219 protein-coding genes, 3 tRNA genes, 1 other RNA gene, 1 pseudogene and 1 other annotated feature (2 of these 225 cut by a window edge) are annotated in these 225,851 nt (G+C 60.3%); of the genes and pseudogenes, 105 read left to right on the top strand and 119 right to left on the bottom strand.

What is annotated here, in order from left to right; all coding sequences use genetic code 11:
• On the top strand, nt 1–954 hold the 3' portion of the coding sequence (locus EDY99_RS08900) for an aldehyde dehydrogenase family protein (RefSeq protein ID WP_033643043.1). It extends 567 nt beyond the left edge of the window; only the last 954 of its 1,521 coding nucleotides appear in the window; its start codon lies off the left edge, out of view; it ends in the stop codon at nt 952–954.
• A 60-nt stretch (nt 955–1,014) separates the two neighbouring features.
• Here the strand turns inward: EDY99_RS08900 and adhP are convergent, their stop codons facing one another.
• From adhP to EDY99_RS08885, 3 genes are all read right to left on the bottom strand, one after another.
• Nucleotides 1,015–2,031, bottom strand: a complete 1,017-nt coding sequence (gene adhP, locus EDY99_RS08895) for an alcohol dehydrogenase AdhP (protein ID WP_033643042.1) — start codon at nt 2,029–2,031, stop codon at nt 1,015–1,017.
• 197 nt (nt 2,032–2,228) lie between these two features.
• On the bottom strand, nt 2,229–3,518 hold the full coding sequence (blh, locus tag EDY99_RS08890) for a bifunctional sulfur transferase/dioxygenase Blh (RefSeq protein WP_033643041.1): 1,290 nt from the start codon (nt 3,516–3,518) through the stop codon (nt 2,229–2,231).
• A gap of 16 nt (nt 3,519–3,534) precedes the next feature.
• Complete coding sequence (locus EDY99_RS08885) at nt 3,535–4,320, bottom strand: sulfite exporter TauE/SafE family protein (protein ID WP_089194733.1); 786 nt, start codon at nt 4,318–4,320, stop codon at nt 3,535–3,537.
• A 191-nt stretch (nt 4,321–4,511) separates the two neighbouring features.
• Between EDY99_RS08885 and EDY99_RS08880 the strand changes: the two genes are divergently transcribed.
• Entirely contained in the window at nt 4,512–5,747 is a 1,236-nt protein-coding gene (locus tag EDY99_RS08880; RefSeq protein WP_046687024.1) for an FAD/NAD(P)-binding oxidoreductase, read from the top strand.
• A gap of 127 nt (nt 5,748–5,874) precedes the next feature.
• Nucleotides 5,875–6,168, top strand: a complete 294-nt coding sequence (locus EDY99_RS08875; protein ID WP_033643038.1) for a SelT/SelW/SelH family protein — start codon at nt 5,875–5,877, stop codon at nt 6,166–6,168.
• A gap of 6 nt (nt 6,169–6,174) precedes the next feature.
• Here EDY99_RS08875 and EDY99_RS08870 read toward each other — a convergent pair whose 3' ends face one another.
• Complete coding sequence (locus EDY99_RS08870; protein WP_033643037.1) at nt 6,175–7,116, bottom strand: LysR family transcriptional regulator; 942 nt, start codon at nt 7,114–7,116, stop codon at nt 6,175–6,177.
• A 97-nt stretch (nt 7,117–7,213) separates the two neighbouring features.
• Between EDY99_RS08870 and EDY99_RS08865 the strand changes: the two genes are divergently transcribed.
• The 7 genes from EDY99_RS08865 to EDY99_RS08835 all read left to right on the top strand — a co-directional run bounded on the left by EDY99_RS08865 (nt 7,214) and on the right by EDY99_RS08835 (nt 11,829).
• Nucleotides 7,214–8,413 carry an MFS transporter gene (locus EDY99_RS08865; RefSeq protein WP_108680707.1) on the top strand — a complete coding sequence of 400 codons (1,200 nt, stop codon included), beginning with the start codon at nt 7,214–7,216 and terminating at the stop codon, nt 8,411–8,413.
• A 94-nt stretch (nt 8,414–8,507) separates the two neighbouring features.
• Entirely contained in the window at nt 8,508–9,002 is a 495-nt protein-coding gene (locus EDY99_RS08860) for a TIGR00645 family protein (protein ID WP_025302805.1), read from the top strand.
• A 188-nt stretch (nt 9,003–9,190) separates the two neighbouring features.
• Nucleotides 9,191–9,646 carry a 3-hydroxyacyl-ACP dehydratase FabZ gene (gene fabZ, locus EDY99_RS08855; protein WP_033643035.1) on the top strand — a complete coding sequence of 152 codons (456 nt, stop codon included), beginning with the start codon at nt 9,191–9,193 and terminating at the stop codon, nt 9,644–9,646.
• Between the two features lie 34 nt (nt 9,647–9,680).
• Nucleotides 9,681–10,469: a spermidine synthase gene (locus EDY99_RS08850; protein WP_033643034.1), complete on the top strand. Its 789-nt coding sequence runs from the start codon at nt 9,681–9,683 to the stop codon at nt 10,467–10,469.
• 80 nt (nt 10,470–10,549) lie between these two features.
• Nucleotides 10,550–10,744 carry a ribbon-helix-helix protein, CopG family gene (locus EDY99_RS08845; protein WP_004928567.1) on the top strand — a complete coding sequence of 65 codons (195 nt, stop codon included), beginning with the start codon at nt 10,550–10,552 and terminating at the stop codon, nt 10,742–10,744.
• A gap of 147 nt (nt 10,745–10,891) precedes the next feature.
• On the top strand, nt 10,892–11,293 hold the full coding sequence (locus tag EDY99_RS08840; RefSeq protein WP_015377846.1) for a VOC family protein: 402 nt from the start codon (nt 10,892–10,894) through the stop codon (nt 11,291–11,293).
• Nucleotides 11,293–11,829 (top strand): dihydrofolate reductase family protein, encoded by a 537-nt coding sequence (locus EDY99_RS08835; protein ID WP_169539571.1) that lies wholly within the window; start codon nt 11,293–11,295, stop codon nt 11,827–11,829. The genes EDY99_RS08840 and EDY99_RS08835 overlap by 1 nt, the downstream gene beginning before the upstream one ends.
• Here EDY99_RS08835 and EDY99_RS08830 read toward each other — a convergent pair.
• From EDY99_RS08830 to EDY99_RS08820, 3 genes are all read right to left on the bottom strand, one after another.
• Complete coding sequence (locus EDY99_RS08830; RefSeq protein ID WP_089194731.1) at nt 11,814–13,208, bottom strand: MFS transporter; 1,395 nt, start codon at nt 13,206–13,208, stop codon at nt 11,814–11,816. The genes EDY99_RS08835 and EDY99_RS08830 overlap by 16 nt on opposite strands.
• 113 nt (nt 13,209–13,321) lie before the next feature.
• Entirely contained in the window at nt 13,322–14,389 is a 1,068-nt protein-coding gene (locus EDY99_RS08825; protein WP_033643030.1) for an oxidoreductase, read from the bottom strand.
• 12 nt (nt 14,390–14,401) lie between these two features.
• The gene (locus EDY99_RS08820) at nt 14,402–15,151 is read right to left on the bottom strand and encodes a DeoR/GlpR family DNA-binding transcription regulator (protein ID WP_033643029.1); all 750 of its coding nucleotides are present in this window, start codon (nt 15,149–15,151) and stop codon (nt 14,402–14,404) included.
• A 150-nt stretch (nt 15,152–15,301) separates the two neighbouring features.
• Here EDY99_RS08820 and EDY99_RS08815 point away from each other — a divergent pair, with 150 nt between their 5' ends.
• The gene (locus EDY99_RS08815) at nt 15,302–16,180 is read left to right on the top strand and encodes an alpha/beta hydrolase (protein WP_046687020.1); all 879 of its coding nucleotides are present in this window, start codon (nt 15,302–15,304) and stop codon (nt 16,178–16,180) included.
• 60 nt (nt 16,181–16,240) lie between these two features.
• On the opposite strand, the gene EDY99_RS08810 is transcribed toward EDY99_RS08815, so the two are convergent.
• The 3 genes from EDY99_RS08810 to EDY99_RS08800 form a co-directional block, all read right to left on the bottom strand.
• Nucleotides 16,241–16,375 (bottom strand): AcrZ family multidrug efflux pump-associated protein, encoded by a 135-nt coding sequence (locus EDY99_RS08810; protein WP_033643027.1) that lies wholly within the window; start codon nt 16,373–16,375, stop codon nt 16,241–16,243.
• A gap of 193 nt (nt 16,376–16,568) precedes the next feature.
• The gene (locus EDY99_RS08805; RefSeq protein WP_033650438.1) at nt 16,569–17,039 is read right to left on the bottom strand and encodes an Rrf2 family transcriptional regulator; all 471 of its coding nucleotides are present in this window, start codon (nt 17,037–17,039) and stop codon (nt 16,569–16,571) included.
• Between the two features lie 131 nt (nt 17,040–17,170).
• On the bottom strand, nt 17,171–17,566 hold the full coding sequence (locus EDY99_RS08800) for a DUF427 domain-containing protein (protein WP_042784460.1): 396 nt from the start codon (nt 17,564–17,566) through the stop codon (nt 17,171–17,173).
• 231 nt (nt 17,567–17,797) lie between these two features.
• Between EDY99_RS08800 and osmB the strand changes: the two genes are divergently transcribed.
• Nucleotides 17,798–18,010, top strand: a complete 213-nt coding sequence (gene osmB, locus EDY99_RS08795; protein ID WP_004940700.1) for an osmotically-inducible lipoprotein OsmB — start codon at nt 17,798–17,800, stop codon at nt 18,008–18,010.
• A gap of 154 nt (nt 18,011–18,164) precedes the next feature.
• Here osmB and EDY99_RS08790 read toward each other — a convergent pair whose 3' ends face one another.
• From EDY99_RS08790 to mrdA, 3 genes are all read right to left on the bottom strand, one after another.
• Entirely contained in the window at nt 18,165–19,790 is a 1,626-nt protein-coding gene (locus EDY99_RS08790) for a methyl-accepting chemotaxis protein (protein ID WP_123061679.1), read from the bottom strand.
• Nucleotides 19,791–20,122: 332 nt separating this feature from the next.
• The gene (locus tag EDY99_RS08785; protein ID WP_033643023.1) at nt 20,123–21,841 is read right to left on the bottom strand and encodes a penicillin-binding transpeptidase domain-containing protein; all 1,719 of its coding nucleotides are present in this window, start codon (nt 21,839–21,841) and stop codon (nt 20,123–20,125) included.
• Between the two features lie 107 nt (nt 21,842–21,948).
• The gene (gene mrdA / locus EDY99_RS08780; protein WP_033643022.1) at nt 21,949–23,874 is read right to left on the bottom strand and encodes a penicillin-binding protein 2; all 1,926 of its coding nucleotides are present in this window, start codon (nt 23,872–23,874) and stop codon (nt 21,949–21,951) included.
• 296 nt (nt 23,875–24,170) lie between these two features.
• Here mrdA and EDY99_RS08775 point away from each other — a divergent pair, with 296 nt between their 5' ends.
• Nucleotides 24,171–24,452 carry a YjcB family protein gene (locus EDY99_RS08775; protein ID WP_033650442.1) on the top strand — a complete coding sequence of 94 codons (282 nt, stop codon included), beginning with the start codon at nt 24,171–24,173 and terminating at the stop codon, nt 24,450–24,452.
• 37 nt (nt 24,453–24,489) lie between these two features.
• On the opposite strand, the gene EDY99_RS08770 is transcribed toward EDY99_RS08775, so the two are convergent.
• The 3 genes from EDY99_RS08770 to EDY99_RS08760 all read right to left on the bottom strand — a co-directional run bounded on the left by EDY99_RS08770 (nt 24,490) and on the right by EDY99_RS08760 (nt 26,617).
• Nucleotides 24,490–24,939, bottom strand: coding sequence for a MarR family winged helix-turn-helix transcriptional regulator (locus EDY99_RS08770; protein ID WP_046687018.1), 450 nt, complete (start codon nt 24,937–24,939; stop codon nt 24,490–24,492).
• A gap of 92 nt (nt 24,940–25,031) precedes the next feature.
• Nucleotides 25,032–25,994, bottom strand: coding sequence for an FUSC family protein (locus EDY99_RS08765; RefSeq protein ID WP_046687017.1), 963 nt, complete (start codon nt 25,992–25,994; stop codon nt 25,032–25,034).
• A 50-nt stretch (nt 25,995–26,044) separates the two neighbouring features.
• On the bottom strand, nt 26,045–26,617 hold the full coding sequence (locus EDY99_RS08760) for a cysteine hydrolase family protein (RefSeq protein WP_123061678.1): 573 nt from the start codon (nt 26,615–26,617) through the stop codon (nt 26,045–26,047).
• 238 nt (nt 26,618–26,855) lie between these two features.
• On the opposite strand from EDY99_RS08760, the gene EDY99_RS08755 reads away from it, so the two are divergent.
• On the top strand, nt 26,856–28,055 hold the full coding sequence (locus EDY99_RS08755) for a multidrug efflux MFS transporter (RefSeq protein WP_046687015.1): 1,200 nt from the start codon (nt 26,856–26,858) through the stop codon (nt 28,053–28,055).
• Between the two features lie 172 nt (nt 28,056–28,227).
• Here the strand turns inward: EDY99_RS08755 and EDY99_RS08750 are convergent, their stop codons facing one another.
• From EDY99_RS08750 to EDY99_RS08735, 4 genes are all read right to left on the bottom strand, one after another.
• Entirely contained in the window at nt 28,228–28,719 is a 492-nt protein-coding gene (locus EDY99_RS08750; RefSeq protein ID WP_033643018.1) for a nuclear transport factor 2 family protein, read from the bottom strand.
• A 9-nt stretch (nt 28,720–28,728) separates the two neighbouring features.
• Complete coding sequence (locus EDY99_RS08745; RefSeq protein WP_099783007.1) at nt 28,729–29,181, bottom strand: MoaF N-terminal domain-containing protein; 453 nt, start codon at nt 29,179–29,181, stop codon at nt 28,729–28,731.
• 310 nt (nt 29,182–29,491) lie between these two features.
• On the bottom strand, nt 29,492–29,926 hold the full coding sequence (locus EDY99_RS08740; RefSeq protein ID WP_123061677.1) for a glyoxalase: 435 nt from the start codon (nt 29,924–29,926) through the stop codon (nt 29,492–29,494).
• An 18-nt stretch (nt 29,927–29,944) separates the two neighbouring features.
• Nucleotides 29,945–30,814: a helix-turn-helix domain-containing protein gene (locus EDY99_RS08735; RefSeq protein ID WP_033643016.1), complete on the bottom strand. Its 870-nt coding sequence runs from the start codon at nt 30,812–30,814 to the stop codon at nt 29,945–29,947.
• 178 nt (nt 30,815–30,992) lie between these two features.
• Between EDY99_RS08735 and EDY99_RS08730 the strand changes: the two genes are divergently transcribed.
• Both EDY99_RS08730 and EDY99_RS08725 read left to right on the top strand, forming a co-directional pair.
• Nucleotides 30,993–31,910 (top strand): DMT family transporter, encoded by a 918-nt coding sequence (locus EDY99_RS08730; RefSeq protein WP_108680696.1) that lies wholly within the window; start codon nt 30,993–30,995, stop codon nt 31,908–31,910.
• A 54-nt stretch (nt 31,911–31,964) separates the two neighbouring features.
• Nucleotides 31,965–32,861, top strand: coding sequence for a PhzF family phenazine biosynthesis protein (locus tag EDY99_RS08725; RefSeq protein WP_123061676.1), 897 nt, complete (start codon nt 31,965–31,967; stop codon nt 32,859–32,861).
• A gap of 47 nt (nt 32,862–32,908) precedes the next feature.
• Here the strand turns inward: EDY99_RS08725 and EDY99_RS08720 are convergent, their stop codons facing one another.
• The 4 genes from EDY99_RS08720 to EDY99_RS08705 all read right to left on the bottom strand — a co-directional run bounded on the left by EDY99_RS08720 (nt 32,909) and on the right by EDY99_RS08705 (nt 38,726).
• Nucleotides 32,909–33,568, bottom strand: coding sequence for a hypothetical protein (locus tag EDY99_RS08720; RefSeq protein WP_241157694.1), 660 nt, complete (start codon nt 33,566–33,568; stop codon nt 32,909–32,911).
• 87 nt (nt 33,569–33,655) lie between these two features.
• The gene (locus EDY99_RS08715) at nt 33,656–34,057 is read right to left on the bottom strand and encodes a hypothetical protein (protein ID WP_123061674.1); all 402 of its coding nucleotides are present in this window, start codon (nt 34,055–34,057) and stop codon (nt 33,656–33,658) included.
• A 9-nt stretch (nt 34,058–34,066) separates the two neighbouring features.
• The gene (locus tag EDY99_RS08710) at nt 34,067–38,263 is read right to left on the bottom strand and encodes an RHS repeat-associated core domain-containing protein (RefSeq protein WP_241157693.1); all 4,197 of its coding nucleotides are present in this window, start codon (nt 38,261–38,263) and stop codon (nt 34,067–34,069) included.
• Between the two features lie 31 nt (nt 38,264–38,294).
• Nucleotides 38,295–38,726 carry a DcrB-related protein gene (locus EDY99_RS08705; protein ID WP_033643010.1) on the bottom strand — a complete coding sequence of 144 codons (432 nt, stop codon included), beginning with the start codon at nt 38,724–38,726 and terminating at the stop codon, nt 38,295–38,297.
• Between the two features lie 232 nt (nt 38,727–38,958).
• Between EDY99_RS08705 and EDY99_RS08700 the strand changes: the two genes are divergently transcribed.
• Nucleotides 38,959–39,963: an alpha/beta fold hydrolase gene (locus EDY99_RS08700; protein WP_089197020.1), complete on the top strand. Its 1,005-nt coding sequence runs from the start codon at nt 38,959–38,961 to the stop codon at nt 39,961–39,963.
• 69 nt (nt 39,964–40,032) lie between these two features.
• On the top strand, nt 40,033–40,683 hold the full coding sequence (locus EDY99_RS08695; RefSeq protein WP_047026155.1) for a dihydrofolate reductase family protein: 651 nt from the start codon (nt 40,033–40,035) through the stop codon (nt 40,681–40,683).
• 41 nt (nt 40,684–40,724) lie between these two features.
• On the opposite strand, the gene EDY99_RS08690 is transcribed toward EDY99_RS08695, so the two are convergent.
• Entirely contained in the window at nt 40,725–42,341 is a 1,617-nt protein-coding gene (locus EDY99_RS08690) for a serralysin family metalloprotease (RefSeq protein WP_096242223.1), read from the bottom strand.
• 411 nt (nt 42,342–42,752) lie between these two features.
• On the opposite strand from EDY99_RS08690, the gene EDY99_RS08685 reads away from it, so the two are divergent.
• Nucleotides 42,753–43,106, top strand: coding sequence for an AprI/Inh family metalloprotease inhibitor (locus tag EDY99_RS08685; protein WP_123061673.1), 354 nt, complete (start codon nt 42,753–42,755; stop codon nt 43,104–43,106).
• A gap of 4 nt (nt 43,107–43,110) precedes the next feature.
• Here EDY99_RS08685 and EDY99_RS08680 read toward each other — a convergent pair whose 3' ends face one another.
• Together EDY99_RS08680 and EDY99_RS08675 are read right to left on the bottom strand one after the other, a co-directional pair.
• Complete coding sequence (locus EDY99_RS08680) at nt 43,111–43,632, bottom strand: chromate transporter (protein WP_046688471.1); 522 nt, start codon at nt 43,630–43,632, stop codon at nt 43,111–43,113.
• A complete protein-coding gene (locus EDY99_RS08675) occupies nt 43,629–44,195 on the bottom strand; it encodes a chromate transporter (RefSeq protein WP_042785697.1) in 567 nt (188 codons plus the stop codon). The genes EDY99_RS08680 and EDY99_RS08675 overlap by 4 nt, the downstream gene beginning before the upstream one ends.
• 103 nt (nt 44,196–44,298) lie before the next feature.
• Here EDY99_RS08675 and EDY99_RS08670 point away from each other — a divergent pair, with 103 nt between their 5' ends.
• Nucleotides 44,299–45,210 (top strand): LysR family transcriptional regulator, encoded by a 912-nt coding sequence (locus EDY99_RS08670; RefSeq protein WP_123061672.1) that lies wholly within the window; start codon nt 44,299–44,301, stop codon nt 45,208–45,210.
• A 290-nt stretch (nt 45,211–45,500) separates the two neighbouring features.
• Nucleotides 45,501–46,670 carry a cupin domain-containing protein gene (locus tag EDY99_RS08665; RefSeq protein ID WP_042784444.1) on the top strand — a complete coding sequence of 390 codons (1,170 nt, stop codon included), beginning with the start codon at nt 45,501–45,503 and terminating at the stop codon, nt 46,668–46,670.
• A 36-nt stretch (nt 46,671–46,706) separates the two neighbouring features.
• Here EDY99_RS08665 and EDY99_RS08660 read toward each other — a convergent pair whose 3' ends face one another.
• From EDY99_RS08660 to EDY99_RS08650, 3 genes are read right to left on the bottom strand one after another with little or no spacing between them, the layout of a single operon-like run.
• Nucleotides 46,707–48,011 (bottom strand): c-type cytochrome, encoded by a 1,305-nt coding sequence (locus EDY99_RS08660; RefSeq protein WP_047026158.1) that lies wholly within the window; start codon nt 48,009–48,011, stop codon nt 46,707–46,709.
• Nucleotides 48,012–48,022: 11 nt separating this feature from the next.
• Nucleotides 48,023–48,481: a (2Fe-2S)-binding protein gene (locus tag EDY99_RS08655; protein ID WP_033650458.1), complete on the bottom strand. Its 459-nt coding sequence runs from the start codon at nt 48,479–48,481 to the stop codon at nt 48,023–48,025.
• On the bottom strand, nt 48,481–50,703 hold the full coding sequence (locus tag EDY99_RS08650) for a molybdopterin cofactor-binding domain-containing protein (protein WP_123061671.1): 2,223 nt from the start codon (nt 50,701–50,703) through the stop codon (nt 48,481–48,483). The genes EDY99_RS08655 and EDY99_RS08650 overlap by 1 nt, the downstream gene beginning before the upstream one ends.
• Before the next feature lie 361 nt (nt 50,704–51,064).
• Between EDY99_RS08650 and EDY99_RS08645 the strand changes: the two genes are divergently transcribed.
• Nucleotides 51,065–52,204 (top strand): acyltransferase, encoded by a 1,140-nt coding sequence (locus EDY99_RS08645; protein WP_047026160.1) that lies wholly within the window; start codon nt 51,065–51,067, stop codon nt 52,202–52,204.
• Between the two features lie 25 nt (nt 52,205–52,229).
• On the opposite strand, the gene EDY99_RS08640 is transcribed toward EDY99_RS08645, so the two are convergent.
• From EDY99_RS08640 to EDY99_RS08610, 7 genes are all read right to left on the bottom strand, one after another.
• On the bottom strand, nt 52,230–53,294 hold the full coding sequence (locus EDY99_RS08640; RefSeq protein ID WP_089197017.1) for a P1 family peptidase: 1,065 nt from the start codon (nt 53,292–53,294) through the stop codon (nt 52,230–52,232).
• A 172-nt stretch (nt 53,295–53,466) separates the two neighbouring features.
• Nucleotides 53,467–55,566, bottom strand: a complete 2,100-nt coding sequence (locus EDY99_RS08635; RefSeq protein ID WP_123061670.1) for a peptidase domain-containing ABC transporter — start codon at nt 55,564–55,566, stop codon at nt 53,467–53,469.
• Nucleotides 55,559–56,833 (bottom strand): HlyD family secretion protein, encoded by a 1,275-nt coding sequence (locus tag EDY99_RS08630; RefSeq protein ID WP_123061669.1) that lies wholly within the window; start codon nt 56,831–56,833, stop codon nt 55,559–55,561. Before EDY99_RS08630 ends, EDY99_RS08635 begins: the two co-directional genes overlap by 8 nt.
• A gap of 100 nt (nt 56,834–56,933) precedes the next feature.
• Nucleotides 56,934–58,205: a TcdA/TcdB catalytic glycosyltransferase domain-containing protein gene (locus EDY99_RS08625; protein ID WP_123061668.1), complete on the bottom strand. Its 1,272-nt coding sequence runs from the start codon at nt 58,203–58,205 to the stop codon at nt 56,934–56,936.
• 60 nt (nt 58,206–58,265) lie between these two features.
• The gene (locus tag EDY99_RS24790) at nt 58,266–58,532 is read right to left on the bottom strand and encodes a hypothetical protein (protein WP_047026332.1); all 267 of its coding nucleotides are present in this window, start codon (nt 58,530–58,532) and stop codon (nt 58,266–58,268) included.
• 56 nt (nt 58,533–58,588) lie between these two features.
• Entirely contained in the window at nt 58,589–58,873 is a 285-nt protein-coding gene (locus tag EDY99_RS08615) for a hypothetical protein (protein ID WP_161796309.1), read from the bottom strand.
• 212 nt (nt 58,874–59,085) lie between these two features.
• Nucleotides 59,086–59,829 carry a sulfite exporter TauE/SafE family protein gene (locus EDY99_RS08610; RefSeq protein ID WP_033642997.1) on the bottom strand — a complete coding sequence of 248 codons (744 nt, stop codon included), beginning with the start codon at nt 59,827–59,829 and terminating at the stop codon, nt 59,086–59,088.
• Between the two features lie 107 nt (nt 59,830–59,936).
• On the opposite strand from EDY99_RS08610, the gene EDY99_RS08605 reads away from it, so the two are divergent.
• A complete protein-coding gene (locus EDY99_RS08605; RefSeq protein WP_033642996.1) occupies nt 59,937–60,818 on the top strand; it encodes a LysR family transcriptional regulator in 882 nt (293 codons plus the stop codon).
• A gap of 6 nt (nt 60,819–60,824) precedes the next feature.
• On the opposite strand, the gene EDY99_RS08600 is transcribed toward EDY99_RS08605, so the two are convergent.
• The 4 genes from EDY99_RS08600 to EDY99_RS08585 form a co-directional block, all read right to left on the bottom strand.
• Nucleotides 60,825–64,394, bottom strand: coding sequence for a molybdopterin cofactor-binding domain-containing protein (locus EDY99_RS08600; protein WP_123061667.1), 3,570 nt, complete (start codon nt 64,392–64,394; stop codon nt 60,825–60,827).
• Nucleotides 64,387–64,929 carry a (2Fe-2S)-binding protein gene (locus EDY99_RS08595; RefSeq protein WP_089194715.1) on the bottom strand — a complete coding sequence of 181 codons (543 nt, stop codon included), beginning with the start codon at nt 64,927–64,929 and terminating at the stop codon, nt 64,387–64,389. The genes EDY99_RS08600 and EDY99_RS08595 overlap by 8 nt, the downstream gene beginning before the upstream one ends.
• Nucleotides 64,930–65,014: 85 nt before the next feature.
• Nucleotides 65,015–65,488: a MarR family winged helix-turn-helix transcriptional regulator gene (locus EDY99_RS08590; RefSeq protein ID WP_028128198.1), complete on the bottom strand. Its 474-nt coding sequence runs from the start codon at nt 65,486–65,488 to the stop codon at nt 65,015–65,017.
• Between the two features lie 66 nt (nt 65,489–65,554).
• Nucleotides 65,555–66,613: a 2,5-dihydroxypyridine 5,6-dioxygenase gene (locus tag EDY99_RS08585; RefSeq protein ID WP_046686996.1), complete on the bottom strand. Its 1,059-nt coding sequence runs from the start codon at nt 66,611–66,613 to the stop codon at nt 65,555–65,557.
• 326 nt (nt 66,614–66,939) lie between these two features.
• On the opposite strand from EDY99_RS08585, the gene EDY99_RS08580 reads away from it, so the two are divergent.
• From EDY99_RS08580 to EDY99_RS08560, 5 genes are all read left to right on the top strand, one after another.
• Complete coding sequence (locus tag EDY99_RS08580; protein WP_033645813.1) at nt 66,940–68,091, top strand: FAD-dependent monooxygenase; 1,152 nt, start codon at nt 66,940–66,942, stop codon at nt 68,089–68,091.
• Nucleotides 68,088–68,882: an alpha/beta fold hydrolase gene (locus EDY99_RS08575; protein ID WP_046686995.1), complete on the top strand. Its 795-nt coding sequence runs from the start codon at nt 68,088–68,090 to the stop codon at nt 68,880–68,882. The genes EDY99_RS08580 and EDY99_RS08575 overlap by 4 nt, the downstream gene beginning before the upstream one ends.
• A 66-nt stretch (nt 68,883–68,948) precedes the next feature.
• Entirely contained in the window at nt 68,949–69,650 is a 702-nt protein-coding gene (locus tag EDY99_RS08570; RefSeq protein WP_170310522.1) for an Asp/Glu racemase, read from the top strand.
• A gap of 9 nt (nt 69,651–69,659) precedes the next feature.
• Entirely contained in the window at nt 69,660–70,289 is a 630-nt protein-coding gene (locus tag EDY99_RS08565; protein ID WP_033634448.1) for an N-carbamoylsarcosine amidohydrolase, read from the top strand.
• A gap of 142 nt (nt 70,290–70,431) precedes the next feature.
• Entirely contained in the window at nt 70,432–71,742 is a 1,311-nt protein-coding gene (locus EDY99_RS08560; RefSeq protein WP_016927840.1) for an MFS transporter, read from the top strand.
• A gap of 71 nt (nt 71,743–71,813) precedes the next feature.
• Here EDY99_RS08560 and dcp read toward each other — a convergent pair whose 3' ends face one another.
• The gene (dcp, locus tag EDY99_RS08555) at nt 71,814–74,015 is read right to left on the bottom strand and encodes a peptidyl-dipeptidase Dcp (protein ID WP_047575911.1); all 2,202 of its coding nucleotides are present in this window, start codon (nt 74,013–74,015) and stop codon (nt 71,814–71,816) included.
• A gap of 106 nt (nt 74,016–74,121) precedes the next feature.
• Nucleotides 74,122–74,951 (bottom strand): annotated as a pseudogene (locus EDY99_RS08550) (LysR family transcriptional regulator).
• Between the two features lie 103 nt (nt 74,952–75,054).
• Here EDY99_RS08550 and EDY99_RS08545 point away from each other — a divergent pair.
• A complete protein-coding gene (locus tag EDY99_RS08545) occupies nt 75,055–76,218 on the top strand; it encodes an MFS transporter (RefSeq protein WP_123061666.1) in 1,164 nt (387 codons plus the stop codon).
• Here the strand turns inward: EDY99_RS08545 and guaD are convergent.
• Nucleotides 76,203–77,519, bottom strand: a complete 1,317-nt coding sequence (gene guaD, locus EDY99_RS08540) for a guanine deaminase (RefSeq protein WP_108680664.1) — start codon at nt 77,517–77,519, stop codon at nt 76,203–76,205. The genes EDY99_RS08545 and guaD overlap by 16 nt on opposite strands.
• Entirely contained in the window at nt 77,476–77,805 is a 330-nt protein-coding gene (locus tag EDY99_RS24570; protein WP_164489273.1) for a hypothetical protein, read from the bottom strand. The genes guaD and EDY99_RS24570 overlap by 44 nt, the downstream gene beginning before the upstream one ends.
• 142 nt (nt 77,806–77,947) lie before the next feature.
• Here EDY99_RS24570 and fecI point away from each other — a divergent pair, with 142 nt between their 5' ends.
• From fecI to ydfG, 5 genes are all read left to right on the top strand, one after another.
• The gene (fecI, locus tag EDY99_RS08535; RefSeq protein WP_033650469.1) at nt 77,948–78,472 is read left to right on the top strand and encodes a ferric citrate uptake sigma factor FecI; all 525 of its coding nucleotides are present in this window, start codon (nt 77,948–77,950) and stop codon (nt 78,470–78,472) included.
• Nucleotides 78,469–79,425 (top strand): ferric citrate uptake sigma factor regulator FecR, encoded by a 957-nt coding sequence (fecR, locus tag EDY99_RS08530; RefSeq protein WP_123061665.1) that lies wholly within the window; start codon nt 78,469–78,471, stop codon nt 79,423–79,425. Before fecI ends, fecR begins: the two co-directional genes overlap by 4 nt.
• Before the next feature lie 114 nt (nt 79,426–79,539).
• Entirely contained in the window at nt 79,540–81,891 is a 2,352-nt protein-coding gene (gene fecA / locus EDY99_RS08525) for a TonB-dependent Fe(3+) dicitrate receptor FecA (RefSeq protein ID WP_123061664.1), read from the top strand.
• Between the two features lie 199 nt (nt 81,892–82,090).
• Nucleotides 82,091–82,624, top strand: coding sequence for a GNAT family N-acetyltransferase (locus EDY99_RS08520; protein ID WP_123061663.1), 534 nt, complete (start codon nt 82,091–82,093; stop codon nt 82,622–82,624).
• Nucleotides 82,625–82,749: 125 nt separating this feature from the next.
• Nucleotides 82,750–83,499, top strand: coding sequence for a bifunctional NADP-dependent 3-hydroxy acid dehydrogenase/3-hydroxypropionate dehydrogenase YdfG (gene ydfG / locus EDY99_RS08515; protein ID WP_089197011.1), 750 nt, complete (start codon nt 82,750–82,752; stop codon nt 83,497–83,499).
• 36 nt (nt 83,500–83,535) lie between these two features.
• On the opposite strand, the gene EDY99_RS08510 is transcribed toward ydfG, so the two are convergent.
• On the bottom strand, nt 83,536–83,862 hold the full coding sequence (locus EDY99_RS08510; protein WP_033650474.1) for a YnfA family protein: 327 nt from the start codon (nt 83,860–83,862) through the stop codon (nt 83,536–83,538).
• A gap of 148 nt (nt 83,863–84,010) precedes the next feature.
• Here EDY99_RS08510 and EDY99_RS08505 point away from each other — a divergent pair, with 148 nt between their 5' ends.
• Entirely contained in the window at nt 84,011–84,379 is a 369-nt protein-coding gene (locus tag EDY99_RS08505) for a DUF1283 family protein (protein WP_033633135.1), read from the top strand.
• A gap of 89 nt (nt 84,380–84,468) precedes the next feature.
• Nucleotides 84,469–84,768: a DUF1161 domain-containing protein gene (locus EDY99_RS08500; protein ID WP_033642988.1), complete on the top strand. Its 300-nt coding sequence runs from the start codon at nt 84,469–84,471 to the stop codon at nt 84,766–84,768.
• A 50-nt stretch (nt 84,769–84,818) separates the two neighbouring features.
• Here the strand turns inward: EDY99_RS08500 and EDY99_RS08495 are convergent, their stop codons facing one another.
• Nucleotides 84,819–86,306 (bottom strand): MDR family MFS transporter, encoded by a 1,488-nt coding sequence (locus EDY99_RS08495; protein WP_033642987.1) that lies wholly within the window; start codon nt 86,304–86,306, stop codon nt 84,819–84,821.
• Nucleotides 86,307–86,815: 509 nt separating this feature from the next.
• Between EDY99_RS08495 and EDY99_RS08490 the strand changes: the two genes are divergently transcribed.
• The 5 genes from EDY99_RS08490 to clcB all read left to right on the top strand — a co-directional run bounded on the left by EDY99_RS08490 (nt 86,816) and on the right by clcB (nt 91,677).
• Nucleotides 86,816–87,532, top strand: coding sequence for an ABC transporter permease (locus EDY99_RS08490; RefSeq protein ID WP_123061662.1), 717 nt, complete (start codon nt 86,816–86,818; stop codon nt 87,530–87,532).
• Between the two features lie 64 nt (nt 87,533–87,596).
• Entirely contained in the window at nt 87,597–88,454 is an 858-nt protein-coding gene (locus EDY99_RS08485) for a glycine betaine ABC transporter substrate-binding protein (protein WP_223524993.1), read from the top strand.
• 9 nt (nt 88,455–88,463) lie between these two features.
• Nucleotides 88,464–89,114 carry an osmoprotectant ABC transporter permease OsmW gene (gene osmW / locus EDY99_RS08480; RefSeq protein ID WP_015377782.1) on the top strand — a complete coding sequence of 217 codons (651 nt, stop codon included), beginning with the start codon at nt 88,464–88,466 and terminating at the stop codon, nt 89,112–89,114.
• The gene (gene osmV, locus EDY99_RS08475) at nt 89,111–90,250 is read left to right on the top strand and encodes an osmoprotectant ABC transporter ATP-binding protein OsmV (RefSeq protein ID WP_033642984.1); all 1,140 of its coding nucleotides are present in this window, start codon (nt 89,111–89,113) and stop codon (nt 90,248–90,250) included. The genes osmW and osmV overlap by 4 nt, the downstream gene beginning before the upstream one ends.
• Nucleotides 90,251–90,375: 125 nt before the next feature.
• Entirely contained in the window at nt 90,376–91,677 is a 1,302-nt protein-coding gene (clcB, locus tag EDY99_RS08470; RefSeq protein WP_123061661.1) for a voltage-gated ClC-type chloride channel ClcB, read from the top strand.
• Here clcB and EDY99_RS08465 read toward each other — a convergent pair.
• A complete protein-coding gene (locus EDY99_RS08465; protein ID WP_033642982.1) occupies nt 91,674–92,066 on the bottom strand; it encodes a helix-turn-helix domain-containing protein in 393 nt (130 codons plus the stop codon). The genes clcB and EDY99_RS08465 overlap by 4 nt on opposite strands.
• 69 nt (nt 92,067–92,135) lie before the next feature.
• On the opposite strand from EDY99_RS08465, the gene EDY99_RS08460 reads away from it, so the two are divergent.
• Nucleotides 92,136–92,630: a DUF2938 family protein gene (locus EDY99_RS08460; RefSeq protein ID WP_033642981.1), complete on the top strand. Its 495-nt coding sequence runs from the start codon at nt 92,136–92,138 to the stop codon at nt 92,628–92,630.
• 5 nt (nt 92,631–92,635) lie between these two features.
• Here the strand turns inward: EDY99_RS08460 and bioD are convergent, their stop codons facing one another.
• The 3 genes from bioD to EDY99_RS08445 form a co-directional block, all read right to left on the bottom strand.
• Entirely contained in the window at nt 92,636–93,301 is a 666-nt protein-coding gene (gene bioD, locus EDY99_RS08455) for a dethiobiotin synthase (protein ID WP_033642979.1), read from the bottom strand.
• 144 nt (nt 93,302–93,445) lie between these two features.
• Complete coding sequence (locus EDY99_RS08450) at nt 93,446–94,663, bottom strand: ROK family transcriptional regulator (RefSeq protein ID WP_033642978.1); 1,218 nt, start codon at nt 94,661–94,663, stop codon at nt 93,446–93,448.
• A 159-nt stretch (nt 94,664–94,822) separates the two neighbouring features.
• On the bottom strand, nt 94,823–95,713 hold the full coding sequence (locus EDY99_RS08445; RefSeq protein ID WP_033650481.1) for a LysR substrate-binding domain-containing protein: 891 nt from the start codon (nt 95,711–95,713) through the stop codon (nt 94,823–94,825).
• A gap of 147 nt (nt 95,714–95,860) precedes the next feature.
• Here EDY99_RS08445 and EDY99_RS08440 point away from each other — a divergent pair, with 147 nt between their 5' ends.
• Nucleotides 95,861–97,129, top strand: coding sequence for an MFS transporter (locus EDY99_RS08440; RefSeq protein ID WP_169539675.1), 1,269 nt, complete (start codon nt 95,861–95,863; stop codon nt 97,127–97,129).
• A 50-nt stretch (nt 97,130–97,179) separates the two neighbouring features.
• Here the strand turns inward: EDY99_RS08440 and EDY99_RS08435 are convergent, their stop codons facing one another.
• Complete coding sequence (locus EDY99_RS08435; RefSeq protein WP_096242211.1) at nt 97,180–98,466, bottom strand: glycoside hydrolase family 10 protein; 1,287 nt, start codon at nt 98,464–98,466, stop codon at nt 97,180–97,182.
• A 126-nt stretch (nt 98,467–98,592) separates the two neighbouring features.
• The gene (locus EDY99_RS08430; protein WP_096242210.1) at nt 98,593–100,389 is read right to left on the bottom strand and encodes a glycoside hydrolase family 3 protein; all 1,797 of its coding nucleotides are present in this window, start codon (nt 100,387–100,389) and stop codon (nt 98,593–98,595) included.
• Between the two features lie 366 nt (nt 100,390–100,755).
• Between EDY99_RS08430 and tus the strand changes: the two genes are divergently transcribed.
• On the top strand, nt 100,756–101,694 hold the full coding sequence (tus, locus tag EDY99_RS08425) for a DNA replication terminus site-binding protein (protein WP_033642973.1): 939 nt from the start codon (nt 100,756–100,758) through the stop codon (nt 101,692–101,694).
• Here tus and EDY99_RS08420 read toward each other — a convergent pair.
• From EDY99_RS08420 to EDY99_RS24565, 5 genes are all read right to left on the bottom strand, one after another.
• Entirely contained in the window at nt 101,684–102,052 is a 369-nt protein-coding gene (locus tag EDY99_RS08420) for a VOC family protein (RefSeq protein ID WP_028128189.1), read from the bottom strand. The two genes, tus and EDY99_RS08420, sit on opposite strands and share 11 nt — an antisense overlap.
• Nucleotides 102,053–102,142: 90 nt before the next feature.
• Nucleotides 102,143–102,832 carry a YafY family protein gene (locus EDY99_RS08415; protein WP_123061660.1) on the bottom strand — a complete coding sequence of 230 codons (690 nt, stop codon included), beginning with the start codon at nt 102,830–102,832 and terminating at the stop codon, nt 102,143–102,145.
• Between the two features lie 61 nt (nt 102,833–102,893).
• Nucleotides 102,894–104,291 (bottom strand): class II fumarate hydratase, encoded by a 1,398-nt coding sequence (fumC, locus tag EDY99_RS08410; RefSeq protein WP_033650487.1) that lies wholly within the window; start codon nt 104,289–104,291, stop codon nt 102,894–102,896.
• 228 nt (nt 104,292–104,519) lie between these two features.
• On the bottom strand, nt 104,520–104,852 hold the full coding sequence (locus EDY99_RS08405) for a hypothetical protein (protein WP_123061659.1): 333 nt from the start codon (nt 104,850–104,852) through the stop codon (nt 104,520–104,522).
• A gap of 33 nt (nt 104,853–104,885) precedes the next feature.
• Nucleotides 104,886–105,152: a hypothetical protein gene (locus EDY99_RS24565; protein ID WP_154231695.1), complete on the bottom strand. Its 267-nt coding sequence runs from the start codon at nt 105,150–105,152 to the stop codon at nt 104,886–104,888.
• A 176-nt stretch (nt 105,153–105,328) separates the two neighbouring features.
• Between EDY99_RS24565 and manA the strand changes: the two genes are divergently transcribed.
• Entirely contained in the window at nt 105,329–106,507 is a 1,179-nt protein-coding gene (gene manA, locus EDY99_RS08400) for a mannose-6-phosphate isomerase (RefSeq protein ID WP_033642968.1), read from the top strand.
• A gap of 141 nt (nt 106,508–106,648) precedes the next feature.
• On the top strand, nt 106,649–108,181 hold the full coding sequence (locus EDY99_RS08395) for a YdgA family protein (protein WP_123061658.1): 1,533 nt from the start codon (nt 106,649–106,651) through the stop codon (nt 108,179–108,181).
• Nucleotides 108,182–108,226: 45 nt separating this feature from the next.
• On the opposite strand, the gene EDY99_RS08390 is transcribed toward EDY99_RS08395, so the two are convergent.
• Nucleotides 108,227–109,381: a serine hydrolase gene (locus EDY99_RS08390; RefSeq protein WP_033642966.1), complete on the bottom strand. Its 1,155-nt coding sequence runs from the start codon at nt 109,379–109,381 to the stop codon at nt 108,227–108,229.
• A 103-nt stretch (nt 109,382–109,484) separates the two neighbouring features.
• Here EDY99_RS08390 and EDY99_RS08385 point away from each other — a divergent pair, with 103 nt between their 5' ends.
• Nucleotides 109,485–110,390 (top strand): LysR family transcriptional regulator, encoded by a 906-nt coding sequence (locus tag EDY99_RS08385; protein ID WP_033650491.1) that lies wholly within the window; start codon nt 109,485–109,487, stop codon nt 110,388–110,390.
• Between the two features lie 29 nt (nt 110,391–110,419).
• On the opposite strand, the gene blaSRT is transcribed toward EDY99_RS08385, so the two are convergent.
• Nucleotides 110,420–111,556, bottom strand: coding sequence for an SRT/SST family class C beta-lactamase (gene blaSRT / locus EDY99_RS08380; RefSeq protein ID WP_069100787.1), 1,137 nt, complete (start codon nt 111,554–111,556; stop codon nt 110,420–110,422).
• Nucleotides 111,557–111,762: 206 nt separating this feature from the next.
• On the opposite strand from blaSRT, the gene EDY99_RS08375 reads away from it, so the two are divergent.
• Nucleotides 111,763–112,644 carry a LysR family transcriptional regulator gene (locus EDY99_RS08375; protein ID WP_033650493.1) on the top strand — a complete coding sequence of 294 codons (882 nt, stop codon included), beginning with the start codon at nt 111,763–111,765 and terminating at the stop codon, nt 112,642–112,644.
• Here EDY99_RS08375 and EDY99_RS08370 read toward each other — a convergent pair.
• Complete coding sequence (locus EDY99_RS08370; RefSeq protein ID WP_033650494.1) at nt 112,641–113,672, bottom strand: Mal regulon transcriptional regulator MalI; 1,032 nt, start codon at nt 113,670–113,672, stop codon at nt 112,641–112,643. The two genes, EDY99_RS08375 and EDY99_RS08370, sit on opposite strands and share 4 nt — an antisense overlap.
• A gap of 223 nt (nt 113,673–113,895) precedes the next feature.
• Here EDY99_RS08370 and malX point away from each other — a divergent pair, with 223 nt between their 5' ends.
• Together malX and EDY99_RS08360 are read left to right on the top strand one after the other, a co-directional pair.
• Nucleotides 113,896–115,515: a maltose/glucose-specific PTS transporter subunit IIBC gene (gene malX / locus EDY99_RS08365; protein ID WP_046686982.1), complete on the top strand. Its 1,620-nt coding sequence runs from the start codon at nt 113,896–113,898 to the stop codon at nt 115,513–115,515.
• Nucleotides 115,508–116,689, top strand: coding sequence for a MalY/PatB family protein (locus EDY99_RS08360; RefSeq protein WP_103101423.1), 1,182 nt, complete (start codon nt 115,508–115,510; stop codon nt 116,687–116,689). Before malX ends, EDY99_RS08360 begins: the two co-directional genes overlap by 8 nt.
• A gap of 32 nt (nt 116,690–116,721) precedes the next feature.
• On the opposite strand, the gene EDY99_RS08355 is transcribed toward EDY99_RS08360, so the two are convergent.
• Nucleotides 116,722–117,090, bottom strand: a complete 369-nt coding sequence (locus tag EDY99_RS08355) for a hypothetical protein (RefSeq protein WP_033640470.1) — start codon at nt 117,088–117,090, stop codon at nt 116,722–116,724.
• Nucleotides 117,087–117,683 carry an NUDIX domain-containing protein gene (locus EDY99_RS08350; protein WP_033642958.1) on the bottom strand — a complete coding sequence of 199 codons (597 nt, stop codon included), beginning with the start codon at nt 117,681–117,683 and terminating at the stop codon, nt 117,087–117,089. Before EDY99_RS08350 ends, EDY99_RS08355 begins: the two co-directional genes overlap by 4 nt.
• A gap of 96 nt (nt 117,684–117,779) precedes the next feature.
• Between EDY99_RS08350 and EDY99_RS08345 the strand changes: the two genes are divergently transcribed.
• From EDY99_RS08345 to EDY99_RS08335, 3 genes are all read left to right on the top strand, one after another.
• The gene (locus EDY99_RS08345) at nt 117,780–118,535 is read left to right on the top strand and encodes a DeoR/GlpR family DNA-binding transcription regulator (protein ID WP_060660765.1); all 756 of its coding nucleotides are present in this window, start codon (nt 117,780–117,782) and stop codon (nt 118,533–118,535) included.
• A 135-nt stretch (nt 118,536–118,670) separates the two neighbouring features.
• The gene (gene add, locus EDY99_RS08340; RefSeq protein ID WP_016927887.1) at nt 118,671–119,669 is read left to right on the top strand and encodes an adenosine deaminase; all 999 of its coding nucleotides are present in this window, start codon (nt 118,671–118,673) and stop codon (nt 119,667–119,669) included.
• Nucleotides 119,670–119,786: 117 nt separating this feature from the next.
• The gene (locus EDY99_RS08335; RefSeq protein WP_123061657.1) at nt 119,787–120,332 is read left to right on the top strand and encodes an AAA family ATPase; all 546 of its coding nucleotides are present in this window, start codon (nt 119,787–119,789) and stop codon (nt 120,330–120,332) included.
• 11 nt (nt 120,333–120,343) lie between these two features.
• Here the strand turns inward: EDY99_RS08335 and EDY99_RS08330 are convergent, their stop codons facing one another.
• Nucleotides 120,344–121,348 carry a bile acid:sodium symporter family protein gene (locus EDY99_RS08330; RefSeq protein WP_033640474.1) on the bottom strand — a complete coding sequence of 335 codons (1,005 nt, stop codon included), beginning with the start codon at nt 121,346–121,348 and terminating at the stop codon, nt 120,344–120,346.
• Nucleotides 121,349–121,421: 73 nt separating this feature from the next.
• Complete coding sequence (locus EDY99_RS08325; RefSeq protein WP_069100784.1) at nt 121,422–122,462, bottom strand: oxidoreductase; 1,041 nt, start codon at nt 122,460–122,462, stop codon at nt 121,422–121,424.
• A gap of 235 nt (nt 122,463–122,697) precedes the next feature.
• Between EDY99_RS08325 and EDY99_RS08320 the strand changes: the two genes are divergently transcribed.
• From EDY99_RS08320 to rsxC, 4 genes are all read left to right on the top strand, one after another.
• Complete coding sequence (locus EDY99_RS08320) at nt 122,698–123,138, top strand: DUF2569 domain-containing protein (RefSeq protein ID WP_004938446.1); 441 nt, start codon at nt 122,698–122,700, stop codon at nt 123,136–123,138.
• 135 nt (nt 123,139–123,273) lie between these two features.
• Entirely contained in the window at nt 123,274–123,855 is a 582-nt protein-coding gene (gene rsxA, locus EDY99_RS08315) for an electron transport complex subunit RsxA (RefSeq protein ID WP_004938443.1), read from the top strand.
• On the top strand, nt 123,855–124,427 hold the full coding sequence (gene rsxB, locus EDY99_RS08310; RefSeq protein WP_004938428.1) for an electron transport complex subunit RsxB: 573 nt from the start codon (nt 123,855–123,857) through the stop codon (nt 124,425–124,427). Before rsxA ends, rsxB begins: the two co-directional genes overlap by 1 nt.
• Nucleotides 124,420–126,732, top strand: coding sequence for an electron transport complex subunit RsxC (gene rsxC, locus EDY99_RS08305; RefSeq protein WP_123061656.1), 2,313 nt, complete (start codon nt 124,420–124,422; stop codon nt 126,730–126,732). The genes rsxB and rsxC overlap by 8 nt, the downstream gene beginning before the upstream one ends.
• A 33-nt stretch (nt 126,733–126,765) precedes the next feature.
• Here rsxC and EDY99_RS08300 read toward each other — a convergent pair whose 3' ends face one another.
• A complete protein-coding gene (locus EDY99_RS08300) occupies nt 126,766–127,659 on the bottom strand; it encodes a helix-turn-helix domain-containing protein (protein ID WP_046686976.1) in 894 nt (297 codons plus the stop codon).
• Between the two features lie 365 nt (nt 127,660–128,024).
• Here EDY99_RS08300 and rsxD point away from each other — a divergent pair, with 365 nt between their 5' ends.
• The 5 genes from rsxD (at nt 128,025) to dtpA (ending at nt 133,204) form a co-directional block, all read left to right on the top strand.
• The gene (rsxD, locus tag EDY99_RS08295; RefSeq protein ID WP_047575957.1) at nt 128,025–129,110 is read left to right on the top strand and encodes an electron transport complex subunit RsxD; all 1,086 of its coding nucleotides are present in this window, start codon (nt 128,025–128,027) and stop codon (nt 129,108–129,110) included.
• 9 nt (nt 129,111–129,119) lie between these two features.
• Entirely contained in the window at nt 129,120–129,749 is a 630-nt protein-coding gene (gene rsxG / locus EDY99_RS08290) for an electron transport complex subunit RsxG (RefSeq protein ID WP_033652583.1), read from the top strand.
• The gene (locus tag EDY99_RS08285; RefSeq protein ID WP_033642947.1) at nt 129,746–130,444 is read left to right on the top strand and encodes an electron transport complex subunit E; all 699 of its coding nucleotides are present in this window, start codon (nt 129,746–129,748) and stop codon (nt 130,442–130,444) included. Before rsxG ends, EDY99_RS08285 begins: the two co-directional genes overlap by 4 nt.
• On the top strand, nt 130,444–131,085 hold the full coding sequence (gene nth, locus EDY99_RS08280) for an endonuclease III (RefSeq protein WP_019455952.1): 642 nt from the start codon (nt 130,444–130,446) through the stop codon (nt 131,083–131,085). Before EDY99_RS08285 ends, nth begins: the two co-directional genes overlap by 1 nt.
• A 604-nt stretch (nt 131,086–131,689) precedes the next feature.
• A complete protein-coding gene (gene dtpA / locus EDY99_RS08275; RefSeq protein ID WP_033642946.1) occupies nt 131,690–133,204 on the top strand; it encodes a dipeptide/tripeptide permease DtpA in 1,515 nt (504 codons plus the stop codon).
• Between the two features lie 75 nt (nt 133,205–133,279).
• On the opposite strand, the gene EDY99_RS08270 is transcribed toward dtpA, so the two are convergent.
• Nucleotides 133,280–135,373: a prolyl oligopeptidase family protein gene (locus EDY99_RS08270; RefSeq protein WP_123061655.1), complete on the bottom strand. Its 2,094-nt coding sequence runs from the start codon at nt 135,371–135,373 to the stop codon at nt 133,280–133,282.
• A gap of 194 nt (nt 135,374–135,567) precedes the next feature.
• On the bottom strand, nt 135,568–136,131 hold the full coding sequence (locus EDY99_RS08265) for a helix-turn-helix domain-containing protein (RefSeq protein WP_123061654.1): 564 nt from the start codon (nt 136,129–136,131) through the stop codon (nt 135,568–135,570).
• A gap of 115 nt (nt 136,132–136,246) precedes the next feature.
• On the opposite strand from EDY99_RS08265, the gene EDY99_RS08260 reads away from it, so the two are divergent.
• Both EDY99_RS08260 and EDY99_RS08255 read left to right on the top strand, forming a co-directional pair.
• Nucleotides 136,247–137,434 carry a benzoate/H(+) symporter BenE family transporter gene (locus tag EDY99_RS08260; protein WP_123061653.1) on the top strand — a complete coding sequence of 396 codons (1,188 nt, stop codon included), beginning with the start codon at nt 136,247–136,249 and terminating at the stop codon, nt 137,432–137,434.
• A gap of 100 nt (nt 137,435–137,534) precedes the next feature.
• Entirely contained in the window at nt 137,535–138,038 is a 504-nt protein-coding gene (locus tag EDY99_RS08255) for a cupin domain-containing protein (protein ID WP_033652588.1), read from the top strand.
• Here the strand turns inward: EDY99_RS08255 and EDY99_RS08250 are convergent.
• Complete coding sequence (locus tag EDY99_RS08250; RefSeq protein ID WP_033642940.1) at nt 138,003–138,857, bottom strand: aminoglycoside phosphotransferase family protein; 855 nt, start codon at nt 138,855–138,857, stop codon at nt 138,003–138,005. The two genes, EDY99_RS08255 and EDY99_RS08250, sit on opposite strands and share 36 nt — an antisense overlap.
• 181 nt (nt 138,858–139,038) lie before the next feature.
• Between EDY99_RS08250 and EDY99_RS08245 the strand changes: the two genes are divergently transcribed.
• Complete coding sequence (locus tag EDY99_RS08245) at nt 139,039–139,419, top strand: RidA family protein (protein ID WP_123062164.1); 381 nt, start codon at nt 139,039–139,041, stop codon at nt 139,417–139,419.
• 7 nt (nt 139,420–139,426) lie between these two features.
• Here EDY99_RS08245 and EDY99_RS08240 read toward each other — a convergent pair whose 3' ends face one another.
• Nucleotides 139,427–139,807, bottom strand: coding sequence for a nuclear transport factor 2 family protein (locus tag EDY99_RS08240; protein ID WP_033642939.1), 381 nt, complete (start codon nt 139,805–139,807; stop codon nt 139,427–139,429).
• A gap of 276 nt (nt 139,808–140,083) precedes the next feature.
• On the opposite strand from EDY99_RS08240, the gene EDY99_RS08235 reads away from it, so the two are divergent.
• On the top strand, nt 140,084–140,353 hold the full coding sequence (locus tag EDY99_RS08235; protein ID WP_033642938.1) for a hypothetical protein: 270 nt from the start codon (nt 140,084–140,086) through the stop codon (nt 140,351–140,353).
• On the opposite strand, the gene EDY99_RS08230 is transcribed toward EDY99_RS08235, so the two are convergent.
• Complete coding sequence (locus EDY99_RS08230) at nt 140,350–140,742, bottom strand: nuclear transport factor 2 family protein (RefSeq protein WP_033642937.1); 393 nt, start codon at nt 140,740–140,742, stop codon at nt 140,350–140,352. The two genes, EDY99_RS08235 and EDY99_RS08230, sit on opposite strands and share 4 nt — an antisense overlap.
• A gap of 200 nt (nt 140,743–140,942) precedes the next feature.
• On the opposite strand from EDY99_RS08230, the gene EDY99_RS08225 reads away from it, so the two are divergent.
• The 4 genes from EDY99_RS08225 to gstA all read left to right on the top strand — a co-directional run bounded on the left by EDY99_RS08225 (nt 140,943) and on the right by gstA (nt 143,942).
• A complete protein-coding gene (locus EDY99_RS08225) occupies nt 140,943–141,638 on the top strand; it encodes an HD domain-containing protein (RefSeq protein ID WP_080301939.1) in 696 nt (231 codons plus the stop codon).
• 95 nt (nt 141,639–141,733) lie between these two features.
• Nucleotides 141,734–141,997 carry a DUF3811 domain-containing protein gene (locus tag EDY99_RS08220; RefSeq protein ID WP_033642935.1) on the top strand — a complete coding sequence of 88 codons (264 nt, stop codon included), beginning with the start codon at nt 141,734–141,736 and terminating at the stop codon, nt 141,995–141,997.
• 362 nt (nt 141,998–142,359) lie between these two features.
• Nucleotides 142,360–143,244 carry a 4-hydroxy-tetrahydrodipicolinate synthase gene (gene dapA, locus EDY99_RS08215; RefSeq protein ID WP_042784387.1) on the top strand — a complete coding sequence of 295 codons (885 nt, stop codon included), beginning with the start codon at nt 142,360–142,362 and terminating at the stop codon, nt 143,242–143,244.
• A gap of 92 nt (nt 143,245–143,336) precedes the next feature.
• On the top strand, nt 143,337–143,942 hold the full coding sequence (gstA, locus tag EDY99_RS08210; RefSeq protein ID WP_025302671.1) for a glutathione transferase GstA: 606 nt from the start codon (nt 143,337–143,339) through the stop codon (nt 143,940–143,942).
• A gap of 39 nt (nt 143,943–143,981) precedes the next feature.
• Here the strand turns inward: gstA and pdxY are convergent, their stop codons facing one another.
• The 5 genes from pdxY to anmK all read right to left on the bottom strand — a co-directional run bounded on the left by pdxY (nt 143,982) and on the right by anmK (nt 148,556).
• On the bottom strand, nt 143,982–144,842 hold the full coding sequence (gene pdxY / locus EDY99_RS08205; protein ID WP_047575974.1) for a pyridoxal kinase PdxY: 861 nt from the start codon (nt 144,840–144,842) through the stop codon (nt 143,982–143,984).
• A gap of 88 nt (nt 144,843–144,930) precedes the next feature.
• On the bottom strand, nt 144,931–146,205 hold the full coding sequence (gene tyrS / locus EDY99_RS08200) for a tyrosine--tRNA ligase (RefSeq protein ID WP_033642931.1): 1,275 nt from the start codon (nt 146,203–146,205) through the stop codon (nt 144,931–144,933).
• Nucleotides 146,206–146,344: 139 nt separating this feature from the next.
• Entirely contained in the window at nt 146,345–146,998 is a 654-nt protein-coding gene (gene pdxH, locus EDY99_RS08195; RefSeq protein WP_033642930.1) for a pyridoxamine 5'-phosphate oxidase, read from the bottom strand.
• Between the two features lie 88 nt (nt 146,999–147,086).
• Entirely contained in the window at nt 147,087–147,389 is a 303-nt protein-coding gene (locus tag EDY99_RS08190) for an MliC family protein (RefSeq protein WP_004931294.1), read from the bottom strand.
• 45 nt (nt 147,390–147,434) lie between these two features.
• On the bottom strand, nt 147,435–148,556 hold the full coding sequence (gene anmK / locus EDY99_RS08185; protein ID WP_123061652.1) for an anhydro-N-acetylmuramic acid kinase: 1,122 nt from the start codon (nt 148,554–148,556) through the stop codon (nt 147,435–147,437).
• Between the two features lie 351 nt (nt 148,557–148,907).
• Here anmK and EDY99_RS08180 point away from each other — a divergent pair, with 351 nt between their 5' ends.
• On the top strand, nt 148,908–149,372 hold the full coding sequence (locus EDY99_RS08180) for a glycine zipper 2TM domain-containing protein (protein WP_025159710.1): 465 nt from the start codon (nt 148,908–148,910) through the stop codon (nt 149,370–149,372).
• A gap of 93 nt (nt 149,373–149,465) precedes the next feature.
• Here the strand turns inward: EDY99_RS08180 and slyA are convergent, their stop codons facing one another.
• Nucleotides 149,466–149,897 carry a transcriptional regulator SlyA gene (gene slyA / locus EDY99_RS08175; RefSeq protein ID WP_004931301.1) on the bottom strand — a complete coding sequence of 144 codons (432 nt, stop codon included), beginning with the start codon at nt 149,895–149,897 and terminating at the stop codon, nt 149,466–149,468.
• A 180-nt stretch (nt 149,898–150,077) separates the two neighbouring features.
• On the opposite strand from slyA, the gene EDY99_RS08170 reads away from it, so the two are divergent.
• Genes EDY99_RS08170 through EDY99_RS08160 form a run of 3 tightly spaced genes read left to right on the top strand, consistent with a single transcriptional unit; the run spans nt 150,078 to nt 153,215 of the window.
• On the top strand, nt 150,078–150,314 hold the full coding sequence (locus EDY99_RS08170; protein ID WP_025159708.1) for a DUF1656 domain-containing protein: 237 nt from the start codon (nt 150,078–150,080) through the stop codon (nt 150,312–150,314).
• Between the two features lie 3 nt (nt 150,315–150,317).
• Nucleotides 150,318–151,181, top strand: a complete 864-nt coding sequence (locus EDY99_RS08165) for an HlyD family secretion protein (protein ID WP_015377735.1) — start codon at nt 150,318–150,320, stop codon at nt 151,179–151,181.
• A gap of 3 nt (nt 151,182–151,184) precedes the next feature.
• A complete protein-coding gene (locus tag EDY99_RS08160) occupies nt 151,185–153,215 on the top strand; it encodes an FUSC family protein (protein ID WP_033642928.1) in 2,031 nt (676 codons plus the stop codon).
• Here the strand turns inward: EDY99_RS08160 and sodC are convergent, their stop codons facing one another.
• Nucleotides 153,216–153,737, bottom strand: coding sequence for a superoxide dismutase family protein (sodC, locus tag EDY99_RS08155; protein ID WP_033642927.1), 522 nt, complete (start codon nt 153,735–153,737; stop codon nt 153,216–153,218). It abuts the gene before it with no gap.
• A 241-nt stretch (nt 153,738–153,978) separates the two neighbouring features.
• Between sodC and EDY99_RS08150 the strand changes: the two genes are divergently transcribed.
• A complete protein-coding gene (locus EDY99_RS08150) occupies nt 153,979–155,823 on the top strand; it encodes a polyurethanase (protein ID WP_033652595.1) in 1,845 nt (614 codons plus the stop codon).
• A 60-nt stretch (nt 155,824–155,883) separates the two neighbouring features.
• On the opposite strand, the gene EDY99_RS08145 is transcribed toward EDY99_RS08150, so the two are convergent.
• From EDY99_RS08145 to EDY99_RS08135, 3 genes are all read right to left on the bottom strand, one after another.
• Entirely contained in the window at nt 155,884–156,780 is an 897-nt protein-coding gene (locus EDY99_RS08145) for an aldo/keto reductase family oxidoreductase (protein WP_069100775.1), read from the bottom strand.
• Nucleotides 156,781–156,880: 100 nt separating this feature from the next.
• Nucleotides 156,881–157,120, bottom strand: coding sequence for a DUF1289 domain-containing protein (locus EDY99_RS08140; protein WP_019455980.1), 240 nt, complete (start codon nt 157,118–157,120; stop codon nt 156,881–156,883).
• A 21-nt stretch (nt 157,121–157,141) separates the two neighbouring features.
• On the bottom strand, nt 157,142–158,071 hold the full coding sequence (locus tag EDY99_RS08135; protein ID WP_187174031.1) for a LysR substrate-binding domain-containing protein: 930 nt from the start codon (nt 158,069–158,071) through the stop codon (nt 157,142–157,144).
• Nucleotides 158,072–158,209: 138 nt separating this feature from the next.
• Between EDY99_RS08135 and EDY99_RS08130 the strand changes: the two genes are divergently transcribed.
• From EDY99_RS08130 to rnt, 6 genes are all read left to right on the top strand, one after another.
• On the top strand, nt 158,210–158,851 hold the full coding sequence (locus EDY99_RS08130; RefSeq protein ID WP_046686966.1) for an NAD(P)-dependent oxidoreductase: 642 nt from the start codon (nt 158,210–158,212) through the stop codon (nt 158,849–158,851).
• A gap of 136 nt (nt 158,852–158,987) precedes the next feature.
• Complete coding sequence (gene eptA, locus EDY99_RS08125) at nt 158,988–160,625, top strand: phosphoethanolamine transferase EptA (protein ID WP_046898485.1); 1,638 nt, start codon at nt 158,988–158,990, stop codon at nt 160,623–160,625.
• A gap of 102 nt (nt 160,626–160,727) precedes the next feature.
• On the top strand, nt 160,728–161,348 hold the full coding sequence (locus EDY99_RS08120) for a TetR/AcrR family transcriptional regulator (protein WP_033642921.1): 621 nt from the start codon (nt 160,728–160,730) through the stop codon (nt 161,346–161,348).
• An 86-nt stretch (nt 161,349–161,434) separates the two neighbouring features.
• Complete coding sequence (locus EDY99_RS08115; RefSeq protein WP_033642920.1) at nt 161,435–162,538, top strand: alkene reductase; 1,104 nt, start codon at nt 161,435–161,437, stop codon at nt 162,536–162,538.
• A gap of 333 nt (nt 162,539–162,871) precedes the next feature.
• Nucleotides 162,872–163,279, top strand: a complete 408-nt coding sequence (gene gloA / locus EDY99_RS08110) for a lactoylglutathione lyase (protein WP_033652600.1) — start codon at nt 162,872–162,874, stop codon at nt 163,277–163,279.
• Nucleotides 163,280–163,356: 77 nt separating this feature from the next.
• Nucleotides 163,357–164,040: a ribonuclease T gene (gene rnt, locus EDY99_RS08105; RefSeq protein WP_016927925.1), complete on the top strand. Its 684-nt coding sequence runs from the start codon at nt 163,357–163,359 to the stop codon at nt 164,038–164,040.
• 68 nt (nt 164,041–164,108) lie between these two features.
• Here the strand turns inward: rnt and EDY99_RS08100 are convergent, their stop codons facing one another.
• Complete coding sequence (locus EDY99_RS08100) at nt 164,109–164,456, bottom strand: Grx4 family monothiol glutaredoxin (protein WP_004931329.1); 348 nt, start codon at nt 164,454–164,456, stop codon at nt 164,109–164,111.
• A gap of 416 nt (nt 164,457–164,872) precedes the next feature.
• On the opposite strand from EDY99_RS08100, the gene EDY99_RS08095 reads away from it, so the two are divergent.
• Together EDY99_RS08095 and sodB are read left to right on the top strand one after the other, a co-directional pair.
• Nucleotides 164,873–165,691, top strand: coding sequence for a C40 family peptidase (locus EDY99_RS08095; protein ID WP_042784370.1), 819 nt, complete (start codon nt 164,873–164,875; stop codon nt 165,689–165,691).
• Between the two features lie 200 nt (nt 165,692–165,891).
• Nucleotides 165,892–166,470 carry a superoxide dismutase [Fe] gene (gene sodB / locus EDY99_RS08090; RefSeq protein ID WP_004931333.1) on the top strand — a complete coding sequence of 193 codons (579 nt, stop codon included), beginning with the start codon at nt 165,892–165,894 and terminating at the stop codon, nt 166,468–166,470.
• Between the two features lie 64 nt (nt 166,471–166,534).
• Here the strand turns inward: sodB and EDY99_RS08085 are convergent, their stop codons facing one another.
• Nucleotides 166,535–166,624, bottom strand: a complete 90-nt coding sequence (locus EDY99_RS08085; protein WP_094143265.1) for a YnhF family membrane protein — start codon at nt 166,622–166,624, stop codon at nt 166,535–166,537.
• Nucleotides 166,625–166,946: 322 nt separating this feature from the next.
• Between EDY99_RS08085 and purR the strand changes: the two genes are divergently transcribed.
• Nucleotides 166,947–167,972: an HTH-type transcriptional repressor PurR gene (gene purR / locus EDY99_RS08080; protein ID WP_004931336.1), complete on the top strand. Its 1,026-nt coding sequence runs from the start codon at nt 166,947–166,949 to the stop codon at nt 167,970–167,972.
• On the opposite strand, the gene punR is transcribed toward purR, so the two are convergent.
• Nucleotides 167,960–168,916 carry a DNA-binding transcriptional activator PunR gene (gene punR, locus EDY99_RS08075; protein ID WP_033642916.1) on the bottom strand — a complete coding sequence of 319 codons (957 nt, stop codon included), beginning with the start codon at nt 168,914–168,916 and terminating at the stop codon, nt 167,960–167,962. The genes purR and punR overlap by 13 nt on opposite strands.
• A gap of 123 nt (nt 168,917–169,039) precedes the next feature.
• Between punR and punC the strand changes: the two genes are divergently transcribed.
• Both punC and cfa read left to right on the top strand, forming a co-directional pair.
• Nucleotides 169,040–170,251: a purine nucleoside transporter PunC gene (gene punC, locus EDY99_RS08070; RefSeq protein ID WP_042784368.1), complete on the top strand. Its 1,212-nt coding sequence runs from the start codon at nt 169,040–169,042 to the stop codon at nt 170,249–170,251.
• Nucleotides 170,252–170,595: 344 nt separating this feature from the next.
• Nucleotides 170,596–171,747 carry a cyclopropane fatty acyl phospholipid synthase gene (cfa, locus tag EDY99_RS08065; RefSeq protein ID WP_033642914.1) on the top strand — a complete coding sequence of 384 codons (1,152 nt, stop codon included), beginning with the start codon at nt 170,596–170,598 and terminating at the stop codon, nt 171,745–171,747.
• Between the two features lie 72 nt (nt 171,748–171,819).
• Here cfa and EDY99_RS08060 read toward each other — a convergent pair whose 3' ends face one another.
• Both EDY99_RS08060 and EDY99_RS08055 read right to left on the bottom strand, forming a co-directional pair.
• Nucleotides 171,820–172,113, bottom strand: coding sequence for an I78 family peptidase inhibitor (locus EDY99_RS08060; protein WP_033642913.1), 294 nt, complete (start codon nt 172,111–172,113; stop codon nt 171,820–171,822).
• A gap of 54 nt (nt 172,114–172,167) precedes the next feature.
• Entirely contained in the window at nt 172,168–172,818 is a 651-nt protein-coding gene (locus tag EDY99_RS08055) for a riboflavin synthase (RefSeq protein WP_033642912.1), read from the bottom strand.
• A gap of 239 nt (nt 172,819–173,057) precedes the next feature.
• On the opposite strand from EDY99_RS08055, the gene EDY99_RS08050 reads away from it, so the two are divergent.
• The 7 genes from EDY99_RS08050 to EDY99_RS08020 all read left to right on the top strand — a co-directional run bounded on the left by EDY99_RS08050 (nt 173,058) and on the right by EDY99_RS08020 (nt 177,664).
• A complete protein-coding gene (locus tag EDY99_RS08050; RefSeq protein WP_033642911.1) occupies nt 173,058–174,434 on the top strand; it encodes an MATE family efflux transporter in 1,377 nt (458 codons plus the stop codon).
• Between the two features lie 181 nt (nt 174,435–174,615).
• A tRNA-Val gene (locus EDY99_RS08045) sits at nt 174,616–174,692 on the top strand.
• A gap of 20 nt (nt 174,693–174,712) precedes the next feature.
• A tRNA-Val gene (locus tag EDY99_RS08040) sits at nt 174,713–174,789 on the top strand.
• A gap of 20 nt (nt 174,790–174,809) precedes the next feature.
• Nucleotides 174,810–174,886: transfer RNA gene (locus EDY99_RS08035), tRNA-Val, on the top strand.
• Nucleotides 174,887–175,007: 121 nt separating this feature from the next.
• Nucleotides 175,008–175,313 carry a cupin gene (locus tag EDY99_RS08030; RefSeq protein WP_046686960.1) on the top strand — a complete coding sequence of 102 codons (306 nt, stop codon included), beginning with the start codon at nt 175,008–175,010 and terminating at the stop codon, nt 175,311–175,313.
• Nucleotides 175,314–175,706: 393 nt separating this feature from the next.
• Entirely contained in the window at nt 175,707–177,119 is a 1,413-nt protein-coding gene (gene pykF, locus EDY99_RS08025) for a pyruvate kinase PykF (protein WP_033642909.1), read from the top strand.
• A gap of 308 nt (nt 177,120–177,427) precedes the next feature.
• Nucleotides 177,428–177,664 (top strand): major outer membrane lipoprotein, encoded by a 237-nt coding sequence (locus tag EDY99_RS08020; protein WP_004931354.1) that lies wholly within the window; start codon nt 177,428–177,430, stop codon nt 177,662–177,664.
• 139 nt (nt 177,665–177,803) lie between these two features.
• Here the strand turns inward: EDY99_RS08020 and EDY99_RS08010 are convergent, their stop codons facing one another.
• The 7 genes from EDY99_RS08010 to sufA all read right to left on the bottom strand — a co-directional run bounded on the left by EDY99_RS08010 (nt 177,804) and on the right by sufA (nt 184,724).
• Nucleotides 177,804–178,817 carry a L,D-transpeptidase family protein gene (locus EDY99_RS08010; protein WP_033652724.1) on the bottom strand — a complete coding sequence of 338 codons (1,014 nt, stop codon included), beginning with the start codon at nt 178,815–178,817 and terminating at the stop codon, nt 177,804–177,806.
• Nucleotides 178,818–179,115: 298 nt separating this feature from the next.
• The gene (gene sufE, locus EDY99_RS08005) at nt 179,116–179,532 is read right to left on the bottom strand and encodes a cysteine desulfuration protein SufE (protein WP_122004178.1); all 417 of its coding nucleotides are present in this window, start codon (nt 179,530–179,532) and stop codon (nt 179,116–179,118) included.
• Nucleotides 179,533–179,567: 35 nt separating this feature from the next.
• Nucleotides 179,568–180,794 (bottom strand): cysteine desulfurase SufS, encoded by a 1,227-nt coding sequence (sufS, locus tag EDY99_RS08000; protein WP_123061651.1) that lies wholly within the window; start codon nt 180,792–180,794, stop codon nt 179,568–179,570.
• A complete protein-coding gene (gene sufD / locus EDY99_RS07995) occupies nt 180,791–182,077 on the bottom strand; it encodes a Fe-S cluster assembly protein SufD (RefSeq protein WP_123061650.1) in 1,287 nt (428 codons plus the stop codon). The genes sufS and sufD overlap by 4 nt, the downstream gene beginning before the upstream one ends.
• A complete protein-coding gene (gene sufC, locus EDY99_RS07990) occupies nt 182,052–182,798 on the bottom strand; it encodes a Fe-S cluster assembly ATPase SufC (RefSeq protein ID WP_016927936.1) in 747 nt (248 codons plus the stop codon). The genes sufD and sufC overlap by 26 nt, the downstream gene beginning before the upstream one ends.
• Before the next feature lie 43 nt (nt 182,799–182,841).
• Nucleotides 182,842–184,338: a Fe-S cluster assembly protein SufB gene (sufB, locus tag EDY99_RS07985; RefSeq protein ID WP_033642904.1), complete on the bottom strand. Its 1,497-nt coding sequence runs from the start codon at nt 184,336–184,338 to the stop codon at nt 182,842–182,844.
• A gap of 14 nt (nt 184,339–184,352) precedes the next feature.
• Nucleotides 184,353–184,724 (bottom strand): Fe-S cluster assembly scaffold SufA, encoded by a 372-nt coding sequence (gene sufA, locus EDY99_RS07980; protein ID WP_004931368.1) that lies wholly within the window; start codon nt 184,722–184,724, stop codon nt 184,353–184,355.
• Between the two features lie 525 nt (nt 184,725–185,249).
• Between sufA and EDY99_RS07975 the strand changes: the two genes are divergently transcribed.
• Nucleotides 185,250–185,654: a hypothetical protein gene (locus EDY99_RS07975; RefSeq protein ID WP_004931369.1), complete on the top strand. Its 405-nt coding sequence runs from the start codon at nt 185,250–185,252 to the stop codon at nt 185,652–185,654.
• Nucleotides 185,655–185,699: 45 nt separating this feature from the next.
• Here EDY99_RS07975 and menI read toward each other — a convergent pair whose 3' ends face one another.
• Both menI and EDY99_RS07965 read right to left on the bottom strand, forming a co-directional pair.
• Nucleotides 185,700–186,116 (bottom strand): 1,4-dihydroxy-2-naphthoyl-CoA hydrolase, encoded by a 417-nt coding sequence (gene menI, locus EDY99_RS07970; protein ID WP_016927938.1) that lies wholly within the window; start codon nt 186,114–186,116, stop codon nt 185,700–185,702.
• Nucleotides 186,113–189,169 carry an FAD-binding and (Fe-S)-binding domain-containing protein gene (locus EDY99_RS07965; protein WP_116286372.1) on the bottom strand — a complete coding sequence of 1,019 codons (3,057 nt, stop codon included), beginning with the start codon at nt 189,167–189,169 and terminating at the stop codon, nt 186,113–186,115. The genes menI and EDY99_RS07965 overlap by 4 nt, the downstream gene beginning before the upstream one ends.
• Before the next feature lie 245 nt (nt 189,170–189,414).
• Between EDY99_RS07965 and ydiK the strand changes: the two genes are divergently transcribed.
• Nucleotides 189,415–190,515, top strand: coding sequence for an AI-2E family transporter YdiK (gene ydiK, locus EDY99_RS07960; protein ID WP_042784360.1), 1,101 nt, complete (start codon nt 189,415–189,417; stop codon nt 190,513–190,515).
• Nucleotides 190,516–190,773: 258 nt separating this feature from the next.
• Nucleotides 190,774–190,885: antisense sRNA RprA (gene rprA / locus EDY99_RS07955), an RNA gene on the top strand.
• 109 nt (nt 190,886–190,994) lie between these two features.
• Here rprA and ppsA read toward each other — a convergent pair.
• Nucleotides 190,995–193,373 (bottom strand): phosphoenolpyruvate synthase, encoded by a 2,379-nt coding sequence (ppsA, locus tag EDY99_RS07950; RefSeq protein WP_033642901.1) that lies wholly within the window; start codon nt 193,371–193,373, stop codon nt 190,995–190,997.
• Between the two features lie 458 nt (nt 193,374–193,831).
• Here ppsA and EDY99_RS07940 point away from each other — a divergent pair, with 458 nt between their 5' ends.
• From EDY99_RS07940 to EDY99_RS07900, 9 genes are all read left to right on the top strand, one after another.
• The gene (locus EDY99_RS07940; protein WP_160880175.1) at nt 193,832–194,692 is read left to right on the top strand and encodes a pyruvate, water dikinase regulatory protein; all 861 of its coding nucleotides are present in this window, start codon (nt 193,832–193,834) and stop codon (nt 194,690–194,692) included.
• A 196-nt stretch (nt 194,693–194,888) separates the two neighbouring features.
• Nucleotides 194,889–195,935 carry a 3-deoxy-7-phosphoheptulonate synthase gene (locus EDY99_RS07935; RefSeq protein ID WP_033642899.1) on the top strand — a complete coding sequence of 349 codons (1,047 nt, stop codon included), beginning with the start codon at nt 194,889–194,891 and terminating at the stop codon, nt 195,933–195,935.
• A gap of 105 nt (nt 195,936–196,040) precedes the next feature.
• A complete protein-coding gene (locus tag EDY99_RS07930) occupies nt 196,041–196,526 on the top strand; it encodes a glutathione peroxidase (RefSeq protein ID WP_033642898.1) in 486 nt (161 codons plus the stop codon).
• 172 nt (nt 196,527–196,698) lie between these two features.
• Nucleotides 196,699–196,881, top strand: a complete 183-nt coding sequence (gene hemP / locus EDY99_RS07925) for a hemin uptake protein HemP (RefSeq protein WP_016927944.1) — start codon at nt 196,699–196,701, stop codon at nt 196,879–196,881.
• A 94-nt stretch (nt 196,882–196,975) separates the two neighbouring features.
• Nucleotides 196,976–199,060: a TonB-dependent hemoglobin/transferrin/lactoferrin family receptor gene (locus tag EDY99_RS07920; RefSeq protein ID WP_033642897.1), complete on the top strand. Its 2,085-nt coding sequence runs from the start codon at nt 196,976–196,978 to the stop codon at nt 199,058–199,060.
• Between the two features lie 66 nt (nt 199,061–199,126).
• Nucleotides 199,127–200,164: a hemin-degrading factor gene (locus EDY99_RS07915; RefSeq protein WP_033642896.1), complete on the top strand. Its 1,038-nt coding sequence runs from the start codon at nt 199,127–199,129 to the stop codon at nt 200,162–200,164.
• Nucleotides 200,161–200,991 carry a hemin ABC transporter substrate-binding protein gene (locus tag EDY99_RS07910; RefSeq protein ID WP_033642895.1) on the top strand — a complete coding sequence of 277 codons (831 nt, stop codon included), beginning with the start codon at nt 200,161–200,163 and terminating at the stop codon, nt 200,989–200,991. The genes EDY99_RS07915 and EDY99_RS07910 overlap by 4 nt, the downstream gene beginning before the upstream one ends.
• Nucleotides 200,991–201,995 (top strand): iron ABC transporter permease, encoded by a 1,005-nt coding sequence (locus tag EDY99_RS07905; RefSeq protein WP_033642894.1) that lies wholly within the window; start codon nt 200,991–200,993, stop codon nt 201,993–201,995. The genes EDY99_RS07910 and EDY99_RS07905 overlap by 1 nt, the downstream gene beginning before the upstream one ends.
• Nucleotides 201,988–202,773 carry a heme ABC transporter ATP-binding protein gene (locus EDY99_RS07900; RefSeq protein ID WP_033642893.1) on the top strand — a complete coding sequence of 262 codons (786 nt, stop codon included), beginning with the start codon at nt 201,988–201,990 and terminating at the stop codon, nt 202,771–202,773. Before EDY99_RS07905 ends, EDY99_RS07900 begins: the two co-directional genes overlap by 8 nt.
• Nucleotides 202,774–202,810: 37 nt before the next feature.
• On the opposite strand, the gene EDY99_RS07895 is transcribed toward EDY99_RS07900, so the two are convergent.
• From EDY99_RS07895 to thrS, 23 genes are all read right to left on the bottom strand, one after another.
• The gene (locus tag EDY99_RS07895; RefSeq protein WP_033642892.1) at nt 202,811–204,253 is read right to left on the bottom strand and encodes a protein adenylyltransferase SelO; all 1,443 of its coding nucleotides are present in this window, start codon (nt 204,251–204,253) and stop codon (nt 202,811–202,813) included.
• Nucleotides 204,254–204,497: 244 nt separating this feature from the next.
• Nucleotides 204,498–205,229 (bottom strand): EAL domain-containing protein, encoded by a 732-nt coding sequence (locus EDY99_RS07890; protein ID WP_033642891.1) that lies wholly within the window; start codon nt 205,227–205,229, stop codon nt 204,498–204,500.
• 511 nt (nt 205,230–205,740) lie between these two features.
• Complete coding sequence (locus tag EDY99_RS07885; protein WP_046898508.1) at nt 205,741–206,754, bottom strand: lipoate--protein ligase A; 1,014 nt, start codon at nt 206,752–206,754, stop codon at nt 205,741–205,743.
• Between the two features lie 59 nt (nt 206,755–206,813).
• The gene (locus tag EDY99_RS07880) at nt 206,814–207,278 is read right to left on the bottom strand and encodes an NlpC/P60 family protein (RefSeq protein WP_016927954.1); all 465 of its coding nucleotides are present in this window, start codon (nt 207,276–207,278) and stop codon (nt 206,814–206,816) included.
• A 176-nt stretch (nt 207,279–207,454) separates the two neighbouring features.
• Nucleotides 207,455–207,847 (bottom strand): 4-amino-4-deoxy-L-arabinose-phosphoundecaprenol flippase subunit ArnF, encoded by a 393-nt coding sequence (gene arnF / locus EDY99_RS07875; protein ID WP_033642888.1) that lies wholly within the window; start codon nt 207,845–207,847, stop codon nt 207,455–207,457.
• Nucleotides 207,844–208,188, bottom strand: coding sequence for a 4-amino-4-deoxy-L-arabinose-phosphoundecaprenol flippase subunit ArnE (gene arnE / locus EDY99_RS07870; protein WP_033642887.1), 345 nt, complete (start codon nt 208,186–208,188; stop codon nt 207,844–207,846). The genes arnF and arnE overlap by 4 nt, the downstream gene beginning before the upstream one ends.
• Complete coding sequence (gene arnT / locus EDY99_RS07865) at nt 208,185–209,849, bottom strand: lipid IV(A) 4-amino-4-deoxy-L-arabinosyltransferase (RefSeq protein ID WP_103101256.1); 1,665 nt, start codon at nt 209,847–209,849, stop codon at nt 208,185–208,187. The genes arnE and arnT overlap by 4 nt, the downstream gene beginning before the upstream one ends.
• The gene (gene arnD, locus EDY99_RS07860) at nt 209,846–210,751 is read right to left on the bottom strand and encodes a 4-deoxy-4-formamido-L-arabinose-phosphoundecaprenol deformylase (protein ID WP_033652453.1); all 906 of its coding nucleotides are present in this window, start codon (nt 210,749–210,751) and stop codon (nt 209,846–209,848) included. Before arnD ends, arnT begins: the two co-directional genes overlap by 4 nt.
• The gene (arnA, locus tag EDY99_RS07855; protein ID WP_123062163.1) at nt 210,748–212,730 is read right to left on the bottom strand and encodes a bifunctional UDP-4-amino-4-deoxy-L-arabinose formyltransferase/UDP-glucuronic acid oxidase ArnA; all 1,983 of its coding nucleotides are present in this window, start codon (nt 212,728–212,730) and stop codon (nt 210,748–210,750) included. Before arnA ends, arnD begins: the two co-directional genes overlap by 4 nt.
• The gene (gene arnC, locus EDY99_RS07850; protein ID WP_033642884.1) at nt 212,730–213,710 is read right to left on the bottom strand and encodes an undecaprenyl-phosphate 4-deoxy-4-formamido-L-arabinose transferase; all 981 of its coding nucleotides are present in this window, start codon (nt 213,708–213,710) and stop codon (nt 212,730–212,732) included. The genes arnA and arnC overlap by 1 nt, the downstream gene beginning before the upstream one ends.
• Nucleotides 213,697–214,851: a UDP-4-amino-4-deoxy-L-arabinose aminotransferase gene (gene arnB / locus EDY99_RS07845; RefSeq protein WP_123061649.1), complete on the bottom strand. Its 1,155-nt coding sequence runs from the start codon at nt 214,849–214,851 to the stop codon at nt 213,697–213,699. The genes arnC and arnB overlap by 14 nt, the downstream gene beginning before the upstream one ends.
• 401 nt (nt 214,852–215,252) lie before the next feature.
• Nucleotides 215,253–216,008 carry a vitamin B12 ABC transporter ATP-binding protein BtuD gene (btuD, locus tag EDY99_RS07840; RefSeq protein WP_033642882.1) on the bottom strand — a complete coding sequence of 252 codons (756 nt, stop codon included), beginning with the start codon at nt 216,006–216,008 and terminating at the stop codon, nt 215,253–215,255.
• A 5-nt stretch (nt 216,009–216,013) separates the two neighbouring features.
• Nucleotides 216,014–216,565, bottom strand: coding sequence for a glutathione peroxidase (locus tag EDY99_RS07835; RefSeq protein ID WP_123061648.1), 552 nt, complete (start codon nt 216,563–216,565; stop codon nt 216,014–216,016).
• A gap of 45 nt (nt 216,566–216,610) precedes the next feature.
• Nucleotides 216,611–217,618: a vitamin B12 ABC transporter permease BtuC gene (gene btuC, locus EDY99_RS07830; RefSeq protein ID WP_033652456.1), complete on the bottom strand. Its 1,008-nt coding sequence runs from the start codon at nt 217,616–217,618 to the stop codon at nt 216,611–216,613.
• A 179-nt stretch (nt 217,619–217,797) separates the two neighbouring features.
• Nucleotides 217,798–218,202: a DUF2502 domain-containing protein gene (locus EDY99_RS07825; RefSeq protein WP_123061647.1), complete on the bottom strand. Its 405-nt coding sequence runs from the start codon at nt 218,200–218,202 to the stop codon at nt 217,798–217,800.
• A gap of 551 nt (nt 218,203–218,753) precedes the next feature.
• Nucleotides 218,754–219,050 carry an integration host factor subunit alpha gene (gene ihfA, locus EDY99_RS07820; protein WP_004931414.1) on the bottom strand — a complete coding sequence of 99 codons (297 nt, stop codon included), beginning with the start codon at nt 219,048–219,050 and terminating at the stop codon, nt 218,754–218,756.
• A gap of 4 nt (nt 219,051–219,054) precedes the next feature.
• Nucleotides 219,055–221,442, bottom strand: coding sequence for a phenylalanine--tRNA ligase subunit beta (gene pheT / locus EDY99_RS07815; protein ID WP_033642878.1), 2,388 nt, complete (start codon nt 221,440–221,442; stop codon nt 219,055–219,057).
• Between the two features lie 14 nt (nt 221,443–221,456).
• Complete coding sequence (pheS, locus tag EDY99_RS07810; RefSeq protein WP_123061646.1) at nt 221,457–222,440, bottom strand: phenylalanine--tRNA ligase subunit alpha; 984 nt, start codon at nt 222,438–222,440, stop codon at nt 221,457–221,459.
• A 187-nt stretch (nt 222,441–222,627) separates the two neighbouring features.
• Nucleotides 222,628–222,750, bottom strand: a sequence feature (Phe leader region).
• Entirely contained in the window at nt 222,702–222,746 is a 45-nt protein-coding gene (gene pheM, locus EDY99_RS24730) for a pheST operon leader peptide PheM (protein ID WP_121626058.1), read from the bottom strand. It overlaps the preceding feature by 45 nt.
• 113 nt (nt 222,751–222,863) lie before the next feature.
• The gene (rplT, locus tag EDY99_RS07800) at nt 222,864–223,220 is read right to left on the bottom strand and encodes a 50S ribosomal protein L20 (protein ID WP_004931417.1); all 357 of its coding nucleotides are present in this window, start codon (nt 223,218–223,220) and stop codon (nt 222,864–222,866) included.
• Between the two features lie 43 nt (nt 223,221–223,263).
• Complete coding sequence (gene rpmI, locus EDY99_RS07795; protein WP_004931418.1) at nt 223,264–223,461, bottom strand: 50S ribosomal protein L35; 198 nt, start codon at nt 223,459–223,461, stop codon at nt 223,264–223,266.
• A gap of 98 nt (nt 223,462–223,559) precedes the next feature.
• Nucleotides 223,560–224,111 (bottom strand): translation initiation factor IF-3, encoded by a 552-nt coding sequence (infC, locus tag EDY99_RS07790; protein WP_048233542.1) that lies wholly within the window; start codon nt 224,109–224,111, stop codon nt 223,560–223,562.
• A gap of 3 nt (nt 224,112–224,114) precedes the next feature.
• Nucleotides 224,115–225,851, bottom strand: the 3' portion of a protein-coding gene (thrS, locus tag EDY99_RS07785) for a threonine--tRNA ligase (RefSeq protein WP_025159696.1). Its footprint extends 192 nt past the window's final position; only the last 1,737 of its 1,929 coding nucleotides appear in the window; its start codon lies off the right edge, out of view; the stop codon is at nt 224,115–224,117.

Here is a 225,851-nt window from a genome sequence, read left to right as displayed (position 1 = left end):
GCGGAACAGACGCCGCTCGGCATCAGCGTGCTGATGGAAGAGATCGGCGATCTGCTGCCGCCGGGGGTGCTCAACGTGGTGCAAGGTTTCGGCGCCGAGGCCGGCGAAGCGCTGGCGCGCAGCAAACGCATCGAAAAAATCGCCTTCACCGGCTCCACGCCGGTCGGCCGCCACATTCTCGCCTGTGCGGCGGAGAACATCATCCCCAGCACCGTCGAGCTGGGCGGCAAATCGCCGAACATTTATTTTGAAGACATCATGCAGGCGGAGCCGGCGTTTATCGACAAGGCGGTTGAGGGGCTGGTGCTGGGCTTTTTCAACCAGGGAGAGGTTTGCACCTGCCCTTCACGCGCGCTGATCCAGGAGTCCATCTACCCGCAGTTCATGGAGAAAGTGCTGGCGCGTATCGCCACCATCCGCCAGGGCGATCCCTTCGACACCGAGACCATGATCGGCGCCCAGGCGTCAAAACAGCAGTACGACAAGATCCTGTCCTACATCGACATCGCTAAAAACGAGGGCGGCAAAATCGTTGCGGGCGGCGAGCCCGCTCAGCGCGGCGACGAAGTGCAAAACGGTTTCTACCTGCAGCCGACGCTGATCACCGGCGACAACAGCATGCGTTTCTTCCGCGAGGAGATCTTCGGGCCGGTGATTGGCGTCACCACCTTCAAGGATGAGGCCGAAGCCCTGGCGCTGGCCAACGACACCGAGTTCGGGCTGGGCGCCGGGCTGTGGACCCGCGACATCAACCGCGCCTACCGCATGGGACGTGCGATCAAGGCCGGCCGCGTATGGACCAACTGCTACCACCTGTACCCGGCGCACGCCGCGTTCGGCGGCTACAAAAACTCCGGCATCGGGCGCGAGACCCACAAGGCGGCGCTGTCGCACTATCAGCAGGTGAAAAACCTGCTGGTCAGCTACGACGCCAAACCGCTGGGCCTGTTCTGAAGCCGGCGTAATGAGATAACAAGAAGGCCACCCGCAGGTGGCCTTCTTTTTTCGCGTGGCCTACTTCGCCATGCCGAGATCGATCACCATGCGACCGCGAATGGTGCCCGCCTTCATCTCCTCGAAGATGGCGTTGATATCGCCCAATGGCCGTTTGGTCACTTTCGGCGTCACTTTGCCTTCGGCGGCGAACTGGAACGCCTCTTTCAGATCTTCGCGCGTGCCCACCAGCGAACCCACCACCTGAATGCCGTCCAGCACCAGGCGCGGAATGCTCAGATCCATACTCTCCGGCGGCAGCCCCACGGCCACCACTTTACCGCCGGCGCGCACCGCATTGACCGCCGAGTTGAAGGCGGCTTTCGCCACCGCCGTCACCACCGCCGCGTGAGCGCCGCCGGTTTGCTGCTGAATGATCTCCTCCGCGTTTTGCGTTTTGGAGTTGATAGTCAGATCGGCGCCGATCTGTTTGGCGAACTCCAGCTGGCCATCATTGACGTCGATGGCGATCACTTTGGCGTTAAACACGTTCTTGGCGTACTGCAACGCCAGGTTGCCCAGCCCGCCCAGGCCATAGATGGCGATCCACTGCCCCGGCTTGATATCGGAAATCTTCACCGCCTTGTAGGTGGTGACGCCGGCGCAGGTGATGCTGCTGGCGGCGAAAGAATCGAGCCCGTCCGGCACTTTCACCGCGTAGTCCGCCACCACGATGCACTCTTCCGCCATGCCGCCGTCAACGCTGTAGCCGGCGTTTTTCACCGAGCGGCACAGGGTCTCGTTGCCGCTGACGCAGTATTCGCAGTGGCCGCAACCCTGGTAAAACCAGGCGACGCTGGCGCGGTCACCCACTTTTAACGAGGTGACGCCCTCACCGACGGCGGAGACCACGCCGATGCCCTCATGCCCCAACGTAATGCCCGGCACCTCGCCGAAATCGCCGTTTTTCACGTGCAAATCGGTGTGGCACACCCCGCAACACTCCATTTTCAACGCCGCTTCGCCGTGCTTCAGCGGGCGCAGCACTTTATCCTGAATGTCTACGGTATGGTTTTTCGTCACTACGGCAGCTTTCATGGTGTTTTCCTTAGCAGTGTGGGAAGTACAGTTGTTAATGTAGTGACTGTATTCGGCGAGGGCAAGCGCCGCGTGTTTTGTGTAAAAACAAATAATTAAATATGAATCAGTCTGATTATTTCATAAAAAACCATTAACAGACGGCGCGATCGCCTTGAGATTGGCAGCCGTGAACAATCGCGCCTCTCTGGCTTGATTTACCCCTTGAAGCGATTAACAGGGATTTTGAGGTAGTGCCGCCCATCATCTTCGCAATCAGGCAGAACGCCGCCGCGAATGTTGACCTGCAGCGCCATCAGCATCAATTCCGGATGCGGCAACGTGGCGTCTCGCTGCTTTCTTTGCGCGATAAATTGGGCTTTATCCATGTTGGCCACCCAGGGGTTGTTCTCGCGCTGCTCTCGCACGGTGCTTTCCCAGCGGGCCTCACGCCCCGCCGGGCGATAATCGTGGCCGGTAAACAGGCGGGTATCCGCTGGCAGGCTCAAGATCCGCTGCAACGAATCCCACAGGGCTTCCGCATTTCCGCCGGGGAAATCGGCCCTTGCGGTGCCGCTGTCAGGCATGAAAAACGTATCGTGAATAAACGCCGCATCGGCAATGTGATACGTGACGGAAGCCAGGGTGTGGCCAGGAGACAGCAAGACTTCAGCGCGCAGGTTGCCGATAAAAAAGACGTCCCCATCCGCAAACAGCGCATCCCACACGGTCTCGGCGGGAGGCAGTTCCTTCAAATTATAGATGTCTTGCCACAGCCCCTGCACGGCGGTGATTTTTTCGCCTATGCCGCTGAGGGCGCCGGTTTTCTGCGCCAGCCAGGTTGCGGCAGAAAAATGGTCGGCATGCGGGTGCGTATCCAGCACCCAGGCCACGCCCCATCCTTGCTGCCGGATAAAGCTCAAAATGGTGTGCGCCTGCTGATGCGATACCGTGCCCGATCGGCGGTCAAAATCCAGTACCGGGTCGATGATGGCGCAGCGACGCGCCTCGGGATCGGCGACGACATACTGCAGGCTGCCGCTTTCCGGCTCATAAAATGCGTGCACTTGCGCATGAGACTGAACGGACTGATGCCGGCGATACCAGCTGAGCGCCTTATCGGCATCCGCGCCATATTCTTCGCATTGGCTGCGGAATCGCGCTTCATCGATCCGCCCTTCGCGCAGCGCATGCAGCAGAGCAAGGCAGGCTGAGCGCGCCCCGCTCCGGCAGTGCGCCAGGGTCTTCTTGCCTCGCCGCAACAGGTAATGGAAGGTATAAACGGTCTCCCAGGTCAGCGTGTCGAACGTGTAAGGAAGATAGACGTAGTCTATGCCCATGCCTTCAGCCAGCGTTTTCTCTTGCTGATGGGATAGATGCTCCCCCGGTTCTTCATCTGGCCGGTTGTTGACGATAAGCCGGTAGCCTTGTTGATGCAGGGTAGCGAAATCACTCGCTGCGGGCGCCCCCGAAAAGGAGAGCTGATGATGGTATGTACGGATGCGCATATTTTTTCCTTCTGTCTTATAAGCTTTTAAAAAGCATATAAAGGGCCAGCACCAAGAGCATGGCGGCGTAGAGCACACGGATAATGTCCTCGCGTTTCTTCAGGCGTTCGGTGAGCGCAACCCCCACGACGCCCCCCAGAACACCGCCGACGATCAGCCAGCACGTGATGACGAGCGACACCTTGCCGGACAAGGCATAGCTTGCGCTCGTCGATAAACCCATGGCAGAAACCACCACCAGCGAGGTGGCCACCGCTTCAAGCAGCGAAAAGCGGAAAAACCAGAGCAGCGCCGGCACCACTAAAAATCCGCCGCCGATACCCAGAAAGCCGGCCACCGCGCCGAGCGCCAACACGCTGAGCCACACGATGGCGGGATGAAAGGTTGCATCCGGGGAAGCCAACCCGTTGCCGGCCCGGTGATTTTTTTTCAGCGTTAATCCGGCGACAATCAGCATCAGCAAAGCGAAAGGCAGGGTTAGATAGCGCCCGTCCGTGATTTTTCCCATCTGTGAACCTGCCAGCGTTCCTGCCACCGCGACCAGCGACACGACAATGCCGGTTCGCCACCGGACGTTTCCTTTGGCGGCGTGCGCAAAAAGGTTGAGCAGCGCACTGACGGCGACGGACATGGCGCTGGTGCCTATCACCAAATGCGTATCCGGGATTTGCACCATATACAGCAGCAGCGGCACACAAACGATGGAGCCGCCTCCGCCTGTCAGGGCCAAGAGAAATCCGACTATTCCTCCGGTTATCACCAATAACATCAGGGTATAAAAAGTAAAATGGAAAAAATCCAATGCGTTAATTCCTGAACGGTGTTTGTGGCATTTATTAACGATCAGTTCGCATTGATTGTCAAATAACTTATTACATTTAGCTATTACATATAGCTAAATCGAATATGTGATTTTCAATATAACCATAAGTTCTATGAATTCCCTTTTAATCTGGGCATTAACCCCCTACTTTCTTATGAAAGGAGGCCTGCATGAAACCGGAAAAAATAAACACCCAGAAAAAAGTTGTTGTTATTGGCGGTGGTTCATCTGGAATAAGCGTCGTGGCAAGCATAAGGAAGCGAGTTAAAGGCATTGATATAACGGTAATTGAACCTGGCGACTGTCATTATTATCAACCGGCATGGACCCTGGTGGGCGGCGGGCTTTTTGATATCAATGAAACGCGGCGTTCCATGCGCGCCGTCATCCCCCCAGGAACCGCATGGATTCAGGATAGCGTGGTCAGAGTGGAGCCCGGCCCAAAATATGTCGAGACCCGCCAAGGGCAGAAAATAAACTACGACTTCCTTATTGTTGCCTGCGGCCTCGTTTTACGTTGGGATAAAATAGAGGGTCTTGAAGAAACGTTGGGAATGAATGGCGTCACCTCTAATTATCGTTTTGATCTTGCGGAATACACCTGGAAACTGGTTCGTGAAATGCAAGGCGGCGAGGCGATATTTTCTCAACCACCAATTCCGATAAAATGCGCCGGCGCGCCGCAAAAAGCCTTATACCTTTCATGCGATCACTGGCGGCGACAAGGTGTCCTTAATAATATTAACGTCAATTTTTGCCTGGCGGGCGCGGCGGTATTCGGCGTGCCGCAATTTGTTCCTCCGCTGACCCATTACTTGAAAAAATACCGCGCACAGGTCAACTTCCGGCATAATTTAGTTCGCGTTGATGGGCAGCGTCGGCAAGCGACCTTTTCTCTGGACGGTGATGAAGAAGGCAAACGCGAAGTGACACTGCCCTTCGATATGCTGCACGTAGTGCCGCCGCAATCTGCGCCGGCGTTCATTTCGCAAAGTGGGTTGTCTGACGAGTCAGGTTGGTGCGACGTGGATAAATTCACCCTACGGCATAAGCAGTGGCAGACGATTTTTGCGGTTGGCGACTGTTGCGCCACGCCAAATGCCAAAACCCTGGCGGCGGCTCGCAAACAGGTGGTGGTGGTGGCAGAGAACATCGCGGCGCAGCTTAACGGCGCTCCTGATGCGGCACGGTATGATGGTTATGGCTCCTGCCCATTGACGGTAGAGAAAGGCAAGGTTGTTCTGGCGGAGTTTGGTTACGACAGTAAATTGCTCCCCACCTTTCCTCTGTTCGACAACACGCATCCCAGCCGTATGGCATGGTGGCTGAAGGCCTGGTTTTTACCCAAATTTTACTGGGCGGGCATGTTGCGCGGGGTCGAATGGTTTGCCAAAAGCAAGCCATAGCGACCGTCATCGTTATCCGCGCCTCGCGGCTTCCGCAGGCGCTTGACTATTTGGCGATACACAGCCACCATCGCTTGCGAGCCATCAGGCTGATTGCAAGCCGTCACCACTAACCGGTCGATCAACGATGAAAAATGCCCCCGCCGTTACGATTCACTACTGTTCACAATGCAATTGGTTGCTGCGCGCCGGCTGGATGGCGCAAGAGCTGCTCAATACCTTCGGCGACGATCTCGCCTCCGTCACCCTGATGCCGGGCACCGGCGGGGTGTATCAAATCAGCGTCGATGGCGTGATGATTTGGGATCGCAAAATTGACGGCGGCTTCCCCGATGCGGCGCAGTTAAAGCAGCGGCTGCGCGATCACAGCTTTCCCGAGCGTTCCCTCGGCCACAACGACGGCAAAAAAGCCCGGCACTGAACGGCGTCAGCCCGCCGCCGGCGGCCGCGCGCCGAGAATGCGCGGCATCACTTCTTTCATCATTTCCATGAACTTGCGCAGGCGAGCCGGGTAATAGCTGGCGTAGGGATATAGCAGGTAGATAGGCAGCGGCGCGGCGCGCCAGGCCGGCAACACGGTTTGCAGCGCCCCGTCGGCCACATCGTCCCGCACCAGCCAGGAGGAGACAATCGCGACGCCCAGCCCCTCCAGCGCCGCCTTGCGTACCGCGTACAGGCTGTCGGTGCTCAACCTCGGCGTGATATCGAACCGCCCCTGCTCGCCGCGCTCAGCATGGGTCAGCACCACTTCATTGCGATAAAAACTGTTCAACGCCAGCCACGGCAACCGCGCCAAATCGTCAAGACAGCGAACCGGTTCTCGGCTCGTCAGCAGCGCCGGCGACGCTACCGTGCTGCGCGGCACCTCCGCCAGCAACACCGCCACGACCGACGGATCGGTCACCGCACCGACGTGAATGGCGCAATCCACGCCTTCGGGAATAAAGTCCGGAGAATGATCGTTCAGCGTCCACTCAACGTAAGTTTGCGGGTAGCGCCGCAGGTACTCGCCCAACGGACCGATCAGCTGATCCTGGCCGAAAGCGTGCGGCGCCCGCACGCGCAACACCCCGACCGGTTCGTCGCGCGCGCCGCCCAGCCCTTCTTCCAGGCTTTGCCATTGCTCGATCAGCCCCCGCGCCTGGCGGTAACAGCGCTCGCCGTCGTCGGTCAGTTTGAGGGCGTGAGTCGTCCGCTGGATCAGTTTGGCGCCCAGCAGCTGCTCCAACGCCTGCAGACGCCGACTGATCGTCGGTTGTGAGGTGCCCAGCTGCTGCGCCGCCGCCGACAGGCTGCCGCTTTCGACGATGCGCACCAGCGTATGCAGCAAAGTTATGCGGTCGCCGTTGGGTAAATTAATTTTATTCATACGTTAAGTGTATAACAGTTTTACCTGCGAGGGGGCTACAGCGGAATGAAGCAAGCGGTAAAAATGGCCGCACATTCACTTTGCAGGGATCTTTGCCATGAGCACCACCGCCACTAACGGCGCCCCGTCCGCCAACGTCGTGTTTCTGCTGGCCGCCGGCGCCGGTCTCAGCGTCGCTTCAATCTATTACAGCCAGCCCATGCTCGGCATGATGGGCGCCGATTTCCACGCCGGCGTCGCCGATGCCGGCATGGTGCCGACGCTGACCCAGTTGGGTTATGCGCTGGGCATTTTACTGTTGGCGCCGCTGGGCGACCGGTACGATCGCCGGCGGATCATTCTGATCAAAGGCGCGCTGCTGACGCTGACGCTGCTGCTTTGCGCGTTTGCCGCCTCATTCCCGCTGTTGTTGCTCAGCAGCCTGGCGATAGGCCTGACCGCCACCGTCGCCCAGGACATTATCCCCGCCGCCGCCACGCTGGCGCCGGAGGCCAGCCGCGGCAAAACCGTCGGCGCGGTGATGACCGGGCTATTGGCCGGTATTCTGCTGTCGCGCGTGTTCAGCGGCGCGCTCGCCGAGTTCGCCGGCTGGCGCAGCGTTTACGCGCTGGCGGCGCTGGGCGTTTTGCCGATCACGCTGGCTATCTGGCGCATGTTGCCGCGTCTTCGCCCCCATAACGCGCTGAGTTACCCCGCGCTACTGCGCTCGCTGGGGCATCTGTGGGCCGCGTATCCCGAGCTGCGGCGTGCAACGCTGGCGCAAGGCTTTCTGTCATTGGGCTTCAGCGCTTTCTGGTCAACGCTGGCGTTGATGCTGGCGGAGCGCTACCAGATCGGCAGCGCGGCGGCCGGCGCGTTTGGTCTGGCGGGGGCGGCGGGTGCGCTGGCGGCGCCGTTGGCGGGAAGCCTGGCCGATCGGCACGGCCCTGACGCCGTGACCCGCATCGGCGCGGCACTGGTCCTGGCCGCCTTCGCCCTGATGTTTCTGCTTCCGCTGTTGCCGCTCCCGGCGCAGCTGGCGCTCATTGCGCTGAGCACCGTCGGATTTGATCTGGGCATCCAGGCGACGCTGATCGCACACCAGACCATCGTCTACGGTCTTGATCCGGCGGCCCGCAGCCGCTTGAACGCCCTCTTGTTCACCGGCGTATTCATCGGCATGGCGACCGGCGCCGCCCTCGGCAGCCGCATTCTGGCAAGCGCGGGCTGGCCGGGCGTCGTGGCGCTGGCGACGGCGGCGGGGGCCGTGGCGCTGTGGATCCGCTGCGGGCGCAAAACGGCACGCGTAGCGGCCTGATATCGCCCTCTACTGGCGCAAGCGGTTGATTTCACCCAGGCCTCTTGCGCTATACTGAGCGCCCTTTTTGCTACGCATTCAAAACAATTTTATGATGGAACGCTTGCTAGAAAACGCGATGTACGCCTCCCGCTGGCTGCTCGCGCCGGTTTATTTCGGCCTTTCACTGGCCCTGGTCGCCCTGTCTATCAAATTTTTTCAGGAGATCCTGCACGTCCTGCCCAACATTTTCTCCGTCGCTGAAGCCGATCTGATCCTGACCCTGCTGTCGTTGGTCGACATGGCGCTGGTCGGCGGGCTGCTGGTGATGGTGATGTTCTCCGGGTACGAAAATTTCGTCTCGCAGTTGGATATCACCGAAGGAAAAGAAAAGCTGAGCTGGCTGGGCAAAATGGACGCCACCTCGCTGAAAAACAAAGTCGCCGCGTCTATCGTCGCCATCTCGTCCATCCATCTGCTGCGGGTGTTTATGGACGCCAAGAACGTGCCAGACAACAAGCTGATGTGGTATGTGATCATTCACCTCACCTTCGTGCTCTCCGCCTTCGTGATGGGTTATTTGGACAAGGTGACCCGCTCCAAGCACTAAACGCGCCGCCACGCCCGATCGTCAGGATCGGGTGTCTTCCCCTCCTTCGCTGTTTCCCAACCGTCGCCGCCATCATGTCTTTCATCTGGCACATCTGATGATAATTTTATTATAATGTCATTACACTCATTATGGACCGAACGCCGGCCATCGCGCCGGATTCGCCGCAGACAGGATCACGCTCCCCCATGCCATTACATGGTCACCCCCTGCAATTCCACGATATTCAGGCGATTCTGCCTCATCGCTATCCCTGTCTGTTGGTCGATCGCGTGCTGCCCGCCGGCACCTGCATCGCCGAAGGGCGGCTGAGCGCCATCAAGAACATCACCGCCAATGAGCCGACGTTCTGGAGCGGCCATGCGCGCTTCGCCGGTTTTCCTGGCGTGCTGTTGGTGGAAGCGCTGGCGCAAAGCACCGGTCTGCTGGCGCATTACTATCTCGGGGCGCTTAACGAAGGGGAACATTACTACTTCGCTTCCATTCAGCGGGCGCGGTTTTATCGCGCCGCCCGTCCCGGCGACCAGGTGTTGATGGAGGTCGCCTTTGTACGCCGGCGCGGCGCGATCGCCCGCTTCACCGGCCGTGCCAGCATCGATGGCCGGCGCATTTGCACCGCCGATTTCATGTGCGCCCGTAAGTAAACAGGCCGCTTGCCAAAGGAGCCCTGCGAATACCATGTCTCTGGTTGACAGCTTACTCAGAACCCTCGATTTCTCCCCGCGTGGCCAGGTGATCGCTCGCGAAGCCGACGCCTGGGGCGAAATCATCGTTTCCGATCACAAGGACTACCGCACGCTGCGGTTTGACGGCATCTGCGAGCAAAGCAAGATGAGCCTCAGCAACCCCGCGCAGCCGATCCACAACTACATCAAAGCGATGCTGATGGCGGTGGCCTGGCAGCCGCCGACATCGGCGTTGATCCTGGGGTTAGGCGGCGGCAGCCTGCTGCGTGCGCTGCACGCGCTCGATCCGGCTATGCGCCTGGAGGTCGTCGAGCTGCGCGCCGCGGTGATCGCGGTCGCGCGCCGCTATTTTACGCTGCCGGCCACCGACACCATCAGCCTGCGCACCGCCGACGCCATGGACTTCGTGCGCCCGCCCGCCGAAACGCGTTACGATCTGATTTTCTCCGATCTTTATTCGGCGTTCGCCATGGATCCGCAGCAAGGCACCCAGACATTCCTGGAGAACTGCGCCGCGCGGCTGAATGACGGGGGCTGGCTGGTGCTGAATTACCACGATCTGCCCGACGAAAACAGCCTGCTGTACCACAGCCTGCACCGGATATTCGCCACCGTGCTGTTTTGCATCGCCCCCAGCGGCAACGTGATCATTTATGCTACGCCGGCCCAGGTGTCGCTGCCGCTCAGCACGCTGCGCACGCTGGCCGCCGGCAGCGGCGAGCTGTTCAACTGCGAACTCGGCTACCTGTCACGCAAGATAGAGCGGCTGCATTTCCGCTAAAGACGAGCGGCGGCGCGGTCTGGCTGGCCGCTTCGCTCACATGGTATTATCATTCAGTCATCATTCTCTGGAGGATCCTGATGGAAAAGAAAACGGCGCGGCTAACGGTGCTGATTGACCCGGACAAAAAGAAAGCCCTGGAAGAGCTGTGCCTGCAGCAGGACGTCACCCCTTCCCAGGTGGTGCGCCAGCTGATACGCGATTATCTGCACAAGCATCAGGTGGATTATCCCAGCCAGCCGACCCACGCCAATCCTCGCGTCGAGAGCAATTGAGGCGGCCCGCCCCACAAACCGTGAAGCGCGCTTTGCCCCCCTGCGCGCGTCCCTAATCCGAATCCTCCACCGCGGTCTGTCCATCCTGCGCTATCGCTGCTACTGTTTTATCCGTTCATTATTCTCTCTTGGGAAAGGAAACGCGCCATGTTCAGCCATATTACCGTCGGCGTCAGCGATCTGGACGCCGCCGCCGCGTTCTACGACGCCATTTTGTTGCCATTGGGTTTACAACGGCGGGAAGTGACGCCGGACGGCGGCCCCGCCGCCCGCTGCTGGGTGATGCCGGGCCAAACGCTGCCGCGGTTTTATGCCTACCAACCCTTCGACAGACAGCCCGCCAGCGCCGGCAACGGCAGCATGTTGGCCTTTCTCGCCGCCGACGAGCTGGCGGTTAAACGCGCCTACGCCGCCGGCCTGCTGGCGGGTGGCAGCAGTGAAGGCGAACCCGGCGAGCGCGCGCACTACGGCAAAGGCTATTTCGGCGCTTACCTGCGCGATCCCGACGGCAACAAGGTTCATGTGGTTTACCGCGGAGATCTCGCCTGATGAAATGCTCGGTTTACATCGCCACCAGCGTAGACGGATTCATTGCCGGCCCCGACGGCGACATCGATTGGCTGCTGCGGCCCGAGTACGCGGTGTCGTTGCTCAATGGCCTGAGTTTTGAAGCGTTTATCGCCGACATCGACGCGCTGGTGATGGGCCGCCATACCTATGAAAAAGTCCGCGCCTTTCCCGAATGGCCCTATGGAGAACTGCCGGTGGTGGTACTGTCGACGCAATCCGCACCGCACGGCGCAGAGCCTGTCCGCTGGATGAGCGGCGAACCGGCCAGCGTCGTGGCGCGGTTGGCCGAGGCCGGCTGCCGTCACCTGTATATCGACGGCGGCCAGACCGTGCAGCGTTTCCTGCAGGCCGGGTTGATCGACGAATTGACGATTACGCGCGTGCCGCTGCTGCTGGGCGGCGGCATTCCCTTGTTCGGCGCCGATGCCCCTGAGCAGCGCCTGCGTCTGCTCGCCGTCACCCAGTCGGACAACGGTTTCGTGCAAGAACGCTACGCCGTTCAGCGCGCGTCATAACGCAGCGCCAGTCGGCGGCCGCCGAAGGCGATAAGCAATGCCGCCAACGCCAGCAACGCCGCCGCGCCGTAGGTGACGCGCATGCCGTAAGCCGCGGCCGCCGCGGCGCCCGCCACCCGCTGCGAGGCCAGATAAAACAGCGCCCCCATCGCCGACGCGCCGGTGATCGCCCCCAGATTGCGCGCCAGATTGACCATGCCGGCGATCAACCCGCGTCGTTCGGGAAACAGATCCTTCATCAGCACCGTATTGTTGGCCACCTGAAACAGCGCATAACCGGCGGTCAACAGCGCGATCGGCGCGACATAGCCGAGTACGCCCCAGCGGCCCAGCAGCGACAGCAATCCCGCCCCGGCGGCCACTGCCGCCAGCCCAAGCTGGGCGATGCGTTGCGATCCAAAGCGATCCACCAGATAACCCGCCGGAATACCGGTCAGGATCGCCACCGCCGGCCCCGCCGACATCACCAGCCCCACCTGCGCGGCGCTTAACCCCAGCGCGCGCGACAGATAAAACGGCCCGACCACCAGCGTGGCGGTCATCACCGTCATGACCAACGCGCTGGCCGCCAGCCCCGCCGTCAGGGCCGGATGGCGAAACATCGTCGGCGCCAACAGCGGCGACACGGCGCGGCGTTCCACGCGGATAAACAACCCTGCCGCCAACAGAGCGCCCAACATCAACGCCAGGTTAAGCGCGCCGAAATCACCGCGTCCCAGAGTCATCGCCAGCGAGTAGCAAAGCAATGCGCCGCCCAGCAGCAGCGTGCCAGCGCGGTCGAACGGTTCAGGGCGCGTCGCCGCCCGCGCCCCATCCGGCAAGTATCGCCAGGCGAGCCACAGCGCCAGCAGCCCCAGCGGCAGGTTGATCAGGAATATCGTTCGCCAGCCGAAGCCGGCGATCAGCGCGCCGCCCAACGACGGCCCCAGCGCGGTGCCCACGGCCGACATAGTGCCGAGCAGCCCCATCGCGCGGCCGATCTTTTCCGTGCCCAGCGCCTCGCCCGCCAGCGCCATGGTGATTGACATCATGACTGCGCCCCCCAGCCCCTGCGCCAGGCGCGCCGCCAGCAGCAGCCACAGCTGCGGAGCCAACGCACAAGCCAGCGAAGCGGCGGTAAACAGCGCGATGCCCGCCAGCAGCAGGCGGCGGCGATTGAGGCTGTCACCCAAGCGGCCGATGCCGATGATGCAGGTGGTGACGGCCAGCAAATAGCAGAGCAGCACCCACTGCACTGCCTGGAACGAGGCATGGAATGCGGTGGCGAGCGCCGGCAGCCCGACGTTGGCGATGCTGATGCCGAGCGATGACAGCAGCATACACAGAGAAAGTGCGGCCAGTATGCCGCGGACGCCCTGCGGCGAGGGATGGGATAACATGATAAGCACTCCTGACATAGACTGAGGCTTAGCCTATGTCAGGGGCTGGGATGGCGGAAGACGCATGCGATGCACTGTATCAATGCATCTGACGCCTTATCTGGCGCGATGCGTTACCAGGCGGCGATCTCCGCCTCGGTGAGCGGCAGCGTTTGGGTTACGCCGGTTTCCGCCGCCAGCGTGGCCGCTTCCAGCACCGCCATCACCGCCAGCGCCTGCGAAGCGGTGACCGGATTGGCGCCGGCGCCGCGCAGCGCGTCACGCACCTGGACGTAATATTGGCGCTGATCGCCATCCGGCGTCGGCAGCGTGCGCACCGGTTCCGTGCCGATAAACAAGCTCATCGCGTCGTCGTCTTTACCCCACTCAGCCGAACCCGGCGTTACGCCGGTCAGCAGTTGGCTCTCCTGCCCGTCGGCGCGCGCTTTGACCACGCTGCCTTTATCGCCGTGCACGGTAAAGCGCGCGACGCCGCCCGCCACCAGCATGCTGCCATGCAAAATCACGCGGTGCGTCGGGTAGTTCAGCACCACATGCGCCCAGTCATTGATCTGCGCATTGGCGCGCAGCGTGGCGATGTTGGCCTGCACGCTGTGCGGCAAACCGAACAGCTGCAGCGCCTGATCGACCATGTGCGGCCCCAGATCGAACCACAGCCCGCTGCCCGGCAGATTCTGCTCGCGCCAGCGCACCCGCACTTCGGGGCGGTAACGATCGATGTGCGACTCAAAGTGCGTTACCTTGCCGATCAGTCCCTGCTCGATCACCTGCTTCACGCCCAGGAAATCGCTGTCCCAGCGGCGATTCTGGAATACCGACAGCAGACGGCCGTGTTTCTCCGCCGCGGCAATCAGCGTGCGCGCCTGCGCCAAATCCAGCGTAAACGGCTTATCCACCACCACGTGCTTGCCCGCTTCCAGCGCAGCCAGCGCCAGCGGCGCATGGGTGGCGTTCGGCGAAGCAATCACCACCAGGTCCACTTCCGGCAAGCGGATCGCCTCCAGCGGATCGGCGATCACGCGCACGTGCGGCAGATCGGCATGGACTTTGGCGGCATCGCGCGAAGCCACCACGCTCAGCACCAGACCCGGCACCGCGTTAATCAGCGGCGCATGAAACGCCTTGCCGACAAAGCCGTAACCAATCAGCGCCACCTGCAACGGTTGAGCGTTATCGTTCATCAGGGTTCTCCTCTAGCGGTCGTCGGCGACGACACAAAGTTCAATCATTGATTGCTCGTCCAGGTTATCCCACGGGCGATCGGTAAACAGGCGTTGGATCTGCGCCAGATCCGCCACGTGATGCGGCTCGCAGCGATCCAGCTTCATATGGTCGGCCACCAGCCAGCGCTCGCCGCTGTTGGCCAGCATGGCGCGTTTAACCTCTGCATCAGCCTCTTCGCCGGCGCTCAGCCCCAGCTGAGAATGCACCGCGCAGGCGCCCAGCAAAGCGATGTCCGCGCGGTAGCGTTCCAGCAACGCCAGCGTCGCGCTGCCGGCGAACAGCCGTTGGCGCGCGTCCCACTGGCCGCCGAGCAGGATCAGTTGGATCTCCGGCTTATCGCTCAGGCACTGCGCGATATCCAGCGAGGCGGTGATCACCGTCGCCGGGCCGCGCAACGCTTGCGCCACCGCCAACAGCGTACTGCCCGCATCCAGCATCAGGGTACTGCCGGGCGGGATCTGCGCGGCCACCGCGCGGCCGAGCCGCTGCTTGACCAGCGGCAACAGCGCCGCGCGCGCCTGGCGCGGCATGCCGGACGGTTCGAGCGCTATCGCGCCGCCGTGATGTTTCTGCGCCAACCCCTGCCGCTCAAGATCGGCCAAGTCGCGGCGCACGGTATCGACCGAAACACCGATGGCGCTGGCCAATTCCGCCACCGCCGCCTGACCGCGTTCGCTGAGCAAATCCAGTAAATGGCGCTGTCGTGCCGCTTTGTGCATGGGATTATTCCGCATTAAAAAAGCATAAAACGGCAATATACAGCAGATAACAGCATTGGAGAAGCCGCAATTGTGCGCACCGGAGATCAAACATCTTTTCCCCTGCGGGACGATGATGAAGACATAACGCATAACAATCCGGAGAAACGCATGAACATCGATCTGACGTTTGAAGACCTGAGCGCCCGCGCCGCGCAATACAACGCCCGCGCTTCGGTGGAGGATTTTGACGCCTGCATGGCGGACTATGCCGCGCTGGCTCAGCGCGCCAAAGCGCAGACGCCGGGCATTTACGATCTGCGCTACGGCATGAGCGCCGCCGAGCGTCTCGATCTGTTCCCGGCCAGCGCACAGCCCGCCCCGCTGCTGATCTTTATCCATGGCGGCTACTGGCATTCGCAGCGCAAAGAGGAAGCCTGCTCGATGGCCGCCGCGTTCGCCCGCCGCGGTGTGGCGGTCGCCACGCTGGAATATACGCTGGCGCCGGAAGCGACGCTGGCGGAGATCGTGCATGAGGTGCGCAGCGCCATCGCCTGGCTTTATCATCACGGGGCACCGTTCGGCATCGATCCGGCGCGCATTTTCGTCAGCGGCAGTTCGGCCGGCGGCCACCTGTGCGGCATGCTGATCGCCGACGGCTGGCAGCAACGCTATCGCCTGCCGCCCGATGCAATCAAAGGCGCGCTGGCGCTGAGCGGCCTCTACGATCTGCGCCCGCTGTGCGATATCTACATCAACGACTGGCTGCACCTGACGCCCGAACAGGCGCAAACTCTCAGCCCGCTGTTTTTGCTGCCGGCGAAAGCGCATGCGCCGCAGATCCTGCTCGACGTCGGCCACCGCGAAACCCAAGGCTTCAAAAACCAGACGCAGGCCTATTATGACGCCTGCCTGGCGCGCGGCCTCGACGTCCACCTGCTGGCCGACCGCCACTGCAATCACTTTACGCTGGTCAACGAGCTGGCGGATGCGGAAAGCGCGATGTTTCGGCAGGTGATGGCGATGATCGACGCAACGGCGCGTTCATAGAGAGAAAGGGGGAAATAAGGGAGTTATAGCCGGGGGCCGATAGCCCCCAAGCATACAGATTCAGCCGTTTTTGCGGCCGATAGCGGAAAAGACGTTGAACACTTCACCCAGGCCGTAAATCGCGCCGAGCAAGACGGCCACCATTACCGGCACCAGGACCACCACGGTGGCCAAGCTTTCAATCATTTCTAACATCGTTCTCTCCTGGTTTATAAGCACAGCGAATCTGCGCCGGAAGAAAAGGTTTCCGGCCAAACGGTCGATTATCGTGGGGAGGCAGTCTAAAACGTGAGCTACATCACACTTGATGCGAGCTAATGTAACTTACACAATTACATTAACGCAATGCAAAAAATGCTCTGCGCGGAACGGGGTTTGGCGTGATTTTTTATTGCGTATCTGCTTGATATTGCGGTGAACAAGGGACGAAGGGATAGCCGGCGCGCAGCTCAACCTGCCCGGCCATTTCGGCGATGCTGGTCTGTGCCAGGCTGGCTTCCAGCGCGTGGCCGACGCGCGCAAACTCTTGCTCCAGCACCGGGGTAATGGCGTGGCCGATATAGCACGCCTCGTTAGGCCGGGTGCGATGCAGCGTGAAATAAGGTTGATCCTCCACCGCGCGATACACGTCCAGCAAAGAAATCGCTTCCGCCGGCCGCGCCAACAGCGCCCCGCCGCCTTGCCCCATCTGCGAATAGGTCAGCCCCGCCTCCGCCAACGCCCCGAGAATGCGCCGCACCACCGTCGGATTGGTGTTGACGCTGCGGGCGATATCTTCGGAACGCACCGTCTGGCCGCGACACAGCGTGATGTTGGTCAGAATATGGATGGCAACGGCAAATCGCGTAGAGGTAGACACCTTGGCACCTGCTCAGAGTTTCGCTTATGTCGGATTGAAACATAAGGAAAGCGTATCAATTTCCGGTAATACACATAATGAGTAGGGATAAGTGGAATGTCAACCTGCCCCCGCCCGAAGGCGGCGGCGGCTCAGGCTTCGGTACGGATCGCCGTGACTTTGTCGGGATAAAATGCCAGATGATCCTTGATCGCCACCACGGCGTTGTAAGGCATTTCATAGCTCCAGGCCGCATTGTCCCCCTGCGGGCCGTTCAGCGTGAGGGAGAAATAACTGCAGTCGCCCTTATAAGGGCAGTAGCTCACGTGCGTGCTTTTATGCAACAGCGCCATATTCACATCCTCACGCGGAAAGTAAAACACCGGCGGATAGTTGGCTTCCTGCAAGATGAGCACATGACGGCTGTCGGCCAGGATTTGGCCGGCGCCGCGCACCACGACCCGCGTCGGATGGCGGGTCAGCGTAATCGGATGGTCCGGGCCGGGAATTTTCACCGGTTTGCCGGATGCGGAAACGAGCTCGGACATGGCGGCCTCCAGCGTGTGCGCCCCGCCCCTCGTGAGGCGTCTTCCCAGTATAGCCGAACGGTTTTGCCGACGGCCGCACATTCGGCGAGCGATCGCTTTTCACCGCGCCAAAATTAAGAATTTTTACCTGTTCGATTTTCTTTCGGAGGAATACATTCATCCCAACTTCTACCGGCGAGTTAATCGGATTATTTTTAATCCATTAATTAGCCAATTTACCAGGAACTCATTATGAATATTAAACGTGCCGCGGGTGTGTTGGTGGTGGTAATGGCGACGCTTTCCGTTACCGCATGTGGGCATATGTCCAATCGCGATCGCAACACGGCGATCGGTGCGGGCGTCGGCGCCGTGGGCGGCGCGGTATTGACCGACGGCAGCACGCTGGGCACCCTCGGCGGCGCAGCGCTGGGCGGCATCATCGGCCACCAGACCAGCCGTTAATTCTCCCGCCAAAAATAACCTCCGCAGGCCGACGCTTTTTTAATCCACACGCGCCGGCCTGCTTTATTTACTCCGCTGAAATTCCTCAGGGAGCGAACCTAAATAAATAACGTTAAGCGCGGCTTTATTATTCATTAACCTGCGCCAGGGTTATTTATTGCGCCGGCAGCCTGAAACGCGCCATCGCTTTTTCCAATCGTTCCGATTCGCCCTGCAGCAACTGCGAAGCCTCGGTCACCGCGTTCACCACGGCGCCGGTTTGCCGCGCCACCTGATTCAGCCCGGCGATGCGCGCCGTCACGTCCTGAATGCTCTCCCCCTGATTGAGCGACGCCAGCGAGATCTCCCCCATCAGTGCGCTAAACGTGTTCACCAGATCGATAATTTGACGCAAATTGCCCGCCAGCAGATCCACCGCTTGCGACCCCTGATCGATTTGCTGCAACGAGCGGTTGATCAGCTGCTGAATATCGCGCGTAGAATGGCTGCTCTTCTGCGCCAGCAGGCCCACTTCTTTAGCGACAATGGCGAAACCGCGGCCGTGAACGCCGGCGTGCGCGGCCTCGATCGCCGCATTCAGCGCCAGAATATTGGTCTGAAACGCCACGCTGTCGATCAGCGCCACAATGCCGCGCATCTCGGCCGATTGGTTGACGATCCCTTGCATCGAGACGTTGACGGTTTGCATCATCTTTTCACCGGCGCCGGCGCACTGCCTGGCCTGTTCGGTGCGTTGATTGGCCAGCTGCGCGTATTGGCCGTTTTCTTCCACCCGCGCCGCCAACTGCTGCACGTGCTCGGTCGCCAACTGCAATTCGCCGTCCTGCTTCGCCGACTGCGCCGTCAACTGTCGATTGCCGTCCGCCAGCCGCCCGACGCCGTTCAGGATCCCGCTCGCCGCATCGCGCACCTCACTCACCAGCCGCTGCAGGCCGTTTTGCATGTGGCCAATGCTGGTTTGCAACTGACGCATTTCGCGGTTAACCGCCCGTTCAGGCGGCAACGGCCGCGAAAGATCGCCGGCGGCCAGCACGTTGAGATGGGCGATCGCCCTTTGCAACGGTGCGATCACCCAACGAGCAACGCCGAACCACACGCCCAAGGCGATCAGCGCCAACGCCGCGAGCGCGCCAAGCGCATAGGTTTTGGCCTGCTCCAGCGCCGCCAATTGCCGCACGTTGACGTCATCGCCGCGTCGTTCGTTCAGCGCCTGATAAGCGAGATACTTCTCGTTTAAATCTGCCTGAAAAGCCTGGATCGGCACGGCGAAAAACGCATCGATGCTGTCGCTGCGTTGCAGCCCTTGCGCCTGCTCCTTCAGACCGTCATAGAACAGGCGATAACTGCCTTTCAGGGCGTCAGCGGCCTCGGGCGCCGTCGCGCTCAGGCGCTCAAACCGGGCGAAGGCCTGCTCTGAAGCCTGCAACGCCGCCAGCGATTCATCCAGCAGGCTATGCCAGCTGCCGTCGGAGCCGGTGGCTTTATCCTGCAGATAGTAAATGCCCGCACGGTTCAGGGTATCGCTGGCCGTCAGCAGCGACAGCCTGGCGCGATCCATCGCCGCCTGCTGGCGATGCAAGGCGTCGCCCGTCACCAGGTTAATCTTGGCGTCGCGCAGAATATTGGAAATAAATACGGTGGAAAACAATTGCAGCAGAGAAAATAGCGCGATAACGCAAATTACGCCGCTTAATAACCCCATGCTTTTGCCGAAGCCAAACGCGCGCGGCAGCGCGGGCGCAGGTTTTGCCCCGCGGCCAAGTGTCAGTTTTATGTTCATGATTTTTAGTCGGTAATACCAGGATGCCGCGAGTCTAACGAGCATTGATGACACGACGATTACAGCCCCCATAGACGGGTGTTGCCGGGTTCGGAATGCGTTGAAATCATGTTAAGGCGTGAACGAAAGAGGGAATTGTCTTGGTGAGAAAATAAGCTTCTCTGCGAATCGCCAAATAAGAAATATTATTTTAGAAACAGAGAAATTCATTCAAGTCGAATATCAATCAATATTTCAAGGCATATCCATAATAAATACTGCCGTAGGTTAAACTCGTTGTATTGAAGCGTGGGTCAGACATTTTCTGACCCACTCACTTCCCGCTTAAATCCTCACCCTTTAACCGACGACACCACATTGAGCGGCTGGGCATCCGGCAGGATATTCATGTGCTCCAGCACCTGGGCCATGATCTTGCCGAACACCGGCCCGGCTACCGAGCCGCCGAAGTGCTTGCCGGCTTTCGGGTTGTTGACCATCACCACCAGCGCTACCTGCGGATCGCTGGCCGGCGCCACGCCGGCGGTATAGTTGATATAGCCGCCGTCGTATTTGCCGCTGGGGCCCATTTTCTCGGCGGTACCGGTTTTGATCGCCAAACGGTAGCCGGGCACCGCAGCGCTCACCCCACTGCCGCCCGGCAAGGCGTCGCTTTCCATCATATGCACCACGGACCTGACCGTATCGGCCGGCAAAATGCGTTGCCCCATCACCGGCGGCGTCACCTTAGTGATCGACAGCGGCCGATAAATGCCGAAGGAACCGATCGCGGCATACTCGCGCGCCATTTGCAGCGGCGTCACGCGCAGCCCATAGCCGAAGGAGAACGTAGCGCGTTCGATATCGGCCCAGCGCTCGCGATGCTGCGGCAGGTAGCCGCTGCTCTCGTTGCCGATGCCAAGCTCGGTCGGCCGCCCCAGGCCAAAGCTGCGGTAGACCGCCGGCAGCACCGTGGCCGGCAGCGCCAGCGCAATGTGCGATACCGCGATGTCGCTCGATTTTTGCAGCACGCCGGTGATGGTCAGCTTCGACCAGTGGCCGACGTCCTTAATCAGGTGACCGTTCACCCGATACGGCGTGGTGTCCAACACGGTATCCGGCCGAATCAGCTTATGTTCCAGCCCCACCATCACCACGACCGGTTTCACCGTCGAACCCGGTTCGAAGCTGTCGCTGCTGCACACGTTGCGGATATCTTTCGCCGGCGTGCTGCCATAGTTGTTCGGGTTGAACGACGGGTAGCTGGCCATGCCGAGGATTTCGCCGGTGTCGATTTTCACCAGCACCGCGCAGCCGGAGTCGGCCTGGTTAGCCACCACGCCGTCGCGGATCTGCGCATAGAGCACGTACTGGATAAATTTGTCGATGCTGAGCGTCACATTCGGCGGTGGAACCGGATCCACGCTTTTAATCACGCCGATCACCGCACCGCTGCCGTCCTTCTGGTAGACCCGCAGGCCGTTTTTACCCTGCAGCAACGGGTTGAAGCCCAGCTCGATGCCCTCCAGCCCCTGATTGTCCTGGCCGACGATGCCGATCAGGCCGGCCGCATCCTGGCCCATCGGATAGAAGCGGCTGAAATCCTGCTCGGTGCTGACGCCGGTCAGGTGCAGTTTGCTGATATAAGCGGCGTTGTCGTCCTCCACCTTGCGCGCCAGGTAGACAAAGCGTTTGTGCGCGTTGCTCTGGATCAGATGCTGCACGTCCGCCAGCGGGATCTTCAGCACGTTGGCCATGCTCTGCCAGCGTTCGTTGCCGGTATCAGTCTGGGTATCGAGAATATGCTTCGGATCCAGCACGATGTCTTTCGACGACACGCTGACCGCCAGCGCCTCATTGTTGCGATCGGTGATCATGGCGCGGTTGGTCGGCACTACCTGGGTGCGAATCGAGCGCTGATCTGCCTGGTTCGCCAACTGCTGGTGTTCCAGCAGTTGCAGGTAACCGACCCTGAACGCCAACAGAAAAAAACAGACCAGCATGCCGGCGCAAATCCAGCCGAAACGAACTGTGGAATAGGTTTTACCGCTCTTTTTGGTCGATGGCGCCACTGTTGTGTTAACCCTGCGTTTTTATTCGGTTTATCGTGTTATTTCAGTCTACCTTGCCGGAAATGGTCAGGAGATTGCAGTTTGTAAGAAAGTAAAAACAAACCGCATCACCGTTGCACATCCGCACTGTCGTTTAACTGCGGTTTAGTTTGCGCCGCGTCGCCGGGCTGGGGCGCGTTGGCCGGATCGAAAATGTGGTCGAGGATCGCGCGCGCGGTCGGCCCCGCCACCACGCCGTCGCCGCCGCCGTTTTCCAGGATCAGCGCCATCGCCACCCGGGGGTTTTTGTAGGGGGCGAACAGCGTATAAAAGATGTGATCGCGCAGCCGCACCGGAATCATTTTGGCGTTGTAAGTCTGGTTTTGCTTCAGGCTGAACACCTGCGAGGTGCCGGATTTAGCGGCAATCTGGTACGGCGCGGTATGGAACAGCTTGTATCCGGTGCCGTTCGGCAGGTTGGCCATGCCATACATGCCGTTGCGCACAATGCCCCAGTAAGGCGAACGGGGATCGCCAATCTGCAGCGCCTGCGTCGGCGGCTGATAACGCGTGACCCGGTTGCCCTGCTGCAGCGAATACAGCAGGTGCGGCGTTTTCACCTTACCGTTGTTGATCAGCGTAGTCAGCGCTTTCACCATCTGAATAGGCGTCGCCACCCAATATCCCTGGCCGATGCCGACCGATACCGTATCCCCCTGATACCAGACTTTTTTGTGCACCTTCAGCTTCCAGTCGCGGCTTGGCAGCACGCCGCGGTACTCTTCGTTCAGATCGATGCCGGTCGACTGGCCGTAACCAAACTGGCTCAGCCAATGGTGAATGCGATCGATGCCCATCTCATACGCCACCTGATAAAAGAAGGTATCGGCGGACTCTTCTATCGCTTTGGTGACGTTGAGCATGCCGTGACCGGTCTTCAGCCAGTCGCGATAGCGCCGCTCGGTGCCGGGCAGCGTCCAGGTCGGCGCGCCGAAAAAGGTGGTGGTGGGCGTGATCACCCCGGCAAACAGCGCCGAAACCGCCATGTAGGGCTTCACCGTCGACGCCGGCGGGTACAGCCCCTGGGTGACGCGGTTGATGAGTGGCAAATCCGGGTTGCGGAGCAGCGCCTTATAGGCCTGATAGCCGATGCCTTTGACGAAGGGATTGGGATCGTAACTGGGGCTGGAGACCATCGCCAGAATGCCGCCGTCGCGCGGATCTTCCACCACCACCGCGGCGCGTTGCCCCTTCAGCACCGATTCGATGTACTGCTGCAGCGGCAGATCCAGCGTCAGGTAGATGTTTTTGCCGGCCTGCGGCGGCTGCTCCTTCAGCAAGCGGATCACCCGCCCGTGGTTATCCACCTCCACCTCCTGATAGCCGGTGGTGCCGTGCAGCTCGGACTCGTAATAGGCCTCGATGCCCTGTTTGCCGATGTTGCGATCGGCGGCATAGTTCTCGCTCAACCCGGCCTTGTCCAGGCGCTTGAGATCGCTGTCGTTGATCTTCGACACGTAGCCCAGCACGTGCGCCAGCTGCGCGCCGTAAGGATATTCGCGCTGCTGATAGGTATCGATAGTCACCCCGTCGAAACGGTATTGATTGACGGCGAAACGCGCCACCTCGGTGTCGTTCAGCCCCGCTTTTAGCGTTATCGGCTTGTAGCGGCTGTTGTGGTGCATGTCGTCGCGAAACGCGCTGATATCTTCCGGCGTCAGATCGACGATCGGCGTCAACGCCTGCAGCAGCGCCGATATATCGGTGATTTTGCTGGGCGTGATCTCGATGCGATACAGTGTCACGTTTCGTACCAGCGGAATGCCGTTGCGATCGAAGATCAGCCCGCGGCTTGGGGCGATCGGCAACATCTTGATGTCATTCTGGTTGGAGCGCGTCTGGTAAAAGCCGTGCTGGCGAATTTGCAGCCGGTAGAGGTTGACGACCAGCGCGCCGAAACAGACCACCACCAGCGCCAGCGCCACGGCCGCCCGGCGGATAAACAGCATCTCTTCCGCGGAGTGGTCGCGAATTTTTTCTTTTAACAGGGCCATGCGGAGCCGATACCTTTTGCGTCACATTTCCCCGCAAAATCAGGGAACTGAAAAGCCGGCAAGCATAGCGTTATCGGGCGCGACGCCCCATGAAAAGGTTGCTAATGAAATGGCATAACTGTTTCAGCATATTGGAATGTTACCGGCGGCGATTTTTTCACCGCGCGCCCCATTGAGCCGCCGTTCCTCTCAATGCTACAATGTGATCCTTATCACACTATTACCGTTATTCTCCTCCGCATTTTCCTGTCGGCGCCCTGCCGGATGCGGCTTTTTGTTACATAGGATCGAGTTCGATGAGTACCATTGCCACCGGTTTAATCATGATGCGCTGGGAGTTGCTGAGCGCCGTGATGATGTTCTTCGCCAGCCAGTTAAACGTCGTTTGCCGTAAAACCAGCCGCAATGGCATGGCGTTCATGTTCAGCAGCCTGGGCCTGTTTACCGCCTGCTGGTTCGTGATGGGCCTGATGGGCATTCACTTCACCCTCGAAGCCTTCACCCAATTCTGGTCATCGGCCTGGGATCGCTACGTGGACGTGGTCAGCACCATGCCGGTCGATTGGCCGATGCCGTAATCTCGCCGCTGGGGGGCAACTCAGGCCGCCCCTGCAATCAGTTCGCTTCCGCAGACGGCGCCGCCGCCAGCCGCGCCATCAGCGCCCCCGCTTCGAGCAACAGCGCCTGCTCCCGCTCGGACAGACAGCTTTCCATCGCCGCCAACAACCACGCCTCGCGTCGGGCGCGGCTTTGCTGCAGCAAACCCAGCCCGGCGGACGTCAGCCGCACCCGCACCCGGCGTTTGTCTTCGGCATCCGGCGTGCGCACCAGCAGCCCATCGGCTTCCAGCTCGCGCAACGCGGCCGCCAGGTTTGAGGAGCGCATACGCTCCGACTCCGCCAGCAACGACGGCGTCGCCTCGCCGCCATGGCGATCGATAGCCCCCAACAGCATCAACTGGGCCCAGGATTTTTCGTCGCTGCGCGACTCGCGCCGCATGCGGCGCACCAGCGACATTAACTGCGTGCGCAGCAGCGTCACGTCTTCAGGATGATCTTTTTTCATTGGCATCAATAGATAACGATAGATTCAATCGTACTTTCACACCGGGGGCAGGAACGGTCAACCGAAATTGGCGCGAGAGAAACCCCAGGCCGCTATTTGCGCGCGCCGGGACTGGCCAGCAACGCGCCATCCATCAGGAAAGCGAACAGCAAACCGATACCGCCGCCGAGCAGCACATTAAACGCCCTTTCCGCCGCGATTTCCGGCGCTTTTCCGGCGATAATCAATGCACAGGCGATGCAGGCGCAACGCACGCCAAAGCCTAAGGCATAACGATGAAAAGAGACCAATGTCAGCATCGTGGCCACGGTAAGCAGTTCGTAGCCCATATCGCTATGCGGTATGAGATACCCCAGCAAAATGCCGGCGGGAACCCCCATCAACGCACCTGACGCCCGCTGACGAAGCTTATTGCGCGTGGTCGCCATATCGCCGGTGATCACGCTGACGGCCGACCAGATCACCCATTGACCATAATCGAGCTGCCGCCATTCGACGAGCGCGGCAGACAGCCCGACGGCAAAAATCACGGCCAACAGCGCTTCACCGCAGGCGACCCGGGCGCCAAATCCTTCGCTGCGGTGCAGTTTAAGGTAATGACGCCATGCATTTTCAAACGGCAGATAAGCCCGTTGCCGGTGCTCTATCAGCGCGAGCGCCAACACCGGCAAAGCGGCCACCCAGAGATAGGGAAACAGTGCCCAGGCGCGTTGGATCATTGGCGCGTGCGTGCCGCCTTCTGCAATCTCGCACGCCAGATAAAGGGCCGGGATAAAGATAAAATTACCCAAGGATCGCAATTTGCCGCCGCAGGCGGATATCCCCACCGCCGCCGCCGCCGCAAAAACGCATGCCAAAATGAAGGTCGCCGGCGCCCGCATGGCGTACAGCAACGTCATGAAAACCGACAGCAGCGCAGCCGCATGCAGCATGACGCCGAGCGGCGCCAACTCAACCCTTTCGAACACGATAAACAGCGATATGGTAACCACCGAAGCCTTCAGCCAGTCGACGTTTCCGGTCGCCAGAGTCAGCGCCAGCAGCGGCGCCAACATCCACGCGCCCCGCAGCAGCAGCCGCAGGTTGATTTCGGCACGCAGCTGCATCAACGTTCGCCCAGCTGTTCCAGCGTGACGATATCGGCGATCGTCGCGAGCGTTTCCATGGAGATCCGGTGTTCTTGCGCGGTGGCTGCGGCGCAGGCCTCTTCCAGCACCCACACCTGATAATCACGATCGTGCGCGTCACGCGCCGTCGCCTGTACCGCCCAGGTGCTGCTGACCCCGCAAATTACCAGCCGCTCGATGCGGCGGGCGCGCAGTATCGCGTCCAGATTGGTGCCATAAAAAGCGCTGACGCGCGGTTTTACGATCGTTAATTCGCCCAGCTCTGACGCCAAATCGGGATGAAAAGCCGTCCCGGGTTGATCCAATGCGATAGCGCCAAATTGATGTGCCTGGCCGAACATCCGGGATTGTTTGGGCTGATCGATATAACCGGCGGCGAACCCGACTTTGACCAAAATACGCAGCCAATCCTTGCGCCGCGCGAGCGCTAATGCGCTGTTTGCCCACACGATGACGTCGCGCTCAATGACCTGCTGCGCAGAACGCGCGATTTTTCCCTCAGGATGGGTGATATCAACGATGTAATCCAAAGCGATCAATGCGGTATTCATAGAGAGCTTCTCCTTGCCGCCGACACGACGATATGGGTAGAAGATGGGGCCGCCGAGCGGCCAGGAGGAGTAGCTTAAAATAAATACCTATGATAATATAGCTATTAATTTATAGCAAAATGTAACGACACGGCTGGCTTTACGTCTGCTCACGCAATTCTTCCGCGCCAGCCCATTCGCAGTGTTATTATTAACGTGCTTAATATCCCCTCCAAATTCAACGTGGTACGACAAATCAATGGAAGCGTGGAAAATCAATCTAATCTCGGTCTGGCTCGGGTGTTTCTTCACCGGGCTGGCGATGAGCCAAATCCTCCCTTTTCTGCCGCTGTACGTCGAACAACTCGGCGTCAGCGATCATCAATCCCTCAGCCTGTGGTCCGGGCTGGTATTCAGCGGCACCTTTTTGGTCTCTGCGGTGGTGTCGCCGCTGTGGGGCAGCCTGGCCGACCGTAAAGGCCGTAAGCTGATGCTGCTGCGCGCTTCGCTGGGCATGGCGATCGTCATCGCGCTGCAGGGGCTGGCCACTAACGTGTGGCAGCTGTTCGCGCTGCGCGCCCTGATGGGGCTGACGTCCGGCTATATTCCCAACGCCATGGCGCTGGTCGCCTCGCAGGCGCCGCGCGATAAAAGCGGCTGGGCGCTGGGCACGCTCTCGACCGGGCAGATCTCCGGCGTGATCGCCGGGCCGCTGCTGGGCGGGCTGATGGCCGACCATCTGGGGCTGCGGGTGGTGTTTTTCGTCACCTCCGGGCTGATGTTCGTCAGTTTCCTGGTGACGCTGTTCCTGATTAAAGAGCGGCGCATCACGGTGAAAAAAGCGGATCAGCTGAGCGGCAAGGCGGTATTCCGGTCGCTGCCCTATCCGGCGCTGATCGTCACCCTGTTCGTTTGCACCCTGATGATCCAGCTGGCCAACTCCTCCATCAGCCCGATCCTGACGCTGTTCATTCGCGAACTGTCGGGCAACGTCAGCAATATCGCCTTCGTCAGCGGCATGATCGCCGCCGTGCCCGGCATCGCGGCGCTGATCTCCGCGCCGCGCCTCGGGCGGCTCGGCGATCGCATCGGCACCGCGCGCATTCTGATCGCCGCGCTGCTGTTCACCACCGGCCTGTTCGCCGTGATGGCCTGGGTGAATACGCCGCTGCAGCTGGGCATTCTGCGCTTTCTGCTGGGCTTCGCCGATGGCGCGCTGATGCCGGCGGTGCAGGCGCTGCTGCTGAAGTATTCCTCCGATCAGGTGACCGGGCGCATCTTCGGCTATAACCAGTCATTTATGTATCTGGGCAACGTGGTCGGCCCGCTGCTGGGTTCGGGCATTTCGGCGATGATGGGGTTCCGTTGGGTGTTCGCCGTGACGGCGGTATTGGTGCTGTTCAATGCGCTGCAGCTGCGCCATCAGTTCAAAAAAGTGCAGCCTAAACGCGCGGGATAGCGGGGAATGCGAGGGAAGCGCCTCAAGCAGTGGCGGGACAATGACGCCCATCAACCGTGCCGCCACTGCCAAAGGCGGCCGTAGCCTACTCGACGCGATGAACGTTTGGTATTTATGTAAGTAAATAAAGTGTTGCAGGCGCGTAGAGGGCCGCCGCAGCGGCCCTTTTGCATCAGAACATGGTGTTGTCGTTGGCCGATTTTTCCGGCACATCCTGATTGACGTCCCAATGCTCGGTGATTTTCCCCTGATCGTTCACCCGATAAATATCCACGCTGGCAGTGCCGCGATCCTGCGGGTTATTTTGATATTTGACGTGAACGTAGACCAGATCGCCGTTGACCGCGCTGCGGTATATTTTAGCGCTGTACTGCGGGTTGTCTTTGAAGGTCTGGCTGAAGAAATCGAGGAACGGCTTGATGCCGTCGCCGACGAACGGGTTATGCTGCTTGTAGTTTTCCACAATCAGCTTCCGCGCCACGCCGATGTCATGGCGGTTGAAGAAGCCCGCGTACAGATCTTCCACCACCTTCAGCTTTTGCTGAGCATGATGATAACCGCCCTTGCCGGCCGATTTGTAAGACGCCGCCTGATCCGTTGACAGCGCCGGGTAACTCGCCAGCAGGCCGCCGACGATCGCACAGGTGATCAATGCCTTTTTCATAACTGCTCCTTAGTTTCCTGAGTGACCTACAATTTTCAGCTGCCCTTTCAGATGGGTGAAGCTGCCGTCCTTGGCGGCGATGTTGGTGTACACCTCGCCGCGCTCGAAGTCCTCGATATGCGTCACGTTGTCACCGGACTGCGGCTCATGCCAGTAGACCATGTAGACCTTCGGCCGAATTTCCACCGCGGTGTACTGCACGGTATCGGTGATGCCCTGCGACGCCTCGCCGATGCCGGTGAAGGTCATGGTCTTGTCATCGGTAAAATCCAGCTTGAAGGCGAAATCGCCAAAGGTCACCTGCACCACTTTACCAACCGCAATAAACTGCCCGTGTTTTTCCGTCATCGTCGCCGCCTTACTGTTTGTCAGGGAGGTTTGCGCCGCCGTAGCGGCAGGCAATGCCAGGGGGAAAGTCAGGGCTATCGCCAGCGCGATACCCGTTCGCTTCACTGTTTTCATCGTTCCTTCTCCTTTCCGTGGTTGAAAACGAGAATCATTATTATTTCTTAACGGTTAGCGGAAATATAAGAATAATCTCTATTCCCATCAGGCACCTGACGACGCCAAAAGAGGGTGAAAAATCGCCGTGAAATGGCGTGGCAATAGCGCGTTCTGACCCTTGGTTTTTACGCAATGAACGGGATTACTGTTTTCAGGATGAGGAATAGCTCGGGGATTCGGTAGGTCTATAGCGCAGATAGCTTTAAGCTAATGCGAATTTGTTCTTAATCCGCCCGCCGCAGGGAAACGGCGGCGAACGGCGCGGCGTTTAACGCAGCCAGGGCGTATAGGTGACGCCAACCAGCAATCCTTCCGGGCTGAGCAACCGGGTAACGCTTTGCCCCCACGGCTCTTCACGGTTGGCGGCCAGCAGCCGATAACCGCGATCGATTAGCCCTTGGGTGGCTATCGCCATGTCGGCCACGTCAAATTCGATCCACGCCTGCGGCGCCGCGAGATCCGCCGGCCAGCGATCGTCGCCAAAACAGGACTGCGCCGCCTGCGCCAGCGGCCACAGGGCGAAGTGTTTCACCCCGTCCAGCGCGCCCTGCTCGGCCAGCAGATAGCTCTCATTGCCCGGCATCGGCTTAAGCGGCAACCCCAGCGCCTCGACATAAAACGCCTTGCTCGCGTCGCTCTCACGCGTGATGGGCCCGAATCCGGCGACGAACAACACGCCCAGGCCCGCAAATTGTTGATCCATGCTTGCACTCCCATCCGGTTAGCGCCCCTGCCGCACCTGCAGCGGAGCAAATCCATAGGCCGCCTTGAAGCGGTTGCTGAAATGGCTGGCGGAGCTGAAGCCGCACGCCAGCGCGATCTCGGTGATCGGCTGTTGGCTATGCCGCAACAGCTGTTCCGCCCGTTGCAGCCGCGCGCGCATCACGAACTGATGCGGCGCCAGGCCGGTGGCGTGCTTGAACATGCGGGCGAAGTGGTACTCGCTCAATCCGGCCTGCGCCGCCAGATCGGCCAGCAGCAGCGGCCGATCGAGATGGCTTGCGATATATTCCCGCACCCGCCTGGCTACCGCGGGGGCCAGGCCGCCGCGCGCCTGCGGCAGCGTCCACTGCAGCTGGCTGTAGCGTTGGATCAGGTGCGACATCAGCAGGTTCGACGCGCTGCTGAGCGCCAGCAGATTGGCGCTGTCCCGCCAGTCGCAGTTAAGCAAAAACTGGCGATACAGCAGCGTAATTTGCGGATCTTCGCCAAAGCTGCGCGGCTCTACGTTGATCGCCGCCGGGCTGCGATCCCAGGTTTGCTCCGCCAGCCGGCGCAAATGCCCGTCGGTGCAATACAGATGCACGAACGACAGATCGCTGCGCACATCCCAGGTAGATGCATACTGGCGCGGCATGATGCAGAACCGATCCGGCCCGCCGCCGTTGCGCCAGCCGCCCGGCACCTGCTGGTAGCACTCATAGCCGTCGGCGACGTACAGGCTCAGGGTATGGTGGTCGGCGCTCTCCTGCGTGACGCGATCGTTACAGTTGGACCAGGCCGCCAGCTCCACGCCGGTGCCCAGCAGCACGCGGCCGTGCAACCGCGCTTTATGCTCACGCAGTGTTTCAAACGCCTGATAGTTGGACATCGCCGGCCCCGTTGTTCGACATGCCGACAGTGTAAAGAGTGGCGCCTCGGCATGCCAGCGGCCGCCCCGCGCTTTTGGCAAAAAAAGCGCAAGAATATGCAACTGGGCGCAAGGCGCTGCAAGCGCGGCCGCACGCCAAAGCGGATACTGCGCCATCGGTTTTTTCGGAGTGAATAGAATGAATGCGCTGTTGTACCTCGCCGTGGTGCTGATTTGGGGCACCACCTGGATTGCGATCACCCTGCAACAAGAAGGCCCGGTGGCTATTCCCGTCTCGATCGCTTACCGCTTCGCCATTTCCGCCGCGGTGATGTTCGCCGTGCTGTTGCTAACGCGCCGCCTGCGCCGCATCGCCCCGCGCGATCATTTGTTCTGCGTGTTGCAGGGCTGCTGCGTGTTCGGTTTCAACTTCTTCTGCTTTTACCACGCGGCGGCTTATATCAGCAGCGGGCTGGAATCGGTGATCTTCTCGATGGCGGTGCTGTTCAATGCCCTCAACAGCCTGCTGTTTTTCCGCCAGCGCCCCAGCCCCAACCTGCTGCCGGCGGCGCTGCTGGGGTTGACCGGCATCGTGGCGCTGTTCTGGCAAGATCTGGCCGCCACCCGCATGGCGCCGGAGCTGCTCAAAGGCATCGGTCTGAGCGCGCTCGGCACCTACGGCTTCTCGCTGGGCAATATGATCAGCACGCGTCATCAGCGCCGCGGGCTGGATATCTTTTCCACCAACACCTACGCCATGACCTACGGCGCGATGCTGATGGCGCTGATCGCCCTGGCGCAGGGCGCATCGTTCCAGATCGAATTCAGCAGCCGCTATATCGGCTCCCTGCTGTACCTGGCTGTCTTCGGATCGGTGATCGCCTTCGCCGCCTACTTCAGCCTGCTCGGCCGCATCGGCGCCGGCGCGGCGGCTTACAGCACCCTGCTGTTCCCGCTGGTGGCGCTGACCATCTCGACGATCTACGAAGGCTACCAGTGGCACTTCAACGCCGTGCTGGGGCTGTGCCTGATTCTGCTGGGCAACCTGGTGATGTTCGCCAAGCCGGGGCTGAGGTGGCGACGGGCAGGTATGCCAAAACAAAATTCAACCCTTTGAAGCCATTGGCGAATATCGTTATCATCAGGTTTTGTTGATAACGGATGATGGCCAATGCTCAGAAGCGATGATGTGACACCCCGCGCCTACAAACAGGTGGACGTTTTCACCGCCACGCCGCTGCTCGGCAATCCTGTGGCGGTGGTGCTGGAAGCCGAAGGGCTGAACGACGCGCAGATGCTGGCATTGGCCCGTTGGACCAACCTTTCGGAAACCACCTTTGTGCTTAAACCGACGCACCCGGCGGCGGATTATAAGGTGCGCATCTTCACTACCGAAAAGGAGCTGCCCTTCGCCGGCCACCCGACGCTGGGCACCGCACACGCCCTGCTGGAAGCCGGATTGGCGCCTAAACGCCCCGGAACGGTGATGCAGGAATGCGGCGTCGGCCTGGTGGCAATCAATATCCTGCCGGAAGGCGCATTGGCGTTCGCCGCGCCCGAAGTCAGTTTTCGCGCGATGGCGGTTGAGGAAACAGAACGGCTGATGGCCGCTTTACAGCCGGCGGTGATTGAAGCCGATACCCTGCCGGTTATTGTCGACATGGGCATCCGCTGGCTGATGATACGCCTGCCGGATGCGCAATCTTGCCTGGCGGTGATGCCGGATCAGGCCATGATCGAACGGTTGCAAACCGCCTGTGATGTGGATGGCGTAGTGATTTATGGCGCCTGTTCTGCGGCCGAACCGGCCGATTACGAAATGCGCGCATTTATGGTGGAATGTGGCGCCTTGATCGAAGATCCGGTAACGGGCAGCGCCAACGCCTGCCTGGCGCGCTTGCTGAAAGCCAACCGCTTCCCCGACGGCGACCGAACCGCGCAGGGCTACCTGGTGCGCCAGGGCACCCAACTGAAGCGAGATGGCCGCGTGAGCGTGCGCTTTATTGACGGCGAGCCCTGGATCGGCGGGCAGTGCTGCACCCTGATTAACGGCACACTGGGTATTTAGTTTTGGGGAGGAATAAGAGGATGGTGAGCATCTTTTGGGAACGTCAATTAGCAACTCTCAAAGCCTATGTTTAGCTGTTCTTCATTACATAGGTCAACAAACTGCTGAGAGACAATTATCTTTTCACAATAGATGCTATCCCTAGCAATAAAGAACTCCCTGTCACACTTGTAAGCAGGCACATCAATGAGCTTGCTTCCATCTCCAAGCTCTCTGAACGTCGAGGCTTCCTCATCAATAATTGAAAAATAATTATTCACTTTACAAAGAAACATCGTCTCAGTTACGTTTTCTACCGCACATTCATAGAATAACATTTCAGACGAAACCTTGCGTTCAAATACAGCCTTAGCTCTTTTTGAAAAAATTTGAATTCCAAGACTGGCAGGGAAATAGTCATGCAAATTAAAAATGTCGCTACTCAAAGCACTTGACATTTCCCCTTTTGGCAGTGAGTAGGATAGGAACTTACCATCACCTTCATTCCAAATAAAAAAGCTGGACAATCTTGATTTCGGATCGGGAAAACAAATCAAGTTATCGCCAAATGTAAAGCTACTGAGAGTATAGAAGTTCATGTCACCCTCATTCAACCTAATTGTAGCTATTAGTCTTGTTGCAACATCGCCATTAAACTCAGTATAGATCTTCCCTTCGCCAGAGATGAGTTTACATGTGCCTTTATAATAATTATTATTGGATTCCACAGTTCTTTCCTCCTCCCACAGCAAATAGAATAAGTTATTTAAAACAATTAATTACCATTTTATTTAACAATCTCGAAATCCTTTGAGCTATGAAATAAGAAAGCCGAAAAAATTATTTGGTTCTAAAGTCAATAACCGCTCATCGTCACCCTCCTTATATTCTAAGAAAACCCCTGAGAACGGTACGTCACTATGATTTACTCCAACTATCCTAACCTCTTGCTCAGTTTTAAATGATTGCGAATAAATTGACATCATGGAAAATTTATCATCCTCATCCACCTCAAACCACGGAGCGATGTTTTCAACTAGATGTGAGTTAACAACCCCATCATCATTGATGTAAAGTTCAAATATAGCCTCATCTGATATAAAGTAAACTCTGTCATACATAGGATGAAACACTGGTGGTGTTTCTCCATCTATATAACCTGTGACAATTATATCACTGACACTACTCCTAATTACATGCTCAATAAATTCTTTCATATACGCTCACTATGGTGAAAAAATAATCCCAAGATCCATGCCTTTGCCAGACTCAATAAGAGTTACAAACTCCTCCCTACCATCAGACAGTTTTTTAGAAATATAGGTCATCCCTTCCCCTCTATATATCTCCATCACAGGTTGACCTTTTTTAATTGTCCCTTGTCCTACATGGACCAATTTCCCGCTATCTCGTAACTTTTCAACATCTCTCAAGAACTCAGCACCTTCATCCACTTTCCATTTTGGATATTTTTTCCCTAAATAGCCTTCTAGTATACCTTTATGCCGAATAAAGTGATCTTTAAAGTTTTTGCCAGGTTGAATGCTACAACCAGTAAGGCCTAACGGGTCAACCCAAATGAGCGGATTTTTCGCGTATGCATATAAATTCAACCCGCCTTCCAACCCTATCGGATCCTGCGTGGTGAAACGCCCCACCTCGGGTTCGTAGTAGCGGAACAGGTTGTAGTGCAGGCCACTTTCGTCGTCCTGATATTGCCCGGCGTAACGCAACGGCTGCTGATATTGCGCGCCCTGCCGCTTCGCCGCGCCGGCCACCGTCTGGCCCTGCAGCTTGCCGAAGGTGTCGTATTGCCCGGACCAGCACAGGTTGCCCGCCGCGTCGGTCACCTCCAGCGGCGCGCTGTTCAGATCGGTGTGATACCAGTAAATATCCGCCGAGCGGCTGTCGCCCGCCTGCTCCAGCGCCGCCAGCGGGCTCCACGGGCTGGCCGGATCGTAGCTCCAGCTGCGGCGGCTGCCGTCGTCGCGCTGCTCCTGCAGCAATCGATAACCCTGCCACAGGAAATGGGTCGTCTGTTCGGTTTTGCCCTTGTAGTGCACCGCTTTGCGGCTGCGGCGGCCCAGCGCGTCGTAATGATACTGTGCCTCGAATTCGCCCTGCGGGCCGCGGCCGTGCGCCTGCACCAGCCGGTTGTCGGCGTCGTAGCAGTAGTGCTGTTCGTACAGACCGTTGCGCCGGCTGATCAGGTTGCCCCAGGCGTCGTAACGGTAAAACAGTTTTTGCCAGTGCGTCAGCCGGTTGTCGGCGATCGGCGCCAGCGGCAGGTGCGCGTCGATGTCGCTCTGCGGGCTGCGCTCGCCCAGCAGGTTATCCGCCAGATCGTACACCAGCCGCGCGCCCGGTTTGCCCTGATTGGGTTCGCGGTGTTGCAGCAGGCGGCCTTCGGCGTCGTAACCGTAGTGCACTTCGCCGCGCAGCGCGTCGCTCACCCCGGCCAGCTCGCCGCGGCCGGTGTAGCGATAAGCGCGCCACAGCACGCCGTCTTCCGGCCGGGTCAGTTTGTCGTGGCCGAAGGCGCTGCTCTGCCAGCTGCGGCGGCCCATGGCGTCGTAACGCCGCTGCTGCTGCAGCGCGCCCTGGCTGCGGCCGGTTTCCCGGTGCAGGCGATCGCGGGTGAACTCGCTCACCACCTGCTGGTTGAATTTGATGGCGCTGGCGTGGCCGGAACCGTAATACAGCCACTGCAGGCGATCGCCCTGGGGCAGCGTCAGCGCCTGCAGGTTGGCCAGCGCATCCCATTGGTATTGCAGTTCGCCATTCACGCCCTGCTCGCCGAGCAGCCGCCCGGCGGCGTCATAGCGCATCTGCACGCTGTCCGGCTCGATGCCCAGCGCCGCGCCGCTCGCCGTCGGCAGGCGGTTCAGCTCGCGCAGCCGCCCCATGGCGTCGAAACGGTAATGCCATTCCGCGCTGGCGTTGCCGCGCCAGACCAGTTGCCCGGCCTCGTCGAAGCGGAAGCGCTGTTCGCGCTGCGTCAGCTCGCCCGCGCCGCCCGGCAGGCCGACCTCACGGTGCTCTTCCAGCAGCCCGGCCGCGCCGTAGCGATAATAGTGGCGGGTGTCGTCCGGGCGCTCTTCGGCCAGCACTCGGCCCACCGCATCGTAGCTGAAGCGGTAGTCGCCGCCGTTGCCGTTCTCCAGCCGCGTCAGCCAGCCCTGCGGGCTGTAGTGATAGCGCCGGGTGCGGTTGATGCGATCGGTGATGCTGACCGGCAGCCCCAGGGCGTTGTACTGCCAGCGGGTCAGGCTGCCCAGCGCGTCCTGATGTTCGGCCAGTTGGCCGTGCGCGTTCCAGTTAAAGCGCTCTTCGCCGCCGTCCGGGTGGATCAGGGTATGCAGGCGGCCGCCGTTATCCCACAGGTAGCGCGTCTGGTGGCCTTCGGCATCGGTCTGCGCCGTCAGTTGCCCCAGCGCATCGTAGGTATAAGCCGTGACGCTGCCGGAACAGTCGGTGTAGCGCGTCAGCTGGCCGCGGGCGTCCCACTCCAGCTTCACTTCCCCGCCCAGCGCGTCGATCACGCTGGCCGGCAGGCTCTCTTCGTCATCCGGATAGCGGTACAGCGTGGCATTGCCCAGCGCATCGACATAACGCGTCGGGCGCCCCAGCGTGTCCCAGTGCTGCGCCTCGCTGCTGCCGTCCGGGTACGCGACGGCGAACAGCCGGCCGCTGTTGCGCGAATATTGATAGCGCGTCACGCGGCCGAGCGGGTCGGTCTCCGACAGCAGGCGGCCGTAAGGGTCCCATTCGCTCTGGCGCTGCGCGCCGCCGGGCAGCAGCACGCTGCACAGCTCGCCGCGTTGGTAGATAAAACCGTAGCGGCGCTGGTCGAAATCGGTGTACTGCGCCACGTTGTCGTCGTCATCCAGCCGCCACTCCGCGCGCTTGCCGTCGCCGCGCACCGCGCTGCGGCGCCCGCCGGCGAAGTCATAGCCGAACTCAAGGGATTCTCCGGCGCTGTTGCGATAGGCCGTCACGCGCGGCACGCCGTCGATCTCTTGCCATTGGTATTCGTTCAGCAGCCCGGCGGCGTCCTGGTGGCTGATCATCAGGCCGTCGCGCCAGCCAAAGCGGCGCGTTACCTCACCGGCGCGGTTGCTCACCGTCGTCAGTTGGCCCTGCTCATCGTAACCGTAGCGCGCCAGCGTCCGTTCGCCTTCGGCGGTTTGCAACGCCACTTCGCGCAGGCGGCCCTGCGCATAGCGGCACATCAGGCGCTGCCCGGCGCTGTCCACCAGTTCGCTCAGCAGCCCCTCGTCGTCGTAAAACAGCGAGGTGGCGTTGCCGATGGCGTCGGTGATCATGCTGAGCCGGCTCGGCTGCTCGCCCGCCAGCGGCGGGTAGTGGAAAATCTGTTCGCCGACGTCAAACAGCTGCCAGCTGCCGTCGTCGTTGTGCATCAGCCAGCATTTTTCGGCTTCGCAATAGGTTTTGTGGCCGCGCGGCACCCTAGGGAAAGCGACGAAGTCGCCGGAAGGCGCGCGCCACACCAGGCCGTCCTGATACGGCTGCAGGCTGCTCTCCCAGAACAGGTTCCAGCCGCGGCCCAGCACGCCGTCGCCGGGGTTACCGCTGCGCCAATAGCGCTGCCAGGCGACCGGCAGGCGCGATGGCAGCACGAAATCGAGATCGTCTTCGCCGTCGAGGAATTTCTGGCCGCTGACGATATCCACCGGCCGGGCGATAATGCCGACCGCGGCGGTCGCGGTCATCAGGGTGCCGGCGCGGCAGGCGATGCGCGCCAGTTTGTTGATGCCGGGCAGTTTGCCCAGCAGTTTGCCGAGCGCCCCCAGCTTGCCGGCGGCGCCGCCCACGCCGCCCACCAGGCCGGCGAACAGCAGCGTCAGATCGGAGACCTTATACAGCCAATCCGGCACTTCGGGCTTGATCGGCAAGGTGGTGACGGTGCCGCCGCCGATAAACACGTTGGGCGAACCTTCCATCACCTGCGCGTCGCAGTTGGTTTTGTCACCCACGCGCGAGGCGGGCTGGCCGTTGATACTGACCTTGTCGGAGCCCTGCGCCATCTGCATGCTCGGGCCGTCGTCACTGCAGGCCACCTGGCTGTTGGTGGCGAGCGCGGCGGGTTTGCCGTTGATGAAGACGTTGGGGGAGCCGGTGACGATAGTGCCTTTGGGGGTCAGGCTACCGGCACCGGCGTCGGCAATGCCGTCGCGCGCCGCGGTGGCCGCCTCCCCGGTGAGATACCCCACCGCCAGGCTGGCGCCAATGAGCAGCACGCCGACGCCGATACAGGAAGCCGCCAGGCCGGCGACGAACAGCGCACCCGCCGCCAATGCGCCTGCGGCGGCGATCAGGCCGCCGACAAGGGTGCCGGCAATCATGCCGGCCAGGGCATGGGAGTGCCCGATGGTATCGCCGACGCGGGCCGCTTCGGTCATCGTAAGTTCCTTTTACGCAAAGAGTTCATCGTTAGGCCGCCCGGTAGCTGTTCAGCACCTGCTGCAGCAGCGCGTCATCTTGCGGCGTCAGCTTGCGCGCCATCGCCAGGGTGAACACCAGCACCCGGCCTTCCGCCAGCGCAAACACCGCCTGGTTCTGCCAGATGCGTTTGCCGTCGCGCAGGTAGCTGGCGCGTACCCACTCACCGGCGGCCAGCCCATCGCCCAGCGACGCCGGCTCGCGGCTTTTGAACGCCCAACCTTTCAGCCCTTGCGCCAGCGCATCAAGCTGGCGAGTGACGTAGCTTTCCAGATTCTCCGCCGGCTGCAGCGCATCGCGGGAAATATTGACTGAGGGGGAAACATCATCGCCGGCCAACAGCACGTTGACGGTGCGATCGGCATAGCCTTCCGGCAAAGCGACGCTGCCTTCGCTGAAAGCGCAGCGGGATAAAGCGGACATGCGAGGATCCTTTTGCATAAATAATGCTTAAGCATCGCATAACTTAGCCTTGAAATAAAACCATCAGATACTGCGAATGTTGCACGGCGTGACCCCGTTCACTGTGAAAAAGACCGTTGTCGGAATCTTGCCGGGAATCAAACCGTAATATTACAGAATTATCTGAAACCACTGGCGCGCCAGCGCGCCGATTGTGGCTATACTCGGCTATCGCCCTTTTCAGGAGATCAGGATGCTGAGATTAACCCGCCGCGCGCTGTTGTGCGCCACGTTGGCCGCGTTCACCGCCGGCGCTACCGAAACGCCGAAATTCGGCCCGGAGCTGCAGGGCTTTCACTACCCCTACCCGTTGCAACAATTCAGCTTCACCTCGCAGGGGCAGCCGTTAAAAATGGGCTATATGGACGTGCCGCCGGAAGGCGCCGCCAACGGCCGCACCGCGCTGCTGCTGCACGGTAAAAACTTCTGCGCCGCCACCTGGCAGGACACCATCAAGGCGCTGAGCAAGGCCGGTTACCGCGTCATCGCGCCCGATCAAATCGGCTTTTGCTCCTCCACCAAGCCGGCGCATTACCAGTACAGCTTCCAACAGCTGGCGCAAAATACCCACGGCCTGCTGCAGAATCTGAACATCAGCAAGGCCATCGTCATCGGCCACTCCACCGGCGGCATGCTGGCCACGCGCTATAGCCTGATGTATCCGCAGGCGGTGGAACGGCTGGTGATGGTCAACCCGATCGGCCTTGAGGACTGGAAGGCGAAAGGCGTACCGTGGCGCAACGTCGATCGGTGGTTCGAGCGCGAGCTGAACACCACCGCCGAGGGCATCCGCAACTATGAGCAGCGCACCTACTACGGCGGCCGCTGGAAGCCGGAGTACGATCGCTGGGTGGATATGCTGGCCGGGCTGAACAACGGGCCGGGCCACCGCCTGGTGGCGTGGAACTCGGCGCTGATCTACGACATGATCTTCACCCAGCCGGTGTATTACGAGTTCAAGGATCTGCAAACGCCCACCACGCTGATGATCGGCACCGCCGACACCACCGCCATCGGCAGCGATATCGCCCCGCCGGCAGTCAAGGCCAAGATCGGGCACTACGCGGTGCTGGGCAAGCAGGCGGCGAAACTGATCCCGCACGCCACGCTGATCGAATTCGCCGGGCTGGGCCATGCGCCGCAAATGGAGGAGCCGGCGCGCTTCCATCAGGCGTTGCTCAAGGCGCTGCAACCCTGAGCGGCCGGTTGGCGCAGCCGGCGCGCGGCGGCTAAACTTTCAGCTGGCACTCAATTGCAGGAGACAGCCATGCGACAGATTATTGCCAGCGCGTTCGTCAGCCTCGACGGCGTGATGCAGGCGCCCGGCGGGCAGGACGAAGACCGCAGCGGCGGCTTTCGCTTCGGCGGTTGGACCGCCCCCTACTGGGATGACGCCGTCGCGGAAACGATGGGCGAACTTTTCTCTGCGCCTTTCGATCTGCTGCTCGGGCGGCGCACCTACGATATCTTCGCCGGCTACTGGCCGCATATCACCGACGAGGCCGACCCGTTTTCCGCCGACATCGCCCGCGTGTTCAATCAGGCCACCAAGTACGTCGCCACCCACCACGGCGAGACGCTGACGTGGGAGAACAGCCAGTGGCTGGGGCAAGACATCCTCGCCCGGCTGCGTGAGCTGAAGCGCACCCAGGGGCCGGTGCTGCTGGTGCAGGGCAGCAGCACGCTGATGCAACAGCTGCTGGCCAACGATCTGGTGGATGAACTGCGCTTGCTCACCTACCCGGTGCTGCTCGGCGGCGGCAAGCGGCTGTTCGATGACAACGCGGCGCCGGCGGCCTTCACGCTGACCCACTCGGTGGTCTCGCCCGGCGGCGTCATTGTGGCTCACTACCGCCGCGCCGGCGCGGTGAAAACCGGCTCTTTCGTGGCGGAAAGCGCCGCGGCGGCCCAGTCGTAAAAAAAGGGCCGGTCGGCCCTTTTCTCTTCCCCTTCCTCACCTCAGGCAAACAAAATATCGCTCTGCTCCACCTGCCCGACCACGTGGATCTTGAAGTCGGCGGCATAGCTGTTGCTCTGGGTGTTCATCAACAGATCGGTGGTGCCGTTGAAGGCGTCGAAGTTGAGCTGGATCTCGCCTTTCTGGCCGCTGAAGGCGCTGCCGCTGTCGATAAAGCGCAGCTCGCTCAGGCTATTGTTGAAGCGCAGGCCGGAGAGATCGATCTTGTCGATGCCGTGCTCGAAGTCTTCAATCACGTCGAACGCCGCCACCGTCGACTCTTTGGCGTTGAGATAGACGAAATAGTCGGTGAAGTTGTTGGCGTCTTTGCCGCCCCACAGATGGTCCGCCCCCCGCCCGCCGTACAGAATGTCTGAACCGGCGTTGCCCGCCAGCAGGTTGTCCTGATCGTTGCCGATGATCAGATCGCGCCCGCTGCCGCCGATGGCATTCTCGATGATCGCCCCGCGCGCGATGGCGACGTTCTGCGTGCCGCCGCCGACGCTGGAGAACGCGCCGTCGTTCAGGTTGATCATCTGCTGCTGGCTGTAGCCGGAGAAGTCCAGCGTGTCGTTGCCGCCGGCGTCCCACACCGCGAAGTTGACCGGTTTGCCGTTGTCCGCCGTGGCGGTCAGGAAATCACGGCCGGTGTTGGAGTTGAAGCCGTACACCGTGTCGCCGGTGCGGGTGTTCATGTTGGCGCCGTACAGCTTCTGGATCGCGGCGATGTCATCCACCATCGGCCCATAGCCATACACCCCTTTGGTGTCGGCGCCGGTGTAACCGGCGTTGAAATAGCTCATGATCGAGTATTGCAGCGAATCCTGATAATAAGCCGCGTCGTTCTGGTAACTCGGGTTGCCTAACGATGCGTCATAAGATCCCGGATGCGCCAGCCCCAGGGCATGCCCCAGTTCGTGGGTGAAGGTCTGGCTGCTGAAGTCGCCGCTAACCGGCGCCTTATGGGTGGCGAAATTTTTGTTGAACCACACCGTGCCCGCAAAGGCGTTATCGCTGCCCGATTTGGAACTCGGCGGGTAATAGGCGTAAGCGTTGATGGCATTCGGGCCGCTGCCGGCGGCGGTGCTGCCGTCGGCGCGCTGCGTGAAGTAGGCGAAGGTGATATCCGCGCGGTGGTTGATATCGGTGGACGCCGCCTCGGTGAAAGTTACGTTCGCCACGTCGGCCCACGCCTGCATCGATTTCAGCGCCTGAGCCTGCGCCGCCTGGGTCAACGGCTGCAGCCCCTTGTCGCCGTCACCGGTCTGGCCGATGCGGTTCAGCGCGCTTTGCGTCAGGAAGGAATAGGTCAGCGCGACCGGCTGGTGATACACCTGGTCGCCGTTGTGCGTCAGGCCCGGCCGCGTCAACTGATCGGCGGCGCGATCGAAGCTGAAGTTATCGCGGATTTTACCCAAATTATTAATCGCCGCCCCGCCGCGCTGGTTACTGTACAGGTTAGCGTTGTCCAGCGTGAACAGCGCGCCGTAGCCCAATCCGTCATAGGGGCTGCCGGGCTGGTGATAGTAAAACTGATAGTTATGATCGTTGGGGGATGTGGCGGCCAGGCTGGTGAACTCATCGTCATCTTGCAAAATGTCGTTGTGGCGACTGCTCATTGCATTCTCCTTTTACACACTAGGAATCCACTCGATTTGTAAGACTATTCATCAGTCGTTCTTATCTAAGCCGAGGCTTAGGATTGACCAGTATAGTGACTCACTCCGGCGACGCGAGCCCGCCCAGCCTGGCTTCACCGCGCCGGGCGTTAAGAAGGAGATAACCATAACAATTTGTATTCTCACTATATTAATGAGAAAAATAAGCGCAATAACAGGTTAATCACTCGTCTTTTTGCGCGTTTTAGCGACGGTTAGATCAGAATAATCGAGGATTAAAAAACCTAATCCTTGCCTCATCATCCCACCGGGAACGTGCTAAGGTGTGAACGGACAGCCGAAAGGAGTGACCCGATGCCAACCCATTTCCTTATGCGCGCCTTGCGCCGCGCCAGCCTGACAGGAGTCGTTATGAGCGTATTGTGCAGCAGTGCCCTGGGCAGTTCACTGCCGTTGCTGGAACCCGCCGCGCTGAAGGGCGACTGGCAGCTCGCCGCCATCGGCGACGGTAAAGCCGTCTGCGAGGTGCAGCTGAGCGATGAAGCGGTAGCCAACACCAACGCTTTCCGCTTCAGCGCCTCCGCCGAGTGCCTGCAGCCGCTGGCGCTGCAAACGTTGCCGGTCGCCTGGCGGCCGACGCCGGACGGCATGACGCTGACCGACGCCGAAGGGAGCATGGTGGCGTTTCTGGCCCTGACCGCGCCGAAGCGCTATGAACTGATCGACCGCAACGGCCCTTCACGCTTTGTGCTGATCCCGCGCTAATCCTTCAGGCAAACAGCAGGCCGAGCAACGCGCCGCCCGCCAGCACCCACAGCGGATGGAGGCGCTTGCTCATGCTCAATCCCGTCGCCAGCGCCACGATCGCCGCCAGCCGCCAATTGGGCGCGGAAGCCTCGGCGATCAAAAGGCCGCTGGCCACCACCAGCCCCACGGTCAGCGGCACCAGCCCGGCCTGCACGATGCGGCGCCACGGACGATCCTTAAAGCGCCGCCAGGCGCCCATCACCAATAGCGTAACGATGGAAGACGGCCCGAACTTGGCGATCGAAGACACCAGCAGCCCCGCCCAGCCGGCCACGTGCCAACCGACCAGCGGCACGATCATCATGTTCGGCCCCGGCGCGGCCTGCGCCATGGCGAACAGCGCGCTGAACTCCTGGGCGCTCATCCACTGATGCACCTCTACCACCTGCCGCTGCATCTCCGGCAGAATGGTCATGCCGCCGCCGAACGCCAATAAAGAGAGCTCGGTGAAGATCAGCGCCAACGCCATCAACACCCCGCTCATGACGGCCACCGCCACATCAGCAGAATGCTCAGCGGCGCCAGCACCAGCATGGTCGGCAACAGCGGCAGGCGCAGCCAGGCAATGGCGATCAGCGCCAGCGCGACGATCGCCAGCGCCGGCCATTTGCCGCGCAGCGGCAGCAGCATCTTGATCCCGGTCGAGAGCAGCAGCCCGGCGGCGGCGGCGGCCAGCCCGGCGAACACATGCTGCACATGGGGATCGTTTTGGAAGCGGGCGTACACCACGCCCAGCCCCACCACGATCGCCGTCGGCGCGCTGATGAGGCCCAGCAAGGCGCACAGCGCGCCGCGCAGCCCGCGAAATTCCATCCCCACCGCCACCGACAGGTTGATCACATTGCCGCCGGGCAAAAACTGGCACAGGCCGAGCAGCTCGGTGAACTGTTCCGCGTTCAGCCAGCGCCGGCGTTCCACCAACATGCTGCGCGCCATCGGCAGTACGCCGCCGAAGCCGATCAGCCCCAGCCACAGAAAGCCCAAAAACAGCGCCGCGTTGCCCGGCGCTGCCGCCGGGTGCGGTTTTAACGTATTGATATCTGACATGACATTGCCGTTCCACATCGCTTGTTTTGATGTCTGGTATCATGCGCGCCGCCGTGCCATGATGTCTAATGCATTCCGGAACAACGAAAGATACCTTTGAGGTATGGCTATGATTGAACTGCGTCGCCTGCGGGCGTTCGTCACCGTGGTGGAAGAAGGCAACATCACCCGCGCCGCCGAGCGGCTGTTTATCCAGCAGCCGCCGCTGACCCGCCTGTTGCAGGGGTTGGAAGACGAATTGGGCGTGAAGTTGTTACAGCGATTGCCGCGCGGCGTGCGCGTCACCGAAGCGGGCGGCGTGCTGTTCGAAGAAGCCCGCGCCCTGCTGGCGCGCGCCGAACGCCTGCGCGAAGCGGTGCAGCGCGCCGCCCGCGGCGAGCAGGGCCACATCGCCATCGGTTTCACCAGTTCCGCCGCGCTGCACCCGTTCGTGCCCAACCTGCTGCGCCGCTACCGCGACATCCTGCCGGGCATCACCACTCAACTGGAAGAAGCCGGCAGCGGCGAACTGATGGATGCGTTGCTGGAACAGCGCCTCGACGCCGCCTTCGTGCGCTCGCCGGCCAGCGGCATTCCCGGCCTGAGCGTGGAGCCGGTGCTCAGCGAACCGATGATCGTCGCCCTGCCGCTGGGCCACCGGCTGGCGCAACAAACGCAGCAGCCGCTGCCGCTGGCTGAACTGGCGCACGAGGCGTTTATTCTCTATCGCCGCCCGGCCGGCCAGGGGCTGTACGACGCCATCCTGGCCGCCTGCCACCGCGCCGGCTTCAGCCCGCGCATCGTACAGGAAGCGCCGCGCCTGCCGGCCACCCTCAGCCTGGTCGGCGCCGGGCTGGGGCTGTCAGTGGTGCCCGGCTCAATGCGGCGGCTGGGCGGCGACGGCATCGTCTACCGCACCCTCGCCGAAGAGGCACAGCTCAGCGCCCCGCTTTACCTGGCGCTGCGCCGCAGCCCGGCTTCGCCGATCGTCGAGCGCTTTCGTCAGTTGGTGCTGGAGACCGTGGGGCAGTCATAAAAAGCCCGAACGGCCAATAAAAAATGACGTTCGTTTATTATTTATTTAAGCCTGTGAGCGGTGAAAATTAATTCCAATCCATGACTATTCAACTTCCGGTTAATTAATTAAACCCGCTCTCACTTAGTAACAAACGCAAACAAATAAGCGCCTATGCAATACATTCCAGCCGCTAGGATTTAAGGGTCACAGCCTATTCCCGCCGATGACAAAAAATCATTTCAATGGCGATCGCGCCTTCCCTGTCGCCTGCTGCTGCAGGCGCACGGTTTTATATTGGAGAACACGCTATGCTATCACGTCGTGATATATTGAAAGTCTCCGCCGTCAGCGCGGCCGCCGCCGGCATGATCGGCGGCATCGCCAAAAATGCCGCTGCCGACGACCATCGCAATATCGTGCCCCCCAGCAGCTATCAGCCGCCTGCCGATGCGCAGCATCTCTATAAATACAAATTCACCGACAGCAAAAAGCGCAGCCTGCCCAACGGCTGGGCGCGCGAAGCCACCGTCGAGCAATTCCCGATCTCCGAAGGCGTGGCGGGCGTCGACATGACGCTGGAGCCGGGCGGCGTGCGCGAACTGCACTGGCACGCCATCGCCGCCGAATGGGCGTTTATGCTGGAAGGCCATGCGCGCATCACCATCCTCGATCCCGAGGGAAAATGTGAGGTGGCGGACTTCGGCCCCGGCGACGTCTGGTATTTCCCGAAAGGCTATGGCCATTCCATTCAGGCGCTGGCGGACGGCGCGCATTTTATTCTGGCGTTTGATAACGGCCACTTCTCCGAATTCGGCACCTTCAGCATTACCGATTGGGTGGCGCATATGCCGAAAGAAGTATTGGAAAAAAGCGTCGACATGCCGGCGGCGGTATTTTCCAAGGCCAAACAGGGCGAGGCTTATATTGTCGGCGGCGCCGTTCCGCCCACATTGCCATTGCCGAAAAGCGACGGCGGATTAAATAACGCCCCGCTGACCCACCGCTATGAATTAATGAAGCAAAAGCCGTTCTTTGAAAATGACGCCGGCAGCGTCCATTTGGTGTCGTCGAAAGAATTTCCCATTTCCACCACCATGACCGGCATCATCGAGATCGTGAAACCCGGCGCAATCCGGGAATTGCACTGGCACCCCAATGCCAACGAATGGCAATACTATATTGCCGGCAAAGGCCGCATGACGGTGTTCAGTTCGCACGGCCACGCGCAGACGGAAGAGTACGCCCCTTCGGACGTCGGTTACGTGCCGCAGGGCTTCGGCCATTACATCGAGAACATCGGCGATGAGGATTTGAAGGTACTGATCGTGATGGACAACGGCATTTATCAGGATATTTCGTTGTCCGACTGGCTGGCGAAAACCCCGGCCTACCTGCTGGCGGACAACTTCAATAATCAGGTTGAGGACTGGCAGGATAGACCGAAAGACAAACGGGTGATGTCGCGCCGCAGCCGCTGACGCCGCGGCGAGGGAGAATCTCCCTCGCCGCTTTCTTTACTGCTTGCGCTGCTCCGCCACCTGTTTGGCGGTGACCTTGCCCTGCTTGTCGCCGAAATGGCCAACCACAAAGTTGGCGACCGCCGCCACTTCCTCGTCGGAATACGCGTTGCCGAACGCCGGCATCATCTCATGCCGCTCGCCGACGCTGATGCTCGTCCCCTTCAGGATGGCCTGCACCACGCTGCGCCCCTGCGGATCGTTCACCGCCGTGCTGCCGACCAGCGACGCATACTCGCTCTGGCGGCCCGGCCCGTTCCACTGGTGGCAGCCGCTGCAGTCGTTGGCGAACACCCGGCGCCCGAGCGAGCTGTCTTGCCCGCCCGGCAGGATCGGCGTGGAAGCCCCCGCGCCCTTCGGCTGCAAGTTCACCGCTGCGGCGCCGTCGCCGGCGATCGGCTCGATATCGCGCAGGTATTTCACCAGCGCCAGATTATCTTCCGGCGTCAGGAACTGCAGGCTGTTCTCCACCGCTTCCGCCATCGGGCCGCCGGCGCTGCTGCGCCCCGGCGCATGACCGGTGGCCAGATATTGCGACAGCTGCTGGTCGCTCCAGCCGCCGATGCCGGTCTGTTTGTCCGGCGTGATGTTGGCGGCGAACCAGCCCTGCACCACTTCACCGCTCAGGTGCTTGCTCTGGTTAAGACCGAACCCCAGATTGCGCGGCGTATGGCACTCGCCGCAGTGGCCGAGCGCCGTCGCCAGATAGGCGCCGCGATTCCACTGTTCATCCTTGTTGAGATCCGGCGCGAAGCGCTGCTCCTGGAAGAACGCCAGGTTCCAGAATTTCATGCCCCAACGCTGGTTGAACGGGAACGACAGATCGTTTTGCGGGTTGGCCTGTTTCACCGGCGGCAGGCTGAACAGATAATCCTTGATCGCCAGCACGTCGTCGCGGCTCAGCCCGGTGTACGAGGTGTACGGCATCGCCGGGTACAGGTTGCCCTGCGGGCCGATGCCCTCACGCACCGCGCGCACGAACTGATCGTCGCTCCAGTTGCCGATGCCGGTTTCCTTGTCGGCGGTGATGTTGGTGCCGTAAATGGTGCCGAACGGCAGTTTAAAGGCGAAGCCGCCCGCATAAGGCGCGCCGCCCGGCGCGGTATGGCACGCCACGCAGTCGGCGGCGCGCGCCAGGTACTCGCCGCGCGCCAGTTTATCGGTCATGCCGGCCGGCGCCCCGGCGATCGGCGCCGCAGGCTCCGCGCCGGCAGGCCGCAGCAGGGTATACAGCGCGTATCCTCCCGCCAACACCACCACGGCGATAATCAGCCATAACAGCCCTTTCAAGGCGTTGCTCATCACGTCTCTCCCTAACCCAACGCCTTGGCGGCCTGGTGGATGGCGGCGCGAATGCGCACATAGGTGGCGCAGCGGCAGACGTTGCCGCCCATCGCCGCGTCAATGTCCGCATCGCTCGGGTTTTTGCTCTGGGCCAGCAGCGCGCTGGCGCTCATGATCTGGCCGGACTGGCAGTAACCGCACTGCACCACGTCCAGGTTGAGCCAGGCTTCCTGCACCGCCTTGCCTTCCGGCGTGGCGCCGACGGCTTCGATGGTGGTGATTTTCTTGCCGGCGGCGGCGGAGACCGGCGTCATGCACGAACGCACCGGCACGCCGTCCAGATGCACGGTACAGGCGCCGCACATGGCGATGCCGCAGCCGAACTTGGTGCCGGTCAGGCCGGCTTCGTCACGCAAAAACCACAGCAGCGGCATGTGCGGATCGCCCTCGAAGGTCAGCGGCTGCTCGTTTACGGTTAAATGAATCATCAGGTTCTCTCCTTGTCAGACGCCGGATTCGCAGTGGGATTATGCAGCGGCAGGCTCAGCGAGGCGCGCGGCCGCCCGAGCAGCGCCAGCGCGTTGCCGACCGCCGGAGCGATGGTCGGCACCCCCAGTTCGCCCACGCCGGTCGGTTTCTCGGTCGAGGGCACAATGATCACCTCAACCTCCGGCATCTCATTGATGCGCAGCGGGCGGAAATTATTGAAGTTGGACTGTTCAACCACGCCGTCTTTCAGCGTGATATTGCCATACAGCGCCAGGTTCAGGCCGTAGCCGATGCCGCCTTCGATCTGCGCGCGGATCACGTCGGGGTTCACCGCCACGCCGCAGTCCACCGCGCACCACACCTTGTGCACTTTCGGGATGCCGCCTTCGCCGATCGATACCTCGGCCACCTGCGCCACATAGGTATCGAACGCCTTGGCGACGCCCACGCCGCGCGCGCGTCCGTCCACCACCTTGGCGCCCTGCCAATCAGCGGCTTTGGCCACCGCCCGCAACACGCCCGCCGCGCGCGGCGCGTCGCCCATCAGCGCCAGCCGCCCTTCCACCGGATCCTGCCCGGTTTCCTGCAGCAGTTGATCGATAAAGCTCTCCACCGCGTGGCCGGTGTGGGTGCTGGCGACCGACCGCAGCGAGGTGGTCGGCACCTTGCCGGGCACGATATGCGCATCGCAGCGGAAGGCTTCGAAGGTATAAGGCACCTCGCTGGCGCCCTCGACCATCATCTGATCGAGGCCGTTGACCACCAGCGCATCCATCGCGCTGTGGCGCGTCCAGGAGTGGCCGACTACGGTATCGGTCCAGCCCACCACCTTGCCGCCGCGAATGGCGCCGCGCAGGCGATGCAGGATCATCGGGCGATACCAGCCGTTGCGGATGTCGTCCTCGCGCGTCCATACCACCTTCACGCCGTGGCCGGGGCCGATGCCCTTGGCGGCCGCCGCCATGTCGGCCGCCAGATCCGGCCCCAGCGTCGGGTTGCCCAGATCGATACGCCGGCCGAAGCTGCCGCCTGCCAGAATGGTTTCAATCTGCACCTTCTCCGGCGGCAGCTCGAACAGATCGCACAGCTGCTTGTGGTCGAGCGTCTGGATTTGGCAGCCGTAGCGCGCCTTGACGCTTTCGCCGTCCCAGAACAGATAGCCGTCCAGCGGCTCCATCGGCGCGTGAGCGACGTAGGGGAAGGTGTATTCGGCCTCGATCACCTTATCGGCCTTGTCGAACACCTCGTCCGGCTTACCGAGACTCTTCGCCACTACGCCGGTTTTCTGCGCCACCTGGCGGAATTCGGCGTAGATTTCCTCGGTGTTGCGTCGCTCCGCCTGCGCATCGTCCCAGGTGACCCTAAGCCGATCCCGTCCCTGGATCGCCGCCCAGGTATTTTTGGCGTAAACCGCCACGCCGGTGGCAACCTGTTTCACCGCCACCACGCCCGGCACCGCCAACGCACGGTCGGCGTCAAACGTCGCCACCTTGCCGCCGAAGCGCGGCGGTTTCTTGATGGTGACGGTCAGCATGTCCGGCTCGTGGATATCCTGCGAGAACTGCGCGCTGCCGTTGGTTTTCGCCAGTGAATCGACGCGGTGTAGACCGCGCGTTTTGCCGATCAGGGTGAAATTGGCCGGATCCTTCAGCGCCAGGCTGGCGGGATCGGGCGGCGGCAGCGTGGCGGCCAACTCGGCGAACTCGCCGAAACCCGCTTCGCGCCCGCTGGCAGCATGGCGGATCTTGCCCGCCTGCACGGTGATTTCCTGCGCGGAGGTTTTCCAACTCTGCGCGGCGGCCTGCACCAGCAGCGCGCGCGCCATGGCGCCCATGCGCCGCATCTGTTCATAGGCGTTGGCCACCGAACTGGATCCGCCGGTACCCTGGAAGCCGAACGCCAGGTTCTTGTAGACGGCGGTATCCACCGGCGCGGCCACGACCCGCACCTGCGCCCAGTCGGCGTCGAGCTCTTCGGCGACCAACGTCGCCATGCCGGTATAGACCCCCTGGCCCACTTCGGTGTGTTTACTGATGACGGTGACGATGCCGTCGGCGCCGATCTGGACGAAGGCGTTGGCGTCAAACGCCGTCGCGCCGGCGGCGGCCGGGGCGTTCGAGCGCGCCAGCGCGCCGGTGGACGGCAGATAGGCGCCGATCACCAACGCCCCGGCGCCGACGATAAACCGCCGCCGCGAAAGCGGAACTTGGGATATGCTCATTGCTCATGACTCCAAAAAAACCGAAGGCGTCACTGCCTTCGGCGAAACAGCGCTAATTATGGGAATGGCTTGCCGCGCCGGTCAGGTGACATAGCACAACAGAGCAATAATTAGCGTAGCCTATTATCCAGTAGGCTTAATGTTGAAGAGGGATTTTCTATTGGAGAATCGTGCGGTTCAACGGTGTGCTGTTATCGGATCGCCGTCTGGCCAAAAATCTGAGCGACGCCGTGCATGGCTTCTGTGCTCGTCGAACAACAATTCGTTGCATTGCCTTCAGGTTTACGCTCCCGGCATTGGAATAGGATATACTCCCGACCAAAATACATCGTCACCATTTGGTTCATTTTGGATGTTTTTCATGCAGCAATCCGCCATATCAAAAAAAAATCATGATATCGAAGTATTAAGAACCGTCGCGATCGTTTTCGTCATTCTGGCGCATGTCGCGGGGATACTCAGCCCGGATTCGCTCTACTGGCGAATTTTGGACTATGCACGCTTCGGCAGCGGCGTCGATCTCTTCTTCTGCGTATCGGGCTTTATTATCACCTCGTCAATTTTGTCAACGGTGCCAAAAGACAAAAGCCTCAGTGCTTTTGCCAACTTTACCGTGCCATTCTGGAAAAAACGGTTTTGGCGACTCATGCCTTCGGCTATTTTTTGGATCTTTATCGTTCTGTTGCTGGCTTTTATTTGGGGCGGGAAAGGCCAGATTATTCCCTTTGAGAACATGTTCACTTCGGCGTTGCATGCCCTTACTCAAACGCAGAACTTTTACTTTATCGAGTGTCGGCCCGCAGGCACCTGCGGCGAACTAGGCATTTACTGGAGCCTGTCTTTAGAAAATCAGTTTTATCTGCTCTTACCCCTTCTCGCCTTCTTCTTGACTGACAGGAAGCTTGCGCTCTTTTTCTTCGTCGTTTTTATCATCCAAGTTTTCTTGCCGAGAACATTGAACGCGGCAACGCCAGTCATGTGGCCGTTAAGAACGGATGCGGTCGCACTGGGGGTCATTATTGCAATCTTTGCACATAACGCCCCCTCGTCACGTCCCTATCCCAGACTGCTTGAGAGCAAAGCCTTCTGCGCCGGGGCTTTCATGATCGCGTTGCTCTTGCTGGCTTTGCTTTCCAGCCCTCAACCGTTCCTCAGTTTTTCGGTCGGTATCACCGCCGTGGTTTCCGGCTTTTTAGTGTTACTCGCCAGCTATAACCGCGGTTGCTTTTCAAGTCATCCCACCGTGCGCGTGTTTTGCGATTACATCGGTTCCCGCTCGTACTCTATCTACTTAACTCATGTGGTCGCACTGTCCCTCACCAAAATCCTCTTCTTTTCCGCCGCTACCCGCTACGACGGCCTGCACACCGCCCTGTACCTGGCGTTTTTCTTGGTCGCAACGCTGCTGATGTCGGAATTCAATTACAGAATCATTGAAATGCCGTTAAGAGCGCTTGGCAGGAAGAATAAGCTGAAAAAACCGGTGGCGCCCTTCATTTAGCGCACACCAAGCGTCAGCCCTGCCGTCAGGTTATGCCGCCCGCTGCCAGCCGATCGAGCAGCGGGCCCAGCGCCACGCGCGCATGCTGCTCGAAGCCGCTAACGCCTTCGGCGCTGAGCAACGCATCCAGCACCGCGTATTCGGTGGCGTCCGCCGCCGCGGCGAACAGCGGCTCCAGCCGTTCGTCCGGCAGCGTCGCCCCCAGCAACCGAGTGGAAAACGCCAGCGCGATGTCGCCGGAGCCGTGCCCCCAATGGCTGCCCACCCGCCCCAGGCCCGCGCCCGCGCGGCGGGCGATGCGGTTCAGCTGGCGGCTGTCCAGCGCCCGATCGCAGGCGATGATGATGATGACCGAACCGGCGTCCACCTGCGGCGGCGGATCCGCCAACAGCTTACCCAGCGCCTGGCCGACGCGCACGCCGCTCAGCGTCAGCGAGTCTAGAGTGCCGAAGTTGGCCAACACCAGCACGCCGAGCGTGGTGCCGAGCCCCGGGCAATAGCGCGAGGCGGTGCCGATGCCCCCTTTCAAGCCGAAACTGCTCATGCCGCGCCCGGCGCCGACGCTGCCGCGCGCAAAACGGGTGGAATGGTTATCCAGCGCGCTGAAGACGTGTTCCTCACGCACCGCCATCGCCTGAATATCGTTGAGGTAGCCGTCGTTGCACTCCAGCACCAGCGGGTTGATGGTGGCGCTGCCGCGGCCGATCTGCGGGTAGCGCCGGCAGCTGCGCCGCACCATGGCGTTGAACAGCGTGCCGACCGCGAAGGTGTTGCTCAGCAGGATCGGCGTTTGCAGCACCCCCAGTTCGTTCAGCTGCACCAGCCCCAGCGGCTTGGCGAAGCCGTTGAGCACCGCGCTGCCGCACGGCAGCGGCTGGTTGAACAGATCGCCCGGCGGCACGATGGCGGTGACGCCGGTCTGACATTCGCCGTCGGCCAGCGTGTGATGCCCGACGCTGACGCCCGGCACGTCGCACAGGGTGTCGGTCGGGCCGGCCGGATAACGCGCGCCCGGCAGGCGGCGGTGGCGCCGCCAATAGCTCAGCAGATTATCGAGGCTTTGTTGTTCAAATGCCTGGCTGTCTGTCATGGTTCCCTCATCCGCCGTTAGCCCATCAGAAAACCAGAATATCGCGCAATGCGCCGCGCCGTAAATTGAAAGCGGAAGCGAGCAGCAAAAATAGCCTTGCCCCATCGCCACTTATTGGGTTTTTAGGGAGAAAAGCAATGTAAATGGCTTGTGGCGCGGGTGATATCCCCCCTTATCCAAGATGGATAACCCGATCTGCCGACGCAATGGTCGTTTCACGGTGGGCAATGATCAGCTTAGTGATATTGAGTCTCTTAATTGCCTGATTCACGGCAGCTTCGCTCTCCTTATCCAGTGCACTGGTGGCCTCATCCAGGAACAAAATAGCCGGTTTCTTGTAGATTGCCCGGGCTATGAATAGCCGTTGTTTTTGCCCGCCGGACAATCCTTCCCCCAACTCGCCGATCGGGGTTTCATACCCCATCGGCATGCGCATGATCACCTCATGCAGATAGCTGGCACGGGCACAGGCTTCCATCCAGGCATCATCCATCTTGTCCGCGAACCCACAGATATTTTCCCGGATCGAGCCGGAGAACAGTTTGTCGTCCTGCATCACGCAGGCAATCATTTTGTGGTAGTTGTTGATGCCGAGCTGCCGGATATCAACGCCGTTCACCTCAACCCGCCCTGAAGCCGGGGTAAACAGTCCGCACAACACCTTCATCAGCGTGGTTTTGCCGGCGCCGGACGGGCCCACGATGGCCACGCTTTCGCCTGGCGCAACATTGATGTTCAGGGCATCGAAGACCGCCGGTGACTGACTGTCGTAACGATAGCTCAGGGCATGGGTCGTCAATCCCAAAGGTTGCATTCCCCCCGCGTAGGGAAGGTCGGGTTTACGATTCTCACGTGGGTGCAGGGCGATATCGGCAATGCGCTCGTTGTGCAGGCTCATCATGCGCAGTTGCAGCAAAAACTCCGTCAGCGACCCGATACGGTCAGAAAACTGCCCCCGAAAGGCCCCGAAGGCGACGAACATGCCGATGGTCATCTGGTTGTCGATCACCAGACTGGTCCCCAGCCACAGTATGACGACCTGGTCACAGGCGGCAATCAAGGTGTTGATCCCGCCAAACAGCATGTCCATTTTGGTGATCCGGATACCGGTATTGATGGTGTCGATTTCCAGGTTGAGCCAGTGGGCGATGCGGCGTTCCGCCATGCCCTGCATCTTGACCGTGGCAATACCGTACAGCGTTTCCATAAAATACGAGCCGGCCCGAGCCTCTCTCACCAGCGCCTCCTCGGACAGCTGACGGTAATAGCCGTAGGTCAGCAATCGCATCAACACATAAAGCGCGGTGAAAGTGAGCACAACCCAGGTCAGCCAGCCGCCATACAGCGCCATCATCACCAGCACACCGATCACCATGATGCCGTCCATGATGGCGCCGACGATGCTGGTGGTGAAAGTGCTGCGCAGCGTATCCAGTGAACCGAAGCGTGACTGAATGTCCCCCAGCTTGCGCCGTTCAAAGTAACCGAGCGGCAGGCGCAGCAGATGGGTAAACAATCCTGATTGCCATTGCACGTTGATGAGCGTCGACATAACCAGTCCGGACCAGGCGCGCACCATGCCAATGGCGGCCCGCAACAGGATGAACAACATCAGCCCAACGCAGATGAGCGTCAGTAGCCCGCGATCCCCGGCAGGAATGGCGTGATCCATCACCAGCTGCGTGCCGATGGGCATCACCAGGTTGATGGTTTCGAACACCAGAGACAGGCAAAAGATTTTACCGAGCGCCCCTTTAAGGCCATGTACGCTGCCAATCAGCGTGCGCAGGTGAATGCGGTGTCGGATGTTGTCAGCGGTGAAGGCGCTGCCGGGCCAGGCCTCAAGGGCCACGCCGGTGAAACTGCGCGACAGCTCTGTCAGGCTGACGGTCCGGCGCCCGCGCGCCGGATCATGCAGCACTGCGCGGTGGCCTTTGACGCTGACCAGCACCACAAAATGGTTGAATTCCCAGTGCAGAATGCAGGGCAGTTTTAGCGCGCCGAGTTCGTCCAGATCCAGAGACAGGGGGCGGGAGCTCAACCCCAACTGTTCGGCGATCGCGGTCACCCCGGCCAACGTTGTCCCACGAGCCGACAGATTGAATTGCCGACGCAGCGCAATCAGGTCGATGTTTTTGCCGTAGTAGCCGCATATCATCGCCAGACAGGCCAGCCCGCATTCCGACGACTCGGTCTGGTGCACCATCGGAACCCGGTGACGCAGCCGCAGATCCAGCTGGCTGACCAGTTGTTTGAATGCAGGCTTACTCATTGACCGGCCCCGTTGCGCTGTGTTTCATGTCGTAGAACGGCGACAGCATCCATTGATAAATCTTCCTTTTTTCCAGAAACAGGGTGCTTTGCGCTTTCATGCCGTTTTCCAGGCTCAGACGTTTACCGTCATAGGCAATGGTCTGTTTCTCCGGCATGACGATCACTTTGTAGTACGGCACGGCGGCGGTCAGCGCCGCTTTGGGCGCTCCCTGATAGGTCAGCATTTCCTGCGGCGAGGCCGGGGCTTTGGAGATGACGGCCACCGTACCGGCAAACTGGCCAAATTTCTCCGCCGGAAAAGCGTCATAGCGCACATTGACCTTATCGCCGGCGACGATGTAGGGGATAGCGTCGTTGGGCACCCACAGTACCAGGGCATAGCGATCGATGTTTTGCGGGATAATCTGCAGCAGACTGTCGCCGACGTTGACCATTTGGCCAACCGTGACGCTCAGCGAATCGATACGGCCGCCGGCCAGCGCGCGAACGATAATATCGCCAGTGGCATCTATGTTTTGCCGCTCCTTTTGCAGCTCGTAGCGCTGCAGCTCCATCTGGTAAATCTGGTTGTCGAATTCGGCAGCCTGGATATGGATCTGGCTTTCCAGCGCGGTGATCTGCAGCGCATTCTGTTCGTTCTGGCCGGACAGGCCCAGCAGGTTGTTCTGCTGCTGGTAATACAGCGCCACCTGGTTGGTGAGCTGATCCTTATTGATCAGCCCTTTGGTCTGATAGTGCCGGTAGTTCTCCATGTTTTCCTTCATGATGCGAATCCCTTCCTGGGCGCGTTTGAGGATATCGGTGGAACGGGTGAATGCGGCGGTGTATTGCGCCTTCTGTTGTTCCAGCATGATAAGCGTGGCCTGCTTGCTGCTTTCCAGTCGGTTGATGATTTGCGCAATGCGTGCCAGCTGGCCATCGATATCCCGGCGCTGGTTGTCGCTGATCACACCGCTACGGGTACTCTTGCTGACGTCGATCTGGTAAATGGGGGCACCAGCGGCAATCACCTGCCCTTCGGTGACGAATTGCTTGACCACTATCCCCTGGACGGCGGAATAAACGTTGGCGGCGCGCGGATAAGTGCTGATCTCGCCGGTCACATTGACCCGCCGGGTATAGGTACCGGCGATCGCGAAGGTGAGAAAGGCGATGAAGAAAAACAGGCAGAGCCCTGTCGTGCCCCAAACGGGAATACCGGGTAGCAGGAGCGCCCTGCCACGCCATTTCATTTTCTGATTCTCGATCGCTTCCTGGCGAAACATGAGCAGCGTCCCTTAGTGAAATATAATGACAAAACTCACACGCTATTAGATTGGCAATAATCCATCGAAACTTAAACCACCTTGCGTCCAAAGCTATTTTTTATTTTCTCCATGTGGAATAGACGCCATCAGGTGTATCTATGTTGTGTTGAAATAATGCAATTCCAAAATCAGCATTTTGCATGTACTCGGCTATAACATGTGGCTCAACTGAATATTCAATATTGAATACTTTATAAGCCAACCCCAATAAAACCTCGACAATCAATCCCGGACCAGTTAAGACCTGAGTCACACAATAGTCCCTTGTTGTTAACTCGGTTCTCCATGTTAAAAGTCTGGTCAGATAACACTTGGGCTTGTCATCAACGTAGCAATCAAATATGCAATTGCTTTTTTCCAAAAAGCGATACCTTTTCTTCATGGTTCTAAGGATGATCCTTATCGCTTTTGATTTTTGATGAGAAGACATGAAATTATTAAAATAAACACCTTTAAATCTTCTGAGTGATCCTAACGCCAATAAATTTTTATGAACGTATGTTTCACCCAATGGCAGTATCATCTCCAAAGAAAAACCAGAGAGGTCCTGTTCGACAAGCTGTTTTATTTTTTCAAATCCAACAGCATCTACTCCTAACTCATTTTCATCGCAGCCGATCACTGCTGCAGGCCATAGCTCTTCTGAATTTGTCTTTTTTAAAAAACACACGGTCTTAAATAATAGAAACGAGTTACTCTCGATAATGCCCTCATCTTCTATATGTTTATTTAATCCATGATATATGCTGTCAGTATATGGGAGTGTATCAACATCTACATAAGTCCCGCCATATTGGTAGATAATTAAAAGCCGGACTATGTCGCTTGCACTGGCAAGATTACACCTTAATATAATCTCATAATAATAATATCTCATGAAATCATCGAAACCATTGCAAAAAAGCTCCGTTATACATTTTTTTGTAAAACCTCTACTTTCAAACCATGCGTCTTCAATCGCTTTTGGCGGTTTCTGATAAGGAATTTCATTTTTAATTAAGAATTCAACAACCAGTTCATCAAAAGAAAAGCCCTCCATTATCTTTGGGTATATATAATTAAAGGCGTGATTTTTTATTTTCAATTCAACCTTAAATTTATTTTTTTCGGCGTTGACTAAATCGCGTATGGCATTGTTTAGCAAATGACACAGTGAAGCGTCTTTGTCATACCAAAAGAATATCTGCTTATCTTTATTCGTCTTTTTCCATATATCGACATAATGAGTATTTACTTCATTTAAGTCACCAATCCATATAAAGTGCAAGATATTTGGAACGGATGGCTTTTCTGTCTTTGATAAATCCACACCCAATATCTGATGGCTCATTTAAATCACCACGCAAAATATAGTATAAAAAATCCGAATGATTCAACTCTGGATTATGGGTCAGTTAAACAAATAAACCATGACCATAACAATGACACAAATAGAACAAAACAATAAATCACCAGAAAAATTTCTCAATGAGTCTAGGTAGTCATTGCTGTTCTTATTTAATTTGTTAATAGCATCGTTTTCGTTCTCAGCTTCTACTTCAACATGATGCTTTCTGAACCCCTTCCGCTTCATGTCTTTAATTATTTCTCGTGTAACCACTTCCTTTCTCAGTACCCTTGACTCATCGCTCTTTATAAAAACAACATATTTATTCATCATATACCCCATAAAAGCACAGAATGTTACTTCTGTGCTGGGATTGCAGCTGTTAATTAGCGTTTGGTTCCGGATTCTCTGGTTTCTCTCGGCCCAGTGCCATTGCCGCCATAACCATTTCCTGTAGAGCTGCCATTCCCCCAGAAACCACTGGCGCCGGAACCACTGCCATAAGGGCTGTTTTTTGACAAGAATGACTGAGGCCCGCGGTCACCGCCGTTATTTCCACCACGATCTGAAGCACCAGAGCCTCCGTTATCAGACGATCTTTTGCCGCTCCCATCTCGATCCTGCCATCCACCTGACACCGCATCGAATTGGCTACTTAAAATTTCCTTCATAAATACTCTCCTATGGGTTTACTGGTTTTACAGTCATTAAAAACAGCTGTAGTGGCAAATGTAAAACACACTAATAACAATCCATAACCACCCTGTATTCCATGAAAAAAACCAATAAGAAAAGTGTGTTCTAAACATTGCAACTCATCATATTAAAATAAACCCCAGAATAATATATCGAACCTAATTACACGCGCATGCTATCGATTCAATTAATTGAATCGCCAAATAATCTCAACGCCCAAGATTAATAACCCAATAAAGAAGAGGCGGCGGAACAGCTGCGGGCGACAATGACGACGCACCCTCTCCCCCAGCCACATGCCGCCCAACGCCGGCAACAGCGCCAACAGCGAACCGCCGAGCAGCGTGGCGGGCAGCGCCTGATGCCAGGCTAAACCGGCGGCCAGCGCCAGCGTCGAGACGGTGAACGACAGCCCCAGCGCCTGCACCAGATCGTCGCGCGCCAGGCCCAACGCATTCAGGTAAGGCACCGCCGGAATGACGAACACTCCGGTGGCGCCGGTCAGCGCACCGGTCACCAGGCCGCACAGCGGCCCCAACCAGGGTTCCGCCGCAGCGGAAACGCGCCAGTCGAAACGGGTAAAACCCAGCAGCGCATAACCGATCAGACACACGCCCAGCGCCAGCGGCGCCAGGCGGCCGTCGCCGGCAGTGAGCGCCCCCGCGCTCAACACCGTGCCAAGCGTGACGCACAGCATCATCGGCCAGAGCCGGCGGCACAGCGCCCCCAGCCGCGCCCCGCGCAGCAACTGCCACAGGTTGGTGATCAGCGAAGGCAGCAACAGCAACGCGGCGGCCTGACCCGGCGGCATCATCAGGCTGAGCAGCCCCATCGACACGGTCGGCAGCCCCAGACCGATCGCTCCTTTGACCGTGCCGGCCAGTGTAAAAATGCCCGTCAGGGCGATAATCTCGAGTAGCGTCAGCGACATGCGTCTATCCTTATGGCGAATCAACGGCTCGATTGTGGCCGGCGGTATGGCGCGGCACAATGCGGCAATGGCAGAGCCTGCCTGCGGCAAAGACAGAGGGAAAACGCATGCATTTTGACTTTATCGATCTGCGGCTGTTGGCGGCGGTGCTCGAGACCGGCAGCATCACCGCCGGCGCCGAGCGCGTTGGGCTGTCGCTGGCCGCCGCCAGCGCCCGCATGCGTGGGCTAGAGCAACAGGCCGGCGTAGCGCTGCTGACGCGCAATCCGCGCGGCGTCCAGGCGACGCCCGCCGGTGAGCGCCTGTTGCATCACGCGCGAGTGCTCTTACAGCAGCGTGAGCGGTTGCGCGGCGACCTGGCCGAGTTCGCGCCGGGCCAGCGCAGCCGACTGCGCATCGTCGCCAATACCGTCGCCGCCGACGCTTTTCTGCCGGAGCTGTTGGCGGATTTTCTGGTGCTGCACCCGCATACCGATATTGTACTGGAGGAGCTGCCCAGCCCGGCCATCGCGCAGGCGATCGCTGAACAGGCGGCGGATATCGGCATCGCGGCGGATCACGCCGATCTGCGTGGGCTGGCAAGCTACCCTTTTCGCCAGGATCGTCTGGTGCTGGCGTTGCCGCCGGGGCATGCGCTCAGCGGCCGCCGCACGCTCAGCTTTGCGGACGCCCTGCCTTTTGATTTCATCGGCCTGCCGGAAGAGAGTGCGCTGCAACAGCATCTGGAACAGCTGGCGATACGCAGCGGCGGCCCGATGCGGCTGCGGGCGCGCGCGGCTCATTTCGACGCCATCTGCCGCATGGTGCTGCGCGGTGCCGGGCTGGCGGTGGTGCCGGAAGAGAGCGCCCAACGCCATCCGCAAATTCGGCACAGCGCACTGACGTTGACAGACGAGTGGGCGACCCGGCGCCTGTCGATCGCGGTGCGTGACCTGGCGCAGCTGCCGCTGCCGGCGCAGCGGCTGGTGGCATTCCTGCGCCAAGCCTGAGGCGGCTCAGTGCGTGCCCGGCTCTGCGCGCAGCCGCGCCACCTGAGCCTCCACGTCGCGCCAGGCCGGTTTGTCGCCGGCATAGCGATGGCGCAGATAATTCACCAGCGCCGTCACCTGCCGATCGGAAAAGCTGTCCTTAAAGCCCGGCATAAAGCCCAATTCGGCGGTGGCCGGTTTGGAGATCCCTTGCAGGATCACCTTGATCAGGTTATCGGGACGATCGCTGAAGATATTGGTGTTATTGGCCAGGTCCGGGCTGACGCCGAACAGCTGCGGCCCGCCGGCGGCGGCGCTGTGACAGGCCTGGCAAGCGCCCTGAAACAACCGCTCGCCCGCCAGTTGACCCGCAGGCAACGCGCGGGCCGCCAACTGCGCCTGCGGTTCCACATTCAGCGTCGCCTTGGCGCTCAGCGACATCACATAGTTGGCCATCGCCCGCAGATCGCTCTGCGGCAACGTCGCCAGTTCGCTGACCACCGGCCCCATCGGCCCGGCCGCCACGCCGTGCTCGGCGGAATGCCCGCTGCGGAAGTACTGAAACAGCTGTTCCTCGGTCCAGGGTTTGTCCGCGTTGGCCAATTGATTCAGCGCCGGCGCTTCCCACCCGTCCACCATCCCCCCCGCCAGGAAAGCCGCGCCGCCCTTTTCCGCCCCCAGCAGATTGCGCGGCGAATGGCAGGCGGCGCAGTGGCCGAGCCCGTTGACCAGATAGGCGCCGCGATTCCACTGCGCGCTTTGTTGCGGATCGGGTTGAAATTCCCCCTGGCGCAGGAACAGCGCGTTCCAGCCCGCCATCAGCGGCCGCAGGTTAAACGGGAAGCGCATCTGATTGGCCGGGTTGCTCTGGCGCACCGCCGGTTGCGACATCAGATAAGCGTACAGCGCCTGCATGTCGCCGTCGGTCATTTTGCTGAAGGCGGTGTAAGGAAATGCCGGATACAGATGGCGACCGTCGCGGGCGATGCCTTGGCGCATCGCCCGATCGAATGCGGTAAATGACCAGTTGCCGATGCCGGTTGCCACGTCCGGGGTAATGTTGGTGCTGTAGAGCGTGCCGAACGGCGTCGCCATCGCCAGCCCGCCGGCGTTGGTCGCCCCTTCCGACGCGGTATGGCAAACCGCGCAGTCTCCGGCGGCGGCCAATTGACGGCCGCGCTCCAGCGTGGCGGCCGACCAGGTGCCGGCGCCGGGCGTCGCCACCGGCGCGATCTCCGCCCGCCACGGCAAGGCGCTGCCGGCGATGCCCAGCACGGCGCCGAACAGCCCCGCCGCGCCGCCGAACCACCATTTGCCGCGCTTCTTTTTCTTGGGCGGCGCGGCCTGCCGCTCGGCGTCCGGCCCGTTCAGCGCCTCTCGCAGCTTGTCCGAGGTGATCGGCAGCTCGCGAAAACGAATGCCGGTGGCGTCGAACACCGCGTTGGCGATGGCCGCCGCGCTGGGCACCGACGCCGACTCCCCGGCGCCCAGCGGCGGATCGTAAGGGCGCGGCATCATCACCACGTCCACCTCCGGCACCTCCGGGAAGGTCAGGATCGGGTAAGCCCCCCACTCTTTGGCGGAGACCGTCGATTCCTCAAAGGTCACGCGCTCTTTCAACACCCGACTGGTCGATTGCAATACGTTGCCGTGAATTTGGTGGCGCACGCCGTCCGGGTTAACCATCATGCCCGCGTCGTGGCCGACCACGATGCGCGTCACCGCCACTTCGCCGCTGGCTTTGTCGATCGCCACGTCGGCCACCCAGGCGGCCCAGGCCGCGCCAAAGCCGGGAAACTTGCTGTGGATGTAACGGGCATAAGCAAAGCCGCGCCCGCGCAGCACGCCGTCTTCCGCCGGGGTCTGCATCGGTTCGGTGTGCGGCGTCCAGTCGGCGCGTTCTGCGGTGCTGCGCATCAGTTCACTGGCGCGTTCGTCATGGATATAGCGCAGCCGATATTCCAGCGGATCGACGCCGGCGGCGTGGGCCAGCTCATCGATATAAGATTCGTGGGCGAAGGTGTTCGGCAAGGCGGAAACGCCGCGCATCCAGGAGGCGCGCACGATCGGCGCCATGTCCTCGATGCTGACGCGCAGCGCCGGATACTCATAAGGTGGCACCGAGGTGCGGTCGCCCATTTCATAGGCCACCGGCAGCGGTTCGACCCGGCCGGTCAGCAGCAGCGCCAGCGTCGGCGCGCCGTTGGAAGGATAATAGGTGCGAAAATCGTAGGCGACCGGGTGCCCGGCGGCGTCCAGCCCGCCGTCCACCTCCATCAGCTGCGCCGTGCCCTTCGGTTCCCACACATGTTCTTGTTCGCGGGTCAGCTGCACCCGCACCGGCCGGCCCACCGCCCGCGACAGCAACGCCGCGTCGGCGCAGACGTCATCGGCGCAATTGCGGCCATAGCAACCGGCCGCCTCCATGCGAACGATCTCGATCTGCGCTTCCGGGTACTCCAGCAGCCAGGCCAGATCGGCGCGCAGCAGGTGCGGGTTCTGGCTGCCTGACCAGACCTGCAGGCGCTCCGGCCGGTAGTCCGCCAGCGCGCAGGAAGGGCCGATCGAGGCATGCAGCTGATACGGCCACAGGTAGCTGCGGGTGAAACGCCTGTCGGCCGCCGCCAGCGCCGCGTCCACATCGCCGGTATCGTGCACCACCCGGGTCGAGTGCGGATTGTCGCGCAGCGCCTGCGCCACGTCGGTCATCTGCGGCAAATTGCGGCGCCAGTCTTTCCAACTGACCTGCAGCGCCTGCGCCGCCTTGATCGCCTGCTCTTCGCGCTCGGCGACAATGCCGATGAAATCGCCGATCACCACCAGTTTGACGATGCCGGGAATATGCGCGATCGAGGTTTCGTCCACCGCCAGCAGGCTGGTGCCGACAAATTCGCCGCTGTCGTACCCGGCATAGGGCGGCCGCACCACCCGGCCATGCAGCATGTTCGGCAGGCGCATATCGTGTACGTAGGTGGTTTCGCCGGTCGCCTTGGCCGGAATATCGACGCGCGCGGCGCTGGTGCCCACCAGGCGATATTCCGCCTGCGGTTTCAGCGGCGCGTCGCCGGAAATCGACAGCTCGACATGACCGCCGGCCACCAGCTCGGCGTAGCTGAGCGCCTGCCCCTGCGGGCTGCGGATCACGCCCTCCTCCAGCGTCAGCTGTTCCACCGGCGCATCGAAGCGCTGCGCCGCCTGGCGCAACAGCCAACGGCGCGCTTCGGCGGCGGCGTTGCGCAGCGGCACGGCGGAGATCTGCAGCGTGGCGCTGGCGATGGTGGCGCCCTGATTCGGCGCGCGTTCGGTATCGCCCAACACCATTTGCACCTGATCCATGCGCAGGTACAGCTCTTCGGCGACGATCTGCCCGAGCGCGGTGCGCACGCCGGTGCCAAGATCGACATGGCCGTTAAAGGCATAGATTTCGCCGCTGCCGCACAGGGCGATAAACAGCCCCTGCTCTTTGGGCTTCAGTACCGGCGTTTGCCCTTTGGGCACCGGCCCCGAAGGCGGTTGCACGCTGTCGACGATCAGCAGCACGCCGTCGCGCTGCAGCAAGTCGGCCTGGCTCGGCGATGGGACACGGGAATCAGTCATGGGCGTGGGCGTCCTCATCGCGGCAGAGAATGATGGCGCGCTGAACCGCACGCAGGATTTCGAGATGGGTGCCGCAGCGGCACAGGTTGCCGGACAGCGCCTGACGGATCTCCGCCTCGCTCGGGGCGGGATTGCGATCCAACAGGGCTTTGGTGGTCATGATCATGCCATTGAGGCAGTAGCCGCATTGCGCCGCCTGCTCTTCGATAAAGGCACGCTGCACTGGGTGCAGGCGCTGGCGATCGCCAAGGCCTTCCAGGGTCACAATCGCCCGTCCGGACACGCCGAGCGCCGGGATCACGCAGGAGCGCGCCGCCACGCCGTCGATCAACACGGTACACGCGCCGCATTCGCCCAGGCCGCAGCCGTATTTCGGGCCGTTGAGCGCCAGATCGTTGCGCAGTACCAGCAAGAGCGGCGTATCCGCCATCACCTGCGCATGAAGCTGTTCGCCGTTCACCGACAGCATCAGCGGATGCTCCGTCAGCGTGGTTTTCGCGCCGTCCCTGGGCGATTGCACTTCAGATATCGCCATTGTTCGCGTCTCCGCCTGCACGTGATGATCTTATGGGCTGGCCTCTCGCCGCCGACCACCAGGCAACCGACGTTGCGCGGGCGAATCAGCCGGTGGCAGGTTCTTCCAGCATTTTATTCAGCAGGAATATCAGCGCTATCCGTTCGGCCGGGTTCAGCGTACCGAACGTCAGTTCTGTGATTTTCGCCGCCTGCGGCACCGTTTCCGCCAGCAGCGCGCCGCCGGCGTCGGTGAGGCCGACCACCACCTTGCGCCGATCGATCGGATCCGGCGTTACCGTGATCAGATCGCGCGCCTTCAGCCGTTCGACGATGCCGCGGATGGTGGCCTGATCCACCGCCGTCACCTGCACCAGCTCGGTCAGCGAGCTCGGCCCCATATCGCGCACCGCGCACAGGGTGATGAACTGCACCGCCGTCAGCTGCGAATCGCCGACGTTTTGCTGGAAAATCGCCACGTGGCGCTGATAAACCTTGCGCAGCAGGTGCCCGACTTGCTCGGTAAAATGATAATTTTCGGGTTGGCCGCTCACGGCTGACGGGTATTCGGGGGGCGTCATTGCGTTACTCTCACCATCTATGGAATCCACGAGAATAGTACAAACCCCCGCCGTTGGCAGCAACGATTACGCCCGGCGCACGCGCGACGCCTCCGGCGCCACCACTTCACCGTCCGCCACCACCGTTTGCCCGTCGAGGCGAATGTCGCAGCGGCGCAGCGCGATATCCATATGGCAAGGCGTTTTGCGCGTGCCGCCCACTTCGGTGTTCGGCCCGGTGGAGAACAGGAAGTTGCCGTAGAACGCGCGCGCGTCCATGCACATACCGTCGTTCTTGTCGTGCAGGCCCATCGCCGTCCACTGGGCGCGCGGCTGCAGGCCCCAGCCGATGTGCGAGATGCCGTACACCTCCGGATCGTCGAAGTATTTCATATATTCGCGCAGGTATTCCGCCTCGAAGCCGCCGTGAATGCGGGTGACGAACCCTTTTTCGATCTCCAGCGTGATGCGTTCGCGCGCATAGCTTTTGAACGGCAGCAAAATATCGCCGACCTCCAGCACCAGCACCCCTTCCGCCTGCTCCTCATTTGGCCAGGTGAACAGGAAACCGCTCGGCCAGTGATCCCAGCGCCCCGGTTCATCGGCATAGCCGTACTCGGTCACCGTCGGGTATTGCCCCAGCGGCGCGCGGAAATCGCTGCCGGCGGCGGAGGTTACCTGCATCAGCTTCGCCTGCTCCAGCACGGCGGCGGCGGCCAGCACCCGCGCCTTGTCCTCCGCGTTGGGCAACATGCGCGCCAGCACCTCCGGCGGCTCCACCGCCAGCAGGATGCGGGTGCCGGTTTTCAGGATCTGTTCCTGCTCCGGCGAATGCAGCAGCATCATGGTATCGACGATCAGGTCGGCGGCCTCCAGCGCACGCTGCGCCGCCAGATTGCCGGTCAGCGCGGTATCGCCGCAATAGGCGGTCATGTCGTTGCCCATCGCTCGCGGATGGTTGAACGCCGGCAGTTCGACGGCATACACCTTGGCGCCCAGCCGCAGCGCCGCGTCGGTCGCGGCGCGCACCGTGCGCGCATCGGAATAATGGCTTTTCAAAATCGCCACGCTCTGCGAAGCATCGACCTTCGACAGCGTAAGCACCTGCTCGAACAGCTGTACCAACTGGGTTTCATTGACCGCCATGGCCTGTCTCCTGTCTCGTCAAGGGTGACCGACGCCCGCAAGGCGGCGGTTATTTTTCAAACAATTTAAAGTGAGCACACTCGTTTTATCTAAGTCAAAAAAGCAAAGGAAAGCAAGCTGCGAATATCCACCATAAGAAAGTCCTATTTCATCCCGCGTCAATCCTGTGATTAACATGAGTTTAACAGTAATACGCCGTCAATTAGCGTGAGCAAGATCTGATTTAACACTTTTGCAACTTTGCGTTATCTAGCGTGTGCACTATAAATCGATCGTCCAGCCATGCGTTGGACCTACGCTGAAAAAAGCCAACAGACAGGGGAAACATGATGAGCAAACAACCACGCATCGCCGTCGTCGGCGCCGGGCTGGGGGGCGCCGCTGCCGCCGGGCTGCTGCAAAAAGCCGGCTTTACCGTCGATCTGTATGAACAGAGCCCGGCGTTCTCACGCCTCGGCGCGGGCATTCACATGGGGCCGAACGTACTGAAGATTTTCCGCCGCCTCGGTATTGAGCAGCGGTTGGAGCAGATGGCGTCTCATCCCGATTTCTGGTTCAGCCGCGACGCCGAAAGCGGCGACTACCTGTCGCGCATCGAACTGGGCGCCTTCGCCCGCCGGGAGTACGGCGCCGCCTATGTGACGGTACACCGCGGCGATTTGCAGGCGTTGCAGCTCTCCGCGCTGCAGCCCGGCACCCTGCACTTCGGCAAATGCCTGAGCAAAATTGAAGATCGCGGTGACGAGGTGGTGCTGAACTTCGTCGACGGCACCTCGGCCCACGCCGACATCGTGATCGGCGCCGACGGCATCAATTCGCGCATTCGTGAGCACCTGCTGGGCGCTGAAGCGCCGACCTACAGCGGCTGGGTGGCCCACCGCGCGCTGATCCGCGGCGAGAAGCTGGCGAAATACAATCTGACGTTCGAAGACTGCGTAAAGTGGTGGTCGGCGGATCGCCATCTGATGGTCTACTACACCACCCAACGGCGCGACGAGTATTACTACGTCAGCGGCGTCCCGCACCCGGCCTGGGATTTCCAGGGCAGCTTCATCGACAGCAGCCGCGAAGAGATGTTCGAGACCTTCGCCGGCTACCACCCGATCGTGCAGGCGCTGATCGAATCCAGCGAGCAGGTCACCAAATGGCCATTGCTGAACCGCAAACCGCTGCCGCTGTGGAGCGAAGGCCGCCTGGTGCTGCTCGGCGATGCCTGCCATCCGATGAAACCGCACATGGCGCAGGGCGCGGCGATGGCGATCGAAGACGCCGCCATGCTGACCCGCTGTCTGCAGGAAACCGGCCTCGGCGACTACCGCACCGCCTTCCAGCTGTATGAAGCCAACCGCAAGGAGCGCGCATCAAGGGTGCAGGCGGTGTCCAACGCCAACACCTTCCTGCGCACCCAGGAAGATCCGGCCTGGGTCTACGGCTATGACCTGTACGCGCAAGCGCTGAAATCGGAGAACGCCGCATGAGCACCTTCCTCTACGGCGCCCACGTTCACGCCAACGACATTCGCCAACATTACCTGCGCTACGGCGGCCACGGCCCGGCGCTGATCCTGGTCCCCGGCATCACCAGCCCAGCGATCACCTGGGGCTTCGTCGCCGAGCGACTGGGGGAAAAATACGACGTCTACGTGCTCGACGTGCGCGGCCGCGGTTTGTCGTCCAGCGGCCCGGAGTTGGCTTATGACGCAGAGACCTGCGCACAGGACGTCAACGCCTTCGCCGCCGCGCTGAACCTGGGCAGTTACGCCCTGCTCGGCCATTCGATGGGCGCCCGCTTCGCCCTGCGCGCCGCCGCTTTGCAGCCCGACGGCGTGCGACGGCTGGTGCTGGTCGATCCGCCGGTTTCCGGCCCCGGCCGCCGCGCCTATCCCGGCCAATGGCCGTGGTACGCCGACTCCATCCGGCAGTCGCTGCCGGGCATGAGCGCCGAGCAGATGCGCGCCTTTTGCCCAACCTGGAGCGAAGAACAGCGCCAGCTGCGCGCCGAGTGGCTGCACACCTGCTACGAGCCGGCGATCCAACGCGCCTACGACGATTTTCATCAGGTGGACAGCCACCGCGACTACCCGCAGCTGACCATGCCGACGCTGCTGATGGCCGCGGGCAAAGGCGGCGTCATTCAGCCCGAAGACCGGGCGGAGATCCGCGCGCTGCAGCCGGAGATCGCCATCGTCGAGGTCGAGAACGCCGGACACATGATCCCGTGGGACGATTTCGACGGCTTCTTCCGCGCCCTGGGCGATTTTCTGGATTAACTGAGGAACACCGACATGAGCAACCACTACCGCATCGGCCAGATCGTGCCCAGCTCCAACACCACGATGGAAACCGAGATCCCGGCAATGCTGGGCGCGCGCCAACTGATACGCCCGGAGCGTTTCACCTTTCACTCCAGCCGCATGCGCATGAAACACGTCAATAAAGAAGAATTGGCGGCGATGGACGCCGAGTCCGATCGCTGCGCGCTGGAGCTGTCCGACGCGCGGGTCGACGTGCTCGGCTACGCCTGCCTGGTGGCCATCATGGCGATGGGGCTGGGTTACCACCGCGAATCGCAGGCCCGGCTGGCGCAGGTGACGAAAGACAATCAGGCCGCCGCGCCGGTCATCAGCAGCGCCGGCGCGCTGGTCAACGGCCTGAAGGTGATCGGCGCCAAACGCATCGCGCTGGTGGCGCCCTACATGAAACCGCTGACCCAGCTGGTGGTGGACTACATCCAGCACGAAGGCATCGAGGTCAAAGTATGGCGCGCGCTGGAGATCCCGGACAACCTCGACGTCGGCCGGCACGATCCGGCCAGGCTGCCGGGGATCGTCGCCGAGATGGACTTACGCGAGGTCGATGCTATCGTGCTGTCCGCCTGCGTGCAGATGCCTTCGCTGCCGGCCGTCCCGACGGTGGAGGCCCAAACCGGCAAACCGGTGATCACCGCCGCCATCGCCACCACTTACGCGATGCTGACCGCGCTGGAGCTGGAACCGATCGTTCCCGGCGCCGGCGCCCTGCTGTCCGGCGCTTATTGAGGAGGCAGAATGAACGACACCCTCAGCGACAACTATCGCGGCGTCTGGGGCCAGCGCATCGGCTTCGGCCGGCGCCCGGCGCTGCTGGCGATCGACTTTATGCAGGCCTACACCACCGAAGGCGCGCCGCTGTTCGCGCCGGGCGTGGTGAGCGCGGTCGAGGAAAGCCGCGAGCTGCTGGCCTGCGCGCGCCGAACGGGAATTCCGGTGATCCACACCCATATCCGCTATCATGCAGGCCATTTTGCCGATGGCGGCTTGTGGGTGAAGAAAGCGCCGGTGATGAAAGACATGGTGGCGGGCAACCCGCTGGCGGCGTTCTGCCCGCCGGTGGCGCCGCTGGCCGATGAGGTGGTGCTGAGCAAGCAATACGCCAGCGCCTTCTTCGGCACCGCGCTGGCGCCGCTGCTGGTGGCGCAAGGGATCGACACGCTGCTGATGATCGGCTGCTCCACCAGCGGCTGCATCCGCGCCAGCGCGGTGGATGCGGTGCAGCACGGCTTTCGCGCCATGGTGGTGCGCGAGTGCGTCGGCGATCGTCACCCCGGCCCGCACGAAGCCAACCTGTTCGACATCGACAGCAAATACGGCGATGTGGTGCACAAACGGGAGGCGCTCGACTACCTGAACCGGTTATGAGTCAACGATTCACCTGCAACGACAATAACGAAGGCGCAAACAGCGCCTCACGCGACCGCCCGAAACAGGGCGGCGCCCATGCAACGCAAACACAACAGGCGCCTCCTGCGGAGGCCAACACGCACCACCTGGAGACAACATCATGGCCATTGTCGACACCCCGCTGGCGGGGAAAGCGGACGCAGAATCGCTGCTGCTGTACCGCAAAATCACCTGGAAACTGATCCCGTTTCTTTGCCTGTGCTACCTGGCGGCCTACCTCGATCGCATCAACGTCGGGCTGGCCAAGCTGCAGATGGCCGACGCGCTGCAGCTGAGCGAAGCGGCCTTTGGTCTGGGCGCCGGGCTGTTCTTCGTCGGCTATATTCTGTTCGAGGTGCCGAGCAACCTGATCCTGCAGCGCGTCGGCGCCAAGATGTGGATCGCCCGCATCATGATCACCTGGGGGCTGCTGTCCACCGCCACCATGTTCGTCACCACGCCGACCCAGTTCTACGTCATTCGCTTTTTGCTCGGCGTGGCGGAGGCCGGTTTCCTGCCCGGCGTGCTCTTTTACCTGACGCTGTGGTTCCCGACCTATCGCCGCGGCCGCATCATCGCGCTGTTCATGATCGGCCTGCCGCTCTCCAGCGTGATCGGCGGGCCGCTCTCCGGCTGGATCATGGGCCATTTCGACATGCGCCACGGGCTGCACGGCTGGCAGTGGTTGTTTTTGCTGGAGGGCATTCCCAGCGTGCTGTTGGGCGTGCTGACCTTCTGGCTGTTGCCTAACACTTATCAGCAGGCCAAGTGGCTGACGCCCGAGGAAAAACAGCGCATCGCCGACGATTTGGCGCGTGACGACGCCGAGGCCGATCACGGCAAGCACAGCTTCCGCGACGGCTTCTTCAACCTGAAAGTGTGGATGCTCGGCGGCATCGACTTCGCTATTCTGCTCAGCGCCTACGCCATGGGCTTTTGGATGCCGACCTTCATCAAAACCGCCGGCGTCACCGACATCACCACCATCGGCTACCTGACGGCGATCCCCAGCGTCGCCGCCCTGCTCGGCATGCTGCTGATCGGCAGCAGTTCGGACCGGCTGCGCGAACGGCGCTGGCATATCATCGTGCCGTTTATCATCGGCGCGCTGGCGATGGCCGGCAGCACCTTCTTCACCCACAATGCGTTGGCCACGGTGCTGCTGTTTTCCATCGCCCAAGCGGCGATCATCGGCGCGGTGCCGGTGTTCTTCAGCCTGCCGGCCACCTTCCTGCGCGGCACGGCGGCGGCGACCGGCTTCGCGCTGGCCTGTTCGCTGGCCAACATCGCCGGGCTGGTTAGCAATTCGCTGATGGGGTTGGCGCTGGATCTGACCGGCAAGAGCGGCGGCGCGCTCTGGGCCTTCGCCGGCTGCCTGCTGCTAAGCTCGCTGCTGGTGGTGGCCCTGCCGGCCAAGGTGGTGAACCGCTGAGCGTCGGCCACGCCAAAAAGACGAAGGGCGCATAATGCGCCCTTCTGTTTGCTTACCGGGAATGGACGAACTTACTCGTCCTTCAGCCCGCGGTTGATCAGCATCGGCTCGATGCTCGGCTCTTTGCCGCGCCAGTCGATGTACAGCTTCTCCAGATCCTGACTGTTGCCGCGCGACAGGATCATGTCGCGGAAGCGCTGGCCGTTCTCGGCGGTCAGGCCACCGTGTTCGGTGAACCACTGGAAGGCGTCGTCCGCCAGCATTTCCGTCCACAGATAGGCGTAATAGCCCGCGGCGTAGCCGTTACCCCAGATGTGCTGGAAGTAGCTGGAACGGTAACGCGGCGGCACGTAGCTGAGATCCACCTTGTCTTTTTGCAGCGACTCGGCCTCGAACTTGTCCACATCCTGCTGCGGCTGATCGGCGGTCAGCATGTGCCAGTGCATATCCAGCAGCGCGGCGGACAGCAGCTCGGTCATGCTGTAGCCCTTGTTGAACTTGTCGGCCTTCTTGATCTTGTCGACCAGTTCCTGCGGCATCGCCTCGCCGGTCTGGTAGTGCTTGGCGAAGTGGCTGAACACTTTCGGATCGCTGACCCAGTGCTCGTTGAACTGCGACGGGAACTCGACGAAGTCGCGCGCGGTGTTGGTGCCCGACAGGCTCGGGTATTCCTGATCGGCGAACATGCCGTGCAGCGCATGGCCGAACTCGTGGAACATGGTGATCACGTCGTCATACGACAGCAGCGCCGGCTGCCCCGGCGCCGGTTTGGTGAAGTTGGCGACGTTGTAGATCACCGGCTTGGTGCCATTGAGCTTCGACTGATCGACGAAGTTGCTCATCCAGGCGCCGCCGCCCTTGTTGTCGCGCTTGAAGTAGTCGGTATAGAACAGCGCCAGCGATTTGCCGTCCTTGTCGAACACTTCATACACCTTGACGTCCGGCTGGTAGACCGGAATGTCCTTGCGCTCTTTGAAGCTGATGCCGTACAGCAGGTTGGCGGCGTAGAACACGCCGTTGTTCAGCACGTTGTTCAGCTCGAAGTAAGGTTTGATCTGCGACTCGTCCAGATCGTACTTGGCCTTGCGCACCTGTTCGGCGTAGAACTGCCAGTCCCAGGCCTGCACCTTGAAATCGCCTTTCTGCTGGTCGATCACCGCCTGAATATCTTTGGCTTCACGTTCGGCGCGCGCGGTGGCCGCTGGCACGATGTTGCGCATAAAGCTCAGCGCGGCATCCGGCGTCTTGGCCATCTGGTTTTGCAGTTTCCAGGCGGCGTAGTTCGGGTAACCCAACAGCCTGGCCTGCTCGGCGCGCACCTTGGCCAGTCGGGAAATGGTCTGGCGGGTATCGTTGCCGTCGCCCTTCTCCGCCCGCGTCCAGGAGGCGTCGAACAGCGCTTTGCGGGTATCGCGATCTTTCAGGCTCTGCAGCAGCGGCTGCTGGGTGGTGTTCTGCAGCACCAACAGCCACTGTTTCTCCAGCTTGCGCTCGGCGGCCGCCTGCGCTGCCGCGGCCAGCTCACCTTCGGACAGACCGTCCAGCTTCGCCTGGTCGGTTATCGCCAGCGCGCCGTTTTTGCTCGCCGCCAGCAGTTTGTTGGTGAACTGGGTGCTCAGCGTCGCCGCTTCCTGGTTCAGCGCCTTCAGCTTGGCCTTGTCGGCGTCCGACAGGTTGGCGCCCGCCAGCTCGAAGTTCTTATAGGTGACTTCCACCAGCCGACGTGACTCCGGATCCAGCTTTAGCGCATCGCGATCTTGATAGATGGCCTTGATGCGCGCGAACAGCTTGCCGTTGAGCATGATGTCGTCGTTCAGCGCCGCCAGCTTCGGCGAGGTTTCTTCATCCAGCTTCTGCAGCGCATCGCTGGTATTGGCCGAGGTCATGGCGCCGAACACGTTCATCACCCGCGTCAGCAGCGAACCGGCCTGCTCCAGCGCCACGAAGGTATTCTTGAAGTTGGGCTTGGCCGGGTTGTTGGCAATCTTCTCCACCTCTTCCCGCTTTTGCTTGATGCCCGCGTCGATCGCCGGCGCGTAGTCGCTTTCCTTGATCAGGTTGAACGGCGGCGCCTGGAACGGCAGACGGCTTTGATAGAAGAACGGATTTTGGGTCTTTTGCTTGTCGTGCTGATTGGCTTCACCGGTCACGGTAGCCTCCTTCGCCTGGCCGCTGGGCAGCGCGCTATGGTCGGCGTGAGGTTGGGTTTCTGCTGCCTGTGCCTGCGAGCCCAGCGCCATGCCGATCGCCAGCACCAATGTGGATAAACGCATCAAATCGAAACTCCTCCATGTTCACGGAATAAGGTCTCGGGGAATGGCTCCCTCTGAGTCACCTCCTAGCTTAGGCGCAGTTGGCAGTTTGAGCAAAAACAAGTGATTAGAAGTGAGCCGCCTCGCCGATCTGCTGTATCAGAAAGGTCAGCAGCGCGCGCGTTTTGGCCGGAAGATAGCGGCGGCCGGGATAAACGGCATACAGCTGCAGCGGCGCCGGCGGCAAGGCCAGCGGTATCTCAACCAAACGTCCGTCGGCCAGAAACGGCCGGCAGCCGAGCTCGGAGAGTATGGCGAACCCCACGCCGGCCAAGGCCGCCTTCAGCGCCATCTCCCCGCTATTGACGCGATAGCGCGCATTGACCGGGACGGTAACGAACTTGCCGTCCGGACGGACGAATTGCCACGGCATGCCCTTCAGCGCATCCACCGTACTGATACAGGGCAATTGCGTGAATTGCTCAATCTCCGACGTCGGCGGCCACTGCGCCACCAGCGCCGGCGCAGCCACCACAATGCAGGGAAAGGTCGCCAGCGGCTGCGCGACATAGTCGCTGTCGTCCAACAGGCCCCGGCTGACCATGACCGCCAGATCGACATCGTCAAGCAGCGACGCCATGCCCGCCAGATTGGTGACGCAGCTGATTTCGATCTGCGGATGCTGCAGGGCGAAGGCCGCCAACGGATCGCCCAACAGATATGGCCCCACTTCATTCGGCACGCACAGGCGCAGCGGCCCGCGCAGCTGTTGCTGCCGTTCGCTGAGCGGGTGCTGCGCTCGATTAAGCGCTGGTCGAGCTGGCGCTCCAGCTGCGAGATAGCACGGCTGACGTTGGAGGTCGGCATCGCCAGCGCCCGAGCGGCCCCGACGAAGCTGCCTTGCTCCACCACCGCCACGAAAATGCGTAACAGGTTTAAATCCAATTTGGCGCGCATGATTATCCCATATTTGATAACAAACCATGCCATTTCTACCACCTAATCCCGCGCAACGCCACGCGCTACACTGCCGGCCTGACTCTGCAACCGATGGATGCTTATGACACCCACGAGAAAGCTGACGGCGATAGCGCTGCTCATCGCCTTTATTCAATTCACCAATGCCCTGGAATACATGGTGTTCAACCCGATATTTCTCTATATGGCCGCCGACTTTTCCGTGCCCGTCAGCTACGCCGGTTATGTCAGCGCGGCCTATACGCTGGCGGCGGTGATTTCCGGCATCGGCGCGTTCTATTGGATCGGCGGCGTTGAAAAACGGCGTTTTCTGCTGCTCAACGTCGCGCTGCTGGGGGTGACGACCTTACTGATCGCCGCAACCCAGCAGTTTTATTGGCTGTTGGCGCTGCGGCTGCTGGCCGGTCTGCTGGGCGGCACCACGATGGGCGTGGGGATCGGCTTGCTGCTCAACGCCGCGCCGGCCGCGCTGCACGGCCGAATGTTGGCGACGGTGATCGCGTCTTTTTCGCTGGTGAGCATCGTCGGCATGCCGGGCATGCTGTACCTGTGCGAGGTGGCGAACTGGCGCGTTGCGCTGGCGGCTATCGGCGGGCTGTGTCTGCTGGCGGCGGTGTTGGTGGCGCGGTTTATTCCCAGAGATGCGCCGCAGCCACAGGCTGCCGCGCCCGCCGCGCTCGATCGCCGGCTGTTGCTGTTCGCCTCCGCCGCCGGTCTGACGCAGTTCAGCCCGATGCTGCTGATCCCGGTGCTGGCGCCGCTGCTCACCCAGCGGCTACAGGCAGCCAATGCGCATTTGCCCTGGCTGTTTCTCATTGGCGGCGTGGCCGGCTATCTGGCGACCGTGCTGGCGGGCCGCTGGCTGCAACGCTTTGGCGCCGTGACGCTGACGGTGAGCGCCACGCTGTTGCTGCTGGGCAGCCTGTGGCTGGCGGCGCGCGGTGGCGATCGCGCTGAACTGTTTATGGTGACGTTTCTCGCGGCGGCCTACGCGCGACTGGTGGCGATCTCTTCCCTGAGCATGCGCTGGCCGGACAATCAGCAACGCGCCGCCTTCGGCACGCTGCAAACCGCCCTGATACACCTGAGCGCCACGGTGGCCTTCTTGCTCTCTTCCGCGCTGCTGAGCGGCGGCCTCACCCCGCGCAGTTTGCAACGCCTGCTGTGGTTATGCGCACTGAGCGCCGTCGCCGTCTCGCCGCTCAGCGTTTGGCTGCAGGCGCGGCTGCGTCAGCGCGGCGCCTGATAAACCACCTTACCGTCCACATAGGTGCGATAAATGTTGCGATCGTCCCCCAGGGTCATCAGCACAAACCCTTGCTCCATCAGCGTGGCGCTGTTGGCGTGACGCAGCTGCTGCAGCGGCGTCACCGCCGGATCGAGCACCACGAAATCCGCCTCTTTGCCGACGTTGAAGTTGCCGATTTTGTCGTCCAGCGCCAGCGCGCGCGCGCCGCCCAGGGTGGCATGATAGAACGCTTCTACGGCCGAGAGCCGGTAATGCTGCAGCTGGCCGACCTTGTACGCCTCGCCTAACGTGCGCAGCATATTGAAGGTGGTGCCGGCCCCCACGTCGGTGCCGATGCCGAGCTTCACCCGCTTACGCCAGGCCTGCTGCAGGTCAAACAGCCCGCTGCCGAGAAACAGGTTGGAGGTGGGACAAAAGGCGATCGCCGAGCGGGTATCGCACAGGCAGTCCCACTCCTGCTCCTCCAGATGCAGGCAATGGGCGAATACGCTTTTATCGCCGGTCATGCCGTAGCGGTGGTAAACATCCAGATAGCTGCGGTGTTGCGGGAACAACGCTTTTACCCAGGCCACTTCCTGCGGGTTCTCGCTCAGGTGCGTCTGCAGCCAAACGTCGGGATATTCTTCGCGCAGCCGCTGCACCTGCGCCAGCAGCGCCGGCGTACTGGTGGGCGCAAAGCGCGGCGTAATGGCGTAACCGAGGCGGCCTTTGCCGTGCCAGCGTTCGATCAGTTCGCGCGTCTGGCGATAACTCTGCTCCGGCGTTTCCAGCAGCGCCTCCGGCGCATGGCGATCCATCATGACCTTGCCGGCGATCAGGCGCATGTTCAGCGCTGCCGCCTGGCTGAACAGCGCATCGACCGACTGTGGATGCACGGTGCCGAACACCAGCGCGGTGGTGGTGCCGTTACTCAGCAACTGCTGCAGAAAGAAAGCCGACATCGCGTCGGTGTGCTGCTCACAGTCGTAACGGCTTTCGGTCGGGAAGGTGTAATTGTTTAACCAGTCCAGCAGTTGATCGCCATAGGCGCCAATCATTTCGGTTTGCGGATAATGGATATGGGTATCGATAAAACCCGGCACGATCAGCTTGTCGCGATACTCCGTGACCGCGAAGCCCGGCGGCAGCAGCGCCTCGCCCTGCCGCCAGCTGCCGAACCAGACGATGACGCCGTCGTTCAGCAGCAGCAAACCGTCGGGAACATGCCGCAGGCGTTCTTCGAGCTGTTGCGGCGCCTCCACACAGGCTGCGATATCAAAAAAATTGCCACGAATAGCCGTGGTGAATTGCAGTGCCATTATTTTCTTCCTTGTGACGACCGGCCAAGCCCACCCGCATAATAAATTGCGATGATGAAACAAGGCCCTTTTTACCCAAACGCAAAGACCGGATTAAGCATAGCAAGCCGTGTGCCAACAGGCGGCGATAAAATACATTTTTAAATAAAAACAATTGATTGGTAATTAACCTAAAAGCATAGGCCGGCGAAAGAGAATAAGACCCACGCTCAGTCTTCGACGGCGGATAAATAGCAACCGTTTGCTTGCCGAAATAACACCGCGCCGCTGCACCTTTAATGGGCAAACGACGCTCTTTACGGCCGTCCGCTTTATTTCAACGCCGCGTCCGGGGGCGGAGCCCCAGCCTGGAGGCAACGGCCAAACTTGAAACGATAACTATTCTCAATTATCATCCGCGCATCTTTTTGACCAGCAATGCGAAAACCATGTCCGCCACCGCCTCTGCCCCGCACGCCGCGCTGTCGCGCCTTTACGCCACCCACCACGCCTGGTTGCAGGGATGGTTGCGTCGGCGGCTGGGCTGCGCTTTCGACGCGGACGATGTGGCGCAGGACACCTTTATGCGCCTGCTGAAAAGCGACGCCGCGGCGACCCTGCGCGAGCCGAAAGATTTTCTGGTCACCGTCGCCAAGCGGGTGATGGTCGATCTGTTCCGCCGCAGAACGCTGGAGCGCGCCTATCTTGAGATGCTGGCGCTGATCCCGGAAGGCTACGCCCCGTCGCCGGAGCAGCGCCAGAGCCTGCTGGAAAGCCTGCAGCAGATCGACGCCATGCTCGACGGCCTGGGGCCGAAGGTAAAACAGGCCTTTCTGTTGTCGCAGCTCGAAGGCCTGGGCTATGCGGACATCGCCGCGCGCCTCGGCGTGTCGGTCAGTTCGGTTAAAAAATACATGGCCAAAGCCACCGAGCATTGCCTGCTGTTCAGCCTCGAAAACGACGTTTATTCATGAGCAACGCCATCACCCCCGAGCAGCGCCAGGCGCTGAAAATGGCCGCACACTGGTATGCCCTGCTGTGCGACGAGCACGTCACCGAACGCCAGCGCCAACAGTGGCAAGCCTGGCACCAGCAGCATGACGATCACCGCTGGGCCTGGCAGCGCGTCGAAGCGTTGCAGAGCCAGCTGCAGGGCGTGCCGGGCAAATTCAGCTATCGCGCGCTCGATCGCGCCGGCCGTCAATCGGCGATCGATCGCCGCACCCTGCTGAAAAGCCTGCTGCTGTTGCTCGGCGTGGGCGGCGGCGGCTTCTTCTACCGGTCGCCGCTCGGCCAGGAGCTGCGCGCCGACTACCGCACCGCCACCGGCGAAATCAAACCCATTGTGTTAAGCGACGGCACCCAGCTGGTGCTGAACACCGCCAGCGCGGTGGACGTGCATTACGACGATCGCCAACGGCTGATCCGCTTGCACGCCGGGGAAATCAGCCTGGTTACCGGACGCGATGCCCGGCCGCTGTGGGTGCAGAGCCCGCAAGGGGCGATGCGCGCGCTCGGCACCCGTTTTTTGGTGCGCGAGAGCGACGGCGAAACGCGCCTGACGGTGCTGGAGCACGCGGTCGAGGCGCAGCTGGCGCAAGACGCGCAACAAAAACGCCGGGTGAACGCCGGCGAACAGATAAGCTTCAGCGCGGCGGCCTTCAGCGACAAGCAACCGGCTACGGCGGAAGACGGCTGGCTGCACGGCGTGCTGAGCGTCAGCCAGTGGCGGCTGGACCGGGTGATCGCCGAACTGGCACGCTATCGGCGCGGCCACCTGAGCTGCGATCCGGCCGTTGCCGGCCTGCGCGTCAGCGGCAGTTTCCCGCTCAACGATACCGATCGCGCCCTCGCCCTGCTCAGCCAGACGCTGCCGGTACGCCTGCAAAGCTTTACCCGCTATTGGTTGCAAATCGTCCCCGCCTGAATTTTTTAAATGAAAATGATAAAAAATCGCATTCTTGATTGTCCCTTTTGCTTCGCTCATCCGACTCCCAGGAAAACACTGCAGCAATAAATAAAAAATGATTCAGGAGAAGGTATGAACAACGCTTGGGGAAAGGTCGCTCCGGCTTCGCTTTGGGGAAAACGTGCCACGCCGCTGGCCGTGGCCATTGGCCTGGTCTTCGCTGCACCGCAGATGGCGAGCGCCGCCAGTGCCGCTGCCGCCTATCACATTCCGGCCGGTGAGCTGGACGGCGCGCTGAACGCTTTCGCCGCGCGCGCCAGCATCGCGCTCTCGGTAGACGGCGCGCTGACCGCCGGTAAACGTTCGCCGGGCCTGAGCGGCAGCTACGGCGTCGATGACGGCCTGAACGCCCTGCTGGCGGGCAGCGGCCTGCAGGCTAAAGCGCTCGGCAACAACGGCTACACGCTGGCCAAACTGCCGCAGCCGCAGAAAGAAGAGGACATCACCGTGGTCGGCGACTGGCTGGCGGAAGGCCGTCAGGCAGACGTGTTCGAACATCCCGGCGCGCGCGACGTCGTGCGCCGCGAAGACTTCGTCAAAACCGGCACCACCACCGTGCGTGAAGCGTTGAACCGCGTGCCGGGCGTGGTGGCCCCGGAAAACAACGGCACCGGCAGCCACGATATGGCGCTGAACTTCGGCATACGCGGCCTCAACCCGCGCCTCGCCAGCCGCTCTACCGTGCTGATGGACGGCATTCCGGTGCCCTTCGCCCCTTACGGCCAGCCGCAGTTGTCGCTGGCGCCGGTCTCGCTCGGCAATATGGATGCGATTGACGTGGTGCGCGGCGGCGGCGCGGTGCGCTATGGGCCGCAGAGCGTCGGCGGCGTCGTCAACTTCGTTACCCGCGCCATCCCGAAAACCTTCGGCCTGGAGGCCGGCATGCAGGGGCAGCTCAGCCCGACCTCGCGCCAGGATCACCCCAAAGGCACCGGCAACCTGATGATCGGCGGCACCGCCGACAACGGCTTCGGTGCGGCGCTGCTTTACTCCGGCACCCGCGGCAGCGACTGGCGCGAGCACAGCGCGACCAAGATAGACGACGTGATGCTGAAAAGCCGCTACGCCCCGAACGAGGTGCACACCTTCAACAGCCTGCTGCAATACTACGAAGGCGAAGCGAACATGCCGGGCGGCCTGAGCCGGGCGGACTACAACGCCAACCCGTTCCAGTCTACGCGCCCGTACGACAAGTTCTGGGGCCGCCGCCAGTTGGCGAACTTCGGCTACCAATATCAGCCTGATCAGCAGCACAAGTTCGACGTGCAGAGCTTCTACACCTACACCCTGCGCAGCGGCTATCTGGATCAGGGCAAGAACCTGACGCTGTCGCCGCGCGAATACTGGGTGCGCGGCGTAGAACCGCGCTACAGCCAGAGTTTCCGCTGGGGAGATTCTGCCCATGAGGTCGGCGTCGGCTACCGTTACGTCAGTGAATCCACCCATGAGCTGCGCTACACCAGCAAGGCCAGCACCGGCAGGCTGCCGTCCACCGCCAGCCCGTACGATCGCGACACCCAGTCCGGCACCGAGGCGCACGCCTTCTATCTCGACGATCGCATCGACATCGGCGACTGGACCATCACGCCGGGCATGCGCTACGAGTACATCAAGTCGTATCAGAACAACTACATCAAGAATAACCGCCTCGACGTCAGCTATAACGCGCCGCTGCCGGCGTTGAACGTGATGTATCACCTGAACGAATACTGGAACCTGTACGCCAACACCGAAGGCTCCTTCGGCACCGTACAATACAGCCAGATGGGCAAAGCGGTCGACAGCGGCAAGATTGAACCGGAGAAGGCGCGCACCTGGGAACTGGGCACCCGCTACGCCGGCGATGCGCTGACCGGCGAGATCGGGCTGTTCCTGATCAACTTCAACAACCAGTACGATTCCAACCAGGTGACCGACAGCGTGACCGCGCGCGGCAAAACCCGCCACGCCGGGCTGGAAGGCAGCCTGCGTTACGATCTGTCGCAGCTGACGCCGAAACTGGACGACCTGACCGCCTACGCCAGCTACGCCTACGTCAACGCCACCATCCGCGAAGACGGCGGCTACAAGGGCAACCAGGTGCCGTTCTCGCCGAAGCATAAAGGCACCCTGGGGCTGGACTACACGCCGGGCAACTGGGCGTTTAACCTTAACGGCGAGTTCCAATCCAACCAGTTCGCCGACAACGCCAACACCGTGGCGGAAAGCACCGACGGCAGCACCGGCCGCATTCCCGGCTATATGCTGTGGGGCGTGCGCGCCGCCTATGATTTCGGCCCGGAAATGGCCGGCCTGAATCTGGGCGTCGGCGTGAAAAACCTGTTCAACCACGAGTATTTCACCCGCGCCTATGACGACAACAACAAAGGTCTGTACATCGGCCAGCCGCGCACGATCTATCTGCAAGGTTCGGTGAAGTTCTGATCCTCAACGGCGGGCGCGGTTAACCGTGCCCGCCGCCTTTCCCGTCGACGTGACGACGTCACATAAAACCGTTCCTCCGCGTCGCCGCAGCGGCGAAAAATAAGTCGCTTCTGACGCCAATACGCGTAATATCGACGATCCGCCCCGATTTATGTGCGCGGATTTTTTGCCGTTATGGCCTGAAAAGCGAGGAAATAAAATGAATCACAATGACCTTTCTCAGTGCCGCGTTGACACCGACCGTTTGTTGATTGCCCCCTTTACCGCAGCAGACGCCGACGATGTTTACCAGGCGATCACCCCCACGCTGACGCGCTTTATGACCTTTGAGCCGGAGGCGTCGCCGGAGGCGTCGCCGGAAGATTTCGCCAACGTTTGGCAAAGCTGGCTGCCGCTGATGCGCGAAGGCGAAGAAGTGATCTTCGTCGCCCGCCGGCGCGAAGACCGGCAGTTTGTCGGCGTCGGCGGCGCGCACAACCTGCGCAGCCCCACCCCGGAGCTGGGCATCTGGGTGAAAGAGAGCCTGCATGGCCAGGGCTACGGCCGCGAAATCGTGCAGGGCATCGCGCGCTGGGCCAGCGAGCGCTTTCAGCCGCCGCACTTTCTCTACCCAGTGGCCGAGCAGAATACCGCCAGCCGCCGCCTCGTCGAGTCGCTGGGCGGCGTGCTGGCAGGCCGTTGCGAACGCATCAAGTATGACGCCGTGGTCTACCACCTGCCGCCTCAGCGCTAATCAGCATCGGGCCGCCGGCCCGGTGTGACCTTTTTTCCTTTCCGCCGTGATAACCGCTGCCACTGCCTGCGGGTTTGTGCTAATGATAGAAGCATGTAGGGTAAAAACAGTTGAGGAACAGCAACATGATTATATTTGTTACCGGCGCCACCTCCGGTTTCGGCGAGGCCATTGCGCGCCGTTTTATCCGTGAAGGCCACCAGGTGATCGCCGCCGGGCGCCGCCTTGAGCGTCTCGAAGCGCTGCAGGAAGAATTGGGGGAAGCGCTGCACATCGTGCGGCTCGACGTGCGCAACCGCGCCGCCATTCAGCAGGTGATAGAAGCGCTGTCGGCCGAGCTGCGCCAGATCGACGTGCTGGTGAACAACGCCGGGCTGGCGCTGGGGCTGGAGCCGGCGCACAAGGCCAACGCCGATGACTGGGAAACCATGATCGACACCAACGCCAAAGGGCTGGTGAACATGACCCGCGCGCTGCTGCCCGCCATGGTCGAGCGCAACGTCGGCCACGTGATCAACATCGGTTCCACCGCCGCCAACTGGCCCTATGCCGGCGGCAACGTGTACGGCGCCACCAAGGCGTTCGTCAAGCAGTTCAGTCTGGGCCTGCGCGCCGATCTGCACGGCACGCGCATCCGCGTGACCGATATCGAGCCGGGCCTGGTGGGCGGCACCGAATTCTCCAACGTGCGCTTCAAGGGCGATGACGGCAAGGTCAATAAAACCTACGAAGGCGCCGATGCGCTGACGCCGGAAGACATCGCCGAGTCGGTATTCTGGGTCGCCACGTTGCCGGCGCGCGTCAACATCAACACGCTGGAAATGATGCCGGTCAGCCAGTCCTTCGCCGGGCTGAACATCCACCGCGGCGCCTGAGCCCTGTCGGCGGGAGGCGACTCCCGCCGTGTTTCCTCAGGCCGCGCGCCAGCCGGAAACAATAATCAGCATGCCCGCCAGCGCCACCCCGGCGCCGACCCAATCCAGCGTAGACAGCTTCACGCCGTCCACCACTCGCAGCCACAGCAGCGCCGTCGCCACATACACGCCGCCATAGGCCGCGTAGACCCGCCCGCTGGCCGCAGGATGCAGCGTCAACAGCCAGACGAACAGCATCAGGCTCAAGGCCGCCGGCAGCAGCAGCCAGGCGCTGCCCTGCTTCTTGAGCCACAGGTAAGGCAGGAAACAGCCGATAATTTCAGCGAGCGCAGTGGCGAAAAACAACAGCGTAGTTTTTAACATCGGTCGCAGTTTTCTCTCGATAAAGTAAACGAATCGGCGCTTGGCTGGTGAATTCCAGGAGCGCAGTGGTATATTTGTCACCACGCCTGCGGGCGAGGTAACGCCAGTGCCGCCTTCATCAGGCGCACTCACTCATAAGGATGAAACGATGAAAACATTTTCGACCCAACGACTGCTGCGCGGGATGCTGCCGGTCGCCATGCTGGCCGTAATGGGCGCCTGGCAGGCGCCGGCGCTGGCTGCCACCTGCACTCAGGGCAGTACCTGCGTCACCGTCGATGGCAAAGGCAGCGGCGCGATGAGCACCGAAGAAGCGCGCCAGAGCAAAGAGCAGTGGAATGATACCAAATCCCTGCGCCACAAGGTTAACACCCGCGTCGAGAAAGAATTCGACAAGATCGATCGCGCGGCGGATGACGAAGATCGCTGCAACGACAGCAACAACGTCAACGCCTACTGGGAGCCGGACACCCGTAAATGTCTGGATCGCCAGACCGGGCGTCGGATTAATCCTTAATCCGCCTGCGGCGGGCGGGCAAGCGTGAAACCCGGCCGCCGTTGCTGCTATCCTGTTACAGGAAGTCCATTGTCTAAAAGGATGACGTGATGAAAAAAACGCTGATATTAACCGCTGTGTTGCTGGCCGGCGCGCCGATAGCGGCCCTGGCCTCCTGCGAAAGCGTGAAAGCGGACATTTCGCAAAAAATCGTCAATAACGGCGTGCCGGAGTCCGGCTTCAAACTGGAGATCGTGCCAAACGATCAGGCCGATCAAGCGGGCGGCCAGGTGGTCGGCCACTGCGAAAACGACACCCAGAAGATCGTCTACACCCGCCTGAACAACGGCGACGATCGCGGTGATGCGGCGCAGACCGGCACCAGCCAGGATACCTCCAACACGCAGTAAGCCGCACCGGCTACCAGGGCGCTCTGCAGCAGCGCCCGCTCCTTCTTTCCTTACGCCTGTTCCGCCTCTTCCTCTTCGCCCTGCGGCCGACAACGCGCCGGGATCAGCATCGCCGCCGCCAGCGCCAGCAACGACACCAGCGCCGAAACCAGAAACACCCAATGCAGCGAAGCCGCCACTTGCTGGGTCAGCTGCGCCAACGCCTCGCTCCCCATGCTCTGGCGCACCGCCGGTTCCATCAGCCGCTGCACCGGATCGTCAATCTCCGGCAAACGCCACTGCAGGTTGAGATTCAGCGTCGCGCCCAAAATCGCGGTGCCGATGGCCGAGCCCACCATGCGGGTAAACACCGTACAGGCGGTGGCGATGCCGCGAATGCTGTAATGCGCCGCGTTCTGCACCGAAACCAGAAACGTAGTATTGCACAGCCCCATGCCGGCGCCGACCATAAACGCCGCCACCCGCCCCCACAGCAAGCCGCCCTCCGGCTGCAGCAGCAGCAAGATCAGGCCGCCCGCCACCAACAACAGCGCGCCCAGCAGCGCCGTGGCGCGGTACGAGGTCATCAGCATCAAGCGGCCGCTCAGCGTGCTGGCCAGCGGCCACCCGATCGACATCAGCGCCAGCGTGGTGCCCGCCTCCAGCGGCGAGCCCCCCATCACGCCCTGAATGAAGGTCGGCAGAAAGGCGCTGATGCCCATCATCGCCGCGCCGATCACCAGCCCGCCGATGTTACCGGCTACGATCACCCGGCTTTGCCACAGCGCCAACGGGAACAGCGGTTCGACCGCGCGCCGCTCCTGGCGGACAAGCAGCGCCAGCGCCGCCGCCGCCAGCGCAAACAGCGGCACCACCCACCAGCCCAGGCTTTCCATCTGCAACAGCGCCAGCAGCAGCGCCGAAACGAACAGCGTCAGCCAGGCGGTGCCGGCCAGATCCAGCGCGTGCTGGCGCAATGGCTGATGCGCCGGCAGATAGCGCCAGAGGAAGAACATCGCCAACAGGCCGATCGGCAGGTTGACCCAGAACACCAACGCCCACGGCAAATGTTGCACGATAAACGCCCCCAACAGCGGGCCGATGATCGCCGACACGCCCCACACGCTCGACAGGTATCCCATCACCTTCGGCCGTTCGGTGGCGCTGTAGATATCGCCGATGATGGTAGAGGCGATCGGCATGATGGCGCCGGCGCCCAGCCCCTGCAGCAGACGAAAGCCGATCAGCCAATACATGTCGGGGGCGAAACCGCACAGTACCGATCCCAACAGGAACAGCGTGGCGCCGAAGAAGAACACCCGTTTGCGGCCGTAGAGATCCGCCAGCCGCCCGTAGATGGGAATGGTGATCGCCTGCGACAGCAAATAGACCGCGAACACCCAGCCCAGCAGCGAGAAACCGCCGAGATCGCCGATGATGGTCGGCATGGCGGTGGCGACGATGGTGGCTTCGATCGCCGACATGAACATCGCCAGCATGCAGGCGATCAGAATCAGCGGGCGGTGAGCGATGGGTGCGGGTGAAACGTTATTTGTCATGGCGTTATGCAGGTTTCCTGGCGTTTTTGTTTTCCCTGAGTATATCAGCAAGCGCCTACACCGAGTCTATCCGCCCTCACATCCCGTCTTCGCCGACGGCGGATCGCACCATTTGGACTTGTTGTTACGGCGTAACGTTATGCGGCGGATTTTTTTCACTTTCCCCCCATCCCAGCGCTGACGCGGGCTGACACGCCGATTGGCGCAAACTCAATCACCTGATTTTGTTCATAAAACTTGGCACGGTCAACGACAGAGTGCTATACCTTCCCTAGCCGGGGTCGTTGGGCTTCGTGCTTTCTCGGGTTTAAATATCAGTATCTTATGCTGATTAACTCACGTATTGAGCCTACGTTCAGCACGCTGTGCCGAACGCACCCTTCGCTCAATGTCGCTAACCTCATGCGAAACGCCCGTTTTGTACCGCCACGCCCGCCGGGCCGTGGGTAACAATCAGAGCGGAATGCGCCGTCTCGTCGGCCGCTCCGCGCAACGGAGGACGCAACATCATGCACAAGTCAGCGCCATACCGGCGCCTGCTCCTCGGGAGCCTGTTGTTTATCGCCGTCATCGCACTGCTGGTTTACGGCATCGGTTGGGACACCCTCAAGTCGCGCCGGGAAGATTTGATCTACCTCGGCCAACAACACATGTTCCTGGTGGCCTGCTCCATGCTGCTGTCGCTGCTGGTCGGTATTCCCAGCGGTATCTTGCTGAGCCGCCCTTTCGCCCGCCGCTGGGCGGAACACGTGATGCAAATCTTCAACGTCGGCAACACCCTGCCGCCGCTGGCGGTGCTGGCGCTGGCGATGGTGATCATCGGCATCGGCGATCGGCCGGCGGTGGTGGCGCTGTTCCTCGCCTCGCTGCTGCCCATCGTGCGCAATACCTATGCCGGCCTGCGTTCGGTGCCGCCGGCGCTGGTCGAGGCCGCCAACGGTATTGGCATGACCGCCGGGCAGCGGCTGCGCCAGGTCGAACTCCCCAACGCCCTGCCAGTGATCTTCGCCGGGATACGCATCGCGATGGCGATTAACGTCGGCACCGCGCCGCTGGCGTTTTTAATCGGCGCCAGCAGCTACGGCGAGCTGATTTTCCCCGGCATCTACCTGAACGACTTCCCGACGCTGATCCTCGGCGCCGCCGCCACCGCGCTGATCGCCCTGCTGCTCGATCTGGCGCTGGCCGGTCTCGACCGCCGGCTCAGCCCGCACACCGCATCCTGATGGGAGAAACGCGATGACTCGATGGTTACAACGACTCCGCCACGCGCTGCTGTTCTCCTTGCTGATGACCGGCGCGGCCGCCTGGGCCGCCCCGCTGACGCTGGCGAGCAAGAACTTTACCGAACAGCGCATTCTGTCGGCGATCACCGTGCAATACCTGCGGGCCAAAGGTTTTCAGGTCGAACCCAAGACCAACCTGGCCACGGTGATCACCCGCAACGCCATGATCAACAAGCAGATCGACATGACCTGGGAATACACCGGCACCTCGCTGATCATCTTTAACCACATCAATAAGCGCATGACGCCGCAGGAAACCTACGACACGGTGAAAAAGCTCGACGCCAAACTCGGCCTGGTGTGGCTGCAGCCGGCGGACATGAACAACACCTACGCCTTCGCCATGCAGCGCCGGCGCGCGGAAAAAGAGCAGATCCGCACGATGTCGCAGCTGGTGGCCAAAGTGGAACAGGTGCGTAAAACGGACCCTAAACACAACTGGCTGCTGGGGTTGGATCTGGAGTTTGCCGGCCGCTCGGACGGCCTGAAACCGATGCAGGCGCTGTACGACATGCCGCTCGATCGCCCGCAAATTCGCCAGATGGATCCCGGCCTGGTCTACAACGCCATCCGCGACGGCTTCGTCGACGCCGGGCTGGTGTACACCACCGATGGCCGGGTGAAAGGGTTCGATCTGCAGGTGCTGGAAGACGACAAGGGCTATTTCCCGAGCTACGCGGTCACGCCGGTAGTGCGCGCCGACGTATTGCAAAACACGCCGGGGCTGGAAGCGGCGCTGAACACGCTGTCGAAACAGTTCAACAATCAGGTGATCACCGAGCTTAACGCCAAGGTGGATATCGACTACCAGACGCCGCAACAGGTCGCCGACGCGTTCCTCAAGCAGCGCGGCCTGATTTAAGGAGGCATGATGAATACCTTACTCTACGCCTGGCAAAACTGGGCCTATATCGCCGGGTTGACGCTGGAACACCTGCTGCTGGTCGGCGTCGCCGTGGGTCTGGCGATCCTGATCGGCGTGCCGCTTGGCGTGCTGATCGTCCGCCACAAATGGCTGGCGACGCCGGTGCTGAGCCTGGCCACGCTGGTGCTGACCGTGCCCTCCATCGCCCTGTTCGGGCTGATGATCCCGCTGTTTTCATTGATTGGCCACGGCATCGGCTACGTGCCGGCGATCACCGCGGTGTTCCTCTACTCGCTGCTGCCGATCGTGCGCAATACCCACACCGCGCTCGACAATCTGCCCGGCGGGCTGCGCGAAGCCGGCCGCGGCATCGGCATGACCTTCTGGCAACGGCTGCGCTGGGTGGAAATCCCGGTGGCGCTGCCGGTGATTTTCGGCGGCATCCGCACCGCCGTGGTGATGAATATCGGCGTGATGGCAATCGCCGCGGTGATCGGCGCCGGCGGCCTCGGCCTGCTGCTGCTCAACGGCATCAGCAGCAGCGACATTCGCCAGTTGATTACCGGCGCCGTGATGATCAGCCTGCTGGCGATCGTCCTCGATTGGTTATTGCACCGCTTGCAAATTGCGCTAACGCCCAAGGGGATCCGCTCATGATTAAATTGGAAAATCTGACCAAACAGTTCATGCAAAAGAACGGCACGCCGTTCAACGCCGTCGACAACATCAATCTGGACGTGCCGGAAGGCGAAATCTGCGTGCTGCTCGGCCCTTCCGGCTGCGGCAAAACCACCACGCTGAAGATGATCAACCGCCTGATCGAACCCACCGGCGGCACCATTCTGATCAACGGCGAAGACACCAGCGCGCTGGATACCGTCAGCCTGCGCCGTAAAATCGGCTACGTCATCCAACAGATCGGTCTGTTCCCCAACATGACCATCGAGGAGAACATCACCGTGGTGCCGCGCATGCTGGGCTGGGACAAAAAACGCTGCCACGCCCGCGCCGAAGAGCTGATGAGCATGGTGGCGCTGGATCCCAAGCGCTTTTTGCACCGCTACCCGAAAGAGATGTCGGGCGGGCAGCAACAGCGCATCGGCGTGATCCGCGCGCTGGCGGCCGATCCGCCTGTGCTGCTGATGGATGAACCCTTCGGCGCGGTAGATCCGATCAACCGCGAAACCATCCAGAACGAGTTTCTCGACATGCAGCGCCAGCTGAAAAAGACCGTGATGCTGGTCAGCCACGACATCGACGAAGCGCTGAAGCTCGGCGATCGCATTGCGGTGTTCCGCCAGGGTAAAATCGTGCAGAACGCCAGCGCCGATGAGCTGCTGGCGCGGCCGGCGAACGAGTTCGTCGCCTCCTTTGTCGGCCAGGATCGCACGCTGAAGCGCCTGCTGCTGGTGCAGGCCGGAGACGTGGCAGGCCAACAAGAGACGGTGACGGTGCGCCGGGAAACGCCGCTGGTGGAGGCGTTCGGGCTGATGGACGATATCGACGCCCGTTCAGTGACGGTAGTGGACGCCGACGGCAAGCCGCTGGGCTACGTCAAACGCCGTGAGGCGCGCGGCGCGCCGGGGGTGTGCGCCGACAGCCTGCACCGTTTCCGCGTCACCGCCCGCGCGGAAGAGAACCTGCGCGTGGTGCTGTCGAAGCTGTACGAACACAACACTTCCTGGATGCCGATCGTCGATGAAGACGGCCGCTACAGCGGCGAAATCTCGCAGGATTATATCGCCGACTACCTCAGTTCCGGCCGCACACGCCGGGTGTTGACGCCGCAATAACCCACGCCGGGGCGCTCGCCGCCCCGCCCATGCCGCAGTTTGCTAAAGATTCACTGGTCATCGGCCGGAGCGCCAAGCACAATGCGCTGATGACCCTTTGATTTTTCTCACGACGCCGCCCACGCATGAAAAGATTGGTCCACCTGCACCACTATCGCGCCCTACTGCGCAGCCTGCTTATCGCCGTATTTATCGGCGTCGCCGCCGCCCTGGCGGTGTGGCTGTTTCACCGTTCGATGATTGGCCTCGAGTGGCTGCTGCTCGGCAATGCCGACGGCAGCCTGGTAGCCGCCGCCGCCGCGCTGCCCGGCTGGCGACGCGCGCTGACGCCCGCGCTGGGCGGTCTGGCGGCGGGCCTGCTGCTGTACATTCACCAGCGCTACCGCCACCAGCGCCCGGCGGCGCCCACCGACTATATGGAAGCGATTGAGACCGGCAACGGCAAGCTGGATACCGGCGCCAGCCTGGTGAAGTGTCTGGCGTCGCTGCTGGTGGTGTCGAGCGGCAGCGCCATCGGCCGTGAAGGCGCGATGATCCTGCTGGCGGCGCTGGTGGGCTCGCTCTTCGCCCAGCGTTTTACGCACGAGAAAGAATGGAAACTGTGGGTGGCCTGCGCCGCCGCCGCCGGGATGGCCAGCGCTTACCATGCGCCGTTGGCGGGCAGCCTGTTTATCGCCGAGATCCTGTTCGGCACCCTGATGCTGGCCTCGCTCGGCCCGGTGGTGATCGCCGCAGTGAGCGCTCTGCTGATGACCAACCTGCTCAACGGCGGCCAGGCGCCGCTCTACCTGGTGACGCCGCTCTCCGCTCCCTTGCCGACGCAATACCTGCTGATGGCGCTGGTCGGCGTGGTGGCCGGCGCCGGCGGGCCGCTGTTTTTGTGGTTGATGACCGCCAGCGGTCGCGCCTTCCGATCGCTGCGCCTGAAGCCGCCATTGCAGCTGGCGTTGGGCGGCCTGATCGTCGGGCTGCTTTCGCTGCTGTTTCCGCAAGTGTGGGGCAATGGCTACAGCGTGGTGCAGGCGCTGCTGATCGCGCCGCCGGGGGTGTTGCTGCTGGGCGCGATCCTGGTGTGTAAACTGTTGGCAATCCTCGCCAGCAGCGGCTCGGGCGCGCCCGGCGGGGTCTTCACCCCGACGCTGTTCGTCGGCGCCGCGCTCGGATCGATAATCGGTCAGCTGTTCGGCCTGTGGCCGGGCATGGATGCGGCGGTGCCGCTGCTGCTGGCGCTGACCGGCATGGCCACCCTGCTGGCCGCCACCACCCATGCGCCGATCATGGCGGCGCTGATGGTGTTTGAAATGACCGGCGAATACGCGCTGCTGCCCGGCATTCTGCTCGCCTGCGTGATCGCCACCACCGTGTCGCACGGCCTGCGGCCGATCTCGGTGTACCACACGGCGCCGCTGCCCAAGCGCGAGGTTTAGAACTCACCCTGCTGCAATATTTTCCTGAACTGCGGGCACTGCAGGTGCTCGGGTTCAGGGCAATCAACCATGTGCCGCAGCCCGTCGCGCACCTGTATCAGGCGCTGGATATGGCGATCCAACTCATCCGCCCGCGCCGCCAGCAACACGCGATCGAGCGCGATTTTGCCCCGTTCGTCAAACAAGGCGCTCATCTCATCCAACGTAAAACCGGCCAGGCGCGCGAGGGCGATCAACCGCAGTTGATCGAGCACCCCGGCGGCGTATTGACGGCGCAAACCGTGGCGGCCTATCGACGCGATCAGCCCCTTTTTCTCGTAATGCCGCAGCGCAGAAGGCGCGACTCCGCTCAGGCGCGCCACCGCGCCGATATCCAGTTCTTTTGCCATTGACTTGAAGCCGGCTTTAAGTTGCACACTGTGCGCACCTTATCACGTCACTGAGCCAAGGACACCCCTATGACCCCCGATTTGTTATTGCGCATTCTGTTAACCGGCGCCGGCGCCACCCTCTGCATGGATTTGTGGGCGTTGCTGCTGAAGCGGCGCTTCGGCATCCCTTCCCTCGATTACGCGCTGGTGGGCCGCTGGTTTCTCGGCATGTTCGACGGCCGCTGGTTTCACGCCACCATCGTCACGGCGCCGCCGCGCCAGGGTGAGAGAAAAATCGGCTGGATACTGCACTACGCCATCGGCTTGGCGTTCGCCTTTATCCCGCTCGGTTTGGCGGGCATCGAGTGGTATGCGGCGCCGGAACCGCGCATCGCGCTGTTGAGCGGCTGGCTGAGCCTGGCGGCGCCGTTTCTGGTGATGCAGCCCGCGCTGGGCTTTGGCGTGGCGGCGGCGAAAACCGCCAATCCGCGCAGAGCGCGGCTCCTCAGCCTGCTCACCCACACGGTGTATGGGCTGGGCCTGCTGATCGCCGCCCGGTTGTTGGCGACGTTCTGCGCCTGAATGGGCTACAGCAACGTGGAAATATCGAGGTAGTGCGCCAGTTCGCGCTGCTCCGCGCGCGGCAGATACGGAATTTCACCCAGCAGCGGCGCGGAAATGCGCTGCTGCAGCGCCGTGATGGTTTCGGCATAGTGCGCCAACCCCGGATTGATGCGGTTGGCCACCCAGCCCAGCAGCGGCAGGCCGTCGTTGATGATCGACTGCGCGGTCAGCAGCGCGTGGCTGACGCAGCCCAGCTTGATACCCACCACCAACACCACTGGCAGTTGCTCCTGCACCACCCATTCGGCGTACGGCCGCAGATCGTTCATCAGCACGCGCCAGCCGCCGCTGCCCTCCACCACCACCGTATCGGCTTTGGCGGACAGATCGCGCAGGCCGCTGCTCATCAGGCCGTAGTTGATGTCCTCGGTGGCATGCGCATGAAACACCTCATCCAGACAGGTGATGGGATTGATCTCCTCATAGCACAGCGGCAAGGTGGAAGATGCCTGCAACACCAAAGCGTCTTTATTGCGGATGCCCTCGCTGGTTTCCTGGCAGCGCGCGGCGATCGGCTTGTAGCCCGCGACCGAGCGGCCATCGGCGGCCAGCGCCTGCATCAACCCGCGGGAAACCACGGTTTTACCGACGTCGGTATCCGTGCCTGTCACAAATAAACGCTTCAACATGAATAAAATGCCCCAGAATGCCCCGTTAACAATGTATCGCCGCACCGGCGGCGAAGAAGTCTTGCGGAAAAATTCTAGGGGATGCCGCCACGTAGGGGCTTGAGGTAGCTCAATCTTTTGCAGGATTAATAAGAAGTTCTGATGTTAGCCTTGCAGCAGCTGCACCAGCAATGAACCGTTATACAGCGCCTCTTTCACCAGCGCCGCGCCGGGCATGGTGCCCTGATTGAAGAACTGCGTGGATTCAACCTTGACCTGCTCGCTGTAGGCCGGCAGCGCCTGCTGGCGAATGCAGGAGGCGATGGCCGGGTGCAGGATCTCCGCCGCGCGGTTGAGCGGCGAACCCACCAGGATCTTCTCCGGATTGAACAGGTTGACCATGATAGCCAGAATGCGCCCCACGCTGTGGCCGACGCCGAGGATGATGTCCCGCGCCAGTTGATCGCCCGCCAGCGCGGCGTCGCACAGCGATTCAACGGTCAGCGGCGCGCCGTGCAGGCTGGAGCTCATCGAGCCGCTCAGCCGCTGCTGGGCGATCTCCAGCATGTTCTCGATGCTGGCCACGGTCTCGAGGCAGCCGTGGTTGCCGCAGTAGCAGCGTTTGCCGTAAGGATCGACCTGGGTGTGGCCGATCTCCACCACGCTGTGGCTGCCGGCATGCAGCACGTGGCCGCCGGTGATCACGCCGGCGCCGACGTTGTGGTCGATCACCACCTGAATCACGTTCTGGCTGCCGCGCGAGGCGCCGTACAACGCCTCGGCCATGGTCCAGGCGCTGATGTCGTGTTGCAAATAGACGGGCAGACCGGTCCGGGTTTCCAGCGCCGGGCCGAGCGGCATCTCCAGCACGTCGTAAAACGGCATGCGGTGCACCACGCCGGACTGCACGTCGATAATGCCCGGCAGCGTAATGGCGATCGCCGTCAACCGTTCCAGCTTGCTTTGGTGGCGAATAAAGAATTGATCGACTTCGGTCAGGATGCGTTTCAGCAGCGGTTCGGGATCTTCGGCCGCCAGCGGCAGCAGCTCTTCCACCACCAGTTTGCTGCTCAGATCGCGCAGCGCCAGCGTGATGCTGCCGCGGCTGATGCGGGCGGACAGGTAGTGCCAGGCCTCGGTGTCCAGCACCAGCCCCACCGCCGGGCGGCCCCGGCTGCCGATTTCCTGGTACTCGGTTTCCTTGACCAGATGGGCTTCCAGCAGTTCGCGCACGATCTTGGTGATGCTGGCGGGCGCCAGCTGTGCGCGTTTTGACAGTTCGATGCGCGAAATCGGGCCCAGTTGATCGATTAGCCGATAAACCGCCCCCGCATTGGTCTGTTTGATTTGATCAATATGCCCAGGCTGCCCAACCGCAATCACAAACCGGCTCCTACTATTTTTCGCGCTTCTAAATAAAGACTAGGGGTTATGGTGGGGCTTTTGTCATACAGCGTCAACTATTTGATTCGTTATGTGATTTGCTGCACAAATTCCTCGCAATTTCAGCGCGAATTGATTTTTATTTGCCCAATCTCAACGTCATTTCAGCATCAACGCCATCAGCGCCTGCGCCGCGGCGGTCAGCGGCCGTCGGCGGTGATGCACCAGCCACACTTCGGTCGTGGCGTCCGGCTCCGCCAGCGGCAAATAACGCACGCCGTCCACCCGCACCCGGGCGAAAGATGCCGGCAGAATCGAGACCCCCAATCCGGCGGAGACCAAACCGATGATGGTCATCGCTTCCCCCACTTCCTGAGTGATATACGGGGTAATGCCGGCCTTGCCGAGCAGCAGCAGAATTTCGTCATACAGCGCCGTGCCCACTTCGCGCGAGAAGAACACGAACGGCTCCTGCGCCAGGTGTTGAAAACGCAGCGCGCCGCCGGGCGTTTCCGCCAGCGGATGCCCCTCCGGCACCACCGCCACCAGCGGTTCGCGCAGCAGCAGCTGATAGTGCAGCGCTTCCGGCAGCCGCGTGTTGCGCATTACCCCCAGATCCAGCTCACCGTTCAGCAGCGGTTCGATCTGCTGTTTGGTGTTGATTTCGCGCATCTTGATGTGCACCTGCGGAGAATGCTGACGGAAAGCGCGCAGGCTGCGCGCCACCACGCCGATAAACGGTGCGGAAGAGGTAAAGCCGATGGTCATTTCCCCCAGTTCGCCGCGATCCAGGCGCGCCGCCTTTTCCGCCGCGCGGCCGACCTGATCGAGCACCTGATAGGCTTCTTTGAGGAACATCTCCCCGGCCTGCGTCAAGCTGACGTTGCGATTGTTGCGCGCCAGCAGCCGCGCGCCGACCATATCCTCCAGCGCCTGGATTTGCTGGCTGAGCGGCGGCTGGGAGATACGCAGCCGCTCCGCGGCGCGGCCAAAATGCAGCTCTTCCGCCACGGCGATAAAGTAACGCAGGTGTCTCAACTCGATATTCATATTTAAAAAGTCTTAATTGTAATTATTAATATATTAGACAAAAAAATCGCCGCTCCCTATCATTTTGTTATCTGCAAAGTGTCTGTTTATCTCCCCGAAGTTCGGTAAGGAAACGCTGTGACAACCCCTGTGCGTTCTGCGGCCGTGATGCCGTCGACGCTGGCCGCCAACGATGACGCGGCCGCTGCGCCAAAAGTAAAACGCTCCACCCTCAACAACAAACTCCCCTATATCGAACGCGGCACGCCGCAGTTTATGCGCGTAACGCTGGCGCTGTTTTCCGCCGGGCTGGCGACCTTCGCGTTGCTTTACTGCGTGCAGCCGATCCTGCCGGTGCTGTCGCAAGATTTCGGCGTCTCGCCGGCCGAAAGCAGCCTGTCGCTCTCGGTCTCTACCGGCCTGCTGGCGATCGGCCTGATGTTCACCGGGCCGCTGTCCGACGCCATCGGCCGTAAGTCGGTGATGGTGGTGGCGCTGTTGCTGGCGGCAGTCTGCACGCTGATTTGCGCCTTTATGACCAGTTGGCACGGCATTTTGCTGATGCGCGCGCTGATCGGCCTGTCGCTGAGCGGCGTGGCGGCGGTCGGCATGACCTATCTCAGCGAAGAGATCCATCCCAGCTTCGTCGCCTTCTCGATGGGGTTGTACATCAGCGGCAATTCGATCGGCGGCATGAGCGGCCGCCTGGTGACCGGGGTGTTGACCGACTTCTTCTCCTGGCGCGTCTCGCTCGGGGTCATCGGTTTGTTCGCCCTCGCCGCCGCCTTCATGTTCTGGCGCATTCTGCCCGCTTCGCGGCATTTTCGCGCCAGCTCGCTGCGCCCTCGCACGCTGCTGATCAACTTCAAACTGCATTGGCACGATAAGGGGCTGCCGCTGCTGTTCGCAGAAGGCTTTCTGCTGATGGGCAGCTTCGTCACCCTGTTCAACTACATCGGTTATCGCCTGCTGGCGGATCCTTATCATCTGAGCCAGGCGATCGTCGGCCTGCTGTCGGTGGTCTACCTCACCGGTTCCTACAGCTCGCCCAAGGCCGGGGCGCTCACCTCGCGCTTCGGGCGCGGCCCGGTGCTGCTGGCGTCGATCGTGATTATGCTGATCGGGATTCTGATTACCGCGTTGCCGCAGGTGCCGGCGATCTTTATCGGCATGATGCTGTTCACCGCCGGTTTCTTCGCCGCCCACTCGGTGGCCAGCAGCTGGATCGGCCGCCGTGCGCGCCGCGCCAAAGGCCAGGCGTCGTCACTGTATCTGTTCTGTTATTACGTCGGCTCGAGCGTGGCCGGGACCCTCGGCGGCGTGTTCTGGCACAGTTTCGGCTGGAATGGCGTGGCGGCGTTCATCAGCCTGATGCTGTTGCTGGCGCTGCTGGTGGTGCATTACCTGAAGCGCCTGCCGGAAGCGGCGCGCCTGTGAATAAAAAAGCCGCGGTGGATTACCGCGGCTCGCTATGCCAATGCCGGTGATTATTGACCGGTTTTCCAGCGGGTGCGCAGGTACTCCACGGCCTTATCCGTTTGCGGCTCGGTCAGATAACGTTGCCGGAACAGGATGGTTCCCCCCATCCCCGGCAAGCTCTCGTTGAGATCCAACTGCCTTTTCAGCTCAGGAACGCCGCCGTCGACGGTCCATGCCGGTTCGCTCGCCGATGGCGTGCCCACTTTATACAGCGCCACCCCGGCATAAAGCCGAACCGGCGTGTCTTTCACCACCTCGGCCCACCAGTTGGCCAGCACGTCGTAGCGAACTATTTCACGATCGAAAGGCCAGTACAGCTGCGGTGCGATGTAGTCGAGCAGCCCCAGTTTGACCCACTGGCGCGTATCGGCATAGGCCGCATCGTACGATGGCGCGCCGGCCTGAGTCGCCGAGCCGGCGGGATCGTCCGCTTTGTTTCGCCAGACGCCCGCCGGGCTGATGCCAAACGCGACAGCGGGCTTTAGCGCCCTGACGGTGGCTGAAACCTGTTTTATCAATTGCAGCGTATTGTCTCTTCGCCAACTGGCCTTGTCTGCAAACCCTTTGCCGTATTCGCGATACGTCTTTTCATCATCCAGCGGCGATTGCGGCGTCTCATAATAGAAATAATCGTCAAATTGAATGCCGTCGACGTCATAGTTTTTGACGACTTCAGCCACCACGCCGGTGATCCAGTTGCGCACGTCGGGTAAGCCAGGATCGAGCGCAAAGCGGTCGTTGGCCGTACGTATCCAGTCGGGATGCAGCGCATAGACGCTGGCCGGCGGAGACTGCAGCGTTTGATTAAGGGCATCAATCGTTTGCTGCCGGGTATTCATGGAAACCCGATAAGGATTCAGCCAGGCGTGCACTTTGATGCCGCGCCGGTGCGCTTCTTTCAGCATAAAGGCCAGCGGATCGTAACCCGGATCCTGGCCCACGGTGCCGGTCAAGACCTCCGACCAGGGCAAGATGTCAGAACGCCACAGGGCCGTTCCGTCCGGTTTAACCTGAAAATACACCGTGTTAATCCCGGTTTTCACCATGTCGTCCAGTGCGTCCGTCAGCGCCTGCTGCTGCAGGCGAATTCGCTCTGGCGCGGTTTCCGCTTTCAGGGAGGCCGCCGGCGGCCAGTCCAGCCCCATGACGGTGGCCAGCCAGATGCCCCGCATCGGTGTGACCGGCGGTGCAGGCTGCGGAGGCTTTTCCGGCTCAGGGGGTTTGGCGCATCCGCTCACGCCCAGCATGGCGGCCATCAACAGCCATCCGCCTAGTTTTGTTGCGCCTGTCGGCATAAATGTTCTCCTTCCGTGAGTGACGGTTATCCCATGTCGTATCGTGCAGAGCAAGAAACCGCCCGCTTTATCAACGCTATCCCGCGACCGGCGTCGCCCTTTCTGACGACGCCGGTACTTGTCCCATTACCAGCTCAGCCCCGTCCCGCGAGGGAACGCCACCTTGCCCGTATTGGTTTCCTCATCGTAGTCATGCCAGGTGTTGACCGGCAGTTTGCCCTGCGGTTTGATTTTCCCCGTCAGCACCTGTGCCAGAGATATCATCGAGGGACCGCGCCATACGCCGCTGTCATACCCGTAGTAAGAATAGGTGGCGACGGCAGCATCCACGTCTGCGGCATAGTTCACGATATCGTAAGGCGCGCGCAATGAGAGGTGAACGCGTTTTTTCCCCTGCTCGGCGGCGTATTTCAACCAGCCCGGATAAGGACTGGTATCATTAGCCGCCCCGGTTGCGGAGGTCACGACCCCATCCTGCTCGGCAGGCGTAAAGCGAGTCGAAAGCGTGCCGAGCAGGAACACGTCGCAATCGGCAATATGCGCCCTGATTTGGGCATCGCTCAGTTCCGTTTCCTTCGCGGCAACGACGTTCTGGTAGCCCTCCTGCGCCATCACGTTAGCGATGCCTTTGGCCTGCTCACCCCACGGGGTCAGGATAAAATAGCGCAGCGCCTTGTCTTTCAACGGCAGCAGGCTGTGGCGGTTAATGACCACGGTAATGGAGCGATCGGCGATGCGTTTTTCCAGCTTATGCGCTGAGGACGAAACGCTGCTGGAACAAGGGGCCTCGCGATGCCCCATCAGGTGATGGCGTAATTTGAGGCGCAAAATGCGCTCGACCGAAGCATCGATATCGGCCTCGTTGAGATGCCCTGTTTTCACCCGGTCCGCAAGGTAACGAATCAGGTCCGGCAGCAGGTTAGCCTGGGCCGGCGAAGCGATGCTGACAGGCATCAGGGCGATATCCACCCCGGCGGCAAAGACGTTTTCAGCCGCCCCTTGCTGGCTGAAATGCTCAGCAATCGCCCCCATATCCAGCGCATCTGAAATCGTTACGCCGGCATAACCCAGCTCATCGCGCAGGATGCGGGTCTGAATTTCATGCGACATGGTGGCCGGCACCGTGATTTTTTCGCCGCTGCGGGTGTCGATCTGGCGGTTATCCAGCGCGGGGTACTGAATATGCGCGGTCATGACCATGTCCGGCGCCGCACAGCGGTCAATGGCCTGTTTGTAAGGCGCGATATCGATGGCAAACGCCTCTTCCCGCGTACGGTCGACGCGCGGCAAACCGGTATGCGAGTCGGTGGAGGTGCTGCCATGGCCAGGGAAGTGTTTGTAAGCGGTGATAAGCCCTTGCTGCTTCATCCCCGCCACCATTTTCTCGGCCAGGTGGGAAACGGCGTTCTTATCATCGCTGAAGGCGCGAACGTTAATCACCGGGTTGAACGGGTTGGTGTTGACGTCCACAACCGGTGCAAAGTTGGTATTGATATGCAACGCGCGCATATCCTGGGCCATCAGTTCGCCCTGTTCAACGGCGAGCTGTTTATCCGCGCCGCCCTCAATCGCCGCGGCGAGCGCCATATTGCCGGGGAATGAGGCATAGTCGCCGCGCGGCAGCCGGAAAACGTTACCGCCCTCGTTATCCGTGCCAATGAACAGGCGGATGCCGGCGTGGGTTTTCATCGCGGCATACCAGGCCGTTAACGTATTGATCTGCTGCTTATCTTTCAGATTATTGGCAAACAGGATCACCCCGCCCACATGGTTATCGGTGATCAGCTTGCCAATGGCTTCATCGGGAACGGTCATATCCTGATTGCTGCTACCGTTCCGATCCCAGTAGCGAAAATCCAGCATGATTTTTTGCCCGATCTTCTCTTCCAGCGTCATGTTTTTGACTTTCTGTTTAATATCCACAGTAAACCTCCTGTTAAAGCACCCGTTAATGACAGAAGAAAAGATAACCCCAAGGGCTCATAGCGTCCTGCCATTCTGTTTGTTCCAGCGTTTGGACAACGGCAAACGGGAAATGGATTAAACAGAAGACAAACGAACAGGAAAAAATCCATCAATGAATCAAAACCATAAGAAGAGCAGGTTTATTTTCGACAATCACACTTGCCCGCATGCGTAGCAGACGAGCGAGAGAATTCCCCCTGCTGCCCGCCCTATTTCCCCCTGGTAAGCCGGGTGGGCAGTTAAGCCGAGTATTGTCCCATTGCCGATGTTGCCCCCAGTCCGCTACTCCCCTATAGTATGTTGTAACTAAAATAGGGGCATATGATGAGCAAATACGATGTGATTGGCCGGATGAACGCCTGCTTTGCCGAACTGGAGCAAGCCCTCGGCGCATTGCAGCAGCAGATAACCCCGCTGCGGCTGCTGGCGGCGCGGGTGTTCAGCCTGCCGGAGGTAGAAAAAGGCCAGGAACATCAGGCCATTTCGCATATCGCGGTCGAGCAGCATGTGGGGCAAGCGGCGCGCGATCTGGCGCTGGAACACTATCAGCGGCTCTTCATCCACCATAACCGTGAGAATGTCAGCAGCAAGGCCGCCGTGCGCCTGCCCGGCGTCATCTGTCTGGCGGTGGAGCAACCGGAGTATCAGGCGCTGCAGGCGCAGCTGGCGCTGATCAACCGCCTGAAAGGCGAACTGGAGCAGATTATCACCGTCGATTCCGGCCTGGCGCCGGAGCAGCGTTTCGAATTCGTGCACACCCATTTGCACGGGCTGATTACCCTCAGCGCCTACCGCACCCTCACCGCCCTGACCAATCCCGACTCGGTGCGCTTCGGCTGGGCCAACAAGCACATCATCAAAAACGTCAAACGGGACGACATCCTGGCGCAGCTGGAGAAAAGTCTGAAAGCCGGCCGCGCGGTGCCGCCGCACAGCCGTGAACAGTGGGCCGCCCTGGTCAGCCGCGAAATAGACGATGTCAGCCGTCTGCCGCAGCATGCGACGTTGAAAATCAAGCGGCCGGTCAAAGTGCAGCCGATCGCCCGCGTGTGGTATCAGCAGCAGCAAAAGCAGGTGCAACACCCCTGCCCGCTGCCGCTGATCGCCCTGTGTCAGGTTGAAAGCGGCGCTGCGGTGCCGAAGATCGGCGAACTGCTCAACTACGACGCCGACGCAGTAAAGCATCGCTACAAACCCGACGCCAGGCCGCTGCGGCTGCTGGTGCCGCGCCTGCACCTGTATACCGACGGCACTACTCGCTGAGGGCATATACCCGCAGGCGATGACCGTCCGGATCCCGCGCCACAAAGGTGTAGCCGAATTCCATTTCGGTTGGCGTTTGCTCGATAGGCAGCCCGAGCTCGCGCCACTGGTTATAGCGCGCCTCCACCTCTTGCGGATCCTGGCATAAAAAGCCCAGTTCACCGCCGCCGCCGGTCAGCGTGGCGGCGGGTTTTACCCCCTGTTTGGCCCACATCCCGAGCTTGAAGCCGTTGTTGAGCACGAACAGGGCAAAGCCGGGAGAAAGCTCTACCGGCGCCTGCCCCAGCAGGCGTTGATAAAAGGCGGCGCTGTTGAGCGGGTTATCGACGTAAAGCAGGGTCATGCTGGGAAGGGTCATCGGTCTGTCCTCTGGGTGATGGGAACCGGTTGGTTCCCGATAGGCACAGACTAAAGGAGGCGACTGACAGTTTATGGCAGCAGCGTGTCGTTATTGTTCCGCAATGCCTTCGCTCAACCGCCACTCTTTCAACAGTCGCCGCCGGCCATGCGGATAACGCTGTTCAAGCGGCGTGGCGGCCTGAATGCGATCGAGGCGAAAATGACGAAAGGCCTGACGCAACTCACACCAGGCAACCAGCATCTGGAACTGGTCGAAAAAGCCCAGCGCAAAGGGCCACAGCAGGCGTTCGCTGCGCTGCCCCGCCAGGTCGAGATAGTCGATATGCAGCTTGCGCTCGCGGCGGATGCTGTCACGGATTAACACCCGCATCTCATCCGCCACCGGCGGCGACTGAGCCGGTGCGATAAGCAGCGTGTTGGCCTCCAGCTCCTCCCGCAGCGCCGTCGGCAGCACCGCGGCGATCTTGGCGAGCGCCTGGCCCGCGGCGCTCGCCAACTGGCTGTCGCCGCGGCGGCTGACCCAGCGCATGCCCAGCACCAGCGCTTCTATTTCCGCTTGCGAGAACATCAGCGGCGGCAGCATAAAACCGGGGCGCAGCACATAGCCGAGCCCCGCTTCGCCGACGATCTCCGCTCCCTGCTGCTGCAGCGTGGCGATATCGCGGTAAAGCGTACGCATGCTGATGCCCAGCGTCTGCGCCAACGCATGGCCCGCCACCGGATAGCGGTGGCTGCGCAACAGCTGCATCAGATCGAGTAAACGTTGTGCGCGCAACATCTTAATTTCTCCATAAAAAAGGGGCTTACCTCAGTAAGCCCCCGGTTGCCTCACAGATCAATTATTTCTGCATGCTGCCGACCATCGCCTCCGGGCGCACCCATTCATCGAACTGCGCTTCGGTCAGATAGCCGAGCTTCAGCGCCGCGGCTTTCAACGTCAGCCCTTCCTTGTGCGCTTTCTTGGCGATTTCCGCCGCTTTGTCATAACCGATATGGGTGTTGAGCGCCGTCACCAGCATCAGCGATTCATTCAGCAACTGGGTGATGCGATCGCGGTTCGGTTCGATGCCCACCGCGCAGTGCTCGTTGAAGCCCTGCATACCGTCGGCCAGCAGGCGGATCGACTGCAGGTAGTTGTGGATCACCATCGGGCGGAACACGTTCAGCTCGAAGTTGCCGGAAGCGCCGCCGATATTCACCGCCACGTCGTTGCCCAGCACCTGCGCGCACAGCATGGTCATCGCTTCGCACTGGGTCGGGTTGACCTTGCCCGGCATGATGGAGCTGCCCGGCTCGTTCTCCGGGATCGAGATCTCGCCGATGCCGCAGCGCGGGCCGGACGCTAGCCAGCGCACGTCGTTGGCGATCTTCATCAGCGAAGCCGCCAGCCCTTTCAGCGCGCCGTGCCCCTGCACCAGCGCATCGCAGGTCGCCAACGCTTCGAACTTGTTCGGCGCGGTGACGAACGGCTGATGGGTCAACTCCGCCAGCGCTTTAGCGACGCGCACGGCGTACTCCGGATGGGTGTTCAGGCCGGTGCCGACCGCCGTGCCGCCCAGCGCCAGCTCGGCGATGTGCGGGATGCTGTCTTCGATGTGTTTCAGATTGTGCGCCAGCATCGCCGCCCAGCCGGAGATTTCCTGGCCCAGGGTCAGCGGCGTGGCGTCCTGCAGGTGGGTGCGGCCGATTTTGACGATGCCGCGGTAGGCTTCGGCCTTGTCGCTCAGCGTCTTGTGCAGCACTTTCAGCTCGGGGATCAGGTGCTCGCGCAGCGCAATCACCGCCGCCACGTGCATCGCGGTGGGAAACACGTCGTTGGAGCTCTGACTTTTATTGACGTCGTCGTTCGGATGCACCTTGCGCTCTTCACCGCGCACGCCGCCCAGCAGCTCGCTGGCTCGGTTGGCCAACACTTCGTTCATGTTCATGTTGGTCTGAGTGCCGGAGCCGGTTTGCCAGATGGACAGCGGGAACTGGTCGGCATGGCTGCCCGCCAGCACTTCGTCGGCAGCGTTGATGATGGCGGCGCCCCGCTCGGCCGGCAGCAGCCCCAGGTCCACGTTCACCTGCGCGGCGGCGCGCTTGGTCAACGCCAGCGCATGGATCAGCGCGGTCGGCATCTTTTCGGAGGAAATGCGGAAATGCGCCAATGAGCGCTGGGTCTGTGCGCCCCACAGCTTGTCGGCCGGTACTTCGATGGGGCCCATGGAGTCTTTTTCGATACGAACGCCTGCCATCATTGTCTCCTTAGCATAATTCCTAAAATTGTAGGGTTAGGCCGACGCGCTACCCCCCGTCGGCACGCATTCCCAGTATAGTGACATAATAACTATTCGCATTAAGAGAGTTATCTCACAGCACGATTCATCTCTTTTACCCATTCATGACGCGGTTATTTGCCGTCGGTTAACCCGTGCCGAAATAAAGGCGAAGAAAGTACCGGGATAATAAACGCGGAGATGAAATTAACGCACGTGACGCGAATTAAAATTATTGATGCGCTGCGTCTGTAAGTGATTGAGTTCATCGATCCGCTGCTGTTGCAAATGATTGATCTCATCGTAGGCATCCTGCCGTTCATTATGGCGATACGCCCCGGTCGCCACCGCGCCGGCGGTGAGCGCCAGCGGATGCGCCACGGGTGCAGTCACGGCGGGAAGCGCGACCGGTGCGGGCGCAACGACGATCGGCGCCGGCGTTATCACCACGGCGCGCGGGGCCACGTAGGGATAGGTGACGATCACCGCCCCCTGGGCCGCCCCGGTGCAAAGCCCCAACAACAGCAACCATTTTTTCATGCATCAGACCTCTCATTTCGTTAAATCGACTCGTTAACGGCTACGGTAAAGCGGTCTGTCGTTCAGGTTTAAGCTCGGCGTGTGATCGCCCGACTTGGCGCAAAAATAATAATAAGGGAATGGCTCAGAAGGTAAAAAATAAATTCCGCCGACATACTTTGACATGCCGATAAATAAATAATGACGTAGAAATCCTGCGCTGTCGGCAATAATTTCTTTCCCTCCCATCAACGATCGATTGGCGGATTTATCGGGCCCTCTTGAGGCCGGTGAGCCATTTGAGACGCCGATCGTTATCACGCTATACTCTGGCCGCGTGGCCGGACGCAACCTTATCCGGCGTTGTTTTGATCGCGCCCATGAGGGTTCCTGCCGACGCGGGCGTATGATGGTTGTCGGCACAGATGAAGCGAATCGTATAAAATCAGTAAGTTATTGCCATTAGTGCGGCAATGACGCAAAGGACGTTTATCGACATGCAAAAAATGACCAACGCGGTACAGAATTACGCCTGGGGCAGCCACGATGCGCTGACCCGTCTTTACGGCATCGCCAACCCGGATAATCAGCCGATGGCCGAACTGTGGATGGGCGCCCATCCCAAGAGCCCTTCCCGCGTGCCCGGCGCCGATGGCGCACTGCGTTCGCTGCGCTGTCTTATCGATGAAGACCAGCCAAAGCAGCTGGGCGCTGACGTCGCCAGCCGCTTTGGCGAGTTGCCGTTCCTGTTTAAAGTGCTCTGCGCCGATCAACCGCTGTCTATCCAGGTCCACCCGAGCAAAGCGGCGGCCGAGATCGGCTTCGCGAAAGAGAACGCCGCCGGCATCCCGCTGAGCGCCGCCGAACGCAACTATAAAGATCCCAATCACAAGCCCGAGCTGGTCTTCGCCCTGACGCCGTTCCTGGCGATGAACGGCTTTCGCGAACTGACCGATATCGTCTCCCTGCTGCAGCCGATCGCCGGCGCGCACCACGATATCGCCACCTTCCTGCAGCAGCCGGACACCGCCCATCTGTCTACCCTGTTCGCCAGCCTGTTGACGATGAGCGGCGAGCAAAAGTCGCTGGCGCTCGGCGTGCTGAAAGCCGCGCTCAACAACCAGCAGGGTGAACCCTGGGATACCGTGCGCTTCATCGCCGGTTTCTATCCGGACGACAGCGGTCTGTTCTCACCGCTGCTGCTGAACGTGGTGCAGCTCGCGCCGGGCGAGGCGATGTTCCTGTATGCCGAAACGCCGCACGCCTATCTGAAAGGCGTGGCGCTGGAGGTGATGGCCAACTCGGACAACGTGCTGCGCGCCGGCCTGACGCCGAAATTTATCGACGTGCCCGAGCTGCTGGCCAACCTGCAGTTCCGCCCGCAGCCGGCGTCCGGCCTGCTGACCCAACCGGAGCGGCGCGGCAACGAACTGTTCTTCCCGATCCCGGTGGAAGATTTCGCCTTCTCGCTGCACGATTTGACCGCCGCGCCGCAGGCGCTCGCGCAACGGAGCGCGGCTATCGTGTTCTGCGTCAGCGGCGAAGCGACGCTGGAAAAATCCGGGCAGCGCCTGACGCTCAAACCGGGTGAATCCTGCTTTATCGGCGCCTTCGAATCGCCGGTCAACGTCAGCGGCAGCGGCCGCATCGCCCGGGTTTATAACCAACTGGCCTAACCGTTGATAAATTTCAGCAAATTGCTTGCTGAAAGCGAGAGCTGCCCCCACAATTAAACGCCTGCGGGCGTTTTTTGTCGGCCCACATTTGCCCCCTCCCTCGCAACGGAGGGTTATAAGAAAAAAGGATGAAACAGAGCTATGAAAAAATCGTTAGTCGCTGTCAGCGTCATTGTCGTTCTTGGCGCAGCATGGACCGGGGCATCCTGGTACACCGGGAAACAGATCGAGCAGCACATGGGCGAAGTCGTCGACAACGCCAACGGCCAACTGAAAGCCTACCTGCCGAAAGCCGGCGTCAAGCTGAGCTATGAAAATTACCAGCGCGGCCTGTTCAGCAGTAAAGTGCGTTATGTGCTGCGTTCCGACGGCACGGATACCAGCGAAAACGCGGCGCTGAAAGCCGGTGAAGAAGTGGCGTTCCTGGAAACCATCGATCACGGTCCGTTCCCGTTCGCGCAGCTGAAAAAATTCAACCTGCTGCCGAGCATGGCGTCGGTGCATACCGAGCTGGAAAACACCCCGGCGGTGAAAGGCCTGTTTGAAACCACCAAAGGCAAATCGCTGTTTACCGCCGATTCGCGCATCTCCTACAGCGGCGATACCGCGTCCACCATCGACTTTATCCCACTGGACTACCAGAAGGATAAGTCTTCGCTGAAATTCAGCGGCGCCACCATTGACGCCGACGTGTCCCGCGATCTGAAAAAAATCGCGCTGGACGCCAATAGCGACACTATCGTGTTCGCCAGCCCGAACGAATTCGGCCAAAACGAGCAGATCACCTTCCAGGGCTTCAACCTGAAAGGCAACAGCAACGAAAGCAAGTTCGGCGTGAAGCTCGGCGATCAAACGATGACCCTGAAGCAGTTCAAACTGACGATCGACGGTAAAGACACCGTGGCGTTGGACGGTTTCAATCTGGTGAGCAAGTTCGGCGAGCAAGGCAGCAGCAATATCGGCGGCCAGATCGATTACACCATGGACGCGCTCAAGGTGCAGGGCAACGACTTCGGCGCCGGTAAACTGACGCTGAAAATCGACAACGTCGACGGCAAGGCGCTGAAAGACTTCTCCGACAGCTACAACCGCCAAACCATGGCGCTGCTGCAGCAGGGCGAGAACCTGGATCCGGACGTCTACGAACAGCAGACCTCCGAGATGCTGCAAAAGAACCTGCCGCTGCTGCTGAAAGGCAACCCAAGCCTCAGCATCGCCCCGCTGAGCTGGAAAAACAGCAAGGGTGAGAGCATCTTCACGCTGGATCTGGCGATGACCGATCCGAGCAAGGCCGCCTCCCCGGCACAGTCGCCGGATCAAGTGATCGCTCAGGCGGTTAAAAAGCTGGATCTCAGCCTGACCATTCCGGAAGCGATGGCCACCGAAGTGACCGCGAAGACCGCCTTGTTGCAGGGTTACAATGAGGAAGACGCGCAGAAACTGGCGCAGCAGCAAGTGCAGGGCCTGGCGGCCATGGGTCAGATGTTCAAGCTGACCACCCAGAAAGACGGCGTGATCGCGAGCAAGTTCCACTACGCTGACAATCAGGTTGACCTGAACGGCAACAAAATGTCGCTGCAGGAGTTCATCAGCCAGTTCGCCATGCTGGGCGCCCCGGCGGAAGACGCTGAACCGGCGCAGGAAGCGGAACCCGCTCCGGCACCGGCGCAGTAATCGCCTGAAAGCCTGAACAAGGGCCCCCTGTGGGGCCCTTTTTATTTACGCCGCATAAACCGCATCGCGGATCTGCTGCGGGTAGCGGCCGCACATGCCCTCAAATGCGGTATTGGTCAAGACGACTACGCTCAGCTGCGCCTCTGGATCAAAGAACCAGCTGTGGCCGTAAACGCCGCCCCAGGTCAGGGTACCGGCATGCTGCGGCGTCTGCGCAGCGTCTGGATCCACCAGCAGCGCGCCGCCAAAGCCGAAGCCCCAGCCCGGCCCTTGCGTTTGCGCCTCGGCGCCGACGTGCGGGTGACGCAGCAACGCCACCGTATCCGGTTGCAAAATGCCCTGCCCGCCGCTGCGCAGCGCCTCCACCAGCCGCAGCACGTCGTCGGCATCACCGACCATGCCCGCGCCGCCGGAGGGATAGGCTCCGACGTTAAGCGCGCGCGCCGGCGAGAACGTCACTTCTCCCCCCGCCATGCCTTCCGGCAAGGCGATCCGCACGCCTTCCGGCATGCGCCGCGGCCCCTGCGGCGTATTGTAATAAGGCGTCGCCAGGTTAGCGGCATGGGTCGCATGGAACGCGGTATTGCCGAGCCCCAGCGGCCGCGCCACCCATTCGACAAACAGCTGCGGCAGCGGCATGCCCGTCACTCGCTCCAGCACCGCGCCGAGCACGTCGATCGCCAGCGAATAGTTGAAGCGCGCGCCCGGTTCCGACAGCAACGGCGCCTGCGCCAACAGCCGCAGGTTTTGCTCCAGCGTCAGCGTCGACAGCTCCACGCCGTCCTGTATCCCCAACTGATGGTAAACGCCTGCTGGCGGTTGGTTCAGCCGATAGTCGAGCCCGGCGGTATGACTCAGCAAATGACGAATCTTGATCGTCGGGCGCCGGCCGTCGGCCAGCGCCGGGGTAAACCACGGCAGCCAATCGCTGACCGCATCGTCGAGGCTCAGCTTGCCTCGTTCAATCAAACGCAGCGCCGCCAGCGTGGTATAGGGTTTGGAAACCGACGACAGCCGAAACTGCGTTTCTCGCCGCATCGGTTGCCGCGCTTCGCGATCGGCATAACCGGCCGCACCGGCGTAGCAAATTTCACCCCGCCGCGCCACCAGCACCACGCTGCCCACGATGCGCCCTTCGGCCATCGCCTGTTGATCGATCGCCGCGATCCGTTCTGTTAACGCCCGTTGTTCTGCCGACATGATTTTTATCTCGCTGAGGGAAAGTAAAAATCAGTCTAAAACGTTCGTCATAAATTAAAATAAGGCATAATTTAATGAATCATTAAGCACAGGTTATTGATAGATGAGTTCACTCCTGCAGCTGCTGCCCTATTTCGAAGCCGTCGCGCGGCTGGGCAACTTCACCCGCGCGGCCAACCAGCTGGGCGTCACGCCGCCGGCGGTGTCGCAAAACATTCAGGCGCTGGAGAATCAGCTGGGGGTGCGCTTATTCCACCGCACCAGCCGCTCGGTACGTCTCAGCGACGAGGGCCGACTGTTTTACCAGAAGGTCTCGCCGGCGATGAACCAGATAGACGTGGCGGCGGACGACGTGCGCGCCCTGGGCGCGCAGCCGGCGGGCCTGCTGCGCATCACGTTGCCGCAGTTGGCCGCTTCGCTGCTGGTGATGCCGCACCTGGCGGAGTTTCAGCGGCGCTATCCCGAAGTGCAGCTGGAGCTGTTTACCGAAGACCGCTTTTCCGATCTGGTGCTGGGCAGTTTCGATGCCGGCATTCGCATGCACGCCATGCTGCAAAAGGACATGATCGCCGTGCCGATCGACAACGGCCAGCGCCGGGTGCTGGTCGCCTCACCCGATTATCTGACGCGTTGCGGCGCGCCGGCCACGCCGGACGATCTGCTCGCGCACCATTGCCTGCGCTACCGTTTTCCCGGCAGCGGCAAATTGGAGCCCTGGTATTTCAGTCGGCACGGCGATGAGCGGGCGCTGGACGTCAGCGGCAGTTTGATCTTTAACGAAGATCGGCTGATCAAGGATGCGGCGTTGGCGGGCCTGGGGATCGCGCAACGTTTTCAGGGCACGGTGGTGCAGGAACTGGCGCAGGGCGATCTGGTGGAGGTGCTGCCGGAGTATGCCAGCGAGGCATCGGGATTTTTCATCTACTTTCCCGCCGGCAGGCATCTGCCGCTCAAGCTGCGCGCTTTTATCGATTTCATGCGCGAACGGCGAGAGCGACAGCACCGGTAACAGGGGCGCCCCGACGGCGCCCCCCACGATCAGCGCTTATCCAGCGCTTGCACGATGCGGTAAGCCGCCTCGACCCGATCGTCGTTCGGGAACCATTTGTTGGCCAGCATCACCACGGCGATATTTTTCGCCGGGATAAACACCGCGTAGGTGGAGAAACCGCCGGTCGAACCGGTTTTGTTATACCAACCGGCGCGCAGCTCCGGCTGCGGCGGTGTGATGGCGGTGGCCGGCGTGCCGTTCATGATCATCCCGGCGTTGTTGCCCTCGATCAGCCGCGACAGTTTCACCGGGTACGCGTAGTTCTCCCACATCAGATCCTGCGTGAACACGCCCGCTTTATAATAGCCGACGTGCGTGGCGGCCAGCGCCTCGCGCCACGGCTGCGCGACCTTCGCCTGCTGCAGGTTGGCGTCCAGGTAACGAATCAGATCGCGGGCGTTGGATTTGATGCCGTAAGATTCGGCGTCCAGCGGGCCGGGATTGACGCGCACCGGCTTATCGTCCTTGTTGTAACCTTGGGCATAGTTGGCCATCTGCGCCGCCGGCACCTGAATGTAGGTGTGGCTCATGCCCAGCGCCGGCAGCATGCCCTGCTCCATGGCCTGGATAAACGGCCGATCGAGGCTCTTGGCGGCGATCATGCCCAGCATGCCGATACCGAGGTTGGAATAGACGCGGTAGCTGCCCGCCGGGTGCTTCGGCTGCCAGGCCCGGTAGTAAGCCATCAGTTGGGCGTTGTCGGTCACGTCGTCCGGCACGAACAGCGGCAGGCCGGATGTGTGGGTCGCCAGATTCAGCAGGCTGACGCCGTCGAAGGCGCTGCCGCGCAGCTCAGGCAGATAATGGCTGGCCGGATCGCTGAACGACAGCTTGCCCTGCTGCTGCGCATAGACCGCCAGCGTCGCGGTGAAGGTTTTGCTCAGCGACCCCACCTCGAACAGCGTCTGCTCGGTGATCGGTTTGCCGGTCTGTTTCGAGGCGACGCCATACGGGTAAATCTGCTGTTTGCCATCGACCGATACGGCGATCGCCATGCCCGGCACGCCGTATTTTTTCATCAGCGGCTGAATAACGGCGTCGATATCCTGCTGCTGCGCGGCGTGCGCGGTCGGCAAGATCAGTGCGGCGATCAGCGCGGCCGCCAGGCGGTTCATTTTCGTCATGATAGAGGCTCTTCGGTTGCAGGGCATCGGCCGCGGCCAAAAGTTTTTATTGGCGTTGCGCACGGCGCACTCCCTGATGGATGATGTCATTCCTTTACGGGCTCCGCCAATTTTGCGGCAGCCGCGCCAAATATCGGTTTTTGCCGCCGGGTTGACAAGCGATAATAATTTCAGCCAGCATAAAGAAAAACTTATGGCTATCAACAATGCGCAACCGACTTCCCCTCAACGCCCTGCGGGCGTTCGAATCCTCCGCCCGCCACCTGAACTTCACCCGCGCCGGTCTGGAGCTGCGCGTCACTCAGGCCGCCGTCAGCCAGCAGGTGCGCATGCTGGAAGAACAGCTGGGCATTCAGCTGTTCCGCCGCCTGCCGCGCGGGTTGGATCTGACCGAAGAGGGCCAGGCGCTGCTGCCGGTGTTGAGCGATGCTTTCGATCGCATCGAGGCGGTGTTGCAGCAGTTCGAAGGCGGGCATTTCCACGAAGTGCTGACGGTGGCGGTGGTCGGCACCTTCGCGGTCGGCTGGCTGATGCCGCGGCTGGCGGCGTTCCGCGCGGCGCATCCGTTCATCGATCTGCGGGTGCTGACCCACAACAACCTGGTCAATCTGTCGGCCGACGGCATGGATTTCGCCATCCGTTTCGGCGAAGGTTTATGGCCCGCCACCCGCAATATCAAGCTGTTCGACGCGCCGCTGACGGTGCTCTGCTCGCCGGCGGTCGCCGCGCGGCTGCATACGCCGCAGGATCTGCAGCACGAACTGCTGATGCGCACTTACCGCCAGGATGAATGGGAACGCTGGTTCACGGCTGCGCAGGTGACGCCGTGGCGAATCAACGGCCCGGTGTTCGACTCATCGAGGCTGATGGTAGAAGGCGCGCTCCAGTGCGACGGCGTGGCGCTGGCGCCGGTCAGCATGTTCCGCCGCGAACTGGCCGCCGGCGCGCTGCAGCGGCCGTTCGCCGCCGAGGCCGCGCTCGGCGCCTACTGGCTGACCCATTTGAAATCGCGGGATCTGACGCCGGCGATGAAGGCTTTTATCGGCTGGATTTGCCGCGAAGCGGAAGAGGAACAGCGGCGGGATTAGGCGGAGCCGCGCCGGATCAGCGTCGGCGGCAAAATGACGTTCTGCGCCGGCAGATCGGCGTCATTGATGCGCTGCAGCAGGCGCGCGGCGGCGCTGCGCCCCACTTCCCGCGCCGAGCTGGAGACAAAGGTCAGCGGCGGTTCGGTCAGCTCGGCCTCCGGCACGTCGCCGAAACCGATCAGCGCCACCTGCCGGCCGTAGTAGGCGTCAACCCCGTCCGAACCGATGCTGCGGCCGCTGCGCGTCAGGCCAAAATAGGCGCCAAGCGCCACCGACGCCTTGTGGCAAACGACAGCGGTGATATTCGGGTAGTGGCGCAGCAGCTGTTCCGCCGCTTCCGCCGCCTCACGCTGCCGGCAATCGCACTCGACGATCCATTCGCTGCGAAACGGCAGGCCGTACTGCAACAGCGTGGCGCAAAATCCGCCCAACCTTTCGGCGCGCGTCAACGAGTCGCTCTGGCCGCCGAGATAAGCAATCTGGCTGTGGCCGCGTTTGATCAAAAATTCGGTGGCCAGCTTGGCGGCCTGCATATTGTCCGGCCGCACCACGTCCACGCCCTCAAGACCGCTGGAGCGCGCCACGCATACCAGCGGCACGCCCTGCTCGGCCGCCTTTTCCTTCAGCCCGGCCGCCGCGCGGATGCCGCCCGCCAGCACGATGCCGTCGACGCCCTGCGCCAGCAGCGCGTCAAACGCCCGCTGCAGCCCCTGACCATCGCGCCCGCTCTGGGTTAAAAACAGCAGTTTGTCGTGCGCCTCCAGCGCTTCGCTCAGCCCGGCGGTCATTTCGGCATAGAAAGGTTCGCAAATGTCGCGCAGGATCAGGCCGATTACCCCGGATTCGCCGCCGCGCAGCGTCGCCGCCTGGCGATTGCGCACGTAGCCCAACTGCTCTATCGCCTGATTGACCTTCTCGACGGTGGTCGGCGAAATCCGCCCCTTGCCGCTCAATACCAGAGAAACCGTGGTGACCGAAACGCCCGCCTGTTGCGCCACATCGGTAATGGTGATCTTTTTGATGCTCATAGTCTCTGCGAACCCGTTCCTGGGCAACCCGCGCCGTAGTGATCAAGGGTATACCGAATCCGTCAATGCAGTAAAACGTTTTACTGCCCGCCGCATTGTCGCCAAAAACCGGGCGACAGATTTGTGATTGGCGGCGCATTTTTGCTAGGTAAAACGTTTTATCTTCTTTTTACCTAATCAGAAGTCCCCTTTTTGCTCGTCTTTTCGCCAGGAGAAGTCGGTTATGTCAGCAGCCAATAAACCCAAAATCACCCTCTGGGAGTTCTTCCAGAGCCTGGGCAAAACATTCATGTTGCCCGTCGCCTTGCTCTCTTTCTGCGGCATCATGCTGGGGATCGGCAGCTCGCTGAGCAGCCGCGACGTGATCACCCTGATGCCGTTTATCGGCCATCCGATCTTCCAGCTGATCTTCACCTGGATGAGCAAGATAGGCTCCTTCGCCTTCAGCTTCCTGCCGGTGATGTTCGCCATCGCCATTCCGCTGGGCATGGCGCGCGACAACAAGGGCGTCGCCGCCTTCTCCGGCTTCGTCGGCTTCGCCGTGCTGAATCTGGCCACCAACTTCTACCTGACCGCCGCCGGCGTGCTGCCTACCAGCGATCCGCTGGTGCTGAAAGCCAACAATATCCAGAACATTCTCGGCATTCAGTCGATCGACACCGGCATCCTCGGCGCAGTGATCGTCGGCATCATCGTGTATCTGCTGCATGAACGTTTCCACACCATCCGGCTGCCGGATGCGCTGGCCTTCTTCGGCGGCACCCGTTTCGTGCCGATTGTCACCACCGTGACGCTGGGCCTGTGCGGCCTGCTCATCCCCCTGATCTGGCCATGGTTCGCCGCCGGCATCAATGGCCTGGGGCGCATGATCAATGGCGCCGGCATTTTCGGGCCGATGATTTTCGGCACCGGCGAACGCCTGCTGTTGCCGTTCGGTCTGCATCACATACTGGTGGCGCTGATCCGCTTTACCGAGGCGGGCGGCACGATGGAGGTGTGCGGCCACAGCGTCAGCGGCGCCCTGACCATCTTCCAGGCGCAGCTCTCCTGCCCGACCACCACCGGTTTCGCCGAAAGCGCCACCCGCTTCCTGTCGCAGGGTAAAATGCCGGCGTTCCTCGGCGGCCTGCCGGGCGCGGCGCTGGCGATGTACCACTGCGCCAAACCGGAGAACCGCCATAAAATCAAGGGGCTGTTGATTTCCGGCGTGGTGGCCTGCGTCGTCGGCGGCACCACCGAGCCGATCGAGTTTCTGTTTCTGTTCGTCGCGCCGTTCCTTTATCTGATCCATGCGCTGCTCACCGGGTTGGGCTTTACCGTCATGGCGCTGCTGGGCGTGACCATCGGCAACACCGACGGCAACATTATCGACTTCGTGGTATTCGGCATTCTGCACGGCACCGCCACCAAGTGGTATCTGGTGCCGGTGGTGGCCGCCATCTGGTTCGTCGGCTATTACGCCATTTTCCGCTTCGCCATCCAGCGCTTTAACATCAAAACGCCGGGCCGCGAGAGCGACGGCGCCGTCAGCCAAAGCGCGCCAAGCGGCGCAGTGGGCAAATCCGGCTACAATGTGCCGGCGATTTTGGCGGCGCTCGGCGGCCCGGACAACATCATTACGCTGGACAACTGCATCACCCGCCTGCGCCTGTCGGTCAACGACATGAGCCAGGTGGACGACGCGGCGCTGAAGGCCAACCGCGCCATCGGCGTAGTGCATCTCAACGATCATAATCTGCAGGTAGTGATCGGCCCGCAGGTGCAATCGGTGAAGGATGAATTAGACTCACTGATAGCCACGGCGCACCCTGCCGCGGCGCTGCAGGGAGCCACCCATGTTTGATTTCTCTACCCCGATCGACCGCCACGGCACCTGGTGCACCCAGTGGGATTACATCGCCGATCGCTTCGGCAGCGCCGACCTGCTGCCGTTCACCATCTCCGATATGGATTTCGCCACCGCACCGTGCATTCTCGAGGCGCTGCAACAGCGCCTGCAGCACGGCGTGCTGGGCTACAGCCGTTGGCAGCATGAGGATTTTCTCGGCGCGCTGCGCCACTGGTATCAACAACGTTTCAACACCGCTATCGACACCACAACGGCGGTGTACGGCCCTTCCGTTATCTACATGGCGGCGCAGCTGATCCGCCAATGGTCCGTGCCGGGCGACTACGTGGTGACCCATACCCCGGCCTACGACGCCTTCTATAAGGTGATCCTCGCCAACCAGCGCCAGCTGCTGGCCTGCCCGCTGCACAAGGCCGCAGATGACTGGCGCTGCGACATGGCGCACCTCGAAGCGCTGCTGGCGCGGCCGCAGACCAAGATCCTGCTACTGTGCAGCCCGCATAATCCCACTGGCAAAGTGTGGCGCCGCGAAGAGCTGCAGCAGATGGCCGAACTGTGCGAACGCCACGACGTGCGCGTGATCAGCGATGAAATCCACATGGACATGGTCTGGGGCGCACACCGCCATACGCCCTGGAGCCAGGTGGCGACCGGCCCCTGGGCCTTACTGACCTCCGGCTCCAAGAGTTTTAACATTCCGGCGTTAACCGGCGCCTACGGCTTTATCAGCGACGACGCCAGCCGCGAAGCCTATTTCCAGCAGCTCAAATCCCGTGACGGCCTCTCCTCGCCGGCAGTGCTGGCGGTGGCGGCGCACGTAGCCGCCTATCGGCGCGGTGAACCCTGGCTGGACGCCCTGCGCGACTATCTGCAGGATAACCTGACCTACGTCGCCGAACGGCTGGCGGAGGCGTTTCCCGCGCTGGGCTGGCGCCCGCCGCAGGCCACCTATCTGGCCTGGATCGATCTGCGGCCGCTGGCCGTGGACGATCGGGCGCTGCAGCAGGTGCTTATCGAGCGTGAAAAGGTGGCGATCATGCCGGGCTTTACCTACGGCGAAGAAGGCCGCGGGTTCCTGCGCCTCAACGTCGGCTGCCCGCGCAGCAAGCTGGAAGCCGGCATGGACAAACTGCTCGCCGGGTTGAAGTTTGTGCTGGACGAGAAATAACGCGAGGGGGCGAGCCTCTGCCCGCCCCTCGGTTACGCCTGAACAGACGGAATTTCCTCCAGATGACGATAGACCGTCAATCCCCATTCGTTAGCCAACCGCACGTCGTTATCGGCCCCCGCAGACGCCCCTTCGATGCGATACACCGCCTGACACTGCGCAATCAGTCGGTGAGCCACCGGGTAAAGAAACGCCTCGCTGACCGCATCGCCAACCTGAGTGGAACCGGCCGCGGCCGCCAAAGGCAGCGCCAGCCATTCGCCGATCACCGGCACGTGCCCCCGTTGGTAGACCGCCAGCGCCGCCTGTTCGAGGCGCGCCAGATTGGCGGCGATACGCTGCGGATCGCCATCGGTGCCGCTGCGATAAGGGCCGGCGATCAAGATTTGTTGGGCTTTCATCGTTGTTCCTCCAACGTCCGATTCAAGGCGACAAACTGCAGCAGCATGATAGTTTTGGCGTCAACGATCGTACCCTGACGAACCGCCTGCAGGGCCTGCGCCAGCGGCAGCTCGATCACCTCCAAATCTTCCCCCTCCGCCGCCAGCCCGCCGCCCTCGTTGAGGCGGTCGCCCGCCTGATATTCACCGACGAAAAAGTGCAGCTTTTCGGTGACCGAGCCAGGGCTCATGTACGCCTCAAACACTTTCTCCACGTTCTGCACGAAGTAGCCGGTTTCCTCTTCAACTTCGGCGCGGATGCGCGCCTCCGGCGACGCGTCGTCCAACAGCCCGGCGGCGGCCTCAATCAGCATGCCGTCATGACCGTTGACGAACACCGGAAAGCGGAACTGGCGCGTCAGGATCACCGTTTGCGCCTGCCGGTTGAACAGTAAAATGGTGGCGCCGTCGCCGCGATCGTAAGTCTCACGGCTTTGCCGCTGCCAGACGCCGTCGCGCCGCAGAAAATCAAAGGTGGTTTTTTTCAGCAGGTACCAGTCATCGGACAACACCCGGGTTTCGACAATGCGAACCCTGTCTTTGGTGGCTATCATCGGTTTACTCCGCCAGAGGAAGGAAATGGATACTATCGTGCAGTTTCGTGTATGATCAAGATATTTCGTGCATAGGAAATTTGAGAGGAAATGGCCATGTTGACCAGCCAACGCAAGAAGATCATTTTGGAAAAACTGGCCCAGGAGGGTCAGGTCTTGGCCAAACAGCTCAGCGAGATGTTCGGGCTGTCGGAAGATACGGTCCGGCGCGATCTGCGCGAACTGGACGCCGAGGGGTTGCTGCAACGGGTGCATGGCGGCGCCCTGCCGGTTTCTTCCGCCATCGCCAGCTTCGCCGAACGCAATCAATTGGAATCCGGCGCCAAACGCGCGATCGCCAAAGCGGCGGCGGCGCTGATCGCCCCCGGCCAGGTGGTGATCATCGACGGCGGCACCACCTCCGCAGAGCTGATCAGGCAACTGCCGGCCAACCTCAACGCCACCATCGTCACCCACAGCCCCAGCGTCGCCGTGGGCCTGGTCGATCACCCCACCGTCGAGGTGATCCTGATCGGCGGCCGACTGTATAAGCATTCGATCGTCAGCGTCGGCGCCGCTGCCGTAGAAGCGATGTCGCATATTCGCGCCGATATCTATTTTATGGGCGTGACCGGCGTGCACCCCACTGCGGGGTTGAGCACCGGCGATCTGGAAGAAGCCTACATCAAGCGCGCGCTGGCGGCCCGTGCGGCGGAAACCGTGGTGCTGGCTTCCGCCGCCAAGCTTAATGCCGCCTCGCAGTATGCGATCGGCGATATTACGCTGGCGCACACCATCATCGTTGAGCGGGCTACCGATGACGCGCTGATCGCGCCGTTGCAGCAGGCGGGCGTCAGCGTGTTGAAAGCCTGATTCACGACGAAAATGCGATACACCTCGCATTATTTGTGATGTAAGTCACTTTTTTATGCAACGCGATGGCAAGTTTCATCCATTTGTTTTTATACTGTTCTGCACTTTACCTACGATAATTAGCGAGTGCCCAGCATGATCGATCCCCGCCTACCGCTTACCGATATTCACCGCCATCTCGACGGCAACATCCGCGCGCAGACCATTCTCGACCTCGGCCGCCAGTTCAATCTCGCCCTGCCGGCCAACGATTTGGAGAGCCTGCGCCCGCACGTGCAGATCACCCATGCCGAACCGGATCTGGTCAGCTTCCTGCAGAAACTGGACTGGGGCGTGGCGGTGCTGGGCGATCTGGACGCCTGCCGCCGGGTGGCATACGAAAACGTCGAGGACGCCGCCAACGCCGGCCTGCACTATGCCGAGCTGCGTTTCTCCCCTTACTACATGGCGATGAAGCATCAACTGCCGGTCGCCGGCGTGGTGGAAGCGGTGATCGACGGGATCCGTTCGGGCTGCCGCGATCGTGATATCGACATTCGCCTGATCGGCATCATGAGCCGCACCTTCGGCGAGGCCGCCTGTCTGCAGGAACTGGAAGGATTGCTGGCGCACCGCGACGGCATTACCGCGCTGGATTTGGCGGGCGATGAGCTGGGCTTCCCCGGCAGCCTGTTCCTCAGCCACTTCAACCGCGCCCGCGACGCCGGCCTGCGCATCACCGTGCACGCGGGCGAAGCCGCCGGCCCGGAAAGCATCTGGCAGGCGATCCGCGAGCTGGGCGCCGAACGTATCGGCCACGGGGTGAAAGCGGTCGAAGATCCGGCACTGATGGACTTCCTGGCGGAACACGGCATCGGTATCGAATCCTGCCTGACCTCCAACATCCAAACCAGCACCGTGCCGTCGCTGGCGCAGCATCCGCTGGCCACCTTCCTGCGCCACGGCGTGCTGGCGTCGATCAACACCGACGATCCGGCGGTTCAGGGCATCGAGATCGAGCATGAATACCGCGTCGCCGCGCCGCAGGCCGGGCTGACGCCGGAAGAAATCCGCACCGCGCAGGAAAACGGCCTGAAGCTGGCCTTCCTCAGCGAGCAGGAAAAACAGGCGCTGCGCGCCAAAGTTCAGGGCTAAATCCCCCCAGGCGCCAAACGGCGCCTTCTTCTCATCCCTCTCCCCGCAGTCTTCTTCCGACTGCTCGTCTTTATCGCTGTGTTACCCCATGACTCTGCCGCAAAAGAGGAATTTCGCATGTCTGACAAAACACGCCGCATCGTGCTGACCGGCGGCCCGGGTTCGGGCAAAAGCACGCTCATCGACGTTCTTCATCGCCGCGGCTTTCCGCACTCGCAGGAAGCCGGCCGGGCGATTATTCAGGATCAGGTGAGTATCGGCGGCCATGCGCTGCCGTGGGGCGATCGCCAGGCCTTCGCCGAGCGGATGCTCGATTGGGAACTGCGCTCATGGCGCGAAGCAACGGGGGAAACATGCTGGTTCTTCGATCGCGGGCTGCCGGATATCGCCGGGTATCTCACGCTGTGCGGACTGCCGATCCCCGCGCATTTGACGGCGGCGATCGGCGTCTTTCGCTATGCCGAAAGGGTGTTCATCGCCCCGCCGTGGCAAGCGATCTACGCGCAGGACAGCGAAAGAAAACAATCTTTCGCCGAAGCCGAGCTGACCTACCGGGCGATGGTAGCCGTCTATCGCCGTTATGGCTATCGGCTGCAAGAGCTGCCGCGCGCCTCACCGGACGAGCGCGCCGACTTTCTGCTCGACGCGCTGGGCCACCGTTAGCGGCCTGCGGCCTATTTGGCCGCCAGCGCCTCCGCCTCGGCCCGCTGTTTAGCGGTTTTACGCGCATAGCGCTGCGCCAGCACCGCGCACACCATCAGCTGAACCTGGTGGAAAATCATCAGCGGCAGCACCATGGCGCCCACCGCCGCGGCTGGGAACAGCACATTGGCCATCGGGATGCCGTTCGCCAGGCTCTTTTTCGATCCGCAGAAGACGATGGTGATTTCATCGGCGGTGTTAAAGCCCAGCCAGCGCGCCGCGTAGGTGTTGATCACCAGCACCACCGTCAGCAGCACCAGCGACATCACCAGGATGGTCAGCAGCGACCAGCCGTCGATGCGATGCCAAATCCCTTCCACCACCGCCGCGCTGAACGCGGTATACACCACCAGCAGGATCGACGAACGGTCGGTCAGATTGATCAATTTGCGATGGCGATCGATCCACTTGCCGATCAATGGCCGCGCCAGGTGACCGATCACGAACGGCACCATCAATTGCAAAATGATTGAACCGATGGCGTGCAGCACGTCGGTATTACCGCCCTGAGTATGCATCAACGCCCCCACCAGCAGCGGCGACAGGAACACACCGAGAATGCTCGACGCCGAGGCGCTGCAGATCGCCGCCGCCACGTTGCCGCCCGCCGCCGACGTAAAGGCGATGGCCGACTGCACCGTGGCCGGTAGCGCGCACAGATAGAGGAAGCCGAGATAGACCGTCGGCGTCATGATGCCCGGCACCAACAGGTTCATCGCCAGCCCGAGCAGCGGGAACAGCGCAAAGGTGCTGAGGAACACCAGCAGATGCAGCTTCCAGTGACTCATGCCGGCGATGATCGCCTCGCGCGACAGCTTGGCGCCGTGCATAAAGAACAGCAGCGCGATGGCGGCGGTGGTCAGGTGTTCAAAGAAGGTTTTCCAGATGCCTTCGCAGGGGAACAGCGAGGCGACGATCACCACCAAAATCAGAACCAGCAAAAATTTGTCAATGCGCAAACGCTGCAACCAGGACATGAAACGGATTTCCTTGCACGTAGAGTCGTAAAAAGGCCCGACGTTGCGCCGGGCCACAGAAAAGTGGGCGGGATCAGACCACCGGCAGCGCCTGCTGCAGCCGGGCCGATTCCAGCCCCAGTTCGATCAATGCCATCACCGCGATGGCGTCGGCGGCCGGCACCGGATTTTCGCCTATGCCGGCAATCGCGTCGCGCACCGCCGCGTAATAAGCCGGGTAGTTGCCGGGAATATTGAGCAGCGGCTGTTCCGCCAGCAGGTCGCCGCGTGACAGCGTCACCACACCCTCGCGCATGTCATAGCCCCAGTCGGCCTGCGGCAAGCGTTCGCCGGCCTTCAGCCGGTCTTCCTGCGGATCCAGGCCGTATTTGACATAGCTGCCGCGGGTGCCGTGCACCACATAGCGCGGGCTCTCCGCCGCCGCCAGCATGCTGGCGTGCAGCACCACACGGCGATTGCCATAGCTCAGCAGCGCGTGGAAATAGTCCACCGCCTGCGCCCCCGGCCGCAGCTCACCCAGATCGACAAACAGCCGCTCGGGTTTGCCGAAGAGTTGCAGCGCCTGATCGAGCAGATGCGGCCCCAAATCGAACCAGATGCCGCTGCCGACGCCGCCCTGTTCGCGCCAGCGCTGACGCACCTGTGGCCGGTAACGATCGAAGTGCGACTCGAAGTACACCACCTCGCCCAGCGAACCGTCGTTCAGCAGCGCTTTGAGGGTCAGGAAATCGCTGTCCCAGCGACGGTTGTGGAACACCGACAACAGCAAACCGCTCTGCTGCGCCTGTTGCTGCAGCGCCTGAGCTTGTGACAATGTCACGGTAAACGGTTTGTCCACGACCACGTGCTTGCCGGCGGCCAGCGCCTGTTGCGCCAGCGGGAAATGGGTATCGTTGGGGGTAGGAATCACGATCAGATCGAGGGCCGGATCGGCGAACAGCGCCTGCGCATCGCCCACCACCGTCATCGACGGCCAGTCCGCGCGCACTTTGCCGGCATCGCTGCTGGAAACGGCGGCCAGCTCCAGCCCGGGCGTACCGGCGATCAGCGGCGCATGAAAGGTTTTGCCGGCGTAGCCGTAACCGACCAGCCCGACACGAATTTTCTCAGCCATGGGATTTCCTCTTGCAGGCTCACGACAGACCCTTTCGATTTGACACCATGCGGACGGCTGGAACAAGAAGTAAATGAGATGTTAATTCGAAGCGGGGTCGGCACGGCGCCGGAGTAGCCAAACGTGCGGCCCGAGCCCGCGACGCCGAGCTATCCGGTTGATAGGGATGACGAAGCCTATATTACCCGCTAAGCTATGCCGCCTGTGATCCCCGATTCAATCAGGAAGCCGTTTTATGTCTCAAGCTGAATACTCTCGTATCGGCGGTTGGTTGCTGGCCCCGCTGGCCTATCTGATCGTCACCCTGCTCAGCGCCAGCCTGATGCTGCTCCTGTACGCCATGGCGATCTTCATGCCCGAGTCGCGCGACTATCTGTTGACCAACGCCCAGGCGTTTACCCTGCAATGGTACTTTTCGGTGTTGACCACGCTCTTGATGTGGGGCTTCACCCTGTGGCTGGTATTTCTGTTTTGCCAGCGGTCGCAGCGCTTCCCCAAGCTGTTCTTGTTATGGCTGCTGATCACGGTGATCCTGGCGGTGAAAGCCTTCGCCTTCGCGCCGGTGCCGGATGAAGTGGCGGTGCGCAGCCTCGGCTGGCCGCTGCTGATGGCGGCGCTGCTGGTGCCTTACATCAAGCGTTCGCAGCGGGTCAAAGGGACCTTTACCGAACGTTAAAGGCGATTGCAGCACGTTTTATTGGGTGATTTGTGTAAATTTTCACCAAAAAAGGCAATACCCCTGCGATTCATATGTTGTCGTCCGGCCGCCGATTCCCGATAATAGGCGGCTTTTATTTTTTTAGGCATCGCAATGACCGAATACCTGCTCCTGTTTGTCGGCACCGTACTGGTGAACAACTTCGTTCTGGTGAAGTTTCTTGGCCTGTGCCCGTTCCTCGGCGTTTCCAAGAAGCTGGAAAGCGCCATCGGCATGGGAATGGCCACCACCTTCGTCATGACGCTGGCCTCCGTCAGCGCCTGGGTGATCAACACCTTTATTCTGGTTCCGCTGGATCTGGTGTATCTGCGCACGCTCTCCTTCATTCTGGTGATCGCCGTGGTGGTGCAGTTCACCGAGATGGTGGTGCGCAAGACCAGCCCGGCGCTCTATCGCCTGCTGGGCATCTTCCTGCCGCTGATCACCACCAACTGCGCGGTGCTGGGCGTGGCGTTGCTTAACGTCAACCTCGGTTATAACTTCCTGCAGTCCGCCGTTTACGGTTTCAGCGCCGCCGCCGGTTTCTCGCTGGTGATGGTGCTGTTCGCCGCCATTCGCGAACGTCTGGCGGTGGCCGACGTGCCGGCGCCGTTCCGCGGCTCCTCGATCGCACTGATCACCGCCGGGCTGATGTCGCTGGCCTTTATGGGCTTTACCGGGCTGGTGAAATTCTAATGACTGCGTTGTGGATAGCTATCGCGGCTTTGAGCGCGCTCGGGCTGCTGTTCGGACTGGTGCTGGGCTACGCCGCGCGCCGTTTTGAGGTGGAAGAGGATCCGGTCGCCGAGCAGGTCGACGCGATCCTGCCGCAGAGCCAGTGCGGCCAGTGCGGCTACCCCGGCTGTCGCCCCTATGCCGAGGCGGTGGCCAACGGCGAGATGATCAACAAATGCGCGCCGGGCGGCGAACAGGTGATGCTGAAACTGGCGGAGCTGCTCAACGTGGAGCCGCAGCCGCTGGGCAGCGAAGCCGCCGCCGAGCCGGAGCGTAAAGTGGCCTATATCGACGAGGCCAACTGCATCGGCTGCACCAAGTGCATTCAGGCTTGCCCGGTTGACGCCATCGTCGGCGCCACCCGCGCCATGCATACCGTCATTACCGACCTCTGTACCGGCTGCGATCTGTGCGTCGCCCCTTGCCCTACCGACTGTATTGAAATGAGACCGGTCGCCACCACCACCGCCAACTGGAAGTGGGACATGAAGACGATCCCGGTGCAAGTGATCCACGTGGAGCAACATGCTTAATCTGTTCGCCGCCTTTAAAAAAGACCGGATCTGGGATTTCGACGGCGGGATCCATCCACCGGAAATGAAGACTCAGTCGAGCGGCGCGCCGCTGCGTGTCGCCCCTCTGCCCAAGACCTTTATCATTCCGCTGCAGCAGCATCTGGGACCGGAAGGCGAACTGTGCGTCAACGCCGGCGATCGGGTGTTGAAAGGCCAGCCGCTGACCGTCGGCCGCGGGCGCACCGTGCCGGTGCACGCCCCGACCTCGGGCACCGTTAGCGCCATCACGCCGCACATCACCGCTCACCCTTCCGGGCTGTCGGAGCTGTGCGTGATTATCGAGGCAGACGGCGAAGACCGCTGGTGCGAGCGCGAGCCGGTGGCGGATTACCGCCAATCGCCCGCCGCGGAGCTGATTCAACGTATTCATCAGGCCGGCATCGCCGGTCTGGGCGGCGCCGGTTTCCCGACCGCCAGTAAACTGCAAGGCGGCATGAGCGGCGTGGAAACGCTGATCCTCAACGCCGCCGAGTGCGAGCCTTACATCACCGCCGACGATCGCCTGATGCAGGAACATGCCGATCAGATCGTTGAAGGCACGCAGATCCTGCAACACATTCTGCAGCCCAAGGTCACGCTGATCGGCATTGAAGACAACAAGCCAGAGGCGATCGCGGCGCTGAAACAGGCGTTGCGCGGCCAGACCGGCATTGCCCTGCGCGTCATCCCCACCAAATACCCGTCCGGCGGCGCCAAGCAGCTGACCAAGATTTTGACCGGCAAGGAAGTGCCGCACGGCAAGCACTCCTCCGCTATCGGCGTGCTGATGCAAAACGTCGGCACCGCCTTCGCCATCAAGCGGGCGATCGTCGACGGCGAACCGTTGATTGAGCGCGTGGTGACCCTGACCGGCGAGGCGGTCGAGCGCCCTGGCAACCTGTGGGCACGCATCGGCACGCCGGTGCAGCACCTGCTTGATTTCGTCGGTTTCCGTCCGCAGGCGCAGCAGATGGTGGTGATGGGCGGCCCGCTGATGGGCTTTACCCTGCCCGCGCTGAACGTGCCGATCGTCAAGATCAGCAACTGCATTCTGGCGCCGACGGTGGATGAAATGACGCCGCAGGAACCCGAGCAATCCTGCATCCGCTGCGGCCTGTGCGTGGACGCTTGCCCTGCCGGGCTGTTGCCGCAACAGCTGTACTGGTTCAGCCGCGGGCAGGAGCACGACAAGGCGCGCAACCACAACCTGTTCGATTGCATCGAATGCGGCGCCTGCGCGTTCGTCTGCCCCAGCAACATTCCGCTGGTGCAGTACTACCGGCAGGAAAAGGCCGAAATCAAGGCTATCGATTTGGAAGCGGCGCGCACCGCCGAGGCCAAGGCGCGTTACGAGGCCAAGCTGGCGCGTCTGGAGCGCGAGAAACTGGCGCGCGAAGAGCGGCACAAAAAGGCCGCCGTCAAACTGACCGACGACGATCAGGGGGCGGTACAGGCCGCACTGGCGCGCGTACGCAGCAAGAATGCCGAAGCGGCGGTTACGCCGGTCGACGGCCAGCAGCCGGACAACAGCGAGATGATCGCCGCCCGCGAAGCGCGTAAAGCGCAGGCGCGTGAACGGCGCGCCCAGTTGGCGGCCGAAGCGGAACAAGCCTCGCCGGCAACCTCAGGCGACGACGCGCGTAAGGCCGCCGTGGCCGCGGCGCTGGCCCGCGTGAAGGCGCGCAAAGAGGCACCGGCCGCAGACATCACCGCCCATGCCGCGACAGAGGACGATCCGCGTAAAGCGGCAGTCGCCGCCGCCCTGGCTCGCGTGAAGGCCAAGAGAACGGCGCAGCAGGCGGACGCTCCCGCTGAGACAGAACCGGCTCCGGCTGCCGCCGAAGAAGATCCGCGTAAAGCGGCAGTCGCCGCCGCCCTGGCTCGCGTGAAGGCCAAGAAAGCGGTGCAGCAGGCGGACGCTCCGGCCGAGACAGAACCGGCTCCGGCTACCGCCGAAGAAGATCCGCGTAAAGCGGCAGTCGCCGCCGCCCTGGCTCGCGTGAAGGCCAAGAAAGCGGCGCAGCAGGCGGACGCTCCGGCCGAGACAGAACCGGCTCCGGCTACCGCCGAAGAAGATCCGCGCAAAGCGGCGGTCGCGGCGGCTATCGCCCGCGCCAAAGCCAAAAAAGCGGCGCAGCAGGCGGACGCTCCGGCTGAGACAGAACCGGCTCCGGCTGACGCCGAAGAAGATCCGCGCAAGGCGGCGGTCGCGGCGGCTATCGCCCGCGCCAAAGCCAAAAAAGCCGCCAGAGAATCGCTGGCGGCGGAAACGGAAGACAAATGATGACGGCGGCGCCTGGCCTACGCCGGGCGCCGTTTAATCGATAGAGATCAGATAGGTGTAGTCCACTTCAATCTGACGCAGTTTGGACTCCGGGTTCCACTCTTTGGTTTGAATGATCTCCATTTCCATACTGCCGCGCACCTTATCCTTCAGCCCCGGCATCACATGCGACACCAGATAACCGAAAAACTGCAGACACTCCTTCGCCGTGCCCTTATGGTTGATGGAGATAAACTCGCGGCTCGGCAGATGGATGGTGTCTATCTGATGATTGGAAAGAATGTCCTTTTTATGTTCAGGATCGACCGCCATCACCAGCGTGGACGACAGCTCGTCGCCTTTCCCGGCCTGCGGGCAATAAATGCTGTAAATTCGCCGGCAGTCGACGTGCAACCCCTTGAAGAAGTCATTGAAAATCTCGTCCTTCATCGCCATGCAGGACGCGTACTCCAGCTCTTGTTCGGAGGCGAAATCCAGCCGGCGCGAGAAGCCGACCAGCTGCATCTCGGGCAGCGTCAGCCGCTTCACTTCCGGATAATATCCCGCGCCGTAGCTGGCTTCGAAGTTAAAGCGCGGCATCAGGTTTTTCACGTCCCAGTGCTCCATCGAGCGGTAGCGATTGGGCGTGGTGCCGAAGCGCTGCTTGAACATGCGAGTAAAGGTCTGCTGCGAGTCGAAGCCCAGCTCATCGGAGATGTCGATGATGGAGCGACGGGTGATGCGCAGCGCCACCGCGGCGCGCGTCAAGATGCGCGAGCGGATATAGGTGGCGAGTTGAATGCCGGTAATACGCTTGAATTTACGCTGCAGATGCCACTTGGAGTAGCCCGAAATACGCGCAACTTCATCCAGGTTTGGCCGTTTCTCCAGATGTATCTCCACCCACTCAATTAGCTCTTCAATAAAAAAAATGTCTTCATTTGTCATTATTATGGATTCACTGACTCAATAATGTTCGCGATAGTAACCTACACGTATTATGTGAAAGTTGTTATTTTGTGCGGAAATCTGGACAAAAATGATATTTCATTCATACGGTTACCCCATTTCTCAGGGGCGATGGCGGCACAAGTTCCACAGACAATTCCTCACGTTAGCCCATTTTCCGGCCAAAAAAAAATCAAATCGCGCCACGCCGATCTCAACGGGTGCGAAAAGCCGAATACCCCTATCATTAAGGCGTATTACCCTCGCATCGAATCAGGTAGAATGCTCGGCTATTATTTTTGCCGCGCCCGCAATTCGGCGCATCGAAACTGCCGCAGGCGCGGCGCAGAAGGTATCGTTACTCTATGAAGTTCAGGCCGGTATCACCCACAGCCGCCAAAGGCTTACACATCGCCAGCTCGCCGTTCACCCACAACCAGCAAAGCACCAGCCGCATTATGCTGTGGGTGATGTTGGCCTGCATTCCCGGCATCGCAGCACAGATTTGGTTCTTCGGTTATGGCGTGCTGATTCAGGTGGCGCTGGCGGCGAGCGTCGCGCTGGCCGCAGAAGGCGCGATCCTCAGGCTGCGCAAGCTGCCGGTGCGCAGCCGGCTGGCGGACAACTCCGCCCTGCTGACCGCGCTGCTGCTCGGCATCAGCCTGCCGCCGCTGGCCCCGTGGTGGATGATCGTCATCGGCACCTTCTTCGCCATCGTCATCGCCAAACAGCTGTACGGCGGCCTTGGGCAGAACCCGTTCAATCCGGCGATGGTCGGTTACGTGGTGCTGCTGATCTCCTTCCCGGTGCAGATGACCAGCTGGTTGCCGCCGGATGAGCTGCGCGCCACCGCACTGTCGTTCCACGACACGCTGCTGGCGATTTTCAGCGGCCATACCGCTCAGGGCGCGACGCTGCACGAATTGCAGATGGGCGTTGACGGCATCAGCCAGGCTACACCGCTCGACGGCTTCAAAACCGGTTTGCGCAGCGGCCACAGCGTTGAACAAGTGTTGCAGCAGCCGCTGTTCGGCGGCGCGCTGGCGGGCATCGGCTGGCAGTGGGTCAACCTCGGCTTTCTGGCCGGCGGCCTGTTTATGCTGGCGCGCCGCCTGATCCACTGGCAGATCCCCTTCAGCATGTTGGCCGCCATCGCCTTCTGCTCCGGTCTGGCCTGGTGGCTCGATCCGGCGCATCAGGCTTCGCCGCTGATCCACCTGTTCTCCGGCGCCAGCATGCTGGGCGCGTTCTTTATCGCCACCGACCCGGTCAGCGCCTCCACCACGCCGAAGGGCCGTTTAATCTACGGCGCGCTGATCGGCGTGCTGGTCTGGCTGATCCGCGTTTATGGCGGCTACCCTGACGGCGTGGCCTTTGCTGTGCTGCTCGCCAACATCACCGTCCCGTTAATCGACCACTACACGCAGCCGCGCGTGTACGGCCATCGCTAAGGAGCCGCCATGCTGAATTCCATGAGAAAGCACGGCACCACGCTGGCGGTGTTTGCGGCGGTCACCACCGGCCTCACCGCCGTGGTCTACGCCCTGACGAAAACCACCATCGCGCATCAGGCGGCGCTGCAGCAAAAAGCCCTGCTCGATCAGGTGGTGCCGCCGGAAAATTACGACAACGTCATGCAGAACGAATGCTTCCTGGTCAGCGATCCGGCGCTGGGCGACGGCGCGCCACACCGTTTATACCTGGCGCGCAAAAACGGGCAACCGACCGCCGCCGCGCTGGAAACCACCGCGCCGGACGGTTACTCCGGCGCCATCAAGCTGCTGGTCGGTGCCGATTTCAACGGCACGGTACTCGGCACCCGGGTGATTGAACACCATGAAACCCCGGGGCTGGGCGACAAGATCGAACTGCGCATTTCCGACTGGATTTCCTTCTTCAGCGGCAAGAAAATCGAAGGCCCGGACGACAAACGCTGGGCGGTGAAGAAAGATGGCGGCATGTTCGACCAATTCACCGGCGCCACCATCACCCCGCGTGCGGTGGTCAATGCGGTGCGCCGCACGGCGTTGTATATGGAAACGCTGCCGCCTAAACTTGAAAGCTTACCTGCGTGTGGAGCCAGCGAATGAGTGAAGCCAAAGAATTGATCGTCCAGGGGTTGTGGAAGAACAACTCCGCCCTGGTGCAGCTGCTGGGCATGTGCCCGCTGCTGGCGGTGACCTCCACCGTCACCAACGCGCTGGGCCTGGGGCTGGCCACCACGCTGGTGCTGACGCTCACCAACGCCTCCATCTCCGCGGTGCGTCGCTGGGTGCCAAGCGAAGTGCGTATTCCAATCTACGTCATGATCATCGCCGCGGTGGTGAGCATCGTGCAGATGCTGATCAACGCCTATGCCTTCGGTCTGTATCAGTCGCTCGGCATTTTTATTCCGTTGATCGTGACCAACTGCATCGTCGTGGGCCGCGCCGAAGCGGTGGCCGCCAAGAAACCGGTCGGCCTCTCGGCGCTGGACGGCATGGCCATCGGCCTCGGCGCCACCGGCGTCATGGTGACGCTGGGTTCAATGCGCGAGCTGCTGGGCAACGGCACGCTGTTCGACGGCGCCGATCAACTGCTGGGCGGCTGGGCCAAATCGCTGCGCATCGAAGTGGTGCACTTCGACAGCCCGTTCCTGCTGGCCATGCTGCCGCCAGGCGCCTTTATCGGCCTGGGCCTGCTGTTGGCGGTCAAGTATCTGATCGACGAAAGAATGAAGGCGCGCAAAGCCCGCGCCGTGGCGGCGGAACCGCTGCTGGAACAAGGACGTGCTGAGAAGGCCTGATGAACAAGCAGAAGCGACTGGAAATTCTGACCCGGCTGCGCGACAACAACCCGCATCCGACCACCGAGCTGGTGTACACCACGCCGTTTGAGCTGCTGATCGCGGTATTGCTGTCTGCGCAGGCCACCGACGTGAGCGTTAACAAGGCGACCGCCAAACTCTATCCGGTCGCCAACACCCCCGCCGCCATGCTGGCGCTGGGGGTTGATGGCGTCAAGGAGTACATCAAGACCATCGGTCTGTTCAACAGCAAGGCCGAAAACGTGATCAAGACCTGCCGCATGCTGCTGGAGCTGCACGGCGGCGAAGTGCCGGAAGATCGCGCCGCGCTGGAGGCGCTGCCGGGCGTTGGCCGCAAAACCGCCAACGTGGTGCTCAACACCGCCTTCGGCTGGGCAACCATCGCCGTGGACACCCATATCTTCCGGGTGTGCAACCGCACCCACTTTGCGCCGGGCAAGAACGTCGATCAGGTGGAGGAGAAACTGTTGAAGGTGGTGCCCGCCGAATTCAAGGTCGATTGCCATCACTGGTTGATCCTGCACGGACGCTACACCTGCATCGCGCGCAAACCGCGCTGCGGCTCCTGCATCATCGAAGACCTGTGCGAATATAAAGAAAAGGTTTATCCGGAATCCTGAGTCAGTTGGGTGCGGCAAACCGCACCCGCCGCGTCCTCTTCCCTCGCCAACGCCGCTTTTTTATCAAAAATGTGATATCGCGCAGCAGTAACCCCGGCGTTATCACGGTTTTCAGTAAGAAACCCATCGCTGCGTTATTTTCAAGCAAAAAATTAGTCGAAAATTGCGGTGAACGTCACGCTTTCAGGATCACAAGGCGTTCACAAATGCCAGCCCCGTTTTCCTAAATTTCTATAATTTTACAAATCGCGCCATATACACAACATTCCAACGGATTAATAACCTCACGTACACTGATGCGCTAAAAAATAGCAATTCAGCAGAATATATCCCTGTTTAAAATTCGTATAGCTTTTAATCAAAACAAAAAATCGATAAACCACTAAAAGCCGAAAGTTAATACTGCATAACATTTGCAACATCGCGGCATAATCCTGCCGGCGTTAAATGTAACAGAATATGACAAACTGCTTGCCACGTTGACAAAGATAGTGAACATTAACCGCCGTCCCCATCCTATAACAACGCAAAAGGATGCCGTTCCGCATCAACTTTTGTACTTTCCCGTCCCCTAAAGACGGGCTGCGAAAAAACAGAGGTACCCGTGTCAACAGCAAACAACCAACACCAGGAGAGCGTGAGCCTTAACGCGTTCAAACAACCGAAAGCATTCTATCTGATCTTCTCGATCGAACTGTGGGAGCGCTTCGGCTATTACGGCCTGCAAGGCATCATGGCGGTTTATCTGGTCAAGATGCTCGGTCTGAGCGAAGCCGACTCCATCACCCTGTTCTCTTCTTTCAGCGCCCTGGTATACGGCTTCGTCGCCATTGGTGGCTGGCTGGGCGACAAGGTGCTGGGCGCCAAACGCGTGATCGTGCTCGGCGCGCTGGTGCTGGCCGCCGGTTACGCCATGGTGGCCTACTCCGGCCACGACATCTTCTGGGTCTACCTGGGCATGGCGACCATCGCCGTGGGCAGCGGCCTGTTCAAGGCCAACCCGTCCTCCCTGCTCTCCACCTGCTATGAGAAAGACGACCCGCGTATCGACGGCGCCTTCACCATGTACTACATGTCGGTGAACATCGGTTCCTTCTTCTCCATGCTGGCTACCCCGTGGCTGGCGGCGAAGTACGGCTGGAGCGTGGCGTTCTCCCTGAGCGTGGTCGGCATGCTGATCACCCTGGTCAACTTTATGATGTGCCACAAGTGGGTGAAGAAAAACGGCTCCAGGCCTGACTTCAAGCCGCTGCATCTGCCGAAACTGCTGATGGTGCTGGTCGGCATCGTGGCGCTGGTCGCCGTGTCCAGCTGGCTGCTGCACAACCAGGTGATCGCGCGCTGGGCGCTGGCCTTCATCTCTGCCGGGATCGTGATCGTGTTCGCCAAGGAAGCCTTCGCCCTGCATGGCGCCGCACGCCGCAAAATGATCGTCGCCTTCCTGCTGATGCTGGAAGCGGTGGTATTCTTCGTGCTGTACAGCCAGATGCCGACCTCGCTGAACTTCTTCGCCATCCACAACGTGGAGCACAGCATCTTCGGCGTCGCCTTCGAGCCGGAGCAGTACCAGGCGCTGAACCCGTTCTGGATCATGCTCGCCAGCCCGATTCTGGCCGCGTTGTATAACAAGATGGGCGATCGCCTGCCGATGCCGCACAAGTTCGCTTTCGGCATGATCCTGTGTTCCTGCGCCTTCCTGGTGCTGCCATGGGGCGCCAGCTTCGCCAACGAACAGGGCATCGTGTCGGTCAACTGGCTGATCCTGAGCTACGCGCTGCAGAGCATCGGCGAGCTGATGATTTCCGGTCTGGGTCTGGCGATGGTGGCGCAGCTGGTGCCGCAGCGTCTGATGGGCTTCATCATGGGTTCCTGGTTCCTGACCACCGCCGCCGCGGCGCTGATCGCCGGTAAAGTCGCCGGTCTGACCGCCGTCCCCAGCGACATCAACGACGCGCACGCTTCACTGGCCATCTACAGCCATGTGTTTATGCAAATCGGCATCGCCACCGCCGTCATCGCCATCCTGATGATGCTGACCGCGCCGAAACTGTACCGCATGACGCTGGACACCAGCGAAGACCTGAATCAGAAAGCGCAGGAAGCCACGGCGGCTCACTGATCGCCTGTGGATTGAGCGTAAATAGAAACGCCGGGGTTAACCCCCGGCGTTTTTTTATGCCCGCAAGAAACGTGTTTACGCTGGCTTGCGCTTGCCGCTCAGGTTGGCCCACATGAATTCGCTCACCAGCGCGCTGTGGAACGCCGCCTGTTGCTTGTCGGCGGCGGCACTGTGCCCACCCTCGGTATTTTCGTAGAAGTAAGCCTGCTGATACCCCATCGCCTGCATGCGCGCCGCCATTTTGCGCGCGTGGGCCGGGTTGACCCGATCGTCGCTGGTGGCGGTATAGAACAGCACCGGCGGATAGGCCGTTTTCGCCTGAATATTGTGGTACGGCGAGAAGGTTTTGATATAGGCCCACTGCTCCGGCTTGCTCGGATCGCCGTATTCCGCGATCCACGACGCGCCGGCGGAGAGTTGGGTATAGCGCTGCATGTCCAACAGCGGCACTTCGCAGACGATGCAGCCGAACAGCTGCGGATACAGCGTCAGCATATTGCCTACCAGCAGACCGCCGTTGCTGCCGCCGCGCGCGCCGAGATGCGGCGCGGAAGTCACCTTGCGCGCGAACAGGTCTTCGGCCACGGCGGCGAAATCCTCATAGGCACGATGACGATTCTGCTTGAGCGCCGCCTGATGCCAGGCCGGACCATATTCACCGCCGCCCCGAATGTTGGCCACCACGTATACCCCGCCGCGCTCCAGCCAGGCCGGCGCTTTGCCGCCCAGATAGCCCGGCAGCAGCGGCACTTCAAACCCGCCGTAGCCGTACAGCAGCGTCGGCGTGCTGCCGTCCAGCTTGAGATCTTTGGCGGCGATCTGGAAATACGGCACACGGGTGCCGTCCTTGGAGCGCGCGAAATGCTGGCTGACCTGATAGCCAGCGGCGTCAAAGTCCTGCGGCGCCTGTTTCAGCAGCGTCGCTTCCCCGCCGTCGAGGTTGCCCATATACAGCGAGGTCGGCTGCAGGAACCCGCTGACCGTCAGGAAATAGGCGTTGCTCTCGTCGTCGATGCCGCCGGCGGAAAGGGTGCTGATGGCGCCGGGATTGCCCAGCGGGCGACGTTGCCAGCTGCCGCCCTGCGGCGTCAGCACTTCCAGTCGGTTGACCACGTTATCCATGATGCTGAGGATCAGGTGATCGCGAGTGCCGCTGTAGCCGCTCAGCGCCTGCTCCGCCGTCGGGGTAAACAGCGGCTGCAGCTCGCGCTTGCCCGCCAGATAGTCGTCGAAATTGGCCGCCAACAGCGAGCCGGACGGATAGCGCTTGCCGCCCACGTCCCAATCGCTGCTCGGCTTGATCAGCAGCCATTCCCGATGCGTATCCAGCTCGGCGTCGGCGGGGATGTCGATTTTTTTCTGCCGGCCGTCCTGAGTCAGCAAGAAATAGTCGCGGCGGTAGAAATCCAGGCTGCGGCCGACGAAATCGCGCTCAAAGCCCGGCGTGCGGTCGTGATAGGCGAAGACCGCCATGTCCTCGGGCTGCGCTTCGTACAGCGTTTCGGCGGCGCTCAGCGGCGTGCCGCGCCGCCAGCGTTTGGCGATGCGCGCGTAGCCGGACTGGGTCATCGAGCCGGGGCCGAAATCGGTGGCGATGAACAGCGTGTCCCGATCGACCCAGGAAACCCGGCTTTTCGCCACCGGTACGTTAAAGCCGTCTTTGACGAAGCGTTTGGCCACCAGATCGAATTCGCGGATTTCGGTGGCGTCGCCGCCGTCCGGCGACAGCTGCATCAGGCAATAACGGTATTCCGGCGCCAGCGGCTGCGAGCCCTGATAAACCCAATCCTTGCCCTCCGCCTTGCCCAGCGCATCGATATCCAGCACCGTCTCCCAGGCCGGTTTGGCCTTGCGGTACTCGTCCAGCGTGGCGCGTCGCAGCAGGCCACGCGGGTTGGCCTGATCCTGCCAGAAGTTGTAATAGTACTCGCCGCGTTTGCTCACCCACGGGATCTGGGTGTCTTTATTGAGGATATCCAGGACTTCGCGCTCAATGCGCTGAAAGTCTTCGCCCTGGCCGAAACGTGCCACGGTGCGCTGATTTTCCTGCTGCACCCATTGCAGCGCTTTTTTACCCTGCAGCTCTTCCAGCCACAGGAATTCATCGCCGGCGGCCGCGCCGCCCTCCGCCGCCATCGCCAGGCGGATACTGTTGGGTAATGAAGTCATCGCGAATACGGCTCCTGCGGTTTGCGCACTGAGTTTAATAAACTGACGTCGATTGGTGACCGGCAAAATCAAGCTCCTTTTGAGTCGGCTGCAACGCCGCCCCGTCATGGGCGACAGCCTGTGAAATAAGAGTCATTTTCAACAAGGTAGGCGTTTGGCGGCGCGGAGTCAAAGCCCGCGGCCGCCGCGTTGAGTCAGGATTGAGGATAGTGGATCAGATCGTGAATGCGCACCGTGTGTGAACCGGCGTTGCGGTAGGCATGCGGCCGATCGGCCTGAAAGCGCATCGCCTCGCCGGCCGCCAGGCTGTGCCACTCGCCGTCTATCGCCAATTCCAACCGGCCGCTGATCACGATCACATGCTCAATCACGCCCGGCTCATGCGGCGACGATTCGCTGAGCGCGCCCGGCGCGAGATCGATGACGAACATGTCGAAACCCAGCTGGCGATCGTAGGGAAACAGCGGCACCACGCGCATATCGGCGTTGTCCTGATCGTACACCGGCAGTTCGCCGTAGCGGTGCAGCGTCGCCTGCTGCTGCGCGGGCGACGCCTCAAGAAAGGCGGAGAACGCCACGTTGAAACCGGTGGCGATCTTCCACAGCGTCGCCACCGTCGGGCTGGATTCGCCGCGCTCAATCTGCCCGAGCATCGCCTTGCTGACGCCGGTGTATTCCGCCGCCTGCGTCAGGCTCCAGCCGCGCTGCACGCGCAGCGTGCGAAGGGTGTGCGCCAAATGGGCGGCAAGTTCCTGCATCCTGTTCTCCTCTGCGTATCGCGCTCGATTATACCCGCTTGTGCGCTATAGCGCACGGTGCTATGCTGATTTCTTACCGTGCGTTATAACGCACACTCACCGATTGGAGCTCCTCATGCGCCCAGCCCTCTCCTTGCGCCATCTGACCCTGCCCTCCGTCATGGCCGGCTTTGTCGCCGTTCTGGTCGGCTACACCAGCTCTGCCGCCATCATTTTCCAGGCCGCCGCCGCCGCAGGCGCCACGCCGGCGCAGATCGGCGGCTGGCTGAGCACGCTTGGGATCGCGATGGGCGTCACCTCGCTGGGGCTTTCGCTGTACTATCGCACCCCGATCCTCACCGCGTGGTCGACGCCAGGAGCGGCGCTGCTGGTCACCAGCCTGCCCGGCACGCCGATCAATGAGGCGATCGGGGTGTTCATCTTCGCGTCGGGCCTGATCCTGCTCTGCGGCGTCACCGGGCTGTTCGCCCGCCTGATGGATTATATTCCGCAGGCGATTTCTGCCGCGATGTTGGCGGGGATCCTGCTGCGTTTCGGGCTGGACGCCTTCGCTTCACTGCAGCTCGATTTCCTCCTCAGCGCCGGTATGGGGCTGGCCTATCTGCTCAGCCGCCGTTACCTGCCGCGCTACGCCATCGTACTGACGCTGGCGATTGGGCTGGCGATCGCCGCGCTACAGGGCGATATCCATCTGGCGCAACAGGCGCCGGCGGTCGCCGTGCCGGAATTTATCGCGCCGCATTTCAGCTGGCCGACGCTGCTCGGCATCGGGGTGCCCTTCTTCGTGGTCACCATGGCTTCACAGAACGCCCCCGGGATCGCTACGCTGCAGGCGGCGGGCTACCGTGTTCCCACCTCACCGCTGATCGCCTGGACGGCGCTGACCGCGCTGCTGCTGGCGCCATTCGGCGGTTTCTCGGTGTGCATCGCCGCCATTACCGCCGCCATTTGCATGGGGCCGGACGTGCATCCCGATCCACAGCGGCGCTATATGGGCGCGGTGGCCGCCGGCGGCTTCTATTTATTGGCCGGGTTGTTCGGCGGCGCCATCGGCCTGCTGTTCAGCGCGTTGCCGGTCGCCTTGATCCACACCATCGCCGGGCTGGCGCTGCTCGGCACCATCGGCGGCAGCCTGCAACGCGCGCTGCATGATGAAAAACAGCGCGACGCGGCGCTGATCGCCTTCCTCATCACCGCCTCCGGCGTCACGTTGCTCGGCATCGGTTCGGCATTCTGGGGCATTGTCGGCGGCGCCATCGCGCATCTGCTGCTGTCGCTGCCGCGGCGAAACACCGTGACGTAACGGGCGGTCTACATTGACAAGCGGCGCCGTGGCGCCTTCACTTTCTCTGTCGTCTGAATGTCAATTCACATAATAAGTGACGCCGTCACCAAGGAAGCTTATGACCGAGAAAGCCGCGCTGTTAGCCCAGCGCTTGATACGCAATGTCGAACAGGTAGAGATGAAGCATGACCGGCGGCCGCCGCTGTATGACAGCGTCGGCGCTCGTCTCGGCACCGGCACCGCCGCCGACAAGCTGGGCGCCTCCTTCGATTGTGTGGCGCCGGGCATGCGTTCCTGCCCCTATCATTTTCACTACGCTCAGGAGGAAATGTTCATCATTCTGGAAGGCAGCGGAACGCTGCGGGTAGCCGGAGAAATGCTGCCGATCGTCAGCGGAGATGTCATTTTCATTCCGCCTGGCCCGGAATACCCGCACCAGATCATCAACACCTCCGATGCGCCGCTGAAGTATCTGTCCGTCAGCACGCGCGAACAGCCGGAAGTGGTGATGTATCCGGACTCAGGTAAATACCAGGCGATGGCGCGCGGCAATGACGGCGAGCAGGTGCGTTACCTGCAGCGCCCTTCAGCCTCGCTCGATTACTGGCAGGATGAACCCTGAATCGCCGTCCGGCAACGTGAGATCCAGCGCGCGTGCCGCCAGTTCAGCGACGCGAAAATCAATGTCCGCCGCCTGCCCGTCTTCCATGAACCAGGCGGCGGAAAGCCCCGACCAGGCCAGGATCCATTGCAGCAGACGACGGCGATCCAGCCCGGCCAACCGGCACACCTGTTCCACGCGGCGATGAAAAATGGCCGGATCGGTGGCGACGCCGTAGTTAGGATTGCAGAAGATGTTGGCGTAATCGAAGCCCCGTTCACCGTACAAACGCTTGGGATCGATCGCCAGCCAACCGCGTGCACCAAAGTCCAGCACATTGTCATGGTGGATATCCCCGTGCAACACGCTTTCTTCTCGCGGGCTGCTCAACAGCTCCGCCGCCGCCGTGGCGCTGAGACGCAGCATGCCGCCGTGCGCCTGGGCCGCCGGCCACAGCGAGCTGAACCACTCCTGCAACGGGATAAGCTCAGGCAACGGCGCCGCCCGCGGCGCATGCAAGGCGGCGATCGCCCGGCACAGAATCTGCGTGGCTTGTTCATCGTCGCCGTCACGCACCAGCTGCGCCAACGACCCTTCGCCCTGCGCGCGCTCCAGCAAAATGCCGTCGTCGTGCCACGCCAGCACCTGCGCGGCACCTTCTCCACGCCACCAGCACATCAGCTGCCCGCCGAAGCGCTCCTCCTGCTCGCGGGCGATCTTCAGCATGGCCGCCGCGCCCCGGTAACGCACCGGCATCAATAGACTGCTGTGGGTTTCGAAGGCTTTGCCGTCCTGCTCCAGCCGCCAGCGCTGCAGGTAAGGCGTAAAAAGCGGGTTCATCGTCTCTGCGTCCTTGTTGCCGATCTGCGCCGCACTGTCACATTCGCGTGAGAGACGGCGTATAACATAAAGGGGGATGATTCTCTCAGATATCATCGGCGTGCGGCGCTTTGCCGCGTTTTCTCCAGTATCCTAACCAAGTTTGTCGATTTTATTAACCGGTCTTGCGCGGGGTTTGACCATGACATCATTAAAACGCATTAATTATCCGCAATTGCCTACGCCGGGTGGCCCTTATGTGCACGCCGTGCGCCACGGCGATCGCCTGTACGTATCTGGCTTGACGGCCTTCGCCACCGACGCGCAGGGCTTGAGCGCGCCGCAGCAAACGCAGGAGATCCTTGAGCAATTGGCGACCATCGCCGCCAGCGAAGGCGTCAATCTCAAGGCATTGATTAAAATCAGCGTGTTCCTGACCAACATCGCCGCTCTGGCGAGCGTGCGCCCGGTGCTGTTTGACTATTTCGACGGCGCGCTGCCGGCCTGTTCTTTGATGGCGGTCAGCGCGTTGTTCTCACCCGCAGTGTGCGTAGAGATAGAGGCGGTGATGGCGTTGCAATAAGGCGCGGCTAGAGCGCGCCTTCGTCCGGCACGCAGGGGCCGATCTTGAACCAGGCTTTGGCGATCCGCCCCTGTTCCACTTCGTAAATGGCGATGACATCCATTTTGCCGCGCCCCTGCGGGAAGTTGCGCGTCACCACCTCCTGATCGACCACCATATTCCCCACCGCCATGCGTTTTATTCGTTCGCCGTACAGGCTCGGCTCGCGAAAGCGCGCCAGATGCCGTTCGCGGATCGCCGCCTTGCCGCTGGCCAGCAGCGTGTCGGGGTGTTCGTAATACTGCGCGTCATCCGCCCAGCAGGCCATAAAGGCCTCAATATCGCGGGCGTTATAGGCGTCAAGCTGTTGTTGAACCACATCCTGCGGGCGTGCCGTCTTATCGTTCATCATATTCTCCTGCCGAAGTTAACCGCCGCATGCGTCGAACCCATCACGTTAACCGCCCAGTACTACGGCTTGATGACACAGCGCTGATTGAATAAAAACCCATAAATAGCGAATAAATAACCTATCACACCCGATAAACAATACCAGCGTCTGCGCATAAATTTTCAGCGTGCCCCGGGGAACGCTGAAAACCGCCTGACGGCGTGCGTTAATCTTTGCGGCAGTTGGCAGGATTCTGCTAATTTAGCGTGAACAGCCTGATGATAACGAAACGCTATGCAGCAAAAACCGGTGTTGGACGAAGCCAGACAGTTAAAACGACTCAACGCCGCCACGCGGCGCCAATCCCATATGTACAAATGGATCGCGCTGATTGCTGCGCTGGATGCGCTGTTGGTGTTTTGGTATGACCGGGATATGCGCAACGTCACCTTCTCGGGAGCGGTTGCGCTGGTGTGCGGCTATTTGTGGATCCGCGATCGCAACAAGGCTCGGGGTTACCGGCGCGAGTTTGACCGCAAATTCGGCAAGCACAGCGGCGATTAAGGCTGCATCGCTTCCAGCACTTTAGCGCTGTCGACAATCTGCACGAACTTCACGATCTTGCCGGCGCGCACCGTATAAATATGCGCAAAGGAGGCGCTGAAGGCTTTGCCGGTGGCCCGGTAAGTGCCGTGATAAAAACCCTGAGCAATCACGTTGTCGCCGGCGTCGTAAAAGTGATCGACATCGGCGCGGTAACCTTGCCATTCGCTGCCCAAACGCTGATGCACGTTCTTGATGATATTCTCCGGGCCGATATAGGTACCGGCGTAAGGGAAACCGGCGGCTTCGGTCCACTCGGCATCGGGGGCCAGCGCCGCCAGCAGATTACGGCCGTTTTCTTCGGAACTGCCTTCGTAAGTCGCGCGCACTATCTCAAGAGGGGTTGGCATGTCTCTTCTCCCATGGCTGATAAGGATATTCCGACCATCTCCGCGGACACAGGCTCTCACCAGGCGGAGACGGCGGAATGCGGCTATTCTAGGTTGCTTGTTTCGCTGCAAAAACCGCAGTTGTGACAATAGTAGGTTGCACTTTAGTAAACAATAGTCGTCTTCTGTCATTCCCTCGACCTCCGACGCGACTATGCTGATTGCCCGATTTCCCCCAACAGGAGCTGAACGTGTCTTTACCCTCGCTGACGCAAGAGCTGTTACAACCGTTTTCCCCCTACCAGACGCTGGCGCAAACGCTGCTGCCGCTCACCCTCGAATCGGACGATGGCTCGCACGATGTGGCGCACCTGCACCGAGTCTGGAAGAACTGCCGCCGCATCAGCAAGCTGGAAGGCGGCGACCGGCGCATTCTCTGCGCGGCGGTGCTGCTGCATGACGCCGTGGCGGTGGAAAAGAATTCGCCGCAGCGTCACCTGGCTTCGCGCATGGCGGCGCAGCAAGCCACGCTGACGCTGACCCGGCTCGAATGGGCGCCGGCGGACATCGCGGCGGTGGCCCACGCTATCGAAGCGCACAGTTTTTCCGCCGGCATCCCTCCGCAAACGCTGGAAGCGAAGATCCTGCAGGACGCCGATCGTCTCGACGCCATTGGCCTGATTGGCGTAGCCCGCTGCTTCTATATCGGCGGCCGCATGCGCAGCGCGCTGTATGACGCTGCGGACCCGCGGGCCGAACATCGTCAATACGATGACAAGCGTTTCAGCCTGGATCACTTCGAAACCAAGCTCTTCAAGCTGCAAGACGGCTTCCAGACCGCCGCCGGGCGACAGATGGCCGAGCAGCGCACCGAACGGATGCGGCGCTTTGTCGACGATCTGCTGGAAGAGGTGTAACCTGGGCTTACGGGGCATTTTCGTTATGCCCATAACATTTTCGGTCACATAACACCGTTAAACTGAAAGCCAACTTCACCGAACGGGCGGCAAAGATGAAAAAGTTGACGTTGAAAGAGATGACGGAAAGCGAGCAACGAGAAGTCAAAACCGAGCTGGACAAAGCGCGTAAAAGCCACGGCCGGCCGCTGACCAACGCCGAACAGCACAAGGTCAAAGATGAAGTGGTGGCGCGCATCATGGCCGCCAGAGCGAAGCTCGCCAAGGCAGAGCGCGCGGAACGCAAGGCCAACCGCTACCGGCCAAGCGGCGACACCTTCAGCTGGTCCGCCACCATCGGTACCCGCCCGCCGCGCTGAATCAGCCAAACAATCCCCGCCGCCGCGGGGATTGTCGTTTATTAGCCAAACTCATCTGCCCTCACCCATCATGAATAACAATGTTATCAATCTGTTGTAAATTGACAGCCTGATGAAGAATATTCATTATCACCTCCACATCCTCTTTTCACGAGACTGCCATGGCCTATCCGCGCAACGTTAATACACCGATTCTCCCGGCGTTGCCCGTTGGCGGTTTGGCGGCGGTTACATCGAAGAAACAGACGCTCATTTGACCGGGGCGAGCTGTCCCGTCAGATGAGCTGACTGGATGGCCTGCAACGCCCCGCCTTCAATTTTCTCATCTGGCTTCTCTGTCGGTCACACAGAAGGAATATTTTATGGCCTCATTTTCGGGTATTTGGGTGGCGATGGTTACCCCTTTCAATCAAGATGCCGTCGATCTGCCGGCGGTTAAACGCCTGGCGCGGCACCTGCTCGACGCCGGCATCGACGGCCTGGTGGTCTGCGGCTCTACCGGTGAAGCCGCCGCGCTGAGCAAGGAAGAACAGCTGGCGGTGCTCGACGCCGTGCTGGAGGTGGCGCCCGCCCATCAGGTGGTGATGGGCCTTTCCGGCAATAACATGGCCGCCACGCTGCAGATGCAGCAAGCCATTCAACTGCGCGACATCGCCGGCGTGCTGATCCCGGCGCCTTACTACATCCGCCCTTCGCAATGCGGCCTGATAGACTATTTCACCCAGTTGGCCGACGCCTCCACCGTGCCGGTGATCCTGTACAACATTCCGCAGCGCACCGGCATCGCCATGGAGCTGGCCACGCTGCGTCGGCTCGCACGTCACCCGCGCATCACCGCCATCAAGGATTGCGGCGGCAACCCTGACGCCACCATGGCGCTGATCGCCGACGGCGAAATCGATGTGATGACCGGGGAAGACAATCTGATCCTCACCACGCTGTGCCTCGGCGGCACCGGCGCCATCTCCGCCGCCGCGCATGTTCACCCTGAACGTTTCGTCCAGCTGGTGCAGCAAGTCGCCGCCGGCGATCTGGCCGCGGCGCGCAGCAACTTCTATGAGCTTTTGCCGATGATCCACCAGATGTTCAGCTTCCCGAATCCGGCGCCGGTCAAGACCGTGCTGGCCCAACAGGGGCTGATCGCCAACGAACTGCGCTCGCCGATGCAGGTGGCGCCGCAGGCGCTGCAGCAGCAGATCGCCGCGACGCTGGCGCAGCTGCAGCCCGCTGAGGCGATCGTCGGTTAAATTTGTTAGCTAAGCCGCTGTAATTTTGGCGCTGTGGGACTACGATGAGAGGTTAAGCATGCCCGTCATTCGTCATCAACAAGGAGCTTCCGATGAAACTGTTCTATAAAGCCGGCGCCTGTTCGCTGTCCCCGCATATCGTGCTGCGTGAGGCAGGGCTGGATTTTACGGCGGAGAAGGTCGATCTGGCGCAGAAGAAAACCGAGAGCGGTGCCGATTACCTCGCCATCAACCCCAAGGGACAGGTACCGGCGCTGCTGCTGGATGACGGCAGCCTGCTGACCGAAGGCGTGGCGATCGTGCAATACCTGGCGGACCGCGTGCCGGACCGCAACCTGATCCCGGCGGCGGGCACCCTGTCGCGCTACCACGCGATCGAATGGCTGAACTACATCGCCACCGAGCTGCACAAAGGGTTCAGCCCGCTGTTCAACCCGAAGACGCCCGAGGAATATAAAACCATCGCGCGCGCCAGGCTGGAGCAGCAGTTCAGCTATCTGGATTCGGTACTGGCGAAGCAGCACTTCCTGTTGGGAAGCCGTTTCAGCGTGGCCGACGCCTACCTGTTCACCGTGCTGCGCTGGGCATTCGCCCTGCAGTTCGATGTGCGCAAGCACGCCCATCTGGCGGCCTGGTTCGATCGCGTTGCGGCGCGCCCGGCGGTAGATGCGGCGCTGAACGCCGAAGGATTGAAGTAAGGTTCAGCCCCGGCGGCTCTCGCCGGGGCCCGATGCCGCTTACAGTTTTACCGCTCTGAACTCGCTGCGCGGCTGCACGATCCGATCCTGCGCCGCCACCACCTGTAATTCATACTCGCCCATCGCCTGCGTGGTCAGCATCACTTCATACACGGCGGCGGTCACATGCTCCAGCGCTTTATCCAGCGCCTCGCCCTTCAGCAGATCCACCAGCAGCAGACCACTGGTCAAATCGCCGACGCCGACCGGCTGACGCGCCCCGAAGTCCACCAGCGGCCGGCTGATGTGCCAGGCTTCGTCCGCCGTCACCAGCAGCATTTCGAAACAGTCGGTGTGATAGCCGGCACGGGCCAGGTGCTTGACCAGCACCAATCGCGGCCCCTTGGCGATCAGCGAACGAGCGGCCTGCACCGCGTCGTCCACGTTGGCGACGGCCATCTGGCTCAGCATTTCCAGCTCCAGCAGGTTCGGCGCCACCATGTCGCTGCACGGCAAAGCCTGACGGCAGTGAAACTCGGCCACCCCCGGCGCCACGATGCATCCCTTTTCCGGATGTCCCATCACCGGATCGCAGAAATACCAGGCATTCGGATTCGCCTGCTTAACCTGACGCACGATCGCCAGAATATGGTCGCCCTGCTCCGGCGAACCGATATAACCGCTCAACACCGCATCACAGCGTTTCAGCTGATCGATATTGGCGATGCCCTGCGCGATCTCGGTCAGGTGGCTGGCCGGCATGACGCAGCCGGTCCACTGACCGTATTGCGTATGGTTGGAGAACTGCACCGTGTTCAGCGGCCAGACGTTGACGCCCATGCGGCGCATCGGAAACTCCGCCGCACTGTTGCCGGCGTGACCAAACACCACGTGCGACTGGATAGAAAGAATGTTTTTCATCGACAGAACTCGTTGGGAATGCGGCAGCCAGCCTGGCGGCTGCCCAAAAAGAAAGGGGCCGCCTGGGCCCCTTACCATCATTATACGCTTACTGCCAGTCCACCAGGCAGTAGTGTTTCTTGCCGCGGCGCAGCAGCGTGTAACGGCCAAACAGACGGTCCGCATCGCTGAAGCGGTATTCGGCATCCGACTGTTTCTCGCCGTTGATGGTCACCGCGTTGGAACCGATCATGGTGCGCGCCTGGCCACGTGACGGCACCAGTTCAGCATTCACCAGCGCCTGCTGCAGATCGGCGTCGCGCTCAAGTTTGATGGTCGGCATGCCGTCCTGCGCCAGCTGGGCGAAGTCCGCTTCGGTCATGTCATGCAGCGCGCCGGAGAACAGGCTCTGGGTGATGCGCTTGGCAGCCGCCAGGCCTTCCGCACCGTGCACCATGCCGGTCACTTCTTCCGCCAGCACGTACTGGGCGCGCGGCGCCTTGCCGCTGTTCTTGTCTTCTTCTTCCAGCGCGTTGATCTCTTCCAGGCTCATGAAGGTGAAGAACTTCAGGAAGCGGTAAACGTCGGCGTCGGCGGTGTTGATCCAGAACTGGTAGAACTTGTACGGGCTGGTTTTTTCCGGCGCCAGCCAGACCGCGCCGCCTTCGGTTTTACCGAACTTGGTGCCGTCTGCCTTGGTGATCAATGGCACGGTCAGGCCGAACACCTGCTTCTGATGCTGACGACGCGTCAGATCGATGCCCGAGGTGATGTTGCCCCACTGATCGGAACCGCCGATCTGCAGCTCCACCTGGTGGCGGTTGTACAGCTCGGAGAAATCGAAGCCCTGCAGCAGGTTGTAGGAGAACTCGGTGAAGGAGATGCCGGAGTCGTCGCGATTCAGGCGCTGCTTGACCGCTTCCTTGTTGATCATCTGGTTGACGGAGAAGTGCTTGCCGATATCACGCAGGAAGGTCAGCACGTTCATGCCGCCGAACCAATCGTAGTTGTTGGCCGCGATAGCGCTGTTGCTGCCGCAGTCGAAATCGAGGAACGGGGAAACCTGTTTGCGGATCTTCTCAACCCACTCGTTCACCGTATCGGTGGTGTTCAGCTTGCGCTCCGCCGCTTTGAAGCTCGGATCGCCGATGAGGCCAGTGGCGCCGCCCACCAGCGCTACCGGTTTGTGGCCGGCCAGCTGGAAGCGCTTCAGGCACAACAGAGGAACCAGATGGCCCAAATGCAAGCTGTCAGCGGTCGGATCGAAACCGCAATACAGTGCAATTGGCCCTTGCGCCAGTCGCTCCGCTAACGCTTCCTCATCCGTAACCTGGGCAACGAGGCCCCGCTCTTGCAGTTGTTTAATCAAGTTGCTGCTTGCCATCAATGACTCCATGTATAAACGAATGCACCTTTGCCGGTACACGGCCTTTCGCCCAGTGGCGAAATAAAAATTCAGGGTAGCGCATAGAATAAAGCGCCGGCGGCGTCAGCACCAGCGCTTAGAGGGGGATTTTACGTCTTCAAGGTGCCAGTCGGTCAATTTTCCAGTCATTCCCGTCCCGCTGATACAGGAAACGGTCATGCAGGCGGTGGGCGCCGCCCTGCCAGAACTCGACGGAGTCAAATTTCACGCGGAATCCGCCCCAGAAACTCGGCAACGGCACCTCGCCCTGCTGGAACTTCTGCTTCAGCTCGAGGAATTTGCTTTCCAGCACGCCGCGCGCGGAAATGCGTGACGACTGCTGCGACACCCAGGCGCCGATTTGGCTGTCCTTCGGCCGGCTATGGAAATACTTCAGCACTTCGAGGGTCGACAGGCGCTCCGCCTGACCGAGGAAAATCACCTGACGATCGAGCATGTGCCAGGGGAACAGCAGGCTGATATGCGGGTTTTGCGCCAGCTGCTGCGCCTTGCGGCTGCCGAGGTTGGTGTAGAACACCAACCCCTGCTCATCGAAATGCTTGAGCAGCACGATGCGCTGATACGGCTGGCCGCGTTCGTCGACGGTAGCGACGCACATGGCGGTCGGATCGGCCAGGCGCGCGTCGCAGGCCTGTTTCAGCCAACGCTCGAACAGCTCGAGCGGATTGGCGGTCAGATCGTTGCGGCGCAGGCCGCCTCGGGTATATTCACGGCGCAGGTCCGCAACATCAAACTCATTCTTTTCAATCATCTGGGTTATCGACCAACTGAAAAATCCGTCGTTACATTCTGCGCCTGCGGCGCCAGGAACTCAATCGCTCCGACGCCACCGCTGACCGTCACTCCGTCAACACGCAGTCGCTCATGACTACCTTGCCGTTGCGCTCAAGATAGGCATTGCGGTCTTTCGACCAAAAAGTGTATTTGCCGTCGCTGTATTTAGCGCCGGTCAACGCCAGCACCTGCTTGAGATGCAGCTGTTCGCCATCCATCAGCAGGCTGACTTCGCTCGCCTTGCCGTCGAGCGCCACCGTCAACGGCGTGGTGCCGCACTGGTAGTGCATCGTCTGGCTGCTCTGCGGCAGGATGTAGCTGCAGCCGGACAGCGCCAGCGCGCCGGCGACGAAAATGACTTTTTTCATGCTGTTGCTCCTTAGAAAAATCCTTCACAGGCTATCCTAACAGAGCTAGCGCCCCCCGAATGGCAAAACCGGATAAATCCCACCCAGCACCGTTTCACGGCTGGCGCCGGTCACCGAAGGCAGGTTGCCGGCCTGGCCGGACAGCGTGCGAAACGCCAGCCAGGCAAAGGCCAAGGCCTCCATATCGTCGCCGCTGACGCCGAAATCGTCGGTCAGCCCAACTTCCGTCCCCGGCAGCAGCGCAGACAGACGCGCCATCAGCAGCGTGTTGCGCGCCCCGCCGCCGCACACCAGCAAACGCTCGCACCCGCCGGCCAGCAACACCTGTTCGCTGATGCTGACGGCGGTCAGCTCCGTCAGCGTGGCCTGCACGTCGACCGGCGCAATCGCCGGTAATCCGGCCAGCTGACGCTCCAGCCAGGCGATGTTGAAATACTCGCGGCCGGTGCTTTTCGGCGCAGGCAGCGCGAAGTAAGGGTCCGCCAGCATCTGCTGCAACAGCGGCAAACAGACGCGCCCCTGCATAGCCCAGCCGCCGTCCTGATCGTAAGGTTGCGCGCGGTGGCGCCAGATCCAGGCGTCCATCAGCATGTTGCCTGGCCCGGTGTCAAAACCGCGCACCGGCGCACCGGGCAACAGCAGAGAGAGGTTGGCGATGCCGCCGATGTTCAGCACCATACGCCGCTCGACGGGATGCCCCAGCAGCGCCTGATGAAACGCCGGCACCAGCGGCGCGCCCTGCCCGCCGTAAGCCATGTCGCGCCGGCGGAAATCGCCGACGGTGGTGATATTGGTCAGTGCGGCGATGCGGTTGTTGTCGCCGAGCTGCATGGAGAAACGCGCGTCGCCTTCCGGTTCGTGCCATACCGTCTGGCCGTGGCAGCCGATGGCGGTGATATGATCCGCGTCGATACCGGTTTGCTTCAGCAGGCCGAGCACCGCCTCGCCAAACAGCGTGCCCAGCTGTACGTCCAACCGGCCGACCGCGGCCAGCGTGGTTTGCTGCCCCTGGCACATCCCCAGGATCTCTTTTTTCAGCGCGATCGGCATCGGATGGCTATAGCTGGCCTGCTGCGCCACCATGCGATCGTCAATCGCGGCCAATACCACATCGATTCCGTCCAGACTAGTGCCGGACATGACGCCTATATAGCGGCCTGACTTCATAGCAACATCCTCTAACCCGCACGGTAAGCAAATTTTATCCTGACAAATAAACCAGAATTGACGAATTAACGCCATGAATTATGATGCTTTTTTTACGCGCCGTGAGCCAGGTGCGTCGCTGTGGCACATTTTATGTGTTAAACCGTGCGTTAACCGGCAACGGAATGTCGGTGAGGCTGTCATAAAGGTAAACCGCGGTTTATTATTGGTTGAACAGAGAAAAGTTAAGCTGCGTGCAGCGATGAGGCATGGCGCTGTATCAACTTTCAGCCATACTTTGTCTATCATTTTCACTGAATCTTGCCTGGTGAGCATTGCCAGGTTATGGACTACTACCATCAGGAGTTTTATATGATCAAGCGTCTTCTCGTCGTTGCCGTCGCCGCCGTTACGTTGGCTGGGTGTGCCAATGAATCCATGTCCGGCGATGTCTACTCGTCCTCGCAGGCCAAGCAGGTGCAGAACGTCACTTACGGGACGCTGGTTTCCGTGCGTCCGGTTAAAATTCAGGGCGGCGAAGGCTCCAACGCCTTGGGGATGATCGGCGGCGCGGTAATTGGTGGGCTGTTGGGCAACACCGTTGGCGGCGGCACCGGCCGTACGCTGGCTACCGCGGCGGGCGCTATCGCCGGCGGCGCGGCGGGCAACAGCATCGGTGAAGTGGCCGGTCGTACCTCAGGCTACGAGCTGGAAATCAAAACCGACCAGAAAGAGAACATCGTCGTGGTGCAGAAAGCAGGCGACACCAAGTTCAGCCCGGGTCAGCGCGTGCGCATGGCGCGCATGGGCGACACCATCACCGTCTCTCCGCTGTAAGTCAGCAGGCGGCATACGGCAAACCGGAGGCAATCGCCTCCGGTTTTATTTCTGATGCTGTGAAACTGTAATCGTAGAAAAATAAGAATATTATTATTTGTTCTGCAGTTCGGTGATATTTTGTTCTAACTTGCCAATCAGCCCTACCAACAGATGCACTTCGTCGGCGGTAATGCCGCTTAAAATCTCACTGCGCGTAGACGTGATCACACTGTCGACTTCCCTGATGATCGGATCGGCCGCTTCGGTCAGCTTGATGCGCTTCGCGCGGCGATCGTTGGCACAGGTGTGACGCGTGATAAGCCCCTTCTCCTCCAGTTGGTCCAGCGTGCGAACCAGTGACGGTTGCTCGATACCGATCGCCTTGGCCAGCTGGATTTGCGACTGCTCCGGCGGCAAGCGATTGATATTGTGCAACGTAACCCAATGCGTTTGGGTCAGCTCCAACGGCTTGAGCCGATGATCGATGAGCGCTCGCCAAACACGAACCAATCGTGCTAAATCTGAACCTAATGTTGACTCCACTTACCCCTCCTTATAATTAGCATGCTAACATTACCTCCCAGAGCTTAGACTATTTTGGGTAACTCACATTAAAAACACAAATGTATATAATGTATATTGTGGAAATAACCACTATTTTTAACCGCTATTGTTTAATCGTTATGCAAATATTCAACATATTCACCCGTAGGGATTGTTAATGTGAATACATCATGGTTACACGCCTCATCGCCCTTACCCGATTTGGTCCTGGGGGCATCGCTTTATTTTCCACCCATATTTAAAGCTTTTTTGCTAGGACTGGTCTTATGGTTGCTGATTCATCAGCTGCTCAGGGACTGGATGTATTCCGGTGAAATCTGGCACCCCATGTTGATGGACCTGTCCATTTTCGTCCTGACCGTCAGCGGTTCCTTATGGATTTTAGCGAGTTGGTAACCCATGCAGCATAAAACATTAAAATACTTTTCTACGGTGATCGTCTGCGCCATTGCCGTCTGCGCCGGTTGGTGGCTCTGGAATTATTATATGCAATCCCCATGGACCCGTGACGGAAAAGTGCGCGCAGAACTCGTCAATATCACCCCTGAGGTTTCTGGAAGATTAGAGAAAATAAGTGCGAATGACAATCAATTCGTACCTGCGGGAAGTCTGATTTTTACCCTCGACCCGGTGCCTTATCAGATCGCGCTGGACAATGCCGAGGCCGCGGTGGCAAAAGCGCAATCGGATCTGGCCAAGGCGGACCATGAAGCCGCCCGACGCCGCGGGTTGCCGCGCAACGTTATTTCCGCTGAAGATTTGGATGAGTCCAATTTAGCCGCTCAGGCAATGAAGGCCGCCTATAAAGCCGCCCTGGCCAACCTGGAACAGGCCAAATGGAATTTGAGCAAAACTAAAATTTACGCGCCGACCGACGGTTATATCACCAATCTGCAGGCGCGGGTCGGGAACTACGCCAACGCCGGCACGCCTTTGGTCGCACTGGTGGATGTCCATTCGTTTTATGTACTCGGTTATTTCGAAGAAACCAAGCTGAAACATATAAAAGAAGGCAATAAAGCCGATATTGTCTTATATAACGGCAACACCCCGCTGCAGGGGGAAGTAGAGAGTATCGGCCGCGCCATTTACGATCAGAGCGTTGACAGCAACAACGATCTATTAATGGATGTTAAGCCCAATGTTCCCTGGGTGCGTTTGGCTCAGCGCGTGCCGGTGCGGATAAAATTGCTCAACGTGCCCGCCGATTTGACGCTGGTTGCCGGCACCACCTGCACCATTTCGATTCATCAGCGGAACTAAAGTGTGAACCTGCCCTTTCTGGAGTGGAGCCGTACCCCCTGGGGTAAGGCGACCGGCGGCCAATGGCGCTATGCGCTGCGCAACTCGCTGGCGATGTGTCTGGCGCTGTGGGTGGCGTTCGTGCTCGAGCTCGACGAACCCTATTGGGCGCTCACCTCCGCCGCGGTGGTCAGCTTCCCCACCATCGGCGGCGTGATCAGCAAAAGCATCGGCCGCATCTTCGGCAGCCTGGTGGGCGCCGCCGCCTCGGTGGCGATCGCCGGCCACTGCCTGAACGATCCCTGGCTGTTCACGCTGTTCATCGCCGCCTGGATCGGGCTATGCACCTATATCTCCAACCATTACCAAAACAACGTCTCTTACGCGTTCGCGCTGGCGGGCTATACCGCCGCCATCATCGCCTTCGGTACGGTCAACGTCACCGATACCCAGCAGATCTTCGATATCGCCCAGGCGCGGGTTTGCGAAGTGATCACCGGCATTCTGTGCGGCGGGCTGATGATGATGATCCTGCCCAGCACCTCCGACGGCGAAGCCTTGCTGACTTCGCTGCGGCGCATGCAGCAGCGGCTGCTGGAGCACGCCGCCATGCTGTGGCAGCCGGAGGTCACCGCGCAGATGCGCACCTCGCACGAAGGGGTCATCGGCCAGATCCTGACCATGAACCTGCTGCGCATTCAGGCGTTTTGGAGCCACTACCGCCTGCGGCGGCAAAATAACCTGCTCAACTATCTGCTGCACCAGCAGCTGCGCATTACCAGCGTCATTTCCAGCCTGCGCCGCATGCTGCTGAACTGGCCGGATCGTCCCGCCAATCTGATGCCGGTGCTGACGCAACTGCTGGATGAATTGCGCGATCCCGCCACCGATAAATATCGCTTGGCGCGCCTGCTCCAGCAGATCGCCCCGCAAGATGCAGCGGACTACCGCCATCGCGCCTTCTGGCTGCGTTTGCGTGATTTCTGCTGGCTTTACCTGCGCTGCAACCGCTGGCTGCAGCGATTGGAAAGCGCCACGGCGGTCAGCGATCTCCAGCCGCCGCGCGTCACCTCGCTGGCGCGCCATACCGACAGCTACGAAGCCGCCTATAACGGCCTGCGCACCTTTTTATGCATCGTGATCGGCTGCGCCTACTGGATCAACACGCAGTGGGACGCCGGCAGCGCGGCGCTGACGCTCACCGCCATCAGCTGCGTGCTCTACTCCTCCACGCCTTCGCCGATCAACAGCGTCAGCACCTTGCTCAAGGCGGTGCTGCTGCTCTCGGTCGCCTGCTTCGTGGTGAAATTCGGTTTGATGATCCAGATTGACGATTTCTGGGTGTTCTGCGCCTTCCTGTTCCCGATCCTGGTGACCATGCAGATGCTCAAGCTGCAGAATCCGCCTTATGCCGCGCTTTGGGGGCAGTTGATCGTCTTTATGGGCTCATTTCTGACCGTCAGCAATCCGCCGAGCTATGACTACCAGTCCTTTATCAATGACAACATCGGTAAAATTGTCGGTGTGCTGCTGGCCGGGCTGGCGTTTCAGATCCTGCGCCCCAGCTCGGACAAGCGAAAGAGCCGCCGTATTATCCGCGCGCTGCGCCGCGACTTTATCGATCAGTTGAGCAAAAAGCCGCAGCAGAGCGAAAGCCAGTTTGAATCGCTGATCTACCATCGCATCAGCCAGCTCAATCAAAGTCAGGATCAGGAGGCGCGCACCTGGTTGCTGCGCTGGGGCGTGGTGCTGCTCAACTGCAGCCATATCGTCTGGCAGCTGCGCGACTGGCAAACCCGCTCAGATCCGCTGTCGGCGGTGCGCAACGTCTGTATCCACTGCCTGCGCGGCATCATGACGGAGAAAGGCGTACAGCACAGTTCGCTGGACGCCACGCTGCAAGAACTGCTGCGCATGAGCAACGCCCTGGCGCACCACCCGGAACAGGCGGCGCGCGATCTGGCCGGCCTGATTTGGCGGCTCTACTGCTCGCTGCAGCAACTGCAACAGGCCATTGGCCAGCCCGCCGCCACTGCGGCCGTCAGCGGCGGATGATCACTTGATCACGCCGCAGGCGAAGCGCTCACCGCCGCCGCCGAGCGGCAGCGGATGATCCGAGTGATTATCGCCGCCGGCGTGCACCATCAGCGCCTTGCCCTCAATTTCACTGATTTTTTTCAGCCGCGGCGCCAACACCGGGTCGTTCGCCATGCCGTCGGCGGTCACATAGATGGCCGGCAAATCGCCCAGATGCCCGTCGGCATACGGCCCGAGGTGTTTCCCGGTTTTTTGCGGATCAAAATGCCCGCCGGCCGCCAGCGCCGCCACCGCCTTACCGTCCTTCATGCCCGGCTCGCAGCTGCCTTTCTCATGCACATGGAAACCGTGCACCCCGGCCGGCAAGGCTTTCAGGCTCGGCGTGAACAGTAAGCCGTAAGGCGTTTCGCTGATGGCCACTTTGCCGATATCCTGACCGATGCCCTGCCCGGTCACCAAGTTCATCTCAACGTCGACCGTCGCCGCCTGAGCGGCCCCGCAGGCCATCAGGCCAAGCGCCGCATACCAATAACGTTTCATCAATCAGTCTCCTTAATGACTCTATCGAGTTATCAGTATAGGAGAGCCAGCGCCAGCACTGTTAACCAACGCACAATCTCGCCAATTTGATTCGCGGGCCTAATATTTAGCACCAATAATAATTCTACCGATGTTGGTCCTCTGACCAGCTGTCGTTCGGCTAACGTTGTTTCCCTGTTTCCACCGCCGACGCGCGAGAGTTCACTTCCCGGCCAGGCGGCATACTTCATAAGGAACTGATATGGGCATCTTTAGCTATAAGGATCTGGACGAAAACGCGTCAAAGGCGCTGTTTTCCGACGCCTTGGCCATCTCTACCTACGCTTACCACAATATCGATAACGGCTTCGATGAAGGCTATCACCAGACCGGTTTCGGCCTCGGTCTGCCGCTGACGCTGATCACGGCGCTCATCGGCAGCACCCAGTCGCAGGGCGGCCTGCCCGGTCTTCCCTGGAACCCCGACTCCGAACAGGCCGCGCAGGACGCAGTGAACAATGCCGGCTGGTCAGTGATCGACGCCGCGCAGTTGGGTTACGCCGGCAAAACCGATGCGCGCGGCACCTACTACGGCGAAACCGCCGGTTACACCACTGCTCAGGCCGAGGTGCTGGGCAAATATGACAGCGAAGGCAATCTCACCGCCATTGGCATCTCATTTCGCGGTACCAGCGGCCCGCGCGAGTCACTGATCGGCGATACCATCGGCGATGTGATTAACGATCTGTTGGCCGGGTTCGGGCCGAAAGGCTATGCCGACGGCTATACGCTGAAGGCCTTCGGCAATTTGCTGGGGGACGTGGCGAAATTCGCGCAGGCACACGGGCTGAGCGGCGAAGACGTGGTGATCAGCGGTCACAGCCTCGGCGGGCTGGCGGTCAACAGCATGGCGGCGCAGAGCGACGCCAACTGGGGCGGCTTCTACGCGCAGTCCAACTATGTCGCCTTCGCCTCGCCGACCCAGTACGAAGCCGGCGGCAAGGTGATCAACATCGGCTATGAGAACGATCCGGTGTTTCGCGCGCTCGACGGCACCTCGCTGACCCTGCCGTCATTGGGCGTTCACGATGCGCCGCATACCTCCGCCACCAACAATATCGTCAACTTCAACGACCACTACGCGTCGGACGCCTGGAATCTGTTGCCGTTCTCCATTCTCAACATTCCGACCTGGCTATCCCACCTGCCGTTCTTCTATCAGGATGGCCTGATGCGGGTGCTGAACTCCGAGTTTTATTCGCTGACCGACAAAGACTCGACCATTATCGTCTCCAACCTGTCGAACGTCACGCGCGGCAGTACCTGGGTGGAAGATCTGAACCGCAACGCGGAAACGCACAGCGGGCCGACGTTTATCATCGGCAGCGACGGCAATGATTTGATCAAGGGCGGCAAAGGCAACGACTATCTCGAGGGCCGCGACGGTGACGATATCTTCCGCGACGCCGGCGGCTATAACCTGATCGCCGGCGGCAAAGGCCACAATATCTTCGATACCCAGCAGGCGTTGAAAAACACCGAGGTCGCCTACGACGGCAATACGCTTTACCTGCGCGACGCCAAAGGCGGCATTACGCTGGCGGACGACATCAGCACCCTGCGCAGCAAAGAAACCTCCTGGCTGATTTTCAGCAAAGAGGTGGATCATCAGGTGACCGCCGCCGGATTGAAATCGGATTCGGGCCTCAAAGCCTATGCGGCCGCCACCACCGGCGGCGACGGCGATGACGTCCTGCAGGCTCGCAGCCACGACGCCTGGCTGTTCGGCAACGCCGGCAACGACACGCTTATCGGCCATGCCGGCGGCAACCTGACCTTCGTCGGCGGCAGCGGCGATGACATCCTGAAGGGGGTCGGCAACGGCAATACCTTCCTGTTCAGCGGCGATTTCGGCCGCGACCAGCTGTATGGCTTCAACGCCACCGACAAACTGGTATTTATCGGCACCGAGGGCGCCAGCGGGAATATCCGCGACTATGCCACGCAGCAAAACGACGATCTGGTGCTGGCCTTCGGCCACAGCCAGGTCACGCTGATCGGCGTCTCGCTCGATCATTTCAACCCCGATCAGGTGGTGTTGGCCTAAAGACCGACGTAAAAAAAGCCGGGCGCTTTCGCCGCCCGGCTTTCCTCTTTCTACCCCGTCTCAGGGCACGTCATACCCCAACGCAGCCTTGCGAATGCGGAACCACTGCTGGCGGTTCAGCGCCAGTTTCTGCGCCTTCAACGCCGAACGCACCCGCTCGATCTTGCCGGAGCCGATAATCGGCAGCGGCGAAGACGGCAGGCGCATCACCCAGGCGTAAACCACCTGTTCAATGGTCTCGGCGCCGATCTCTTGCGCCACCCGCTGCAGCTCGTCGCGCAGCGGCTGGAACTCGGCGTCGTTGAACAAGCGGCCGCCACCCAGGCAGGACCAGGCCATCGGTTTGATGCGCAGCTGCTGGCACTGGTCGAGCGTGCCGTCCAGGATCGCCGGTTGGTGAATCGGCGAAATTTCCACCTGATTGGTGACCAGAGAGAACGGCAGACGCGACTGCAGCAGTTGGAACTGCGCGGGCGTAAAGTTAGAGACGCCGAAATGGCGCACCTTGCCGCTTTTGTGCAGCGCGACAAAGGCTTCGGCCACGTCGTCAGCGTCCATCAACGGATCCGGGCGGTGGATCAGCAACAGGTCGAGGTAGTCGGTATGCAGATAGCGCAGCGAGTGTTCCGCGCTCTGTACGATATGATCGCGATCGGTGATGTAGTGGCCGATCGGGTTGCCGGGCTTGGCGGTGGTGGCGATGCCGCACTTGCTCACCAGCTCCAGCGACTGCCGCAACGCGGGCTTCAGGCGCAGCGCGTCGCCGAATGCCTGCTCGCAGGCATAACCACCATAGATATCTGCGTGATCGACGGTGGTGACGCCCAGTTCGACGTGCTGTTCGATAAACGTCAGCAGCTGCTGCGGCGACATGCCCCACTCCATCAACCGCCAGTAACCGCAAATCATGCGGGAAAATTCAGGCCCCTGCGGCGCGAGACGAATGCGTTCTACCATTGCGAAAACCTCATGACATTAGTTGTCAGCCAGCATACACAAGCCGGTGAGGCGCAGGGAAGCGCAAAGGCGCATGAACGTGCGGCAGATCAGGAAAGGGTCAAAACAGCGAAGGCTGTTCCGGCAGCGGCTCGTCGGGGGCTTTGTTGGCGCGCTGCAGGCGCAGGAAACGTTGGCGACACAGACGCAGCACTTCGCGCTTTTGCGCGTCGCTCATGCTCATCCAGCCGAACCGCTCCTCGCGGCTGCGCAGGCAGCCACGGCAGAAACCGCGATCGTCGGCCTGGCAAATGCCGCGACACGGGCTGGGGATGTCGAAAAATTCAAGCTGCTGTGCCACGGGCCCTCCTGCATTCTCCTGCTAATTGAAGACGTCATCGCCGCCGCTGGCAAGTCCCTTTTCGCCATTGCGGCGAAAATAGTCGCGCAAATAGCGCAGCGCCTGGCGGCTTTTCTCCGGCATAGTGCGTTCCAGCGTCAGCGCGTGCAGCCGCAGCGGCGCCGGCCGCCACTCCGGCAACAGCAGCAACAGCTCGCCGCGCTGCAGCTCGTCGCCAATTTCATACAGCGGCTGAACGGAAATGCCCAGACCGGCGCGGGTAAAGGCGCGCATCACGTTCATGCTCTCGCTGACGATCTGCCCCTCCGCCAGCCGCAGCTTGACCTGCTGGCCGGATTGATGCAGCAAATCCAGATGGGCCCCGCTGTAGCCGCTGGAGATCCAGCGGTGCTGCACCAAATCCTGCGGCTTTTCCGGCACCCCATGCTGGCTGAGGTAACGCGGCGCCGCGCACAGCACCATCGGCCACGCCGTCAGCGGGTGAGCGATCATATTGGCGTCCGCCAGTTGACGATTGGCGCGCAGCGCAATGTCGACCCGCTGTTCTATCATGTCGACGATGCGATCGTCTGCCAGCACCCGCAGCGTCAGCTTGGGATGCGCCTGCAACAGCGGCGCCAGCGCCTCCGCCAACGAGCGGCCGCCGATGCCAACCGGAGTGGCGATGCGCAGCTCGCCCACCAGCGTGTCCCGCAGTTCCGCCAGCCGCTGCTCCGCCTGCTGCGCCTGTTGCAACATCGCCTCGCAGCCGGGATAAAACGCCGCCCCCGCCTCGGTCAACGCCAGACGGCGGGTGGAGCGGTGCAACAGCGGCACCCCGAGCGCCTTCTCCAGCGAGCGCATATGCTGACTGACCGCCGACGGCGTCATGCCCAGCCGCCGCGCCGCACCGGCCAACGATCCCTCCGCCACTACGGTGGCGAACACCGCCATTCGATTGAGTTTATCCACGATTATGAAGTTTTACTTAATCAAGAAAGCATGAATATGGCACTAATCACGGCTATTGTTAAGGACTAGAGTAGATCCCACGCAGCAGGCACATCGGCCTGCCTTACGATACTGACCCATCCCTGAAGGAGCATACAGATGAAAGTAGCCATTATTGGAGCAACCGGTTTTGTTGGCCGCCGTGTGGTGGATGAAGCGCTGGCTCGCGGCATTCAGGTAACGGCGATCGCCCGTCAGAAAAAAGATTTGCCGGACCACGCCAATCTGACCGTCGCGCTGGGCGACGTCGCCGATACCGCCTGGCTGGCGGGGCAATTGCACGGTCAGGATGCGGTGATCAGCGCCTACAATCCCGGCTGGGGCGAAGACAACCTGTATGAGAAGACTACGCGCGGCGCCCAGCAGATCCTTACCGCGGTCGAGCAGGCAGGCGTCAAGCGCCTGTTGGTGGTGGGCGGCGCAGGCAGCCTGGAAGTGGCGCCGGGCGTTGAACTGGTGGATACGCCGCAATTCCCGGAAAATATCCGCCCCGGCGCGCAGGCGGTGCGCGATCTGCGCAATAAACTGCGCAACGAATCAGCGCTCGACTGGACCTATCTCTCTCCGGCCGCCCTGCTGGAACCGGGCAAACGCACCGGCCAGTTCCGCCTCGGCACCACGCAGCTGCTGATGAACGGCGACGCGCCGGCCAGCATTTCGGTGGAAGATCTGGCGGTGGCTATCGTCGATGAGATTGAAAAACCTCAGTTTATTCGCGCCCAATTCACCGCCGCCTACTAATTCCCCTCACCGCCAGGCCACCGGCCTGGCGTTTTCCCGCGTTCGCCGCCGCCAGTATTCTGAATTTCTAAGGTTTTCTTAAGTTTCATCCGGTAGATTTCAAGGCATTATCTACTCTCAGGATCCAGATTTGGCAATGTGGTTACGTCAACGCTTACAGTGCAACAGCCTCGGTTTTATCCTCGCCACCGCCCTGTTCTTCACTCTGTTCCAAAACGCGTTATTCCTGCATCGCGCCTGGTCGTATATCACCTTCGATAGCGTCCACAGCGTGATATTCGCCGCCAGCATGCCGGTGGTGATCTTCTGTGCGCTGAATATTATCTTCAGCGTGTTGACCGTGCCCTACCTGCGCAAACCACTGATCGTCTTTTTCTTGCTCGGCAGCGCCGCAGCCAACTATTTCATGTACAGCTATGGCGTGGTGATCGACGGCAACATGATGCAAAACGCCTTTGAAACCAACACCCACGAAGCGACGGCGTTGCTGACGCCGCGCATGGGGCTGTGGCTGGCGCTGCTCGGCGTCCTGCCGGCGGCGGCGGTTTGCTTCACCCATATTCGCCAGACCCGCCCCTGGTGGTACATGGTTGGGCTGCGCGCCGCCAACGTCATGCTGTCATTGGTGGTGATCCTGATCATCGCCGCGCTGTTCTACAAAGACTACGCTTCGCTGATCCGCAACAATAAAAGCGTGGTGAAGATGTTGACGCCTTCCAACTTCGTCGCCGGCACCATCAAGTTTACCGAGCAGCGCTACTTCACGCGCAATCTGCCGCTGGTGAAGATCGGTGAAGACGCGCGCAAAGGGCCGCTGATCGCCGGACAGGCCAAGAAAACGCTGGTGATCCTGGTGGTGGGCGAAACCGCCCGCGCCGAAAACTTCTCTCTCGGGGGCTACGATCGCGAGACCAACCCGCGCCTCAAGCAGGACAACGTGGTCTATTTCAAGAACGCCAGCTCTTGCGGCACCGAAACGGCGATCTCCGTCCCCTGCATGTTCTCCAACATGCCGCGCAAAGCGTACGACGCAACTCAGGCGACGCACCAGGAAGGCATGCTCGACGTGCTGGCGCATGCCGGCGTCAACGTGCTGTGGCGCGATAACGACGGCGGCTGCAAAGGCGCCTGCGATCGGGTGCCGCACATCGACATGACCAAACTGAAACTGCCGCAGGACTGTGACGGCGAAGTTTGCATGGACAATGTGCTGTTGTACAAACTGAACGACTACATCAATAGCCTGAAAGACGACGGCGTGATCGTGTTGCACCAGATGGGCAGTCACGGCCCGGCTTATTACCGCCGCAGCACGCCGCAGTTCCAGACGTTTTCGCCGACCTGCAACAGCAATCAGATCCAGGATTGCAGCCATGAACAGCTGGTGAACACCTACGACAACTCGATCCTGTATACCGACGCGATGCTCGATGCCACCATCAAGCTGCTGCAGCAGTATGACGACCGGTTCAATACCGCGTTGGTCTACCTGTCCGATCACGGCGAATCGCTGGGAGAAAACGGCATGTATCTGCACGGCACGCCTTATGTCTTCGCGCCGAGCCAGCAAACTCACGTGCCATTCCTGATGTGGATGTCGGCCGACTATCAGCGCAATTTCGGCATCGATCGCCAGTGCCTGAGCGCGCTGGCGGAAAAGGACGACGTGTCGCAGGACAATCTGTTCCACACCCTGCTGGGCATGCTGAATGTGCAGACGCGTGAATATCAATCCCAGTTGGATATTCTGCAACGCTGCCGCAACGCGGCGTAAGCGCTTAACTTCCGCGTGCCGCTGAGGCACAATGCTTGAGACCAACCGGCGTTTTGTGCGCCGGTTTTTTTATTCCCATTGACCTAGACCAATCGGTCTATTATGCTCGGCGCCATGATGACCAAATCAACGCATTGCAACGTGGATACACGTGAACATCTGCTCGCCACCGGCGAAACCCTCAGCCTGCGCCTGGGCTTTACCGGCATGGGGCTGAGCGAACTGCTGGCCACGGCGGGCGTGCCGAAAGGATCGTTCTACCACTATTTCCGCTCGAAGGAAGCCTTCGGCGAAGCGATGCTGCAACGCTATTTCGCGCACTATGATGCGCAAATGCAAAAGCTGTTTGCCGACGAGCATACCGATGCCCGCCACCAGCTCTTGGGGTATTACGCCCAGGCCATCAGTTACCACTGCCGCAGCGAATGTCATAACGCCTGTCTGGCGGTGAAACTCTCCGCCGAGGTGAGCGACCTGTCGGAGCCGATGCGCCATGCGCTGGAAACCGGGACCGCCCGGGTGATCGGCCACCTGCAGGCGGCCATTGAGCGCGGCATCGCCGAGGGATCGCTGTCGGTAGCCATGAGCCCGGCGGCAACCGCAGAGACGCTGTATGCCCTGTGGCTCGGCGCCTCGCTGCGCGCCAAGATCCGGCGATCGTTGGCCCCGTTGACCAGCGCGCTGGAAAGCATCGAGTTGCTGCTGCGCCCGCCGCAGCCGTAACGCCACCGTCTTTTTTCGTGAAAATGCAGTTCGTGTTTTTTATCGCCCATAACTAGACGACCGGTCTATTAAATACAGGATGCACTATGAAGACTGAAAAATTGCTCTCTCCGCTGAAAGTTGGCGCAGTCACCCTGCCCAACCGCGTGTTTATGGCTCCGCTGACGCGTCTGCGCAGCATCGAACCGGGCGACATTCCCACGCCGCTGATGGCGGAGTATTATGCGCAGCGCGCCGGCGCCGGTCTGATCGTGACCGAAGCGACGCAGATTTCCTTCCAGGCGAAAGGCTACGCCGGTGCGCCGGGCCTGCATACCCCGGAGCAGATCGCCGCTTGGAAACACATCACGCAGGCGGTACACGACAAAAACGGCCACATCGCCGTGCAGCTGTGGCACGTAGGCCGCATCTCCCACACCAGCCTCCAGCCGGGCGGACAAGCGCCGGTCGCCCCTTCGGCGATCAACGCAGACACCCGCACCACCGTGCGTGACGAAACCGGCGCCTGGGTGCGCGTACCGACCTCTACGCCGCGCGCGCTGGAAACCAGCGAGATCCCGGGCATCGTCAACGATTTCCGCCAGGCGACCGCCAACGCGCGTGAAGCCGGCTTCGACTTTATCGAGCTGCATGCGGCTCACGGCTATCTGCTGCACCAGTTCATGTCTCCGGCGTCTAACCAGCGTACCGATCAATACGGCGGCAGCATCGAGAATCGCACCCGCCTGACGCTGGAAGTGGTCGACGCCGCCATCGCAGAATGGGGCTCCGAGCACATCGGCATCCGCATCTCGCCGCTGGGGCCGTTCAACGGCCTGGACAACGGTGAAGATCAGGAAGAAGCGGCGCTGTACCTGGTGGAAGAGCTGAACAAACGCAACATCGCCTATCTGCACATCTCCGAACCGGACTGGGCCGGCGGCAAACCGTATTCCGACGCCTTCCGTGACTCGGTGCGCGCCCACTTTAAAGGGGTGATCGTCGGCGCCGGCGCCTACACCGCTGAAAAAGCCGAAGCGTTGATCGAAAAAGGCTTCATCGACGCGGTGGCCTTTGGCCGTAGCTACATCGCCAATCCGGATTTGGTCGAGCGTTTCCGTCAGCACGCCCCGCTCAACGAACCTAAGCCGGAAACCTTCTACGGCGGTGGCGCCGAAGGTTATACCGACTATCCGTTTCTGACGAAGTAACCCGTCCTGACCCTAAACGGCCACGCAACCGCCTGGCCGTTTTTTTATGCACGCAAAAAGGCCCGCACAAGGCGGGCCGACGTTCCCTGGTGTTGTTATCTGCTACAGGTCAATTTCTACACGGTTACGCGCGGAATTGATAATTGATTGTGCAGATCAATTACTTCGTATCGATCGGTACACTCGATCAATATTTAAACACCCATGGCGAGGGGGCAAAAAGTGACATCGTCACCAACTCGTCACGTTGAATTCCCTTGCGGGACAAGGCTATACTCGCTTGTGCTTCAATCCACCCGCCGTCTGCCACGGCACAGTCAATTCAGAGGAATTATGCGCTTACTCCATACCATGATCCGCGTCGGTGATCTGCAACGCTCCATCGACTTCTACACCAAGGTATTAGGCATGCGCCTGCTGCGCACCAGCGAAAACCCGGAGTACAAATACTCGCTGGCTTTTGTCGGCTATACGGAAGAGAGCGAAGGCGCGGTTATCGAACTGACCTATAACTGGGGCACCGACAGCTACGACATGGGCACCGCCTTCGGCCACCTGGCGCTGGGCGTGGACGACGTCGCCGCCACCTGCGACAACATCCGCCGCGCCGGCGGCAACGTCACCCGTGAGGCCGGCCCGGTGAAAGGCGGCACCACGGTGATCGCGTTCGTCGAAGATCCGGACGGTTATAAAATCGAGCTGATCGAAAACAAACACGCCGGCCAAGGCCTCGGCCACTAAGCCTCTCTCGGGGCGCGCCTGCGCCCCGCTGATTCTCCGCGCGATAGCGCCTGCAACCGGGCGCAAAATTTGCCATAATGCGCGCTGCATTCGATGAAGATAAGAAACTGATGGCCGAAAAAAGTGATCTTAACGCCCTGAGTGGTCGTTTTCGTGGGTTTTATCCCGTAGTAATAGATGTTGAAACCGCCGGCTTCAACGCCAATACCGATGCGCTGCTGGAAATCGCCGCCGTGACGCTGAAAATGGATGAAGACGGCTGGCTGCAGCGCGACGAAACCCTACACTTCCACGTGGAGCCTTTCGAGGGCGCCAACCTGCAACCGGAAGCGCTGGCGTTTAACGGCATCGATCCGCACAACCCGCTGCGCGGTGCGGTCAGCGAATACGACGCGCTGCACGCCATTTTCAAAGCAGTGCGCAAAGGGCTCAAGGATCGCGGTTGCAACCGGGCCATTATCGTCGCGCACAACGCCAACTTCGATCACAGCTTCCTGATGGCCGCGGCCGAACGCGCCGGTTTGAAGCGTAATCCGTTCCATCCGTTCGCCACCTTCGACACCGCTGCGCTGAGCGGCCTGGTGCTGGGGCAAACGGTGCTGGCCAAAGCCTGCATCGCTGCCGGCATGCCGTTCGACAGCAGCCAGGCGCACTCCGCGCTGTACGACACCGAACAAACCGCCCTGCTGTTTTGTGAGCTGGTTAACCGCTGGAAGCGTCTCGGCGGCTGGCCGCTGCCCGCCGGCGATCTCGCCGAATAGGCCCAATAAAAAAGGCGGCCCAGTTTGCACTGGCGCCGCCCGTTACGCGATAACCGCACGTCTGTCGATTAAGACTGCTGGTCTTCCTGCGCTTTATACTTTTCTGCCGTTTCTTTGATCAGCTGCTGCAATTCGCCGCGCTGATACATTTCGATGATGATATCGCAACCGCCGACCAGTTCACCGTCTACCCACAGCTGCGGGAAAGTCGGCCAGTTGGCGTATTTTGGCAACTCGGCGCGGATGTCCGGGTTTTGCAGAATATCCACATAGGCGAAACGCTCGCCGCAGGCGGACAGCGCTTGCACAGCCTGCGCAGAGAAGCCGCAGCTCGGCAGCTTTGGCGAACCCTTCATGTACAGCAGAATCGGGTTTTCAGCGATCTGGTGCTGAATTTTTTCAAGTGTCGTCGTCATTTATTGCTTCCTCAAGCCACATTTCATGGCTACAACATGCATCACGCGGGCTATTGTAGCGGCTGGAACAGTCGCAAGAAAACGCCATCTTTTGCAAGGATATTCGCCCGCCGCCGATCGCGTTTCACCGGCCACGTCATTCCGGTCAAAACATACGTTGAGAATAACATTTTTAATCCGACCATTTCACTAATATATTGCGCCGCGATGACGGCGCGGCTTAATTATATCCACCGCCGCCGCCTGGCGCTTTTTTATACATCAACAGGCTGATTTTAAACCAAAAAAAATGTCATTAACGTTTTCTCACAATATGGATTATTATTTATGAGTTCTTCGCTGTTTTATATGGCGAAATTCGGGAATACTGTAACTCTTTCGATATCCGTTTCGGGGCCAAGGTTGGTGACGTCGACATGCGTTTAATTCTTACGCTCTTTGCGCTGCTGTTTACGCAGCTCTTCTTCAATTTGGCGCACGCTGCGCCACAGGCGCGTGTTGCCGCCGAGCAGCGTAAAAGCCATGCCAATGAAGCGCGGCCCGATGACCGCAGAAAAAAGAAAGCGGATAAAGCCGCCAAAAAAGCCAAAGTGACGGCCCCCGAGAAAAAAACCAAGACCGCCAAGGTCAAAAGCGAGAAAAGCGCGAAAAAGATCGTCAGCGCCAAACCCAAGGCCAAAGCGCAGAAAACCGCCAAAATTAAAGTCACCCCGCCGAAAAAGGGCTACAAAAAAGGCTATGGCCGCCACCGCGAAGCCGGTATGGCCACCGCCAAGCTGGCGCGTGATGAAAAACCGTTGAAACTCAGCCCGGCGCACAAAAAGCGTTACCAGCACGCCAAGCAGACCGCGATGGCCAAGCTGATGGATCAGATGGGCAAGCCTTACCGCTGGGGCGGCAGCTCGCCGCGCACCGGCTTCGACTGCAGCGGCCTCATCTATTACGCCTATAAAGACGTGGTGAAAATCAAGATGCCGCGCACCGCCAACGAAATGTATCACCTGCGCGACGCGGCGCCGATCAAGAAAAGCGAACTGGAAAGCGGCGATCTGGTGTTCTTCCGCATTAACAACCGCGGCGTGGCGGATCATGTCGGCGTCTACCTCGGCAACGGCAAATTCATCCAGTCGCCGCGCACTGGCGAAGAGATCCGCATCAGCCAGCTCGACAACGACTATTGGCAGAACCACTACATCGGCGCTCGCCGCGTAGTGACGCCGAAAACCATCCGTTAATTCCCTGCTCTGCGCGGTTGCGGCCTCGGCCGCAACCGCCTGCTCAAGCTATCGCCCATCGCACTCCCCCACGCGCATTTCTCGCTTTTCCTCCTGTTTTTTATGATGAAAATTGTTAAGATTGAATGACCACAATAAAAAACGGCCCATCCGGCGTTCGCCCCGGCGAGAAGCTGAATGGCGCTGTAAAGGAGGAAGCAATGTCGTTTGAATTACCTGCATTACCGTATGAGAAAAACGCGCTCGAGCCGCACATCTCCGCCGAGACCCTGGAATACCACTACGGCAAACACCACAACACCTACGTGGTTAACCTGAACAACCTGGTGAAAGGCAGCGAGTTCGAAGGCAAATCGCTCGAAGAGATCATCAAGACCTCTAACGGCGGCGTGTTCAACAATGCCGCGCAGGTGTGGAACCACACCTTCTACTGGCACTGCCTGTCGCCACAGGGCGGCGGTGAACCGCAGGGCGAACTGGCGGCGGCGATCGTCAAATCCTTCGGCTCTTTCGCTGCGTTCAAAGAGCAGTTCACCGATGCCGCCGTGAAAAACTTCGGTGCCGGCTGGACCTGGCTGGTGAAAAAACCGGACGGCGCGCTGGCAATCGTCAACACTTCCAACGCGGCAACCCCGCTGACCGGCGAAGACAAACCGCTGCTGACCGTTGACGTGTGGGAACACGCGTATTACATCGATTACCGCAATGCGCGTCCAAAATACCTGGAAAACTTCTGGGCGTTGGTCAACTGGACCTTCGCGGCGGAAAACCTGGCGTAAGCGCAGGCCTTGCCTAAGTGATGAGGCGCAGCTTGGCTGCGCCTTTTTTAAAACTGGCGGGAAATCAGTTCAACGCGGCGACAAAGCTGAAAGCGATGATCATCGCCAATGCGCAAACGGTGGTGAACAGCGACATCTTCAGATCGGTATCCATGACAACTCCTTTAAAATGGGCTTTCCTAAGGATAAAAGGCGCACAATTAGTACGTCAAATCATTTTCCCACAGTTCGCCGATAAAATCTTGTTATCATTTCCCGGTTTATAATCTCGATTACCTCTTCCACTTTTGTTCAATATGCGACAAAATTCGCAGTTCACAACTGCGTACCGGCATTCATGCCCCTCCTGATTAAGCGCTGACGACTTCAACACTAAAAACTCAGTTTTCGCTTCTCTGGAGAAGGATCTACGTAGGCAAACGATTAACATCACACTTACATGCTGTAAACATGTGAGTTCAGGAGTCATTCCTTACATGGCAACGATTAAAGATGTGGCCAAACGCGCGGGCGTTTCCACCACCACCGTTTCGCACGTCATCAATAAGACTCGTTTCGTCGCCGAAGAGACCAAAGCGGCCGTGTGGGCCGCCATCAAAGAGCTGCACTACTCGCCGAGCGCCGTGGCGCGCAGCCTGAAAGTCAATCACACCAAGTCTATCGGTCTGCTAGCCACCTCGAGCGAAGCGCCCTACTTTGCCGAAGTGATCGAGGCGGTGGAAAACAGCTGCTACAGCAAAGGCTATACCCTGATCCTGTGCAACTCGCACAACAATCTGGACAAACAGCGCGCCTACCTGGCGATGCTGGCGCAAAAGCGCGTCGACGGCCTGCTGGTCATGTGTTCCGAATACCCGGATCAGCTGCTGGGCATGCTGGAAGACTACCGCAACATCCCGATGGTGGTAATGGACTGGGGCGCCGCGCGCGGCGACTTCACCGACACCATCATCGATAACGCGTTCGAGGGCGGCTATCTGGCCGGGCGTTATCTGATCGAACGCGGCCACCGCGATATCGGCGCTATCCCGGGCCAACTGTCGCGCAACACCGGCGGCGGTCGGCATCAGGGCTTCATGAAGGCGCTGCAGGAAGCGCATATCGATATTCGCGAAGAGTGGATAGTCCAGGGTGACTTCGAGCCGGAGTCCGGTTACAAGGCGATGCATCAAATTCTGTCGCAAAAACAGCGACCGACCGCAGTATTCTGCGGCGGCGACATCATGGCGATGGGCGCCATCTGCGCCGCCGACGAACTGGGGCTGCGGGTGCCGCAGGATATTTCCGTGATCGGCTACGACAACGTGCGCAACGCCCGCTACTTCACCCCGGCGCTGACCACCATTCATCAGCCGAAAGAGCGTCTGGGCGAAATGGCCTTCACCATGCTGCTGGATCGCATCATCAGCAAGCGCGAAGAATCGCAGGTGATCGAAGTGCATCCGAAGCTGGTCGAACGCCGTTCGGTCGCCGACGGTCCGTTCATCGACTACCGCCGCTGATCGTCCTCCCTACCGGAAGCCGGCGCGGCTTCCGGTGCCGCCTCACTCAGCCACTCCTGATTCAGCGTCTCGCCATCGCCCAAATACGCCAGCAGCCAGCTCATCGCCGGTGACGGTTTATCCTGTTGCCAGGTCAGGCAGCAGGGGCTGGCGGGAAACGGCTGCTGCAACTGCAACGCCTTCAGCTCACCGCGCTGCACCCGCGGCAGCGCCAGATGCGCCGGCATCATGCCGACGCACAATCCGGCGCACAAACAGTCGAGCGCCGAGGTCCAGTCCGGCACCACCAGCCGCCGCTGGTTATCCAGCGTCCAGGTGACGCGCTTGGGCAGATTGCGCGAGGTGTCTTCCAGACAAAGCGCAGGGTACGGCCTCAACCGATCGTCATTCAACGGCCCTGCCAGCTGCGCCAACGGGTGCTGTGGGCTGACTACGCACAGCCAGTTCATATCCCCCATGTCGCGGAAAGCGAAGCCGCCGCCGACCGGCACCGCGCGGGTGGCGCCAATCGCCATGTCCGCCCTGCCGTCCACCAACGCATCCCACACGCCATTAAACACCTCGGGTTGCAGCATCAACTCGACGTCGGGGAAATGGCGGTAGAAATCCAGCACCAGCTGGCGGCTGCGCTGCGGTTTGACGATGATGTCCACCGCGATATTCAGCTGACCGCGCCAACCGTTGGCCACCTGTTGACAGTGGCGGCGGGTGTCGAGCATTTTTTTGATAACAGCTCGCGCATCCTTGATAAACAGCGCGCCGGCCGGCGTCAGTTCCACATCTCGGTGACGCCGCTCAAACAGCGGCACCGCCAGCCATTGCTCCAGCTGCCGCACGGTATAACTTACCGCCGACGGCACCCGGTGCAGCTCCTGCGCCGCCGCGCTGAAACTGCCGGTGCGCGCCACCGCATCAACGACCTCGAGAGAATATTCAGACCACATCGCTTTGCCTTCAATTTTTTTAACAGCACTTTGCAAATATTACCGTTTCACAAGCAGAGATCCAGCCGGATACACTGGCCGGCGCTAAAAACCTGCGACACTAAAATATTAACGAGAAATACCATGCGAAATTCCTTTGGTTTTATGTTCTACCTCGCCGGCCTGAGCATGCTGGGTTATCTGGCGACCGATATGTACCTGCCCGCCTTCGGCGCCATGCGGGAGGAACTGCAAATTTCCGCCGGCGCGGTCAGCGCCAGCCTGAGCATCTTTTTGGCCGGCTTCGCCTTCGCGCAGCTGCTGTGGGGGCCGCTCTCCGACCGTCTGGGACGCAAACCGGTATTGTTGATTGGCCTGACGCTGTTCGCGCTCGGCTGCCTGGGCATGCTGTGGGTGGAAAATGCCGCGCAGCTCTGGATACTGCGCTTTATTCAGGCCGTAGGTGTCTGTTCCGCCGCCGCCATCTGGCAAGCGCTGGTGGTCGACCGCTATCGTGAAGGCCAGGCCAACCGCGTATTCGCCACCATCATGCCGCTGGTGGCGCTATCGCCGGCGCTGGCGCCGCTGTTGGGCGCCTGGCTGCTGAACCACGCCAGCTGGCGCGCGATCTTCGCCGTGCTGCTGGCCATCACCGCCTTGTTGCTGTTGCCGACGCTGCTGCTCAAAGAGAACGCCAGGCCAAAACCCGCCGTCGACGCGCCAAAAAGCAGCGTCAGTTTTTGGCAATTATTGAAATCCCCGGTATTCAGCGGCAATGTCGCCATGTACGCCGCCTGTTCGGCCGGTTTCTTCGCCTGGCTGACCGGCTCGCCGTTTATCCTCGGTGATATGGGCTACGGCCCGAGCGACATCGGCCTGAGCTATGTGCCGCAGACGCTGGCCTTCCTGCTGGGCGGTTACGGGTGCCGCGCCGCGCTCAAGCGCATCAATGGCAAAACCCTGCTGCCGTGGCTGCTGGTAGCTTATGCTGTCAGCATGGTGGCCCTGTATCTGGTGGCAACCCTGACCAATCCGACGCTCACCACGCTCCTGATCCCGTTCTGCGTGATGGCGCTGGTCAACGGCGCCGGCTATCCGATCATGGTGGCCAACGCGCTGATGCCGTTCCCGGACAGCAGCGGCAAAGCCGCCGCGCTGCAAAATACGCTGCAGTTGGGGCTGTGTTTCGTGGCGAGCATGCTGGTATCGACGTTTATTGCGCAGCCGCTGTTGGCGACGGTGACGGTGATGGTGTCCACGGTGATACTGGCCGCGCTGGGGTATTTCCTGCAGCGGGGAAAAGCGGCCAAGGCGCCGCAAGAAACGCCGCGCGAACATGCTAACTCAGCGTCATAATTGCCAAGCTAAATAATCACTTAAAGAATATGCGTGCCGAGTGCGATTTACAGTTGAGTCAATGCCTCGGCGCGCCTATACTCAAAAACAACCTTGTAAAGTAACACCTTATAATCTCTATATCTCAATTAGCTGTTGTGTACGCGTCTTGCGTCACACTCTTTTTTTGAAGAGGCGTTTATCCTGCGCCGTTTGCGTCGGGTCGCTTCTTTAAATTTCCTCTGTTCATAGTCGGATATCAGACGCCGCGGGCTTATTTCCCGTCGGTATACGTATGCACCCGCAGAAATTGTCTAAGCTGTTTCCTAACGGGTCATCAGTCAGAAGAAGGTGATGGAGAAGCTATGAGTTCATCGTGTATAGAAGATCTGAGCATCCAGGATAACCAGTGGTACCGTATCGCGCACGAAATGCTCGGTCTGGCCGGTATCGAAATTAACGGATCGCGCCCTTTCGATATTCAGGTTAAAAACCCCGAATTCTTTAAACGCGTTTTGCAGCAAGGCTCCCTGGGTCTAGGCGAGAGCTATATGGATGGTTGGTGGGAATGCGAGCGGCTGGATATATTCTTCCAGCGCGTGGTCAGCGCCGGGCTGGAGAAGAAGCTCCCCCACCACCTGAAAGATACCCTGCGTATCGCCGCGGCGCGCCTGACCAATCTGCAATCGAAAAAGCGCGCCTGGATCGTCGGCAAAGAGCATTACGATCTTGGCAACGATCTGTTTACGCTGATGCTCGATCCTTACATGCAGTACTCCTGCGGCTACTGGAAAGACGCCGCCACGCTGGAGGAAGCGCAAGAAGCGAAACTGCGGATGATCTGCGAAAAACTGCAGCTGCAGCCGGGCATGCGCTTGCTGGACATCGGCTGCGGCTGGGGCGGCCTCTCCGCCTATGCGGCGAAAAATTACGGCGTGTCGGTGGTCGGCGTGACCATTTCCGCCGAGCAGCAGAAACTGGCTCAGGCGCGCTGCGCCGGGCTGGATGTGCAGATCCTGCTGCAGGACTATCGTGATCTGCATCAGCAGTTCGATCGCATCGTCTCGGTCGGCATGTTCGAGCACGTCGGGCCGAAAAACTATCGCACCTATTTCAACGTGGTAGAGCGCAATCTGGCGCCGCACGGCCTGTTCCTGCTGCACACCATCGGTTCCAACAAGACCGACATGAACGTCGATCCGTGGATCAACAAATATATCTTCCCGAACGGCTGCCTGCCCTCGGTGAGGCATATCGCCGAGGCCAGCGAAGGCCATTTCGTGATGGAAGACTGGCACAACATCGGCGCCGACTACGATCGCACGCTGATGGCCTGGTTCGAGCGCTTCAAGCAGGCGTGGCCGCAGCTTGCTCCACGTTATTCCGAGCGCTTCGAGCGGATGTTCAGCTATTACCTGAACGCCTGCGCCGGCGCGTTTCGGGCGCGCGATCTGCAGCTGTGGCAGGTGGTGTTCAGCCCGAAAGGCGTTGAAGGCGGCATCCGCGTCGCACGCTGAACGCTCCCCTAATAAAAAAAGCCCCGGCAACCTCATCGCCGGGGCTTTTTTTGCTCTTTCGAACCAGGCGGCTTAGCCGCAGTAAACGCGGATGATTTTATCGTTGCTATCGCCGAGGAAGTTCAGACGGCGCAGGTTGAAATCCATGGTGACGGCAGAGTTGTACGGAATGGCGCGCACCTTGGATTCGATCCGCACGCCTTCCAGCGACGTCATCGGCTTGCCGACGTAGTTTTGATACTGCGAAGCGCCGCAGGTATCGTCCGCATCGGCCACTTGCGCGCCGCCGCCCTGCTCAGGTGAACTGCTGCAGGCGCTCAGCGCCAGCAACGCGGTTAACAACAACGTTTTCCCATAAAACTTCACGCGTTTCTCCTCTCTGCTTATGATTCGACTCCGGCGGCAACGCCCGAATCGCTGTCAGTCTTTGTGCGCCGGCGCCACCGCCGCCGCCAGCGTCGCTTCCCGATTGGCCAGCACGCGTTCGACGGTGTCCACTACCGCCTGCGTCTGCGGATCGATCTCGATGTTCACCTTATCGCCCAGGCGTTTTTTACCCAGCGTAGTGCGCTCCAGGGTTTCCGGGATCAGATGCACGCAGAAACGGTTATTCACCACTTCGCCGATGGTCAGGCTAATGCCGTCGATGCCGATGAAACCTTTGTGCAGCACATATTTCATCAATTCCGCATTCGGCATGCGCAGCCATACCTGACGGTTATTTTCCGAGGTATAAATTTTGGCCACTTCCGCCGTGCAGATAATATGGCCGGACATCAAATGACCGCCAATTTCATCATTGAATTTCGCCGCGCGCTCGATATTGACGATGTCGCCCAACGCCAGATCACCGAGGTTGGTCAGGCGCAACGTTTCCTTGATCAAATCGAAGCTGACGCGGTTGCCTTCCACCGCGGTGACGGTCAGGCAGCAGCCGTTATGGGCCACCGACGCGCCCAGCTCCAGCCCCGGCAGCAGTTCTGCAGGCATCTCGATCACATGGGTGCGGAAATTGGGTTTCTCATCAATGGCGACCAGCGGCGCGGTGCCTTGTACGATACCGGTGAACATATGTGCCTCTTCTTACTCAATAGATTAAAACGCTTCCGGCAGTTTGCCCCAGTTGGCGCTGAAAACCAAATCCGCGACGGCAAAAAACGCGTCCCTGCGCATTTAATAACTATTTATCTGCGGCGTTTGCTTAACGACGCCGAGCAGGTACAATATTTTTGACAAAATTCCGCTATTTTAATTGTTGTCCTCTCGCGGCAGCCCTCCCTCCCACATATATAAAATAGAAAGGTGTATGCGTGCAGAAGTACTTAATTGAAGCGCGTAGTTTATTGGCTCTCGCTATCCCGGTGATCATCGCGCAAATCTCGCAAACCGCCATGGGCGTGGTGGATACCATCATGGCCGGCGCTTACAGCGCCACCGATATGGCGGCGGTGGCGGTCGGCACCTCTATCTGGCTGCCGGCCATCCTGTTCGGTCACGGCCTGCTGCTGGCGCTGACCCCAGTGATCGCCCAGTTAAACGGCGCCGGCCGTCGCGATCGCATCGCCCATCAGGTGCGTCAGGGCTTCTGGCTGGCCTCCGGCGTTTCCGTACTGTTGATCGTCGTGCTGTATAACTGCAAATTCGTCATCGACATGATGCACAACATCGATCCGCAGCTGGCGGATAAAGCCGTCGGTTATCTGCACGCCATCATGTGGGGCGCGCCGGGCTATCTGTTCTTCCAGGTGATGCGCAACCAGTGCGAAGGGCTGTCCAAAACCAAGCCCGGCATGGTGATCGGCTTCCTCGGCCTGCTGGTGAATATCCCGATCAACTACATCTTTATCTACGGCAAGTTCGGCATGCCGGAACTGGGCGGCGTGGGCTGCGGCGTCGCCACCGGCAGCGTCTACTGGATCATGTTCCTGATGATGCGCTGGTACGTGAAGCGCGCGCCGTCGCAGCGCGACATCAAGCGCCAGACAGGCGATCTCGGCGGCCCGGACTGGGCGGCGCTGAAGCGCCTGATCGGCATCGGTATGCCGGTGGCGCTGGCGCTGTTCTTCGAAGTCACCCTGTTCGCCGTGGTGGCGTTGCTGGTGTCGCCGCTCGGGATCGTCGCGGTCGCCGGCCACCAGATCGCACTTAACTTCAGCGCGCTGATGTTCGTGTTGCCGCTGTCGCTGGGCGTCGGCGCCACCATTCGCGTCGGTTATCGTCTGGGAGAAGGGTCGGTAGAAGGCGCGCGCGTCGCCGCATACTCCGCCATCGGCGTCGGCATCACCATGGCCGTCTGCACTGCGCTGTTTACCGCCACCTTCCGCGAACCGATCGCCCTGCTGTACAACGACAGCCCGGCGGTGGTGGCGATGGCCTCGCAGCTGATGCTGCTGGCGGCGCTGTATCAAATCTCGGATTCAATCCAGGTGATCGGCAGCGGCGTGCTGCGCGGTTATAAAGATACTCGCGCGATCTTCTTCATCACCTTCATCGCTTACTGGGTGTTGGGCCTGCCGAGCGGCTATCTGCTGGCGCTGACCGATGCGGTGGTGCCGGCGATGGGGCCGAGCGGTTTCTGGATCGGCTTTATCATCGGCCTGACCTTCGCCGCCATCATGATGGCGCTGCGCATGCGCTGGCTGCAGAAACAGCCGACCACCGTCATCCTGCAGCGTTCTACCCGCTGAGTCCGTTCCCGGCCGGTTTTCTCCCCGGCCGGGCAGCGGGTTGCGGAAAAAAACGCCTGTCTGCGCACAACCTCAGCAATCGCGTGAAATACCGAATAAAATTGCGTTTTTCCCCTTGCCAGCACGCGGGTAGCTCGTTAATATTCGTCCCCGCTGTCAGCCATGACAGACAGGAAAAGATGCGTCCGTAGCTCAGTTGGTTAGAGCACCACCTTGACATGGTGGGGGTCGGTGGTTCGAGTCCACTCGGACGCACCAAATTCCAGAAGCAGTACAGTGCGTCCGTAGCTCAGTTGGTTAGAGCACCACCTTGACATGGTGGGGGTCGGTGGTTCGAGTCCACTCGGACGCACCAAATTTCAGAAGCAGTGCAGTGCGTCCGTAGCTCAGTTGGTTAGAGCACCACCTTGACATGGTGGGGGTCGGTGGTTCGAGTCCACTCGGACGCACCATATTGCTGATTCACCTCTCCCCCTATCGCGTTATAATTCTCGCTGTTTCGTCTCTGCCCGACCGCTCGATTTTTCATGTCGATTGCGCCGAACTACCGCCATCAGCCATCAGGAACGCCACATGACCACCTTCACCGCCAACACCCCCTTTTTACCGCTCGACAATGGCCTTGCCCGTCGTGAAGGCGTGATGAGCGACGGTTCGCCGGCAGCGGAAGTGCGTTTCGAGACCGGGGCCTTCGGCCAGCTGCAAAAGCCCGCGCACGCGCTGCAAACCCGGGTGATATCGGGTGAATTCGAGTTCACCCTCGGCGGCGACACGCGGATAGTGCGGACCGGCGAGAGCCTGACCCTGCCGGCCAACGTCGCCAGCGGCTGCTTCTGCCTGAGCGCCGGTGTGCTGCTGGAAATCCCGCAAACGCGCTAAGCCGCATTTACAGCAAGGTTATTTGCGCAACAAGCCGTACGCAACGCGTTGCATTTGCGCCACATTTGCCCTCGTTTTGACATATCCGCCGCACCGCCGCGGTTTTTTATTTTGTTTCCCGCCGCTTAGCCTTTATAATGCGCAACGTCTATCAGTTGAATGGTTTCAGCCCTTGATCTGCGAAAACGCAATAACAACACGATTTAATCTCACCCCGTTGCGCAGCATCCCCGCGCCCCCGCGCGGGCTGAATTTTTCCGCCCCACATCAACTGTCGTCACCTATCCTTAACTATGTTTTTCACCACCAGGCACGGCTCAAATTCCCTATCGGCGTAAACAACGCCGGTCAAATTCGTTTTTTTATCCATCACAACTTGTAGAAAACTCCGCCATGAAAAAGACCAAAATTGTTTGTACCATCGGTCCAAAAACCGAATCGGAAGAAATGCTGACCAACCTGCTCAATGCGGGCATGAACGTGATGCGTCTCAACTTCTCTCACGGCGACTATGAAGAGCACGGCAACCGCATCAAGAACATGCGCGCCGTGATGGCGAAAACCGGTATCAACGCCGGCATCCTGCTGGATACCAAAGGCCCGGAAATTCGCACCATGAAACTGGAAGGCGGCAAAGACGCCTCTCTGGTCGCCGGCCAAACCTTCACCTTCACCACCGACCAGAGCGTGATCGGCAACAGCGAACGCGTGGCGGTGACCTACGCCGGCTTCGCCGCCGACCTGAAGATCGGCAACACCGTGCTGGTTGACGACGGCCTGATCGGCATGGAAGTCACCAACGTGACCGAGAACGAAGTCGTTTGCAAGGTGCTGAACAACGGCGACCTGGGCGAGAACAAAGGCGTCAACCTGCCGGGCGTGTCCATCCAGCTGCCTGCGCTGGCCGAGAAAGACAAACGCGACCTGATCTTCGGCTGCGAGCAAGGCGTCGACTTCGTGGCGGCGTCCTTCATCCGTAAACGCTCCGACGTGCTGGAGATCCGCGAGCACCTGAAAGCGCACGGCGGCGAGCAGATCCAGATCATCTCCAAGATCGAGAACCAGGAAGGCCTGAACAACTTCGACGAAATTCTCGAAGCGTCCGACGGCATCATGGTTGCCCGCGGCGATCTGGGCGTTGAAATCCCGGTAGAAGAAGTGATCTTCGCCCAGAAGATGATGATCGAAAAATGCAACCGTGCGCGTAAAGTGGTGATCACCGCCACCCAGATGCTCGATTCCATGATCAAGAACCCGCGCCCTACCCGTGCGGAAGCCGGTGACGTCGCCAACGCCATTCTGGACGGCACCGACGCCGTCATGCTGTCCGGCGAAAGCGCCAAGGGCAAATACCCGCTGGAAGCGGTCAACATCATGGCGACCATCTGCGAACGCACCGATCGCGTGATGCCAAGCCGCATCGATACCCTGAACGATCGCCGCAAGCTGCGCATCACCGAAGCGGTATGCCGCGGCGCGGTTGAAACCGCCGAAAAACTGGATGCGCCGCTGATCGTCGTCGCCACCAGCGGCGGCAAGTCAGCGAAATCCGTGCGTAAATACTTCCCGAACGCCGTGATCCTGGCGCTGACCACCAACCAGACCACCGCGCATCAGCTGGTGCTGAGCAAGGGCGTTATCCCGCAGATGGTCAAAGAAATCGCCTCCACCGATGACTTCTACCGCATTGGTAAAGAAGCCGCGCTGGCCAGCGGCCTGGCGCAAAAAGGCGACGTCGTGGTGATGGTTTCCGGCGCGCTGGTGCCGAGCGGCACCACCAACACCGCCTCGGTACACGTGCTGTAATATAAAACGTGACATAATTATCTTGATCAAAACGCCGCTTTGCGGCGTTTTTTTTATCGGCAGTAAACTATTTTTCTCAAAACGCAACCGCGATCTGCTCATTATTTAGCTAATAACAAATCGGAGTAGTCCCATGGAAGCCGGCTGTTTTCCCTCGTTTTTTTAACTAATTTGTAAAACCAGATGCAAGTTTGAGCGAACGATCAAAATAAAGCACCTCAACACTAAAAAATTATTCTCTTTCGAAAAAAGTTTGTGTAATACTTGTAACGCTACATGGAGATTAACTCAATCTAGAGGGTGTTATAATGAATCGTACTAAACTGGTACTGGGCGCGGTAATCCTGGGTTCCACTCTGCTGGCTGGCTGCTCTAGCAACGCTAAAATCGATCAACTGTCTTCTGACGTTCAGACTCTGAACGCTAAAGTTGATCAGCTGAGCAACGACGTGAACGCAATGCGTTCTGACGTTCAAGCGGCTAAAGACGACGCAGCACGCGCTAACCAGCGTCTGGACAACCAAGCTCACGCTTACAAAAAGTAAGATAGCTTTGGTTATTGAAAACGGCGCACATTGTGCGCCGTTTTTTTTGTCTGTTTGTCGCCTGGGCTTTCCAGCGCGGCAGGCAAAAAAAAGAGGTTCAGCACGCTGAACCCCTCTTTGACCGCTCAATCTGGCAAACTTAGTTCACCGAGCTGATTGGCGCTGCCTTGAATGGGCTCTTATTCGCCGCAGGAGCCGCTGCAGGCGTTAAACTCACCTCAGACGGGCTCTCCCCTACGTTGACCAGCACCGGCATGCCAGAGCGGCGGACAACCGCGCTATCGAACACGGCGCGATCGGTTTGCCCATCGGCAGCAAAGGCTTTCTCCGCTTTAGACAACGCGATCGGCATGGTCTGCGGATCGTCGCTTTCCACCCGCGACAGCGGCTGGTGCACTTCCACATAGCGTTTGCCGTCCGGCTCGACCGAAATCTTCACCGGATCGTTGATCACCTGCACCCGCGTACCGCGCGGCACCATGTTGAACAGCGCCTCGATATCCGTCGGACGCAGGCGAATACAGCCGGAGCTGACGCGCATGCCGATACCGAAGTTGGCGTTGGTACCGTGGATCAGGTATTCACCGCGCCCCATCGCCAGACGCAGGGCGAACAGCCCCATCGGGTTCTCAGGGCCGGCCGGCACCACCGCAGGCAGCGTCACGCCCTGGGATTGATAGCGCTTGCGGATGTTGGCGGTGGGCGTCCAGGTCGGGTTAGGGATCTTTTGGCTGATGGAAGTCACCTCCAGCGGCGTGTGCATCCCGGTCTGGCCGATACCGATCGGATAGACGATCACTTTATTCTCGCCTTTCGGATAGTAGTAAAGGCGCAGCTCGGCCAGGTTGACGATGATCCCTTCACGCTTGGTGTCAGGCAGCAGCATTTGGGTCGGAATGGTCAGCACCGTACCCGGCTTGGGCAGGAACGGGTCGGTGCCGGGGTTGGCTTCCAGCATGCCCAGCAGGCCAATCTTGTAGTCGGCGGCGATCGCCTCCAGCGGACGGCCGTCGTTTGGCACGGTATAAGTGGTGTTTTCGCCGATCAGACGGCTGTCCGGCGGCGGCAGCGGGTATTCGGTCGCACTGGCGGCCTGCGTGCCGGCCAGTACGGTAGCGAAGACCATGCCCATTAAACTCAACGCACGTTTCATTATCATCCCTATATTTTTTATGACGGTTCGCCCCCAAGGCTAACGAGCGCCTGGCGGTGGGTAAATCAGACAATACCTGATTAATACTAGCAACGCTGGCATCAAAGGCAATAAGTTCTCTAAAAATCAACACGTTATAACGTAATCACCGTCGTTGATTGTCAACGAAACGTCAATGGGTAAGCTGCTGAAATATCACTAAATTGGGGGATGATTCCTGGGGAAAACGGCGGATTGTAAAGACTCATTGACAAAGCGAATATATCAATGAGCCTTTAAAGAGCAGTGGCGTTAAGGATCAGGCCAGCTGAGCGGCTTTACTGCGAATAGCGCGGATCATCGCCTCCAGCCCCTGTGAGCGCGAAGGCGTCAGATGTTGGCTGAGCGCCAGCTCGGAGAAAAACGGCCGCACGTCGAGCTCGACGATTTGCTGTGGCGTCAATTGACGATAAAGAATAAACACCACCGCCAGCAGCCCTTTGACGATCGCCGCGTCGCTATCGCCATGGAATTCGACCTGCCCTTGCTCATCGCGACGCATCACGATCCACACCTGGCTCTGGCAGCCGGAAATCAGGTTCTCGGCCTGCCGCTCGGCCTCGTCCAGCGGCGGCAATTTGGCGCCGAGTTCAATCACGTACAGGTATTTCTCCTCCCAGTTCAAACAGCGGGAGAAATTACGCACCAATTTGTCTTTGTCCGGCAAATTCGCCATGGGGATCCTTTTGTACCGCCGAGGACGCGCCCCGGCTAGCCTAACAACTGATGAATGCGTTGCAGCCCGGCCACCAACCGGTCCACCTCTTCGCGGGTATTATATAACGCCAGCGACGCGCGGCACATGCTCGGCACCTGATAAAACGCCATCAGCGGCATGGCGCAATGGTGGCCGGTGCGAATAGCGATGCCGTACTGATCGAGGAAGCTGCCGACGTCATAGGCGTGGTGTTCCCCCAAATTGAAGGCAATCACCCCGGCCCGATGCGCCGGACCATAGATTTTCAGCGTCGGCACCTGCTTGAGCGCCTCAAGCGCGTAATGCATCAGCGACTGTTCATAATCGCGGATCGCATTCAGCCCCAGGGCTTCGACGTAATCGAACGCCGCGCCCAGCCCCATGATGCCGGCGGTATTCGGCGAACCGGCCTCGAAGCGCCAGGGCGGATCGGCGAAGGTGGTGTCCGCCGTCAGGCTGACCTGACGGATCATCGAACCGCCCCCTTCCCACGGCGGCATCTGCTGCAGGAGCGCCTGGCGCCCATACAGCATGCCGATACCGGAAGGGCCATACAGCTTATGGCCGGAAAACACGTAGAAATCGCAGTCCAGCGCCTGAACATCGACGCGCTGGTGCATCACCGCCTGCGCGCCGTCCACCAGCACCGTCAGATCCGGCGCCAGGGCTCTGGCGCGGGCGATGATGTCGCGCACCGGGTTGACGGTGCCCAGCACGTTGGAGACCTCGGTCAGCGCCAGCAGTTTGCAGGACGCGTCGACCAGTTCCGGCAACCGCGCCAGATCCAGCGTGCCGTCGGGCTGCAGCGGCCAAACCCGCAGCTGCAGCCCACGCTCCTGCGCCAGCATCTGCCAGGGCACGATGTTGGCGTGGTGCTCCATCTCGGTGATGAGAATCGCGTCGCCCGGCTGCAGCCGGTGGCGGCCAAAGCTGTTGGCCACCAGGTTGATGCCTTCGGTGGTGCCCTTGACGAACACCATCTCTTCCGCCGAGGCGGCGTTGATAAAGCGCGCCGCCTGTTCCCGCACCGCTTCCATCTGCTGAGTCGCCTCGGCGCTCAGGGTGTGGATGCCGCGATGCACTGCGGCATAGCCGTGGCGATAGAAATCCAGTTCGCGGTCGATCACCGCCTGCGGTTTCTGCGCGCTGGCGGCGCTGTCGAGGTAGGCCAGCGGTTGGCCGTTCACCTCGCGCGCCAGCAGCGGGAAGTCGCCGCGCACGCGTTCAATCGGATAACTCATGCAGCCTCCCCCGGCAGGCGCTGGGCGATGCGCGCCAGCACCCGTTCCCGGATGGTGTCGTTGGCGATGCCTTCGGTCAGCTCGGCGGCGAAGGCGAAGATAATCATCTGCTGCGCCGCGCGTTTGTCGATGCCGCGCGACTGCAGATAAAACAGCTGTTCTTCATCGATACGCCCCACGGTGGCACCGTGGCTGCACTTAACGTCGTCAGCGTAGATCTCCAGCTGCGGCTTGGTATCCACTTCCGCCACTTTCCCCAACAACAGATTGTGGTTGGTCATCTGCCCGTCGGTTTTGATGGCGTGTTTGGCCACTTTGATCATGCCGTTGAACACCGCTTTGCCGCGATCGCTGACCACGGTTTTATGCAGCTGGCGGCTTTCGCAGTAGCCCTTGTTGTGTTCCAGATAGGTGCGGGTATCGCAGATCTCCTTGCCCACCGGCAGCACCAGGCTGTTGATCACCAGATTGGCGCCTTCGCCGTTCAGCTGCGCGCTGGTGTTGTGGCGCGTCAGGCCGGCGCCCAACAGGAAGCTGTCGCTTTTCACCCGCGCGTCGCGGCCGATGACCAGATCGTTATGGGCAAAGTGGTAGCTCGGCCGGCTTTCAAACGCCAGCTTGCAGTGCAATAGCCCGGCGTTGTCCGCCACGTTGGCGGTCAGGCGCGCGCCGGTAAAGTGCGCGGCCTCGCTCAGGCTGACATAGTGTTCGATCACTTCCGCCTCGGCCCCGCGCCCGATCTCCAGATGATGACGATGATGCACGGTATTCACTTCCCCCGTCACGCCGCGGCCGCTGCTGATATGCAGCAGGTACAGCGGCCGTGTGGGGGCTTTACCGGCCGGCAGACGGATCAGGCTGGTTTCCTGCGCCAGGCTTTCGGTCAGATGCAGGAAGACTTCGGGCTGAATGGGCTCCGGCAGCGCCTGCGGCGTGCCGTAGGCGGTCAGCTCGAACTGGTAGTCGCCCAGATCGCCATCGCTGAGCGCGGCACTGTAGCGGCCATCGATAAACACCAGCCGACAGGCATCGATGCCGAGCGCCAGCGCCTCAAGCTGCTCTGCGCTCACCGGCGCGGGCTGCGGCTCAAGGAATTGCTGCTCCAGCAGCCCCTCGAGCGGCGTGTATTTCCAGTTCTCATGTTTGCGCGTCGGCCAGCCGAGGCGCAGCGCCTGCTGCCAGTGCGCCAGCGCATGGGGCGAACGCTCGCCGCCGCGGCCTTCGAACAGGCGATACAGCTGCTGCAACGCGTTGGCGTTACTGTTGGTCGGTAAGCCAGCCATAGCCCTGCTCCTCCAACTGTTTCACCAGCGAGAAATCGCCGGATTTGACGATGCGCCCCTGGGACAGCACGTGTACGTAATCCGGCTGGATGTAGTCCAAAATGCGCTGGTAGTGTGTGACGATGATAAAGGCGCGCTTGCCGTCCCGCAGCGAGTTGACGCCGTTGGCGACGATTTTCAGCGCGTCGATATCCAGACCGGAGTCGGTTTCATCGAGAATGCACAGATCCGGCTCCAGCGCCGCCATCTGCAGAATGTCGTTGCGCTTTTTCTCGCCGCCGGAGAAACCGACGTTGACCGAACGGGTCAGCAGATCGGCCGGCATATCCAGCAGTGCGATCTTCTCTTCGATGAAATCGGCGAAGTCAAAGCGATCCAGCGGCTCCTGTTCGCGGTATTTGCGCACCGCGTTGACCGACGTCTGCAGGAAAAAGTGGTTGCTGACGCCGGGGATCTCCACCGGGTACTGGAACGCCAGAAACACGCCTTCGCCCGCGCGATCTTCCGGATCCAACTCCAGCAGGTCCTTGCCCTTGAAGGTGACTTCCCCTTCGGTCACTTCGTACTCTTCACGCCCGGCCAGTGTGGCGGACAGCGTGCTCTTGCCCGAGCCGTTCGGCCCCATGATGGCGTGCACTTCGCCCGGTTTGATCTCCAGATCCAATCCCTTGAGGATCTCGTTGCCTTCCACGCTCACTTTCAAATTCTTGATGCTTAACATGCTGTGTCCTCAGATAGCGCCGACGGCGCTAAAAATGCGGCGATTAGCCCACGCTGTGTTCCAGGCTGATGGCCAAAAGTTTCTGCGCCTCGACGGCGAACTCCAGCGGCAGCTCGGAGAAAACGTCCTTGCAGAAACCGTTGACGATCATCGAAATGGCGTCATCCTCGCTGATGCCCCGCTGCAAGCAGTAGAACAGCTGGTCGTCGCCAATCTTCGAGGTGGTGGCTTCGTGCTCCAGCTGCGCGCTGTTGTTGCGCGCTTCAACGTAAGGGAACGTATGGGCGCCGCTGTCCGGCCCGATCAGCATCGAGTCGCACTGGGTAAAGTTACGGGCGTTTTCCGCCCCCGGCAGGATTTTCACCAGGCCGCGATAGGTGTTCTCGCTGTGCCCGGCGGAAATGCCTTTGGCGATGATGGTCGACCTGGTGTTTTTGCCGATGTGGATCATCTTGGTGCCGGTGTCCGCCTGCTGATGGCCGCTGGTCAGCGCCACCGAGAAGAATTCGCCGATCGAATTGTCGCCCTGCAGGATCACGCTCGGGTATTTCCAGGTGATGGCCGAGCCGGTTTCCGACTGGGTCCAGGACATTTTCGAGCCGGCGCCTTCGCACAGCGCGCGCTTGGTGACGAAGTTGAGGATGCCGCCCTTGCTCTCGCCGCCGGAGAACCAGTTCTGCACCGTCGAGTATTTCACTTCGGCGTCTTTATGCAGGATCACTTCCACCACCGCCGCGTGCAGCTGATAGCTGTCGCGCACCGGGGCGGAACAGCCTTCGATGTAGCTGACATAGCTGCCTTCGTCGGCGATCAGAATGGTGCGCTCGAACTGGCCGGTTTTGGCGGCATTAATGCGGAAGTAGGTCGACAGCTCCATCGGACAGCGCACACCCTTCGGCACGTAGACAAAGGTGCCGTCGGAGGCCACCGCGGCGTTCAGCGCGGCGAAGAAGTTATCGTTGGACGGCACCACGCGCCCCAGATACTGGCGCACCAGCTCCGGGTATTCCTGGATCGCTTCGCCGAACGAGCAGAAGATCACCCCGCTTTCCGCCAGTTTTTCACGGTAAGTGGTAGCGACCGAGACCGAGTCGAAGATAGCGTCCACCGCCACCTCGCTGCCCTCACGCACCGGCACGCCGAGCTGGTTAAACGCCAGCTCCACTTCGCTGGTCAGGTAATCTTTTTCCGTCGCCGCGCCCGGTTGCTGCTCGGCGCCGGGCTGCGAACCGCAGGCGTCGTCGCAGCTGCCGCAGGACGGCGCCGAATAGTAACTGTAGTCCTGGTAGTTAAGGCGTTCGTAATTGGCCTTCAGCCAGTGGGGCTCTTCCATCTGCAGCCAGGCGCGGTAGGCCTCGAGGCGGAATTCCAGCATCCACTCGGGTTCGTTGCGCTTGGCCGAGATAGCGCGCACCACCTCTTCGTTGATGCCCTTGGCCAACTCATCGGTTGCCAGCTGGGTGAAGAAACCTTCTTTGTAGCGACCTTCGCTGACCCAAGCCTGCACTTCATTAGGCATTTCTACATTGCTTCGTGTCATGTTGATTGCATCGCTCAAACGCCAAAACTCTCGCCGCACCCGCAGGCATGCTGAGCTTTAGGGTTATTGAATTTGAATATCTGATTCAGCCCTTCGCGGACATAATCTACCGTGGTGCCGTCAATAAACGGCATCGCCTTCAGCGGCACATAGAGTTTGGCGCCGTCGCGCTCAAACAGCAGATCGTCATCGGCGGGTTCGCGGGTCAGATCCAGCACATAGGCAAAGCCGGCGCAGCCGGATTGTTTTACCCCTAGCTGCAGCCCTTTCACCTGCGGATCCTGCTGCATCAGTTTCGTTATTTGTCGTACGGCGCTGTCGCTGAGCGAAATGCCTTGCCAGACATTCTCGTCCAAAGAAAAAGTGCCGACATTTTCCGTTTGCATAGGGTCTACCTCACACTCGTGTTTGGCCACAGCCAATCTGGGTTACTTATATGTTAGTGATAACGATTATCACTTCAACCGTTTGTTTTGCGGGGGTATCCGCCGCGAGCGCGGTTTTTCGCTGCGGCGTGCGGCAAGCCAGCGGGACATCCGTGGCGGCTTGCGGCGTGTGGCGGCAAGGCGTGCATGCTATCCCTATGAATTTGTTCTTTATCCTGCATCACCGTACCGCACTCCCCGGTGGCCCGTCAGCGTTACAGCGCCGCGGTGCGTTGCCGATCTAAACATTCATAGAAAATACCTATTTCTGCATTCTGTCTGTCGTAAATGTGCGTTTATCGGCATTTTGCGCCGCGGCGCAAGGCGCAGCCTTTAAGTTAAAGTTTAGTCGCTCTGGGTTAAGTTGGGCCGTCGATGGCCTTTTACCCCCATGGAATGAAAAAACGCCGCCACGGGGATTGATCGGCAACGCGGCAGTTTATATGATAATGATTATCATTCAATTTGAATTTGAGCGCGAAGCCAATGACTCTTTCGATCAACGCATGGTTACTGGGCAAGATTGATGACTACAAATTCAGCGTGCGCGACGCCACGGTGGACTTTTATATGGCCGAAGCGGCGCTGCGCCGCCCGGAATGCAATATTGATCATCTGAAGCGGTACAACAGCGTCAGCCTCACCATGGCCAATCTGTGCCTGGAGAACGGCGATGATGACAGCTATCTGCACGCGCTCAGCAAGCTGCACAACCGGCTGATCGTCGAGATCAACAATCCGCAGCGCTGCCAGCTGTTTCGGGTGCAAAGCTACCACTTCGCCCGCCACACGCTGACGCTGATCTGCCAAAAATATGCGATGGAAGGCACCTGGGAGAAGGCGAACGCGTTTCAGAAGGACTTCGTCAAACGCGTGCCGTTTCAGCTGTAAAACGAAGCGCTCCGCAGGCCGATCGCCTGCGGAAACCGGCGGGGATCAGTCGATGACCGCCGTGGTCAGACGCGAGGTGCAGCACAGCCGATCGCGCGCGTCGAAGATCTCTATCTGCCACACCTGATGACGGCGGCCAACGTGCAGTGCGCGGCACACCCCGCGCACCTGGCCATCGAACACCGCCCGCAGGTGGTTGGCGTTGATCTCCAGCCCTACCACCTTCTGTTCGCCTTCGCTGCACAGGTAGCCGGCCATCGAGCCCATCGATTCCGCCAGCACCACCGACGCCCCGCCGTGCAACAGCCCGAACGGCTGCCGGGTGCGGCCGTCCACCGGCATGGTGGCTTCCAGGAAATCCTCGCCCAGCTGAGTAAACTCGATGCCCACATGGCTGACCATGCAGCCGTCGCCGGCGCGGTTCAGCTGCTCCAGCGATGTTTCACGTTTCCACAATTTCACTCAATCATCTCCAGAAGTGCCTGTAATGGGTGGCGCACGCCATTGCCCTCAATGCGTTTCACCTGGCTGCGGCAGGAATAGCCGGTCGCCAGGCAGCGCTGACGCGGCAAACGCTGCAGCGTCGGATGCCATGATAGCTCATAAATACCGAGCGAGTTTTGCAGGTTCTTGGCTTCATGGCCGTAAGTGCCGGCCATGCCGCAGCAGCCGACGCTGACGTTCTCCAGTTTGGCGCCGAAGCGGGCGAAGATCGCCGCCCACTGTTGGCCGCTGGCCGGCAGCGCGGTGGTTTCAGTGCAGTGACCGAACAGATACCAGGGTTCGCCGGTCGCCGGCTGTTCGGCGCGATCCGCGATCCGCTGCTGCAGCCATTCATGCACCAGCTGCACCTGAAAATCGCCGCGCTCGGGGCCGAGGATCTCGCGGTATTCGTCGCGATAGCACAGCACCAGCGCCGGATCGACGCCCACCAGCGGCATGCCGAGCTGCGCCACGCGGTTGAGGAAATCGGCGGTTTTGCGCGCGGTGCGGGCGAACCGCGTCAGGAAGCCCTTCACATGCTGCGCCTTGCCGTTCGGCGAGAACGGCAGCAGCACCGGTTTATAGCCGAGCTTTTCCACCAGCCGAACGAAATCCGCCACCACTTTGGCGTCGTAATAGCTGGTGAACGGATCCTGAACAATCAGCACGTGTTCTTCGCGTTGCTCGGCGTTCAACCCTTCCAACTGTTCCAGCGTCAGCGTGGTCGCCCGGTGGCCTGACAGCTGCTGACGCAGCGTCGGGCTGGACAACAGCGGCAGATCGACCATGCCGACGGCGTTGCGGCTCATCTCCCGCAGCCACGGCTGGCGGAAGAAGAAGTTGAACACCTTCGGCGCGCGGGCCATCAACGGGGTATAGCTCTCTACGCCGGCGACCATGTAGTCGCTCACCGGGCGCAGGTAGCGGGTATGGTAAAGCTGCAGGAAGCGCGAACGGAACCCCGGCACGTCAATTTTGATCGGGCACTGGGTGGAACAGGCCTTGCAGGCCAGACAGCCGGACATCGCCTCTTTCACTTCGTGCGAAAAGTCGTACTCGCCCTTGCCGGCATGCCAGCTGTTGCGGGTTTTCTCGATTAGACCGCGCAAGCTGAGGCGCTGCTGCGGCAGCTGTTTCTCCAGCGCCAACGGATCGACGCCCTGCTCGGCCAACAGACGCAGCCACTCGCGCACCAGCGTCGCCCGCCCTTTCGGCGAATGGATGCGGTTGCCGCTGATCTTCATCGACGGGCACATCGGGCTGCGCACGTCGAAGTTGAAGCACAGACCGTTGCCGTTACACTCCAGCGCGCCGCGGAACGAGGTGCGCACCTCGACCGGTATCTGGCGATCGAAGGTGCCGCGTTTGACCGCATCCACCTGCATCATCGGCGCATCCACCGCCAGCGGCGCACAGATCTTGCCCGGGTTAAGACGGTTATCCGGATCGAACGCCGTCTTGATGCGGCGCAGCTCCTCGTACAGCGTTTCCCCGAAGAATTCAGGGCTGTACTCGGCGCGGAACCCCTTGCCGTGCTCGCCCCACAGCAGGCCGCCGTATTTGGCGGTGAGCGCCACCACCCGATCGGAGATCTGCTTCATCAGCACTTCCTGCTGGGGGTCGCACATGTCGAGCGCCGGACGCACGTGCAGCACCCCGGCATCGACGTGGCCGAACATGCCATAGCTCAGCTTGTGGTCGTCGAGCAGTTGGCGGAACTCGACGATATAGTCCGCCAGGTGCTGCGGCGGCACGCAAGTATCCTCGGCGAACGGGATCGGCTTGGCGCGCCCTTTGGCGTTGCCCAGCAGCCCGACCGCCTTCTTGCGCATGTTGTAAATGCGCTCGATGCCCGCCAGGTCGCCGCAGATCTGGTACCCGATCACGCCGGCCTGCCGCTGGGCGATCAGTTCATCCAGCCGTTGGCACAGGGTCTCCATCTGGCCGTCGATCAGCGCGCGATCGTCGCCGGCGAATTCGACGATGTTCAGCCCAAGCATCTCTTTGTCCGGCACGTCGGCGATCAGTTCGCTTACCGAATGCCAAACGATATCTTCACGCGCCAGATTCAGCACCTTGGAGTCGATGGTTTCCACCGACAGCGCCTTGGCCTCGACCATAAAGGGCGCATTACGCAGCGCCGAGTCGAAGGAGTCGTATTTCACGTTAACCAGACGACGCACCTTCGGCAGCGGCGTGATGTCCAGCCGCGCTTCGGTGATAAAGGCCAGCGTGCCTTCCGCACCGGTGAGGATGCGCGTCAGATCGAAGGTTTGCAGATCGTCGCTCAGCACGTGGCGCAGATCGTAACCGGTGAGGAAGCGGTTGAGTTTGGGGAATTTTTCCAGGATCAGCGCGCGCTGCTCGCGGCAGCGATTCAGCACCGTGCGGTAGATGCGCCCTTCGGCTGTCTCTTCCAGGGCAATCGTTTCCGCCAGCGCCGTCGGCATGGCGCGGGTGTCGATCATCTCGCCGCCCAGCAGCACCGCCCGCAGGCCCAACACGTGATCGGAGGTTTTGCCGTATACCAGCGAGCCCTGGCCGGAGGCGTCGGTATTGATCATGCCGCCCAAGGTGGCGCGGTTGCTGGTGGACAGTTCCGGCGAGAAGAAGTAGCCGAACGGCCGCAAATATTGATTCAGCTGATCCTTGATGACCCCGGCTTCGACTTTCACCCAGCCCTGTTCGACGTTGATCTCCAGAATGCGGTTCATATGACGCGACATATCGACCACGATGCCGGTATTGAGCGACTGACCGTTGGTGCCGGTGCCGCCGCCGCGCGGGCTGAAGGTCAGCGTATTGAAACGCTCTTCCCCCGCCAGGCGGGCGATCAGCGCCACGTCGGCGGTGGAACGGGGAAACACCACCGCATCGGGCAACAGCTGGTAAATGCTGTTGTCGGTGGCCATCGTCAGCCGGTCGGCGTAGCTGGTGGCGGTATCGCCGTTGAATCCGTTTTGCTTCAGTGCTTCCAAAAAGTCGAGCACCCGTTGAACGAGGCCGGGCGCCTGAGAAATCTGTGGGATCATTCGCTTTTTTGACCCTGTCCGTCTATTTTTTATGCGCTGATGTACGCTGAATCGGGCCTTTAATTCAGACCCACCCTATTTTTTAGTGACACTAAAAACTAACATACTCGTTTAGTGAAGGCATTCACATTATTACCGCCCTGCGAGCGCCGCCACAGGCGGCCGCCCGGCGGTGATAAACCGACCGACAGGCACCCCGATTCGCCGGTGCCAGGGATTTAATTGACCAGGATGAGAACCCACTGATGCCACTCCCGCAATCGCGTTACGACTTACCGCGAATTATTTTCGGCGTGCTGTTTATCGCCATCATGATCGTCGCCTGTTTCTGGGTGATCCAACCGTTTATTCTCGGCTTCGCCTGGGCGGGCATGGTGGTCATCGCCACCTGGCCGCTGCTACTCAAACTGCAAAAGCTGCTGTGGGGACGCCGCTCGCTGGCGGTGCTGGTCATGACCCTGCTGTTGATCCTGCTGTTCATTCTGCCCATCTCCCTGCTGATCAGCAGCGTGGTGGATAACAGCGCGCCGTTGATCGCCTGGGCCAGCTCGCCAGGCAAGTTGCATATTCCCGACCTCGCCTGGCTGCAATCCGTCCCGATGATCGGCGACAAGCTCTATACCAGCTACCATACGCTGGTTAACGCCGGCGGCGCCGCGCTGCTGGCGAAGGTACAGCCATACTTCGGCCAGACCGCCACCTGGTTCGTGGCGCAGGCGGCGCATATCGGCCGCCTGCTGCTGCACTGCGCACTGATGCTGCTGTTCAGCGCCTTGTTGTACGCGCGCGGCGAACAGGTCGCGCTGGGTATCCGTCACTTTGCGGTACGCCTCGGTTCCGCGCGCGGCGATGCGGCGGTGCTGCTGGGCGGCCAGGCGATCCGCGCGGTCGCGCTGGGCGTGGTAGTGACGGCGCTGGTGCAGTCGGTGCTGGGCGGCATCGGTCTGGCGGTAAGCGGCATTCCGGCCGCCACCCTGTTGACGATGCTGATCTTCATCTGCTGTGTGGCGCAATTGGGGCCGCTGTTGGTGCTGGTGCCGGCCATCATTTGGCTGTACTGGCACGGCGACACCACCTGGGGCACCGTGCTGCTGGTCTGGAGCTGCGTGGTGGCCACGCTGGATAACGTGCTGCGCCCGGTGCTGATCCGCATGGGCGCCGATCTGCCGCTGCTGCTGATCCTGTCCGGCGTTATCGGCGGTTTGCTGGCCTTCGGCATGATCGGCCTGTTCATCGGCCCGGTGGTGTTGGCGGTGTCTTATCGCCTGCTGACCGCCTGGATGGATGAAGCGCCGGAGCCGACCACCGCGCCGGAGCAAGTGATCGAAGAACTGGAAAAACGTTAATCGCCCTCCCTTCCGCCCGCATCGCCGGGCGGAAGAGTTTCCCCTCTCACTACGCCTACCTCATTCGGGTAATATCTTCGCCAAATATAATGCCGTTGTTTATTGATTAAGGCGCGGCAAATGGAAAGGTGCAATGTAAATCCGTGTTTGCTGCAAAATGCAAAAAGAGATAACGCCCGCAAATAAATGGTGATACCGCTATCGATTAGGATGATTCTTAATGACTAGTCGCGTTCAAATATCTAGTATTATGGCCATCTATTGCTTCAAATCACTGATTTTAAAGCAACCTTTCTGAACAATGTAATGCCATACATGTGAATTGCTGTGTGTAGTCTTTGCCCATCTCCTACGATGGGCTTTTTTTTATTCTTTTTTCGCCAAATTGATTATTTAACGCGCCGTTATTTACATTCAGAAATAAAAAGGCCGCAGCGTAAACTGCGGCCGGGTATTAATGCCTTAGCAACGCCGAAGCCTTATTTCTTTTTCGACAAGTTGATCCAGGTCTGCACTACGGTATCCGGATTGAGCGACAGGCTATCGATGCCCTGCTCCATCAACCACTCGGCGAAGTCTTCATGGTCGGACGGCCCCTGGCCGCAGATACCGACGTATTTGCCGTGGCGTTTGGCCGCCTGGATCGCCATCGACAGCAGCGCTTTCACCGCGTCGTTGCGTTCGTCGAACAGTTCCGACACCACGCCGGAGTCGCGATCCAGCCCCAGCGCCAGCTGGGTCATGTCGTTGGAGCCGATGGAGAAGCCGTCGAAGTGCTCAAGGAACTGATCCGCGAGCAGCGCATTGGACGGGATCTCGCACATCATGATCACTTTCAGCCCGTTTTCGCCGCGCTTCAGCCCCTGACGCGCCAGCTCGGCCACCACCGCTTCCGCCTGCGCCACGGTGCGCACGAACGGCACCATGATTTCGACGTTGGTCAGCCCCATTTCGTTACGCACGCGTTTCACCGCTTCGCACTCCAGCGCGAAGCAATCGCGGAAGCTGTCGGCCACGTAGCGGCCGGCCCCGCGGAAGCCCAACATCGGGTTCTCTTCGTGCGGTTCATACTTGTCGCCGCCCACCAGGTTGGCGTACTCGTTGGATTTGAAGTCGGACAGACGCACGATCACGCGCTTCGGCCAGAAGGCGGCGCCCAGCGTCGCGATCCCTTCGGTCAAACGACCGACGTAGAACTCGACCGGGTGGTCATAGCCCTGCATCAACGCGCGAATTTCGTTTTGCAACGCCGGCGTTTGCTGATCGAACTCCAGCAGCGCGCGCGGGTGCACGCCAATCATGCGGTTGATGATGAATTCCAGCCGCGCCAGGCCCACGCCTTCGTTCGGCAAACGCGCGAAGTCGAAAGCGCGATCCGGGTTGCCGACGTTCATCATGATCTTCAGCGGCAGATCCGGCAGTTCGGTCACTTCGGAGCTCTGCACGCTGAAGTCCAGCATGTCGCTGTAAACGAAGCCGGTGTCGCCTTCCGCACAGGATACGGTGACTTTCTGGCCGTCTTTCAGCACGTCGGTGGCGTGGCCACAGCCCACTACCGCCGGAATGCCCAGCTCACGGGCGATGATCGCCGCGTGGCAGGTGCGCCCGCCGCGGTTGGTGACGATCGCAGCGGCCTTCTTCATGATCGGCTCCCAGTCCGGATCGGTCATGTCGGTCACCAGCACGTCGCCCGGCTGGATGCGATCCATTTCGCTGATATCGTGAATCACTTTCACTGGACCGGCGCCGATGCGATGACCGATGGCGCGGCCTTCCACCAGCACCGGGCTGGAGCCGTTCAGCTGATAGCGTTCCATGGTCTGTTCGTTGGAGCGAACGGTCTCCGGGCGCGCCTGCACGATCAGCAGTTTGCCGGTGTGGCCGTCTTTCGCCCACTCGATATCCATCGGGCGGCCGTAATGTTTTTCGATCAGGATCGCTTGATGCGCCAGCGCCTGCACTTCGTCATCGGTCAGCGAGAACCGGCTGCGCTGCGCTTCCGGCACGTCTTCGATGCGCACCTGCTTGCCGTGATCCTGCGACGGCGCGTACACCATGCGGATTTTTTTCGAGCCCAGGTTGCGGCGCACGATCGCCGGCTTGCCTTTTTGCAACGTCGGCTTGTGCACATAGAACTCATCCGGGTTCACCGCGCCCTGCACCACCATCTCACCCAGACCGAAGGCGGAGGTGATGAACACCACCTGATCAAAGCCGGACTCGGTGTCGATGGTGAACATCACGCCCGAGGAGGCCAGATCGGAGCGCACCATGCGCTGTACGCCCGCCGACAGCGCGACGCCGCGGTGGTCGTAACCCTGGTGCACGCGATAAGAGATGGCGCGGTCATTGAACAGCGACGCGAACACGTGCTTGATCGCCACCATCACGGCGTCGATGCCCTGCACGTTGAGGAAGGTTTCCTGCTGGCCGGCGAAGGAAGCGTCCGGCATGTCTTCCGCCGTGGCGGAGGAGCGCACCGCAAAGGAGGCTTCCGGTTCGCCGTCGGCGAGCTGTTGGTAAGCCTGATGAATTTCACGCTCGAACTCGGCGTGGAACGGCGTGTCGATCACCCATTGGCGGATCTGGGCACCGGCCTTGGCCAGTTGTGCAACGTCGTCAACGTCAGTCTGATCCAGTAACTGATAGATGCGCTGGTTAACACCGCTTTGTTCGAGGAAATCGTTAAACGCCTGCGCGGTGGTGGCAAAACCGTTCGGCACGGCCACGCCCAAATCGGAAAGATTGGTGATCATTTCACCGAGGGAAGCGTTTTTGCCGCCGACACGGTCAACGTCGTGCATGCCAAGCTGGTTGTACCAAAGCACATTACGCAAGTCTGGGCCATTGTTGGACATCGAGACAATCCTTATTGCTATCAGTAGGGTAAAGACGGATTTAATTCGCTTGCTTTACGGCGCCGCTAAACGCGGAGCCGAATCAGACTAGCACACTGATCCGGGGAAAATGGAAAGGTGAATCGATCAACCCACTGAAGAAAGTGGTTTTTAAGAGAATGTCCTAACCGGCTGATTTGCCTGGGAACCGTTCCCAAACGCACGAAAAGCTTAGTTCTCAACAAATTACGTTCTTTTTAAACTTCTGTTTTAATGACCGCGCAAACGCTACCGTTTTTGGTGAAAATAACGGCAAACTCGCGCTTCAGGTGGAAAAGCGCCGCTGGGCCGCACTTTTTATGGCCGCTAATCGCGCTTTCCGCCAGCGCCGCCGCATGGCGGTTTATCGCCCCGCCGTCACAATTTTTTCTCTCGCCCCTTTACCGACGGATCGTCTGCGGCCCATGATATTGACAGTGATGACAGCAGGAACACCGTTTTCAGGTAAGGAGCCTCGGGTGGAAAGAAGCGTTTTTTATATTTCGGATGGTACGGCGATCACCGCCGAAGTGCTGGGACACGCGGTGCTGTCGCAGTTCCCGGTCACGGCGACCACCTATACCCTGCCGTTTGTCGAAACCGAGGCCCGCGCGCGCGCAGTTCGCCAGCAAATCGATGATATTTACCATGAAACCGGCGTGCGCCCGTTGGTGTTTTACTCCATTATCTCGCCGGAAGTGCGCGATGTGATCGTCCAGAGCCAGGGCTTCTGCCAGGATATCGTGCAGGCGCTGGTCGGCCCGCTGCAGGGCGAGCTGGATGTGGAACCGACGCCGGTGCCGAACCGCACCCACGGCCTGACCGCCAGCAATCTCGGCAAGTACGACGCCCGCATCGCCGCCATCGACTATACCCTGGCGCACGATGATGGCATTTCGCTGCGCAACCTCGATCAGGCGCAGGTGATCCTGCTCGGCGTCTCGCGCTGCGGCAAAACCCCCACCAGCCTCTATCTGGCGATGCAGTTCGGCATCCGCGCCGCCAACTACCCGTTTATCGCCGACGATATGGACAATTTGCATCTGCCGGCCTCGCTGAAACCGTTTCAGCATAAATTATTCGGCCTGACCATCGATCCGGAGCGCCTGGCGGCGATCCGTGAAGAGCGGCGCGAAAACAGCCGTTACGCCTCCTTGCGCCAGTGCCGCATGGAAATCGCCGAGGTCGAGGCGCTGTTCCGCAAAAACCAGATCCGCTACCTCAACACCACCAACTATTCGGTCGAAGAGATCTCCACCAAAATCCTCGATATCCTCGGCATGAGCCGCCGCATGTTCTGATCTTTCCCCGCGGGGCCATCGCGCCCCGCCGCCTGCCGTTTATTTCAGCAGCAGCTGATTTTTTTGTGCTTTTTTTCGCGGCTTTGATCAACAGAACGCAATCTCTACGGTTGAATTCAGCGCTTTTTGCGTTATTGTGATCGCCATCACTTCCCGGCGCTCCTGCCGCAGAGAAGAACAGTTTCCAGGGAACAACATGCACAAAACAGATGAACTGCGGACCGCGCGCATCGACAGCCTCGTCACGCCGCAAGCGTTGGCGGATAAGCTGCCGATCTCGGCGGCCGTCGCCGATAACGTGACAGCGTCACGTAAACGCATTGAAAAAATCCTTACCGGTGAAGACCGCCGCCTGCTGGTGGTGATCGGCCCCTGCTCCATCCACGATCTCGACGCCGCCGTCGATTACGCCGGCCGGCTGAACGCCCTGCGCGAACGCTACCAGGATCGCCTGGAGATCGTGATGCGCACCTACTTCGAAAAACCGCGCACCGTTGTCGGCTGGAAAGGCCTGATCTCCGATCCGGCACTGGACGGCACCTTCCAGGTCAACCGCGGCATCGAAATGGCGCGCCGCCTGCTGCTGGAGGTGAACCAGCTCGGCCTGCCGACCGCCACCGAATTCCTGGACATGGTCGTCGGCCAATACATCGCCGATCTGATCAGCTGGGGCGCCATCGGTGCGCGCACCACCGAAAGCCAGATCCACCGTGAAATGGCCTCGGCGCTCTCCTGCCCGGTCGGCTTCAAAAACGGCACCGACGGCAACACCCGCATCGCCATCGACGCCATTCGCGCGGCGCGTGCCGGGCACATGTTCCTGTCGCCGGACAAACATGGTCAGATGACCATCTACCAGACCAGCGGCAACCCGTACGGCCACATCATCATGCGCGGCGGCAAAACGCCGAACTACCACGCCAGCGATATCGCCGCCGCCTGTGACAGCCTGCGTGAATTCGATCTGCCGGAGCACCTGGTGATCGACTTCAGCCACGGCAACTGCCAGAAGATGCATCGCCGTCAGTTGGAAGTGGCCGACAATGTCTGCCAGCAGATCCGCGCCGGCTCTGCCGCCATCACCGGCGTGATGGCGGAAAGCTTCCTGGTGGAAGGCACGCAGAAAATCGTCGCCGGCCAGCCGCTGACCTATGGCCAGTCGATCACCGATCCTTGCCTGAGCTGGTCCGACAGCGAACAACTGCTGGCGATGCTGGCGGATGCCATCGATAGCCGCTTCTAGCCTATCGTAGGCCGGGGCCACGCCCCGGCTTTATCTCCCCTGTTTCGCTCATCTATACTGATCGCAATCCTTTAACACCCGCCGCAACGCACTGGGAGCCCCGGCATGATTCACTCTCTGTTATCCATCCCCTGCGTCACGCTGCAGGGCGAGCAAAAAACGCTGGGCGATTTCCCGGCGCGCGCTTACCTGGTGGTCAACACCGCCAGCAAGTGCGGCTTCACCCCGCAATACCGCGGGCTGGAAAATTTGTGGCAATACTATCGCGAACGCGGGTTGATGGTGCTCGGCTTCCCTTGCAACCAGTTTGGTTCTCAGGAGCCGGGCAGTCCGCTTGAGATCGCCAATTTTTGCAGCCTCAACTACGGCGTCAGTTTCCCGCTGTTCAACAAAATAGAGGTCAACGGCCCCGGCGCCCATCCGCTGTTCAACGAACTGAAACGCCTGGCGCCCGGCATTCTGGGCAGCCGCCGCATCAAATGGAATTTCACCAAATTCCTGCTCACCGCCGATGGTCAACGTGTCACGCGCTTTGCGCCGATCACCAAACCTGAGCGTCTGTTCGACCGTATCGAAACCCTGCTGAAATAATCCCCTCTTTTTTACGGGCCGAGCGCGTTCGGCCCGTCGCCGGATGTCCGTTCGGCAAAAAGGTTCCATCGGTAAGAAAATTTTCCTTGATGTAACCTTTCCATCACATGATAATGATTCTCAATTTGATATTAATTACCATTTAATGGTCTGTTTTATAAGCACAAAGATGATGGATACTGCCAACACGCCAACTCCCGCCGCCGCGGCCCCGACCGAGCACAGCGCAAACGCGCCGCCCAGCTACGACAGCGCACAGCTGCTCGGCGCCGACGGCATCGCGTTCATTACCCATCAGGGCCAGCGCTATCAACTGCGGCAGACCAAGGCAGGGAAATTGATCCTGACCAAATAACCACAGAATCCTCAAACGCCAGCCACCCCGATCTTGTGATCCAGGCAGCCAGCAAATCTATTGATATGTTTCATTACATACGGAGAGTTGCACCATGCCTCTGACATTTTCCACCCGGCTGCGTTTTTCCGCGTTGAGTCTGGCGATTGCCTGCGCTCTGCCTACGGTGGCCTTGGCACAAAACACCAGCACGACACCCTCTTCTTCCCCCGCGACGCCGGCCAAAAAAGCCAAAGCCGCTGACGAAACCATGACCGTGGTCGCCACCGGCAATCAGCGCAGCAGCTTTGAAGCGCCGATGATGGTGACGGTCATCGAAGGCAGTTCGCCGGAAAGCCAAACTGCGGGGACCGCTGCCGATATGCTGCGCCGCGTGCCGGGTATTACCGTCACGGGCTCCGGCCGCAGCAATGGGCAGGATCTCATGATGCGCGGTTACGACCGACGCGGCGTGCTGACGCTGGTCGACGGCATCCGCCAGGGCACCGATACCGGCCATATTAACGGCACATTTTTAGATCCTGCGTTGGTGAAGCGCATCGAAATCGTGCGCGGCCCTTCTGCCCTGCTGTACGGCAGCGGCGCGTTGGGTGGCGTAGTGTCTTATGAAACTGTCGACGCCGCCGACCTGCTGTTGCCAGGCCACGACAGCGGGTTCCGCGTCTACGGCACCGCCGGCAGCGGCGATCACAGCTTGGGCATGGGCGCCAGCGCCTACGGCAAGACCGATAACCTCGACGGCCTGCTGTCGTTCGGCACCCGCGACGTCGGCAATCTGCGCCAGGGCAATGGCTTCGATGCCCCCAACGACGAAACCATCAACAACGTGCTGGCCAAAGGCACCTGGAAGATCGACGACAACCAGTCGCTGGGCGGCAACCTTCGTTACTACAACAACAGCGCCCAAGAGCCGAAAAACCCACAAACGCCAGCCAGCTCCGCTGGAAACTTAATGACCGATCGTTCGACGATCCAACGCGACGCGGCTCTGAGTTACAAACTGAAGCCGGTCGGCCAGGATTGGCTGGATGCTGAAGCGAAAGTGTATTACTCGGACGTGAAAATTAACGCGCACGCCAGCGGCAGCGAAGATGAAGCGCGCAAACAAACCACTAAAGGCGCCAAACTCGAAAACCGCACACGCCTGTTTGCAGATACTTTCGCTTCGCACCTGTTGACCTACGGCACCGAGGCTTACAAACAGGAGCAAACGCCGGGCGGAGCGACCGAAAGTTTCCCGCACGCAAAAATCAACTTCGCTTCAGGCTGGCTGCAGGACGAAATCACGCTGCGCGATCTGCCCGTCACCCTGCTCGCCGGCACCCGCTATGACAATTACAAGGGCTCAAGTGACGGCTATGCCGATGTGGATGCGAACAAATGGTCCTCACGCGGCGCAGTCAGCATTACCCCCACCGACTGGCTGATGCTGTTCGGCTCCTATTCTCAGGCGTTCCGCGCACCGACGATGGGTGAGATGTACAACGACTCCAAACACTTCTCCATCCCAATGGGGCCTACCACCATCACCAACTATTGGGTGCCGAACCCTAATTTGAAACCGGAAACCAATGAAACTCAAGAGTACGGATTTGGCCTGCGTTTCGACGATCTGCTGCTCGCCGATGATAGCTTGCAGTTCAAAGCGAGCTATTTCGATACCAAAGCCAAGGATTACATCACAACCGACGTCACCATGGAGCTGGGACGCGGCCCGCGCGGCCCTTACTGCATCAGTTGCACCACCTTCTCGACCAATATCGATCGCGCAAAAATCTGGGGATGGGACGCTACGCTCAGCTATAAAACCTCTTGGTTCGGCTGGGATTTGGCTTATAACCGCACCCGCGGCAAAAATGAAGCGACCGGTGACTGGTTGAGCAGCATCAATCCGGACACCGTCACCAGCTCGCTGGATGTGCCGCTGGGCGAAACCGGTCTGTCCGCCGGTTGGGTCGCCACCTTCGCCGAACGCGCCACCCGCGTGCAGACGGGGACGCCGGAGCAAGGCGGCTACGGGGTTAACGACTTCTATCTGAGCTACAAAGGCCGCGACCGTCTGCAGGGCGTCACCACCACCGTGGTGCTGGGCAACGCCTTCGACAAAGAGTACTACTCGCCGCAGGGCGTCCCGCAGGATGGCCGCAACGCCAAACTGCTGGTCAGCTACCAGTGGTGATCATTTGACTATCTGGCGGACATCCGGTGTGTCCGCCATTCGCATCACAGCGCAGGAGAATCCCGCATGAGCAACACCCTGTACGAACGTTACCAACAGGCTAAAATCGACCATCCCGGCAAATACGCCCGCGATCTGGCGGCGATCCTTGGCGTCAGCGAAGCGGAGCTGACGCACGCCCGCGTTGGCCACGACGCACGCCGCCTGCAGGCCGACGCCCGCACATTGCTGACCGAACTCGAGCAAGTGGGCGTCACCAAGTCCATCACCCGCAACAGCTATGCGGTGCATGAGCAGATGGGCCGCTACCGCAACCAGCACCTCAACGGCCACGCCGGGCTGATCCTCAACCCGCGCGAGCTGGATCTGCGCCTGTTCCTCAACCACTGGACCAGCGTCTTCGCCATGAGCGAAACCAACAAGCGCGGCGTGCGCCACAGCATTCAGTTCTTTGACCCGCAGGGCGATGCGCTGCACAAGGTCTACACCACCGAGGAAACCGATCTGCCGGCCTGGATGGCGCTGGTGGAACGCCACCTGAGCGAAGAAAACCCGGCGCTGGCGCTGCAGCCCGCCGAGGCGGCCACCTCCGATGAAGCCACGCAGGATCAGGCCAAAATCGACGCTGAATGGCGCGCGATGACCGACGTGCACCAGTTCTTCCAGCTGCTGAGCCGCAATAAGCTGACGCGCCAGCAGGCCTTCCGCGCCGTCGGCGACGATCTGGCCTATCAGGTGGACAACAGCGCGCTGTCGCAACTGCTGGAGGCAGCGCAGCAACAGCAAAATGAGATCATGATCTTCGTCGGCAACCGTGGCTGCGTGCAGATCTTCACCGGCCAGATCGAACGCTTGATGCCGCAGGAAGGCTGGATCAACGTGTTCAACCGCCGCTTCACGCTGCACCTGATTGAAAACGCCATCGCCGAAAGCTGGATCACCCGCAAACCGACCAAAGACGGCATCGTCACCAGCCTGGAGCTGTTCGCCGCAGATGGCACGCAGATCGCGCAGCTGTATGGCCAGCGCACCGAAGGCCAACCGGAACAAACCCAGTGGCGCGAGCAGGTCGCCGCGCTCGCCGCCAAGGACATCGCCGCATGAAATCCTCCTTGATCCGCCGCCTGGCGTTGATGGTGACGCTGACGCTGCCGCTCACCGCCGCCGCCGCGCAGCGCATCGTCTCGATCGGCGGCGACGTGACGGAAATCGCCTTTGCGCTCGGCGCCGGCGACGACGTGATCGCCCGCGACAGCACCAGCCTGCATCCGGAAGCGGTGAAAAAGCTGCCGGACGTCGGCTACATGCGCCAGCTGAACGCCGAAGGCATTCTGGCGCTGAAACCGACGCTGGTGCTGACGACCGAGCTGGCGCAGCCGGCGCTGGTGCTCAAACAACTGGCGGACAGCGGCGTCAAGGTCGTCAGCGTGCCGGGTGACACCACCCTGCAGGCGGTGCCGCAAAAAATCGCCGCGATCGCCGCCGCGCTGCAGCGTGATGAGCAAGGCAAGCAGTTGAGCGAGCGCTATCAACAGCAGCTGGCGGCGGTCGATACCACTCCGCTGCCGGTCAAGGTGCTGTTTGTGATGAGCCACGGCGGCATTACGCCGATGGCGGCCGGGCAACACACCGCCGCCGACGCGGTGATCGCCGCCGCCGGACTGAAAAACGCCATGCAGGGTTTTGACCGCTACCGTCCGCTGTCGCAGGAAGGCGTCATCGCCAGCGCGCCGGACCTGTTGCTGGTCACCACCGACGGCGTGCGCACCCTCGGCGGCGAACAGCAACTGTGGACGTTGCCGGGTCTGGCGTTGACGCCGGCAGGTAAGCAGCGTCGCGTGCTGATCGTCGATGACATGGCGCTGCTGGGCTTCGGTCTGGAAACGCCGGCGGCGCTGGCCAAACTGCGCCACGCGGCGGAGCAAAAGTAATGCGCTGCCGCACCTCGCCTCAGTTAGCCATCATCGGCCTGCTGGTGCTGCTGACGCTGCTGGCGCTGGTCGCCGCTAACCTGGGCGCGCTGACGCTGTCGTTTGGCACCCTGTGGCGCGAACCCTTCAGCGACGCCGCCTGGCACATCTGGCTGAACATCCGCCTGCCGCGCGTGCTGTTGGCGGTGGTGATCGGCTGTGCGCTGGCGGTATCCGGCGCGGTAATGCAGGGGCTGTTCCGCAATCCGCTGGCGGATCCGAGCCTGCTGGGCATCAGCAGCGGCGGCGCGCTGTTTGTCGCGCTGTTCATCGTGATGCCGCTGGCGTTGCCGGTGACGATCGCGTTGTATGGCCACATGCTGGCGGCGTTCCTCGGCAGCCTGCTGGTATCGCTGTTGATCTACGGCATCAGCCGCAGCGGGCACGGCAATCTGTCGCGGCTGCTGCTGGCGGGCATCGCGATCAACGCCCTGTGTATGGCTGCCATCGGCGTGCTCTCCTACATCAGCAGCGATCAACAGCTGCGCCAATTCTCGCTGTGGATGATGGGCAGCCTCAGCCAGTCGCAATGGCCGACGCTGGCCGTTTCCGCCTCGCTGATCCTGCCCACGGCACTGCTGACGCTGCTGCAGGCGCGTCGTCTGAACCTGTTACAGCTGGGGGACGAAGAGGCACACTACCTCGGGGTGAACGTTCAGCGCGCCAAGCTGCAGCTGCTGCTGTTGAGCGCCCTGTTGATCGGCGCGGCGGTGGCGATGAGCGGCGTGATCGGCTTCGTCGGTCTGGTGGTGCCGCATCTGGTGCGCATGCGCCTCGGCGGGGATCACCGCTGGCTGCTGCCCTGCTCTGCTCTGGGCGGCGCCTGCCTGCTACTGGTCAGCGACACGCTGGCGCGCACGCTGGTGGCGCCGGCCGAAATGCCGGTGGGATTGATGACCAGCCTGATCGGCGGCCCTTACTTCTTGTGGCTGGTGATGCGCCAGCGGGAGCGAACCAGTGGATAACGCCGCCAACCTCACGGCCCGGGAGTTGCGCTACAGCCTCGGTACGCGCCGCTTGATCAACGATGTTTCGCTCAGCCTCGCCGGCGGTGAAATGGTGGCGATTATCGGCCCTAACGGCGCCGGCAAATCGACGCTGCTGCGTTTGCTGACCGGCTATTTGACGCCGGACTGTGGCGAATGCCGGCTGCTTGGCCGCCCGCTGGAACACTGGGCGCCGCAGCAGTTGGCCAAAGTCCGAGCCGTGATGCGTCAATACAGCGATCTGGCGTTCCCCTTCAGCGTGGAAGAAGTGGTCAGCATGGGACGCGCGCCGCACGGCAAACGCGACGAGCACCAGGCGATCCAACAGGTTATGGCGCAGACCGATTGCCTGGCGCTGGCGCAGCGCGACTATCGTCAGCTGTCCGGCGGCGAACAGCAGCGGGTGCAACTGGCGCGGGTATTGGCACAGCTGTGGCAGCCGCAGCCGTCCCCCGCCTGGCTGTTCCTCGACGAGCCGACTTCGGCGTTGGATCTTTACCACCAGCAGCATACCCTGCGCCTGCTGCGCTCGTTGACGCGCCAACAGCCGCTGGGCGTCTGCTGTGTGCTGCACGATCTCAATCTGGCGGCGCTGTACGCCGACCGCATCCTGCTGTTGCATCAGGGGCGCCTGGTGGCGAGCGGCACACCGCAGGAAGTGTTGCAGACGGAAATCCTCACCCGCTGGTACCAGGCCGATCTCGGCGTGATTCATCATCCCGAAGTGTCGTTGCCGCAGGTCTATCTGCGCCAATGAAACGTTCAAGGGCGCCATGAGGCGCCCTTTTTTCATCTCAGCTGGAGCAGGAAATCTCCAGATGTTTGCCCCAGTCCGGCGGCAGCGCGGCGAGATCGTCATACTCCGGCGCATCGTCGAACGGCCGCAGCAAGGCCTGATGCAACCGCTGCAAACGGCCGACGTCGTCTTTCTCCGCATCCTCAATCGCTTGCTGGGCCAGGTAGTTGCGCAGGATCAGCCGTGGGTTCACCGCCTTCATCGCCCGTTGCCGCTCCGCGTCGCTGACCTGCTCCTGCTGCAAACGCTGACGATATTGCTGATACCAGGCGTCGAAGGCCGCGCGGTCGATAAACTCATCGCGCAGCGGCGACTGCGCCTGTTGCTGTTCGGTTTCGCTCAACAGGCGGAACGTGCGGGTATAGTCCCGCCCTTCCTGGGCCATCAGGCTCAACAGGCCGGTCAGCACGTCGTTATCCTGCGCCGTCGGCGTGAAGAAGCCCAGTTTGGCGCGCATCTGTTCGCCATAGGCGCGCATCAACGCCGGTTCATACGCCGCCAACGCCTGCTGCAGCTGTTCGGCAGTCATCAGCCCCGACAAGGTTTGCGCCAGGCGATGCAGGTTCCATAACGCCACCGCCGGCTGATTATCAAAGGCGTAACGCCCTTGATGGTCGGAATGGTTACAGATATAGCCGGGCTGATAGTCATCGAGGAAGCCGTAAGGGCCGTAATCGATGGTGATGCCGAGAATCGACATGTTGTCGGTGTTCATCACGCCGTGGGCGAATCCGACGGTTTGCCAATGGGCGATCAGGCGCGCCGTGCGTTCGACCACGTCGGTAAACCACAACAGGTAACGATCGGCCTGATCCTGCAACTGCGGCCAGTGACGGGCGATGACGAAATCCGCCAGCTGCCGCACCTGCTCCGGCTGTTTGCGGTAATAAAAGTGTTCGAAGTGACCGAAGCGCACATGGCTTTCCGCCACCCGCAGCAGCATCGCGCCGCGTTCCGGCTGCTCGCGGTATACCGGTTGTTGACTGGTGACAATAGTTAACGCACGCGTGGTGGGGATCCCCAGATGGTGCAACGCCTCAGAGGCCAGAAACTCGCGGACAACCGAACGCAGCACCGCGCGGCCATCCCCCATGCGTGAATACGGCGTCAGCCCGGCGCCCTTCAGGTGCCAGTCACGGTGACTGCCGTCCGCCAGGACTTGTTCGCCCAGCAAAATGCCGCGCCCATCGCCCAGTTGCCCGGCCCAGACGCCGAACTGGTGGCCACTGTACACCTGTGCCAACGGCTGCATGCCCGGCAGCAGCGTTTCCCCCGCCCAAATCGGGGTTTTATCCTGAGTAAACCAACTGTCATCCAGCCCCAGCTCGCGCGCCAGCGGCTCACTGTGGTACAGCAGGCGCGCATCCTTAAGCGGCGTCGGGTTCAGGGCGGTGTAGAAACCGGGTAATTGTTGGTAGTAAGCGTTATCGAATTGCGGCATAGGCCCTCCGTTTCAGCGTAGTGTAGAGCCTGAACGGGAGGATTAACACCGAAGGAATGCAGGGAGAACGCATCCGCCTGTCACCAGTACGGATGCGGGAGGTTTCGCGTGAGGAAACGCGCTGAACGTCGGCTGACAAACGCGGTTATCAGCAAAACGTGGGGGAATAACGGCGACTGAATCACGCTAAACATCACCCCGTCGCTTATTTACCTCATTGTGTGTAGTTTTTTTGTATCACTTCTTAATTATTGAACTCGCTGGGCATCGCCAGCAAAGCTTGCAGATTATCCACACCAACGCTGGGCCATAAAAAACCTTGCAGGCCTAAAACACCGGCGTATCTGAGTTTATTAAAGTACTCTTTTTTCTCTATTCCTCCGACGATCACGCCTTTACACAACAGGTTGATATTCTTTAACAACGAGTCGATGACCACGTCATACCCCTGATGGGTAAACAGCTGCCAGTAAAAACGCTTGTCTATCTTTACGTAGTCAAACAAACCATCGTACAACGCGGTCAGCGTGGCTTTACCGGAACCGAAATCATCGAGCCACAGCGTAAACAATTCGCTTAATCGCCGCACGCTTGTATTGTTCTTTCCGGCAGAAAGATTCGGAAAACTCTCACTCATTTCAAATGCAATAAAAGGATATTGCCGGATCCTCTGGCACAAGGCCGGATCGGAAAGAATAAGCTCGACGATGGTTTCTTCGATATTGATGGTCAACTGCACGCTGTTACCGGTAAACCAGGCAGCATGCTGCTCCGCCAGTCTCAATTGCTCATTAAATAACTCAATCCTTTGTTCAGGCGCCAATAAATTAATCCCAATTTCGGCTGGCATGGCTAAATCACCGTCGAGACTGTTGAAACGGCTCAACATTTCCACCGCCAACAGCCCGCCCTCCATTGAGTAAACAGGTTGAAAAACATAGCTACTAATAAAGTCAGCTTCGAGTTGGATGTTCATTTTAATGCCACAGGATGAATGGCTAGCGTATCATCGTATATCAATATATTTTATCGATCAATCCTTCTGGGATTAATCGGAAATATCAATGCAAATGCTCGTAAAATATCATTTAATTGATAGATTAAAGCTATACGACAATCGCGAACGGCGCAAAGAAAAGCAGCCGCACTTATGCCAGTTTTCTCGTTCGGCGCGTGATGCGAAAAGATATTTGGCTTAAGTGGAATGGATTTGAGGTCAAATTTGACTTATCTCCTTTGTTTTAATTAAGAAAAATCCTAAATAAAGTAAAATAATCTTTCTGACTTAACGCCAATTTTTCCGGCCGTTAACGATGACTGATTAAATTTAATAACGCATCAATTCCGCCCGTTATTCGCAGCATTGAAAACCTGAAAAAATGCCCACCTTGATTTTCAGAAAATCTGCGCTACGCCCAGCGAAACGTCGCTTTCAGCGATAAAAAAAGGGATGAGCACGCTCATCCCCTCGCAGCCAGACCGCCCGGCTAGCGGATGGTATCGCTCAGCCATTGCCGCAGCTCGGTCAATTCAGCCGCCTGTTGCGGATAGGCCGCCACCAGGCGGTCGCAGCAGGCGGCGACGGGCTCACTGCGGTACGCGCAGCCCACCAGCATGTCCGCCAACCGCTGTAGCGGAGCCGGATTCAGGCTGTCGGTGAATACCTGCGCACGAACAATTGTCCCCTTCTCGACATCGAAGAACAGGTCCACGCCGCCCCAGACGAAGCGTTCATTTAGCAGATGGCTGAACGCCGGCGCCTTGCCGAAATTCCATTCCCAACTGCTCTGTTTGGCGAACTGCGCGGCAAAATCGGGCAGATCGGGGAATACATCCGGCGAAATGATCTCCGGCTCGGCCGTCTCGCCATAGTGGGCGAAGAAGGCCTGCACGATCGCCTCACACACCTGCTCATGGCTGATGCCCGGCAAAAACTCCGCCAGGTTGGCGACGCGCGAACGCACCGAGGTGATGCCCTTGGCCTGCAGTTTTTTGGGATCCGGATTGAGGTAGTCCGCCAGCCGCTCCAGATCGGCATTCAGCAACAGCGTGCCGTGGTGGAAACCGCGATCCTGCGTTTCGCGATAGGCGGAGCCGGATATTTTGCGCGGCCCATCGGCAGTTTCCATCACCAGGTCATTGCGACCCGATGCGCCGGCCGTTACGCCCAACTGCCGCAGCGCTTGCAGAATGATGTTCGTGGAGACGCTTTTATCGTACCCCGGCTTGCCGGCCATAAAGGTGAAGCAGGTGTTGCCCAAATCGTGGAATACCGCCCCGCCGCCGCTGCTGCGCCGCGCCAGCCGAATGCCATCCTGTTCCATACGCCGGGTGTTGCACTCTTTCCAGGGGTTCTGCGACTGGCCGATCACCACCGTTTCGGCATTGCGCCACAGGAAGAGGATTTTTTGCGTGGTCATTTCGCGGAAGATGCACTCTTCCACCGCCAGGTTGAACCAGGGATCGTAGGAGTCGGAGATCAGTAAACGCAAACTGTTCATGGCAGGCACCGTTCAAAACACGTGATGCCGCCATGATACACCAAATCAACGGGTTAAGGCTAAATGCGCCGCGCCTGCCAGTACACCCGTTTCCAGTAAACGTTATCGAGCGAGGAGCGGATCACCCCGCGGCTGGTCGAAGCGTGGATAAATTGGTCGTTGGTATCGTAAATGCCGACGTGCAGACCGTTCTCACCGCCGCCGGTTTTGAAAAACACCAGATCGCCCGGCATCAGTTCGTCGCGCGAGACCTTGGTGCCCAGCGAGGTTTGCTCTTCGGTCGAACGGGGCAGCTGCATATCGAAGCGATCGCGGAACGTGCGGTAAACAAAGCCGGAGCAATCGACGCCGCCGCGATCCAGGCCGCCGTAACGGTATGGCGTGCCGTACCACTGGCGCAGTTGTTCATTGAGCTGAGCCACCACCACGATAGAATCCGCCAGGCGGCCGCTGGGTGGCGGCGCATGGCTGCTGCAACCGGCGAGGATTAAACTGGCTAATAAAAACCACACACGCATCCGCATAATATCCCTTCATTGAACACGTTGCCGCATTATGCCATTCGGTACACCACTACACTGCCTGCGAGGCAAAGCCGGCACCACGTAAGGAAAGCGCTATTTCGCGTTAATTTATCTCCCGCACGGGGAAAAAGGCAAGCGCCATGAGGGAGATAATAGCAGGATCGCCGGTTTTGGCCCTATTGCGGCGATTTGGTCTCGGATTTGCTGTTAATCAGCCAGACGCCGAACAGAATAAACAGCGTGCCCAACGTTTTCAGCAGCGTAGCGGATTCGTTAAACCACGGCAGGATCACCGCCGCCAGATAGACCAGCGCATAGCTGACGCTCAGCAGAGGATAAGCGCGGTTTAACGGCAGATGGCGCAGCGCAAAGAACCAACACAGCATCGACAGCGCATAGCCAAAGATGCCGCCGCCCACCGCCAGCAGCGGCAGCCAGTAGTCGCCGATCAGCGTCAGCGAGACATCGGCGAACGACATCAGCGGGATCTGAACCATGCCCCACTTCATCAGCAACTGCGCCAGCGTCACCAGCAGTACGCTGGCGGCGCCCCAGGCATAGCCCTTCATGAATGCACGCTCATCAGCAGGATCCCCAGCATAATCGACGCCACGCCACACCAATGGCGCGCGGTCGTCGGCTCATGAAACAGCCAGCGCGCGGCCAGCGTCACCATCACGAAGTTAAGGCTGAGCATCGGGTAAGCCAGGCTGAGCGGCAGGCGTTGCAGCACATTGAGCCACACCGCCATGCCCAGCCCCAGCAACAGCACCGCCAGCGCCAGCCAACGCAGCGTCTGCTTGAGCCGCGCCTCGTCCGCCCGTTCCCAGCAGTGCGCCGCCTGCTTCTGGCACAGCTGCCCACCACAGGTGAGCAGACTGACCACTATCACCAACAGAAAACCGATCATGGTTGCTGTTTATACCACATCAGCACCAGACGGTTCATGCGATCCACCTTGTCTGCGGTAGGCAGTTCCTGCGGCAGCGCTTCGCCGCGGGAGAGCTGCAACACCAGCGACACATTCCCCTGCTTGCGCGCCTGCGCCAGCCACTGCGGGAAGTCGGCGTCGCTGATCAGGTGCCCTTTGGCGTCCGGATACTCCAGACCATAGGCCACCTCGCCTTTCTGGCTGTACATCAGCACGTCGCTGCGCTTGAGTTCCCAGGCCAGGCCGGCCGCCAGCCCAACGCTGTCGCTTAGCACGTAACGGCTGTCGCCCAGCTCTGCCATCGTGGCGCGGGCAAAGTTCTGCGGCAGTTTTGAATCGATCACCTGCTGCGGAATCGCGTAACCGATCACCAGGCACAGCAACACCGGGCAAGCGGCCGCCCAGCGCCATTGGCGGCCGTTATCGCGCGCGGAGACCAGCGCGAACAGCAGCCAACCGCCGAACGCGATCAGGCCGAGAACCACTTTCGGCCACTCCTGCGGAGTAAACAGATGCGCTTTCGGCAGCAAACCGGCGCTCAACACCACCAGCGCCACGATGCCAATCAGCCCGAACAGGCCGTTCAGCCAGGCGTTGGCCTTAAACAGCCTGGCGCGCAGCGTGGCGGCATAGTCTTCCGCATAGGCGGTCATCAGCAGCGCCAGCGGCGCCATGCACGGCAGAATATAGGTCGGCAGCTTGCCTTTGGCGATGCTGAAGAAGATCAGCGGCATCATCGCCCAGCTCAGCAGGAAGAACAGCTCCGGGCGCTGCACGCGTTCGCGCCAACCTTTGAGCAGCGCGCCGGGCAGCAGCGCCAGCCACGGCAACACCGCCGCCAGCAGGATCGGCAGGTAATACCAGAATGGCGCCTTGTGCTGGGCGTTATCTTCGGCGAAGCGCTGAATGTGTTCGACCCAGAAGAAGTAATTCCAGAAATCGGGCTCACGTTGCGCGATCGCCAGCGCCCACGGCAGGCTGAGCAATGTGGCGGTCACGATCGCCACCGGGCCGTAGCACAGCAGATCCTTGATGCGACGTTGCTGAATGACAATCGGGATCACCGCGATCACCGGCACCGCCAGCGCCAGGAAGCCCTTGGTCATAAAGCCCATGCCGCAGGCCAAGCCCAGCAAGGCGTAGGCGCCCAGCTTGCCTTTGACCGAGGTGGCTTTCAGCGTCAGGTAATAGCTGACCATCGCCGCCGCCAGCCACAGCGAAATCATCGGATCCAGCACGCTGTAGGTGCCGATGCTGAACACCAGCACCATCGACAGGAACATCAGCATCGCCAGGCTGGCGCGACGCGCATTGCGCCACATCAGCATCGCCAGCGCGAACACCAGCAGCGCGGTCATGCCGGTGCTGAACACCGAGCCGAACCGCACCGCAAAGTTGTTTTCGCCAAACAGCCACTGGCTGATGTTATTAAACCAGTATCCCGCTACCGGCTTCTCGAAATAGCGCAGCCCCAGCAGGTGCGGCACCACCCAATCGCCGCGTTGCAGCATTTCACGGCTGATCTCGGCATAACGCGTTTCATCCGGCTGCCACAGCAGGCGACCGTTAAGCGGGATCAGATAGACCAGAGCAAAAAAAACGGCCAGCAGAATGGCCCAGGATCCTTTTAGCGCCTTCATGTAACGTCCTTCACATCGGTTTGACAGCCCAGCCAACCTTCGCGGCCGGGGAAAGGAGCGCGCTTGATGCGGCCCAACGGCAGTGACGCCAAATCTTGCGGTAACAGCGCGCTCAGCGGGCAGAATTCGATGCCCTGCTGCCGTGCGCGTTGCAATAACTGTTCGAACATCGCCGCTTGCGACATGCCTTCCACTTCGGTGTGAATGGTGTACACCGGTACGCCGCGATCGTTCTCGATGGCGCGCAGAATGTAGTCGTTGAAGTCGGCCATGCTGACTTCGCTGCCGATCACTTCGTCGAAGGTCGGCAACGTCACCGGGATCTGCACCGTACCGTGACGCCCGTCGCTCAGCACCGGACGGAACGGATGGGTGCCGCGGCAATCGCTGTTGTAATGGAAGCCGAAGCGCTGCTTGACCTCCAGCACGCGCGTGTCGGCACGCCACCCTGCTACGGCGGAGCATTTCACCGGCTGGCCGGTGCTGGCGCTCAGGGCATCGACGCCCCGCTGCACCTGTTCGGTCAGCTGCGCCTCGCTCCACTTGCCGACGTTGGCCTGCCATCCCTGGTGATCCCAGGCATGCAGCCCGACTTCATGGCCGGCTTCGGCGGTGCGCTTCATCAGCGGCCCCAGCGCGCGTGAAATGTTGCGCCCCGGCCACGCGGTGCCGGCCAGCAGAATATCCAGGCCGTACAGCGAAGCGGCGTTCGATCGCAGCATTTTCCACAGAAATTTCGGACGCAAAAGGCGCCAAAGATGGCGCCCCATGTTGTCCGGTCCCACGCTGAAGAAGAAGCTGGCCTGAATGTCGTACTTTTCGAACAGGTCCAGCAACTGCGGCACCCCTTCACGGGTGCCGCTGAAGGTATCTACATCAACCCGCAGACCGACTTTCTTCATGCATCGTTCCCTTCCTGAACGGTAGTGCGCAGGAAGTAGTCCAGCGTATCGGCGACGGTTTGCTTCATCTCGATGGTCGGCTGCCAGCCCAGCAGGCGGCGCGCGTTCTTGATGCTCGGCGTGCGGTGCTCGACGTCCTGGTAACCTTTACCGTAGTAGCTGCTGCTCTCCACGTCCTTGAAGCCGGCAAACGGCGGGAAGCGGTCGCGCAGCGGGTGGTTGTTGAAGCTTTCCAGCAGCATTTCCGCCAGCTCACGAATGCTCGCTTCGTTGGTCGGGTTGCCGATGTTGACGATCTGGCCGTCACACAGGCCGTCGCGGTTCTCAATGATGCGGAACAGCGCTTCGATGCCGTCGTTGATGTCGGTGAAGCAACGCTTCTGTGCGCCGCCGTCCATCAGTTTGATCGGCGAACCTTCTACCAGGTTGAGGATCAGCTGGGTGATGGCGCGGGAAGAACCGATGCGCGCGGCGTCCAGGTTATCCAGACGCGGCCCCATCCAGTTGAACGGACGGAACAGCGTGAACTTCAGGCCTTCTTTGGCGCCGTAAGCCCAGATCACCCGATCCAGCAGCTGTTTGGAGACCGAGTAGATCCAGCGTTGTTTGTTGATTGGCCCGACGATCAGACGCGAATGGTCTTCATCGAACTCTTTGTCGTCGCACATGCCGTACACTTCGGAGGTGGACGGGAAGATGATGCGCTTGTTGTATTTCACGCAGTCGCGAACGATCTTCAGGTTCTCTTCGAAGTCCAGCTCGAACACGCGCAGCGGGTTACGGGTGTATTCGATCGGCGTCGCGATCGCCACCAGCGGCAGCACCACGTCGCATTTCTTGATGTGATACTCGATCCACTCGGAGTGGATGCTGATGTCGCCTTCCACGAAGTGGAAACGCGGGTTGTCGAGGAAGCGGCTGATGGCGTCAGAGCCGATATCCAGACCGTAGATGTCGTAACGATCGTCGCGCAGCAGACGCTCGGTCAGGTGGTTGCCGATGAAACCGTTGACCCCGAGGATCAGCACGCGAGTGCGGCGTTTCATCACGGCGTTAGGCTTGGCGGCCAGACGCACGTCGGTGACGATGCCCATTTCCTGCACCAGGCGGCTGCCCTGCACGTACAGGCCACTTTCGTTCTGCCCGGCGACGATTTCCAGCGCGCCTTCGCCACAGGCGATGACCAGCGGGGCGGTGCTCAGCACGGTGCCCGGTTGTTTATCGTGTTGGGTATCCAGCACGCGGGAACGCCAGACGATCAGCTTGCGCTGGCCGAGGTAGCTGAATGCCCCCGGGTACGGTTCAGTGACGGCGCGCACCAGGTTGTTGATCTCTTTGGCGGATTTGTGCCACAAGATCTCGCCGTCCGCCGCGGTGCGGCGCCCGAAGTAGCTGGCCTGAGACTCATCCTGCTTGGTGAAGGTGGCGGTGCCGTTCTTCAGCTTCGGCAGCTGCTCTTTCAACACGGCCTGCGCGGCTTCCAGCACTTTTTTGTGCAGCGTCAGCGCGGTGTCGTTGTCGGCGATAGCCACTTTCTGCTGGCCCACAATGTCGCCGGCGTCAGGGCGTTTCACCATTTTGTGCAGGGTGGCGCCGGTTTCGGTTTCGCCATTCACCAACGCCCAGTTCACCGGCGCGCGGCCACGGTAGCGCGGCAGCAGCGAACCATGCAGGTTGAAACCGCCCAACGGGGCCAGCGACAAGATCTCGTCGCTCAGCATGTGACGGTAGTAGAACGAGAAGATCACGTCCGGCTGCAGTTCGCGAATGCGATCAACCCACAGCGGGTGGTTCACGTCTTCCGGCGCATAGACCGGCAGATCCAATTCGGCGCCCAAACGGGCCACGGAGGAGAAGAAGTTGTTCTCACCTGGGTCGTCGGTGTGCGTGAACACAGCCTGCACGTCATAACCCGCCTCAGTCAGCGCTTTCAGACCTGCGCAGCCAATATCATGGTAAGCAAATACAATAGCTTTCATCATTCTTCTTCCTGAGTATTGTGGTCTTGCTGTACGCCGACCACTTTCTGAACAAAATAGCGAGGACGTGCGCGCACGTCGGTATAGATGCGGCCGATGTATTCACCCAGCAGCCCCATGCCGACAAACTGGGCGCCGATAAAGGTGAACAGGACGGCGAAAAGCGTGAACACGCCGCCGGCGGCCCATTCAGGACCGAGCAGCAGACGCAGCGCGATCAGCACCAGCGCCAACACGAACCCGGACAGCGCCACGATGCTGCCGACCACGCTGAGCAAACGCAGCGGCGTAGTGGTCAGACAGGTGATCAGGTCATACATCAGGTTGATCAGCTTCATCAGGCTGTATTTGGAGTCGCCGAACTCGCGCTCGGCGTGACGCACGTCGATTTCGGTCGTGCGACGGGCGAAGGTATTCGCCAGGATCGGGATGAAGGTGCTGCGCTCATGACAGTGCAGCATCGCCTCAACGATATGACGACGGTAGGCGCGCAGCATGCAGCCGTAGTCCCCCATCGATTTGCCGGTAGCGCGTTGAATCATCATGTTGATTACGCGCGAAGCGCTTTTGCGGAACCAGGAGTCCTGACGGTTGGCGCGCACGGTGCCCACCACGTCATAGCCCTCTTCCGCCACGCTGACCAGCCGAGGGATTTCCTCCGGCGGGTTCTGCAGATCGGCGTCAAGGGTAATCACCAGATCGCCGGTCACCTGATTGAAACCGGCCATGATCGCCGAATGTTGGCCATAGTTGCGGTTAAGCAGGACGGCAATCACGTGACTGTCCGGCTTTTCGGCCGCCGCGGTCAGCATGTCAGCGGAGTTGTCGCTGCTGCCATCGTCGACGAGAATGATTTCATAAGGTTGGGATAACTGCTTACAGGCGGCGGTAGTGCGCTCCAGCAACGCAGGCAGGCTTTCCTGCTCGTTGTATACCGGGATGACTATCGACACTTTTTTGATCGGTTCAACGCGAGACACGTAAAGACTCCACAACAGAAGACAAGGCATTGACCACGCGATCCACATCGGCGTCGGTCATATCAGGGAATAGCGGTAAGGTGCACAGCCGCGCCGAGTTCCATTCGGTATTCGGCAACGACAGCTGCGGATAGCGCTCACGGTAGAATTTCTGGGTGTGCGCCGCACGGAAATGCAGCCCGGTGCCGATGCCAACCTCTTTCAGGCGCTCCATCAGCTGGTCGCGATCGAGGCCGCAGCGCTCGGGATCGACGCGCACCATAAACAGGTGCCAGGCGTGGTCATGCGGATAATCCGGCACGCCCAACGGCTGGAACGGCGAGCCTTCCAGCGCGCTCAGGTAGCGCTGCGCCAGCGCCTTACGGCGCGTGTTCAGCTCGGCGAAGCGCGACAGTTGCACCACAGCGATCGCCGCGTGAATGTCTGACAGGTTGTATTTGTACCCCGGCTCCACCACTTCGGCCTGGGGTTTGCGGCCCAGCTGCTGGCGATCGAAGGCATCGACGGCCAGGCCGTGGAACTTCAGGCAACGCAGGCGATCCACCAGCGCATCGTCGTCGGTGGCGATCAGGCCGCCTTCGGCGCAGGTCACGTTCTTAATCGCGTGGAACGAGAAAATCGCCGTGCCGCGCGCGCCGACCCATTCGCCGTTGTAGCGCGTGCCAACCGCGTGGGCGGCGTCTTCGATCAGCGGCAGACCATGGCGTTCGGCCACGGCGCGCAAAGCGTCCATCTGCAGGGGGGCGCCGGCATAATGCACCGGAACAATCGCTTTGGTTTTCGGGGTGATGGCAGCCTCAACGTCGGCGGCGCTGACCATCAAGGTCTCACGGTCAACGTCGATCATTACCGGCGTAGCGCCCAGCAGTTCGATCATGTTGAGGGTGGAAACCCAGGTTTGGGAAGGGGTGATGACTTCATCGCCGGGCCCCACGCCCAGCGCCATCAAAGTGATGTGCATGCCCGCTGTGGCGGAACTGACGGCGATGGCGTGCTTACAGCCGAAGGTGGAACAGAAGTCGCTTTCCAGTTGCTGATTTTGCGGGCCGGTGGTGATCCAACCGGAACGCAACACTTTCTCTACCGCGGCGATTTCTTCGTCGCCGATGGCTGGACGAGAGAAAGGTAAAAATTGATCCATAGTTAACCCCAAACGTATCGGACTGCTTTTGATGACACTGTAAATCCCTTTCGTTTAACGAATATTAAACGCCAGAGAAGAATCGTTTCCGTGGATTAACTGCCAATGTAAGGCCGCAAGCTTAACTAAACCTTAAGACGAGACTTGTCATCAGTGGGAGAACTGATAGGAAGGTGCCGTCATCATTAATATAATTTTATTATGTAAATCAAATTCTTATATTTTTTAATAATTACTTACGTATTTTATTTTTGCCGAATCAAGCGTAGCACGTCATCGACGTTTTTCAAGAAAATCGGTATGAAAATGAGAGACCGCACAATATTCGTCGGTCCTTACCCCGCTATTTATATTCACTGTGTTTAGTTTCCGTTTACGTTGCGCCCCGCCGACTGGGTTAATTAAGCCGTGCGGGTCATGATCCAACGCTGGTCCCCTACCCATTGCAGCTGGAAATCCACTTCATAAATCTGCGACAGCAGCGCGGGCGCCATCACTTCACGCGTGACGCCCTGCGCCACAAGCCGGCCGGCATGCAGCAACCAAACCCGATCGGCCTGCTGTAGGGTGTGATTCAGATCGTGCGCGCATACCAGCGCGCTGCGCCCGCTCTGGCAGAATTCGCGCAGCAGGCGATCCAGCGCGACTTTCTGCGCCACATCCAGGCTGTTGGTCGGCTCATCCAGCAACAACAGGCGGCTGTGCGGATTGACGCTGGGCCACACCTGCAGCAAGACCGCCGCCAGCCGCACCCGTTGCCATTCGCCTCCAGAAAGCTGCGTCAGCATGCGTGACAGCTTATCCACCAGCTTCAACCGCCGGCACAGATAGAGGATGGCGTGCTCCACATCGGTTTGCGTTGCCGCCGCAGGCCGGTGCAGCGCCAAATACTGAAACACCGGCATCAGCGACACCGGCGGCTGTTGCTGGCTGAGGTAACCGCGCCGGGATGCCAGTTCGCTCCCCGGATAATCGGAGAGCGCGCGTCCGTCCAGACGAACCTCGCCCAGCCCCGGCAGCATGCCCGCCACCCGCGCCAGCAGAGTGCTCTTCCCGGCGCCGTTTGGGCCGATCAGGTGAACCTGCAACCCGCCGTCAATCTGTGCCGAAAAAGGCGCCAGGCGCCCCGCCACCCCAACCTCAACGAGTTGCAGCATCCGTCTTACCCTGCCAGCGCTTGTTTCACCGCCGCCACCAGCGCCGGATCTTCCGGCGTGGTGTCAGGCGAGAAGCGCTGGCTCACCGTGCCGTCGCGCGCGATGAGGAATTTCTCGAAGTTCCACAAAATATCGCCGGCGTGCTTCGGCGCACGCCCTTTGCTGGTCATCCGCGCCAGGAATTCGCTGCCCTGCGGCGCGACAGCAGCCGGCTGCGCGGCAATCAGCGCCTGATACAGCGGATGACGGTGTTCGCCGTTCACCTCAATCTTGGCGAACATCGGGAATTGCACGCCGAAAGTGCCGCGGCAAAACGCCAGGATCTCTTCGTTGCTGCCCGGCTCCTGCCCCAGGAATTCATTGGACGGGAACCCCAGCACTTCCAGCCCCCGATCGCGATAGGTTTCGTACAGCGCTTCCAGCCCTTCATATTGCTTTGTCAGGCCGCACTCCGAGGCCACGTTGACCACCAGCAGCACCTTGCCCTGATGGGCTCCCAGCGTGGTAGCCTGATTTTCGATGGTCTGTAACGGCAGGTTATAAATTGGATTGCTCATCGGTTGTCATCCTGTAGTTTTTTAATGGCAGGTGAATGAAGAAAACTACCTTACGCCTTTTGCCCGGGTCAGTAACCAGATAAATAGCGGCGCTCCCAGCGTAGCGGTCACCACGCCGATCGGCAGTTCGGCCGCCAGCAGCGCAACGCGGGCGATCACATCGGCCACCAGCAACACGCCGGCCCCCGCCAGCGCGCAGGCCGGCAACAGATAACGTTGGTCGGTCAGGCCGGTGAGCCGCAAAATATGCGGGATCACCAGCCCGACGAAGCCGATCACCCCGGCGAGCGCCACGCTGACGCCCACCAGCCAGCCGATCGCCAGCACCAGCAGGTTGCGCCACAGATGCAGCGACAGCCCGAGCTGCCGCGCCTGCACCTCGCCCAGCGCCATCAGGTTAAGCGCTCGCCCCTGGCCGCACAGCCACAGCAGCACCGGCAGCAGCGCCAACACCAGCCACTTTTGACGCCAGTCGACGCCGCCGAAGCCCCCCATCATCCAGTACATCAACTGCCGCAGATCGAGGCTGGTGCTGAAATAGACCGCCCAGGTCATCAGTGCGCTGCACACGATGCCCAGCGCCACTCCCACCAGCAACAGCCGCGCATTGGTCAGGCGGCGCCGGCGAGCGAAGCCCAGCAGTAAGAACGTCATCGCCAGCGCGCCTGCTATCGCGGCGGCGCTCATCAGCGCTACCGGCAGCAGACCGTGGCCCAGCAGCACCGTCAGCACCAGCGCGACGCCGGCGCCGTTCGCCACCCCCAGCAGGCCAGGTTCCGCCAACGGGTTTTCAAACAGCGCCTGCATCACCGCCCCGGCTACCGCCAGGGCTGCGCCGACCAACATCACCGCCAGCGCACGCGGCAATCGCAGTTGCCAGACGAACAGCTGCGCCCGATCGCTGAACCATTCTGACGGCCATATCCATCGATCGCCGGCGCAAAGGCTAAACAGCAATGCCAGCACCACACCCAGCGCCAACAGAATGACCTGGCGTTTATCGCGGTAACGTTGATGTTGCAACAGTAAGGTGAAGGTACGGCTGGTTGGCATGGCGCGGCGATTCCCTGCCGGCCGCTGTCGTGGCCGGATAATTGACGTCTGAGTCAAATATTAGGGGGTTAACGCCGCAAGGGGAAGCCTTGCGTAAGCGATGGCGCAGGAAAGCAGCGGCTGGCCCTGCCCGTCATCGCCAGGATGATGGCAAAACCAGCCGCCGATACACTCAGGGGTTAACGGTGCTGACCGGGGTTGCCCTGCGGATAAGGCCAGCCGCGGCCGTCATCGCGCCGGTCATGGTCGCCGCGATCGTCATGATCACGATTATCGCGATCGCCGTGGAAAGGATCGCCGCTGCGCGCCGGCTCGCGATGCTCATAGCCGCGCGGCGGCGAAGGCTGCCAGCGCCCGCCATCCCAGTACAGGCCGCGCGCATTGCGCTCCCCCAAACCGCGACCCTGGTGTGCATGCCACCATTGCGGGGGACGCCAGTCGTAGCCATCCCAGTAGTAGCCGCGACGGTCCTGATCCCCCAAATGCAGGAAAACGCCCGGCACGTTGATATCGACAGAGACATCGGCCTGTGCCGCCAGCGGCAGCAACAGCGGAAAACACACCAGCAACAGGATCTTTTTCATTTTGCCTTCTCACTCTATTTTTCTTGCTGCAGTGGTTATATCAGCGTGCTTATTTAACGACTATCTCATCGATGCCTATTTTCAGATCGTTTTCGACGGCCTTACACAATCCCGACACTGTTTGCCGACGTCTTTAATTATTATTGCCTCTGCCAAGGCTTAACGAATAACTGACATCGCTTAAGCGGCGCGACAATGATAATTAAACGGATCCCCACCGGAGGATAATAAGATGATTAAACGACTCGGTATGCTGCTGGCCGTGGTCGCCCTGGCCTCAACCCTTAGCGCCTGTTGCTGGGGCCCTCACGGAGGCGGCGGCCACCGTGGCGATGGCCCTGGCCATTATTACGGCCGTTATTGAAGTGAGAAATAAAAGCCACGCATTACATGAAATAAGATATAAGAATATTCCGCAATTAATGGCAATAATTTTCGCCGTGCCGACTTAACGGCTCAATGGAGTCATGTCTTATCGATTAGGAATAAACTGAATTTTGTCCCAGAAAAGAAAAAGGCCGCGCAAGCGGCCTTTTTTGATGTCACGTCACTCACCCTTTCGGGCTGGCGTTTTCTACCCGGCTTTTCAGCTTCTGCCCCGGACGGAAGGTCACCACGCGGCGCGCCGTAATCGGAATGTCTTCGCCGGTCTTCGGGTTACGCCCCGGACGTTGGTTCTTGTCACGCAGATCAAAGTTGCCAAAACCCGACAGTTTTACCTGTTCGCCATTCTCAAGGGCCCGACGGACCTCTTCAAAGAACAGTTCCACCAGGTCTTTGGCGTCCCGTTTGCTAAGCCCAAGCTTCTCAAACAGGTGTTCTGACATTTCAGCTTTAGTAAGCGCCATAGGTTCAATCCCTCAAGGATGCTTGGAATCGCTGTTTTAGAGCCTCTACGCATTTTGCAACGGTAGCGGCTATCTCCTCTTCTTCCAGTGTACGAGCGGTATCCTGCAATACCAGACTGATAGCCAGGCTCTTGTCACCTTCTGCCACGCCCTTGCCACGGTACACGTCAAACAAGTTTACGCCAACTACCTGATTTGCGCCAACTTTCTTACACTCGGCCAAAATATCTTCTGCGGGGACGTTTTCAGCCACCACAATGGCGATATCACGGCGGTTTGCCGGGAAGCGCGAAATCTCCCGCGCCTGAGGCACGGCGCGGCTCGCAAGCTTGTTCCACTCCAGTTCAAACACCACAGTGCGGCCGTTAAGATCCAGTTTACGTTCAAGTTCCGGGTGAACCACACCGATGAAACCAACGCGTTCGCCGTGCAAATAAATCGCCGCACTTTGCCCTGGATGCAGGGCCGGATTGGCTTCCGCCCGGAACTGAATTTCGGATAATTTACCGGTCAGCTCGAGGACAGACTCCAGATCCCCTTTTAAATCATAGAAGTCGACGGGCTTGCGCGCCAGATCCCAATGTTCATCGTGCGTATGGCCGGCGATCACGCCCGCCAGCATGACGTCCTGACGGATACCCAGATCTGCCGCACTATCAGGCACAAAGCGCAGGCCACTTTCGAACAGGCGCAGGCGCGTCTGCTGGCGGTTCTGGTTATACACCACCGCAGACAGCAGGCCGGTCCACAGCGACAGACGCATCGCCGACATTTCGACCGAAATCGGGCTCGGCAGGATCAGCGCTTCTTCATTCGGGTGCAGCAGCGCCTGCACTTTCGGATCGACGAAGCTGTAGGTGATCGCTTCCTGATAACCGTGATCGACCAGCATGGTCTTCACGCGCTTGAGCGTCAGATCGGCTTCGCGATGCTGGGTCATCACCAAATCGGCGCGCACCGGTACATCCGGAATGTTGTCGTAGCCGTAAACGCGCGCCACTTCTTCCACCAGATCCTCTTCGATCTCCATATCGAAACGCCAGCTCGGCGCGACCGCTTGCCAGCTGTCGCCCTGTTCGGTCACCTGGCAACCCAGGCGGCGCAGAATGTCGCTGACCTGCTCGCTCGGCACCACGTGGCCGATCAGGCGATCCAGCTTCTCGCGGCGCAGCGTGATGGTGGCGCGTTTCGGCAGTTCATTCTCGTGAGTCACGTCGATAATCGGGCCTGCCTGGCCGCCGCAGATGTCGAGCAGCAGGCGCGTGGCGCGCTCCATGGCTTTGTACTGCAGCGCCGGATCGACGCCGCGCTCATAGCGGTGAGAAGCATCGGTGTGCAGGCCGTGACGGCGCGCGCGACCGGTGATCGACAGCGGGCTGAAGAAAGCGCACTCCAGCAGCACGTCCTGGGTTTCGCCGTTGACGCCGGAATGCTCGCCACCGAAGATGCCGCCCATCGCCAATGCTTTTTGATGATCGGCGATCACTAAGGTGTCGGCGTTCAGTTTGGCTTCGTTGCCGTCCAGCAGCGTCAAGGTTTCCCCTTCTTCCGCCATGCGCACCACGATGCCGCCGTCGATGCGACTCAGATCGAAAGCGTGCATCGGCTGGCCAAGTTCCAACAGCACATAGTTGGTGACATCGACGACGGCATCGATAGAACGGATACCGCAACGACGCAGTTTTTCACGCATCCACAGCGGGCTTGGCGCCTTCACGTTGATGCCTTTCACCACGCGGCCCAGATAACGCGGGCACGCCTGCGGCGCATCAACGCGGATCGGCAGCGTGGCGTCAATCGTCGCGGGCACCGGGCTCATGTCCGGCTCGGTCAGCGCAACCTGGTTCAGTACGCCCACGTCACGCGCGACGCCGATGATGCCCAGGCAGTCTGCGCGGTTCGGGGTGACGCTGATCTCGATGGTGTTGTCGTTCAGTTTCAGATAGTCACGGATGTCGGTGCCGATCGGCGCATCCAGCGGCAGTTCGATAATGCCGTCATGATCGTCAGAAATGCCCAGCTCGGAGAACGAACACAGCATGCCTTCCGAAGGTTCGCCGCGCAGTTTGGCGGCCTTGATTTTGAAATCGCCCGGCAACACCGCGCCCACGGTGGCGACCGCCACTTTCAGGCCGGTGCGGCAGTTCGGCGCGCCGCAGACGATGTCGAGCAAGCGATCGCCGCCCACGTTAACTTTAGTGACGCGCAGTTTATCGGCGTTCGGGTGCTGACCGCACTCGACAACCTCACCCACCACGACGCCGTTAAACGCGCCGGCAACCGGATCCACGCCGTCCACTTCCAAACCGGCCATGGTGATTTGATCGGATAATGCTTCGCTGCTGATGGCCGGGTTTACCCACTCGCGCAACCAGAGTTCACTGAATTTCATGTGATATTCCCGCCTTACTTAAACTGTTTGAGGAAACGCAGATCGTTTTCGAAGAATGCGCGCAGGTCGGTGACGCCGTAACGCAGCATCGTCAGGCGCTCCATGCCCATACCGAAGGCGAAGCCGGAGTAAACTTCCGGATCGATGCCCACGTTGCGCAGCACGTTCGGATGCACCATGCCGCAGCCCAGCACTTCCAGCCATTTACCGTTTTTGCCCATCACGTCCACTTCGGCGGACGGCTCGGTGAACGGGAAGTAGGACGGACGGAAACGAACCTGCAGGTCTTCTTCAAAGAAGTTATTCAGGAAATCGTGCAGCGTGCCCTTCAGGTTGGTGAAGCTGATGTCTTTATCAACGATCAGCCCTTCCATCTGGTGGAACATCGGGGTGTGAGTCTGATCGTAGTCGTTACGATAAACGCGGCCCGGCGCAATGATGCGGATCGGCGGCTGCTGGTTCTTCATGGTGCGGATCTGCACGCCGGAGGTCTGAGTGCGCAGCAGGCGCGTAGCGTCGAACCAGAAAGTATCGTGGTCGGCGCGCGCCGGGTGATGCCCTGGAATGTTCAGCGCGTCGAAGTTATGGTAATCGTCTTCAATCTCCGGGCCGGTAGCGACGGAGAAGCCCAGCTCGCCGAAGAAGGTTTCGATGCGGTCGATGGTGCGGGTCACCGGGTGCAGGCCGCCGTTTTCCATGCGACGGCCCGGCAGGGAGACATCGATGGTTTCAGCCGACAGGCGCGCGTTCAGCGCGGCGCTTTCCAGCGCGTTCTTGCGCGCGTTCAGGGCGTCTTGCACCTCTTGCTTGGCCTGGTTGATCACCGCGCCGGCCGCCGGGCGGTCTTCCGCCGGTACGTCGCGCAGAGACTGCATCTGCAAGGTGAAATGACCTTTCTTGCCAAAATATTCGACGCGCACCAAATCTAACGCGGCAACATCCTGGGCATCTTCTACGGCTGCCTTGGCATTGGCAACCAGCTCTGCGAGATGTGGCATTGCTTTCCTCTTCCTCTGGCCGGGATGGCCCTAAGTAATTGTTATCTATTATTCGAACACGCCTTTGAGCAATCTTCAAAGACTTTTCAATGCGTTGCTGGCCAGGCGGCTCGCCTGCGCGGCGCAGGGCCGGCTGAGTACCCGCCGTTCTCACCGCAACGCTTTGCAAGGCGAGACGATGGCCAAAAACAAAAAAGCCTCCACGAGGGAGGCTTAGGCGCTACTTTTCGTTTCTTTTCTTACGCGCAAAGCCTCCTGAAGTCAGGCGCTAAAGTAAAAAAAGAAACGAAAAATAGCTGCGTGCATGATTGCGGTACCTTGTCGATGATTGTCCACCAGTGATATAGCGGCGGCCAATAAAAGTCAATATTTGTCGCTGAAAACAAAGATTAAAAGAGGGAGCAAGCTCCCTCTTCTACTGACTTACGCCAGAGCTGCTTTCGCTTTCTCAACCAGTGCGCCGAAGGCCACTTTGTCGAAGACTGCGATGTCAGCCAGGATCTTACGGTCAATTTCGATCGAGGCTTTTTTCAGGCCGTTGATGAACTTGCTGTAAGACAGACCGTTCTGACGAGCAGCTGCGTTGATACGTGCAATCCACAGCTGACGGAACTGACGCTTACGTTGACGACGGTCACGGTAAGCATACTGACCTGCTTTGATTACTGCCTGGAAGGCAACACGATATACGCGCGAACGGGCACCGTAGTAACCTTTCGCCTGCTTCATGATTTTCTTGTGACGTGCGCGTGCAATTACACCACGTTTTACGCGAGCCATATGCTCTCTCCTAAAGTCTTATTCTAAATTCAAAAAAAATGGCTTATGCGTACGGCAGGCACGCGGTAACCAGGACCAGATCGTTTTTAGACACCATGCCTTTCGGACGCAGGTGACGTTTACGCTTGGTTGCTTTTTTGGTCAGAATATGACGCAGGTTGGCATGTTTACGCTTAAAACCACCGCTGCCGGTTTTTTTGAAGCGCTTGGCTGCACCACGTACAGTTTTAATCTTTGGCATTTTAATTAAATCCACTTCGCATTGTTAAACAACGAATCAGTTGGGCGAATAAAACCCACACAGCGCAAGCGCCGCGCGGGTTCCATTACTTGTAAGCCTTACTGTTTCTTCTTAGGAGCGAGCACCATAATCATCTGGCGGCCTTCGATCTTCGTAGGGAAGGATTCGACCACTGCCAGATCCATATCTTCACACAGGTCTTTACGGACGCGGTTAAGCACTTCCATGCCGATCTGCTGGTGCGCCATCTCACGCCCGCGGAAACGCAGGGTGATTTTGGCTTTATCGCCATCTTCCAGAAAGCGAATCAGGTTGCGTAGTTTGACCTGATAGTCGCCATCATCGGTGCCAGGACGGAATTTGATTTCCTTAACCTGGATAACTTTTTGCTTCTTCTTCTGTTCTTTCGTCGACTTGCTCTTCTCGTAGAGGAATTTGCCGTAATCCATGATTCGGCAAACTGGCGGTTCGGCATTTGGGCTGATTTCTACTAAATCAACGCCCGCTTCCTCAGCTTTTTCAAGAGCTTCATTCAGACTGACAATACCAATCTGCTCGCCATCGACGCCGGTTAGGCGAACTTCTTGCGCGCGAATTTCTCTGTTAATGCGATTAGGACGCGCCGGTTGAACTCGTTTTCCGCCTTTAATACTTTATTCCTCCAGTTGATGAAGACTACGGCTGCGAATCTCTTTCAGCAGCTTGTCTACGACTTCGTTTACGTCCAGGCTTCCCAAGTCTTTGCCACGGCGGGTACGAACGGCAACTTTGCCTGCTTCGACCTCTTTGTCACCGCACACCAACATGTAAGGGACTCGACGTAAAGTATGTTCGCGAATTTTAAAGCCAATCTTCTCATTTCTCAAGTCCGCTTTCACGCGAATACCTGCATCCTGCAGTTTTTTGGTCAATTGCTGGACGTAATCAGACTGGCTGTCGGTGATATTCATCACCACCACCTGCACCGGAGCGATCCAGGTCGGGTAGAACCCGGCATATTCTTCGGTAAGGATACCGATGAAGCGTTCCATGGAGCCCAAAATGGCGCGGTGAATCATTACCGGCACGACGCGATCGTTGTTTTCGCCAACGTACGATGCGCCCAAACGGCCCGGCAAGAAGAAATCGAGCTGCACGGTACCACATTGCCATGCGCGATCCAAACAATCATGCAGGGTAAATTCAATTTTCGGTCCGTAGAAGGCGCCCTCGCCCGGCTGGTACTCGAACGGAATGCCGTTCTCGGTCAGCGCGGCGGCCAGGTCTTCTTCCGCACGGGTCCACATGTCGTCGGTGCCGATGCGTTTTTCCGGGCGCGTGGACAGCTTGACGGCGATCTTGTCGAAGCCGAAAGTGCCGTACACGTCATAGACCATGCGAATGCATTCGTTCACTTCGGCGCGCACCTGCTCTTCGGTACAGAAGATGTGGGCGTCATCCTGCGTGAAGCCACGCACGCGCATCAGGCCGTGCAGGGAACCCGAAGGCTCGTTGCGGTGGCAGCTGCCGAATTCGCCCATGCGCAGCGGCAAATCGCGGTACGACTTCAGGCCCTGGTTGAAGATCTGCACGTGACCCGGGCAGTTCATCGGCTTGATGCAGTATTCGCGGTTTTCCGACGCGGTGGTGAACATGGCGTCTTTGTAGTTTTCCCAGTGGCCGGTTTTTTCCCACAGCACGCGGTCCATCATGAACGGACCTTTCACTTCCTGGTACTGGTACTCTTTGAGCTTCATGCGCACGAAGGCTTCCAGCTCGCGGAAGATAGTCCAACCGTCGTTGTGCCAGAACACCATGCCCGGCGCTTCTTCCTGCATATGATACAGGTCGAGCTGTTTGCCGATCTTGCGGTGATCGCGCTTGGCCGCTTCTTCCAGGCGTTGCAGGTAGGCGTTCAGCTGCTTCTTGTCTGCCCAGGCGGTACCGTAGATACGCTGCAGCATTTTGTTTTTGCTGTCGCCGCGCCAGTAAGCGCCGGAGGTTTTCTGCAGTTTGAAATGGTGGCAGAAACGCATGTTCGGCACGTGCGGACCGCGGCACATGTCGACGTATTCTTCGTGGTGATACAGGCCCGGACGATCGTCATGGCTGATGTTCTCATCCAGGATCGCCACTTTATAGATTTCGCCGCGCTCAGCGAAGGTGTCGCGGGCTTCTTGCCAGCTGACCTTCTTCTTGATGACGTCGTAATCCTTATCGGCCAACTCGTGCATCCGCTTTTCCAGCAGATCCAGGTCTTCCTGCGTCAGGGTGCGGTCGATATCCACGTCATAATAGAAACCGTTGTCGATCACCGGACCGATCGCCATTTTGGTATCCGGCCACAGCTGCTTGATCGCATGACCCAGCAGGTGCGCGCAGGAGTGGCGCATGATTTCCAGACCGTCTTC

The organism is Serratia sp. LS-1, from assembly GCF_003719595.1.
Taxonomy (GTDB): domain Bacteria; phylum Pseudomonadota; class Gammaproteobacteria; order Enterobacterales; family Enterobacteriaceae; genus Serratia; species Serratia ureilytica.
The sequence above is the reverse complement of the archived record's forward strand: the minus strand, read 5'-3'. Positions and strand labels throughout refer to the sequence as shown.

Coding starts and splice junctions, on each gene's coding strand:
- adhP (WP_033643042.1), bottom strand. CDS start 2,031: ATGAAAGCTGCCGTAGTGACGAAAAACCATACCGTAGACATTCAGGAT.
- blh (WP_033643041.1), bottom strand. CDS start 3,518: ATGCGCATCCGTACATACCATCATCAGCTCTCCTTTTCGGGGGCGCCC.
- EDY99_RS08880 (WP_046687024.1), top strand. CDS start 4,512: ATGAAACCGGAAAAAATAAACACCCAGAAAAAAGTTGTTGTTATTGGC.
- EDY99_RS08875 (WP_033643038.1), top strand. CDS start 5,875: ATGAAAAATGCCCCCGCCGTTACGATTCACTACTGTTCACAATGCAAT.
- EDY99_RS08870 (WP_033643037.1), bottom strand. CDS start 7,116: ATGAATAAAATTAATTTACCCAACGGCGACCGCATAACTTTGCTGCAT.
- EDY99_RS08865 (WP_108680707.1), top strand. CDS start 7,214: ATGAGCACCACCGCCACTAACGGCGCCCCGTCCGCCAACGTCGTGTTT.
- EDY99_RS08860 (WP_025302805.1), top strand. CDS start 8,508: ATGGAACGCTTGCTAGAAAACGCGATGTACGCCTCCCGCTGGCTGCTC.
- fabZ (WP_033643035.1), top strand. CDS start 9,191: ATGCCATTACATGGTCACCCCCTGCAATTCCACGATATTCAGGCGATT.
- EDY99_RS08850 (WP_033643034.1), top strand. CDS start 9,681: ATGTCTCTGGTTGACAGCTTACTCAGAACCCTCGATTTCTCCCCGCGT.
- EDY99_RS08845 (WP_004928567.1), top strand. CDS start 10,550: ATGGAAAAGAAAACGGCGCGGCTAACGGTGCTGATTGACCCGGACAAA.
- EDY99_RS08840 (WP_015377846.1), top strand. CDS start 10,892: ATGTTCAGCCATATTACCGTCGGCGTCAGCGATCTGGACGCCGCCGCC.
- EDY99_RS08835 (WP_169539571.1), top strand. CDS start 11,293: ATGAAATGCTCGGTTTACATCGCCACCAGCGTAGACGGATTCATTGCC.
- EDY99_RS08830 (WP_089194731.1), bottom strand. CDS start 13,208: ATGTTATCCCATCCCTCGCCGCAGGGCGTCCGCGGCATACTGGCCGCA.
- EDY99_RS08825 (WP_033643030.1), bottom strand. CDS start 14,389: ATGAACGATAACGCTCAACCGTTGCAGGTGGCGCTGATTGGTTACGGC.
- EDY99_RS08820 (WP_033643029.1), bottom strand. CDS start 15,151: ATGCACAAAGCGGCACGACAGCGCCATTTACTGGATTTGCTCAGCGAA.
- EDY99_RS08815 (WP_046687020.1), top strand. CDS start 15,302: ATGAACATCGATCTGACGTTTGAAGACCTGAGCGCCCGCGCCGCGCAA.
- EDY99_RS08810 (WP_033643027.1), bottom strand. CDS start 16,375: ATGTTAGAAATGATTGAAAGCTTGGCCACCGTGGTGGTCCTGGTGCCG.
- EDY99_RS08800 (WP_042784460.1), bottom strand. CDS start 17,566: ATGTCCGAGCTCGTTTCCGCATCCGGCAAACCGGTGAAAATTCCCGGC.
- osmB (WP_004940700.1), top strand. CDS start 17,798: ATGAATATTAAACGTGCCGCGGGTGTGTTGGTGGTGGTAATGGCGACG.
- EDY99_RS08790 (WP_123061679.1), bottom strand. CDS start 19,790: ATGAACATAAAACTGACACTTGGCCGCGGGGCAAAACCTGCGCCCGCG.
- mrdA (WP_033643022.1), bottom strand. CDS start 23,874: ATGGCCCTGTTAAAAGAAAAAATTCGCGACCACTCCGCGGAAGAGATG.
- EDY99_RS08775 (WP_033650442.1), top strand. CDS start 24,171: ATGAGTACCATTGCCACCGGTTTAATCATGATGCGCTGGGAGTTGCTG.
- EDY99_RS08770 (WP_046687018.1), bottom strand. CDS start 24,939: ATGAAAAAAGATCATCCTGAAGACGTGACGCTGCTGCGCACGCAGTTA.
- EDY99_RS08765 (WP_046687017.1), bottom strand. CDS start 25,994: ATGTTGGCGCCGCTGCTGGCGCTGACTCTGGCGACCGGAAACGTCGAC.
- EDY99_RS08760 (WP_123061678.1), bottom strand. CDS start 26,617: ATGAATACCGCATTGATCGCTTTGGATTACATCGTTGATATCACCCAT.
- EDY99_RS08755 (WP_046687015.1), top strand. CDS start 26,856: ATGGAAGCGTGGAAAATCAATCTAATCTCGGTCTGGCTCGGGTGTTTC.
- EDY99_RS08750 (WP_033643018.1), bottom strand. CDS start 28,719: ATGAAAAAGGCATTGATCACCTGTGCGATCGTCGGCGGCCTGCTGGCG.
- EDY99_RS08745 (WP_099783007.1), bottom strand. CDS start 29,181: ATGAAAACAGTGAAGCGAACGGGTATCGCGCTGGCGATAGCCCTGACT.
- EDY99_RS08740 (WP_123061677.1), bottom strand. CDS start 29,926: ATGGATCAACAATTTGCGGGCCTGGGCGTGTTGTTCGTCGCCGGATTC.
- EDY99_RS08735 (WP_033643016.1), bottom strand. CDS start 30,814: ATGTCCAACTATCAGGCGTTTGAAACACTGCGTGAGCATAAAGCGCGG.
- EDY99_RS08730 (WP_108680696.1), top strand. CDS start 30,993: ATGAATGCGCTGTTGTACCTCGCCGTGGTGCTGATTTGGGGCACCACC.
- EDY99_RS08725 (WP_123061676.1), top strand. CDS start 31,965: ATGCTCAGAAGCGATGATGTGACACCCCGCGCCTACAAACAGGTGGAC.
- EDY99_RS08715 (WP_123061674.1), bottom strand. CDS start 34,057: ATGAAAGAATTTATTGAGCATGTAATTAGGAGTAGTGTCAGTGATATA.
- EDY99_RS08710 (WP_241157693.1), bottom strand. CDS start 38,263: ATGACCGAAGCGGCCCGCGTCGGCGATACCATCGGGCACTCCCATGCC.
- EDY99_RS08705 (WP_033643010.1), bottom strand. CDS start 38,726: ATGTCCGCTTTATCCCGCTGCGCTTTCAGCGAAGGCAGCGTCGCTTTG.
- EDY99_RS08700 (WP_089197020.1), top strand. CDS start 38,959: ATGCTGAGATTAACCCGCCGCGCGCTGTTGTGCGCCACGTTGGCCGCG.
- EDY99_RS08695 (WP_047026155.1), top strand. CDS start 40,033: ATGCGACAGATTATTGCCAGCGCGTTCGTCAGCCTCGACGGCGTGATG.
- EDY99_RS08690 (WP_096242223.1), bottom strand. CDS start 42,341: ATGAGCAGTCGCCACAACGACATTTTGCAAGATGACGATGAGTTCACC.
- EDY99_RS08685 (WP_123061673.1), top strand. CDS start 42,753: ATGAGCGTATTGTGCAGCAGTGCCCTGGGCAGTTCACTGCCGTTGCTG.
- EDY99_RS08680 (WP_046688471.1), bottom strand. CDS start 43,632: ATGAGCGGGGTGTTGATGGCGTTGGCGCTGATCTTCACCGAGCTCTCT.
- EDY99_RS08675 (WP_042785697.1), bottom strand. CDS start 44,195: ATGTCAGATATCAATACGTTAAAACCGCACCCGGCGGCAGCGCCGGGC.
- EDY99_RS08670 (WP_123061672.1), top strand. CDS start 44,299: ATGGCTATGATTGAACTGCGTCGCCTGCGGGCGTTCGTCACCGTGGTG.
- EDY99_RS08665 (WP_042784444.1), top strand. CDS start 45,501: ATGCTATCACGTCGTGATATATTGAAAGTCTCCGCCGTCAGCGCGGCC.
- EDY99_RS08660 (WP_047026158.1), bottom strand. CDS start 48,011: ATGAGCAACGCCTTGAAAGGGCTGTTATGGCTGATTATCGCCGTGGTG.
- EDY99_RS08655 (WP_033650458.1), bottom strand. CDS start 48,481: ATGATTCATTTAACCGTAAACGAGCAGCCGCTGACCTTCGAGGGCGAT.
- EDY99_RS08650 (WP_123061671.1), bottom strand. CDS start 50,703: ATGAGCATATCCCAAGTTCCGCTTTCGCGGCGGCGGTTTATCGTCGGC.
- EDY99_RS08645 (WP_047026160.1), top strand. CDS start 51,065: ATGCAGCAATCCGCCATATCAAAAAAAAATCATGATATCGAAGTATTA.
- EDY99_RS08640 (WP_089197017.1), bottom strand. CDS start 53,294: ATGACAGACAGCCAGGCATTTGAACAACAAAGCCTCGATAATCTGCTG.
- EDY99_RS08635 (WP_123061670.1), bottom strand. CDS start 55,566: ATGAGTAAGCCTGCATTCAAACAACTGGTCAGCCAGCTGGATCTGCGG.
- EDY99_RS08630 (WP_123061669.1), bottom strand. CDS start 56,833: ATGTTTCGCCAGGAAGCGATCGAGAATCAGAAAATGAAATGGCGTGGC.
- EDY99_RS08625 (WP_123061668.1), bottom strand. CDS start 58,205: ATGAGCCATCAGATATTGGGTGTGGATTTATCAAAGACAGAAAAGCCA.
- EDY99_RS24790 (WP_047026332.1), bottom strand. CDS start 58,532: ATGAATAAATATGTTGTTTTTATAAAGAGCGATGAGTCAAGGGTACTG.
- EDY99_RS08615 (WP_161796309.1), bottom strand. CDS start 58,873: ATGAAGGAAATTTTAAGTAGCCAATTCGATGCGGTGTCAGGTGGATGG.
- EDY99_RS08610 (WP_033642997.1), bottom strand. CDS start 59,829: ATGTCGCTGACGCTACTCGAGATTATCGCCCTGACGGGCATTTTTACA.
- EDY99_RS08605 (WP_033642996.1), top strand. CDS start 59,937: ATGCATTTTGACTTTATCGATCTGCGGCTGTTGGCGGCGGTGCTCGAG.
- EDY99_RS08600 (WP_123061667.1), bottom strand. CDS start 64,394: ATGACTGATTCCCGTGTCCCATCGCCGAGCCAGGCCGACTTGCTGCAG.
- EDY99_RS08595 (WP_089194715.1), bottom strand. CDS start 64,929: ATGGCGATATCTGAAGTGCAATCGCCCAGGGACGGCGCGAAAACCACG.
- EDY99_RS08590 (WP_028128198.1), bottom strand. CDS start 65,488: ATGACGCCCCCCGAATACCCGTCAGCCGTGAGCGGCCAACCCGAAAAT.
- EDY99_RS08585 (WP_046686996.1), bottom strand. CDS start 66,613: ATGGCGGTCAATGAAACCCAGTTGGTACAGCTGTTCGAGCAGGTGCTT.
- EDY99_RS08580 (WP_033645813.1), top strand. CDS start 66,940: ATGATGAGCAAACAACCACGCATCGCCGTCGTCGGCGCCGGGCTGGGG.
- EDY99_RS08575 (WP_046686995.1), top strand. CDS start 68,088: ATGAGCACCTTCCTCTACGGCGCCCACGTTCACGCCAACGACATTCGC.
- EDY99_RS08570 (WP_170310522.1), top strand. CDS start 68,949: ATGGAAACCGAGATCCCGGCAATGCTGGGCGCGCGCCAACTGATACGC.
- EDY99_RS08565 (WP_033634448.1), top strand. CDS start 69,660: ATGAACGACACCCTCAGCGACAACTATCGCGGCGTCTGGGGCCAGCGC.
- EDY99_RS08560 (WP_016927840.1), top strand. CDS start 70,432: ATGGCCATTGTCGACACCCCGCTGGCGGGGAAAGCGGACGCAGAATCG.
- dcp (WP_047575911.1), bottom strand. CDS start 74,015: ATGCGTTTATCCACATTGGTGCTGGCGATCGGCATGGCGCTGGGCTCG.
- EDY99_RS08545 (WP_123061666.1), top strand. CDS start 75,055: ATGACACCCACGAGAAAGCTGACGGCGATAGCGCTGCTCATCGCCTTT.
- guaD (WP_108680664.1), bottom strand. CDS start 77,519: ATGGCACTGCAATTCACCACGGCTATTCGTGGCAATTTTTTTGATATC.
- fecI (WP_033650469.1), top strand. CDS start 77,948: ATGTCCGCCACCGCCTCTGCCCCGCACGCCGCGCTGTCGCGCCTTTAC.
- fecR (WP_123061665.1), top strand. CDS start 78,469: ATGAGCAACGCCATCACCCCCGAGCAGCGCCAGGCGCTGAAAATGGCC.
- fecA (WP_123061664.1), top strand. CDS start 79,540: ATGAACAACGCTTGGGGAAAGGTCGCTCCGGCTTCGCTTTGGGGAAAA.
- EDY99_RS08520 (WP_123061663.1), top strand. CDS start 82,091: ATGAATCACAATGACCTTTCTCAGTGCCGCGTTGACACCGACCGTTTG.
- ydfG (WP_089197011.1), top strand. CDS start 82,750: ATGATTATATTTGTTACCGGCGCCACCTCCGGTTTCGGCGAGGCCATT.
- EDY99_RS08510 (WP_033650474.1), bottom strand. CDS start 83,862: ATGTTAAAAACTACGCTGTTGTTTTTCGCCACTGCGCTCGCTGAAATT.
- EDY99_RS08505 (WP_033633135.1), top strand. CDS start 84,011: ATGAAAACATTTTCGACCCAACGACTGCTGCGCGGGATGCTGCCGGTC.
- EDY99_RS08500 (WP_033642988.1), top strand. CDS start 84,469: ATGAAAAAAACGCTGATATTAACCGCTGTGTTGCTGGCCGGCGCGCCG.
- EDY99_RS08495 (WP_033642987.1), bottom strand. CDS start 86,306: ATGACAAATAACGTTTCACCCGCACCCATCGCTCACCGCCCGCTGATT.
- EDY99_RS08490 (WP_123061662.1), top strand. CDS start 86,816: ATGCACAAGTCAGCGCCATACCGGCGCCTGCTCCTCGGGAGCCTGTTG.
- EDY99_RS08485 (WP_223524993.1), top strand. CDS start 87,597: ATGACCGGCGCGGCCGCCTGGGCCGCCCCGCTGACGCTGGCGAGCAAG.
- osmW (WP_015377782.1), top strand. CDS start 88,464: ATGAATACCTTACTCTACGCCTGGCAAAACTGGGCCTATATCGCCGGG.
- osmV (WP_033642984.1), top strand. CDS start 89,111: ATGATTAAATTGGAAAATCTGACCAAACAGTTCATGCAAAAGAACGGC.
- clcB (WP_123061661.1), top strand. CDS start 90,376: ATGAAAAGATTGGTCCACCTGCACCACTATCGCGCCCTACTGCGCAGC.
- EDY99_RS08465 (WP_033642982.1), bottom strand. CDS start 92,066: ATGGCAAAAGAACTGGATATCGGCGCGGTGGCGCGCCTGAGCGGAGTC.
- EDY99_RS08460 (WP_033642981.1), top strand. CDS start 92,136: ATGACCCCCGATTTGTTATTGCGCATTCTGTTAACCGGCGCCGGCGCC.
- bioD (WP_033642979.1), bottom strand. CDS start 93,301: ATGTTGAAGCGTTTATTTGTGACAGGCACGGATACCGACGTCGGTAAA.
- EDY99_RS08445 (WP_033650481.1), bottom strand. CDS start 95,713: ATGAATATCGAGTTGAGACACCTGCGTTACTTTATCGCCGTGGCGGAA.
- EDY99_RS08440 (WP_169539675.1), top strand. CDS start 95,861: ATGCCGTCGACGCTGGCCGCCAACGATGACGCGGCCGCTGCGCCAAAA.
- EDY99_RS08435 (WP_096242211.1), bottom strand. CDS start 98,466: ATGCCGACAGGCGCAACAAAACTAGGCGGATGGCTGTTGATGGCCGCC.
- tus (WP_033642973.1), top strand. CDS start 100,756: ATGAGCAAATACGATGTGATTGGCCGGATGAACGCCTGCTTTGCCGAA.
- EDY99_RS08420 (WP_028128189.1), bottom strand. CDS start 102,052: ATGACCCTTCCCAGCATGACCCTGCTTTACGTCGATAACCCGCTCAAC.
- EDY99_RS08415 (WP_123061660.1), bottom strand. CDS start 102,832: ATGTTGCGCGCACAACGTTTACTCGATCTGATGCAGCTGTTGCGCAGC.
- fumC (WP_033650487.1), bottom strand. CDS start 104,291: ATGGCAGGCGTTCGTATCGAAAAAGACTCCATGGGCCCCATCGAAGTA.
- EDY99_RS08405 (WP_123061659.1), bottom strand. CDS start 104,852: ATGAAAAAATGGTTGCTGTTGTTGGGGCTTTGCACCGGGGCGGCCCAG.
- manA (WP_033642968.1), top strand. CDS start 105,329: ATGCAAAAAATGACCAACGCGGTACAGAATTACGCCTGGGGCAGCCAC.
- EDY99_RS08395 (WP_123061658.1), top strand. CDS start 106,649: ATGAAAAAATCGTTAGTCGCTGTCAGCGTCATTGTCGTTCTTGGCGCA.
- EDY99_RS08390 (WP_033642966.1), bottom strand. CDS start 109,381: ATGTCGGCAGAACAACGGGCGTTAACAGAACGGATCGCGGCGATCGAT.
- EDY99_RS08385 (WP_033650491.1), top strand. CDS start 109,485: ATGAGTTCACTCCTGCAGCTGCTGCCCTATTTCGAAGCCGTCGCGCGG.
- blaSRT (WP_069100787.1), bottom strand. CDS start 111,556: ATGACGAAAATGAACCGCCTGGCGGCCGCGCTGATCGCCGCACTGATC.
- EDY99_RS08375 (WP_033650493.1), top strand. CDS start 111,763: ATGCGCAACCGACTTCCCCTCAACGCCCTGCGGGCGTTCGAATCCTCC.
- EDY99_RS08370 (WP_033650494.1), bottom strand. CDS start 113,672: ATGAGCATCAAAAAGATCACCATTACCGATGTGGCGCAACAGGCGGGC.
- malX (WP_046686982.1), top strand. CDS start 113,896: ATGTCAGCAGCCAATAAACCCAAAATCACCCTCTGGGAGTTCTTCCAG.
- EDY99_RS08360 (WP_103101423.1), top strand. CDS start 115,508: ATGTTTGATTTCTCTACCCCGATCGACCGCCACGGCACCTGGTGCACC.
- EDY99_RS08355 (WP_033640470.1), bottom strand. CDS start 117,090: ATGAAAGCCCAACAAATCTTGATCGCCGGCCCTTATCGCAGCGGCACC.
- EDY99_RS08350 (WP_033642958.1), bottom strand. CDS start 117,683: ATGATAGCCACCAAAGACAGGGTTCGCATTGTCGAAACCCGGGTGTTG.
- EDY99_RS08345 (WP_060660765.1), top strand. CDS start 117,780: ATGTTGACCAGCCAACGCAAGAAGATCATTTTGGAAAAACTGGCCCAG.
- add (WP_016927887.1), top strand. CDS start 118,671: ATGATCGATCCCCGCCTACCGCTTACCGATATTCACCGCCATCTCGAC.
- EDY99_RS08335 (WP_123061657.1), top strand. CDS start 119,787: ATGTCTGACAAAACACGCCGCATCGTGCTGACCGGCGGCCCGGGTTCG.
- EDY99_RS08330 (WP_033640474.1), bottom strand. CDS start 121,348: ATGTCCTGGTTGCAGCGTTTGCGCATTGACAAATTTTTGCTGGTTCTG.
- EDY99_RS08325 (WP_069100784.1), bottom strand. CDS start 122,462: ATGGCTGAGAAAATTCGTGTCGGGCTGGTCGGTTACGGCTACGCCGGC.
- EDY99_RS08320 (WP_004938446.1), top strand. CDS start 122,698: ATGTCTCAAGCTGAATACTCTCGTATCGGCGGTTGGTTGCTGGCCCCG.
- rsxA (WP_004938443.1), top strand. CDS start 123,274: ATGACCGAATACCTGCTCCTGTTTGTCGGCACCGTACTGGTGAACAAC.
- rsxB (WP_004938428.1), top strand. CDS start 123,855: ATGACTGCGTTGTGGATAGCTATCGCGGCTTTGAGCGCGCTCGGGCTG.
- rsxC (WP_123061656.1), top strand. CDS start 124,420: ATGCTTAATCTGTTCGCCGCCTTTAAAAAAGACCGGATCTGGGATTTC.
- EDY99_RS08300 (WP_046686976.1), bottom strand. CDS start 127,659: ATGACAAATGAAGACATTTTTTTTATTGAAGAGCTAATTGAGTGGGTG.
- rsxD (WP_047575957.1), top strand. CDS start 128,025: ATGAAGTTCAGGCCGGTATCACCCACAGCCGCCAAAGGCTTACACATC.
- rsxG (WP_033652583.1), top strand. CDS start 129,120: ATGCTGAATTCCATGAGAAAGCACGGCACCACGCTGGCGGTGTTTGCG.
- EDY99_RS08285 (WP_033642947.1), top strand. CDS start 129,746: ATGAGTGAAGCCAAAGAATTGATCGTCCAGGGGTTGTGGAAGAACAAC.
- nth (WP_019455952.1), top strand. CDS start 130,444: ATGAACAAGCAGAAGCGACTGGAAATTCTGACCCGGCTGCGCGACAAC.
- EDY99_RS08270 (WP_123061655.1), bottom strand. CDS start 135,373: ATGACTTCATTACCCAACAGTATCCGCCTGGCGATGGCGGCGGAGGGC.
- EDY99_RS08265 (WP_123061654.1), bottom strand. CDS start 136,131: ATGCAGGAACTTGCCGCCCATTTGGCGCACACCCTTCGCACGCTGCGC.
- EDY99_RS08260 (WP_123061653.1), top strand. CDS start 136,247: ATGCGCCCAGCCCTCTCCTTGCGCCATCTGACCCTGCCCTCCGTCATG.
- EDY99_RS08255 (WP_033652588.1), top strand. CDS start 137,535: ATGACCGAGAAAGCCGCGCTGTTAGCCCAGCGCTTGATACGCAATGTC.
- EDY99_RS08250 (WP_033642940.1), bottom strand. CDS start 138,857: ATGAACCCGCTTTTTACGCCTTACCTGCAGCGCTGGCGGCTGGAGCAG.
- EDY99_RS08245 (WP_123062164.1), top strand. CDS start 139,039: ATGACATCATTAAAACGCATTAATTATCCGCAATTGCCTACGCCGGGT.
- EDY99_RS08240 (WP_033642939.1), bottom strand. CDS start 139,807: ATGAACGATAAGACGGCACGCCCGCAGGATGTGGTTCAACAACAGCTT.
- EDY99_RS08235 (WP_033642938.1), top strand. CDS start 140,084: ATGCAGCAAAAACCGGTGTTGGACGAAGCCAGACAGTTAAAACGACTC.
- EDY99_RS08230 (WP_033642937.1), bottom strand. CDS start 140,742: ATGCCAACCCCTCTTGAGATAGTGCGCGCGACTTACGAAGGCAGTTCC.
- EDY99_RS08220 (WP_033642935.1), top strand. CDS start 141,734: ATGAAAAAGTTGACGTTGAAAGAGATGACGGAAAGCGAGCAACGAGAA.
- dapA (WP_042784387.1), top strand. CDS start 142,360: ATGGCCTCATTTTCGGGTATTTGGGTGGCGATGGTTACCCCTTTCAAT.
- gstA (WP_025302671.1), top strand. CDS start 143,337: ATGAAACTGTTCTATAAAGCCGGCGCCTGTTCGCTGTCCCCGCATATC.
- pdxY (WP_047575974.1), bottom strand. CDS start 144,842: ATGAAAAACATTCTTTCTATCCAGTCGCACGTGGTGTTTGGTCACGCC.
- tyrS (WP_033642931.1), bottom strand. CDS start 146,205: ATGGCAAGCAGCAACTTGATTAAACAACTGCAAGAGCGGGGCCTCGTT.
- pdxH (WP_033642930.1), bottom strand. CDS start 146,998: ATGATTGAAAAGAATGAGTTTGATGTTGCGGACCTGCGCCGTGAATAT.
- EDY99_RS08190 (WP_004931294.1), bottom strand. CDS start 147,389: ATGAAAAAAGTCATTTTCGTCGCCGGCGCGCTGGCGCTGTCCGGCTGC.
- anmK (WP_123061652.1), bottom strand. CDS start 148,556: ATGAAGTCAGGCCGCTATATAGGCGTCATGTCCGGCACTAGTCTGGAC.
- EDY99_RS08180 (WP_025159710.1), top strand. CDS start 148,908: ATGATCAAGCGTCTTCTCGTCGTTGCCGTCGCCGCCGTTACGTTGGCT.
- EDY99_RS08165 (WP_015377735.1), top strand. CDS start 150,318: ATGCAGCATAAAACATTAAAATACTTTTCTACGGTGATCGTCTGCGCC.
- sodC (WP_033642927.1), bottom strand. CDS start 153,737: ATGAAACGTTATTGGTATGCGGCGCTTGGCCTGATGGCCTGCGGGGCC.
- EDY99_RS08150 (WP_033652595.1), top strand. CDS start 153,979: ATGGGCATCTTTAGCTATAAGGATCTGGACGAAAACGCGTCAAAGGCG.
- EDY99_RS08145 (WP_069100775.1), bottom strand. CDS start 156,780: ATGGTAGAACGCATTCGTCTCGCGCCGCAGGGGCCTGAATTTTCCCGC.
- EDY99_RS08130 (WP_046686966.1), top strand. CDS start 158,210: ATGAAAGTAGCCATTATTGGAGCAACCGGTTTTGTTGGCCGCCGTGTG.
- eptA (WP_046898485.1), top strand. CDS start 158,988: ATGTGGTTACGTCAACGCTTACAGTGCAACAGCCTCGGTTTTATCCTC.
- EDY99_RS08120 (WP_033642921.1), top strand. CDS start 160,728: ATGCTCGGCGCCATGATGACCAAATCAACGCATTGCAACGTGGATACA.
- EDY99_RS08115 (WP_033642920.1), top strand. CDS start 161,435: ATGAAGACTGAAAAATTGCTCTCTCCGCTGAAAGTTGGCGCAGTCACC.
- gloA (WP_033652600.1), top strand. CDS start 162,872: ATGCGCTTACTCCATACCATGATCCGCGTCGGTGATCTGCAACGCTCC.
- rnt (WP_016927925.1), top strand. CDS start 163,357: ATGCGCGCTGCATTCGATGAAGATAAGAAACTGATGGCCGAAAAAAGT.
- EDY99_RS08100 (WP_004931329.1), bottom strand. CDS start 164,456: ATGACGACGACACTTGAAAAAATTCAGCACCAGATCGCTGAAAACCCG.
- EDY99_RS08095 (WP_042784370.1), top strand. CDS start 164,873: ATGCGTTTAATTCTTACGCTCTTTGCGCTGCTGTTTACGCAGCTCTTC.
- sodB (WP_004931333.1), top strand. CDS start 165,892: ATGTCGTTTGAATTACCTGCATTACCGTATGAGAAAAACGCGCTCGAG.
- EDY99_RS08085 (WP_094143265.1), bottom strand. CDS start 166,624: ATGGATACCGATCTGAAGATGTCGCTGTTCACCACCGTTTGCGCATTG.
- purR (WP_004931336.1), top strand. CDS start 166,947: ATGGCAACGATTAAAGATGTGGCCAAACGCGCGGGCGTTTCCACCACC.
- punR (WP_033642916.1), bottom strand. CDS start 168,916: ATGTGGTCTGAATATTCTCTCGAGGTCGTTGATGCGGTGGCGCGCACC.
- punC (WP_042784368.1), top strand. CDS start 169,040: ATGCGAAATTCCTTTGGTTTTATGTTCTACCTCGCCGGCCTGAGCATG.
- cfa (WP_033642914.1), top strand. CDS start 170,596: ATGAGTTCATCGTGTATAGAAGATCTGAGCATCCAGGATAACCAGTGG.
- EDY99_RS08055 (WP_033642912.1), bottom strand. CDS start 172,818: ATGTTCACCGGTATCGTACAAGGCACCGCGCCGCTGGTCGCCATTGAT.
- EDY99_RS08030 (WP_046686960.1), top strand. CDS start 175,008: ATGACCACCTTCACCGCCAACACCCCCTTTTTACCGCTCGACAATGGC.
- pykF (WP_033642909.1), top strand. CDS start 175,707: ATGAAAAAGACCAAAATTGTTTGTACCATCGGTCCAAAAACCGAATCG.
- EDY99_RS08020 (WP_004931354.1), top strand. CDS start 177,428: ATGAATCGTACTAAACTGGTACTGGGCGCGGTAATCCTGGGTTCCACT.
- EDY99_RS08010 (WP_033652724.1), bottom strand. CDS start 178,817: ATGAAACGTGCGTTGAGTTTAATGGGCATGGTCTTCGCTACCGTACTG.
- sufE (WP_122004178.1), bottom strand. CDS start 179,532: ATGGCGAATTTGCCGGACAAAGACAAATTGGTGCGTAATTTCTCCCGC.
- sufS (WP_123061651.1), bottom strand. CDS start 180,794: ATGAGTTATCCGATTGAACGCGTGCGCGGCGACTTCCCGCTGCTGGCG.
- sufD (WP_123061650.1), bottom strand. CDS start 182,077: ATGGCTGGCTTACCGACCAACAGTAACGCCAACGCGTTGCAGCAGCTG.
- sufC (WP_016927936.1), bottom strand. CDS start 182,798: ATGTTAAGCATCAAGAATTTGAAAGTGAGCGTGGAAGGCAACGAGATC.
- sufB (WP_033642904.1), bottom strand. CDS start 184,338: ATGACACGAAGCAATGTAGAAATGCCTAATGAAGTGCAGGCTTGGGTC.
- sufA (WP_004931368.1), bottom strand. CDS start 184,724: ATGCAAACGGAAAATGTCGGCACTTTTTCTTTGGACGAGAATGTCTGG.
- EDY99_RS07975 (WP_004931369.1), top strand. CDS start 185,250: ATGACTCTTTCGATCAACGCATGGTTACTGGGCAAGATTGATGACTAC.
- EDY99_RS07965 (WP_116286372.1), bottom strand. CDS start 189,169: ATGATCCCACAGATTTCTCAGGCGCCCGGCCTCGTTCAACGGGTGCTC.
- ydiK (WP_042784360.1), top strand. CDS start 189,415: ATGCCACTCCCGCAATCGCGTTACGACTTACCGCGAATTATTTTCGGC.
- ppsA (WP_033642901.1), bottom strand. CDS start 193,373: ATGTCCAACAATGGCCCAGACTTGCGTAATGTGCTTTGGTACAACCAG.
- EDY99_RS07940 (WP_160880175.1), top strand. CDS start 193,832: ATGACAGCAGGAACACCGTTTTCAGGTAAGGAGCCTCGGGTGGAAAGA.
- EDY99_RS07935 (WP_033642899.1), top strand. CDS start 194,889: ATGCACAAAACAGATGAACTGCGGACCGCGCGCATCGACAGCCTCGTC.
- EDY99_RS07930 (WP_033642898.1), top strand. CDS start 196,041: ATGATTCACTCTCTGTTATCCATCCCCTGCGTCACGCTGCAGGGCGAG.
- hemP (WP_016927944.1), top strand. CDS start 196,699: ATGGATACTGCCAACACGCCAACTCCCGCCGCCGCGGCCCCGACCGAG.
- EDY99_RS07920 (WP_033642897.1), top strand. CDS start 196,976: ATGCCTCTGACATTTTCCACCCGGCTGCGTTTTTCCGCGTTGAGTCTG.
- EDY99_RS07915 (WP_033642896.1), top strand. CDS start 199,127: ATGAGCAACACCCTGTACGAACGTTACCAACAGGCTAAAATCGACCAT.
- EDY99_RS07910 (WP_033642895.1), top strand. CDS start 200,161: ATGAAATCCTCCTTGATCCGCCGCCTGGCGTTGATGGTGACGCTGACG.
- EDY99_RS07905 (WP_033642894.1), top strand. CDS start 200,991: ATGCGCTGCCGCACCTCGCCTCAGTTAGCCATCATCGGCCTGCTGGTG.
- EDY99_RS07895 (WP_033642892.1), bottom strand. CDS start 204,253: ATGCCGCAATTCGATAACGCTTACTACCAACAATTACCCGGTTTCTAC.
- EDY99_RS07890 (WP_033642891.1), bottom strand. CDS start 205,229: ATGAACATCCAACTCGAAGCTGACTTTATTAGTAGCTATGTTTTTCAA.
- EDY99_RS07885 (WP_046898508.1), bottom strand. CDS start 206,754: ATGAACAGTTTGCGTTTACTGATCTCCGACTCCTACGATCCCTGGTTC.
- EDY99_RS07880 (WP_016927954.1), bottom strand. CDS start 207,278: ATGCGGATGCGTGTGTGGTTTTTATTAGCCAGTTTAATCCTCGCCGGT.
- arnF (WP_033642888.1), bottom strand. CDS start 207,847: ATGAAGGGCTATGCCTGGGGCGCCGCCAGCGTACTGCTGGTGACGCTG.
- arnE (WP_033642887.1), bottom strand. CDS start 208,188: ATGATCGGTTTTCTGTTGGTGATAGTGGTCAGTCTGCTCACCTGTGGT.
- arnT (WP_103101256.1), bottom strand. CDS start 209,849: ATGAAGGCGCTAAAAGGATCCTGGGCCATTCTGCTGGCCGTTTTTTTT.
- arnD (WP_033652453.1), bottom strand. CDS start 210,751: ATGAAGAAAGTCGGTCTGCGGGTTGATGTAGATACCTTCAGCGGCACC.
- arnA (WP_123062163.1), bottom strand. CDS start 212,730: ATGAAAGCTATTGTATTTGCTTACCATGATATTGGCTGCGCAGGTCTG.
- arnB (WP_123061649.1), bottom strand. CDS start 214,851: ATGGATCAATTTTTACCTTTCTCTCGTCCAGCCATCGGCGACGAAGAA.
- btuD (WP_033642882.1), bottom strand. CDS start 216,008: ATGCTGCAACTCGTTGAGGTTGGGGTGGCGGGGCGCCTGGCGCCTTTT.
- EDY99_RS07835 (WP_123061648.1), bottom strand. CDS start 216,565: ATGAGCAATCCAATTTATAACCTGCCGTTACAGACCATCGAAAATCAG.
- btuC (WP_033652456.1), bottom strand. CDS start 217,618: ATGCCAACCAGCCGTACCTTCACCTTACTGTTGCAACATCAACGTTAC.
- EDY99_RS07825 (WP_123061647.1), bottom strand. CDS start 218,202: ATGAAAAAGATCCTGTTGCTGGTGTGTTTTCCGCTGTTGCTGCCGCTG.
- ihfA (WP_004931414.1), bottom strand. CDS start 219,050: ATGGCGCTTACTAAAGCTGAAATGTCAGAACACCTGTTTGAGAAGCTT.
- pheT (WP_033642878.1), bottom strand. CDS start 221,442: ATGAAATTCAGTGAACTCTGGTTGCGCGAGTGGGTAAACCCGGCCATC.
- pheS (WP_123061646.1), bottom strand. CDS start 222,440: ATGCCACATCTCGCAGAGCTGGTTGCCAATGCCAAGGCAGCCGTAGAA.
- rplT (WP_004931417.1), bottom strand. CDS start 223,220: ATGGCTCGCGTAAAACGTGGTGTAATTGCACGCGCACGTCACAAGAAA.
- rpmI (WP_004931418.1), bottom strand. CDS start 223,461: ATGCCAAAGATTAAAACTGTACGTGGTGCAGCCAAGCGCTTCAAAAAA.